This is a genomic window from Streptomyces sp. NPDC001393 (assembly GCF_053597455.1).
The window spans coordinates 1-161,764 of the sequence record NZ_JBSFIH010000016.1 but is presented as its reverse complement, the minus strand read 5'-3'; the positions used below and the strand labels follow the sequence as shown (position 1 = coordinate 161,764).

General features: G+C 71.8%; 138 protein-coding genes, 1 tRNA gene and 1 pseudogene. 65 read left to right on the top strand and 75 right to left on the bottom strand.

All coding sequences use genetic code 11. The features are described 5' to 3' along the window. Positions 1 to 111: 111 nt before the first annotated feature. Complete coding sequence (locus tag ACWC2T_RS19785; protein WP_450671626.1) at positions 112 to 2,946, bottom strand: penicillin acylase family protein; 2,835 nt, start codon at positions 2,944 to 2,946, stop codon at positions 112 to 114. A gap of 195 nt (positions 2,947 to 3,141) precedes the next feature. Between ACWC2T_RS19785 and ACWC2T_RS19780 the strand changes: the two genes are divergently transcribed. The 6 genes from ACWC2T_RS19780 to mscL all read left to right on the top strand — a co-directional run bounded on the left by ACWC2T_RS19780 (position 3,142) and on the right by mscL (position 9,153). After that, positions 3,142 to 4,719: a potassium/proton antiporter gene (locus ACWC2T_RS19780; RefSeq protein ID WP_450671635.1), complete on the top strand. Its 1,578-nt coding sequence runs from the start codon at positions 3,142 to 3,144 to the stop codon at positions 4,717 to 4,719. A gap of 280 nt (positions 4,720 to 4,999) precedes the next feature. After that, a complete protein-coding gene (locus tag ACWC2T_RS19775) occupies positions 5,000 to 6,298 on the top strand; it encodes an MFS transporter (protein ID WP_450671625.1) in 1,299 nt (432 codons plus the stop codon). A 67-nt stretch (positions 6,299 to 6,365) separates the two neighbouring features. Further along, on the top strand, positions 6,366 to 6,677 hold the full coding sequence (locus tag ACWC2T_RS19770; RefSeq protein WP_450671624.1) for an FmdB family zinc ribbon protein: 312 nt from the start codon (positions 6,366 to 6,368) through the stop codon (positions 6,675 to 6,677). 148 nt (positions 6,678 to 6,825) lie between these two features. Then, positions 6,826 to 7,659 carry an S-methyl-5'-thioadenosine phosphorylase gene (locus ACWC2T_RS19765; protein WP_450671623.1) on the top strand — a complete coding sequence of 278 codons (834 nt, stop codon included), beginning with the start codon at positions 6,826 to 6,828 and terminating at the stop codon, positions 7,657 to 7,659. Between the two features lie 303 nt (positions 7,660 to 7,962). Next, on the top strand, positions 7,963 to 8,559 hold the full coding sequence (locus ACWC2T_RS19760) for a hypothetical protein (RefSeq protein ID WP_450671634.1): 597 nt from the start codon (positions 7,963 to 7,965) through the stop codon (positions 8,557 to 8,559). A 138-nt stretch (positions 8,560 to 8,697) separates the two neighbouring features. Further along, positions 8,698 to 9,153, top strand: a complete 456-nt coding sequence (gene mscL / locus ACWC2T_RS19755; protein WP_450671622.1) for a large conductance mechanosensitive channel protein MscL — start codon at positions 8,698 to 8,700, stop codon at positions 9,151 to 9,153. 19 nt (positions 9,154 to 9,172) lie between these two features. Here mscL and ACWC2T_RS19750 read toward each other — a convergent pair whose 3' ends face one another. Then, complete coding sequence (locus tag ACWC2T_RS19750) at positions 9,173 to 9,349, bottom strand: hypothetical protein (RefSeq protein WP_450671621.1); 177 nt, start codon at positions 9,347 to 9,349, stop codon at positions 9,173 to 9,175. A 137-nt stretch (positions 9,350 to 9,486) separates the two neighbouring features. On the opposite strand from ACWC2T_RS19750, the gene ACWC2T_RS19745 reads away from it, so the two are divergent. The 4 genes from ACWC2T_RS19745 (at position 9,487) to ACWC2T_RS19730 (ending at position 14,138) form a co-directional block, all read left to right on the top strand. Continuing rightward, the gene (locus ACWC2T_RS19745; protein WP_450671620.1) at positions 9,487 to 10,725 is read left to right on the top strand and encodes a low temperature requirement protein A; all 1,239 of its coding nucleotides are present in this window, start codon (positions 9,487 to 9,489) and stop codon (positions 10,723 to 10,725) included. A gap of 46 nt (positions 10,726 to 10,771) precedes the next feature. Beyond that, positions 10,772 to 11,797, top strand: coding sequence for a P1 family peptidase (locus tag ACWC2T_RS19740; RefSeq protein WP_450671619.1), 1,026 nt, complete (start codon positions 10,772 to 10,774; stop codon positions 11,795 to 11,797). A 219-nt stretch (positions 11,798 to 12,016) separates the two neighbouring features. Then, positions 12,017 to 13,234 carry a L,D-transpeptidase gene (locus ACWC2T_RS19735; protein WP_450671633.1) on the top strand — a complete coding sequence of 406 codons (1,218 nt, stop codon included), beginning with the start codon at positions 12,017 to 12,019 and terminating at the stop codon, positions 13,232 to 13,234. Positions 13,235 to 13,391: 157 nt separating this feature from the next. After that, entirely contained in the window at positions 13,392 to 14,138 is a 747-nt protein-coding gene (locus ACWC2T_RS19730) for a DUF6227 family protein (RefSeq protein ID WP_450671618.1), read from the top strand. A 36-nt stretch (positions 14,139 to 14,174) separates the two neighbouring features. Here ACWC2T_RS19730 and ACWC2T_RS19725 read toward each other — a convergent pair whose 3' ends face one another. From ACWC2T_RS19725 to ACWC2T_RS19705, 5 genes are all read right to left on the bottom strand, one after another. After that, on the bottom strand, positions 14,175 to 14,426 hold the full coding sequence (locus ACWC2T_RS19725) for a hypothetical protein (RefSeq protein WP_450671617.1): 252 nt from the start codon (positions 14,424 to 14,426) through the stop codon (positions 14,175 to 14,177). A gap of 118 nt (positions 14,427 to 14,544) precedes the next feature. After that, positions 14,545 to 16,797, bottom strand: coding sequence for a PTS fructose transporter subunit IIABC (locus tag ACWC2T_RS19720; RefSeq protein WP_450671616.1), 2,253 nt, complete (start codon positions 16,795 to 16,797; stop codon positions 14,545 to 14,547). Positions 16,798 to 17,083: 286 nt separating this feature from the next. After that, positions 17,084 to 18,031, bottom strand: coding sequence for a 1-phosphofructokinase (gene pfkB / locus ACWC2T_RS19715; protein WP_450671615.1), 948 nt, complete (start codon positions 18,029 to 18,031; stop codon positions 17,084 to 17,086). Beyond that, complete coding sequence (locus ACWC2T_RS19710; RefSeq protein ID WP_450671614.1) at positions 18,028 to 18,789, bottom strand: DeoR/GlpR family DNA-binding transcription regulator; 762 nt, start codon at positions 18,787 to 18,789, stop codon at positions 18,028 to 18,030. The genes pfkB and ACWC2T_RS19710 overlap by 4 nt, the downstream gene beginning before the upstream one ends. Before the next feature lie 251 nt (positions 18,790 to 19,040). After that, entirely contained in the window at positions 19,041 to 20,558 is a 1,518-nt protein-coding gene (locus tag ACWC2T_RS19705) for an MFS transporter (RefSeq protein ID WP_450671613.1), read from the bottom strand. Positions 20,559 to 20,620: 62 nt separating this feature from the next. Here ACWC2T_RS19705 and ACWC2T_RS19700 point away from each other — a divergent pair, with 62 nt between their 5' ends. Beyond that, on the top strand, positions 20,621 to 21,598 hold the full coding sequence (locus ACWC2T_RS19700) for a helix-turn-helix transcriptional regulator (protein WP_450671612.1): 978 nt from the start codon (positions 20,621 to 20,623) through the stop codon (positions 21,596 to 21,598). Positions 21,599 to 22,088: 490 nt separating this feature from the next. Here ACWC2T_RS19700 and ACWC2T_RS19695 read toward each other — a convergent pair. After that, positions 22,089 to 22,628 (bottom strand): annotated as a pseudogene (locus ACWC2T_RS19695) (TetR/AcrR family transcriptional regulator); the annotation flags it as partial. Positions 22,629 to 23,340: 712 nt separating this feature from the next. Then, positions 23,341 to 24,339, bottom strand: coding sequence for a sigma-70 family RNA polymerase sigma factor (locus tag ACWC2T_RS19690; RefSeq protein WP_450671611.1), 999 nt, complete (start codon positions 24,337 to 24,339; stop codon positions 23,341 to 23,343). A 188-nt stretch (positions 24,340 to 24,527) separates the two neighbouring features. On the opposite strand from ACWC2T_RS19690, the gene ACWC2T_RS19685 reads away from it, so the two are divergent. After that, positions 24,528 to 25,046: an N-acetyltransferase family protein gene (locus ACWC2T_RS19685; RefSeq protein WP_450671610.1), complete on the top strand. Its 519-nt coding sequence runs from the start codon at positions 24,528 to 24,530 to the stop codon at positions 25,044 to 25,046. A gap of 1 nt (position 25,047) precedes the next feature. Here the strand turns inward: ACWC2T_RS19685 and ACWC2T_RS19680 are convergent, their stop codons facing one another. Continuing rightward, positions 25,048 to 25,839, bottom strand: a complete 792-nt coding sequence (locus tag ACWC2T_RS19680; protein WP_450671609.1) for a dioxygenase family protein — start codon at positions 25,837 to 25,839, stop codon at positions 25,048 to 25,050. 109 nt (positions 25,840 to 25,948) lie between these two features. Here ACWC2T_RS19680 and ACWC2T_RS19675 point away from each other — a divergent pair, with 109 nt between their 5' ends. Continuing rightward, complete coding sequence (locus tag ACWC2T_RS19675) at positions 25,949 to 26,458, top strand: MarR family winged helix-turn-helix transcriptional regulator (RefSeq protein ID WP_450671608.1); 510 nt, start codon at positions 25,949 to 25,951, stop codon at positions 26,456 to 26,458. 35 nt (positions 26,459 to 26,493) lie between these two features. Here ACWC2T_RS19675 and ACWC2T_RS19670 read toward each other — a convergent pair whose 3' ends face one another. Together ACWC2T_RS19670 and ACWC2T_RS19665 are read right to left on the bottom strand one after the other, a co-directional pair. After that, positions 26,494 to 28,044 (bottom strand): MFS transporter, encoded by a 1,551-nt coding sequence (locus tag ACWC2T_RS19670; protein WP_450671607.1) that lies wholly within the window; start codon positions 28,042 to 28,044, stop codon positions 26,494 to 26,496. Between the two features lie 222 nt (positions 28,045 to 28,266). Continuing rightward, the gene (locus tag ACWC2T_RS19665; protein ID WP_450671606.1) at positions 28,267 to 28,914 is read right to left on the bottom strand and encodes a TetR/AcrR family transcriptional regulator; all 648 of its coding nucleotides are present in this window, start codon (positions 28,912 to 28,914) and stop codon (positions 28,267 to 28,269) included. A gap of 519 nt (positions 28,915 to 29,433) precedes the next feature. Here ACWC2T_RS19665 and ACWC2T_RS19660 point away from each other — a divergent pair. The 3 genes from ACWC2T_RS19660 to ACWC2T_RS19650 all read left to right on the top strand — a co-directional run bounded on the left by ACWC2T_RS19660 (position 29,434) and on the right by ACWC2T_RS19650 (position 32,877). Next, positions 29,434 to 30,666 (top strand): M6 family metalloprotease domain-containing protein, encoded by a 1,233-nt coding sequence (locus ACWC2T_RS19660; protein ID WP_450671632.1) that lies wholly within the window; start codon positions 29,434 to 29,436, stop codon positions 30,664 to 30,666. 72 nt (positions 30,667 to 30,738) lie between these two features. Beyond that, the gene (locus tag ACWC2T_RS19655) at positions 30,739 to 32,394 is read left to right on the top strand and encodes an IclR family transcriptional regulator domain-containing protein (RefSeq protein WP_450671605.1); all 1,656 of its coding nucleotides are present in this window, start codon (positions 30,739 to 30,741) and stop codon (positions 32,392 to 32,394) included. Between the two features lie 407 nt (positions 32,395 to 32,801). Continuing rightward, a tRNA-Arg gene (locus ACWC2T_RS19650) sits at positions 32,802 to 32,877 on the top strand. 791 nt (positions 32,878 to 33,668) lie between these two features. On the opposite strand, the gene ACWC2T_RS19645 is transcribed toward ACWC2T_RS19650, so the two are convergent. Continuing rightward, positions 33,669 to 34,634 carry an ArsR/SmtB family transcription factor gene (locus ACWC2T_RS19645; RefSeq protein ID WP_450671604.1) on the bottom strand — a complete coding sequence of 322 codons (966 nt, stop codon included), beginning with the start codon at positions 34,632 to 34,634 and terminating at the stop codon, positions 33,669 to 33,671. 525 nt (positions 34,635 to 35,159) lie between these two features. On the opposite strand from ACWC2T_RS19645, the gene ACWC2T_RS19640 reads away from it, so the two are divergent. The 5 genes from ACWC2T_RS19640 (at position 35,160) to ACWC2T_RS19620 (ending at position 39,756) form a co-directional block, all read left to right on the top strand. Further along, complete coding sequence (locus ACWC2T_RS19640) at positions 35,160 to 36,347, top strand: NAD(P)/FAD-dependent oxidoreductase (RefSeq protein WP_450671603.1); 1,188 nt, start codon at positions 35,160 to 35,162, stop codon at positions 36,345 to 36,347. A gap of 78 nt (positions 36,348 to 36,425) precedes the next feature. Next, a complete protein-coding gene (locus ACWC2T_RS19635; protein ID WP_450671602.1) occupies positions 36,426 to 36,797 on the top strand; it encodes a hypothetical protein in 372 nt (123 codons plus the stop codon). A 126-nt stretch (positions 36,798 to 36,923) separates the two neighbouring features. Continuing rightward, a complete protein-coding gene (locus ACWC2T_RS19630) occupies positions 36,924 to 37,820 on the top strand; it encodes an RNA polymerase sigma-70 factor (protein ID WP_450671601.1) in 897 nt (298 codons plus the stop codon). A 119-nt stretch (positions 37,821 to 37,939) separates the two neighbouring features. After that, positions 37,940 to 38,905, top strand: a complete 966-nt coding sequence (locus ACWC2T_RS19625; RefSeq protein WP_450671600.1) for an alpha/beta fold hydrolase — start codon at positions 37,940 to 37,942, stop codon at positions 38,903 to 38,905. A gap of 56 nt (positions 38,906 to 38,961) precedes the next feature. After that, positions 38,962 to 39,756 (top strand): MBL fold metallo-hydrolase, encoded by a 795-nt coding sequence (locus tag ACWC2T_RS19620; RefSeq protein WP_450671599.1) that lies wholly within the window; start codon positions 38,962 to 38,964, stop codon positions 39,754 to 39,756. Here ACWC2T_RS19620 and ACWC2T_RS19615 read toward each other — a convergent pair. The 4 genes from ACWC2T_RS19615 to ACWC2T_RS19600 all read right to left on the bottom strand — a co-directional run bounded on the left by ACWC2T_RS19615 (position 39,738) and on the right by ACWC2T_RS19600 (position 42,990). Next, on the bottom strand, positions 39,738 to 40,658 hold the full coding sequence (locus tag ACWC2T_RS19615) for an undecaprenyl-diphosphate phosphatase (RefSeq protein WP_450671598.1): 921 nt from the start codon (positions 40,656 to 40,658) through the stop codon (positions 39,738 to 39,740). The genes ACWC2T_RS19620 and ACWC2T_RS19615 overlap by 19 nt on opposite strands. 180 nt (positions 40,659 to 40,838) lie before the next feature. Beyond that, positions 40,839 to 41,480 (bottom strand): phosphatase PAP2 family protein, encoded by a 642-nt coding sequence (locus ACWC2T_RS19610; protein WP_450671597.1) that lies wholly within the window; start codon positions 41,478 to 41,480, stop codon positions 40,839 to 40,841. Between the two features lie 142 nt (positions 41,481 to 41,622). Then, the gene (locus tag ACWC2T_RS19605; RefSeq protein WP_450671596.1) at positions 41,623 to 42,567 is read right to left on the bottom strand and encodes a M56 family metallopeptidase; all 945 of its coding nucleotides are present in this window, start codon (positions 42,565 to 42,567) and stop codon (positions 41,623 to 41,625) included. 33 nt (positions 42,568 to 42,600) lie between these two features. Then, entirely contained in the window at positions 42,601 to 42,990 is a 390-nt protein-coding gene (locus tag ACWC2T_RS19600; protein WP_450671595.1) for a BlaI/MecI/CopY family transcriptional regulator, read from the bottom strand. Positions 42,991 to 43,401: 411 nt separating this feature from the next. Here ACWC2T_RS19600 and ACWC2T_RS19595 point away from each other — a divergent pair, with 411 nt between their 5' ends. Both ACWC2T_RS19595 and ACWC2T_RS19590 read left to right on the top strand, forming a co-directional pair. Continuing rightward, on the top strand, positions 43,402 to 43,917 hold the full coding sequence (locus tag ACWC2T_RS19595) for a hypothetical protein (RefSeq protein ID WP_450671594.1): 516 nt from the start codon (positions 43,402 to 43,404) through the stop codon (positions 43,915 to 43,917). Between the two features lie 107 nt (positions 43,918 to 44,024). Next, entirely contained in the window at positions 44,025 to 44,879 is an 855-nt protein-coding gene (locus ACWC2T_RS19590) for a slipin family protein (protein WP_450671593.1), read from the top strand. On the opposite strand, the gene ACWC2T_RS19585 is transcribed toward ACWC2T_RS19590, so the two are convergent. Continuing rightward, complete coding sequence (locus ACWC2T_RS19585) at positions 44,797 to 46,014, bottom strand: MFS transporter (RefSeq protein WP_450671592.1); 1,218 nt, start codon at positions 46,012 to 46,014, stop codon at positions 44,797 to 44,799. The two genes, ACWC2T_RS19590 and ACWC2T_RS19585, sit on opposite strands and share 83 nt — an antisense overlap. Before the next feature lie 84 nt (positions 46,015 to 46,098). Here ACWC2T_RS19585 and ACWC2T_RS19580 point away from each other — a divergent pair, with 84 nt between their 5' ends. From ACWC2T_RS19580 to ACWC2T_RS19570, 3 genes are all read left to right on the top strand, one after another. Continuing rightward, positions 46,099 to 47,157 carry an ArsR/SmtB family transcription factor gene (locus ACWC2T_RS19580; RefSeq protein WP_450671631.1) on the top strand — a complete coding sequence of 353 codons (1,059 nt, stop codon included), beginning with the start codon at positions 46,099 to 46,101 and terminating at the stop codon, positions 47,155 to 47,157. Further along, positions 47,154 to 47,642: a glutathione peroxidase gene (locus tag ACWC2T_RS19575; protein WP_450671591.1), complete on the top strand. Its 489-nt coding sequence runs from the start codon at positions 47,154 to 47,156 to the stop codon at positions 47,640 to 47,642. Before ACWC2T_RS19580 ends, ACWC2T_RS19575 begins: the two co-directional genes overlap by 4 nt. A gap of 66 nt (positions 47,643 to 47,708) precedes the next feature. After that, a complete protein-coding gene (locus ACWC2T_RS19570; RefSeq protein ID WP_450671590.1) occupies positions 47,709 to 48,605 on the top strand; it encodes a MerR family transcriptional regulator in 897 nt (298 codons plus the stop codon). Between the two features lie 142 nt (positions 48,606 to 48,747). Here ACWC2T_RS19570 and ACWC2T_RS19565 read toward each other — a convergent pair whose 3' ends face one another. The 3 genes from ACWC2T_RS19565 to ACWC2T_RS19555 all read right to left on the bottom strand — a co-directional run bounded on the left by ACWC2T_RS19565 (position 48,748) and on the right by ACWC2T_RS19555 (position 51,112). Continuing rightward, entirely contained in the window at positions 48,748 to 48,939 is a 192-nt protein-coding gene (locus tag ACWC2T_RS19565; protein ID WP_153543257.1) for a DUF397 domain-containing protein, read from the bottom strand. Positions 48,940 to 49,128: 189 nt separating this feature from the next. After that, the gene (locus tag ACWC2T_RS19560; protein WP_323376422.1) at positions 49,129 to 49,986 is read right to left on the bottom strand and encodes a helix-turn-helix domain-containing protein; all 858 of its coding nucleotides are present in this window, start codon (positions 49,984 to 49,986) and stop codon (positions 49,129 to 49,131) included. A 370-nt stretch (positions 49,987 to 50,356) separates the two neighbouring features. Beyond that, on the bottom strand, positions 50,357 to 51,112 hold the full coding sequence (locus ACWC2T_RS19555; protein ID WP_450671589.1) for a GOLPH3/VPS74 family protein: 756 nt from the start codon (positions 51,110 to 51,112) through the stop codon (positions 50,357 to 50,359). A 196-nt stretch (positions 51,113 to 51,308) separates the two neighbouring features. On the opposite strand from ACWC2T_RS19555, the gene ACWC2T_RS19550 reads away from it, so the two are divergent. Continuing rightward, positions 51,309 to 53,651 (top strand): D-alanyl-D-alanine carboxypeptidase, encoded by a 2,343-nt coding sequence (locus ACWC2T_RS19550; protein WP_450671588.1) that lies wholly within the window; start codon positions 51,309 to 51,311, stop codon positions 53,649 to 53,651. A 224-nt stretch (positions 53,652 to 53,875) separates the two neighbouring features. Continuing rightward, positions 53,876 to 55,756, top strand: a complete 1,881-nt coding sequence (locus tag ACWC2T_RS19545; protein WP_450671587.1) for an MFS transporter — start codon at positions 53,876 to 53,878, stop codon at positions 55,754 to 55,756. Here the strand turns inward: ACWC2T_RS19545 and ACWC2T_RS19540 are convergent. After that, a complete protein-coding gene (locus ACWC2T_RS19540) occupies positions 55,749 to 56,597 on the bottom strand; it encodes a hypothetical protein (protein WP_450671586.1) in 849 nt (282 codons plus the stop codon). The two genes, ACWC2T_RS19545 and ACWC2T_RS19540, sit on opposite strands and share 8 nt — an antisense overlap. A 74-nt stretch (positions 56,598 to 56,671) precedes the next feature. Between ACWC2T_RS19540 and ACWC2T_RS19535 the strand changes: the two genes are divergently transcribed. Next, a complete protein-coding gene (locus ACWC2T_RS19535) occupies positions 56,672 to 57,460 on the top strand; it encodes an SDR family oxidoreductase (protein WP_450671585.1) in 789 nt (262 codons plus the stop codon). Between the two features lie 152 nt (positions 57,461 to 57,612). Continuing rightward, positions 57,613 to 59,172: a sodium:solute symporter family protein gene (locus tag ACWC2T_RS19530; RefSeq protein WP_450671584.1), complete on the top strand. Its 1,560-nt coding sequence runs from the start codon at positions 57,613 to 57,615 to the stop codon at positions 59,170 to 59,172. A 10-nt stretch (positions 59,173 to 59,182) separates the two neighbouring features. On the opposite strand, the gene ACWC2T_RS19525 is transcribed toward ACWC2T_RS19530, so the two are convergent. Beyond that, positions 59,183 to 60,298, bottom strand: a complete 1,116-nt coding sequence (locus ACWC2T_RS19525; RefSeq protein WP_450671583.1) for an ADP-ribosylglycohydrolase family protein — start codon at positions 60,296 to 60,298, stop codon at positions 59,183 to 59,185. Between the two features lie 174 nt (positions 60,299 to 60,472). Here ACWC2T_RS19525 and ACWC2T_RS19520 point away from each other — a divergent pair, with 174 nt between their 5' ends. Next, on the top strand, positions 60,473 to 60,979 hold the full coding sequence (locus tag ACWC2T_RS19520; protein WP_450671582.1) for a DUF2165 domain-containing protein: 507 nt from the start codon (positions 60,473 to 60,475) through the stop codon (positions 60,977 to 60,979). Here the strand turns inward: ACWC2T_RS19520 and ACWC2T_RS19515 are convergent. From ACWC2T_RS19515 to ACWC2T_RS19505, 3 genes are read right to left on the bottom strand one after another with little or no spacing between them, the layout of a single operon-like run. After that, positions 60,972 to 61,535: a hypothetical protein gene (locus ACWC2T_RS19515; protein ID WP_450671581.1), complete on the bottom strand. Its 564-nt coding sequence runs from the start codon at positions 61,533 to 61,535 to the stop codon at positions 60,972 to 60,974. The two genes, ACWC2T_RS19520 and ACWC2T_RS19515, sit on opposite strands and share 8 nt — an antisense overlap. A 59-nt stretch (positions 61,536 to 61,594) precedes the next feature. Continuing rightward, positions 61,595 to 64,180: a bifunctional FO biosynthesis protein CofGH gene (locus ACWC2T_RS19510; protein WP_450671580.1), complete on the bottom strand. Its 2,586-nt coding sequence runs from the start codon at positions 64,178 to 64,180 to the stop codon at positions 61,595 to 61,597. Positions 64,181 to 64,204: 24 nt separating this feature from the next. Continuing rightward, the gene (locus ACWC2T_RS19505; RefSeq protein WP_450671579.1) at positions 64,205 to 65,074 is read right to left on the bottom strand and encodes an LLM class F420-dependent oxidoreductase; all 870 of its coding nucleotides are present in this window, start codon (positions 65,072 to 65,074) and stop codon (positions 64,205 to 64,207) included. Here ACWC2T_RS19505 and ACWC2T_RS19500 point away from each other — a divergent pair. Next, complete coding sequence (locus ACWC2T_RS19500; protein WP_450671578.1) at positions 65,073 to 66,551, top strand: CehA/McbA family metallohydrolase; 1,479 nt, start codon at positions 65,073 to 65,075, stop codon at positions 66,549 to 66,551. The two genes, ACWC2T_RS19505 and ACWC2T_RS19500, sit on opposite strands and share 2 nt — an antisense overlap. A 121-nt stretch (positions 66,552 to 66,672) precedes the next feature. Here the strand turns inward: ACWC2T_RS19500 and ACWC2T_RS19495 are convergent, their stop codons facing one another. The 6 genes from ACWC2T_RS19495 to ACWC2T_RS19470 all read right to left on the bottom strand — a co-directional run bounded on the left by ACWC2T_RS19495 (position 66,673) and on the right by ACWC2T_RS19470 (position 74,016). Beyond that, positions 66,673 to 68,121, bottom strand: a complete 1,449-nt coding sequence (locus ACWC2T_RS19495; protein ID WP_450671577.1) for an aldehyde dehydrogenase family protein — start codon at positions 68,119 to 68,121, stop codon at positions 66,673 to 66,675. Further along, positions 68,118 to 69,848 carry an N-acyl-D-amino-acid deacylase family protein gene (locus tag ACWC2T_RS19490; protein ID WP_450671576.1) on the bottom strand — a complete coding sequence of 577 codons (1,731 nt, stop codon included), beginning with the start codon at positions 69,846 to 69,848 and terminating at the stop codon, positions 68,118 to 68,120. The genes ACWC2T_RS19495 and ACWC2T_RS19490 overlap by 4 nt, the downstream gene beginning before the upstream one ends. A 13-nt stretch (positions 69,849 to 69,861) precedes the next feature. After that, a complete protein-coding gene (locus ACWC2T_RS19485) occupies positions 69,862 to 70,980 on the bottom strand; it encodes an LLM class flavin-dependent oxidoreductase (protein WP_450671575.1) in 1,119 nt (372 codons plus the stop codon). An 88-nt stretch (positions 70,981 to 71,068) separates the two neighbouring features. Next, positions 71,069 to 71,839, bottom strand: coding sequence for an SDR family NAD(P)-dependent oxidoreductase (locus ACWC2T_RS19480; RefSeq protein ID WP_450671574.1), 771 nt, complete (start codon positions 71,837 to 71,839; stop codon positions 71,069 to 71,071). 30 nt (positions 71,840 to 71,869) lie between these two features. Further along, positions 71,870 to 72,787 (bottom strand): LLM class F420-dependent oxidoreductase, encoded by a 918-nt coding sequence (locus ACWC2T_RS19475; RefSeq protein ID WP_450671630.1) that lies wholly within the window; start codon positions 72,785 to 72,787, stop codon positions 71,870 to 71,872. A 5-nt stretch (positions 72,788 to 72,792) separates the two neighbouring features. Further along, complete coding sequence (locus tag ACWC2T_RS19470; RefSeq protein WP_450671573.1) at positions 72,793 to 74,016, bottom strand: amidohydrolase family protein; 1,224 nt, start codon at positions 74,014 to 74,016, stop codon at positions 72,793 to 72,795. 179 nt (positions 74,017 to 74,195) lie between these two features. Here ACWC2T_RS19470 and ACWC2T_RS19465 point away from each other — a divergent pair, with 179 nt between their 5' ends. Continuing rightward, on the top strand, positions 74,196 to 77,171 hold the full coding sequence (locus tag ACWC2T_RS19465) for a BTAD domain-containing putative transcriptional regulator (protein ID WP_450671572.1): 2,976 nt from the start codon (positions 74,196 to 74,198) through the stop codon (positions 77,169 to 77,171). A gap of 202 nt (positions 77,172 to 77,373) precedes the next feature. Further along, on the top strand, positions 77,374 to 77,538 hold the full coding sequence (locus ACWC2T_RS19460; RefSeq protein WP_450671571.1) for a hypothetical protein: 165 nt from the start codon (positions 77,374 to 77,376) through the stop codon (positions 77,536 to 77,538). A gap of 75 nt (positions 77,539 to 77,613) precedes the next feature. On the opposite strand, the gene ACWC2T_RS19455 is transcribed toward ACWC2T_RS19460, so the two are convergent. Further along, positions 77,614 to 78,234: an ATP-binding protein gene (locus ACWC2T_RS19455; protein WP_450671570.1), complete on the bottom strand. Its 621-nt coding sequence runs from the start codon at positions 78,232 to 78,234 to the stop codon at positions 77,614 to 77,616. A 119-nt stretch (positions 78,235 to 78,353) separates the two neighbouring features. Between ACWC2T_RS19455 and ACWC2T_RS19450 the strand changes: the two genes are divergently transcribed. The 3 genes from ACWC2T_RS19450 to ACWC2T_RS19440 are packed head-to-tail and all read left to right on the top strand — an operon-like array spanning position 78,354 to position 80,397. Next, positions 78,354 to 79,205, top strand: coding sequence for a helix-turn-helix domain-containing protein (locus tag ACWC2T_RS19450; RefSeq protein ID WP_450671569.1), 852 nt, complete (start codon positions 78,354 to 78,356; stop codon positions 79,203 to 79,205). A 10-nt stretch (positions 79,206 to 79,215) separates the two neighbouring features. Continuing rightward, complete coding sequence (locus ACWC2T_RS19445; RefSeq protein ID WP_450671629.1) at positions 79,216 to 79,392, top strand: DUF397 domain-containing protein; 177 nt, start codon at positions 79,216 to 79,218, stop codon at positions 79,390 to 79,392. Positions 79,393 to 79,452: 60 nt separating this feature from the next. Beyond that, on the top strand, positions 79,453 to 80,397 hold the full coding sequence (locus ACWC2T_RS19440; RefSeq protein ID WP_450671568.1) for a hypothetical protein: 945 nt from the start codon (positions 79,453 to 79,455) through the stop codon (positions 80,395 to 80,397). A 1,291-nt stretch (positions 80,398 to 81,688) separates the two neighbouring features. Here ACWC2T_RS19440 and ACWC2T_RS19435 read toward each other — a convergent pair. Then, entirely contained in the window at positions 81,689 to 83,356 is a 1,668-nt protein-coding gene (locus ACWC2T_RS19435; RefSeq protein WP_450671567.1) for a FadD3 family acyl-CoA ligase, read from the bottom strand. A 91-nt stretch (positions 83,357 to 83,447) separates the two neighbouring features. Between ACWC2T_RS19435 and ACWC2T_RS19430 the strand changes: the two genes are divergently transcribed. The 3 genes from ACWC2T_RS19430 to ACWC2T_RS19420 are packed head-to-tail and all read left to right on the top strand — an operon-like array spanning position 83,448 to position 85,801. Beyond that, positions 83,448 to 84,602: a lipid-transfer protein gene (locus tag ACWC2T_RS19430; RefSeq protein ID WP_450671566.1), complete on the top strand. Its 1,155-nt coding sequence runs from the start codon at positions 83,448 to 83,450 to the stop codon at positions 84,600 to 84,602. Between the two features lie 15 nt (positions 84,603 to 84,617). Then, on the top strand, positions 84,618 to 85,028 hold the full coding sequence (locus ACWC2T_RS19425; RefSeq protein ID WP_450671565.1) for a Zn-ribbon domain-containing OB-fold protein: 411 nt from the start codon (positions 84,618 to 84,620) through the stop codon (positions 85,026 to 85,028). Then, entirely contained in the window at positions 85,025 to 85,801 is a 777-nt protein-coding gene (locus ACWC2T_RS19420; protein WP_450671564.1) for an enoyl-CoA hydratase/isomerase family protein, read from the top strand. Before ACWC2T_RS19425 ends, ACWC2T_RS19420 begins: the two co-directional genes overlap by 4 nt. Before the next feature lie 109 nt (positions 85,802 to 85,910). On the opposite strand, the gene ACWC2T_RS19415 is transcribed toward ACWC2T_RS19420, so the two are convergent. Both ACWC2T_RS19415 and ACWC2T_RS19410 read right to left on the bottom strand, forming a co-directional pair. Then, a complete protein-coding gene (locus tag ACWC2T_RS19415) occupies positions 85,911 to 88,268 on the bottom strand; it encodes a serine/threonine-protein kinase (protein WP_450671563.1) in 2,358 nt (785 codons plus the stop codon). A gap of 180 nt (positions 88,269 to 88,448) precedes the next feature. Further along, positions 88,449 to 89,123 (bottom strand): VOC family protein, encoded by a 675-nt coding sequence (locus ACWC2T_RS19410; RefSeq protein WP_450671628.1) that lies wholly within the window; start codon positions 89,121 to 89,123, stop codon positions 88,449 to 88,451. 242 nt (positions 89,124 to 89,365) lie between these two features. Here ACWC2T_RS19410 and ACWC2T_RS19405 point away from each other — a divergent pair, with 242 nt between their 5' ends. Then, complete coding sequence (locus ACWC2T_RS19405) at positions 89,366 to 90,013, top strand: TetR family transcriptional regulator (RefSeq protein ID WP_450671562.1); 648 nt, start codon at positions 89,366 to 89,368, stop codon at positions 90,011 to 90,013. 99 nt (positions 90,014 to 90,112) lie between these two features. On the opposite strand, the gene ACWC2T_RS19400 is transcribed toward ACWC2T_RS19405, so the two are convergent. Then, positions 90,113 to 90,565 carry an Lrp/AsnC family transcriptional regulator gene (locus ACWC2T_RS19400; protein WP_360083516.1) on the bottom strand — a complete coding sequence of 151 codons (453 nt, stop codon included), beginning with the start codon at positions 90,563 to 90,565 and terminating at the stop codon, positions 90,113 to 90,115. 82 nt (positions 90,566 to 90,647) lie between these two features. Between ACWC2T_RS19400 and ACWC2T_RS19395 the strand changes: the two genes are divergently transcribed. Further along, the gene (locus ACWC2T_RS19395; protein WP_450671561.1) at positions 90,648 to 91,265 is read left to right on the top strand and encodes a LysE family translocator; all 618 of its coding nucleotides are present in this window, start codon (positions 90,648 to 90,650) and stop codon (positions 91,263 to 91,265) included. An 83-nt stretch (positions 91,266 to 91,348) separates the two neighbouring features. Here the strand turns inward: ACWC2T_RS19395 and ACWC2T_RS19390 are convergent, their stop codons facing one another. Both ACWC2T_RS19390 and ACWC2T_RS19385 read right to left on the bottom strand, forming a co-directional pair. Continuing rightward, positions 91,349 to 91,825 (bottom strand): nitroreductase family deazaflavin-dependent oxidoreductase, encoded by a 477-nt coding sequence (locus tag ACWC2T_RS19390; RefSeq protein WP_450671560.1) that lies wholly within the window; start codon positions 91,823 to 91,825, stop codon positions 91,349 to 91,351. Continuing rightward, a complete protein-coding gene (locus ACWC2T_RS19385) occupies positions 91,822 to 93,114 on the bottom strand; it encodes an acyl-CoA dehydrogenase family protein (RefSeq protein WP_450671559.1) in 1,293 nt (430 codons plus the stop codon). Before ACWC2T_RS19385 ends, ACWC2T_RS19390 begins: the two co-directional genes overlap by 4 nt. Before the next feature lie 75 nt (positions 93,115 to 93,189). On the opposite strand from ACWC2T_RS19385, the gene ACWC2T_RS19380 reads away from it, so the two are divergent. Next, positions 93,190 to 94,359, top strand: coding sequence for a thiolase C-terminal domain-containing protein (locus tag ACWC2T_RS19380; RefSeq protein ID WP_450671558.1), 1,170 nt, complete (start codon positions 93,190 to 93,192; stop codon positions 94,357 to 94,359). Between the two features lie 10 nt (positions 94,360 to 94,369). Here the strand turns inward: ACWC2T_RS19380 and ACWC2T_RS19375 are convergent, their stop codons facing one another. Further along, positions 94,370 to 95,323 (bottom strand): magnesium transporter CorA family protein, encoded by a 954-nt coding sequence (locus ACWC2T_RS19375; RefSeq protein ID WP_450671557.1) that lies wholly within the window; start codon positions 95,321 to 95,323, stop codon positions 94,370 to 94,372. A 156-nt stretch (positions 95,324 to 95,479) separates the two neighbouring features. Here ACWC2T_RS19375 and ACWC2T_RS19370 point away from each other — a divergent pair, with 156 nt between their 5' ends. Then, a complete protein-coding gene (locus tag ACWC2T_RS19370) occupies positions 95,480 to 96,145 on the top strand; it encodes a pyridoxine/pyridoxamine 5'-phosphate oxidase (protein WP_450671556.1) in 666 nt (221 codons plus the stop codon). Between the two features lie 266 nt (positions 96,146 to 96,411). Here the strand turns inward: ACWC2T_RS19370 and ACWC2T_RS19365 are convergent, their stop codons facing one another. From ACWC2T_RS19365 to ACWC2T_RS19355, 3 genes are read right to left on the bottom strand one after another with little or no spacing between them, the layout of a single operon-like run. After that, entirely contained in the window at positions 96,412 to 97,278 is an 867-nt protein-coding gene (locus ACWC2T_RS19365) for a GNAT family N-acetyltransferase (RefSeq protein ID WP_450671555.1), read from the bottom strand. Positions 97,279 to 97,331: 53 nt separating this feature from the next. Continuing rightward, entirely contained in the window at positions 97,332 to 97,727 is a 396-nt protein-coding gene (locus tag ACWC2T_RS19360) for a Zn-ribbon domain-containing OB-fold protein (RefSeq protein WP_450671627.1), read from the bottom strand. Next, positions 97,727 to 98,176 carry a DoxX family membrane protein gene (locus tag ACWC2T_RS19355; protein WP_450671554.1) on the bottom strand — a complete coding sequence of 150 codons (450 nt, stop codon included), beginning with the start codon at positions 98,174 to 98,176 and terminating at the stop codon, positions 97,727 to 97,729. The genes ACWC2T_RS19360 and ACWC2T_RS19355 overlap by 1 nt, the downstream gene beginning before the upstream one ends. Positions 98,177 to 98,423: 247 nt before the next feature. Here ACWC2T_RS19355 and ACWC2T_RS19350 point away from each other — a divergent pair, with 247 nt between their 5' ends. The 3 genes from ACWC2T_RS19350 to ACWC2T_RS19340 all read left to right on the top strand — a co-directional run bounded on the left by ACWC2T_RS19350 (position 98,424) and on the right by ACWC2T_RS19340 (position 102,718). After that, positions 98,424 to 99,620 carry a flavin-containing monooxygenase gene (locus ACWC2T_RS19350; protein WP_450671553.1) on the top strand — a complete coding sequence of 399 codons (1,197 nt, stop codon included), beginning with the start codon at positions 98,424 to 98,426 and terminating at the stop codon, positions 99,618 to 99,620. Between the two features lie 96 nt (positions 99,621 to 99,716). Then, positions 99,717 to 101,939: an acetate--CoA ligase family protein gene (locus ACWC2T_RS19345; RefSeq protein ID WP_450671552.1), complete on the top strand. Its 2,223-nt coding sequence runs from the start codon at positions 99,717 to 99,719 to the stop codon at positions 101,937 to 101,939. Then, entirely contained in the window at positions 101,930 to 102,718 is a 789-nt protein-coding gene (locus ACWC2T_RS19340; protein WP_450671551.1) for an enoyl-CoA hydratase/isomerase family protein, read from the top strand. The genes ACWC2T_RS19345 and ACWC2T_RS19340 overlap by 10 nt, the downstream gene beginning before the upstream one ends. Before the next feature lie 25 nt (positions 102,719 to 102,743). On the opposite strand, the gene ACWC2T_RS19335 is transcribed toward ACWC2T_RS19340, so the two are convergent. Continuing rightward, positions 102,744 to 103,634, bottom strand: coding sequence for a hypothetical protein (locus tag ACWC2T_RS19335; protein WP_450671550.1), 891 nt, complete (start codon positions 103,632 to 103,634; stop codon positions 102,744 to 102,746). 124 nt (positions 103,635 to 103,758) lie between these two features. On the opposite strand from ACWC2T_RS19335, the gene ACWC2T_RS19330 reads away from it, so the two are divergent. Further along, positions 103,759 to 104,352 (top strand): flavin reductase family protein, encoded by a 594-nt coding sequence (locus ACWC2T_RS19330; protein WP_450671549.1) that lies wholly within the window; start codon positions 103,759 to 103,761, stop codon positions 104,350 to 104,352. 130 nt (positions 104,353 to 104,482) lie between these two features. Here ACWC2T_RS19330 and ACWC2T_RS19325 read toward each other — a convergent pair whose 3' ends face one another. Further along, positions 104,483 to 105,793: an MFS transporter gene (locus tag ACWC2T_RS19325; protein ID WP_450671548.1), complete on the bottom strand. Its 1,311-nt coding sequence runs from the start codon at positions 105,791 to 105,793 to the stop codon at positions 104,483 to 104,485. Between the two features lie 71 nt (positions 105,794 to 105,864). Here ACWC2T_RS19325 and ACWC2T_RS19320 point away from each other — a divergent pair, with 71 nt between their 5' ends. Then, entirely contained in the window at positions 105,865 to 106,860 is a 996-nt protein-coding gene (locus ACWC2T_RS19320; RefSeq protein ID WP_450671547.1) for a GlxA family transcriptional regulator, read from the top strand. Between the two features lie 37 nt (positions 106,861 to 106,897). On the opposite strand, the gene ACWC2T_RS19315 is transcribed toward ACWC2T_RS19320, so the two are convergent. The 3 genes from ACWC2T_RS19315 to ACWC2T_RS19305 form a co-directional block, all read right to left on the bottom strand. After that, positions 106,898 to 107,947 carry a Zn-dependent alcohol dehydrogenase gene (locus ACWC2T_RS19315; RefSeq protein WP_450671546.1) on the bottom strand — a complete coding sequence of 350 codons (1,050 nt, stop codon included), beginning with the start codon at positions 107,945 to 107,947 and terminating at the stop codon, positions 106,898 to 106,900. Next, positions 107,947 to 109,095 (bottom strand): acyl-CoA dehydrogenase family protein, encoded by a 1,149-nt coding sequence (locus tag ACWC2T_RS19310; protein WP_450671545.1) that lies wholly within the window; start codon positions 109,093 to 109,095, stop codon positions 107,947 to 107,949. The genes ACWC2T_RS19315 and ACWC2T_RS19310 overlap by 1 nt, the downstream gene beginning before the upstream one ends. Before the next feature lie 95 nt (positions 109,096 to 109,190). After that, the gene (locus tag ACWC2T_RS19305; protein WP_450671544.1) at positions 109,191 to 110,105 is read right to left on the bottom strand and encodes an SDR family NAD(P)-dependent oxidoreductase; all 915 of its coding nucleotides are present in this window, start codon (positions 110,103 to 110,105) and stop codon (positions 109,191 to 109,193) included. An 86-nt stretch (positions 110,106 to 110,191) separates the two neighbouring features. Here ACWC2T_RS19305 and ACWC2T_RS19300 point away from each other — a divergent pair, with 86 nt between their 5' ends. Beyond that, positions 110,192 to 111,118, top strand: a complete 927-nt coding sequence (locus tag ACWC2T_RS19300) for a cyclase family protein (RefSeq protein ID WP_450671543.1) — start codon at positions 110,192 to 110,194, stop codon at positions 111,116 to 111,118. A gap of 262 nt (positions 111,119 to 111,380) precedes the next feature. Here the strand turns inward: ACWC2T_RS19300 and ACWC2T_RS19295 are convergent, their stop codons facing one another. From ACWC2T_RS19295 to ACWC2T_RS19280, 4 genes are all read right to left on the bottom strand, one after another. Further along, complete coding sequence (locus tag ACWC2T_RS19295) at positions 111,381 to 111,938, bottom strand: ATP-binding protein (protein WP_450671542.1); 558 nt, start codon at positions 111,936 to 111,938, stop codon at positions 111,381 to 111,383. Positions 111,939 to 112,476: 538 nt separating this feature from the next. Further along, positions 112,477 to 113,376, bottom strand: a complete 900-nt coding sequence (locus ACWC2T_RS19290; RefSeq protein ID WP_450671541.1) for an acyl-CoA dehydrogenase family protein — start codon at positions 113,374 to 113,376, stop codon at positions 112,477 to 112,479. 33 nt (positions 113,377 to 113,409) lie between these two features. Next, complete coding sequence (locus tag ACWC2T_RS19285) at positions 113,410 to 114,543, bottom strand: acyl-CoA dehydrogenase (protein ID WP_450671540.1); 1,134 nt, start codon at positions 114,541 to 114,543, stop codon at positions 113,410 to 113,412. Then, entirely contained in the window at positions 114,543 to 115,736 is a 1,194-nt protein-coding gene (locus ACWC2T_RS19280; RefSeq protein ID WP_450671539.1) for an amidohydrolase family protein, read from the bottom strand. The genes ACWC2T_RS19285 and ACWC2T_RS19280 overlap by 1 nt, the downstream gene beginning before the upstream one ends. An 86-nt stretch (positions 115,737 to 115,822) precedes the next feature. On the opposite strand from ACWC2T_RS19280, the gene ACWC2T_RS19275 reads away from it, so the two are divergent. Beyond that, positions 115,823 to 117,319 (top strand): class I adenylate-forming enzyme family protein, encoded by a 1,497-nt coding sequence (locus ACWC2T_RS19275; RefSeq protein WP_450671538.1) that lies wholly within the window; start codon positions 115,823 to 115,825, stop codon positions 117,317 to 117,319. A 145-nt stretch (positions 117,320 to 117,464) separates the two neighbouring features. Here ACWC2T_RS19275 and ACWC2T_RS19270 read toward each other — a convergent pair whose 3' ends face one another. Continuing rightward, the gene (locus ACWC2T_RS19270; RefSeq protein WP_450671537.1) at positions 117,465 to 117,977 is read right to left on the bottom strand and encodes an EF-hand domain-containing protein; all 513 of its coding nucleotides are present in this window, start codon (positions 117,975 to 117,977) and stop codon (positions 117,465 to 117,467) included. A 175-nt stretch (positions 117,978 to 118,152) separates the two neighbouring features. After that, positions 118,153 to 118,527, bottom strand: a complete 375-nt coding sequence (locus tag ACWC2T_RS19265; RefSeq protein ID WP_450671536.1) for an STAS domain-containing protein — start codon at positions 118,525 to 118,527, stop codon at positions 118,153 to 118,155. 342 nt (positions 118,528 to 118,869) lie between these two features. Between ACWC2T_RS19265 and ACWC2T_RS19260 the strand changes: the two genes are divergently transcribed. Both ACWC2T_RS19260 and ACWC2T_RS19255 read left to right on the top strand, forming a co-directional pair. Next, on the top strand, positions 118,870 to 119,442 hold the full coding sequence (locus ACWC2T_RS19260; protein WP_450671535.1) for a sigma-70 family RNA polymerase sigma factor: 573 nt from the start codon (positions 118,870 to 118,872) through the stop codon (positions 119,440 to 119,442). Continuing rightward, positions 119,439 to 120,929 carry an MDMPI N domain containing protein gene (locus ACWC2T_RS19255; RefSeq protein WP_450671534.1) on the top strand — a complete coding sequence of 497 codons (1,491 nt, stop codon included), beginning with the start codon at positions 119,439 to 119,441 and terminating at the stop codon, positions 120,927 to 120,929. Before ACWC2T_RS19260 ends, ACWC2T_RS19255 begins: the two co-directional genes overlap by 4 nt. Before the next feature lie 189 nt (positions 120,930 to 121,118). Here the strand turns inward: ACWC2T_RS19255 and purU are convergent, their stop codons facing one another. Both purU and ACWC2T_RS19245 read right to left on the bottom strand, forming a co-directional pair. Then, positions 121,119 to 121,997, bottom strand: a complete 879-nt coding sequence (gene purU, locus ACWC2T_RS19250; protein ID WP_351206335.1) for a formyltetrahydrofolate deformylase — start codon at positions 121,995 to 121,997, stop codon at positions 121,119 to 121,121. 46 nt (positions 121,998 to 122,043) lie between these two features. After that, the gene (locus ACWC2T_RS19245; protein ID WP_450671533.1) at positions 122,044 to 122,544 is read right to left on the bottom strand and encodes an SCO4402 family protein; all 501 of its coding nucleotides are present in this window, start codon (positions 122,542 to 122,544) and stop codon (positions 122,044 to 122,046) included. Between the two features lie 117 nt (positions 122,545 to 122,661). Between ACWC2T_RS19245 and ACWC2T_RS19240 the strand changes: the two genes are divergently transcribed. After that, positions 122,662 to 123,987, top strand: coding sequence for an ABC transporter substrate-binding protein (locus tag ACWC2T_RS19240; protein ID WP_450671532.1), 1,326 nt, complete (start codon positions 122,662 to 122,664; stop codon positions 123,985 to 123,987). A gap of 30 nt (positions 123,988 to 124,017) precedes the next feature. On the opposite strand, the gene ACWC2T_RS19235 is transcribed toward ACWC2T_RS19240, so the two are convergent. Both ACWC2T_RS19235 and ACWC2T_RS19230 read right to left on the bottom strand, forming a co-directional pair. After that, complete coding sequence (locus tag ACWC2T_RS19235; protein ID WP_450671531.1) at positions 124,018 to 125,601, bottom strand: hypothetical protein; 1,584 nt, start codon at positions 125,599 to 125,601, stop codon at positions 124,018 to 124,020. Positions 125,602 to 125,800: 199 nt separating this feature from the next. After that, on the bottom strand, positions 125,801 to 127,186 hold the full coding sequence (locus ACWC2T_RS19230) for a transcriptional regulator (protein WP_450671530.1): 1,386 nt from the start codon (positions 127,184 to 127,186) through the stop codon (positions 125,801 to 125,803). Between the two features lie 263 nt (positions 127,187 to 127,449). Here ACWC2T_RS19230 and ACWC2T_RS19225 point away from each other — a divergent pair, with 263 nt between their 5' ends. From ACWC2T_RS19225 to ACWC2T_RS19215, 3 genes are read left to right on the top strand one after another with little or no spacing between them, the layout of a single operon-like run. Beyond that, positions 127,450 to 128,115 carry a bifunctional DNA primase/polymerase gene (locus tag ACWC2T_RS19225; protein WP_450671529.1) on the top strand — a complete coding sequence of 222 codons (666 nt, stop codon included), beginning with the start codon at positions 127,450 to 127,452 and terminating at the stop codon, positions 128,113 to 128,115. Between the two features lie 34 nt (positions 128,116 to 128,149). Further along, entirely contained in the window at positions 128,150 to 128,926 is a 777-nt protein-coding gene (locus ACWC2T_RS19220; protein WP_450671528.1) for an ABC transporter ATP-binding protein, read from the top strand. Continuing rightward, the gene (locus ACWC2T_RS19215) at positions 128,923 to 130,509 is read left to right on the top strand and encodes a transporter (RefSeq protein WP_450671527.1); all 1,587 of its coding nucleotides are present in this window, start codon (positions 128,923 to 128,925) and stop codon (positions 130,507 to 130,509) included. Before ACWC2T_RS19220 ends, ACWC2T_RS19215 begins: the two co-directional genes overlap by 4 nt. A 94-nt stretch (positions 130,510 to 130,603) precedes the next feature. On the opposite strand, the gene ACWC2T_RS19210 is transcribed toward ACWC2T_RS19215, so the two are convergent. After that, entirely contained in the window at positions 130,604 to 131,464 is an 861-nt protein-coding gene (locus tag ACWC2T_RS19210) for an alpha/beta fold hydrolase (protein WP_450671526.1), read from the bottom strand. A gap of 333 nt (positions 131,465 to 131,797) precedes the next feature. Further along, positions 131,798 to 132,490 carry a metal-dependent transcriptional regulator gene (locus tag ACWC2T_RS19205; protein ID WP_069780244.1) on the bottom strand — a complete coding sequence of 231 codons (693 nt, stop codon included), beginning with the start codon at positions 132,488 to 132,490 and terminating at the stop codon, positions 131,798 to 131,800. 315 nt (positions 132,491 to 132,805) lie between these two features. Here ACWC2T_RS19205 and ACWC2T_RS19200 point away from each other — a divergent pair, with 315 nt between their 5' ends. Beyond that, complete coding sequence (locus ACWC2T_RS19200; protein ID WP_450671525.1) at positions 132,806 to 134,266, top strand: PAS domain-containing protein; 1,461 nt, start codon at positions 132,806 to 132,808, stop codon at positions 134,264 to 134,266. Here the strand turns inward: ACWC2T_RS19200 and ACWC2T_RS19195 are convergent. After that, a complete protein-coding gene (locus tag ACWC2T_RS19195; protein ID WP_450671524.1) occupies positions 134,254 to 135,009 on the bottom strand; it encodes an SIS domain-containing protein in 756 nt (251 codons plus the stop codon). The two genes, ACWC2T_RS19200 and ACWC2T_RS19195, sit on opposite strands and share 13 nt — an antisense overlap. 585 nt (positions 135,010 to 135,594) lie before the next feature. On the opposite strand from ACWC2T_RS19195, the gene iscB reads away from it, so the two are divergent. After that, a complete protein-coding gene (iscB, locus tag ACWC2T_RS19190; protein WP_450671523.1) occupies positions 135,595 to 136,923 on the top strand; it encodes an RNA-guided endonuclease IscB in 1,329 nt (442 codons plus the stop codon). Positions 136,924 to 137,180: 257 nt separating this feature from the next. On the opposite strand, the gene pdxH is transcribed toward iscB, so the two are convergent. After that, entirely contained in the window at positions 137,181 to 137,867 is a 687-nt protein-coding gene (gene pdxH / locus ACWC2T_RS19185; protein WP_450671522.1) for a pyridoxamine 5'-phosphate oxidase, read from the bottom strand. 165 nt (positions 137,868 to 138,032) lie between these two features. Between pdxH and ACWC2T_RS19180 the strand changes: the two genes are divergently transcribed. After that, positions 138,033 to 139,133: a citrate synthase 2 gene (locus ACWC2T_RS19180; protein WP_450671521.1), complete on the top strand. Its 1,101-nt coding sequence runs from the start codon at positions 138,033 to 138,035 to the stop codon at positions 139,131 to 139,133. 99 nt (positions 139,134 to 139,232) lie between these two features. On the opposite strand, the gene ACWC2T_RS19175 is transcribed toward ACWC2T_RS19180, so the two are convergent. The 12 genes from ACWC2T_RS19175 to ACWC2T_RS19120 all read right to left on the bottom strand — a co-directional run bounded on the left by ACWC2T_RS19175 (position 139,233) and on the right by ACWC2T_RS19120 (position 155,656). After that, on the bottom strand, positions 139,233 to 140,297 hold the full coding sequence (locus ACWC2T_RS19175; RefSeq protein ID WP_450671520.1) for an isopenicillin N synthase family dioxygenase: 1,065 nt from the start codon (positions 140,295 to 140,297) through the stop codon (positions 139,233 to 139,235). A gap of 233 nt (positions 140,298 to 140,530) precedes the next feature. Further along, complete coding sequence (locus ACWC2T_RS19170; RefSeq protein ID WP_450671519.1) at positions 140,531 to 141,151, bottom strand: TetR/AcrR family transcriptional regulator; 621 nt, start codon at positions 141,149 to 141,151, stop codon at positions 140,531 to 140,533. Between the two features lie 4 nt (positions 141,152 to 141,155). Continuing rightward, on the bottom strand, positions 141,156 to 141,890 hold the full coding sequence (locus ACWC2T_RS19165; protein WP_450671518.1) for an enoyl-CoA hydratase family protein: 735 nt from the start codon (positions 141,888 to 141,890) through the stop codon (positions 141,156 to 141,158). After that, positions 141,887 to 143,458 (bottom strand): 4-coumarate--CoA ligase family protein, encoded by a 1,572-nt coding sequence (locus ACWC2T_RS19160; protein WP_450671517.1) that lies wholly within the window; start codon positions 143,456 to 143,458, stop codon positions 141,887 to 141,889. The genes ACWC2T_RS19165 and ACWC2T_RS19160 overlap by 4 nt, the downstream gene beginning before the upstream one ends. A gap of 21 nt (positions 143,459 to 143,479) precedes the next feature. Then, positions 143,480 to 144,640: an acyl-CoA dehydrogenase family protein gene (locus ACWC2T_RS19155; RefSeq protein ID WP_450671516.1), complete on the bottom strand. Its 1,161-nt coding sequence runs from the start codon at positions 144,638 to 144,640 to the stop codon at positions 143,480 to 143,482. 16 nt (positions 144,641 to 144,656) lie between these two features. Further along, complete coding sequence (locus ACWC2T_RS19150; RefSeq protein WP_450671515.1) at positions 144,657 to 146,510, bottom strand: ATP-binding protein; 1,854 nt, start codon at positions 146,508 to 146,510, stop codon at positions 144,657 to 144,659. Positions 146,511 to 146,542: 32 nt separating this feature from the next. After that, positions 146,543 to 148,141 (bottom strand): acyl-CoA carboxylase subunit beta, encoded by a 1,599-nt coding sequence (locus ACWC2T_RS19145; RefSeq protein ID WP_450671514.1) that lies wholly within the window; start codon positions 148,139 to 148,141, stop codon positions 146,543 to 146,545. Next, positions 148,138 to 150,012, bottom strand: coding sequence for an acyclic terpene utilization AtuA family protein (locus ACWC2T_RS19140; protein WP_450671513.1), 1,875 nt, complete (start codon positions 150,010 to 150,012; stop codon positions 148,138 to 148,140). Before ACWC2T_RS19140 ends, ACWC2T_RS19145 begins: the two co-directional genes overlap by 4 nt. Then, positions 150,009 to 150,803: a TIGR03084 family metal-binding protein gene (locus tag ACWC2T_RS19135; protein ID WP_450671512.1), complete on the bottom strand. Its 795-nt coding sequence runs from the start codon at positions 150,801 to 150,803 to the stop codon at positions 150,009 to 150,011. Before ACWC2T_RS19135 ends, ACWC2T_RS19140 begins: the two co-directional genes overlap by 4 nt. A gap of 118 nt (positions 150,804 to 150,921) precedes the next feature. After that, positions 150,922 to 151,875 carry an EamA family transporter gene (locus tag ACWC2T_RS19130; protein WP_450671511.1) on the bottom strand — a complete coding sequence of 318 codons (954 nt, stop codon included), beginning with the start codon at positions 151,873 to 151,875 and terminating at the stop codon, positions 150,922 to 150,924. Positions 151,876 to 151,986: 111 nt separating this feature from the next. Continuing rightward, positions 151,987 to 152,655, bottom strand: a complete 669-nt coding sequence (locus tag ACWC2T_RS19125) for a hypothetical protein (RefSeq protein WP_450671510.1) — start codon at positions 152,653 to 152,655, stop codon at positions 151,987 to 151,989. A gap of 55 nt (positions 152,656 to 152,710) precedes the next feature. After that, positions 152,711 to 155,656, bottom strand: a complete 2,946-nt coding sequence (locus ACWC2T_RS19120) for an FAD-binding and (Fe-S)-binding domain-containing protein (protein WP_450671509.1) — start codon at positions 155,654 to 155,656, stop codon at positions 152,711 to 152,713. A 156-nt stretch (positions 155,657 to 155,812) separates the two neighbouring features. On the opposite strand from ACWC2T_RS19120, the gene serC reads away from it, so the two are divergent. After that, entirely contained in the window at positions 155,813 to 156,931 is a 1,119-nt protein-coding gene (gene serC, locus ACWC2T_RS19115; RefSeq protein WP_450671508.1) for a phosphoserine transaminase, read from the top strand. A 295-nt stretch (positions 156,932 to 157,226) separates the two neighbouring features. Next, complete coding sequence (locus tag ACWC2T_RS19110) at positions 157,227 to 157,985, top strand: alpha/beta hydrolase (protein WP_450671507.1); 759 nt, start codon at positions 157,227 to 157,229, stop codon at positions 157,983 to 157,985. 116 nt (positions 157,986 to 158,101) lie between these two features. Here the strand turns inward: ACWC2T_RS19110 and ACWC2T_RS19105 are convergent, their stop codons facing one another. Next, on the bottom strand, positions 158,102 to 159,118 hold the full coding sequence (locus tag ACWC2T_RS19105) for a WD40 repeat domain-containing protein (RefSeq protein ID WP_450671506.1): 1,017 nt from the start codon (positions 159,116 to 159,118) through the stop codon (positions 158,102 to 158,104). A 111-nt stretch (positions 159,119 to 159,229) separates the two neighbouring features. Here ACWC2T_RS19105 and ACWC2T_RS19100 point away from each other — a divergent pair, with 111 nt between their 5' ends. The 3 genes from ACWC2T_RS19100 (at position 159,230) to ACWC2T_RS19090 (ending at position 161,678) form a co-directional block, all read left to right on the top strand. Further along, positions 159,230 to 159,913: an SGNH/GDSL hydrolase family protein gene (locus ACWC2T_RS19100; protein ID WP_450671505.1), complete on the top strand. Its 684-nt coding sequence runs from the start codon at positions 159,230 to 159,232 to the stop codon at positions 159,911 to 159,913. Between the two features lie 87 nt (positions 159,914 to 160,000). Further along, entirely contained in the window at positions 160,001 to 160,594 is a 594-nt protein-coding gene (locus tag ACWC2T_RS19095) for a Uma2 family endonuclease (protein WP_450671504.1), read from the top strand. Positions 160,595 to 160,682: 88 nt separating this feature from the next. After that, the gene (locus ACWC2T_RS19090; RefSeq protein WP_450671503.1) at positions 160,683 to 161,678 is read left to right on the top strand and encodes an aldo/keto reductase; all 996 of its coding nucleotides are present in this window, start codon (positions 160,683 to 160,685) and stop codon (positions 161,676 to 161,678) included. The last annotated feature ends 86 nt before the right edge of the window (positions 161,679 to 161,764 follow it).

Here is a 161,764-nt window from a genome sequence, read left to right as displayed (position 1 = left end):
CTACAGCGGCACGCAGAACTGGAAGGCGTGGTTCTTCGGCTCACTCGACGCCGGGAACTTCCTCACCGTCGACAAACCGCCGGTCGCCGACATGGCCGTGCCGTCGGCCGGTCAGGGCTTGAGCACGAGTGTGTCGCTCGTGCTCTTGTCGACCGCGCCGGACGAGAACGACCAGGGCAGCAGCTCGCCCTTGGCCCACAGGCTCGTCTGGTCCGTGTAGTGCGCGCTGAAGGCGTGCCCGGAGGCCCCGGTCAGGTTGATCCACCTGGACTTGTCGAAGTCGGCGAGGTTGACGACCATCCGCATGGACGGCACCCAGACCACGCCGTAGCCGCCGGCGGCGTTCCAGCCGGTCGCGTTCACCGTGGCCTCGCCGCCGCTGAGCCTCCAGGGGCCGCGGTTGAGGATGTACTGCAGCACCTTGGGGCCGTCGGTGCCGAGCGTCTGGTTCTTCAGGAACAGGCGGTGCAGCCGGCCCCAGTTCCAGGTGTCGATGTCCTTGCCGAGCTTGGCGGTCAGCTCCCAGCGGGCGTCGATCATGGCCCGGGCGAAGAGCTGGTCCATGTTGTTCGCCGCGGGGCGGGTGCCCGACCTGGGGGTCTTCCACCAGTCGCTGTCCGGCTTGTCCATCAGGGTGCGCACGACCTCGAACCAGCGGTCGCCGCCGTCCGGCTGCGCCTGGTCGGTGTCGCGCTCGCCGCACTCGCGTACCTTGGTGTTGTCGTCGACGGGGCCGGTGCTGTCGATCTTGTCGACCCACAGGCACTGTCCCTGGACGCGCAGTTCCTTGGGCAGCTTGTTGCCGAAGGCGAGCTTGAGGATGTTGCGCCAGACCGCGTTGAAGTAGGCGGCCGCCGCGGAGTCGGACTCCTGGGTGTAGTCCCAGCCCTCCAGCAGCTTCTGCGCGTCGCGCACGTTCTTGTCGTCGAGGTTGATCTTCAGCAGCCTGGGCACCAGGAGCTTGGCGATCTCGCTGCTGTTGTCCAGCTGCATCTGCCGCATGTCGTCGGTCGAGATCTTGCCGCCGTCCTTGATCTTCGACTCGATCAGGTCGGTGATGCGCTGGCTGCGGGTGCCGTAGCCCCAGTCGGTGGTGAGGGTGTACGGGTACTTGGCCTTGTCGACCACGGCCTGGTTGGCGGTGACGATGTAGCCGCGCTTGGGGTTGTACTCGTAGGGCAGCTCGCTCTGCTTGATGAAGCCGGTCCAGCGGTACTTCGAGTCCCAGCCCGGGGCCGGGATGGAGCCGTCGTCCACCGAGGAGCGCGTGGGGATCTTCCCGGGCAGCGTGTAGCCGATGTGGCCGGCGGTGTCGGCGTAGACGAGGTTCTGCGAGGGCACGTCGAACAGGGCGGCCGCCTGGCGGAACCCGCTCCAGTCCGCCGCCTTGTCGAGGGCGAACACGGCGTCCATGGAGGTGCCCGGGTCGAGCGCGGTCCACCTCAGGGCGATGCCGTAGCCGTCGCCGCGGTCGGGGGCGGAGGTGTTGACCGTGGCCCGCTTGCCGACCTGGACGAGTTCGTCGTCACGGTCGGACAGCAGCGGCATCCCGTCCTGGGTCTGGCGCACGACGATCGTCTTGGCGGAGCCGCCGGCGACCTTGATGGTCTCCTCGCGGGTCTTGAAGGGCCGGATCTTGCCGTCGTACAGGTAGCCGTTGGCGCTGACCTTCTCCAGGTAGAGGTCGGTGACGTCGACCCCGGAGTTGGTCATGCCCCAGGCGATGTCGGCGTTGTGGCCGATGATCACACCGGGCATGCCGGCAAAGGTGTAGCCGGTCACGTCGAACTGGCACGTGCTGGAGACGGTGCGGCAGTGCAGGCCCATCTGGTACCAGACGGACGGCAGCGAGGCCGACAGGTGCGGGTCGTTGGCGAGCAGCGGCTTGCCGGTGATGGTGTACTTCCCGGAGACGACCCAGGAGTTGGAGCCGATGCCCTGACCGTTCACGCCGACGGCGGTCGGGACGTTGTCCAGGACGTTGTAGAGGCCCCCCAGCTGGCTTGTGAGCGACGAACCGCTCGCGGCCGAGGCGGAGGAGCCGGTCGTGCCCCTCGTGCCCGCAGAGGCGCCCGTGATGCCCCCGGTCGTGCCGGACGTGCCCGTCGTGCCGGCGGTCGTGGAGGCGCCCGTGGCGCCGCTCTGCTGGAAGGACTTGGTCAGCGCGTTGTACTGACCCTCCTGCACGATCGGCTTGTTGCGGGTGTAGGGGTACTCCGGGTACAGGTCCTGGATCTGCTGCGGGCCGAGCCGGCTGGTCATCAGGGCGCGGTCGATCTCGTCCTGCATGTTGCCGCGCAGGTCCCAGGCCATCGCCTTCAGCCAGGAGACGGAGTCGACCGGGCTCCACTGCTCCGGCTTGTAGTCGTTGGTGAGGCCCAGGGCGGCGTACTCCAGGGAGATGTCCTTGCCGTCCTTGCCCTGGAGGTAGGCGTTGACGCCCTTCGCGTACGCCTGGAGGTACTTCTTCGTGGCGGCCGACAGCTTGGTGTCGTACTCCTGCCTGGCGATCCGGTCCCAGCCGAGGGTGCGCAGGAACTCGTCGTTCTTGACCTGGCTCTTGCCGAACATCTCGGACAGGCGCCCGGAGGTCATGTGCCGGCGCACGTCCATCTCCCAGAACCGGTCCTGCGCCTGGACGTAGCCCTGCGCCATGAACAGGTCCTCGTCGGAGGACGCGTAGATCTGCGGGATGCCGTTGCCGTCCCGCTTGACGTCGACCGGCCCGGAAAGGCCCTGGAGCGTGATCGTGCCCTTGGTCTGCGGGAAGGAGGCGCGGACGGTACTGATCGACCAGTACGCGCCGTAGGCGATGCCTCCGATGATGGCCAGTACCAGGACCAGCACCATCAGTCGGGCTTTGCGCCCCTTCTTCCTGCCGGACTTTGCGGGCGCGGCACCGGTGGTGGCGGTGTCACCCGTTGTGGCGGTGGTGTTGGGGGGCATCGCTGTCCTTGCTGTCCTAACGCGAGCGGCAGGTCGGGCTGTGACTTTGAATGAGCGCTGGAGCAACCATAGGCGCAGGGCCCAGTCCCGCTGGACGCGGAGTCGGGAACCAGCGCGTACGAGCGTTCGATCTTGCCCCGGCGAGCGTCAAGAAAGCGTCAAGACTTAGGTAAGGTAACGAAGTACTTGGGTGCGGTGCGCCGCAGCCCCGGATCTTGTGTACGTGAGCCCGCGCCCCGGCGCGCGGGCCAAGGAAGGGAACCGCCGCTGACTGTCCACCACCTCAACCAGCTCCTGCTCGTCTGCTCCCTGGTGCTGCTCGTCGCCGTCGCGGCCGTGCGGATCTCCACCCGCAGCGGGCTCCCCAGCCTGCTCCTCTACCTGGGGATCGGCGTCCTCATGGGCCAGGACGGCATCGGGCACATCCACTTCAACAGCGCCGCGCTGACCCAGGTCATGGGGTACGCGGCCCTGGTCGTGATCCTCGCCGAGGGCGGTCTCGGCACGAAGTGGAAGGAGGTCAGGCCGGTCCTGTCGTCCGCCTCCGTCCTGGCGACCTTCGGCGTCGCCGTCAGCGTGGGTGTCACCGCGGCGGGCGCGCACTACCTGGTCGGGCTGGAGTGGCGGCAGGCGCTCATCGTCGGCGCGGTGGTGTCGTCGACGGACGCGGCGGCGGTCTTCTCGGTGCTGCGCAGGGTTCCCCTCCCCGCGCGCGTGATGGGCACGCTGGAGGCGGAGTCCGGCTTCAACGACGCCCCGGTGGTCATCCTGGTCCTCGCCTTCTCCACGGCCGGCCCGGTCGAGCACTGGTACCTCCTGCTGGGCGAGATCGCCCTGGAGCTGGCCATCGGCGCGGCCGTAGGACTCGCGGTGGGCTGGTTCGGCTCCTGGGGGCTCAAGCACGTGGCCCTGCCGGCCTCCGGCCTCTACCCGATCGCGGTCATGGCAATCGCCGTGACGGCGTACGCCGCCGGCGCCCTGGCGCACGGCAGCGGCTTCCTGGCCGTCTATCTGGCCTCGATGCTGCTCGGCAACGCCAAGCTCCCCCACTGGCCGGCCACGCGCGGCTTCGCCGAGGGGCTCGGCTGGATCGCCCAGATCGGCATGTTCGTCCTGCTCGGCCTGCTGGTCACCCCGCACGAGCTGGGCGACGACGTCTGGCCCGCCCTGGTCATCGGGCTGGTCCTGACCATGGTGGCCCGCCCACTGAGCGTGGTGCTCAGCCTGGCGCCGTTCCGGGTGCCGTGGCAGGAGCAGACGCTGATGTCGTGGGCGGGACTGCGCGGCGCCGTACCCATCATCCTGGCGACGATCCCGATGGTGAACGGCGTCCCCGGCAGCCGCCGCATCTTCAACATCGTCTTCGTGCTGGTCGTGGTCTACACCCTCGTCCAGGGGCCGACGCTGCCCTGGCTGGCGCGCACGCTGCGCCTCGGCGAGGCGGGCGAGGCCTCCGACCTCGGCATCGAGTCGGCGCCCCTGGAGCGGCTGCGCGGACACCTGCTCTCCGTCACGATCCCCGAGGGCTCCCGGATGCACGGCGTGGAGGTCAACGAGCTGCGGCTGCCTCCCGGGGCCGCGGTCACCCTCGTCGTCCGCGAAGAAAAATCGTTTGTTCCGCTGCCCACGACAGTGCTGCGCCGGGGCGACGAGCTGCTGGTCGTCGCCATCGACCCGGTCCGCGACGCGGCGGAGCGACGACTGCGCGCAGTCGCGCTCGGCGGCAAGCTGGCGGGCTGGCTCGGCACGAACGGAGCGGGCAGCGCGCGTTGACGGCGCGTTCCACACGGTGAACGCCCCATGAAATCCCAGGTGGCCTGTCGCGTGGTGCTCGTTTTCACAGCCGTACCGGCGGATGATCCCTGTACCATGAAGGCACACACTGATCGAACCAACTCTGCCTGACGCAGAGCTGGCGCGACCGTATGGCGGCCGTGTCGCCCCCACACCCTGACGTGGGCGCCGGTATCTACCGCAGTCCGCGCAAGAGGACAGCTCTCGGCACCCGGGCCGCACGAGGCCCGCGCTACCAGGCGGCAGAAAGGCACGGGCCGTGGGATCCACGGTCACCACCACCGAACCGGAGAAGACCTCGCCGGCCTCGTCCCGCCCGGGATACGGACAGCTGCTGCGCACCCGCGGCGCCTGGACCTTCCTGCTCCCCGGCTTCGCAGCGCGCCAGCCGTTCGCGATGCTCACCATCTCCATCGTGCTGCTCGTGCAGCACACCACCGGCTCCTACGGCGCCGCGGGCGCCGCCGCGGCCGCCACCGGTGTGTCCATGGCCCTGTTCGCGCCGTACAGCGGACGCCTCGCCGACCGCCACGGCCAGCGCGCCGTGCTGATCCCCGGCGTGCTGGTGCACACGCTGTCCGGACTGACACTGACGGCGCTCGCCCTGGCGCACGCACCCCTGTGGGCGCTGTTCCTGGCGGCCGTCCCGACCGGCGCCTCGGTGCCGCAGGTCGGACCCATGGTGCGTGCGCGCTGGGGCGTGAAGCTGCAGGGCTCGCCCCTGATGACCACCGCCGCGGCGTTCGAGTCGGTCACGGACGAGCTGACCTTCGTCCTCGGTCCGCTGCTGGCGACCGCGCTGTGCACCGGGGTGACGCCGGCGGCCGGCCTGCTCACGGAGGGCGCGCTGACCCTTGTCGGCGGTCTGCTGTTCGCCGCGCAGAAGGGCACGCAGCCGCCGGTGACCGCCGAGAGCGGGCACACGCGCGTGCAGCACGCCTCCGCGCTGCGCGTGCCGGGCGTGCGCGTGCTGGTCGTGACCTTCCTGGGCATCGGGTCCGTCTTCGGCGGCATGCAGGTGGCACTCGCCGCGTTCACCCAGTCGATCGGCGAGCCCGGCCTGAACGGTGTCCTCTACGGCGTCTTCGCCGCCGGCAACATGCTGTCCGGCGTCGTCTGCGGCGCGATCGCCTGGAAGACCGCCCCCCAGCACCGCCTGGTCGTCGGCTACACGGCGCTCGCGATCGTCGCGTCCGCCCTGTGGACGGCGCACTCGGTGCTGCTGCTCGCCGGGCTCGGCCTGCTGGTCGGCATGTGCATCGCTCCGGCGCTGATCACCGGCTACACGCTGGTCGAGGGCCTGGTCCCGGCCGCCGCCCGCACCGAGGCCTTCACCTGGCTGACCGGCGCCGTCGCGCTCGGGCAGGCGGCCGCCGTCACGGTCGCCGGACAGCTGGAGGACCGGCTGTGGAACGGCGCGGGATTCCTGGTGCCGATGGGCGGCACGGCGCTCGCGCTGGCGACCCTGCTGGCGCTGCGGTCGCGGCTGGTCGCGCGGCCGCAGAACCGTACCGTCGCACGTGGCGTCGGTCACCGCGTGCCGGTGGCGGTGGACTGATCCCCGGGAATGCGTCACTATGGACCGTCGTTAGCACTCATTGAGTGAGAGTGCCAGGAGGAAGACAGTGCCGACCTACCAGTACCAGTGCACCGAGTGCGGCGAGGGCCTCGAGGCGGTGCAGAAGTTCACCGACGACGCCCTGACCGAGTGCCCCAGCTGCGGTGGCCGCCTGAAGAAGGTGTTCTCCGCGGTCGGCATCGTCTTCAAGGGCTCCGGCTTCTACCGCAACGACTCCCGCGGCTCCACGTCGAGCAGCAGCCCGGCGTCGAAGTCGTCGAGCACGTCGTCGGCCGACTCGAAGCCGTCGTCCTCGGCCTCGTCCTCGTCCGACTCGAAGTCTTCCTCGTCGAGCACCACCAGCAGCTCCGCGGCCTGACTTCTCCCTCCCCGGACCCTGCCGTCGTACGACGGCAGGGTCTTCGGCGCTTCCCGGGGGCGCTCCCCCGTGGCATCCCGGCGGCGCTCCCCCCATGGCTTCCCGGCACCGCTCCCCCACGGTTTCACCGCCCGCTAGTGTGCTGGTCATGGCGAACGCAGAGATCGGCGTGATCGGTGGCTCGGGCTTCTACTCGTTCCTCGACGACGTGACCGAGGTCCAGGTGGAGACCCCCTACGGGCCGCCCAGTGACTCCCTCTTCCTCGGTGAGATCGCCGGCCGGCGGGTCGCCTTCCTCCCCCGGCACGGCCGCGGCCACCACCTGCCGCCGCATCGCATCAACTACCGCGCCAATCTGTGGGCGCTGCGTTCGGTCGGCGTCCGGCAGGTCCTCGGCCCGTGCGCGGTGGGCGGGCTGCAGCCCGAGTACGGCCCCGGCACCCTGCTCGTGCCGGACCAGTTCGTGGACCGTACGAAGTCCCGGGTGCAGACGTACTTCGACGGGTTGCCGCTGCCCGACGCCACCGTGCCGAACGTCGTGCACGTCTCCATGGCCGACCCCTACTGCCCCACCGGACGGGCCGCGGCCCTGAAGGCCTCCCGGGGGCGGGACTGGGAGCCGGTGGACGGCGGAACGCTGGTCGTGGTCGAGGGGCCGCGCTTCTCGACACGTGCCGAATCGTTGTGGCACCGGGCGCAGGGCTGGTCGGTCGTGGGCATGACCGGTCACCCGGAAGCGGCGCTCGCCCGGGAACTTCAGCTGTGCTACACGTCTCTGACCCTGGTCACCGACCTCGATGCCGGCGCGGAGACCGGTGAGGGCGTCTCGCACGAGGAGGTGCTCCGGGTGTTCGCGGCCAATGTGGACCGGCTGCGCGGCGTGCTGTTCGACGCGGTGGCGGCCCTGCCGGAGAGCGGGGCACGGGACTGTCTGTGCGCGAACGCGCTGGGCGGCATGGATCCGGGCTTCGCGCTGCCGTAGCGCATCACGGGCTGGGGAGGGTCGATGGCCTGGGGCAGTAGGCGGGCCGGGGACGGTCGGCGGCATGGGGAGGGTCGGCGGGCTGGGGACGGTCGGCGACGGCCTGTGGGCGGTCGGCGGCATGGGGAGGGTCGACGGTCTGTGGACGGTCGGCGACGGCCTGTGGACAGTCGAGTGGAATTCCCCGTTCGGGTGGGCGAGTTGTCCACATTCCGTTGGTGATCCACCGGCTCCGGCGGGATTCGGCGCGAGGCCTCATCGTGGGCTCGCAAACCGAATTCCTCGTCGCAGGCGGTGATCCCCGTGCCTTGGTCCTCGTCGTCCCCGAATCCCTCGCCCCGTCCCTCCTCGCCCTCTTTTCCGCCTCCCCTCCGGCTTCCCCGTCCGCTGGGCACGGACGCCCCGGCGACCTGTGAGGTCCCGCAGTTCCCGCCGGTGCGGGTGCGCGGCGGGCGGTATCAGCTGCAGCGGCTGGTACGGCACCGCAGGCGGGCCGTCGCGGCCGGCCTCGCGGTGACCGCGGCCGCGCTCGTCGCCGCCGGGCCGCGCACGGGGGCCGCACCGCATCGTGCGGAACAGGCCCGGAACCACCCGGTCACCGTGCCCGTACGCCGGCACGCGGCGGTGGACGTGGTGACGGCGCCGGTACGGATCGCCGACGCGGCCACCGTCCGGCTGCTACGGCCCGGCGACCGCGTCGACGTCATCGCCGCCGGTGATCCGTCGGCCGGGGGCGTCGCACGAGTGCTGGCGCGCGGTGTCCGGGTGACCGAGGTTCCCGAGCCGCTTCAGGACGGGGCCGGGAACGGGGCGCTGGTCGTGCTGTCGGTGCCGCGTGACACGGCGGCGCGGCTCGTCGGTGCGAGCGCCACGGCACGCCTGGCGGTGACACTGTGCTGAACCGACTCGGACGCTTTCTCCGTGGCCTGCTGTCAAGTCGCTCGATCGACCGACGGGACTGGACACGATGGCGGGACCGTGTCGTAGGTTGCGGAGCGTTTCGTTCCACACCCTGCGCATGCGAGGAGAGTCCCCGAGGTGAGCGAGAAGAAGGAACCGAGCGTCTGGCAGGGCTTCAAGGCCTTCCTGATGCGCGGCAACGTCGTCGATCTGGCAGTCGCGGTGGTCATCGGCGCGGCCTTCACGAACATCGTGAACTCGGTGGTCAAGGGGGTCATCAACCCGGTCGTGGGTGCGATCGGCACGCAGAACCTGGACAACTACAGCTCGTGCCTGAACTCCTGCCATGGGACGCAGGGCATCCGGCTGATGTGGGGCTCCGTCCTCGGTTCCGCACTGAACTTCCTGATCACCGCGGCGGTGGTGTACTTCCTGATGGTCCTGCCGATGGCGAAGTACCTGGCGCGGCAGTCGGCCCGCAAGGCGGCGCGGGAGGGCACCAAGGAGGTCATCGAGGTGACCGAGCTGGAGGTGCTCAAGGAGATCCGCGACGCGCTGGTCGCGCAGCGTGGACCGGGACACGACGAGCGCTAGCGGCGCCGCTGCGGACGGCTCAGAGGTGGTGGGGCGGCTTCTCGTCGAGGAAGCGCTTCAGGTCGGCGGCGCTGTCGCCGTCCGTGCGCTCGCCCCACCCGCGGTCGGTGTCGTCCGAGGACTGCTGGTCCAGCGGGTCGTCGAAGACCAGCGCGGGCTTCGGGTCACGGGGCTCGGATTCGGGGGCGGTGCGCATGCCACAAGGGTACGGCCCCGGTGCACGCGCCCACGCGCGTCCGGCATCCCCGCCGGGCGAGCCGCCTGTGCCTGCGTTCCCTGTCCGCCAGTGCCTTCGCAAGGCCTTCCAGCGGCTTTTCTGGTGTGCTGAGAGGCATGACGTCGAGTTCCGCTCCGGCCCCCGCTTCCTCGGGCGCACCCCAGTCCTCCGGACCGCTGCGACGGCTCGTCGCGCGCGGGCGCGACGAGGCGCACCGGGTCTCCTCGCCGCTGGAGCTCTTCTTCGACCTGTGCTTCGTCGTGGCGATCGCGCAGGCGGGCGGGCAACTGGTGCACTCCGTCGCCGCGGGGCACGCGGGCGACGGAATCCTCAACTACGCGATGCAGTTCTTCGCCATCTGGTGGGCGTGGATGAACTTCACCTGGTTCGCCTCGGCGTACGACAACGACGACGCGCTCTACCGGGTCGTCACCCTGGTGCAGATCGCCGGCGTCCTGGTGCTGGCCGCCGGCATCTCCCGGGCCTTCCAGCAGCACGACTACCTGGTGGTCTGGATCGGCTACGTGATCATGCGGCTGGCCATGGCCACGCAGTGGCTGAGAGCCGCGAGATCGGCCGAGAGCGCCGAGAGAACGCTGGCGTTGCGGTACGCGTGCGGCGTGCTCCTGTGCCAGGTCGGCTGGCTCGGACTGTTGCTGCTGCCCGGCCCCGCGCGGCCCTGGGTGTTCCTGGTGATGGCGATCGCGGAGATGTGCGTGCCGCTGTTCGCCGAGAAGGACTACGCGACCTCCTGGCATCCGCACCACATCGCCGAGCGGTACGGCCTGTTCACCATCATCGTGCTCGGCGAGACGGTCGCCGCGGCGACCGTCGCCGTCAAGGGGGCCTTCGACGAGCACAACGCACTGGGCGAGCTGCTGCCGATCGCGGCGGGCGGGCTCCTGATCGTCTTCTCCGCGTGGTGGATCTACTTCGTGGTGCCCATCCACGGCCACCTGCGCACCAGCGGTCAGGCGTTCCTGTGGGGTTACGGCCACTACCTGATCTTCTCCTCCGCCGCGGCGATCGGCGCCGGCCTGGAGGTGACCGTGGAGCACGCGGTGGGCAGGACCCAGATCTCCACGCTGTCCGCGTCGGCAGCCGTGACGCTGCCCACGGCGCTGTATCTGCTCACCGTCTGGGCACTCCACTCGCGGCACTTCAAGGTCGGCATCGCCCAGCAACTGGTACTGCCGGTCACGGCGCTGCTGGTGATCTGCTGCACCTTCCTCGGCGACTGGACGGTGCTCGCGGCGGGGCTGGTGTGCTCGGCGGCGATCGCGGCCGGGGTGACGCTGACGGCGCGCATGGTCCGCCGGGACCGTGCGGCGAGCGCCACCGCTGCGGCCGGCTGAGTCCTCTGAGTCCTCAAAGACGCCTGGACGGGCGAGACTGGCCGCCATGACAGTTGACGCAATCACGGACGTCGCCGGGGTGCGGGTGGGGCACGCCACCCGCAGCGGGGACGGCTGGCTCAGCGGTACCACGGTCGTGCTCGCTCCGGAGGGCGGCGCGGTCGTCGCCGTGGACGTGCGCGGCGGCGGCCCCGGTACCAGGGAGACCGACGCGCTCGACCCGCGCAACGTGGTGCAGCGGGTCGACGCGGTCGTGCTGACCGGTGGCAGCGCGTACGGGCTCGACGCGGCGTCCGGCGTGATGGCCTGGCTGGAGGAGCGGCAGCGCGGGGTGCGGGTGGGGCCGGACCCGGCGCACGTCGTCCCGGTCGTGCCCGCCGCGTGCGTCTTCGACCTGGGGCGCGGAGGCGACTTCCGCGCCCGGCCGGATGCCGCGACGGGGCGCGCGGCGGTGGAGGCCGCGGCAGCGAGTACACCGGGCGCCCGGGTGGCGGAGGGCTGCGTGGGGGCCGGGACGGGCGCCGTGGCGGGGCCGGTCAAGGGCGGCGTGGGCACCGCGAGCACGGTGCTCGACTCGGGGATCACCGTGGCCGCGCTGGTGGTCGTGAACGCCGCGGGGTCGGTGATCGAGCCCGGGACGGGGGCGTTGTACGGGGAGTTGTGCCAGGGGCGGGTGGAGTATCCCGAGGAGCGCGTGCACGAGGCCGCGCGCCGGCGCCTCGCCGAAACCGCGGCCACGCATGCGCCGCCTCCGCTCAACACGACGCTGGCGGTGGTCGCGACCGACGCGAACCTCTCCAAGGCGCAGGCGCAGAAGCTGGCGGGCACGGCGCACGACGGGATCGCGCGCGCCGTACGGCCGGTGCACCTCATGAACGACGGCGACACGGTGTTCGCGCTCTCGACCGGGGCGCGCGCTCTCGCCGGGCATCCGCTGGAGCTCAACGCCATCCTCGCCGCCGGTGCGGATGCCGTGACGCGCGCGATCGTGCGGGGTGTGCGCGCCGCCGAGTCGGTCGACGGGCCAGGTGGAGTGTGGCCGTCGTACGGGGAGTTGTACGGGGTGAGGTAGGGGTGGGGCGGGGTGGGGTGGGGTGGGGCCGGGGGGAGGGAGGGGGGAGGCGGGGGCGAGGGGAGGCCGGGAGGGACCCCCCCCGTCAGAGTTGAAATGTCGCGGTTCTGTCACGTGATCGCGTTCGTGGGAAACGAGGGGAACCCTTCCGGGCGTCGGCGCCCTCTTTCCCCACGCACTGGAACGGATCACGCACATCACATGAACCTGGAGCAGCCCGTGACATCGCCGGACATTGCAGCGCGGCGCGTACTGGGGGCCTGTGCCGCCCTGATGGTCGGCAGCCTCACCCTGACCGCTTGCGGTGGCGACGCGAGCGCCACCGACGACGGCAAGGGCGGCAAGAACTCCCCCAGGACGCCGACGGCGCAGATCGTGATCTCGGCCAAGGACGGTTCGACCGGGGCGTCCATCAACGCGACCGGCGTGAAGGTCAGCGGCGGCAGGCTGACCGACGTGAAGATGACCGTGGCGGGGACGGGACAGGCCGTGGCCGGGGTGACAGCGCCGGACGGCAGCAGCTGGAAGCCGAAGCAGCAGTTGGAGCGCGGGACGAAGTACGAGATAGACGCGACCGCGAAGGACGCCGGCGGGCGCACCACGGCGACCAAGTCCATCTTCACCACCGTCACGACGGCGAACAGCTTCGTCGGCACCTACACCCCGGACAACGGCACCACGGTCGGGGTGGGCATGCCGGTGTCGTTCACGTTCGACAAGTCGATCACCGACAAGAAGGCCGTGCAGTCGCACATCACGGTCGACTCCAGCAGCGGTCAGCAGGTGGTCGGGCACTGGTTCGGGGACCGGCGGCTGGACTTCCGGCCGCAGGAGTACTGGAAGGCCGGCTCCAGGGTCACGATGAAGATCGCGCTGGACGGGGTCCGGGGCGCGGACGGCGTCTACGGGGTGCAGAACAAGACCGTCTCCTTCACCATCGGGCGGTCGCAGGTCTCCACGGTCGACGCCGGCACGCAGACCATGACCGTGGTGCGGGACGGCAGGACGATCAAGACGATTCCGATCTCCACCGGCAGCCCGGACCACACCACGTACAACGGTCAGATGGTGATCTCCGAGAAGTTCACCCAGACCCCCATGGACAGCCGGACGGTGGGACTCGGCAACGCGTACAACATTCCGGACGTGCCGCACGCGATGCGCCTGACGGACTCCGGCACCTTCATCCACGGCAACTACTGGTACAACACGGGCAATCCGCCCTTCGGGCGGGAGGGCACCAGCCATGGCTGCGTCGGGCTCGCGGACGTCCAGGGCGGGCAGAGTGCCACGCCGGCCAGGTGGTTCTTCGACAACTCGCTCCTCGGGGACGTCGTGATCGTGAAGAACTCCCCCGACAGCACGGTCGCACCGGACAACGGCCTCAACGACTGGAACATGTCATGGAGCGCCTGGACCGCCGGAAGTGCCGCCTGAGCGGCGGTTTTTGACGCCACGTGGGGCCGCGCGGGAACTTCTCGCGCGGCCCGCGCGTTTTCCCGGCGTACGTTTTCTCGGTTCCCGGACATGATGTCCGACCGAGGGGCTACGGTATGCACCCACAAGGTGACATGCAGCAACGCCGGGAGATGTCTTGAGCGTTCCGTACGAGACGGCAGCGTACGAACCAGCCGAGTCGCCCGAGTCTCCTGAGGAGCATCTCGAGCGACTCCTCGGCCGTGCCCTGAACTCCTTCGAGCTGCCCGACGAGGTGATACGGCGGCTCGACTGCGCGCTGGCGCACGCCAGTTCGCTGCACTCCGCGTACCACAGCACGGGGCTGCACCGGGAGACGTACCGGCACACCTGGCTGCTCGCCGACGGCTCCGCGCTCACGCTGTGGGAGCTCGTCCACAACCCCACGCCGGGCGGCGCCCCGGAGAGCGAGGTGTACGTCGACGAGGAGGAGCTGCAGGCGGCCACGGCACGGCTCGGAATGCCACCGGCCACGCCGGAGTTCGAGCTGCCCGCGCTGATGCGGCTGTGGGCGATCCCGGAGCCCCGGCACGTGTTCGCCTCGGACGACTCGGCGGACCACGCGCGCCGGCTGCTGCGCCGTGCGGAGAATCCGGACCGGCCCGGTGCGCAGACGGCGGCACTGCTGGCGACGGCGACGGCGCACGGGATCACGCAGGCGTTCGGGCGCCCCGGGCGTGCCGGGCGCGCGGGACTGAGCTACGCGCTCTACGAGCACGCGTTCCTGCTGCCGGACGGCAGTGAGCTCTCCCTGTGGGAGGTGGAGCACACGGCGACGCCGGACGGCCGGCACATGTGCGAGGTGTACATGTCGGAGGACGCGGCCCGGGACGCCATGGAGCGGCGCGCGGCGCGGCAGGGCTAGTGCGCGGGCCGCGGGGCGGCCGGCGGCCCTGTCCGGTCAGTGATCGCCGAGTCGCCGTATCAGTCCGGCGAAGGCGTCCTGTTCCGCGGGGGTCAGTTCCACCTTCTCCAGCGCGGGACCGGCCTGCCGTTGGGGCGGGAGGAGCGGGAGGTGAGCAGCCGGGAGCTCTCGCAGGGCCGCCGCGCGGAAGCGGCGCAGCAGGCGTATGACGACGATCGCCCAGACCAGGCCGGCCAGGGTGAGGGCGGCGGCGCCCGCCAACTGGAGACTCGAGACATACTCTGGCATAGGCCCCAGTACACACCACGGTCCGGGACTTTGGTCCCGGACCGTGACGTATCTCGCAGGTGCCGTGAACAACTCACAGCGAACTAAAGGGACAAGACGCGGCGGGGTCGTGTGGTGGTCAGGCCGCCACGGGCTGCTTGGTCTCCTTCGTCGCGGTGGCCGCGTTCGCGGCGGGGCCGGTGGCCGTGGTCTCCGGGTTCTGCTTGCGCATGCCCTTGAGGAGGACGACCAGCGCGGTGGTGGCGCAGACGCCGGCCGCGATGGCGATGAGGTACAGGAACGGGTTGCCGATCAGCGGGACCACGAAGATGCCGCCGTGCGGGGCGCGCAGGGTGGCGCCGAAGGCCATCGACAGGGCGCCGGTGAGTGCGCCGCCGATCATCGCCGAGGGGATCACGCGCAGCGGGTCGGCCGCCGCGAACGGGATCGCGCCCTCGGAGATGAAGGAGGCGCCCAGGACCCAGGCTGCCTTGCCGTTCTCGCGCTCGGTCTGCGTGAACAGCCTGCCGCGCACGGTGGTGGCGAGGGCCATGGCCAGGGGCGGGACCATGCCGGCCGCCATCACCGCGGCCATGATCTTCATCGCCGAGTCGCTGGGGTTCGCGACCGCGATGCCGGCGGTGGCGAAGGTGTAGGCGACCTTGTTGACCGGGCCGCCCAGGTCGAAGCACATCATCAGGCCGAGCAGGGCGCCGAGCAGGATCGCGTTGGTGCCGGTGAGGCCGTTCAGCCAGTCGGTGAGGCCCTTCTGGGCGGTGGCGATGGGCTTGCCGACCACGACGAACATCAGGAATCCGACGATCGCCGAGGAGATCAGCGGGATCACCACCACCGGCATGATGCCGCGCAGCGCCGGGGGGATGCGCACCCTCTGGATGGACAGCACCACGCCACCGGCGATCAGACCGGCCACCAGGCCGCCGAGGAAGCCCGCGTTGATGGTCACCGAGATCGCTCCGCCCACGAAGCCGGGGACCAGACCGGGCCGGTCGGCCATGCCGTAGGCGATGTAGCCGGCCAGGACCGGCACCAGGAAGCCGAAGGAGACGACGCCGATCTGGAACAGCAGGGCGCCCCAGCTGTCGGCCTGGGTCCACACGAAGTGGTCCATCACCGACGGCGCCTTGTTGATCTTGTAGCCGCCGATCGCGAAGCCCAGGGCGATGAGGAGGCCGCCCGCGGCGACGAACGGAACCATGTAACTCACGCCGCTCATCAGCCACTTGCGGAGCTTGGTGCCGTAGCCCTCGGTGGAGTCGCCCGCACGCTCGACCGGCGTGCCGCCCGCAGCGGGTGCCGGCGCACTGGTCTCACCGCGCGCCGCCTTCGCGCGCACCTCCGTGATGAGCTCCGCGGGGCGGTTGATGCCCGCCTTCACCCCGACGTCGACGGTCGGCTTGCCGGCGAAGCGGTCCTTGTCGCGTACGGGGATGTCGTGCGCGAAGATCACGGCGTCCGCCGCCGCGATCACCGCCGGATCCAGCCGGGTGAAACCGGCCGAGCCCTGTGTCTCGACGACGAGTTCGACGCCCGCCTCGCGTCCCGCGTTCTCCAGGGACTCGGCCGCCATGTACGTGTGCGCGATGCCGGTCGGGCAGGAGGTGACGGCGACGATACGGAAGGGTCGGTCACCGGTGCCGGTGGCACCCGGCGCCGGGGCGGATCCACTCTCGGCGGCCGCGCCCGGTGCCGGGGCCATGGTGCCCGCTGCGGCGCCGGCGGAGGCCGCCACCGGCGCCGCAGCGGAGTCTTCGCCGGCGCCTGCAGCGCCTGCCGCGGCATTCGCGCCCGCGCGCGCTTCCCCGGCGCTCACGGAGGCGTCCGCGCCCGGTTCCGCGTCCTCGCGCCCCGCCGAAACGGCCACGCCGGCGCCCGCATCGGCTTCCGCGCCCGGCGTGGAAGCCTCCGGCGCCTGCGCCGTGCCGGGCGTCTCGTCCCCGCGGATCAGCGCCGCCGCCGTCTCCGCGTCGGTCACCGCGCGCAGCGCCGAGGTGAAGTCGGCGTTCATCAGCTGGCGGGCCAGTGAGGAGAGGATCGTGAGGTGGGCGTCGTCGGCGCCGGCCGGGGCCGCGATCAGGAAGATCAGGTCGGCGGGGCCGTCCGCGGCGCCGAAGTCGATACCGGCGGCGCTGCGGCCGAAGGCGAGGGTCGGCTCGGTGACGTGGGCGCTGCGGCAGTGCGGGATGCCGATGCCGCCGTCGAGGCCGGTCGGCATCTGCGCCTCGCGGGCTGCCACGTCGGCGAGGAAGCCCTCCAGGTCGGTCACCCGGCTCTGGGCCACCATGCGCTCGGCGAGGGCGCGCGCCGCCGCTTCCTTGGTGTCGGCGGACAGGTCGAGGTCGACCAGGTCCGCGGTGATCATGTCGCTCATCGCGGGCTCCTATGCACGCGTATCGCCCGGGGGGAGGGGTGGGCGGAAAGGGGGACGGGGGTGCGGTGGGGGGATGAGGTCGTGCGGGAGGCGGGGTCGGGGAAACTCCGCCTTCCCGAAGCGGAACGGTGGCGGCTCAGGTGGCCGGGCCGCCCCGGGGCAGCGACGAGTAACGGGGCGCCTCGCCGCTTGGGGGCCGGTGGCGTGGGGAAGTCCGGGCGTGCAGGCGTGGGGCGTGAGCCCAGGTGCCGGGTGCCGGGGCGGGTGCCACGGAGCGCGAGCCCAGTCACGGCACCGGCTCCGTCAGTTCGCGGTCGAGGGGGATCTCGGCCGTGACGGTCACCGCCGACGGGTCCACGTCGGCGGGGGTCGGCATGACGCTGCCCGGGAGCTGGACGGCGGCGGCGCCGTGGGCGACCGCGGAGGCGAGGGCCTCGGGGCCGCTGCCGCCGGCGATCAGGAAACCGGCGAGGGAGGAGTCGCCGGCGCCGACGTTGCTGCGGACGGTGTCCACCCGGGCGCTGCCGAACCAGGCACCCGCGTCCTCCACGAGGAGCTGCCCGTCGGCGCCCAGGCTCGCGAGTACGGCGTATGCGCCCATACCGCGCAGTTCCTCGGCCGCCTTCAGCGCGTCGCCCACGGTGGCCAGGGGGCGCCCGACGGCTTCCGCGAGCTCCTCGGCGTTGGGCTTCACCACGTCGGGCCGCGCGCGCAGCGCCTCCAGCAGCGCACGCCCCGAGGTGTCCAGCGCGATGCGCGCGCCTCCGGCGTGCGCCCGCGTGACGACGTCGGCGTACCACGAGGGCGCGAGCCCCTGGGGAAGGCTGCCGCAGCACGCGATCCAGTCGGCGTCGCGTGACTGCTCGCGCACGGTGTCCAGGAGGAGCTCCTGTTCGGCCGCCGACAGCTCCGGGCCCGGCGCGTTGATCTTCGTGAGCACCCCGTCGGACTCCGCGAGCGCGATGTTCGAGCGGGTGGCTCCGGCGATCGGGACCGGCGCGACCTCGATGCCCTGCGCGTCGAGCAGGTCGGCGATGAGCGCCCCCGGCGCACCACCCAGGGGCAGAACGGCGACCGTGCGCCGGCCGGCGGCCGCGACGGCGCGCGAGACGTTCACGCCCTTGCCGCCGGGGTCCATGCGCTCGGTCTCGGCACGGATGACCTCGCCGCGCTTCAGGGCCTGGACCTCATAGGTGCGGTCGAGGGAGGGGTTGGGGGTGACGGTGAGGATCATGCGCGCACTACTTCCGTGCCGCCGCGCTCGATGACGGCGGCGTCTTCGGGGCTCAGCCCGTTGTCGGTGATCAGCAGGTCCACGTCGCTCAGGTCGCCGAATCGGGCGAAGTGCTCCTGGCCGTGCTTGGAGGAGTCGGCCAGCAGCACCACGCGGCGGGCGGCGGCCACCGCGGCCCGCTTGACCGCGGCCTCGGCGAGGTCCGGGGTGGTCAGGCCGTGCTCGGCGGAGAAGCCGTTCGCCGCCACGAAGAGCACGTCGGCGCGGATCTCGCCGTACGCACGGAGCGCCCAAGCGTCCACGGCGGCGCGGGTTCGGTGCCGTACGCGCCCCCCGACCAGGTGGAGCTGGATGCCCGGATGGTCAGCCAGGCGGGCGGCGATGGGCAGGCTGTGCGTGACGACGGTCAGGGAGGCCTCCAGCGGGATCGCGGCGGCGACCCGGGCGACCGTCGTACCGGCGTCGAGGATCATCGTGCCCTCGGTCGGCAGTTCGGCGAGGGCGGCCTTGGCGATGCGGTCCTTCTCGTCGGCGGCGGTGGACTCGCGCTCGGTGAGGTCCGGTTCGAAGTCGAGGCGGCCGACCGGGATGGCACCGCCGTGCACGCGGCGGACGAGGCCGGCGCGGTCGAGGGCCTTCAGATCGCGGCGGATCGTTTCCGCAGTGACCTGGAACTCCTCGGCGAGCGACAGCACGTCCACCCGGCCGCCGTCACGTGCGAGCCGGAGGATCTCCTGCTGCCGTTCCGGTGCGTACATGTCGTTGGCCTCCGCCTCGATGCCCGTTGACTGATGTCCGTTCGCTTCCGGGCAATGCCCGAACGTGTGGTTTTGATGCGAGGCTACGCCGGGATTTCCGGAAAGTAAACAGGTTCAGACTTCAATCGGGCATGATCGGGCTTCCGGCTGAGTCCGGAACAGCTCCGGCTGAGTCCGGAAGAGCTCCGGTTGTGTCCGGAACAGCAGAGAGGCCCGGCACCTGTCAGGTGCCGGGCCCTCGTCGTGCCCGGTCAGGGCACCAGCTCGGGTTCCTTGTCCACCGCCGGCAGGTCCACCTCCGGCGTTTCCTCCCCATGCTGTGCGGGACGCTTCGGCAGGGCCGACATCAGCAGGAAGATCGCACCCATGATCCCGGCGACCCACCACAGCGCGTGCTGGAAGGCGTGCACGAAGGCGGGGCCCACCTGAGCCGGGGTCAGCCGGTCGCCGATCTCACCGAAGAAGACCACGGACACGAGCCCGAGGCCGAGCGCGTTGCCCATCTGCTGCACCGTGTTGATCAGCCCGGACGCGGACCCGGCGTGCTCGCGCGGCACCTCCGCCAGCACCGCGTCGGTCAGCGGGGCGACGATCAGCCCCATCCCGGCGCCCATCACGACCAGCGGCAGGGCCATCTGCCAGGAGGCGATGGCGAGACCGTACCGGTGTGCCTCCCACAGGTAGAGCAGGACGCCCGCGGCCATGACCAGGGCGCCCGCCTGGAGCACCTTCCGCCCGAACCTCGGGACCAGCTTCTGCACCGACATCCCGGCCGCCGTCGACACCGCGAGGGAGAACGGCACACCGGTCAGCCCGGCCCGCAGCGGGCTCCAGCCCAGGCCGATCTGCATGTACAGCGTCCAGACCAGGAAGAAGATGCCGAGGGCGACACCGAAAACGGTCTGTACGGCGATGCCCGCGGCGAAGCTCTTCACCCGGAAGAGGGACAACTCGATGAGCGGGGAACCGTCCCTGGCCGCCTTCCGTTTTTCGTACGACACCAGCGCCGCGAAGACGACGAGGGCGCCGGCCATGCAGAGGTGGCCCCACAGCGGCCAGCCCAGCTCACGGCCGCGGGTGAGCGGGTAGAGCAGCATCAGCAGGCCCAGCGAGACCAGGGCGACACCGACGAGGTCCAGCTTCAGCGCCCTGGGGGCCTTCGATTCGGTGATGAACCGGCGTCCGAGTATCCAGGCCAGGACGCCGACGGGGAGGTTGATGAGGAAGATGGGCCGCCATTCGAGGCCGAACAGGTTCCACTCCGTCAGAAGTGCGCCGAGCAGCGGTCCGGAGACCGCGCCCAGGCCGACGACCGCGCCGAACAGACCGAACACCTTGCCGCGTTCGTGCGCCGGAAAGGTGGCGTGCACGATCGACAGCACCTGCGGCACCATCATCGCCGCCATACCGCCCTGCAGGATCCGGGAGGCGACCAGCATCTCCGGGTTCGCGGCGAAGCCGCACAGGGCGGAGGCGAGGGTGAAGCCGCCGATACCGATCAGGAACAGCCGCTTGCGGCCATGGATGTCGCCGAGACGTCCGCCGGTGATGAGCGCCGCGGCGAAGGCCAGGGCGTAGCCGGCGGTTATCCACTGGATCTGGCTGACCGACGCGTGGGCGCTCCGCTGGATGGACGGGATGGCGATGTTGACGATCGTCACGTCGACCAGGTCCATGAAGGCTGCGGTCATGACGATGGTCAGGGCGAACCAGCGGCGGCGGTCACTGCCCGCCGGCTGAGCACTGAGGGTCTGTTCCGTGGAGGTCATGCACTCAAGCTAGGACCCGATTAGGTCAGAACATGTCCTAGTGGTCGGGCATGCTCGAGGGTATGACGACGGACACACCGGCACGGCTGCTGCAGCTTCTCTCGCTCCTCCAGACGCCCCGGGAATGGCCGGGCGGTGAGCTGGCCGAGCGGCTCAGGGTGTCCCGGCGAACCGTGCGACGCGACATCGAGCGGCTGCGCGAGCTGGGATATCCCGTGCAGGCCAGCAAAGGAGCCGACGGGGGTTATCGGCTGGTCGCCGGCAAGGCGCTGCCGCCGCTGGTGCTGGACGACGAGGAGGCGGTGGCGATCGCGGTGGGCCTGCGGGCCGGTGCCGGGCACGCGGTGCAGGGCGTGGACGAGGCATCGGTACGGGCCCTGGCCAAGCTGGAGCAGGTGCTGCCCGCCCGCCTGCGCCACCGGGTGTCCACCCTGCAGGCCGCGACGACACCGCTGACCAGCGGGGACGGGCCGACCATCGCGCCGGAGACGCTGACCGTGATGGCCTCGACGGTGGCGGGGCACGAGCGGCTGCGGTTCGCCTACCGCGACAAGGACGGCAGCGAGTCACGGCGGCTGACCGAGCCGCATCGGCTGGTGTCGACCGGGCGCCGGTGGTACCTCGTCGCCTACGACCTCGACCGCGCCGACTGGCGGACCTTCCGGGTGGACCGGGTGAGCCGGCCGTTCGCGACCGGAGTCCGCTTCGCGCCACGGGAGTTGCCGACCGGCAGCGCGGCGGAGTACCTGCGCCGGTCCATCCACCGCCGGCAGGAGACGTACGAGTTCGCGGTGCGGTTCGCCGCGCCGGCGCAGCAGGTCTCCGCACGCCTGCCGGCGTGGCTCGGGGAGCCGGAGGACGACGGCGAGGGCGGTTGTGTGCTGCGGGGCACCTCCGGCGGTCCCGCGGAGTGGCTGGCGGTGCGGCTGGCGATGACGGGGTACGAGTTCACGGTGCGGGAACCTGGCGAACTGAGGGAGCAGGTGCGGGAGTTGGGGGGTCGGCTGAGCCGGGCCGGGGCGGATGATCCGGGGCAGTGAGCCCTCAGGTGGTGCCCTGGCCCTCCGCCCGGCCCCACCCGAAGTGCCGCAAGGACGCGAGGTTGCGCAGCGCGAGGGCCGCGGGGCCGTCCGGGCCGGTGGGCGGGGCGGTGGAGGCCGCCCAGCACTCCACGGCCACGCGGACGGCGGCGCCGGCGACGGCCGCGGCGAAGCGAAGGCCGGGGGTGACCGGTGCGGGGGGCATGGACCCCAGCCCCAGGGCGATGTCGTCGCGCCCGTCATGCCTCTCATGGCCACCCCGTCCGTCACGATCTTCGCGACCACCCCGCCCGCCATGGCCCTCGCGACCGCCCCGCCCGTCACGACCCTCGCGCCCACCGAGCCGGTCATGCCCACCGCGCCCGCCAGGCCCCGCGTGCCCGTCGTGCCCCGCGTGCCCGTCATGCCCCTCACCGGTTCCGTGCCCTTCGGGTGCGTCGGCCGCGCCGCTCCCGTCGGCTCCGACTTCACCGCGCTGAGCGCCGGTTGACGCGAGCCGGTTCGCCAGGATCACGGCCAGGGTCTGCTCAGACGTCTGGCAGACCTCGGCCCAGACCTTGCGCAGGGCGGGACTGGCGTCGGCCAGGCGGATCAGGGTGCGGACCCATTCCCAGGACGCCGCCGAGACACCGAGGCCGGGGGTGAGGGTGTGCTGTACGGCGTGCTCCAGGGCCTCGGGTACGCCGAGGTGGGCCGGGGCCGAGCGGACCGCCTCGGCCCAGCGCTGGGCGCCTGCCGCATAGAGGGGGGCGACCGCTTCCTCCTTGGTGGCGAAGTAGCGGTAGAAGGTGCGCGGCGCGATGCCCGCGGCCTGAGCGATGTCCTCGGCGCGGGTGGCCCGCAGCCCCTGGCGGACGAACAGGGCGGCCGCCGCCCGGGCGATCTCCGTCCGGGTCTCGGCCTTCCGGCGTTCGGTCAGCGAGAGCGGTGCGGAGGCGGAGGCGGAAAACGACTGGTGAGTGGTGCCGGGGTCGGTGCCGGGGTCGGTGCTGGAGGTGGTGCTCGGGGTGGGCCTCGGGGTGGTGCTCATCCCGGCAGGCTATGCCCGTGTGGCAGAATCTGCCATCCGACGGTCCACCCCGGGGTTCAGGTACGGGGTGGGCCGTCGTTCCAGGATGTCCCACCGCCCCACCGCCGCCCCGGCGTCCCACCGCCCGGAAAGCGGATGCCGCCGTCGCGGACCGCGTCACCCGGTGTGCCCCCGTCTGTCGGGCAGGCCGGCCCCCGGTCGCCACCTGCTGATCCCCGTCAACACGCGGGCGGTGGCCTGATGGGAACGCCCGGACCGAATCGGGAAGTTACCCGAATCGGGAAGTTGCCCACAGACACGGAAGAAGCCGGGCCTCGACACCCGGGGGGGATGGGTGCCGAGGCCCGGCGGGGAAGGTCCCGGCGCCGGGGGGGATGTGCGTCGGGACCTGGCTGTGTGGCTCGGTCGTGCGGGTGGGCGCGTGGGGTCGGCCGGTCCGTACGGTGCGTGGGGAGTGCGGCTTAGGGGCCTGGCTGCTGTGGGGCCCGGAAGGGTTGTTCCCGCGGACCCGGGGGTTGAAGCGAGGGGACAGCGCCATGTTTGCGCCGTCTTCCGCCACCGGCGTGCGCTCCCCCCAGGCACCGTACGCCCACAGGCGCCACACTGTGCGCACCGCCGCGCGGCGGCACCGCGCCCCGCCACAGCCCACGCCCCCACAGGCACCCCTGACGGCACCGCCACACACACCGGCCGGCACGCGGCGGAACCCCCCTTACGCCGCCGCGTCGAAGCCGGTCTGGCGGGCCAGCTTCTTCAGTTCGAGCAGGGCGTGCTTCTCGATCTGGCGGATGCGTTCGCGGGTCAGGCCGTGCTCCTTGCCGACCTCGGTCAGGGTGCGCTCGCGGCCGTCCTCGATGCCGTACCGCATCTTGATGATGGAGGCCGTGCGCTGGTCCAGACGGCCGATCAGGTCGTCCAGTTCCTCGCTGCGCAGCAGGGTCAGGACGGACTGCTCGGGGCTGACCGCCGAGGTGTCCTCCAGCAGGTCGCCGAACTGGGTCTCGCCCTCGTCGTCCACCGACATGTTCAGCGAGACCGGGTCACGGGCCCAGTCGAGGACGTCGATGACGCGCTCCGGCGTGGCACCGAGCTCCGCGGCGATCTCCGCGGGCTCCGGGTCGCGGCCGTTCTCCCGGTTGAACTCGCGCTGTACGCGGCGGATGCGGCCCAGCTCCTCCACCAGGTGGACGGGGAGCCGGATCGTGCGCGACTGGTCGGCGATGGAGCGGGTGATGGCCTGCCGGATCCACCAGGTGGCGTACGTCGAGAACTTGAAGCCCTTGCGGTAGTCGAACTTCTCGACCGCGCGCACCAGACCGGCGTTGCCCTCCTGGATCAGGTCGAGCAGGGGCAGGCCGCTGCGCGGGTAGCGTCGGGCCACGGCCACGACCAGGCGGAGGTTGGAACGGATGAAGATGTCCTTCGCCCGCTCACCGGCGGCGACCAGCGCCTGGAGTTCCTCGCGGGAGGCGTCCGACGCCGACTCCTCCTCACCGTCGAGGATCTGCTGCGCGAAGACACCCGCCTCGATGGTCTGGGACAGCTCGACCTCCTTTGCGGCGTCGAGCAGCGGCGTACGCGCGATCTCGTCGAGGTACATGCCGACCAGGTCGCGATCCGCGATCTCGCCGCCGTGAGCGCGAACACTGCTTGCCGAGTCGGCCGTCTCGCCGGTGGCGGACTGACGACGGGCGACGGCACGGGTTGCCATGCGTGCTCCCTTGCGATGGTGGGCTGGCGGGTGGTCCTGAACGCTCGGCATCGGGGGAGTGTCTCTGGCGACTCTCTCCGAGTGCCCTGCATCCGTGGGAAACAACGACTGGAATCCGGACAGAATTCCCAACCCGCCCCCCAATTTTTCTGATCATGCAGTACCCTGTCCGCCACACGGGAGGCCAGATGCCGACGCAACGTACAGAGGTGCAGGTCAGGCCGGGGATCGAGAGTGATCTCGACGCCCTCACGGCGATCTACAACCACTATGTACGTGAGACAGCGATCACATTCGATACCGCGATCTTCACTTCTGAAGAGCGCCGCCCTTGGCTGCTCTCCCACCCGGAAGACGGCCCGCACCGCCTGATGGTTGCCACGGACGCGGAGTCACAGGAGATTCTCGGGTACGCCACATCCGGCCCTTACCGGCCGAAGCCCGCGTACGTGACGTCCGTGGAGGTCTCGGTGTACGTGGCCCCCGACGCCGGCCGGCGCGGCATCGGCACGCTGCTCTACGAGGCCCTCTTCAAGGCGCTGGCCGACGAGGACGTGCACCGCGCCTACGCCGGGATCGCCCAGCCCAACGAGGCCTCCGAGCGACTGCACGCCCGCTTCGGCTTCCGGTACGTCGGCACGTACCGCGAGGTCGGCCGCAAGTTCGGCCGCTACTGGGACGTGGCCTGGTACGAGAAACAGCTGTAGCTCACCCGAACTGCACCGACCGCTTCGCCATTCCCATCCAGAACCCGTCGATGACCGACTTCTGCGCGTCCAGCTCGCCCCCCGCCTCCGCCGCGCCCATGGTGACGAAGAGCGGAGCGAAGTGTTCGGTGCGCGGGTGGGCGTAGCGGCCGGCCGGGGCCTTGTTCAGGAAGTCCAGCAGGGCGTCCCAGTCGCGGGCCTGGAGGGCGCGGCGGCCCCAGTCGTCGAACTCGGAGGACCAGCTGGGCACGCCGCTTCCCGCGTGGCGCAGGGCGGCGAGGTTGTGGGTGAAGAAGCCGGAGCCGACGATCAGCACACCCTCGTCGCGCAGCGGGGCGAGCCTGCGCCCGATGTCCATCAGACGTACCGGGTCGAGGGTGGGCATGGATATCTGCAGGACGGGGATGTCGGCGGCCGGGAACATCTCGACCAGGGGGACGTAGGCGCCGTGGTCGAGGCCGCGGTCCGGGATGTCCTGGACGGGGGTGCCGGGGGCGCGCAGCAGCTTGCGGACGGACTCGGCGAGCTCGGGGGCGCCCGGGGCGGCGTACTGCACCCGGTAGTAGTGCTCGGGGAAGCCCCAGAAGTCGTAGACGAGCGGGACGGTCTCGACCGCGCCCAGCGCGAGGGGCGCCTCCTCCCAGTGGGCGGAGACCATGAGGATCGCCCTGGGCCGGGGCAGGCCCGCGGACCAGGCGGCGAGCTGGCCGGGCCAGACGGGGTCGTCGGCGAGCGGCGGGGCGCCGTGGCTGAGGTACAGGGCGGGCATGCGCTCCCGGGCGGTGGCGGACATGGCGGCGGCTCCAGCAGTCGATCCAGATGCTTTAACTCTCAAGCTCTATGCGGCAACGATACGCCCGACTTGTTCAAGTTTCAAGAAGGTGCCTCGTACAGTGGGACACATGAACACGGCACCCGACTCCGCCGCGCAGCCCCGCTGGCTCACCGACGAGGAACAGCGCGTCTGGCGCGCCTACCTGCACGCCACCACCCTGCTGGAGGACCACCTCGACCGGCAGCTGCAGCGCGACGCGGGCATGCCGCACATCTACTACGGCCTGCTCGTCGGCCTCGCCGAGGCCCCGCGCCGCCGGCTGCGGATGACCGAGCTGGCGATGCAGGCGAAGATCACCCGCTCCCGACTGTCGCACGCGATCGCGCGGCTGGAGAAGAACGGCTGGGTGCGCCGCGAGGACTGTCCCTCGGACAAGCGCGGCCAGTTCGCGGTGCTCACCGACGAGGGCGCCGAGGTGCTCGCGCGCACCGCGCCCGGCCATGTGGCCGCCGTACGGCAGGCGATGTTCGACCGGCTCAGCCCCCAGCAGCAGAAGGCCCTCGGCGAGATCATGGAGATCATCGCCGAGGGCCTCCAGCCCAACGAAGCGGGTGCGGACCTGCCCTGGCTCCGCTAAATCACCGTACTAGGCGTGCATCACCGTACGGGCGCTCAGTGGGCCACCACCGGCACCGGCACCTCGTCCTCCGCGCCGTCCCCCGAGGCCACGGCGGTGGCTTCCGGCTTGCCGGCGTTGACGAAGGTCACCACGATCACCGCGGCCAGCACCAGCATGCCGACGGCGAACCAGATGGCGTTGGTGTAGCCGTGCACCATGCCCTCCAGCTGGAGCAGCTGGGGCTTGGAGGCGGCGGTGGCGGCGTGGTCCTTGATGTACGACGTCGTCGCGGACGCGGCGATCGTGTTCAGCAGGGCCGTGCCGATGGCGCCGCCCACCTGCTGCGAGGTGTTGACCATCGCGGAGGCGACACCGGCGTCCCGGGGCTCGACGCCGAGCGTGGCCAGCGACATGGCCGGCATGAACGCCGTACCCATGCCGAGGCCGAGCAGCAGCATCGCCGGCAGGATCGTCGAGACGTACGACGAGCCGATCTCCAGCTGGGTCATCAGCAGCATGCCGACGGAGGCCACCAGGAAGCCGGGACCCATCAGCAGCCGGGCGGGGAGCCGCGTCATCAGACGGGTGCCGATCTGGGTGGAGCCGATCATCATGCCCGCGATCATCGGCAGGAAGGCGAAGCCGGTCTTGATCGGCGAGAAGCCCTTCACGACCTGGAGGTAGTAGGTCAGGAAGAGGAAGGTGCCGAACATCGCGATGATCGCGATGCCGAGGGAGAGGTAGATACCGCCGCGGTTGCGGTCGGTGACCACGCGCAGCGGCAGCAGCGGGGCCTTGACCCGCGTCTCGGTGACAACGAACGCGATCAGCAGTACCGCGGAGGCGACGAACAGGCCGATGGTCGTGGTGTCGCCCCAGCCGTCGGACTCGGCGCGGGTGAAGCCGTACACCAGGGAGACCAGGCCGAGGGTGGACAGGAGCACGCCGGGGAGGTCGAGCGGGTTGCGGTTGCGGCCGCCCTCCGGCTCGCGGATGACGAAGTACGCGCCGAGCGCGGCGACCACCGCGAACGGGACGTTGACGAAGAACGTCCAGCGCCAGTTCAGGTACTCGGTGAGCACGCCGCCGAGGATGAAGCCGACGGCACCGCCGCCGCCCGCGATGGCGCCGTAGATGCCGAACGCCTTGGCGCGCTCCCTGGCGTCCGTGAACATCACGGCGAGCAGCGACAGCGCGGCCGGGGCGAGCAGGGCGCCGAAGACGCCCTGGAGGGCACGGGCACCGAACATCATCGGGCCGGAGGTGGCGGCACCGCCCAGCGCGGAGGCGAGGGCGAAACCGGCCAGGCCGGTGACGAAGGCGCGCTTGCGGCCCCACTTGTCGGCGATCCGGCCGCCGAAGAGCAGCAGACCACCGAAGGCGAGGGCGTAGGCCGTGACGACCCACTGCCGGTTGCCGTCGGATATGCCGAGGTCGCTCTGGGCGGACGGCAGGGCGATGTTCACGATGGTGGCGTCGAGGACGACCATCAGCTGGGCGAGCGCGATGAACACGAGCGCCTTCCAGCGGTTGGCGTCGCCGGCAGGTGCGGCGACGCCGGTCGGCGCGGTGGCGCCGGGAGCCTTGCTGGCTGTTTCGGACATGGAGGTACCCACTTCGGGACTTCGTGACGGAAAACGAGAAAGGAGAGACAGCGAGACGGACAGGAGGAGAAACGGGCAGGCGAACAGCGCGGCTCGTCGACGGTGACTGGCCGGCAGGTCGGGCGTACGGCCAGAAGATCAGGCGTACGGCCGGAAGGTCAGGGCGTACGGCCGGAAGATCAGGCGTACGTGTGGACTGGGATCGGGAGCCGAACTAATCGGTCAGCAGTCGCGCAGCTCCTTGATGGTCACGGCCGTGCCCGGCAGGGTGGAGCGGGCGGGCGCCCGCAGGCCGTCGAGGAACAGTTGAAGGTGGCGGTGGACGAAACGGTCGCCGCGCAGGCAGTCCGTGCCCGCCGGGGGCCGGCTCAGCTGGGCCACGGCGATCATCACGTCGCCGACGCCCACGTCGGACCGGAGCTGTCCGGCCGACACGGCCCGGCCCATGACCTCCTCGATGAGCTGCTCGACGCGCTCGCGGGAGGCCTCCAGGTCGGGGTGGTGCTTGTCGAAGCTGCTGGAGATCATCGGGCACAGCGCGCTGATCCGCTCGTCGGCGGCGGCGTGCACGAAGTGCTCCAGCGCCGCGAAGGCGTCCCCGGTCTCGGCGAGGGCCACCTCGGCCGCCTCGGCCGTACGGTCCATGACGGAGCAGACGACCTCACGTACGAGGGCCTCGCGGTCGGGGAAGTTGCGGTACACCGTGGCGTTGCCGACACCGGCCCGGCGGGCGATCTCGTCGAGCGACACGTCCGGGCCGTGCTCGACGAACATCTCCTGGGCGGCGGTGACGATCCGCTCCCGGTTGCGCACGGCGTCGGCGCGGGGCCGGGGCACCTTGCGCACTGCGGGGGTGGTCGCGGTCGGCACGGCGTACTCCTTGGGATGTTGGTTCGGGTCAGGGCGTTCAGGTCCGGGCGGGTGAGCCGGGACCTGGGGCCTTGGGGTCGATCGGGCGATCCATCACGATCGATCCGGGGAAGCAGTCCCCGTTTCGCTCGGACACAGGTCTAAACGGGGAGAGGTTCCCCGGTTATTTCCCGACCACGAAAAGAACCTCTGTGACCTGAGACACACTCATCTCCCGCCGGGATTCACCCTCGTGCGGACCGGCATTCCCACGATCGGTCTCCTCCAGCGCGCGCCCCCGCACCCCGCGGACACAGGGTGAGCGCATGGGTGCAGCCGGAGACCTGCGGCTGCCGTGGAGCGAAGGGTCCATGCATGCAGCCGCAGCCGCCCCGCCGCACATCCCTTCCTCGCTCCCTCCCCGACGGGCGCCCCACCACCGCAGCGGCCCACGGCCACCGCGACACCGCAGCAGTCCGGCGGCGCTCCGCCCGCCAGGGCCGGTCGTCGCGCACCCGCCGTCGCATACGCCCGCGCCGGGTGGCCGCTCTCGCCGCGGTGACCGCGCTGACCCTGGCGGTCGGCACCTCGGCCGGGACCGGACACCTGACGGCGCCCACCACCGCCGGGCCCATCGGAACGGCCCGCTCCGCCCTCGCCCGCTGCGCGGTCCAGGGCAGTGTCGAGGTACAGATGACCGAGGGCATACCCACCCCGCACGGCTACGCCCACTCCACGGGCACGCTCCACGCCCTGACCCTGATGATCGACTTCTCCGACGCTCCCGGGCAGGGCAGCGCCATGGACCGCTTCCACGAGTTCTTCCCGCAGACCCAGGAGTGGTTCCGCACCGCGTCGTACGGCCGCCTGGACTACCAGCCGGCGACACCGGTCACCAGGTGGCTGCGGATGCCCAGGCCCTTCAAGGGGTACGGCATAGAGCGCGGCGCGCCCTTCGACCCCGGCTACCGGCAGCTGGTGCAGGACATCGTGGCCACGGCCGACCCGATGGTGGACTTCAGCGCGTACGACATCCTCAACGTCCTGATCACCCCCAACGCCGGCCCCTCCGCCCTCGACACGGTCCTGTCCGTGACCTTCGCGGGCAACGGCGACGCCCCGGTCGCCGACGGCGTCCCCATCGCCAACGCGTCCTTCGTCTACTCCCGCCAGGACGACGGCTCCGGCTCCTACTCCCGCACCGGCTACCGGGTGCTCCCGCACGAGAACGGCCACACCTTCGGCCTGCCCGACCTGTACACCCAGGAGGGCGGGGGCGCGGTGGGGCACTGGGACATCATGAGCGAGGACTGGGGGGCCGACAACGACATGCTCGGCTGGCACAAGTGGAAGCTGGGCTGGCTGGACGCCTCCCAGGTGGGCTGCGTGACGGCGCGGGGCAGCGTCGAGTACGAGCTGACACCGCTGTACCGGCCGGGCGGCGGGAAGCTGGTCCTCGTCCCCGTCGACGCGCGCAGTTCGTACGCCCTGGAGGTACGGGAGCAGGGCGGCAACGACGAGGTGGTGTGCCGGCCGGGCGTGCTGATCTACAAGGTGGACGGCACGATCGACACCGGACACGGACCGGTCACGGTGTACGACAGCCACCGGGGCAGCGGCGGCTGCACCCGCAGCCCCAACGTCCAGGCGGAACTCTCCGACGCCCCCTTCTCCCCCGGCGAGACCTTCAAGGACCCCCGCCACGGCATCACCGTCCAGGTGGTCAGCAGGGACGACGACGGGAACTACCGGGTACGGGTGACACGGAAGTAGCGGCTCTGCGCACCACGGCGCGCCGGGCGGCGGTTTACCGTAGGCGTGCCCGAACGCCGTACCGGAGAGCCGATGCCCGCGAAGAGTGCGACCGCGCTGGATGCCGACGCCCCCATCGAAGCGGGGGAAGCGGTCGGGCCGCTGGTACGCGGGGTCGGGGTGCTGCGGCGGCTGACGGAGGCGGGCGGCACGCTGAGCCCGAGCGCGCTGGAACGGGCCACCGGCCTCGCCCGCTCCACGGTCGACCGCATCACCGCGACCCTCGCCCGCATGGACTACGTACGCCTCGACGGCCGCGACGTCGTCCTGGCCCCCCGCGTGATGGAGCTGGGCAACGCCTACCTGGCCGCCCTCCGCCTGCCCGCGCTGCTCGGCACCCACGCCGACGCCCTCGCCGACGAGCTGGACGAGTCGGTGTCGCTCGCGGTCGCCGACCTCGACGGCATCCGCTTCATCCACCAGGCCACCCGCCGCCGCGCGATGTCCGTCAGCTTCCGCATCGGCGACCTGCTCCCCGCCGAACGCACCGCCCCGGGCCCGCTGTTCGCGACCCAGTGGACGGAGCCGGACTGGACCCGCTGGCGCGCCCGCCGCGCGGCGGACCCGACGGACGCGACGTTCCCCGCCGTACCGCCCAGGCAGCAGCCCGCCGACGACACCGCCTCCCCGGACTCGGCTTTCCCGGACTCGGTCTTCCCGGCACGGGTCGAGCGGGCGCGCCGGGACGGCTGGGCGGTGGACGACCAGCTGATCGAACCGGGCCTGGTCGCGGTCTCCGTACCCGTACGGCACCCGGACACCGGCCGCGTGGCCTGCGTCGCGAGCGTGGTCAGCCACACCAGCCGCCACTCGGCCACCGACCTGCACACCACTCTCCTGCCCCGCCTTCGTACGGCGGTGGCGGCGATGGAGTCCGAGCTGCGCACCGCCGCTCCACCCGAGCCCGGCCCGCCGCCCGCGGACCTCGCGACCTGGACGACGGCGTCCAAGCACCAGCTGGGCCGGGACTTCGTGGAGTCCCTGGCGCGCGGCCTGACCGTGCCGGCCGCCTTCGGCGAGGGTCGCTCGGCGCTGTCCCTGAGCGAGGTGGCACGGGCGACCGGCCTGGCCCGGGCCACGGCCCGCCGCGCGCTGCTCACCCACGAACACCTGGGCCTGGTGTCGGCCCGCCCCGACCGCACCTTCACGCTCACCCCCCGCGTCCTCGACCTCGGCTTCCCGCCCCTGTCCCGCACCACACTCCCCCGCCTGGCCGAGCCCCACTTGCGCGCCCTGGCGGACCGGCTGCACGAGCCGACGGCACTCGCCGTACTGACCTCCGACGGCACGGAGATCCAGTACACGGCCGGAGCGGGCGCGCGCCGCGTCCTCACGGTCCACATCACGGTCGGCGCCCGCCTGCCCGCCGCCGCGACCTCCCTCGGCCGCGTCCTCCTCGCCGGCACCGCGTCCCCCGAAGGCGCCCTCCTCCCGCCCCTGGCCGAGGTCCGCGCCCAGGGCTACGCCCTGGTGGACGAGGAACTGGAGTCGGGCCTGCGCTCCGTCGCCGTACCCCTGCGGGACCGGTCCGGCCGTGTGGTCGCCGCCCTGAACGTCGCCACCCACGCGGCCCGCCGCACCCTCGAGGACTGCGTCCACCAGATCCTCCCCGCCCTCCGCACGACCGCCGCCCACATCGAGTCCGACCTCCACACGGCGTCCCGCTTCACCCACGTCCCCCCGTCCTGACGGCAAGGTCCAGCTGTGCCGGCGCTTGTCGGGTAGGCCTCGCCCCATCCGATCCGGACGGCGTGGGATGCCTGGGGCGGCGACACCGGATGAGCAGACAGAAGCAGCCGCTGTGATCGATGAGTCAGCGTCGAATACGCCCCGGGAGAGAGTTCTGGTGACCGAGCATGATCGCTGTTACCGCCCAGGCGGCGCCAGAAGCCGGTGTGCGCCTCGCCGCCCTCCCGGACCTTCCCTTCGGCAACGGCGTAGTTCGACGCCGTGGTCGGCCAAGGAACACTTCGACTCCCTGCGCGCAGAGTTCACCGACTCGACCGGCGCCCCACCCCGGCAGGATCCCCCGCACGTCGAGCACGCCACCCGCTACACTGGCGGCGGCGAGCAGACCCTCACGGGTCGATCACCATGCCTTCGTAGCTCAGGGGATAGAGCACCGCTCTCCTAAAGCGGGTGTCGCAGGTTCGAATCCTGCCGGGGGCACCACGCATTACTGCTCTGACCTGGGGTTTCTCCCCCAGGGAGGGGTCCTGTTCGGCCTCGGACGTCTCGTCCGGGGCCGTTTGCGTGAGCGGTGCGTGAGCGGACGGGGTGCCAGGCCCCGAGGTCTCTCCGGACGGATCAGCACCGTCCGGCACGTTCGCCTCCGCCGCCTCAGCCTCGCTCTGGGCTTCCGGAGCGTCGTTCTGTGTATCGGCCGTGAGGGCCGGCGTCGCGGCATCGTGGCGGGGGTCGTGGAGCCGCCGGACCGGCGGGAGGCCGATCTCCTCGTACTGACGAGACCGGCGTCCGGGTGGGTGTCGCAGCCCGCGGAACGCGATCGGGTGGAACAGCGCGTACCGGCGGTCCTCGGCGACGTGGTCGAGGAAGAGGCCGGTGTGCTCCGGTGTCCAGACCCTCAGGGGCGAGGGCTTCTCGCCGGTGCGCTTCCAGTGGAGGATGCGCTCGTCCGTCCACACCAGCGCCTTGGGCCGTTTGCCCGCCTCCCACTCAGCCGGGCCCACGATGCGGCGGTAGGGCTCCCTCTCCTCGGTCGCCGCCCCTTCGGTGATCTCGACGTTGGCCTCAGCGTCGGCTTCGGTCCGCTTCGCCTGCTCACCCCTGCAGGAGACCGTCCAGAGTCTGCGGGCCTGGCGCAGCTCCGTCTGCTACGCCGTGCATCAGCCGCTGCGTCGGCAGTCCGCCCCCTCCGGCACGCCGGCCGGCCCCTGTTGCAGGCACTCGTGCGGGGCGCGATGTCGCCGTGAACCGGCTGAGGCAGATCGGATGGGACGGCTTCACGCCGCCAGTTGATCGCCGAGTGGGCTGCGCAGGTACAGGACGAGATGTCCGTGCCGAGCCCGGGTGACCAGTCCTGCGCGGTGGAGGACACCGAGGTGTTGGCTCACCGTGCCGGGGCTGAGCCCCAGTCGGTGGGCCAGGTCGGTGGTGCTCGCGGGCTCCGCGAGCCGGGTCAGAAGGCGGGCCCGGGTACTGCCCAGCAGGTCGGCCAGGGCTTTTGGCGGGGCGGCCGCGTTCGTGTGCCAGACCGTTGCGCGGCCCCGCGCGGGGTAGGCGATCCTGGGCGGCAGCGCGGGGTTGACGAGTGTGTTGGCATGGTCACAGAACAGGGACGGGGTGAACGTCACTCCGCGGCCGTCCACTGCGAGCTCACGGTGTTCGTCGCGGAGGGCGTCCACGGTGAGAGTGCCTGCCTGCCAGCGCAGGCCCGGGTCGATGTCGGGGAACAGTTCCGCGGCGCCGCCGTCGGCAAGCCGCCGGGCTCGGTGCAGGATGTCGGCGCGAACGACGGCCTGCATACGCGGCCAATGCGGTGCCATCACCAGAGCCCAGTAAGTGTGCAGGGCGTCGGCGATGCGCGTGAGCAAGCCCGCGGGGGCTTCGTACGCCTGCTGGAGTCCCGGGTGCAGGGCTGCGCCGCTGGCGGCCTGGGTGAGCTCGGTTGTCACACGCTCGGCCGGCGTCGCCCGCAGAGCGGCGAACTCGTCGTCGATGTCGGGGCTCGGGCCCATGGGGTGAGGGGTCAGGAAGTCGGGGATGCGCCGACGCGGGCCGACCAAAGATTGCAGCAAGGGCCAGTCGAGTTGCCGTAGCAGCGGGGCGCATTGGCGCAGAAGGGGCTGATGCTCGGCGTGCCGGACCGGGTTCTGCCACGCCCACAGGCTCAAAACGGTCTCCTGCAGGGGGGAACACGCGAACCGGACAGAGGCGAGGTCGTCCAACTCCAGCCGCAGCAGCAACATTCGGCACAGACTAAATGTCTCGCACGGCTCGTGGTCAGCCTGGTGGGATCACCGGCATGAATACTGCTTCTGCCGGGAGAAGCTCGGCGATGGCGACGTACGACCGCATCGGTATCGGGTGCCGGGAGGGTGCAGCAACCGGACGGGAAACTCTGGTCGGCTTGGGCGACATCGTCGCCAAGTGAGCAGGGTCGCCGCGCCACCGGCGCAGAACACCATGAGCCGGCTGATGCGCGAGCCCCACGGTCCCGTCAGGCCGATGCCGACCAGTGCCCCGAGAAGCTTCAGTCGCCCAGACGAAACTGGGTACCGCGAACAAGAATCCCCCTGCTGCAGCGACGTATCCAGGCCATTTGCTCAGGTGGAGGCGGACTGCCCGCGCGGGACGGCGCGCTGTGCCGTCCGAGGAACGCATGCCCTTGGCCGGCCGGTCATCGCCTGCGGAGTGATCTGTCTCACATGCTGTCACAGCGATCGCGTAGGCGGTGTCTTGAGGGCGCACGCCTGGAAACGAAGGAGGACACCGTGACGGGGAACACCGATGTGGTCGTGATCGGCGGCGGGTACGCCGGGGTCTTGGCGGCCAATCGCCTGACGAAGCGCGACGACGTGACAGTGACTCTGATCAACCCGCGTGAGGCCTTTGTCGAGAGGGTACGCCTGCACCAGGTGGTGGGCGGGTCCCACGCGGCGGTCGTCCACTACCGGGAGATCCTGGGTGAGCGCGTCCAGTTGATGGTCGACACCGTGACCCGGATCGACGCCCCTGGGCACAGCGTGGCGTTGGCGAGCGGGGGCACGGTCAGCTACGACTATCTGCTCTACGCGGTGGGTAGTGGCAGCGCCGACTCGCGCGTGCCCGGAGCGGCGGAGTTCGCCTACCCGATCGCCACCTTGGAGGAGGCACAGCGGCTGCGGACGGTCGTTGACGCCGCTCCCGCGACGGCCGCGGTGGCGGTGGTGGGAGCCGGGTCGACCGGTATCGAGGTCGCTGCCGAACTGGCGGAGGCCGGCCGCGCCGTGACCCTGGTGTGCGGCGAGGTGCTCGGCCCGTATCTGCATCCGCGGGTTCGGCGTTCGGTGGCCAAGCGGCTGGCGGCGCTCGGTGTGACCGTGCTCGAAGGCCCCGACGCGACGGTGACGGCGGTGGCGCGCGACACCGTGAGGCTCCGTGACGGACGCGCGCTGCCGAGCGCGGTGACCGTCTGGACCGCCGGCTTCGGCGTGCCGGACCTGGCAGCGCGCAGCGGACTGAGCACCGACGCCCTGGGCCGCCTGCTCACGGACGAGACGCTGACGAGCGTGGACGACGTGCGCATCGTCGCGGCCGGGGACTCGGCAGCGCCTTCGGGCATGCCGCTGCGCATGAGCTGCCAGACCGCACGTCCGCTGGGAGCGCACGCTGCCGACACGGTGCTGGCCCGGATCGCGGGTGCGCAGCCCGAGGCCATCAACGTGGGCTTCTTCGGCCAGTGCATCGCCCTGGGCCGTCGCGCCGCCACCGTGCAGATCGCCTCCAAGGACGACACCGCGAACAGGTACTACATCGGCGGTCGCATTGCCGCAGGGATCAAGGAGCGCGCGTGCAGGGGTGTCGTCCAGGAACTGGTGGACGAGGCACGCAAGCCCGGCTCGTTCACCTGGGGGTTCAAGGATGACAAGCGCCGCCAGCTGCTGCGGGCCAAGCAGAGCGAGGCACTGACGACTCGTTGAACGGGCAGCCTCGGCCCGGGTCACGGTGACCGGTGGGGTCGGCCATGAACGGAACCGCACACTTCACCGAGGGGACGTATGAGATCGAGGCTCTGGCCGTGGTTCGGCGCCTGGTTCACCGTGGGCGCGCTGGCGTCACTCGGCGTGCTGACGGTGCTCACCATCGGTGTCTTCCTGCTGCCCGTCACCCTTGCGGCTGCCGTCCTCGTGGCCACCCGGCGCGGCTCCCGGGCCGGGCTTCCCGGCCTGCTCTCCGGGCTCGGCGTGCCGCTGCTGTACGTGGCCTTTCTCAACCGGGGCGGCCCCGGCGACGTGTGCACGACGACCGCCAACAGCCAGTCGTGCGTGGACGAGTACAACCCCTGGTGGTGGCTGGCCGCGGGCGTGGTCCTCCTGCTCGCCGGAGTTGTGGTCGGGGTGGTGCGCCGGTGCAAGAGGCACCTGCGGTGAGCTGAACGGCAGGTGGAGCGGATCGAACGGCCGGCAGCGAAAGGGACCGTGCCGTGGAGGCACACTCGCCTGCCTTCGGCAGCCACGACCGGCCGCGAAGGAGAAAGAAAGGAGAAAGATCGAGTTATGAGCGACCATGCCACCAACGCAGCGACGGAGGCGTTCGTCGCCCACCGCAACCTGCTCTTCACCGTCGCGTACGAGATGCTCGGATCGGCAGCCGACGCCGAAGACGTCCTGCAGGAGACCTGGCTGCGATGGGTCAAGGTCGACTTGGAGCAGGTGCGCGATCAGCGCGCCTACCTGGTCCGGATCACGACCCGCCAGTCGCTCAACCGGCTGCGCACCATGAGTCGCCGCAAGGAGACCTACGTAGGCCCCTGGCTGCCCGAGCCGCTGATCACGGCGCCGGACGTGGCCGAGAACGTCGAACTCGCCGAGAGCATGTCGATGGCGATGATGCTCCTCCTGGAGACGCTGTCGCCGACGGAGCGCGCGGTCTTCGTGCTGCGCGAGGTCTTCGACGTCGACTACGACGAGATAGCGGCCGCCGTCGACAAGAGCCCTGTGGCCGTCCGCCAGATCGCGCACCGCGCCCGCCGGCACATCAACGCCCGCCGCCCCCGCTCGGTGGTCTCCGTGACCGAGACCCGGGCGGCTCTGGAGTCGTTCCAGCGCGCGCTGGAAACCCGGGACCTGCAGGGGCTGCTCGACGTGCTCGCGCCCGAGGTCGTCGTTGTCAGCGACGGCGGCGGAATCAAGCAGGCCGCGCTGCGTCCGATCACCGGCGCCGAGAAGGTGGTCCGCTTCCTGGCCGGTGGCCTCGGCAAGACCGATGCCACGATCACCCTCGGCCCGACCGTGGTCAACGGCAACCCGGCACTCGTCCTCCGCCTGGACGGCGAGATCGACGGCGTCATGGCGGTTCGCGTCGAGGACGGCCGCATCATCGGCCTCTACTACGTCCGCAACCCGGAGAAACTGACCCGCGTCGAATCCGAGACCCCGCTCACCCTGCGATGAACACCGGTGGCGAACCCAGTCGGCATACGGCGCCTGCTTTCGGCCATCCGTCGCCGCTGCGAGGAAGCCCCGAACTCCTGCTTGCCCAGACGCCAACCTCTACCAAGGAGTGACACCCGATGAGCCTGCGCTCCGGATTCGCACTCGCGGGTACGGCGATCGCCCTGCCCGTCCTGCTGAGCCGCCACCGCGGCGAGACGATCCCCATGGACGCCCGCGCCAGGCGGGATGCGCCCGGGGCCTTCGTCCGGCTCCGCCGCGGCACGACGCATGTCATGGTGGACGGACCGGAATCGGGAGAGCCGGTCCTGTTCGTTCACGGAGCGACCCTGTCGCTGTGGGTGTGGGACGGACTGTTCGAACGGCTGGCCCGGGCCGGATACCGGACCATCCGCTTCGACCGGTACGGCATCGGTTTCAGCGACCGTCCCGACATCGACCACAACCAGGCGCTGTTCGAGGAGCAGATGCTCGACCTGCTGGAGGCGCTCGGCGTCGACCGCCCGGTGACTCTCGTCGCGCTGGCGTTCGGCGGCCCGATAGCGGCCGAGTTCGCCGTGCACCATCCCGAACGGGTCGCCGGCGTCTGCCTGGTCTCTCCCGACGGGTTCACGACCCCGCTCAACCTCGGGCTGCGCCTGTCCCTGCTGCCCGGGATCAGCCGACCGTTCTTCCGGCTGACCGGAAACCGGGCGTTGAGGTCCCGCCTGCCCGGCTACTCCCGCGACCCGCGCGTGGTCGCCCGCGTCCAGGCGGGTCTGCTGCCGGAACTGCGCTACCGGGGCTTCAAGCGGAGCCTGCTCTCCGCGCTCCGCAACGTCCCGATCCACGGCGCCGAATACCTGTACCGGTTCCTGGACACCCAGGACATCCCCGTCCAGGTGGTGTGGGGACGCCAGGACCCCATCACCCCGATGCCGCCGGACGAGGTCCTGCGCACCGTCTTCTCCCGCGCCGACCTGCGCCCGCTCGACGGCGTGGGACACCTGCCGCACCACGAGCGCCCCGACGAGACCGCCGCGATCATCCTGGATTTCCTGGACTTCCTGCACGACAGGGCCGCTGACGGCGGTCCCGCCCTGTGAACCGACGCCATCGGCAGCCGGCTTGTGACCCCACTCGTCGCGCGCGGGGCGGACCGATGATCCTGGCGCAGGCTCGCGGCTGGTACGAGCTGGAAGAACTGGACGACGGCCTCGTGCGCGTCACCGAGCCGCACGTCGACAAGTTGGTGCGGGCCAACCTGTGGTGGCTGCGCGGAACGGACCGCGACCTCGTCGTGGACGCGGGCCTGGGCGTCGCGGGTCTGCGCCGGCGCATCCCCCGCATGTTCGAGCGGGATCCGCTGGTCGTCCTCACCCACGCACACCTGGACCACGTCGGCGGAGCGCACGAGTTCTCGGAACGGGCGGCCCACAAAGCCGCCGAAGAGACCCTGGCACAGGGCGTGCCCGCCAGCCTCCACGGCCCCGAGCTCTACAAGAAACTCGGCATGGAGCCGGCTGGAGAAGACCTGCCCGGATTGCTGATCGACGCGCTGCCCCACACCGGCTTCGACCCTCGCACCTACCGCGTGGCGCCGCTCGCGGTGCACCGCACCCTCCAGGACGGGGATGTGGTCGACGTGGGCGGGCGCTCACTGACCGTCCTGCACCTGCCCGGACACACCCCCGGCTGCATCGCCCTCCTCGAGGAACGCACCGGGGCACTGTTCACCGGCGACGTCATCTACAACGGCCACCTCATCGACGACCTCCCCGAATCCGACCCGCCGGCCTACCGGCGCAGCCTGGCGCTCCTGGCCGACCTGGACATCTCCGCCGCCCACCCGGGCCACGGCCGCAGCTTCGACGGGCACCGTCTGCGGGAACTCGCACAGAACTACCTCGGGGGCCGTGACCGGACCCCGGTCGGCGGTCAGCCGAGGGTGAAGTAGGCCAGGCTGCCGAGGCCGGCGAGGGTGCAGTAGACGGCGAACGGGATGAGGGTGCGGTGCTCGAAGTACCGGACCAGGTAGCGGGTCGCGAGGTAGGCGGCCACGAACGCGGCCAGGCTGCCGGCCAGCAGGGGGCCGCGCAGCCCGTTGCCCTCGGGTCCCAGCAGCGGGGGCAGTTTGAGCAGTGCCGCTCCCCCGATCACCGGGGTGGCGAGCAGGAAGGCGAACCGCGCCGAGTCCTCGTGGTCGAGGCCGCGGAAGATGCCCGCGCTGATGGTGGAACCGGACCGGCTGATGCCGGGCAGGAGGGCGAGGATCTGGGCGGCGCCGATCGTCACGGCCTGCCGGATGGTCATCCGGGTGATCCGCTGGTCCGACAGCTCGTCCGGCGTCAGGTGCTCCTCGCCGGGCGCGGGAGCGGCGCCCGCCCGCCTGCGGCCCGTCCCGCCGCGGCGCAACTGCTCGGTGACGAACAGCACGATCCCGTTGAGCGCCAGGAAGATCGCCGTGGGAACGGGCCGGCCCAGTGTCGTACGGAACACCTTGTCGAGCGCGACGCCGGCGACGGCCACGGGGATGGTCGCCGCGATGATCAGCCAGGCGAGGCGCTGGTCCACCGTCTCGATGCGCCGCTGGGTGATGGACGTGGCCAGGCCACGGACGACCCGGACCCAGTCCCGCCGGAAGAAGACGACGAGGGCCAGCGCGGTGGCCAGGTGGAGGCCCACCAGCTCGTTGAGGTAGAGGGATCCGTCGGCGGAGACGTCCAGGTCGCTCTTCCAATGACCGCCGAGGAGGGCGGGTATCAGGATGCTGTGCCCGAGGCTGGAGACCGGGAACAGCTCGGTGACGCCTTGCAGGAGGCCGACGCCCACGGCTTCGGGGTAGGTCAGGACGGACATGGTTGGCCTTTGGCTCGAACTGCACGCGAGGCCGGGCTCCGGACAACGCTTGCAGCAGCTCCGGCCAACCAAAACCTATGACACGCGTGTAAAACTCAGACCAAGGGGCGGGTGTGTTCACCCAGCCGCCGCGCACTGTTCATGTCTGCGAGGAGTCGGTGCCCGGAATGTCTTCGCCGCTCACCGCGCCGCGGTGGGGTGGGCCGTGAGGAGGGGCTGGAGTGCGCCGCCGGTGCGCAGGCGGGCGACCAGGGGGCGGATCAGGCCGCGAAGGACCATGGCGGCGACGAGGGCCACGGGAGCGGCGATGAGGATGGCACCGAGAACGTCGTGCGGGTAGTGGTCGCCGACGTAGACGCGGGTGAAGCCCTCCAGCACCGTGCAGACCGCTGCTATGGCGGCGAGCCGGCGGTCGAGGAGGAAGAGGGCCGCGGCAGTGGCGGCCGCGGTCGTGGTGTGGCCGCTGGGGAAGGCGTAGTCGGTGGGCGCCGGGCAGCTGTTGACGTAGAAGTCGTGCGGCAGGGCGCGGCAGGGGCGGGGCTCCGCGACCAGCTTCTTGATGACCTCGGTGACGGCGAAGGCGGCCACGACCGCCACCGGGGCGGCCAGGGCGACGGCCATGGCGGAGTCGTCGCCGCGGCGGGCCCGCCACCAGCCGATCACCATCAGGACGGCGAAGACGCCGAGGCCGAGGTTGGTCGTCAGCGCGATCGGGGCGTTGAGCCAGTGGGTGTCACGAGCGAAGTCGGTGACCGAGGTGAACAGCGAGCCGTCGATGCGGGAGCCGTCGAAGGCGAGCTGCGCCGTGGCGTGAGGGGTCATCAGGCGAGGTCTTTCGGGCAGATGGAGACCGCGAGAACACCAGGATGCGGCAAGGTGAACGGCAGCCTAACATCTACACGCGCGTAAAAACTCCCGGGGTTGTTCACCGAGGTTGTTCTGCGGGAGGCGGTGACCCCCTCACTCACCGGACGCCGATCGTCTCCAGCAGCTTGTGGAGGTCGTGGGCGGCCTCGGCACTCGACCAGGTGGCGGCGAGCAGGACGGCGGCGGTGGCGGCGGCCAGCAGGGGACGACGGCCGAGGGGCGGCGCGAGCAGGGCGGCCACCCGGCGGGGCACGGGGCCGGCCGTGGCGAGGCGGGTGCGGCGGCGGCCGAGGATGCCCAGGGCGGCACCGGGGAGACGGGAGCGGGCCGGGGTGTCACGGGCGGCGAGTGCGGCCTTGGCGACCGCTCGCGCGACCCGGCCGCGGTCGCCCGTGACGACGGCGGCGCTTTCGTCGGCCCAGCGTTCGGTCGTGTACGTGACCGCGGTGGCCAGCGGGCGCAGCAACGGGTTGGCCGCGGCGCCGAGTTGGGCGAGGGCGACGAACGCGTAGTGGTGCGCGGCCAGATGGGCCCGCTCGTGGGCGAGCAGGATGGCGTGCTCGGCCTCGTCCAGGGTGTGCAGCATGCCGGTGGACACGACGACCCGGCCGGGCAGTCCGGGCAACGCGAAGGCGTCGGGGGCAGGGTCGTCGACGACCACGAGTCCGTCACGCGACGGCATGCAGGCCGCGTCCAGCGCGGCCGCGGCCAGCGCCCCGGCACGGCGCCACAGCATCCGGGCGGCCATGACCAGCGCGCCACCGAGCAGCAGCCCGGCCAGCACGGAGACGGAGAGCTCGGTGGGGTCGTCGCGCCGCGCGGTGCCCGGCGACCAGTGGCCCAGCCCGGCGATCAGCGGCACGCGGGTCACTCCCGTGACGGCCAGCAGCCCGAGCGAGAGGGTGCTCGCCACCGCCAGGACCAGCGAGGAGACGGTGAGCAGCCAGGTCGCCAGGCGCGGCTCGCACCGCTCCGACAGCTGCCGGGCACCCAGCGGGGCGAGCAGGGGCAGCAGCAGCGGGAGGTAGACGAGGATGCGCATCGGGGGCCTCTTCGGGGTGCAGCGGTCGACGGCTCAGCGACTGGCGTCGGACTCGGGGCCGAGCAGCTGCCGCAGCAGGTCGGCGTCCGTGTCGGACAGACCGTCGGCGAAGCGGGCCAGCACGGCCTCCCGGTCGGGCCGCTCCTCCAGGACGGTGCGCATGCGCCGGGCGGCGAAGCCGGCGTCGTCGGTGGCCGGGGCGTACGCATACGCCCGTCCGCGCCGTATGCGGGTGAGCAGCTGCTTCGCATGCATACGGGTGAGGATCGTCACCACACTGCTGTACGTCAGCTCACCGCCGAGGCGCTCGGTGACCTCGCCCGGGGTCAGCGCGCCTTCGGCCCGCTGCAGCAGGGCGAGGATCTCGGCTTCCCGGGCGCCGTTGGGCAGCTTGGAGCTCCGCCCGTGTGTGTCGCCGTCCATGGGGTTCGTCGTTTCCTCGTCCGTCCGTTGCCTCGTCCACGGTCACGCAGAACTTCTACGGCCGTGTAAAGGATGCCGTACGACGAGTCTGCCATGCGGGCCCGCCGCGGATCGCCCGCCGGGCCACGGACATGCCCGGCCGGTCCGACCTGATCACGTCAGGGTGCTCATGCAGCCGGAAGGGTACGCCGAGCGCCGCGAGGACCTCCGGCGGACCAGGGGGAGCGGGAGCGTTCACCTCGCCGGGATTGCCGCGCCACCCCTCCGTCACACCTGGGCCATGCCCGAAATGCCAGCTATGTCAGCTGTCGGTACGTTCGTCGGAGATCGGTCGCCCGGCCGACGCCCGTTGAGACAGAGAGAAGTGCCATGCCCTCGCGTACTTTTGCCGTGGTCGGCGCCGGAGTAGGCGTGACCGTCCTTGCAGCCGCCGGCATCACCTATGCCTCGGCCGTCGGATCCGCCCCGGCGTCCCCGGCTGCCCACCGGGCGGCCCAACCCCACCCCGCCCATCGTGGGGCCCCGCCCGCCCACCGGACCGCCCAACCTGCCCACCAGGCCGCCGCTGCCGCCGCTTCCTCGGGTGGCAGGGGAGAGGGGCGCGACGGTGGCGGGCGCGGACGCGGACGCGGTCACCGCGAGGACGGGAGGATCTACTTCAACGAACGGACGTACTCCGCCGCCGCCGAGGGCTGCATCACCGCCGGCGGATCGGGCTCCAGCTTCAGCATCTTCAACGACAGCCGGAAGACCGTCGAGGTCTTCCGGGGCTTCAGCTGTGACAACGGCTCTCCGGTCGCCGTCGTGGGTCCCCACGGCGAGACCAGTGGCGTGGCACCCCGCGCCGTCCACGAGGGCGTGTTCGGCTTCGGTGACGACGGCGTCGTGGGCAGTTTCCGGGTGGTCTGCGACCACGACGAGTGGTGACGGCGGGGCCGGGAATCTTGACGTATTCATGACGCGGGTGACCGCATCCATCCGGCCACCGCCGGTGTCCTTCCCGGTGTCCGTACCGTTGCGAGGAATGGAGTGCCATGGAAGGCACCGTGGTGGCGGTCGTCGTGGTGGCGCTGTTGGTGCTGCTCGTGCTCAAGAGCGGCATGCGGGTGGTCAACCAGGTGGAGCGCGGGGTCGTGTTCCGGTGGGGAAAGGCGCTGCCGGGCCACCGGCAGCCGGGCATCACCTTCCTGATCCCCTTCGCCGACCGCATGCGCAAGGTGAACGTGCAGGTCGTGACCATGCCCGTGCCCACCCAGGAGGGCATCACCAAGGACAACGTGTCGGTGAAGGTCGACGCGGTCGTCTACTTCCGGGTGACCGACCCGGTGCGTGCGGCCATCGAGGTGCAGGACTACGTCTTCGCCGTCGGGCAGGTCGCCCAGTCCTCGCTGCGGTCCATCATCGGCAAGAGCGATCTGGACGACCTGCTCAGTGACCGGGAGCGGCTGCACGAAGGGCTCGCGCTGATGATCGACAGCCCTGCCGCCGGGTGGGGCATTCACATCGATCGCGTCGAGATCAAGGACGTCCAGCTGCCCGAGTCCCTGAAGCGGTCCATGTCCCGGCAGGCCGAGGCCGAGCGGGAGCGGCGGGCCCGGGTCATCACCGCCGACGGTGAGTTCCAGGCCGCGCAGCAGCTCGCCAACGCCTCCAGGATCATGTCCGACAGTCCGGAGGCCATGCAGCTGCGGCTCCTCCAGACCGTCGTCGAGGTCGCCGCCGAGAAGAACTCGACCCTCGTGATGCCCTTCCCCGTCGAGCTGCTGCGCTACTTCGACCGGGCCGTGCAGAAGATCGACGCCGACCTCAGCGTGCCTCGGCAGCAGGCTCAGGCTCCCGCAGCCCCGGCTCCGGAGAGCGCCGCCCCGGAGAGCGCCGAGCAGCCGTAGCCAGCGCCAGCGTCACGCACACCGAGCCCGCCGCCATCACCGTCATCGCCGCGGCGGGCGAGGTGAGTTGGGCCACCGCGCCGGCCAGCGAGGCGCTCACGCCCTGCATCGTGAGCATGCCGGAGGAGTGCAGGCCCAGGGCCTGGCCCGCGAGTTCCCCGGGGGTCAGGTCCATCAGCCGCTCCTGCTGGACCAGGCTCGCGCAGAAGCCGGCCGAGGCGATCGTCACGCACACCATCGCCACCGGCAGCGGGGGGTGCGCCGCGAACACCAGGTACGGCGTCGCCAGCAACAGCAGAAGTGGCGTGGCGAGGCGGCGCCGTACCGCCGGCCGCAGCAGCCGGCCCACCGTCACGTCCCCCGCGAACATGCCGAAGGCCCCGCAGGCGAACAGGGTGCCGGCGGCGTGCGGAGCGTACGACACGTAAAGGGACTCGCAGCCGACGACCAGGCCGTTGGGCAGCCACAGGCCCAGGTAGGTGAGGCGGCGCGGGCGGGAGGACCACAGCAGGGCGTTGGTGCGCCAGGTCGCCGACGGGGAGGGGCGGCCCACGCTCCGGGGCGGGCGGGCGGTCAGGCCCAGGCGCAGGGCGAGCGCCGCCAGCAGGTACAGCGCCGCCGACAGCAGCAGGCACACGCGCGGGGAGAGCGTCCCGAGCAGGGCGCCGCCGGTGGCGAAACCGGCGATCTGCATCAGCCCGCTCATCATGTTGAACAGCGAACGCCCCGGCAGATAGCCGTCCTTGGTGAGGATCTCGTTCAGCAGGCCCCAGCGGACCCCGCCGCCGAGGGAGGCCACCAGGCCCAGGAGCAGTACGACGGTGAACAGCGCGCCCGTCGGCAGACCGGGCACCGCCTGCACGGCCGTACCGGCCGCGAAGGCCAGCGCGATCACGGACAGCGCCGTACGCGGGGGCAGCCGGTCGGCGCCGGAGAGCAGGAAGGTCGCGCCCAGCACCTGGGCGAGCGACGGACCGAACATGCTCACCGCCGACAGCAGCGGCGAGCCGGTGGCCCGGTACACGAGCGTGGCCAGGGCCAGTCCGCCGACGGTCTGCGCGGCGGTCTGCGCGGCCGAGCCGAGGAAGAGCGGGGTGAACTCCGGGGTGCGGAACAGGGATCGATAGCTGGACATGCCGGGAGTCTCGGCGGGCCACCGGCGGGCTCGTTATTGTTTCGCCACAGCGCGAAAGGTCGTACGGCCGTGAGGGGGACCCAGGTGGGACTGTGGCAGCTCAACGCGGACACGCTCGCCCGCAGCCGGTTCGTCGTCTCGCCGTTCGCCGAGACCTTCGCCTGTCTGAAGCTGCTGCACGTGGCGGACGCCGCGCATCCCGGTGAGCACGCATGGCTGCGCGCCCATCTGCCCGCCTACCGGGCGCTTCTGGCGGCCGAACCGGTGACGGCACTGCTGGTGCGGGCGGGGCTCGGCCGGGAGTGGATCGCCGACTTCCTGACTCCGGCACCCCGCGGCGATGAGGAGTTCGCGGCCGAGGTCGCCCGGGTCCGCGCCACCGCGCCGGACGCGGCTCGCGCCGATCTGCGCACCGCGCTCGCCGGGCCGCTCCCCGCCGAGCTGGACCGCGACGACCTGCCCGAGCGGGCGGCCGCCCTCCTGGAGTGGGTGTGGGAGGCGACCGTACGGCCGTCCTGGCAGCGGCGCCGGCGGGTGCTGGAGGCGGACGTGGTCGCGCGGACAGCACAGGTGAGCCGGGGCGGCTGGGCGAGCGTGCTCGACGCGATCCGTCCCGGACGCACCCGCTGGCTCGGGGAGAACCGGCTCCAGATCAACCTGCACGAGTACCCTCCGCGGGAGATCTCCGGGGCCGAACTGCTCTTCGTGCCGGTGACCGTGCAGCGGGCGGGCTGGGTCGCCTGGGACGACGGGGTGCGGTACGCGGCGGTCTACCCGTGCACCGGCGCCCTCGCCGACGCCGGCACCAGGACCGTCCCGTCCGCCCTGGGCGCCCTGCTCGGTCAGGCCCGCGCCGAAGTCCTGCTCCTCCTCTCCTCCCCCATGAGCACCACCCAGCTGACGGCGGTGACCGGGCAGGGCCTGGGCTCGGTGGGGCGTCATCTGAAGGTGCTGCGGGAGGCGGGCCTGGTGGAGCGGAGGAGGGCGGGGCGGTCGGTGCTGTACGCGCGGACGGCGGCGGGGGATGTCCTGCTGGAGGCGCCCCGAAGGGGCGCGGGGAACTGCGTGGGTGACCATGACGAAGCCGCAGCCGCCCGGCGGCCGGTCCCGGCACACCGTAGGGCGTCTAGGCTCCCCACATGACCAACGTACTGAATGTCGAAATCGGCGCCCTCACCGGCGGCCCCGCCGACCTCGCCCAATACGCCGGCCAGGCGGTCCTCGTCGTCAACGTGGCCTCCAAGTGCGGCCTGACCCCCCAGTACACGGGCCTGGAGAAGCTCCAGGAGCGGTACGCCGACCGCGGCTTCACCGTGCTGGGCGTGCCCTGCAACCAGTTCCTCGGGCAGGAGCCCGGCACCGCCGAGGAGATCGCGGAGTTCTGCTCGGCGACGTACGGCGTGACCTTCCCGCTCACCGAGAAGGTCGAGGTGAACGGCGAGGGCCGGCACCCGCTGTACGAGCGTCTGGTGGGTTTCGCCGACGCCGAGGGGCACAGCGGCGACATCCGCTGGAACTTCGAGAAGTTCCTGATCGGGCGGGACGGCACGGTCGTGGCCCGGTTCTCGCCGCAGACCGAACCGGAGTCGGACGCGATCGTGACGGCCATCGAGGCCCAGCTCGGCTGAGCACGGCTTGACCTTGCCCCTGGGGCAGGGCCGAGCGTCCCTGTCACCGGGCGGCGGATCCGCCCGGTGACGGAGGATGACACGGTGGACGACGACCAGCTCACCGACGACCGACGCACCGACGGCCTGCTCACCATCGGCGCGTTCGCCGCGCGGGCCCGGCTGTCGGCCAAGGCGCTGCGCCTGTACGACCGGCTCGGCCTGCTGGCGCCGGCACATGTCGACGACAGCAGCGGCTACCGCTACTACCGCGCCGACCAGGTCGAGCGCGCCCGTCTGGTGGCCCTGCTGCGGCAGCTGGACATGCCGCTGGCCCGGATCGCCGAGGTGCTCGGGGCCGAGGGTCCCGAGGCCGCCGGCCGGCTCGCCGCCTACTGGGCGGACGTGGAGAGCCGGGTGGCCGGGCAGCGGACGCTCGCCGAGTACCTCCGTGGACGGCTGTCCGGGAGGAGCTGCGAGATGTACGAGAAGTTCGTGATCGAGACCGTGGACGTGCCGGCGCAGGTGGTGATCACCGAGTCGCGGCACACGCTGGCGGACGAGCTGCCGACCTGGATCGGGTCGTCGCTGGGCCGGCTGGAGGCGGCGGCGCGGGAGTGCGGGGGCATGACGGGCGCGCCGTTCGTGGTCTACCACGCCGAGGTGTCGATGGAGAGCGACGGCCCGGCGGAGTCCTGTGTGCCGGTGGCCGACGAGGCGGCGGCGCGGGAGTGGGCCGCCGGGCGCGGGCGGGCCTGGGAGACGACGGTACGGGTGGAGCCCGCGGCCCGGCTGGCTTACACGCGGATCACCAAGGCGCAGGTGGCGCATCCGCAGATCCTGGCCGCCTTCGAGGCGGTGGAGCAGTGGATGGCCGGGGAGGGGCTGGAGATGGCCGGCCCCTGCCGCGAGGTCTACTTCGCCGACTGGGACGCGGCGGGCCCGCAGGACCCGGTGTGCGACGTGGCGTTCCCGGTGCGGTGACATGCGCTGACGGGGGCCTGCCCAACGGCACGACCGAGCCCTCTCGGCAAGGACGGCGACTGGTCGAGAGGGCTCATCTGGTGGTGCTTGTGAAGTTGTGTTCGTCGGGAGGTCGTCACTGACGAGGGTCAGGGAGGACCTCCTAGGCCTTGACCGAGGTCACGAAGGCGTTCCACGCGTCGGTGGGGAAGGCCAGGATCGGGCCCTCGGGGACCTTGGAGTCACGGACGGCGAGTTCGGCATCGGTGGGCGACTTGACCTCGACGCAGGCGCCGTTGCCCGCGGAATAGGAGGACTTCATCCACGTCTCCGAAGCGCCCTGAATCAGTGCCATGTCCACTCCTGTTGCGAGTTGCGATAGTGCGGTTCACGCCAACCTTGTCGTCTGATTGGCGTGATCGACGCTACCGGGCAACCGCCGCTGCTGGAGTAGTCGTTCACTCAACCGGATGGCATATTCCAGGGGAGCCTTCCATTGGAGTGGACCTTCGGTGTAAGATCCGGCGCCCTCCGCGACGGCCCCTCATTCCGCGTACAGCTTTGCCACCTTCGCAATGAACTGCCGGGATTGCTCCACATTGAGGGACTGCGCCCGCAGATGCTCGTACATCACGGCGTACTTCTGCACGTCCTGGGCCTTCTCCAGGTACAGGTCGCTGGTGACGCCCTCCAGGTACACCACGCTGGAGTCGGCCGCGTCGGCGAACTCCAGGATCGCGTACTGGCCGTTGAGTCCCGGATGCGCGCCCACCTCGAACGGCAGCACCTGCACGGTGACGTGCGGCAGCTGGGACATCTCGATCAGATGGTCCAGCTGCTCCCGCATCACCAGCTTGCTGCCCACGACGCGCTTCAGCGCCGCCTCGTCGAGCACCACCCACAGCCGAAGCGGGTTGTTCTCGGCGGTGATACGTTCCTGTCGGCGCATGCGCACCTGCACACGCTTCTCGATCTCGGCCGTCGACGTCTCTGGCAGCGCGCCCTGCACCAGGGCCTCCGCGTAGGCGCGGGTCTGCAACAGACCGGTGACCAGCTGGGGTTCGTACACCCTGAGCGACTCGGCGTCGGTCTCCAGCCCGATGTACACGCTGTAGGGGATGTCCCCGAAGGTGTGCCACCACCCCTGCTGCCGCGAGTCCCGGGCCATCTCCATCAGCGAGTCGACGATCCGCTGGTCCTCGACCTCGTACACCCCGCACAGGTCGCGCACATCGCGCTGGCTGATACTGCGCCGGCCGTTCTCCAGCCGGCTGATCTTCGACTGCGACACCAGCAGTCGTTCCGCCACTTCCTCGGCCGTCATGCCCTTGAGCTCGCGGAGCCTGCGCAGCTCCTGGCCCAGCCGGCGCCGCCTGACGGTGGGATTGACATTGGACGCCACGGGACGTGCACCTCCGGCTGCCTGCCTGTTGCTTAACACTTTCCGTATCTGCTGCTGAGCAGACTGCCACCAAGGTGCTTTCTACCGCTGGGAAATGGTGGATATGCGGCGCGTACGCGTCAGTTCGCCACGGCTCGCCACCCGATGGGGTGCCCGGACGCGGTCGAGCGGGGCGGTGAGATCCCGGGGAAGGACCTCACCGCCCCGCTCGACCAGCGGCTCCCGAACCGGGTCTGGGGCGAACCGGGGTCACGGCTCAGAACCGGAGTTGCGGCTCACGGCCGGAGTTGCGGCTCACGGCCGGAGTTGCGGCTCACGGCCGGAGTTGCGGCTCACGGCCGGAGTTGCGGCTCACGGCCGGGGCCACGGCTCAGTGGGCCACGGCGCGTGCCATGGATCCGTGGCGCGGCTGCATCGGAACCCCGCGTGCGGGTTCCGGCGCGGACCTGGCACCGGCCGCGCCCTGCCGCCCGGTGGCGGCTGGGCCCCGGCGCGGTTGTGCGACAGCGCCGTTCTGCACGTCCATCACGGCGTGCGCGACAAGACCGCCCATGGGGTCGTGCCGGATGAGATCCCGCAACCGGGACCGGGACGAACGTCCCTCGTTCCCCGGGTACAGGTGCTTGCCGAGCCCGACGGCGTGCGCCAGGGCGGCGAGCGCCGCGGTCCGCGGGTCCGGCGGTACGCCGGTGCGGATCGCGGAGTCCAGCCGGGCTCGGATCTCCCGGCTGATCTCGTTGTCCGTCGCCTGATAACGCGTCGTCGGCAGCACCCCGCACATCTGACCGGCCACGGCATGCACCATGCCGCACCGCTCCAGATGCGAGAGGTACGTCTGACGGAGCCCCAGCCGGGGCCCGCCGATCCAGTGGACGGCACGCACGGGAGCGCCACGCCTTCGCAGCAACTCCAACGCGCAGTCCAGAGTCGGATCTCCAGTCGGCCGTGGCACCACCACGGCGATACGATCCCCGTCTGGGGCTATCCGTCCGGCCAGCGCCAGCTCCACTAGCTGTGCTCCGGCCAGACCGAGGTCGAGCGACTGCGGCTGTGCAGTGGTACCCGTGGCCGGGTCCAGTGCCAGCAGCAGAAGCTCCTCCGGAAGTGTTCTGCGGCTCCTGCCCATCCATGCCTCCCCGCGTGGATGAATGACAGGGTGACCCCTCTCACATTGGTCTGTCGAGGGTGCGTGACCGGTTCGTGAGGGAACCGGTAGGTATGTCGTTCTCGTCTACCGCAGGGGCCAAGCCCTCACACAGGACACTGGTACATGGTTCGGACAGGGCGCGCGCGTGGGCGGGCGCCGCACGGAGGAGGCATCGGTGGCGGGCGAGTCCCCCGACAGGTCGAAGCAGCACGCGTCGTCGGCAGAACCGACGTCGGGGAGCGCGGGTCCGGTTCCCGAGGCGCGCGATCCACGCCTCACCGTCTCGCGGCAAAAGGATTCCTCGCCCAGCGGCGTGGACACCGCGACGAAGGTCCTGTCGGTCCGTGACGTGAAGACCCCTGCCCCGGAAGCCCCGTCGGAGGACACCGCCCTCCGCGAGGCGGTCTCGTCCTGGGTCCGCGACGCGGCCCCCGCCACGGATGAGCCGGAGGCGAAGAAGACCGAGCCCGGCGCCGAGGAGACCGAGACCACCGACGCGAGCACGGAGACGAACGCCGACGCAGCCGCCGAGAGCGAGCCGGACACCGACCAGAACTCCGGGCAGGCCGACGAGCCTCAGGAGAAGGCAGCCGCGGAAGCGAAGTCCGAGGCAAGCCCGGAGCCCGACGCGGACGGCGACGCCGAGGCTGACGCGGGCGCGGAGGCGGAGGCTGACGCGGGCGCGGAGGCGGACGCGGAGGCCGAGGACGGGCCCGAGGACGCCGACGGCGAGGACGCCCCACAGGGGCCACCCGCAGCCGACGACGAGAGCCGCACGGGTGGTGCGGGTGGGAACACGGACGCCGAAGGCGAAGCCGAGGCCAGCGACGAACCGGCCCCCACGCCGGAGGCGACCGCAGCCGACGACGAGACCCGCACGGGTGGTGCGGGTGGGAACGACACGGACGCCGAAGGCGAAGCCGAGGCGGACCAGGACGAGCACGGGCCCAAGGACGCCCAAGTCGACCAGCCCACCACCGTCTTCAAGGCCGTCACGCCCAAGCCGCAGGTCGACCAGCCCACGACCATGCTCAAGGTCGGCGGCAAGCCGAAGGCCCCGAAGTCCCCGAAGTCCCCGGAGTCCCCCAAGCCCCCGGAGTCCGACTCCGAGCGCACCAGCAAGTTCGTCGCGCTCAAGAACGACATGGCCCCGGCGACGAAGCCCGCCGCCGCGCCGGACGCCACCACCCCCGTCCCCCAGGTCGGCCCCGAGCGCACCGCCCAGCAGCCGCTCCCCCCGAAGCCCCCGCTGGACCTCCTGGCGGAGCTGACGAACACGCCCCCGCCCCCGGAGACCGCGGTCCGCACGGTCGTGCGCCGGATCAAGATCTGGACCCCTCTGGTCCTGCTCCTGGCGATCGTCTTCGCGGTCGTGCAGACCCTCCGCCCGCTGCCCGACCCCACGCTCGACCTCACCGCGAAGGACACCTACACCTTCACCGGCGGCAAGGCCGGCATCCCGTGGCCGGCCACCGGCCAGGCGGCGCTCGACGTCCAGGGCATCGGCACGTTCGGCAACTCGGGCGACCAGAAGCCCGTACCGATCGCGAGCGTCGCCAAGGTGATGACCGCGTACCTCATCCTGCGCGACCACCCGCTCAAGAGCGGCCAGGACGGCCCGAAGATCCTGATCGACAAGGCCGCCGAGCAGCAGTCGGACGCGGGCCAGGAGTCCACCGTCCGCGTCACGGCCGGTGACCGGATCTCCGAGCGCGAGGCCCTGGAGGCCATCCTCCTGCCCTCCGCCAACAACGTGGCCCGGCTGCTCGCCCGCTGGGACTCCCGTTCGGAGCAGGCGTTCACGGAGAAGATGAACGCCGCCGCCAGGAGCCTCGGCATGACCAACACCAAGTACACCGACCCCTCGGGCCTGACCGCCTCCACGGTCAGCACGGCGGTGGACCAGGTGAAGCTGGCCCGCGCGGCGATGCAGCAGCCCGTCTTCCGCGAGGTCGCGGCGATGATGTCGTACAACGACTACAAGGGTGTGAACCACTCCAACTACAACCGCCTGGTCGGCCACAACAACGTCGTCGGCATCAAGACCGGCACCTCGACCGCCGCCCTCGGCAACCTCGTCTTCGCGGCGAAGCAGCAGGTCGGCGGCGAGACGCGCACCATCATCGGGGCCGTGCTGCGCCAGCCCGCCGGCGGCTTCGACAACACCATCATCAGCGGGGTCCTGGACGCGGGCGACAAGCTGATCCGGGCCGCTCAGGGCGCCCTGGAGTCGGTGACGATCGTGAAGAAGGGCGATGTGGTCGGGTACGTCGACGACGGTCTCGGCGGCCGTACCCCGGTCGTGGCCACGAAGGACGTCACGGCGGCCGGCTGGTCGGGGCTGACGGTGAAGCTGTCCTTCACCTGGGGCAAGGTGCCGCACACCGCGAAGGCCGACACCAAGGTCGGGTCGCTCACCGTGGGTGACGGTTCGGCCGGTGCCGTCGCGGTGCCGGTGGCCTTGGAGAAGGATCTGGCCCAGCCCGGCTTCGGCGCCAAGCTGACCCGCCTGGGCTGAGCCCGCACCCCCTCGTCACCGGCACGCACCCCGCCGACGGAGACCCGCGGCGGGGTGCGTGCTTCCCGGAGGCGAGCCGCGCCAGGAAAAGGCGCGCGTGCTAGCGTCACGAATCGGGGCAGGTCGCCGGTCCGGGGACAGGGCCGCGAACTTTACGGGAAGCAGCCGGGAACACCGTGGAACACGGCCGAGAACAGAAGACGGGACACGGGGAGTGCCTTCAGGTGGCCACAGCCGAGCCGACACGCGCCGACGACGCCGATCCGGGCCCGGGATCCGGCCCGCGAATACGCCTGTCCGAGGCTGAGGCGGACGGTCGCGAGGAGCGCACCGACCGCCCGGACGGCCGTACCGGCAGTGACGGCCCCGACACGCCTCCCGGCCGGGTCGCGCGTCTCCTCGCCGCCGCCGAGCCCCTGCGGCAGCGGCTGCTCAGGCACCCCGTGCTGTCCGTGACCGCCCTCGCCGGGGTCCTGCACATCGTCTGGTTCTTCACGTTCGCGAACAGCGGTGGCGATCTCGCGGCGCAGGACGCCTGGGCGGAGTTCGTCGGCCGGCACCCGGACTCGGCGTACAACCTCGCCTGGTACGGCGGCATGCACCCGGTGTCGTACAGCGTGGTGTCGCCGTATCTGATGGCGGTCCTCGGCGTCCGTACGACGATGATGATCGCCGGGACCGTGTCGGCGGGCCTGCTGACCATGGTCCTGATCCGCAGCCGGGCGGTGCGGAACCCGCTGTGGGCCTCGCTCGCCGGGGTCGTCGCGCTGCTGTGCAACGCGATCTCCGGCCGGGTGACCTTCGGCCTGGGCACGATGTTCGCGCTCGGCGCGGTCGCGGCCGTCTTCTGCTGGCCGTACAAGTGGCGGTACAAACGCTGGGCGAAGGCCGCGGTGGCCGCCCCGCTGGCCGGTCTTTCCACCATGGCCTCGCCGGTCTCCGGGCTGTTCGTCGGGCTGGTCGCGGTGGCGCTGTTCCTGCAGAAGCGGCGGCCGGGCGCCTGGGCGCTGGGCCTCGCCCCGACGGTGGTGGTCGCCGCCTCGTACTTCCTCTTCCCGTTCTCGGGCACCCAGCCGATGACGATCGGCTCGGTGGTCCTTCCCCTGGCGTACGGCCTGCTGTGCCTGTTCCTCGTGCCCAAGGAGTGGGTGACGGTCCGGCTGACGGCGGGCGTCTACAGCGTCGGCGTGGTCCTGGTGTGGCTGATCAGCTCGCAGATCGGGTCGAACATCTCCCGGCTGCCCATGCTGTTCGCGGGTGCGACGCTGGTGGCCGCGCTGCCGTTCACGGTGCCGAAGTCACGCAGGTGGTACACGACCGTGCTGGCGCTCCTCGGCTTCGCCGGCTGGATCGGCTTCAAGTCGGTGGACGACATCATCCACACGACTCCGGCCGCCTCCTGGGCCCGCGAGCTCGCCCCGCTCGTGCACCAGCTGCAGAAGGCCGGCGCCGAGAAGGGCCGCGTCGAGGTGGTCCCGGCCCGCTCGCACCGGGAGGCCTCCGCACTCGCGCCGTACGTCAACCTGGCCCGCGGCTGGAACCGGCAGGCCGACATGGAGCGCAACCCGCTCTTCTACGACGACACCCTGAACTCGGCGAACTACCACGAGTGGCTGCAGCGCTGGGCCGTCCACTTCGTCGTCCTGCCGAAGGACAACCCGGACGGCGACGGCGGCGAGCGCGAGCGGCAACTGCTCCAGCGCGGCATGCCGTACCTGAAGCAGGTGTGGGGCGACGCCAACTGGCAGCTGTTCCAGGTGACCGATGCGACGCCGCTCGCCGGGCCCCACGCGGTGGTGGACCGCGCCGAGCAGGGCGAGATGACGCTTCAGGTGCGCAAGGCCGGGCGGATCCTGATCAGGATCCCCTACTCGCCGTGGCTGAGCATCGTCGACGAGCACGGCAAGAGCCTGAAGCCGCCGCAGCTGGTCTCCTCCGGTCCGCCGAAGACGTACCGGAACGTCAACGGGTGTCTGACTCAGACGCCTCAGGACGCGAACGGGGACAAGTGGACGATGCTGCTCGCGCCGCGGGCCGGCACGTACCGGCTGGCCGCGCCGTATCAGCTGCCTCGCGGTACGCCGTGCCCCGACGAGCTCAAGTAGAGCTGCGCAGCTCGGCGACGTAGGTGTCCGTGCCGGGAATCGTCGGGATGAACGGCGCCACCAGTTCCACCCTCCCCAGCCCCGACTCCGCGATCTCCGCGTCCAGGCCCGTGAAGTGCTGCTCCCAGCACTCCCGTGGGTCACGCTCCAGGAACCACAGCAGCGTCACCCGGGTGTCCACGCCCTCGACCTGCTTCACATAGGTCATGCGGTCGCCGGGCAGCGGGGTCGGCCGGAAGACGGTGACCATCGCGGCCGGGGAGCCGGACAGCCGCTTCGGCAGATGGCGGTCGCGCAGCCGGTGGAGCAGTTCCGCCCGCTGCTGCGGCGACTCGCTGTCGATCACCTCCAGCACCAGCCCGGCGTAGGGGTGGTCGAGGGCGTGGACGTCGCGCGGGCCCGCCGCGCCGTCGCGGTAGACCGTGGTCTCGTGGTCCTGGAAGGCCGTGAAGACGTGGGTACGGTCGTGATAGACGCGGGCGTCGCGGTTCAGGCGCCTGTTGATGGCGACGGTCCACTTCATGTGGTCGTCGTAGCGGCCGTCGGTGATCCAGTAGGTGGAGAGGTAGCAGCCGGCCGTGACGGGCTGGGCGACGGCCGACTTCTCGGGGTACCGCAGGAGTTGCAGATCCCGGGTCGCGACCCAGCGGCGGCCCGCGTAGATCCAGGGCATGGCCATCGCACCGGCGTAGTAGTGGTCGTCCTCGTACCAGCGGTTGTAGGCGTACTCGTGGCCGGGGTGCGGCTCGACCATGGTGATCAGAGCGTGGCCGGGCCGGACGCCGTACGGCCCTACGGCGGCCAGCTCGCCGTACACCTCGCTGCGGGTGTCCTCGCTCATCCCGTTCCCCTTTCCTGCGGTGGGCCATACTCTGACGCTCCGTCAGATAAAGCGCCATACTCCGGGAGGCACCGATGTCCCTGCTCGCAGGCAAGACAGTGGTCGTGTCGGGGGTGGGCGCCGGGCTCGGCCACCAGGTCGCCGCGGCCGTCGTCCGGGACGGCGGCAACGCGGTGCTCGGGGCGCGCACCGAGGCGAACCTCGCCAAGAGCGCGGCCGAGATCGATCCGGCCGGCGGGCGTACGGCGTACCGGGCGACGGACATCACCGACGAGGGGCAGTGCGCGGCACTGGCGGAGCTGGCGCGGGAGCGGTTCGGCGGGATCGACGCGGTGGTCCATGTCGCGGCCTGGGACTCCTACTTCGGCGGGCTCGAGGACGCGGACTTCGCGACCTGGCAGTCGGTCGTCGACGTGAACCTGCTGGGCACCCTGCGGATGACGCGCGCCTGCCTGCCGGCGCTGCGGGAGGGCGGGGGCGGGTCGGTCGTCTTCATCGGGACGCAGTCGGCGGTGGCCGCGCCCTCGCAGGTGAAGCAGGCCGCGTACGCCGCCTCGAAGGGGGCCCTGACCAGCGCGATGTACTCACTGGCGCGGGAGCTCGGGCCGTACCGGATCCGGGTCAACACCGTGCTGCCCGGCTGGATGTGGGGGCCGCCGGTGCAGGCGTACGTCACGTTCACCGCGCAGACGGAAGGGGTGCCGGAGGAGGAGGTCCTGGCCCGGCTGACGGAGCGGACGGCACTGCCGGAGCTGGCGACGGACGGGGACGTGGCGGACGCGGCGGTGTTCCTGTCCTCGGACCGGGCGCGGGCCATCACCGGGCAGTCGCTGCTGGTCAACGCGGGGGAGCTGATGCGGTGACGCAACGCGGGCCGCCTGTCAGGTGGTTCATGCAGGTGACCCATGCAGGAGTTCATGTAGGTGAACGACAGTCATCAAGTCGAACATTTTTACTTCTACTTGACCTTACAGTTGCTTGTCGCGTTCATGCAGCCGCACCCACGATCGAGCACATGAACAGTCTCGACTGGGTCGTACTCATCGGCTACTTCGGTGTGATGGTCGCGATCGGCGTCTGGTCGCACAAGCGCGTGGACAACGTCTCCGACTTCTTCACGGCCGGCGGCAAGATGCCCTGGTGGCTCTCCGGCATCTCGCACCACATGTCGGGCTACAGCGCGGTCATGTTCACCGGGTACGCGGGCATCGCCTACACCTACGGCGTCACCTCCTTCGTCACCTGGTCCTTCCCCATCGCGCTCGGCATCGCCATCGGGTCGAAGCTGTTCGCGCCCCGCATCAACCGACTGCGCTCCAGGCTCCATGTGGCCTCCCCGCTGGAGTACCTGAAGAACCGTTACAACCTGTCCACCCAGCAGGCGCTCGCCTGGTCCGGCATGCTGCTGAAGATCGTGGACGTGGGCGCCAAGTGGGCGGCGATCGCCACCCTGTTGTCGGTGTTCACCGGGGTCACCCTGAACCAGGGCATCCTCATCACCGGTGCGATCACCGCCGTGTACTGCACGATCGGCGGCCTGTGGGCGGACGCGCTGACCGAACTCGGCCAGTTCGTCATCCAGTTGCTGGCCGGCGTCTCGATGTTCGTCGCCGTCGTACTCAAGCTGAACGACAAGCACATCGGCTTCTTCGACGCCTGGAACCAGCCCGCGCTGCACGGCCACGGCAAGCCGCTCGTCGGCCCCTACGGCACGGTGTTCCTGCTGGCGTTTTTGTTCATCAAGCTCTTCGAGTACAACGGCGGCATGCTCAACCAGGCCCAGCGGTACATGGCGACGGGCAGCGCCCACGCGGCCGAGCGCGGCGCCCGGCTGTCGGCGACCCTGTGGCTGATCTGGCCGGTCGTGCTGTTCTTCCCCATGTGGATGTCTCCCCTCCTGGTCCACGCGGCGAAGCCGGACGGCTCCGACTCCTACGGCCTGATGACCGAACAGCTGCTGCCGCACGGGCTGTTGGGGCTGGTCATCGTCGGTTTCTTCTCCCACACCATGGCCATGTGCTCCTCCGACGCCAACGCGATCGCGGCGGTGTTCACCCGTGACGTGGCGCCGGTGCTGTCCTCCCGCGCCCGTGCGTGGGGCGAGCGCTCCGGTCTGATCGCGGCCCGCGTGACGACCCTGGTCTTCCTCGGCCTGTCCATGGCGGTGGCGACACAGGTCAACTCGCCCACGTTCAAGGACATCATCACGGTCGTCATCAAGTGGGTCGCCGGTCTGATGGGCCCGATCGCGATCCCGATGATGCTGGGCCTGCTCCGCCCCTTCCGTCGCTCCGGCCCGACGGCGGCGCTCACCAGCTGGGCGGCGGGCCTGCTGGCGTTCTGGCTGGTGAACTACCCCATCAACTGGAACGTCTCCGGCGGGGTCCCGCTGCAGTACCAGGTCTCGGTCCCGCTGGCGGTGTCCCTCGTCCTGTACATCGGCATCGGCTACCTGAAGCCGGAACAGACGCCGGAACGCCTGGCGATCATCGAGAAGGTGAACACGGACGGGGACGCGGCGGCGGCCGTGCCGGTTCCTGCGGGGGCCGGCGACGATGTGGTGGGGGCGCCGTAGGGGCGGCGGCTCAGGCCCGCGGATACCGGGCCAGCCACCCCGGCGACGCCCCCGCGGGCCCGTGCAGGGCCGGTCCCTGGGTCATCTCCATCGCAAAGTCGTCGGCGAGTTCGAGAATCGTCGGCCGCCCTTCCAGCTCGGCCAGCCATCCCGGGGGAAGGGCGGTCTCGCCGTGGAGGGCGCCCAGGAGGCCACCCGTCAGCGCCAGGGCCGCGGCCGAGGGACCGCTCTGGTTCACCGCCAGGCACAGCCCGTGCCGCACGTCCTCCCCGACCAGCGCGCAGTACACCGAAGCCGCCAGCAGCCCGTCGGCCGTACCGTCACCCGCCAGTTCCTCCACCCGCGTGGGGCTGGGTATCCCCTGTCGTACCGCCCCGAGGGCATGCTGCAGGGCGTCCGAGACGGGCTGGTGGCCGGGCCGGGCGGAGAGCAGGGAGAGGGCCCGCTGCACGGCGCCGTCCAGGCTCTCGCCCCGGGCCAGCGCATGCACGATCACGGCGTACGCGCCCGCCGAGAGGTAGGCGAGGGGGTGTCCGTGGCTCTGCGCGGCGCACTCCACCGCCAGCTGCACGACGAGCTGCGGCTCCCAGCCGACCAGCAGCCCGAACGGCGCGGAGCGGGCCACGGCCTCCGGGCCCAGCTCGCCGGGGTTCTTCGGTGCCTCCAGCGTGCCCATGGCCTCGTCGCCGAACCCGACGAGCAGCGGCCGGCTCGGATCCCGGCGGGCGTAGAGCCACTCCTCGCGCGCCAGCCAGCCGTCGTCCTTGCGTCGCTCGTCGGGTCCCCAGTCCCGCTGGGTGGCCGCCCAGCGCCGATAGGCCCGGTGCAGATCGGTCGGCGGGTGCCAGGCTCCGGTGTCCCGGCGCACCTGGGCCCTTATCAGCCCGTCCATGGTGAACAGGGTGAGCTGGGTGTGGTGGGTGACCGTGCCGCGCCGCCCCTGCCCGAAGGCCAGGTCGAGCAGCCCCTCGGGGCCGTACGCGGCCCGGATCTCCTCCAGGGACAGCTGGTCGGCGGGCCCGCCGAGCGCATCGCCCACGGCGACCCCGAGCAGGGTGCCGCGCACCCGGCTGCGGTAGTCCTGCTGCTCGGCTCGGCCCCAGACGGCGCCGGATGTCGCACTCACCAGACCTCCCCACAGCACCGTCCATCCGTACGACGCTCAGCACTGTAATCGACGGGGAACGATCCGTTCACGGGGGCAAACCACCCCCCAGGGGGTCATTCCGGCCGGTGGCGCCGCTCGATCTGGCGCAATGCCCACGCGATAACCTGGCCCGCGGCAGGAGAGAATCCCGCCATGACCACCAACCCCCCACGTCGCACCGGCCTCATGCTGGCCGCCGGTGTGCTCACCGGCATACTCGCCCTCTACATCGCCCTCGTCGCCCTCGGGAACATCACCGACTTCGGGACCAACCAGCAGTTCGTACGGCACGTACTGGCGATGGACACCACGTTCAAGGACCACGACCTGATGTGGCGGGCCGTCACCAGTACCGGCCTTCAGGACACCGCGTACGTCCTCATCATCGTGTGGGAGACCGTGGCGGCCCTCGTGCTGATCTGGGGGACCGCGCTCTGGGCGTGGCGCAAGGAGGACCTCGCCCGGCGCGTCTCCACCTACGGCCTGCTGATGCTGCTGCTGCTCTTCGGCGCCGGGTTCATCGCGATCGGCGGCGAGTGGTTCGCGATGTGGCAGTCCAAGACCTGGAACGGGCTGGAGGCCGCGACCCGGGTGTTCCTGCTCAGCGGAGTGGCGTTGATCGTGAATCTGCTGCCGTCCCGGCGGGAGGACGCTATCTGACGACCGACACCTTCGTGTCGGTGTCGCCGAAGGCCCACAGGGCGGCGCCGTCTTCCTTGTGGAGGCGGATGCCGCCCAGCTTCTGGCCGTTGGCCGGGGGCGGCGAGGCGCCGTCGAGGGCGTTGGAGAAGGCCACGTTCACGCCCTCCACCTTGGTTATGTACATGACGTGCTCGATCTCGACGCCGTCCGAGCCCCTGAGGGACTGCCGGCGCGCGATGACCGAATAGGAGCCGGGCTGCGGACTCACCGTGCCCGGCCACACCGTGAACGTGCGGATCGCCTTCCCCGTGGCGTCGACCAGCCACACCCGCTTCTCGCCGAGCGAGTACACGATCCGGCGACCCTCGCCCGACCCGTCCGGCAGCGCCGACCGGTCCGTGGCGTGCGGCGCGGCGGAGCTGTGGGCGCTCGCCGACGCCGACGGGCGCGGCTTTGCCACGGCGTCCGTGGGACGCGGCCCGTGGTCCGCCTGCACGGCGAGGGCGACGACGGCCGCGGTCGCGCCCGCCGTCAGGCCGGTGACCCAGGCCCAGGAGGGCAGTCGGGCAGCCACGGGTACGCATCTCCTCCGCTACGGGGCCCCCGCTCGGACCGGGGGTCGGATCATCGTACTCAGTCCAGGACGGGCAGCAGCTCGGGCAGGTGGCCGTCGGAGGCCTCCGCCGCCCGCTGCCGTTCCGCCGGGACCTCGCCGTAGAGCGTGGTGCGCGCTCTGGCCGGGCGGCCGGCCGCCTCGGCCACGGCGACCAGGTCACGGACCGACTTGTACGAGCCGTAGGACGAGCCCGCCATGCGGGAGATCGTCTCCTCCATGAGGGTCCCGCCCAGGTCGTTCGCGCCGGAGCGGAGCATCTCCGCCGCACCCTCCGCGCCCAGTTTGACCCAGCTTGTCTGGATGTTCGGGATCCAGGGGTGGAGGAGGAGGCGGGCCATCGCGGTCACCGCGCGGTTGTCGCGCGTGGAGGGGCCGGGGCGCGCGATGCCCGCGAGGTACACCGGGGCGTTGGTATGGATGAAGGGAAGGGTGACGAACTCGGTGAAACCGCCCGTCTCCCGCTGGATGGCGGCCAGGGTGCGCAGGTGGCCCAGCCAGTGGCGGGGCTGGTCGACATGGCCGTACATCATCGTCGAGGACGAGCGGATGCCCAGCTCGTGGGCCGTCCGCACCACCTCGATCCAGGTCGCCGTGGGCAGCTTGCCCTTGGTGAGCACCCAGCGGACCTCGTCGTCCAGGATCTCCGCCGCCGTGCCCGGGATGGTGCCGAGGCCGGCCTCCTTGGCGGCCGTCAGCCACTCGCGAATCGACATCCCCGTGCGGGTCGCGCCGTTGACGACCTCCATCGGCGAGAAGGCGTGGACGTGCATACCGGGGACGCGCTCCTTGACCGCCTTCGCGATGTCGAAGTACGCCGTGCCCGGCAGGTCCGGGTGGATGCCGCCCTGCATGCACACCTCGACCGCGCCCACGTCCCAGGCCTGCTGGGCGCGGTCGGCGACCTGCTCCAGCGACAGCGTGTACGCGTCCGCGTCCGTGCGGCGCTGGGCGAAGGCGCAGAAGCGGCAGCCGGTGTAGCAGACGTTGGTGAAGTTGATGTTGCGGGTGACGATGTAGGTCACATCCTCGCCGACCACCGACCTGCGCACGTCGTCAGCCACCTGGCACAGGGCGTCCAGCGCCGGGCCGTCCGCGTGCAGCAGGGCCAGGGCCTCGGCGTCGGTGAGCCGCGTCGGGTCGTCGGCCGCCGTCGCCAGCGCCTGCCGTACGTCGGTGTCGATGCGCTCCGGCGCCATGCCCGGGGCGGCCGCCTCGCGCAGCGCCGCCCAGTCGCCGTACACCTCGTCGAAGTCCTCGCGCCGGTCGGCGCTGCGGCCCTCGGTGTCGATCGTGCGGTGCAGGTCGGTACGGCCGGACGGCACGAAGGCCTCCTCCGGCTCCTGCCACGGACGGCCCTCGACCACCGCGTCCTCGCGCGCCAGCCCGGTCTCCGGGTCGGCCAGCGCGCCGACGTGCGGGCGCAGGCGCGGGTCCAGCCAGGGTTCGCCGCGGCGCACGAACTCGGGGTAGACGCAGAGGCGTTCGTGCAGTTCGAAGCCGGCCGCCCGGGAGCGTTCGGTGAGTTCCTCGATCTGCGGCCAGGGCCGTTCGGGGTTGACGTGGTCGATGGTCAGGGGCGACACCCCGCCCCAGTCGTCGATGCCGGCGCCGATCAGCCGCTCGTACTCCGAGTCGACCAGGTTCGGCGGGGCCTGGAGGCAGGCGGCCGGGCCCATGATGTGCCGGGCCACGGCCACCGTGGCGACCAGGTCGTCCAGTTCGGCGTCCGGCATGCCGCGCATCGCCGTGTCCGGCTTGGCGCGGAAGTTCTGGATGATCAGTTCCTGGATGCCGTGGTAGGCCCGGGCGACCTTGCGCAGCGCGAAGAGGGACTCGGCGCGCTCCTCGTACGTCTCCCCGATGCCGATGAGCAGGCCGGAGGTGAAGGGCACCGAGGAGCGGCCGGCGTCCTCCAACACCCGCAGCCGTACGGCCGGTTCCTTGTCCGGGGAGCCGTGGTGGGGGCCGCCGGGCTCGGACCAGAGCCGGGTCGCGGTCGTCTCCAGCATCATGCCCATGGAGGGCGCGACGGGCTTGAGCCGCTGGAAGTCGGTCCAGGTCATGACGCCCGGGTTGAGGTGGGGCAGCAGCCCCGTCTCCTCCAGGATCCGGACGGAGACGGCACGGACGTACGCGATGGTGTCGTCGTACCCGTGCGCGTCGAGCCATTCCCGCGCCTCGGGCCAGCGGTCCTCCGGCTTGTCGCCGAGGGTGATCAGGGCTTCCTTGCATCCGAGCGCGGCGCCCTTGCGGGCGATGTCCAGCACCTCGTCCGGGGACATGAACATGCCGTGGCCGGCCCGGCGCAGCTTGCCGGGGACGGTGACGAAGGTGCAGTAGTGGCACTTGTCCCGGCACAGCCGGGTGAGGGGGATGAAGACGCTCTTCGAGTACGTGATGACGCCGGGCCGGCCCGCCTGTTCGAGACCCGCGTCGCGCACCCGGGCGGCGGACGCGGCGAGGTCGGTCAGGGCCTCGCCGCGGGCCTGGAGCAGCACCGCCGCCTCGGCGACGTCGAGGGCGACGCCGTCCCGGGCGCGTTTGAGGGCGCGACGCATGGAGTTCTCGGTCGGGCCGGTTCCGGAGGTCGCGGAAGTCGTCATCCTCCCACGATACGTTCGGGCTGATCAGTGCGAAGGGCCGCGCCCGGCCCGGAGAAAGCCCGCGTGGTCGTCCAGCACCCGCAGCACCTCCGTCTCCCCCGCCGGCGGCAGCTGGAGCACCACCTCCTCGATGCCCAACTCGGCATAGTGAGCCAGCTTGCCCGGGGAGGGCTGGACCGCGTACGGGACGACCTGGAGGGCGGCCGGGTCGCGGCCCGCGTCCGCCCAGGCCGTGCGCAGCACCGGCAGGGACTCGGTGAGACCCCGGCCGCCGATCGGCAGCCAGCCGTCGGCGTACTCGGCGATGTGCGCGAACAGTTTCGCCCCGGCCGTCCCGCCGACGAGCGTGCGCGGGCCGACGACCCGGCCGCGCGGCTTCTGCACCGGCTTGGGGTGGGCGTGGCTGGCCCGGACGGCGGCGAACTGCCCGTCGTAGGGCGTCGGTTCCTCCGACCACAGCGCCTGCATCAGCCGCACCCGGTCCCGGACCAGTTCCCGGCGGGTGCGCCACTCGACCCCGTGGTCGGCGGCCTCCTCGACGTTCCAGCCGTAGCCGAGACCGAGGGTGAAACGGCCGCCGGACAGGTGGTCGAGGGTGGCGATCTGCTTGGCCAGGGCGATGGGGTCGTGCTGGGCGAGGAGGGTGATCCCGGTTCCGAGGCCGAGGCGCTCGGTGACGGCCGCGGCCTGGCCGAGGGCCACGAAGGGGTCGAGGGTGCGGCCGTATTCGCGGGGCAGGTCGCCGCCGGCCGGGTACGGGGTCGTCCGCTCCACCGGGATGTGGGTGTGTTCGGGGAGGTAGAGGCCGGCGTAGCCGCGCGATTCCAGTTCCCGCGCGAGCCGGACGGGGGTGATGGTCTCGTCCGTGAGGAAGATCGTTACGGCGATGCGCATGGGACATCGTACCGACTGGTTGGTCGTCCACGCTGGTCCCGTGCGGCGCTGGCCCCGTGCGGCCGGGGCGCCTACCGTGGACCCTGTGACGACGCTGCGCGGCACTCTCGCACCCGGATCCCCGGACTACGTGTACCTGCCCGTCGAAGTCCCGCCCGGCACGCGGGAGTTACACGTCTCCTACGGCTACGGCAAACCCGCCACCCCCGTCGGCACCCCCGGCAACGCCCTCGACATCGGCCTCTTCGACGAGCGCGGGGTCGAGGTCGGCGGGCCGGGGTTCCGGGGCTGGTCCGGGGGTGCGCGGACGGAGTTCTTCGTGCGCGCCGACGACGCGACGCCCGGGTATCTGCCCGGACCGCTGAACCCCGGCACCTGGCACATCGCGCTCGGCCCCTACACCGTGGCCCCGCAGGGGCTGGCGTACGAGGTGACCGTCACGCTGACGCCCGGGGAGCCCGGCGTCACCCCGCAGCCGGTGTATCCGCCGGCCCGCGCCCGGGGCCGGGGGCGGGACTGGTACCGGGGCGACTGCCATCTGCACTCCTGGCACTCCGACGGACGCCGCACCCCGGCCGAGATCGCGGCGCTGGCCCGGGCGGCCGGGCTGGACTTCGTGAACAGCTCCGACCACAACACCACCGCCGCGCACGCCCACTGGGCGGACTCGGCGGGCGAGGACCTGCTGGTGCTGCTCGGCGAGGAGGTCACCACCAGGAACGGCCATGTGCTGGCCCTCGGCACCGACCCGGGCACCTTCGTCGACTGGCGCCACCGGGCCCGGGACCGGCGGTGGGCGCACTTCGCGCGGGAGATCCGGCGCGCCGGCGGTCTTGTCGTACCGGCCCACCCGTACGCCGACTGTGTGGGCTGTTCCTGGAAGTTCGGCTTCGCCGAGGCGGACGCGGTGGAGGTGTGGAACGGGCTGTGGACGCCCGACGACGAGGTGGCGCTGGCCGCCTGGGACGGACTGCTGGTCGCCTCCGTACGCGAGAGGGGCGACTGGCTTCCGGCCATGGGGAACAGCGACGCACACCGGGATCCGGACATCGTCGGGCATCCGCAGACCGTGGTCCTCGCCGAGGAGCTGAGCCGGGAGGCGATCCTTCAGGGCCTGCGGGCGGGACGGTCGTACGTCGCCGAGTCCAGGACCGTCACGCTGGACTTCGGCGTCACCGCCCCCAGCGGCGAACGGGCCGGTGCCGGAGAGCGGTTGGCGGTGGACGCGGACACCCCGGTGACCGCCCGGCTGGCGGTCTCGGGCGCCCCGCGCTGCTCGGTCCGCTTCGTCACCGACCAGGGCGTGCTGTTCACGAGTGATCCGCTGTCCGTGTCGGGAGCGGGTGTGGTGGAGTGGCGCACGACCCCGGCCCACGCGGCGTACGTGCGCGCCGAGTTGCGGCACGAGACGGCACTCGGACCGGTGCCGGGCGCGATGGCGGCGTTCACCAACCCCGTCTTCCTCGGGGCTGCTTGACCGTGCACCGGGGGCCGGGTCGGCGCACCTGATGGTGTACAGGAAGCAGGCGGCGTCGCCGTCCGGCGTTCCGGTGGCGGTGGGGCGCTGACACGCGCCCCCGCACACCCGTTCGCCCCGCCTACCCCGGCCACACGATTGCCTGTACCTCGCTGTACGCGTGCAGGGCGTACACGCCCACGTCCCGGCCCACCCCGCTCTTCTTGAAGCCGCCGAACGGGGCCTCCATGTTGCGGCCGACGGTGTTCACCCCCACGCCCCCGGCCCGCAGCTGCCGGGCCACCCGGAACGCCCTGGCCACGTCGCCGGACCAGACGTAGTCGATGAGGCCGTACTCGGAGTCGTTGGCGAGGGCGACGCCCTCGTCCTCCTCGTCGAAGGGGATCACCGCGACGACCGGCCCGAAGATCTCCTCCCGGGCCACCCGCATGTCGTTGGCGCAGTCGGCGAGCAGGGTCGGGGCGACGTAGAACCCACGGTCCAGCGGCGGGCGTTCACCGCCGACGACCACCGTCGCACCCTCCTTCCGGCCCAGTTCGACGTACGACTCGACCCGCGCCCGGTGCTCCGCCGAGATCACCGGCCCGACCACCGTGTCCGGGGCGGACGGGTCACCGACCTTCAACCGGCGGGCGTACCCAGCCAGTTGCTCGACCAGGCGGTCGTACACACCTCGCTGCGCCAGCACCCGCGTCGGTGCCGTGCAGATCTGCCCGCTGTAGAAGGAGAAGGTCGTGCCGATGCCGGCGACGGCGGAGCCGAGGTCGGCGTCGTCGAAGACGAGCGCCGCGCCCTTCCCACCCAGCTCCATCAGCTGGCGTTTCATCTCCCGCCCGCACACCTCCCCGATCCGCCGGCCGACGGCCGTGGACCCGGTGAAGCTGACCATGTCGACGTCGTCGGACGCCACCGCCGCCTCGCCCACGGCCGTCTCCCGCCCCGAGACCACGTTCACCACACCGGGCGGCGCCCCGGCCTCCTGAAGCGCCTCGGCCATCTTGTAGACGGACAGCGGATCCTGCGGGGCGGGCTTCACGACCACCGTGTTGCCCATGGCCAGCGCCGGGGCGATCTTGCCCGCCGGGTTGGCCCACGGGTTGTTGTAGGAGGTGACGCAGGTGACGACCCCGACGGGCTGCCGCAGAGCCAGCGCGCCCATCACGCCCGCCCTGCCCATCGGCCCGGCCTCGTTGATCTGGGGCGTGATCGCCCACTCGGCGGGCTCCACGCGCGCGTACCGGCGGAACCGGGCGGCGGCCACCCCGACCTGCATGGCCCGGGCGGTGCCCGTGGTCGCGCCGGTCTCCGCGCGGGCCAGCTCGGTGTACGGCCCCTTCCGGTCACGGATGATGTCGGCCGCCCGGCCCAGCACCGCCGCCCGCTCCTCCGGCGGGGTCCGCGACCACGCCCCCAGCGCCTCCCGGGCCGCCGCACAGGCCGCGCGGACCTGCTCCGGCGAGGCCTCCGGCGCCAGGCCCACGGTCTCCTCGGTGGCCGGGTCGGTCACCGGGTAGTACCCGCCGTCCGGCGCCACCCACGCCCCGCCGACGAACAGCGGCTGCCCCTTCACCTCGTACTCACCGTCCGCGTGTCGGTCCCCGACCGGAGCACCTTCCCCGGTACGGCCCCGGTCACCACGTCGTCCCGGATCGCCTCGACCCCGTTGACCCACACGGCACGCACCCCGATCGCCTTGGAGTCCAGGCGGGGGCTGTCACCCGGCAGGTCGTGCACCAGCCGGGCCTGGCCGGCGTCGATGCGCTCCGGGTCGAACAGGACGAGGTCCGCGTGCCAGCCCTCCCGCACCCGTCCCCGCTCCCGCAGCCCGAAGAGCCGGGCCGGGTCGTCGGTCAGCATCTTCACGGCCTGCTCAAGACCGACCAGCTTCCGGCCGCGCAGACAGTCCCCGAGGAACCGGGTGGTGTACGGCGCCCCGCACATCCGGTCCAGGTGTGCGCCCGCGTCGGAGCCGCCGAGCAGCACGTCCTCGTGCTGCCAGGTCTCGGCGCGCAGCGCCCAGGACGCCGGGTCGTTGTCGGTCGGCATCGGCCACAGCACCGTACGCAGCTCGTCGGCCGCGCAGATCTCCGCCAGGCAGGCGAAGGGGTCCTGCCCCCGCTCCTCGGCGATGTCCCGCACGACCCTTCCCGTGAGCCCACGGTTGGCCTCGCTGTAGGTGTCCCCGATGACGTACCGCCCGAAGTTCGCCAGCCGCCGGAAGACGCCCGCCTCCTTCGACCGGGCCCGCCGCAGCATCTCCGCCCGGACGGCGGGGTCGCGCAGCCGGGCGATCCGCTCCGGCACCGGCAGGCCGAGGATCGGCCCCCATCCGGGGATGAGGTTGAGGGCGCAGAACGTGCCCAGGGACATGTTCATCGGGGTGAGGATCGGCATGGTGAGCGCCACCACCCGCCCGCCCGCCTTCCGGGCCCGCTCGCTCGCGCCGAGCTGCCGCGGCACCCGCTCCGGCACGGCCGCGTCGATGGTGAGCACGTTCCAGTTGAGGGGCCGTCCGGCGGCCGCGCTCATCTCCACGAGCAGGTCGATCTCGTCGTCGCTGAACTGGTCCAGGCAGCCGGCGACGATCGCCTCGATCTGCGTGCCCTCGTGCTCGCCGACGGCCTTCGACAGCGCCAGCAGCTCCGCCGGCCTCGCGTGCCGGGACGCGACCGGCTGCCCGTCCCCGTCCGCGTGCGTGCTCGACTGCGTGGTGGACAGCCCCCAGGCGCCGGCGTCCATGGCCTCGTGCAGCAGCCGCAGCATGGCGTCCATCTGGTCGCCGCTCGGCTGCCCGCCGACCGCCTGAGGCCCCATGACGTGCCGCCGCAGCGCGCAGTGCCCCACCATGAAGCCCGCGTTGACGGCGATCCGCCCGTCGAGGGCGTTCAGGTACTCCCCGAAGGAGTGCCAGCTCCAGGGCGCCCCCTCCTCCAGCGCCACCAGGGACATCCCCTCCACCCTGGACATCATCCGGCGGGTGTAGTCGGCGTCCTCGGGGCGGGCGGGGTTGAGCGGCGCGAGGGTGAACCCGCAGTTCCCGGCGGCCACCGTCGTCACCCCGTGGTTGAGGGAGGGCGTGGCGTAGGGATCCCAGAAGAGCTGGGCGTCGTAGTGGGTGTGGGGGTCGACGAAGCCGGGGGCGAGGACGAGACCGGAGGCGTCCTCGGCGGTGCGGGCGTCCTCGGTGACGCTGCCGATGGCGGCGATACGACCGTCTCGGATGCCGACGTCGGCGGTGCGGGCGGGCGCACCGGTGCCGTCCACGACGGTGACGCCCTTGATGAGATGGTCCAACATGCCCCGAACCCCCTCAGACGGCCTGACGGAACCGGGTGGTCCGGTGCACCGGATCCGTGTCGATCTTCGGAATCACGTGCTCCCCGATCAACCGGATCGTCTGCAGCGTCTCCTCCTTCGGCACCCCCACCGGCAACCCGAAGCTCAGCTGGTCCGCCCCCGCCTGCTCCCACCGCTTGCACTGGCGCAGCACCTCGTCGGGGTCGCCACAGATGAGCAGCTCCTCCTCAACGAGGAGCTCCACGAACTCCGGTGTGTACCGGGGCAGCGTCTCCGGCCACACGGGGAAGCCCTCGGGGCGCGGGAAGGTGTCGTGGTACCGGAAGACGAGCGAGGGCAGATAGTGCAGTCCCCCGTTCACCGCGATCTCGATCGCCTCCGCGTGCGTGGGCGCACAGATCGCGGTCGTCGTCACCATCACGTTGTCGTTGACGAAGTCCCCCACCGGCTCGGCGTTGACGATCGCCGTCTTGTACTGCTCCAGCACCCACTCCATGTCGGACACCTTCTGAATGCTGAAGCCGAGCACGCCGAGCCCCTTCTTCGCGGCCATGGCGTACGACGGCGGGGAGCCGGCGGCGTACCACATCGCCGGGTGCGATGTCCCGTACGGCTTCGGCAGGACCTTGCGCGGCGGCAGCTGCCAGTGCTTGCCCTGGAAGCCGACGTACTCGTCCTGGAGCCACATCTTCGGGAACTCGGCGATGGTCTCCTCCCAGATCTCCTTGGTGTAGTTCATGTCGGTCACACCCGGTATGAACCCGAGGATCTCGTGGGACCCGGCGCCCCGCCCGCTGCCGAACTCGAAGCGCCCCTCGCTGAGGTGGTCCAGCATGGCGACCTTCTCGGCGACCTTCACGGGGTGGTTGACCTGGGCGAGGGGATTGAAGATCCCCGACCCCAGATGGATCCGTTCCGTCGCGTGCGCCAGATAGCCCAGGAACACGTCGTTGGCCGACAGGTGCGAGTACTCCTCCAGGAAGTGGTGCTCGGAGGCCCAGGCGTACTTGAAGCCGGACCTGTCCGCCTGGATGACGTACTCGGTCTCCTCCATCAGCGCCTTGTGCTCGGCCAGCGGGTCGGTCTCGGCGCGCTTGCCCACGTATCCCTGTACAAAGAGCCCGAATTCCACGGTGGTTCACCGTCCCAGTCCAGGTGGTCCCTACGAGTTCTACGAACTTTCTGACGTACCGTCAGATTCGTCAATAGATGACGAACCGTCAGATCACGCTGACCCCCGACAGCCACCCGCCGTCGATCACGAACGGCTGCCCGGTGATGTACGACGAGTCCGCCGAGGTCAGGAACAGCGCCAGCCGGGCCACCTCCTCCGGCTGCCCGACCCGCCCGAGCGGCACGAGCTTGCGGTACAGCTCGTCCAGGGCCCGGCTCATCTCCTCCGGGTCGGCGTCCGGGTCGAGCCGCGCCGGGTTGGACATCGGGGTGTCGATGGCGCCCGGACAGATCGCGTTGACCCGGATGCCCCGGCCCGCCAGCTCCAGCGCGGCCACCCGGGTCAGCCCCAGCACGGCGTGCTTGGTGGCGGCGTACGTCCCGACGGCCGCCATGCCGGTCAGGGCCGTGTAGGAGGCGGTGTTGACGATCGTCCCGCCATCCGCCATCTCCGGGACGACCGCCTTCATGCCCAGGAAGCAGCCGACCTGGTTGACCCGCACGACCTGCATGAACTCGTCCAGCGGGGTGTCCACGAGGGCGTTGAAGCGCAGGATCCCCGCGTTGTTCACCAGCCCGTCGATGTGCCCGTACGCCTCCTTGACCCGCCCGACGGCCTCCCGCCAGCCCTCCTCGGTGCCGACGTCGAGATGGACGTACAGCGCGCCTATCTCCTTGGCCAGGGCCTCCCCCTGCTCGTCCAGCACATCGGCGACGGCCACCCGCGCCCCCTCCGCCCGGAAGAGCCGCGCCTCCTGCTCGCCCTGTCCGCGTGCCGCCCCGGTGACGATGACGACCCGTCCGTCCAGCTTGCCCATGCGACTCCTCCTCGGTCCGGCAGGGCTTCCTCAGTCCAGCAGGGGCGCGACCTCGGCCCCGAACATGCCGATCTGCTCGATGAGTTCGGCGCGGCTCCGGCTGCGGAACCGCACCTGGACCTGGTCCACGCCCATCGCCCGGTAGGCCCGCAGCGACTCGGCGATCTCCTCCGGCGTCCCGGTGCGGGTCCGCCGCCCGACCTCCCAGCCGGGCCGCCCGACGTACAGCGGCTCGGCGAGGGCGCCGACGGTGAACGGCGCCTCGATGCCCGCGTCCGCCCGCAGGTGCCGTATCCGGTCGATCTGCGCGGGCAGCCGCTCCGGCGGATCTCCCTGCGGCAGCCAGCCGTCCCCCTTCAGCGCGGCCCGGCGTACCGCGGCGGGCGAGGAGCCGCCGACCCAGAGGGGGACCTGGGGCTGCACGGGCCGGGGACGCTGGCCGAGCCCGGCGAAGTCGTAGATCTTCCCGTGGTGCTCGGGGAACTCCTCCGCGCCCAGGGCGGCCCGCAGCGCGTCGATCACCTCGTCCAGCACGGCACCCCGCCGCTCGAAGTCCACCCCGAGCGCCTCGAACTCCTCCCGGACGTGCCCGGCGCCCACCCCGAGGACCAGCCGGCCGCCGGAGAGGTGGTCGAGGGTGGCGTACTGCTTGGCGGTGAGCAGGGGATGCCGCAGCCCTACGACGGCCACATGGCTGAGCAGGCGCACCCGCTCGGTCACGGCGGCGAGGTGGGCGAGGGTGGCGACCGGGTCGTACCAGACCGTGCTCATGGCGGGGGCGAGCCGGCGCGGGACGGCGACGTGGTCGCAAGCGGCGAGGTAGTCGAACCCGGCCCGGTCCACGGCCCGCGCGACGGCCACCAGGTCCGCCGGCCCGGCCCCCGCCTCCCACCCTTCCGCGAACAGGGTGCTCTGCGCCTGGACGGGCAGCTGGATGCCGTACGCCAGGGCGCTCACCGCCACAGCCCCTCGGGGGTGAGCCCCAGCAGCTCGATGGCGTTGCCGCGCACGATCCGCTCGACCAGGTCCGCCGGCAGATGGCCCATCTGGGCCTCGCCGACCTCGCGGGACTTGGGCCAGGTGGAGTCGGAGTGCGGGTAGTCGGTCTCGTACAGGACGTTGCCGACCCCGATGGCGTCCAGGTTCCGCAGGCCGAAGGCGTCGTCGAAGAAGCAGCCGTAGACGTGCTCGGCGAACAGCTCGGACGGCGGCCGGGTGACCTTCCCGGCGACCCCGCCCCACCCCCGGTTCTCCTCCCACACGACGTCGGCGCGTTCGAGGATGTACGGAATCCACCCGATCTGCCCCTCGGCGTACATGACCCTCAGGTTCGAAAACCGCTCGAACTTGCCGCTCATCAGCCAGTCGACCATCGAGAAGCAGCAGTTGGCGAAGGTGATGGTGGAGCCGACGGCGGGCGGGGCGTCGGCGGAGGTGGAGGGCATACGGCTGCTGGAGCCGATGTGCATGGCGACGACCGTGCCGGTCTCGTCGCAGGCGGCGAGGAACGGGTCCCAGTCGTCGGTGTGGACGGACGGCAGGCCGAGGTGCGGGGGTATCTCGGAGAAGGCGACCGCCCGCACGCCCCGCGCGGCGTTCCGCCGTACCTCGGCGGCGGCCAGCTCGGCGTCCCACAGGGGTATGAGCGTGAGCGGTATCAGCCGCCCGTGCGCCTCGGGCCCGCACCACTCCTCCACCATCCAGTCGTTGTAGGCGCGCACGCACAGCAGGGCGAGTTCCTTGTCGGCGGCCTCCGTGAAGGTCTGGCCGCAGAAGCGCGGGAAGGTGGGGAAGCACAGGGCGGACTGCACGTGGTTGACGTCCATGTCGGCGAGCCGCGCGGGCACGTCGTACGACCCGGCCCGCATCTGCTCGTAGGTGATGACCTCCAGCTTGACCTCGTCCCTGCTGTACCCCACGGCGGTGTCGAGCCGGGTGAGGGGCCGCCGCAGGTCCTCGTAGGCCCACCAGTCGCCGAGGGGCCCGTCGGTGCTGCCGGGTTCGCCCATGACGGGCCTGAAACGCCCGCCGAGGAAGGTCATCTCCTTCAGCGGGGCGCGCACGATCCGGGGCCCGGTGTCCCGGTATTTCTTCGGCAGCCGGTCCTGCCAGACACCGGCGGGCTCGACGGTGTGGTCGTCGACGGAGATGATCAGCGGGAACTGTGTGGTCTCCATGGCCCTCACGGTAGCGCCGATCTGACGATCCGTCAGCTAGTGGGGGTCTGCAAAGAGGGTGTGAGGGCTTTGTGTGCTGGACTGCGCCGCCCTGTGATCGGCGTCTCCCACGGCTGACGCAACCGCCCGGAACAAGGCAAACTGACGGGGTTGTTCGTGATTCCGAGGGGGACGAACGCATGGACGGTGGGCCGCGAGTGCCTGAGCAGCGGCGTCCCGGCTCCGTGGCCGTCGCGGAGCGGGAGGCGCTGCGGTTCGGCGTGCTCGGTCCGGTGCGGGCCTGGCGCGGCGAGGAGCAGCTCAGCACGGGCTCGCCCCAGCAGCGCGCCCTGCTGGCAGCGCTGCTGCTGCGCGCGGGGCGTACGGCGACGGCGGCGGAGCTGATCGACGCGTTGTGGGGCCCTCAGCCCCCGTCGCAGGCCCTGGCGGCGGTGCGCACGTACGCGTCCCGGCTGCGCAAGATCCTGCCCCCTGGCGTGCTGGTCAGCGAATCCGGCGGTTACGCGGTGCGGGTGCCGGCCGAGGGCGCCCTGGACCTGGCCGTCGCGCAGGACCTGGCGGCGGACGCGGAGAAGGCACGGGCGGGGGGCGACCTGTGCCGGGCCCGCGAGCTGCTGAACCAGGCTCTCGGCATCTGGGACGGCGAGGTGCTGGCCGGCGTCCCCGGCCCGTACGCCGAGACCCAGCGGGTCCGCCTGGAGGAGTGGCGCCTGGGCCTGCTGGAGTCCCGCCTGGACATGGACCTGGAGCAGGGCTGCCACGCGGAGGCGGTCTCGGAGCTGACGGCACTGACGGCCGCGCACCCCTTGCGTGAGCGACTGCGCGAGTTGCTGATGCTGGCCCTGTACCGCAGCGGCCGGCAGGCGGAGGCCCTGGCGGTCTACGCCGACACGCGCCGCCTGCTGGCGGAGGAACTGGGGGTCGATCCGCGGCCCGGGCTCCGGGATCTCCAGCAGCGGATCCTCCAGGCGGACCCGGCGCTGGCGGAGCCGTCGTCCCCGGCGGCGGAACCCTCGATGGTCCCGGTCCGCCCGGCGCAGTTGCCCGCGTCGGTCCCGGACTTCACGGGCCGTACGTCCGTCGTGTCCGAACTGAGCGAGGTTCTGTCCTCGGCGTCGGAGTCCCCGGACGCCGGGGGCCGGGTGATGGCGGTGTCGGCCCTGGCCGGCATCGGCGGGGTGGGCAAGACGACCCTGGCGGTGCATGTGGCCCACCGGGCGCGGGGAGCCTTCCCGGACGGCCAGCTGTACGTGGACCTGCAGGGCGCGGGCCCCCGCCCGGCGGAACCGGAGACGGTGCTGGGCTCCTTCTTGCGGGCGTTGGGCACGGCGGACTCGGCGATCCCGGACTCCCTGGACGAACGCGCGGCGCTCTACCGCTCGGTCCTGGACGGCCGCCGGGTCCTCGTCCTGCTGGACAACGCGAAGGACGCGGCACAGGTGCGCCCGCTGCTGCCGGGGACCGAGGGCTGCGCAGCCCTGGTGACATCCCGGGTCCGCATGGTCGACCTGGCCGGGGCGCACCTGGTGGACCTGGACGTGATGTCCCCGGACGAGGCGCTCGCCCTCTTCACGAAGATCGTCGGCGAGGAGCGGGTGGCGGCGGAACGGGAGGCCGCGCTGGACGTGGTCGCGGCCTGCGGCTTCCTCCCGCTGGCGATCCGCATCGCCGCGTCCCGCCTGGCGGCCCGCCGTACGTGGACGGTCTCGGTCCTGGCGGCGAAGCTCGCGGACGAGCGGCGTCGGCTTGACGAACTGCAAGCCGGGGACCTGGCGGTGAAGGCCACCTTCGAGCTGGGCTACGGCCAGCTGGAACCGGCCCAGGCCCGGGCGTTCCGCCTGCTGGGGCTGGCCGACGGCCCGGACATCTCCCTGGCGGCTGCGGCGGCGGTCCTGAACCTGCCGACGGAGGACACCGAGGACCTTCTCGAATCCCTGGTGGACACGTCGCTGCTGGAGTCCGCTGCGCCCGGCCGCTACCGCTTCCACGACCTGGTCCGGCTCTACGCGCGTGCCTGCGCGGAACGGGACGAGCAGCCGCCGAGCGAGCGCGAGGCCGCGATGTCGCGGCTGCTGGACTTCTATCTGGCCACGGCGGCGCAGGTGTATGCGATGGAGCGGCCGGGGGACCGGGTCGTGGACCATCTGCAGTCGACCGAGTATCCGGGGCTCGAGTTCGAGAACCGGCACGGAGCCCAGGACTGGCTGTACGCAGAGGCGGTGTCCCTGCTCGCCTGTGTGCGCCAGTTCGCGGGACCGGACACCCTGCTGCGCGCCATCGACCTCCTGTGGGTCGCCGTCGACCTGACCGAGTCCGGCGCCAACTCGCGCGAGTACGACGCCGCCGCCCTCGCCCTGCTCGACGCGGCGCGGGCGTGCGGCGACCGGCGCGCGGAGGTACGGGCCGCGGTGGTGCTGGCCAACGCCCACCAGCTCTCGGGGCGTTTCGCGGAAGCCGACGACGCCGCCCGCCAGGCCCTGGAGCTGGGAGAGGCACCCGACCACCCGCTGGCACGCTGCTGGGCCGAGAACTGCCGGGGTGCCATGGCCTTCTACCAGCGGCGGTACACCGACGCGGAGAAGCACTTCAAGCAGGCGCTCGCGGACTTCCGGGACTGCGGGGACCGGGCCGGCGAAGCCAGCGTCCTGTGCAACCTGTCACGCATCCACGTGGTGACCGGGCGTCCGAGGAGCGCCGTGGACCTGGCCCAGCAAGGTGTCGACATGTACGAGACCCTGGGCCACGCCGTGAAGAGCGCCAACGGACGGTACGCCCTCGGCATGGCTCTCACACAGAACGGCCTGCACGTCGAGGCGACGGAGCGGTTCCACCAGGCGCTCCAGGTCTTTCGTGAGAGCCGCCAGCGGCTGTGGGAGGGCATGACCCTGTTCCGGCTCGCCGAACTCGACCTCGAGACCCAGCGGCACGCCCAGGCCTCCGCCAACGCCGAAACCGCGCTGACCGTGCTGCGCGGGATCGGCGGTGAGTGGCGCAGGGGGAACGTCCTGACCGTGCTGGGCCGTGCCCTGCACGGGATCGGGCAGTCCGGGCGGGCCCAGGTGTGCTGGCAGGAGGCCCTTTCCATCTACGAGGTGCTCGGCTCCCCCGAGGCCGACGCGGTCCGCGCGCTGCTGTCACCGGCCGCCGCCGTGTGAGCCCGCCGCACCGTTCATCGTTCGTTTATCGCCGGACGCCATTCTCTTGTTGTCGGTCCGTCGCGTCGGGGGGCAGACGGACTGCCGGTGAGGACGCCCCGTCAACGATCTAGTGTGGGGCGACCAGTTGTTCGTCCGGCCGTCCATCGGGGGAACGGCCGGACGAACGCAGCCGAGTTCAGCGCCCAGGGAGGGAAGCACCATGAGCGACACCACGAAGGACCAGACGGTCGAGCCGGACAACATCCACATCACCGACGCCAAGGACAACGGCACGGTGACGCCGGACAACATCCACATCACCGACGCCAAGTCCGAGGGCACGGTGACGCCGGACAACATCCACATCACGTCCGAGCCCGCCTGACCCAAAGGCCGACGGGGGACCGGCCGCGACGGCACCGAGGGGGAGCCGTCGCGGCCGAGGTGTGTCCGGGGGCAGTCAGGTTCGGTGAACGCCGAGCTCGCACCAGACCGTCTTGCCCTCCGCCTCCTGCTCCACGCCCCAGCGCAGGGCCACCGCGTCCAGCAGGGCGAGCCCACGCCCGTCCTCGGCGTCGAGGGTGCCGGGCAGGGACTCGGGTAGGGCCTGCCCGGCCGGGTCCGTGACCTCGACGCGGACGCGGTTGCCGTCCGTCCGTGCCACCCGCACACGGACCGCGCTCCCCTCCCCCACATGCCGGATCACGTTCGTGACGAGTTCGGTGACGCAGAGCTGGACATCGGAGCAGGGCGCGTCGAGGTAGCGGCGCACGGTACGGCGGAGGCCCTGGAGCACCTTCGGTACGGCGACGAGTTCGACGTCCAGCGGCGGCCGGCTCGGTGCCGTACCGGCGTCCCGCAGCACCGCCACCAGCCTGCGCGCCGTAGCGGCGTTGCAGTTGCCGAGTGCGACCAGGCCGGCCGAGGGCCGGTACGTGCCCGCGAAGCTCGGCAGGTCCACCCGGAGGGACGGCAGCGTGATGCCATGGGCGGCGAGGGCGTCGCGCAGGTCTTCCACGCACAGGGTGGTGTCGAAGGTGGAGTTGGCGGGGTGGCCGGTGGGGGGATGCGAGGACGACACGGTTGCGTACGCCTTCCTGTGCTCTCTGTGACGAAACAGTCACACGGTGGCGTCCACGTCAGTACCTTTTGAAGAGGTTCCGGCTACGCAGCGCAAGTGGCAAACGGCGGTGATGAGTTGTGCCCCCACGCAAAGACCCCGACGCGTCGGCGAACGTCCCCTCCTTCTACGGCGCCGAACTGCGCTACCAACGGGAGCTGGCGGGGCTGACGTTGGAGCAGCTGGCTGAGGGGAGCTTCCGGGGCGTGCCGTTCCTGAGCCAGATCGAGCGCGGTGAGCGACGCATGCCGGTGGATCTGGCCCGGCATGTCGACAGGGTGCTGGGGACGGACGGGTTTTTCGAGCGGCGTTGTGAAGATGCCCGCCGGGCACGGCAGTCGGGGCATGCGGAGTACTTCGCGGATGTGGCGGAGATGGAGCGGCATGCGGAGACGATCGAGGAGTGGGCGCCGATGCTCCTGCCCGGTCTGCTCCAGACCAAGGAGTACGCCCAAGCCGTCATCGAGACGGGGAGCCCCTGGCTGCCGCCCGCGACCATCGAACGGCAGGTCAGCGCCCGGCTGGAACGCGCCAAGCTCTGGGAGGGCGACGAGCCACCCGCGTTCTGGACCGTCATTCGCGAGCCGCTGATCCGCACGACACTGCTGTCCTCGGAGGAGATGGCAAAACAGCTGGAGCACATCGCGCGCGTGGTCCGCTCCGCACGAGGCGTTCTACAGATCTTGCCGGAAACACACGCTGGCCACCCGCTCATGATGGGCATGATCAAGGTCATGACGTTCCCGGACGCACCGCCAGTGGTCTACACCGAGGGCCTCCACAGCGGCCAACTCATCGACTATCCGCCCATCGTGAAGGACTACCGCAGGTCGTACGATCTGCTCAGGGCCGCAGCACTACCACCTGAAGCGTCCCTGGCCATGATCGAGCAGGCGGCGAAGGACTACCGAAATGGCAAGCACAGGGCTTGACTTGAGCAGCATGCTGTGGCGCAAGAGCAGTTACAGCAACTCCAGCGGCGGGGACTGCGTCGAAGTCGCCGACGCTCACCCCGGCACGGTGATCCCCGTCCGCGACTCCAAGAAGGCCCAGGAAGGCCCCGTACTCCTCTTCCGGCCCCTCGCCTGGAGCACCTTCCTCGCCTCGCTGAAGGGCTGACCCCACCCGGCGTTATCCACAGGGCAAGCGGCACGTCGCGGATTCTGCGATCTTGCCGGGGTGGGGCGGACGGAACTGAGGCCACTGAGGGCGCTGGCGGACCGGGGCGTCCTGCTCACCTCGCGTGCCGTGGAGGCCGGCTGGCCCCGGCGCAGTCTCACACGTGCGCTGCGGGCAGAAGGCTGGACCCGGCTGCGGCAGGGAGCCTGGACCGAGCCGGGGCGGGACCCGGACCTCTTCACTCACCTCCGGGCCGTGCTGCTCCGCGAACCCCGGCTGATCGTGAGCCACGGTTCAGCGGCCGCGCTCTGGCGGATCGAGATGCTCGGGGGTGGCCGCAAGACGCCGCTGGAGTTCATCGCCCCGCGGCTCACCATCCGTGGTGTGAGCAACGGCGTGCACGTACACCGGATACCGCTCAGCACGAGGGACGTGGTGGAACGACAGGGGCTGCGGCTCACCACTCCCACCCGCACGCTCGCCGACCTGCTCCGGCGCGGCCCGAGGGACGAGGCGATCGTCGCCGTGGACTCGGCGCTGACGTACCGCAGGGTCGGGCGGGTCCGTCGCGCACCGCTCACCAAGCTGGACGAGATCGCCGCGGCGCTTGAGACGACCTTGCAAGGGTCGGTCCGGGCCCGGAACTGGCTGCCCCTGGCCGACCCGCTCGCCGGTTCACCAGCCGAGACCGTTGCCCGACTGCGCATGTACGACGCCGACCTGCACCCCGAGAGCCAGGCCGAGCTACGCATCCCGGACGGCAGTCGCCGCGTCGTCGATTTCCTGTTCAGGGCGGCAGGGCTGGCGGTGGAGATCGAGGGATACGCCTACCACGGAACTCGTGACGCCCACCGTAGGGACGTTGCTCGCTTCAACCAGATCCTGAGGTGTCCGGAGATCCGCAGCCTCCTCCGCTTCAGCGCCGAGGACGTTTTCCACCGCCCTGAGTACATGGTCGAGGAGATCAGGGCCACCCTTGCTGCCCTGGCCGGCGATTCCCAGTGACCGTGGGGCCGCCCGCTTCTCGGCCAGTGTCGTGCCTCCGCGAGGCGCGTCAAGGGCGCTACGCGTCGCCTTCGGCGATGGCCCTCCGGGCCACCCTTGACCCACCTCGCTCCAGCACGGGAGAGAAGCGAGCGAGCGGCCCGGAAGAGCGGGTGCCCTGGCGGGGTTTGCGGCGCGGGTCGCCTGCGTTCTGAGCCGGGGTCGACGGACGCGGCCACGCCTCGCCCGCACGCCGGGCCGGCTCGGCGGCTTCCGGTCGGTGGGTGGGGCGCGGTCGCGGGGTGGCGGCACGCCGGGTGAGGTCGGCGGCTTCCGGTCGGTGGGTGAGGGTGCGCGAGCGGGGTTGGGGGGCACGCCGGGTTGGGTTGGCGGCATCCGGCCGGTGGGCGGGGGCGCGCCAGCGGAGTGGCGGCACGCCCGGTCAGCTCGGCGACTTCCGGCAAGTGGGCGGGGGGATCGCAGTCCGCGGAGGTCGGCCTGGCGGCGCGGGATCCCGGCATCTGAGGGCCCCGAAGGTGGGGAGTGGCATCTTTGGGCGCTCTCGTCCTCAACGGACGGCGGGTCAGCTCTCCCGGGCCGACTCCCAGGCTGGCCCAAGCCTGCCAATTGCTCGACTTGCCGTGGCCTCTGGGGCTGGTGTGACAGAGGGGACGCCCTTGGGGTCACACCAGCCACTCAAGTCCCCTCCCGAAGCGCCCGGCTCGGCATGCGCCCGCCCGGCCCCCACCCAGGGCCGATCGCAGCCAACCCCCACCTGGCATCCCGACCACCCCTGGCGCCCACCCCCACCTTCCGCAGGCCGCCAAGCCGACCGGGTGTGCCGCCGCCTCCTGGCGCGTCCCCCCGCTCACCGCAATCCGCCGAGCTGGCCGGGCGTGCCGCCACTCCGCTGGCGCGCCCACCCCCACCTGCCGCAAGCCGCCGACCCCACCCGCCGAGCCCCCACCCCGCGACCGCGCCCCACCCACCGGCCGAAAGCCGCTTAGCCGGCCCGGCGTGCAGGCGAGACGCGACCGCGCCCCCTCAGCCGACGACACGAACGCAGCCGACGGAAGGGCCCGGCCCCGGCAAGCCGGCCACTTTCCCCGGCTGCCCGCTCGCTTCTTCCCCGTGCTGGAGCGAGGCGTGTCAAGGGTGGCCCGGAGGGCCATCGGCGGAGCCGACGCGGGAGTGGAGCGCAGCGGAACGGGAGCGCCCTTGACTCGCCTCGCGGAAGCACGACACTGGCCAAGAAGCGGGCGGCCCAACGGCAACTTCTCAACGCCGCATGAGTCCAGCGCCCCCCTCCCCCTCACCCCCTCCTCCGCAAAACCCCCTTCACCACCTTGCCGCTCGCGTTTCTCGGCAGTTCCCCCACGAACTCCACCGACCTCGGCACCTTGTAGTTCGCCATCTCGCGGCGGGACCAGGCGATCAGGTCGTCGGAGGTCAGGGGCGAGCCGGGGCGGCGGACCACGTACGCCTTGGCGACCTCGCCCAGGCGGGGGTCGGGGACGCCGATCACCGCCACCTCACGCACATCCGGATGCGTGCCCAGCAGTTGCTCTATCTCCGCCGGGTAGGCGTTGAAGCCGCCGACGATGAACATGTCCTTGATGCGGTCCGTGATGCGCAGGTTGCCCGCCCCGTCCAGGACGCCCACGTCGCCCGTCCTCAGCCAGCCGTCGGGAGAGATCGCCTCGGCCGTCGCCGCCGGGTCGTCGTAGTAGCCGCGCATGACGTTGAAGCCCCGGACCAGGATCTCGCCCGCCTCGCCGGGCCGCACCGGCGCGCCCATCGCATCCACCACCCTCACCTCCGTCCCCGGGATCGCCCGGCCGGACGTGGAGGCGATGACCGACGGGGCGTCGCCGCGGCGGCACATCGTGACGATGCCGCTCGCCTCCGAGAGGCCGTACGCCGTGAGGACCGTGTCCACGCCCAGTTCGCCGCGCAGGCGTTCCACCAGCCGCAACGGCACGACCGCCGCTCCCGTCACCACCAGGCGCAGGGCGGAGAGGTCGTGGGCGTCCCGCGTCGGGTGGTCCAGGAGGGACTGGTGGAGGGTGGGTGGGCCGGGGAGGACCGAGATCCGTTCCGCCGCTATGTTCGCCAGCGCCGTCTCCACGTTGAACACCGGCTGCGGGATCATCGTCGCCCCGCGCATCAGACAGGCGATCACCCCGGCCTTGTAGCCGAAGGTGTGGAAGAAGGGGTTGATGATCAGGTAGCGGTCGCCCGCCCGCAGCCCCGCCAGGTCCGCCCAGATCTCGTACGCCCGGAGGGTCTGGGCGTGCGTGATCACCGCGCCCTTCGGGCGGCCCGTCGTACCCGACGTGTAGATGATGTCCGACAGCGACGAGCCGTCCAACTCCATCCCCCGCGCCTCCACTTCGGTCGCGGCCACCCCCTCCCCTCCCGCCAGGAAGTCCTTCCACGTACGGAAGTCCGGCGGCGCGTCCTCCGACAGGACCACCACCTCCTCCAAGTCAGGCAGTCCGGGCAGCGGCGCCCGGCCGTCCGTCACCCCCTCCCCCGCCGCCCGGCGCAGGCTCGCCACGTACGACGCGCCCAGGAAGGTGCCCGTCACGAAGAGCAGGCGAACCCCGCTGCGGCGCAGTACGTCCGCCGCCTCCGTGCCCTTGAAGCGGGTGTTGAGGGGGACGAGGACCGCGCCCGCCGTGACCGCGCCCAGTGCGGCCGTGACCCAGTCCAGGGAGTTGGGGGCCCAGACCGCCACCCGGTCGCCGACCCGCACCCCACTCGCCAGGCAGGCCGCCGCCGCCCGTTCCACCCGGGCGCCCAGTTCGGCGTACGTGATCCTGGTACGGCCCTCGACCACCGCCTCCGTGTCCGCGTACCGCTCGGCCGACCACCGGACCAGATCGGGGATGGTGCCCCAGTGGCCCCGGACTCCGTCGCCTCCGTCGCCTCCGTCGCCTCCGTCGCCTCCGTCGCCTCCGTCGCCCCAGTCGCTCATCACAGGCCCCCTGTGCCGCATAGCTGACTGGCCGTCAGATTAGCTGTAATCTGACGGACTGTCAGGACGTCAGGAGCAGGGGGAGGACGGCATGGCAGCAAACGGGCTCAAGGACGCCACCGCCATCGTCGGGATCGGGCAGACCCCGTTCGCCAAGCGTCTTCCGGAGGACGAGAAGACGCTCGCCTGCCGGGCCGTGCTCGCCGCGCTCGACGACGCGGGAATCGCGCCCGGCGAGGTCGACGCACTCGCATCCTACACCATGGAGGAGACCGACGAGGTCGAGCTCGCGAAGGCCGTGGGGTTCGGGGATCTGACCTTCTTCAGCAAGGTGGGGTACGGCGGGGGTGGGTCCTGTGCCACCGTCGGCCATCTCGCCGCCGCCATCGCCTCCGGACAGGCCACCGTCGGCGTCGCCTGGCGGTCGCGGAAGCGGGGGTCCGGGCCGCGGCCCTGGACCAACACCCGCGTCCAGCTCCCCACCCCGGCCCAGTGGACCCGGCCCTTCGGGCTTCTGAGGCCCGCCGACGAGATCGCCATGCTGGCCCGGCGGTACATGCACGAGTACGGCGCCACCCGCGACCATCTCTTCAACGTCGCCCTCGCCTGCCGGAACCGGGCCAACCAGAATCCGGCCGCCGTGATGTACGAACGTCCGCTGACCCGCGAGATGTACATGACCTCGCGCTGGATCAGCGAGCCGCTCTGCCTCTTCGACAACTGCCTGGAGACGGACGGCGCCCTCGCCTGTGTCCTCGTGTCCAGCGAGCGCGCCCGGGACTGTGCCCAGCGGCCGGTGTACGTCCACTCCGCCGCCCAGGGGCTGCCCGCCCAGCACCACGGCATGGTCAACTACTGGAACGACGACCCCCTCACCGGCCCCGCCTGGACCGCCGCCCGGCACCTGTGGAAGCACGCCGACTTCACCCCGGAGGATGTCGACGTGGCGCAGATCTACGACGCCTTCAGCGTCCTCATACCGCTCTCCCTTGAGGGCTACGGCTTCTGCGGGAGAGGCGAGGGCGGGGCGTTCACGGAACACGGGGCCCTGGAGATCGGGGGCCGGCTGCCCCTCAACACCGGCGGCGGCGGGCTCAGCGAGGCCTATGTGCACGGCTTCAACCTCATCAACGAAGGGGTGAAGCAGTTGCGCGGGACCAGTACCGCCCAGGTCCCCGGTGCCGCCACCTGCCTGGTCACGGCCGGCGAGGGCGTGCCCACCTCCGCCCTTCTGCTCAGGAGCTGACCGAAGGAGCTGATCATGCTGACTCCCGTCACCGACACCGACGGCGCGCCCTTCTGGGAGTACGCGGCCCGCGGTGAACTGCGCGTCCAGGCCTGCGGCGACTGCCACGAACTCCGCTTCCCGCCCCGGCCCTGCTGCCCGCACTGCCAGTCCTTCACGAGCGAGTGGCGGCTCACCAGCGGGCGCGGGCGCGTGTGGTCGTACGTCGTGCCGCATCCGCCGCTGCTGCCCGAGTACGCGGAACAGGCGCCGTACAACGTCGTCGTGGTGGAGCTGGAGGACGCCCCGCGGATCCGGCTGGTGGGAAACCTGGTCGCCCGCGCCGGCGCACCCCTCAACTCCCTTGATCCGACACGGCTCAGGGTGGGCGCGCGGGTGCAGGTCGTCTTCGGTGACGGCGGGCTGCCGCAGTGGGTGCTCGCGTGAGCACCGTACGGGTCGACGCCGACAAGGACAGCGGGGTCGCCGTCGTCACCCTGGACCGGCCGGAACGGCTCAACGCCATCGACCTGGACATGGCTCACGAACTGGCCGCCGTCTGGCGGGCGTTGCGGTTCGACGACTCGGTGCGGGCCGTGGTGCTCACCGGGGGCGGGGAGCGGGCGTTCTGTACCGGGATCGACCGGGATGTGGAGGTGCCGCAGCCTTCCTCGCCGTACATGCAGGACGATCCGCTGCTGACCGTCGGGCCGAAGGCCAATGACCTGTGGAAGCCGGTGGTCGCGGCCGTGCGCGGGATGGCCTGCGGGGGTGCCTTCTACCTGCTGGGCGAGTGCGAGTTCGTCGTCGCCGACCCGACGGCCGTCTTCTTCGATCCGCATACGACGTACGGCATGGTCAGCGCGTACGAGTCGATGCTGATGGCCGCGCGGATGCCGTACGGGGAGGTGGCCCGGATGGCGCTCATGGGAAACGCCGAACGCATCTCCGCCCGGCGGGCCCATGAGATCGGGCTCGTGTCGGAAGTCACGCAGCAGGGTGGGGCGTTGGCGGGCGCCGTGCGCTGTGCCGCCGTCGTCGCCGGGTATCCGGCGACAGCCGTCCAGGGCACGGTACGGGCGTTGTGGGCGGCCAGGGAGGCGGCCCTGGCCCGCGCGTTCGCGCAGGCCCCGGCCCTCATCGCCCTCGGCAATCTGCCGGCCGGACGGCAGGCGGAGCTGTTCGGGAACAGGGACCGCAGCGAGCCACGAACACGGTGAGTGACCGTATGGCGGGGAACGCGCACCCGGGGTAGCGTCAGCCCTGGGACGGCCGCCGTCTGGAGCCCTTCCGTGACACACCGGTACGACGGCCGTCACGCCTCCCCGCTCAGGCGGTGCGGGCCGTGCCCGTGCCCTTCTCCGCGTCCAGCGCGTACACGCACCGGTCCTTGCTGCACGCGTACACCACACCGTCCTTGACCACCGGGGAGCCGGTGATCTCGCCGCCGGTCGCCAGCTTCCAGCGCAGGCGGCCGTCGTCGGCCTTCAGGGTGTAGAGCAGGTGGTCCGTGGAGCCGAAGTGGATGCGGCCCTCGGCCACCGCGGGAGCGCCCACCACGTCGCCGCCCGCCTGGAAGCGCCACTTGGGCGTGCCGGTGACCGCGTCCAGGGTGTACAGGCCCTTGCCGCTGCCCACGTGCACGTGGCCGGCGGCGACCAGCACCGGTTCGACGGAGGAACGCGCCTCCGTGGCGATGCGCCAGCGGTCGCGGCCGTCGGTGGCGTCGAGGGCGTAGACGGTGCCCAGGTAGTCCGCCAGGTAGATGCCGCCGCCCGTCACCGCCGGGCCCGGCGCGAAGGCGGGCGGGCCGAGGAAGACCGCGGGCGCCTCGAAGTGCCAGCGGACCATGCCGCTCGCCGCCTCGATGGCGAGGACGCGGGTGCCGGCGGCGACGTACACATAGCCGTCGGGGGCGGGGGTCAGCCGGACCGGCACGCCGCCGCAGGAGGCCGCGTCGCCGACCGGGTACGACCAGCGCTCCTCGCCGGTGCGGGCCTCCAGGGCGCGCAGCCGGGCGTCCTGCCAGACGTAGACCGTGCCGTCGTGGACGAGGGGACCCGCCTCCGGGGACTCGAAGTCGGTCTGGCAGCCGGCGATCTCCCACAGCTTCTGCCCGTGCGCGGCCTCCCAGGCCTGCACGCCGCCGCCGCGGGTGCCGGTGACGACCGTGCCGTGGTCGGCCTTCAGGGAGTACACCCAGGCGTCCGTGGACAGCCGCCACAGGTCGGTGCCCTCGCGGGCGTCCAGGGCGAACAGGGTCGGTCCGTCGGAGGCGTGGATACGGCCGTCGGCCACCGCCATCGACCAGGCGACGTCCCGGGTCTTGAAGCGGCGCCGGCCGGTGGCCACGTCCAGGGCGTGCACCTCGAAGGAGGTGACGTAGACCAGGTCGCCGTCGACGGCGGGGGTGCCCCAGACCTCGTTGGACATGCGGAACCGCCAGGGCCGCCAGCCGCTCGCCGTCTCCGGGGGCTGGGGCGGTACGGGCGGCACGTTCGGGTCGGGGCCGGTGACGCCGGGGCGCGGGCGGGACCAGCTGGCGACCAGGCCGGCCTCCGGCGGGGGCGCCTTGACGGCGGCGGCGCGGGCGTCGGCGACACGCGGGCCGGGCCCGATGGGCACCGCCGCGCCGGCCAGCCGCACCGGGCCGCTGTCGGGCGCGGCGGAGGGGGCGCCGACGGGGACGGGGGCCGGAGCCGGTGGGTCGTACGGGGGCGGCGGGGGTACGGCCGCGCGGCCGCCGCTTCTCGGGCCGCCGGCCGGGGCAGGGACGGGCTTGGCGGCGGGGCGGCCGCCGCGGCGGGCCTCGATGAGGGCGACCGCCTTCTCGGGCAGCCAGGCGGAGGCGGTGCCGCTGTCGTCGGAGCCGGAGCCGAAGAGATGGGGCGCCAGCTGGGCCTGGAGGTCGGCCGGGGTGGGCCGGGCGGAGGCCTCCATCTGCATGCAGACCTCGATGAGCGGGCGCAGCTCGTCGGGCAGCCCGGTGAGGTCCGGGCCCTCGCGCAGCAGCATGAAGACGGTCTCGACCGGGTTGGCGCCGTGGAAGGGCGGGTGGCCGGTGGCGGCGAAGACCAGCATGGAGCCGAGCGAGAAGACGTCGCTGGCGCCGGTGACGCTGCGGGAGTCCTTGGCCTGCTCGGGGGACATGTAGGCGGGGGTGCCGACGGCGACGTTCGTCATGGTCAGGCGGGTGTTGGAGACACCCGAGGCGATGCCGAAGTCGATCACGCGGGGGCCGTCCTCGACCACGAGCACGTTGGACGGCTTCAGGTCGCGGTGGACCAGCCCCGCGCCGTGGATGGACTGCAGGGCCTCCGCCACTCCTGCGGCGAGCCAGCGCACGGCCTGGGCCGGGAGCGGCCCGCAGTCGTTCACTATCTCCTCGAGCGAGGGCGCCGGGACGTAGGCGGTCGCGAGCCACGGCACGGCGGCGCGCGGGTCGGCGTCGACGACGGCCGCCGTGTAGAAGCCGGAGACCGCGCGGGCCGCCTCCACCTCACGGGTGAAGCGGACCCGGAAGAGCTGGTCCTCGGCCAGCTCGGTGCGCACCGTCTTGATCGCCACGCGCCGGCCGGACGCCGAGCGCGCGAGATAGACCAGCCCCATGCCGCCGGCGCCCAGCCGGCCCAGCACCTCGAACGGCCCGATCCGCCGCGGATCGTGCTGCGTCAGCTGATCCACCACTTGCCTGCCACCTCCCCGTACGAGCCGCGTCACCCACCATATGTACGCGACCGAAGTGCAGCGTCTCACCACCGCACCGCCATGGCGGCACGCACCCCAGATTCTTCCTGGCCGGGCGGCTGGTTGCGAACCCGGTGATATTCGGGGTGTCCCGGTACTAATCATGACAAAGCGGACGGATCAGCGCTGCAACAGTGCGAACGACGCCCCCTGATTGTCGGTGACGACGGCCACTCGTCCGTACGACGTCTCGAAGGGTGGCGCCTGCACCCGGCCGCCGAGCCGCTGTACGGCCTCCAGGGCGTCGTCCAGGCCGGTGACGCGGAAGTGGGTGAGGAAGTGCGGGGGATACTCGGCCGGGAAGACGTCGGTGACGTCGGCCCGGCCGAAGTCGGGCCGGGCGCCCGCACCGAACAGGGCGTCGTGGAAGAGGCCGCCGTAGAAGGCGTTGGCGGTGGCGATGTCCCGGGTGTACAGCTGGGCCCAGACGAAGGTGCCGGGCTGGTGCCGCCGGCCGAAGCCGCGGAGCCTGCCCGGCTGCCACAGCCCGAACACCGCGCCCTCGGGGTCGGCGGCGAGGGCGGCGACGCCGAGGTCGCCCACCGGGAACGGGGCCATGACCACCTGCCCGCCGGCCGCGGTGATCCGTCGGCCGAGGGCCGCGGCGTCCGGGGTGGCGAAGGACACGGTCCAGACGGTGGGCATACGGCCGTCGATCTTGGGCGCCAGCGAGGCGACGGGCTCCCCGGCCAGCCGGGCCCACACCGAGGAGCCGTACGCGGCCTCGAAGGTCCACCCGAAGAGCGCACCGTAGAACCGCTTGCCCGCCTCGACGTCGGCGAGCTGGGCGTCCACCCAGCAGGGCACACCCTCCCCATAGCCCTCTTCAGCCTCGACCACCTCTGCCTCTATCACCTCTTCCGCCTCTTCCGGCTCTTCCGCCCCTTCGTGCCCGGATGCCCTGTTTTCGGCCATGCCGTCAAAGTAACCGCGCCGCACGCACCGCGCAGACCAGGCACACCACTCTCAGAGCACCCGTGCACCCCATTTGCAGTCGGCCGAATCGCGCTCCGATCACCCCTCGGTAAGCTGACGGCATGACAGGACAAGTGCGTACCGTCGACGGCCGCGTGGCCGGCCGGCGTGGGCAGGCGACCCGGCAGAAGCTGCTCGACTGCCTCAGCGAGATGCTCAGCTCCTCCCCCTACCGGGACGTCAAGGTCATCGATGTCGCCCGGAAGGCGGGAACTTCACCCGCGACCTTCTACCAGTACTTCCCCGACGTCGAAGGCGCCGTCCTGGAGATCGCCGAGCAAATGGCGGCCGAGGGCGCGGGATTGACCGAACTGCTCCAGGGGCGGTCCTGGGCCGGAAAGTCGGGATGGCAGACGGCGCAGGAACTCGTGGACGGGTTCCTGGAGTTCTGGCGCAGGAACGACGCGATCCTGCGGGTCGTCGACCTCGGCGCGGCCGAGGGGGACAAACGGTTCTACAAGATCCGCATGAAGATCCTGAACTCGGTGAACAACTCCCTCGCGGAGTCCATCACCGAGCTGCAGGCCAAGGGCAGGGTCGACAAGGACGTGAACCCCGCGGCGGTGGCCGGTTCGCTGGTCGCGATGCTCGCGGCGGTGGCGGCCCACCAGAAGGGTTTCCAGTCCTGGGGTGTGAAACAGGCCGAACTGAAGCCGAACCTGGCCCTTTTGGTGCACCTGGGCGTGACCGGAAAGAAGCCGACCAGGTAACCCGCGGCCCCGGCACCCCTTTTGCCCGCACCCCAAGTCCTGTCTGGCAGGCGGTGGTTCACTCGCGTCCACGCGCGGTGAGAGCCACCGCCTGCACTGCTATGCGGGCAGCGGCCGGTCCCGCACCACATGCTTCATCACCAGCGTCGACGTCAGCCGCTGCACTCCCGGCAGGGTCGCCAGCCGCTCGTCGTACAGCCGCTGGAAGGCCGCGAGGTCGGCGGTCGCCACCCGGAGCAGATAGTCGGGCTCGCCGAAGAGCCGCTGGGCGTCGAGCACGTGCTCCAGCTCGCCGACCGCCCGCTCGAACCCGGCGACCGTGTCCCGGTCCTCCTGCCGCATCGACACGAAGACCAGCGCCTCGAAGTTCAGCCCGAGCGCCGCCGCGTCCACCACCGCCCGGTAGCCCTGGATGGCACCGGAGCGCTCCAGCTCCCGCAGCCGGCGGTGGCAGGGGGAGACGCTGAGGCGCACCCGGGCGGCCAGCTCGGTCACGGTCAGCCGCCCGTCCTGCTGCAGCTCGGCAAGGATTTTCCGGTCCACGTCGTCCATGAGGCAAATCTTCCCCCAGAACCGCCCTGCACGGGCAAACTTCGGGAACACTTTCGGGCCATTCACGCCTAATGTCCCCACCATGGACTCGGGACTGCTCTTCTCCTTCCTCGCCGTGGACCTGCTGCTGGTGTGCGTGCCGGGCGCCGACTGGGCGTACGTGATCGCGACCGCGCTGCGCCGCGGCTCGGTGCCGCGCGCGGTGGCCGGCCTGGTCTGCGGCTACGCCCTGCACACGGCCCTGGCGACGGCGGGCCTCGCGGTCCTGGTGGCGGGCTCGCCGAGGCTGCTGACGGCCCTGACGGTGGCGGGCGCGGGCTACCTGCTGTGGCTCGGCTGGAGCGTGCTGCGCCGGCCGGCGGTGCCCGGCGCCACGGAGGAGGTCTCCACCGACGGGCGCCTCTTCCTCCGCGGCGCCACGATCAGCGGCCTCAACCCCAAGGGTCTGCTGCTCTACCTCTCCGTCCTCCCCCAGTTCCTCACCCTGCGCGGCACCCACCTGCCCGTCCCCGCCCAGACGGCGGCCCTCGGCCTGCTCCACATGGCCTGCTGCGCGGCGGTCTACCTCACGGTCGGCGTCCTCGCCCGGGTCCTGCTCGCCGCACGGCCGGCGGCGGCCCGTGCGGTGACGCGGACGTCGGGGGCGGCGATGCTGGGAATCGGCGCGGTGCTCCTGGCGGAGCGGCTGGCCACGTTGTAGGTTCGGCCGTCTTTCGGGTGCGGGTGCGTCGTGGTTGCTCGCGCCCACGCGGCGGAGCCGCATATGGATACGGCCCCGCGCCCCTATCGGGGCGCTTCAGTGATCCGGAACAGGCGGATCTCCCTCGTCACCCGGGCCTGATAGGTGGCGTACGGTGGCCAGAACTCCAGGAGTGCCGTCCAGGCCTCCGCCCGCTCCTGCCCGGTGAGCAGCCGGGCGGTGACAGGGATGTCCCGGCCCTTCCAGCTGATCGAAGCCTCCGGATGGGCCAGCAGATTATGGCTCCAGGCGGGGTGCCCGGGCCGCCCGAAGTTGGAGCCGACCAGCAGCCAGCCCTTGCCGTCGCCCTCCGGCATGCAGGCCAGCGGAGTGCGGCGGGGCACGCCGGTGCGCGCGCCGGTGGAGGTGAGGATCAGACCGGGCAGCATCTGGGTGCTGAGCAGGTACCGCCCCCCGGTGAGCCGGTGGACCGCCCGGTCGAGTGCCGGGATCACATGGGGCGCGATCTTCGCGAACCCGCGCGTCGAGGACACCCTCTGCACCATCCGGACGCCGATCACACCGTCACCGCCCCTTCCGCGAAGAGACCGGCGGCCTCGGCGGCCCGGTCCCGCAGCCGGTGCACGGGCCCGAACAGCAGCTCGTCCCCGGCGGCCCGCTTGAAGTACAGCTGGGCATCGTGCTCCCAGGTGAACCCGATCCCGCCGTGCAACTGGATCCCCTCGGCGGCGGCCCCCCGCATGGCCTCCAGCGCCTGAGCGAGCGCAAGCCCGCCGGAGCACAAACCGTCAGCCGCCGACGGCGAGGACACCCCACCGGGGCCACCCGCACCCGACGACGACAGTTGTACGGGTGGTGCGGGTGGGAACGAAACCCCCACCGAAGGCGAAGCCGGGGCGGCGGCCGCCCACGCGGAGCAGTACGCGGCGGACCGAGCCGCCTGCACCCCCACATACACGTCGGCAAGCCGGTGCTTCACCGCCTGGAAGGACCCCACCGGCCGCCCGAACTGCTCGCGCTGCCCGACGTACTCCACGGTCCGCTCCAGCACCCGTTCCGCCGCCCCGACGGCCTCACAGGCGAGCACGGCGGCGGCCTGGTCACCCACGGCGGCGAGGGCGGGCAGTACGTCCACGTCCTCCTCCCCGAGCAACTCGGCTCGCACATCGCGCAGTTGGACGCGCCCCTGCGCCCGCGTGGCGTCGAGCGCGGCCTGCCGGGCCCGTACGACACCGGGCGCCTCCCCCGCCACCAGGAACAGCAGGGTCCGCGACCGCGCGAAGCCCCCGGTGTGCGCGGCGACGAGCAGCAGCCCCGCGCTGTGCCCGTCCAACACCTGGTCGACCTGCCCGTAGAGCCGCCAGTCGTTGTCACTGCGCCGGGCCTGGACCCCTCCGGCCCGCCCGCCCCCGGCGGAGAACCCCTCGTTCGGGCAGGTCAGAGCGAGGGCCGTGGTGAGGGCCGGGCCGGGGACCGCGAGCGTGGCGGTGAGGGTGCCGGCGGCCAGGCGGGGCAGCAGCTCGGTGCGCTGGGCCTCGGTGCCGAGGGCGAGGATCAGCGGGGCGGTGAGGACGGAGGTGGCGAGCAGCGGCGAGGGGGCCAGCGCCCGGCCGGTCTCCTCGCAGGCGAGGGCCAGTTCGGTGACCGAGCAGCCGACGCCGCCGTACCGCTCGGGCAGGGCGAGCCCCGGCAGGCCGAGCTGGTCGGCGAGGGCGGACCACAGGAGGGGGTCGTGTCCGGGCGGACTGTCGACGGCGGACCGCAGCTCGGACGAGCCGCACCGCTTGTGCAGCAGCTCGCGCAGGGTGCGGCGGATCCCGTCCTGCTCGGGGGTCAGGCGCGTGTCCATGCTCTTCCCTCTCTATCTGACGGTCCGTCATATTAGGAGTGCCGTAGCGAGATGCACAGGGGGAGGAGCCCTCGTATGAGCCGTGGGAGCCGGAAGGTCGCCGTGGTCGGTGTGGCCCTGTCCGACTGCGGGCGCGTGGACGACGCGACGGCCTACGCCCTGCACGCCCAGGCGGCCCGCCGGGCCCTGGCCGACGCGGGCCTGGACCGCTTTGTGGTCGACGGTTTCGCCTCCGCCGGGCTCGGCACCCTGGCCCCCGTCGAGGTGGCCGAGTATCTCGGCCTGCGCCCCACCTGGGCGGACTCCACCTCGGTCGGCGGCTCGACCTGGGAGGTCATGGCCGCGCACGCGGCGGACGCGATAGCGGCGGGCCACGCGAACGCCGTCCTCCTCGTCTACGGGTCGACGGCCCGCGCGGACATCAGGGCGGGCCGCAGGACGGGCGAGGTGTCCTTCGGCGCCCGCGGCCCGCTGCAGTTCGAGGTCCCCTACGGCCACACCCTGATCGCCAAGTACGCGATGGCCGCCCGCCGCCACATGATCGAACACGGCACGACCGTCGAGCAGTTGGCCGAGGTCGCGGTCCAGGCCCGGGCCAACGCGGCGCTGAACCCGGAGGCGATGTTCCGCGACCCGATCACGGTCGACGACGTCCTGGCCGGCCCGGTGATCGCCGACCCCTTCACCAAGCTGCACTGCTGTCTGCGCTCGGACGGCGGCGCGGCGGTCCTGCTGGCGGCCGAGGAGTACGTACGGGACTGCCGTACGGCGCCCGTCTGGATCCTCGGCACCGGGGAACACGTCTCGCACGCGGCGATGTCCGAGTGGCCGGACTTCACGGTGTCACCGGCGGCGGTGAGCGGGCGGCTGGCCTTCGGGCGGGCCGGGGTGGGGCCGCGGGAGATGGACTTCGCGCAGATCTACGACGCCTTCACCTACATGACCCTGGTGACCCTGGAGGACCTGGGCTTCTGCGGGAAGGGCGAGGGCGGGGCGTTCGTGGAGAAGGGGCGGCTGCTGGTGCGGGGCGGGGACCTGCCGGTGAACACGGACGGGGGCGGCCTGTCGGCCCAGCACCCCGGTATGCGGGGGCTGTTCCTGCTGGTGGAGGCGGTGCGGCAACTGCGCGGGGAGGCCGGGGAACGGCAGGTGCGCGCGCGGGACGGACAGCTGCCGAGGCTGGGAGTGGCGTCCGGGACGGGCGGCTGGTTCTGCTCGTCGGGGACGGTGGTGCTGGGCCGGTGAGGGGCCCTCGTCAGTTCTTGTCCCGCAGGGTGCGCCAGATGCGGGTGCGGTGCAGGAGGTAGAAGGACCCGATCAGGGCGAGGACCTGCAGCCCCACGGCGAGCACCCAGAACTCGTCCTTGGTCTCCAGCCGGTTCGTCAGGAACGTGAAGTTCATGCCGAAGAACCCGGTCAGGAACGACAGCGGCAGGAAGATCACCGACACGATGGCCAGCCGGTTGATCACGCCGTTCTGCTCGCCCGCGACGAGCGAGGAGTAACTGGCGAAGGCCCGGCGGGTGGCGTCCTGGAGGGACTCGATGTCGGCGAGCACCAGCCTTCCGGCGTTCTGGAACCCCTGGGCACGCCGTTGCCGGTCCTCGGGGAAGGCGGGGCTCATCATCCGGCGGGTGAGGATCTCGTCGGTCGCCTGGAGGTAGGGCAGCAGGGCGTGGTGCAGGAGTGCGGAGCGCCGCCGCAGCTGCGCCAGCCGGTAGACGTGCTCGGTACGCCGGTTCTCGAACATGTCGTCCTCGAGTTCCTCGGTCTGCAGCAGTGCCCGCACGGCCGCCCGGCGGAAGGTGTCCAGAGCCTCCTGGAGCAGGAGGAAGAGCACGGCCACGGTGTCGTCGGGCCGCTCGTGCCGCAACGCCGCGGCGATGCTCTTCGCCAGCCCGGCCTGGCCCCGGTGCACCGCGACCAGGAACCGTTCGGTCACCACCACATGGAGGTGGACGATCTCCTCCCCGTGCACCACCGGCACCACGAAAGCGGCCCGGTCGCCCAGGAACTCCGCCCGCGCGGGCTCGTCCTTGCTGCCGAACCAGTCCAGTTCCTCGCCGTCCAGGCCGAGCTGACCGGCGATCGGCGTGCCCGGCTCCGGCGCTTCCTCGGGCAGCTCGATGTCGACGAGCAGGAAGGAGTCGGCGGCCAGCCGCTCACGCGCCCCGCGGACATCCGTACGGGTGACGGTCCCTTCCGGCATCGACACCACCGTAACGATCATCGCCCCTCACCGTCATTCCCGAAGCCCGTGGCTCAGAGCCTCCCCGGCTCCCGGCGTTCCCGCACGCGGAGGCACTCGTGTGCGTCGCGGGACGGCTGCCGAACGGATGACGGCGCCGGTGGCGATACTCGGCACATGGAAACGGATCTCCACGCGACCCTGAGGTCGCTTCGGGTATGGGACCCGGACGTCACGGACCTGCGCCCCTTCGCCCCGGACACCGCCCCGCCGACCCCGCTGCCGCTGTTCACGAGCTGGCTGGCGGAGGCCGTGGCGGCAGGGCAGCCGGAGCCGCACACGATGTCGCTGGCCACGGTGGACGAGGAGGGCAGGCCGGACGTACGGATCGTGATGCTGCACGGCGCCGACGCGGACGGCTGGTCCTTCGGCACGCACGCCACGAGCCGCAAGGGCCGGGCCCTGAGCGCGCACCCCTGTGCCGCCCTGGCCTTCTACTGGCCGGTGCTGGGCCGCCAGGTCCGGGTGCGCGGCCCGGTGACCGCGGCGCCGTCCCCAGAGAGCCAGGCCGACCTGCACGCCCGCTCGACGGGGGCGCTGGCCGCGGCGCTCACCGGGCGGCAGAGCGAGGAGCTGTCCTCGCTGGACGAGCTGCGGCGGGCGTCCCGGGCCGCGTGGGAGCGGGCCCGCGAGAACCCGACCGAGCCGTCTCCCACCTGGACCCTGTACCGGGTTCACCCGGAGACGGTGGAGTTCTTCCAGGGGGACCCGGACCGGCAGCACGTCCGGTTGGAGTACCGCAGCACGGAGTTCGGCTGGGACAGGGTCCTGCTGTGGCCCTAGGCCCTGTCGTCAAATTCCCGCCTGCCCCGCGACGCCATGCACGCTCCCCCACTGCCTCAAGGGCGTGGGAGGTGCCCCCACTCGCCGCACCAGGCCCGGGCCCAAGTACAACCAGTACGAGGGCCAGGCCCCGGCACTCCCCCAGCCTTCGGCCGGGGGGACCCCCAGAGCACGCACCTACGGCATACATGAGCCGCTCCGCGGCGGGCGCAGGGCCCGCCCTCCGGGCGGACGGCGGGAATTTGACGACAGGACCTAGCCGCCCGTCACGTCAGGGAGTCCTCGAACGTCCACGTCGCGAAGTCCGCGACCGGGCGGTAGCCGATGCGCTGGTACAGCCCGTTGCTCGTGGGGTTGGCGAGGTCGGTGAAGAGGAGGATCTCCGCGGCCCCGGACTCGCGCGCGGCCCGGCTCACCTCCGCCGTGGCCGCGCCCGCGTATCCGCGCCCGCGCAGGCCGGGCGGGGTGTAGACGGGGGCGATGCGGATCTGGCCGGCGATCTCCGGGGTGGCCCCCACCAGGGAGACCGGGGTGCCGTCGGCCTCCTCCCAGAGGGTTGCGCCGCCCTCGGCGATGCGCGCGTCGGCCCACGCGGCGGAGTCCGTGCCGGCGCCGTGGCCGGTGTCCGTGTCGAACTCGGCCTTCCAGCGGACCAGCAACGCGCGGTCCTCGGGCCCCGCGACCCGCGCGCGGCCCTGCGGCCTCGGCTCCGGCACGGTCAACTCGCCCAGCCGGTAGAGCCGTTGGCGCATGTCCAGCGTGGCCGGCGTACCGGTGCGCCGCTGCCAGGCCGCCGCGAAGACCTCCGCCGTCTCCCGCGGGCCGGAGATCCCGGGCGCCGGGCGCCCCAGGCCGGCGAGCCGGGCGGCCAGGGCGTCGGCCTCCTGTGCGGTGAGCCGGGTGGCATGGAGGGGGAACGGCGGCGTGTGGATCAGGGTCGCGCGGACCGTGCCGTCGTCCAGGACGCCGAAGAGCGGTGCGTCGGCGCTGTAGAAGTGCGGCCCGCGGCGGCGCAGCGCGTCCGTCACCGTCAGCGGGACCGTGTGCAGGGCGGGCCGGGAGCGCAGGAAGTCGCCGGCGAGGGCGAGGAACTCGTCCAGGTCTTCGGTGAGATGCCAGTCGTCAGGGCGCATACGGCCATGATCGGCGCCAACGGCCGTGCGGAACACCGGTTTTCTCCGACAGCTCAGCCTTCCGGACGGAACACTGGCCGCCCTTCCGCGAACGTCACGCGCAGCGGCAGCCCGGCCCGCAGCTCCGCTCCCGCGCACTCCACCACCTGCGTCATCATCCGCGGGCCCTCCGCCAGATCGACCACCGCGGCCACGTACGGCGTGCGTTCGCTGAAGGGCGGCAGGTCGTTGCGGTGGACGGTGGACCAGGTGTAGAGCACGGCCCGGCCGCTCGCCTGCTCCCAGGTGACGTCCTCGCTCCAGCAGTGCGGGCAGAACTCGCGCGGGTAGTGGTGGGCCCGGCCGCAGGCGCGGCAGCGGCGGATCAGCAGCCGGCCCCGCTCCGCCGCCTCCCAGTAGGGCCGTGTGAAGGCGTCGGGCTCGGGGAGGTCGTAGCGGGCCGCGCCCATCAGAACCATCCCAGCCACGCGTCGATCGACCAGCTCTGCCAGGCCATCGCGAAGAACCCGACGAGCGAGATCAGCGCCATCATCGAGTTCTGGCCCTGTTCCGCCCAGTCGTGGATCATCAGGACGAAGTAGATCGCGTTCAGCAGCAGTCCGCCCAGCAGCGCGACCGGGGTCAGGAAGCCGAGGACCAGGCCGAGGCCGAGGGCGAGTTCGGCGTAGGCGACGACGTACGCCATGAGCTTCGGACGCGGCGTGACGACCGTCTCGAAGCCGGCCCGCACCGGCGCCCAGCGATGCTTCTCCGCGATCTCCGCCGCCCACGCGATGCCGCTGCCCCGCTCGAACCAGGCCTTCTTGTCCTTGTGCCGCCAGCTCTCCAGCCACCACAGCCCGAGCCCGATCCGCAGCACCGCCAGCCACTGAGCACCGTCCAGCCATATGGAGTCCATGACATCTGACGGTACGTCAGATGCAGGGCAAAGCCCAGCGCCAAGAACGACACCACCAGGCTGAGTGCACAGCCGGCCTCGGTGACGAGGTCGACCACCTCTCCCCACCAGGACCATCGCCGTACCACCACAACCAGGTGTCCTACGTCATCGGCCCCACCCACTCCTCCTACACCCGTGATCAATCCGCAACCAATTCCGGTCTTGACCGAGACCCATCAACCGGGTGCGTGATTACGCTCCGAGCATGACCGCCTCCCGTTCCGCTTCCGTGCCGCTCTCCGCCACGCCCGCCGACCGCCCGGTGTACGTCATCGGCGCCGGTCCGGGCGGCCTGGCCGCCGCGTACGCGCTGCGGGCACGGGGCATACGGGCCGTGGTGCTGGAGAAGACCGACCGGGTGGGGGCCTCCTGGCGCGGCCACTACGACCGGCTGCATCTGCACACCACCCGGCGGCTGTCCGCGCTGCCGGGCCTGAAGATCCCCCGGAGGTTCGGGCGCTGGGTGTCCCGCGACAACGTGGTGCGCTACCTGGAGAAGTACGCCGAGCACCACGCGCTGGAGATCGTCACCGGCGTGGAGGTCTTCCGCGTCGAGCGGGCCGCGGACGGCACCGGCTGGCTGCTGCACGCCTCCGGCGGGCGCGAACTGACCGGCAGCGCGGTGGTCGTCGCCACCGGCTACAACCACACCCCGCGCATCCCCGACTGGCCCGGACTCAGCGAGTACGGCGGGGAGTTCCTGCACGCCTCCGAGTACCGCAACGCGAAGCCGTACGCCGGCCGGGACGTGCTGGTCGTCGGCGTCGGCAACACCGGCGCGGAGATCGCCGTGGACCTGGTGGAGGGCGGGGCGGCGCGGGTGCGGCTGGCGGTGCGCACCGTCCCGCACATCGTGCGCCGTACGACGCTCGGCTGGCCCGCGCAGTACTCCGGCGTGCTGGTACGGCGACTGCCGGTACGGCTGGTGGACCGGCTCGCCAGGTCGGCGGCCCGGCTCGGCGTGCCGGACCTGTCGGCCCACGGGCTGCCGCGCCCGGACACGGGGATGTACAGCAGGGTCCTGCAGGGCGCCGTACCGGTGCAGGACGTCGGCCTGATCGACGCCGTGCGCAAGGGGAAGGTGGAGATCGTGGCCGCCGTCGAGTCCTTCGAGGGCGGGAACCCCGGAAAGGTCGTCCTCGCCGACGGCACCCGGATCGAGCCGGACGCGGTGATCGCGGCGACCGGGTACACGCGGGCACTGGAGGGGCTGGTCGGGCATCTCGGGGTGCTGGACGGGCGCGGCAGGCCGGTGGTGCACGGCGGCCGTACGCCCGCGCAGGCACCCGGCCTGTACTTCACCGGGTACACCAACCCGATCAGCGGGATGTTCCGGGAGATGGCGCTCGACGCCGGGAAGATCGCGAAGGCGGCGGCGCGGCATCTCCGCACCGGTCGGTAACTTCGCGAGGTCCGACCGGTTCCTGACACAGCGTCAGTTCAGTAATCTGACAGGGCGTCAGTTTACTTGTGCTGTCTCACAGGAGCGGGCGGACCGATGCTTGGATCAACCCACGGCACCCTCACCACCGACTCCCGCCGGGCCCGGGTCATCGCGTGCGGCGAGCAGCGGCCCGGACCCGTCGTCCACGACCGGGTCGACGACCTGGACGTCAGCGGGCGGCCGCTGTACGCGGACGTCCCCGACCTGACCCGCTTCTTCCGGCCCGAGTCGGTCGCCGTGATCGGCGCCTCGGACGCGGAGGGACGCCCCAACACCGGGATCACCCGGCAGCTGCTGGCCTGGGCCGAGCGGGTGGGGGCGCAGGTGTATCCGGTGCATCCGACCCGCCCCTCGGTCTTCGGCATCCCCTGCGCCGCCTCCGTCGCCGAACTGCCCCCCGGGCAGGTCGACCTGGCCGTGCTGCTGGTGGCCGACCCGCTGCCGGTGGTCGAGGAACTGGCCGACGCCAAGGTGAGGTTCGCGGTCGCCTTCGCCTCCGGCTTCGCCGAGACCGGGGAGGCCGGCGCCGCGGCCCAGGAACGGCTCGCGGACGCCGTACGGCGCTCGGGCCTGCGGCTGCTCGGCCCCAACACCAACCTCAACGCCTTCGAGCACTTCCGGGACGACCTGACCGGCCCGGCGATCGCGCTGATCACCCAGTCCGGGCACCAGGGCCGCCCCGTCTTCGCCCTGCAGGAGCTGGGCATCCGGCTCTCCCACTGGGCGCCCACCGGCAACGAGGCCGACCTGGAGACCGCCGACTTCCTCTCCTGGTTCGCCGAGCAGCCCGAGGTCGGCGCCGTCGCCTGTTACGTGGAGGGCCTCAAGGACGGCCGCGCCTTCCTGCTGGCCGCCGACCGCGCCGCCCGCCGCGGGGTGCCGGTGGTCGCGGTGAAGGTGGGCCGCACCGAGACCGGCGCCCGTACGGCGGCCTCGCACACCGGCAAGCTCACGGGCGCGGACGACGTGGTGGACGCGGCGATGCGCCAGTTCGGGGTCGTACGGGTCGACGGTCTCGACGAACTCCAGGACACCGCCGCCCTGTTGGCACGGGCGCGGGCCCCACTGGCGGAGGGGGTCGCGGTGTACTCGATCTCCGGCGGCACCGGCGCGCACGCGGCCGACCTCGCCACGGCGGCCGGGCTCCACCTGCCCCGCCTGCCGGAGTCCAAGCAGGCCGAGCTGCACCAGTGGATACCGGAGTACCTGAGTGTGGCCAACCCGGTGGACAACGGCGGGCATCCGGTGGGCGACGCACGCGGCCGGAAGATCATCGACGCGATCCTCGCCGACCCGTCGGTCGGCGTCCTGATCTGCCCGGTCACCGGCCCGTTCCCGCCGCTGAGCGACAAGCTGGTGGCGGACCTGGTCGCGGCGGCGGAGGAGACGGACAAGCTGGTGTGCGTGGTGTGGGGTTCGCCGGTGGGCACGGAGGCGGCCTACCGCGAGGTCCTGCTCGGCTCCTCGCGCGTGGCCACCTTCCGCACCCTGGGCAACTGTCTCAGGGCCGTGCGCGCCTGGCTGGACCACCACCGCTTCGTGAGCGACTACCGCTCCCCCTTCGACGAGGCCCCGCGCACCCCCTCACCGTCGTACCGCAAGGCGGAGGCGCTGATGCGTCCGGGCGAGCAGCTGAGCGAGCACGCGGCCAAGCAGCTGCTGCGCGCCTACGGCATCCGGGTGCCGCGCGAGCAGCTGGTGACCAGCGCGGCGGCGGCCGTCCGGGCGGCGGCCCAGGTCGGCTACCCGGTGGTGATGAAGGCCTCGGGCGCCCGGATCGCCCACAAGACCGAACTCGGCCTGGTGAAGATCGGTCTGACCTCGGCCAGCCAGGTCAGGGACGCCTACCGCGAGCTGACCGACATCGCCCGCTACGAGGGTGTCCCGCTGGACGGGATCCTGGTGTGCCAGATGGTCGAGCAGGGCGTGGAGATGGTCGTGGGGACGAGCCACGACGACCTGTTCGGTCCGACGGTGACGGTGGGCCTCGGCGGGGTCCTGGTGGAGGTCCTGCACGACGCGGCGGTCCGTGTCCCCCCGTTCGGCGAGGACCAGGCCCGCGCCATGCTCGCCGAACTGCGCGGCCGGGCGCTGCTGGACGGCGTCCGGGGTCGCCCGCCGGCCGACCTCGACGCGCTGGTGGAGGTGATCCTGCGGGTCCAGCGCATGGCGCTGGAACTGGGCGAGTCGGTCTCCGAGCTGGACATCAACCCCCTCATGGTGCTGCCCCGCGGGCAGGGCGCGGTGGCGCTGGACGCGCTGGTGGTGTGCCGGTGAGCGAGCTGGAGACCGAGCGCGGTGGCCAGGTGTCGTACGTGACGTTGAACCGCCCCGACGCCCTCAACGCCTTGACGCCAGAGCTGCGGGACCGGCTGATCGACGTGCTCGGGGAGGCCTCGGCCGATCCGGACGTCCGGGCGGTGGTCCTGACCGGCACGGGGCGGGGCTTCTGCGCGGGCGCGGACCTGCGGGGCGGTGCCGTCGGCGACCGGGTCCCGGGGGATGTGGCCCGCGTCCTCCGGCTCGGCGCCCAGCGCCTGATCGCGGCCGTCCTGGACTGCGAGAAGCCGGTGATCGCCGCTGTGAACGGGACTGCGGCGGGCCTCGGCGCGCACCTGGCGTTCGCCTGCGATCTGGTCCTGGCCGCCGAGTCGGCCCGCTTCATCGAGGTGTTCGTACGGCGGGGGCTGGTGCCGGACGCCGGGGGCGCATACCTGCTGCCCCGCCTGCTGGGTCCGCAGCGGGCCAAGGAGCTGCTGTTCTTCGGCGACGCGGTGCCGGCGCCGGACGCGGAACGCCTGGGCCTGGTCAACAGGGTCGTACCGGACGCCGACCTGCCGAAGGCGGCCCGGGAGTGGGCGACCCGCCTGGCTTCCGGCCCCACCCGCGCCCTGGCCCTGACCAAGCACCTGGTGAACAGCTCCCTGGAGTCGGACCGGGCCACCGCCTTCGCGGCGGAGGCCTGGGCCCAGGAGATCAACATGACGACCGAGGACGCCCAGGACGGCCTGCGGGCGTTCGTGGAGCGCCGGGAGGCGGAGTTCCGGGGGCGGTGAGAGCTGGTCCCCGGTGCGGTGCGGGTCAGTTCCCGATGCGGTCCAGGATGCGCAGGGCACCCCCGTCGGGGTCGCCGAAGAGGACGAACAGCCGGGGGGCGTCCTCGGTGCCGCTGACGGACCAGTGGGTGTCCTCGCCGCAGTCGCCTCCGAGGTGCAGCAGGATGCCGTCGCGTCCGGTGCCGTCCGTGCCGGGGTCGGGCTTCCACGTGCCGGAGCCCGCGCAGACCGCGTAGTCCTTGTCCGGGTCCCCCGAGGCGCGCTCGGCGGATGCGGTGGTGGGGAGCTTGTGGGCCTCGGCCCGCCCGTCGGCGCCGAGGCGCAGTTCGGCGCCGTCGCCGTCCCGCCAGACCCCGACGAACTGGGCGCGGGTCAGCCGGGGTGGCTCGTACTGCGGGATCAGACCGGTCGCACAGGCCGCGATCCCCCCGCCGAGCGCCAGCGCGAACAGGGCGCCCGAGGCGAGCGCGGCCTGCCACCACAGGCCCCACCCCCGCCAGGCGCCCCGGCGCACATAGGGCACGCCGAGCGTGGGCAGCAGGCCGACGGCGGTGAGGACCGGGACGGTCGTCGTGAGCGGCCAGTGCCGGAGCAGGGCCGCGAGCAGCCCCCAGAAGGCGGCCGGGCCCAGCGGCGCCAGCAGGTGGCGGAGCCGTTCGGGGCCGGGCAGCGCGCGGGCGAGCCACAGGGACGGCAGGGTGAGGGCCAACGCCTGCACCAGGCCGAGGAACGGCAGGACCAGCGGTGCGAGGAAGAGCACGCAGAGCAGGCCGAGCAGGGCCGGCGCCCCGCCGGCACCAGCGCCGTAGTCGTCGCGGCTGAAGCTCTGGATCATCCACACCAGCACCGCCACGGCCGGCAGCTGCGCCGCGCCCAGTGCCACGGCCGCGTTCAGATCGCCGGACGCCCCGGACACACCGCCGTCACCAGGTCTTTCCCGTTTCCTTCCCCACCCCATGGCCGCAGCCTACGGACGACCCGTACGGGGCCCGCCGCCAGGCTTCCCATCTGACGCACCGTCAGCTTCAATGGATGGCGTGATGGGACACGCAGGGGCGGCGGCCGCCGCCGTCCGGTATCTGGGGCGCAGGCCCGTGGAGCCGTTGCCGCGGCCGGAGTTGCGGTGTGTGCGGGAGGACGAGCGGGCACCGGTGGAGCCGGGCGAGTTCCGGCGGGTGCTGGGGAACTTCGCGAGCGGCGTGACGGTGATCACGGCACCGCCCGCCGGCGGGGAACACGCCCCCGCCGGCTTCGCCTGCCAGTCCTTCGCCTCCCTCTCCCTCGAACCGCCCCTGGTCTGCTTCATGGTCGGCCGTACGTCGGCCACCTGGCCCCGGATCGCCCGCGCGGGCGTCTTCTGCGTCAACGTGCTCAGCGCCGGCCAGGACGAGCTGTGCCGGGCCTTCGCGGTGAGCGGCGCCGACAAGTTCGCCGGCGTGCCCTACGACGCGGCACCCGCCTCCGGCTCCCCGCGCCTGGCCGGTGCCGCCGCCTGGATCGACTGCACCGTCCACGCCGTGCACACCGGAGGCGACCACCTGATCGTCGTGGGCCGGGTGGCCGCCCTCGGCACAGTGGAACCGGGCGACCCACTGCTCTTCCACCGGGGGCGGTTCGCCCGGCTCGGCCGCTGAGGCTCCCCGGCGGCTCGACCCGCGGGGCGGAGCCTGCGGCGGGTCAGCCCGTGCAGTTCGGGCCCCGGACGGTGCAGCGGTTTCCACCCGATGGCGGACGGCGAGCGGGAACCCCCTTCCGGTGGCCGCTTCAGGACACGGCGGCCACCGGAATCGCAGGAGCCGGTCGGCGGATCACCAGGGACATCAGGGCCGCCGCCGCGCACAGCGTGCCGGAGGCGTACCAGACGAGGTCGTAGGAGCCGAAGACGTCGCGGGCGAGGCCGCCGAGGTAGGCGACGAGGGCCGCGCCGACCTGGTGGGAGGCGAGCACCCAGCCGAAGACGATGGCGCTGTCCTCGCCGTAGTTCTCCCGGCACAGGGCGAGGGTCGGCGGGACGGTGGCCACCCAGTCCAGGCCGTAGAAGACGATGAAGAAGAGCATCGGGGGGTGGGCGGCGGGGCCCAGCAGCATCGGCAGGAAGAGCAGGGAGAGGCCCCGCAGGGCGTAGTAGACGGCCAGGAGGCGGCGCGGTTCGAAGCGGTCGGTGAACCAGCCGGAGGCGATCGTGCCGGCCACGTCGAACACGCCGACGACCGCGAGCAGGGAGGCCGCCGTCGTGACCGGCATCCCGTGGTCGTGCTCGGCGGGCACGAAGTGGGTCTGGATCAGGCCGTTGGTGGAGGCGCCGCAGATCGCGAAGGTGCCGGCGAGCAGCCAGAAGGTGCCCGTGCGGACGGCGGTGGACAGTACCTTCAGGGTGCGGCGGGCGGCGCCCGTGACCGGCGCCGGCTTGGGCACGAACTCCCTTGCGCCGTACGGCTTCTGGCCGATGTCGGCCGGGTGGTCGCGCAGCAGGATCCACACGAAGGGGACGACGGCGAGCGCGGCCAGGGCGACCGTCACGGCGGCCGGGCGCCAGCCGTGGTGTTCGGTCAGCCAGGACAGCACCGGTAGGAAGATCAGCTGGCCGGAGGCGGACGCGGCGGTGAGGATGCCGCTGACCAGCCCGCGCCGCTCGGTGAACCAGCGGTTGGTGACGGTCGCCGCGAAGGCGAGGGCCATCGATCCGGAGCCGAGACCGACCAGCAGGCCCCAGCACAGCCACAGCTGCCAGGCCGCCGTCATCCACACGGTCAGGCCGGAGCCGGCCGCGATCACGGTCAGCGCGACGGCGACCACCCGGCGGATGCCGAAGCGGTCCATCAGCGCGGCGGCGAAGGGCGCGGTGAGGCCGTAGAGCGCGAGGTTGATGGAGACGGCCGCGCCGATCGTGCCGCGCGACCAGCCGAACTCCTGGTGCAGCGGGTCGATGAGCAGGCCGGGCAGGGAACGGAACGCGGCCGCGCCGATGATCGTGACGAAGGTGACGGCGGCGACGAACCACGCCCGGTGCACACGGCGGCGCCGGGCGGGCGGGGCGGCCTGGACGGGGGCTGCGGCTGGGCTTGTCTGAGTCACGTCATCGAGAGTCCGCTTTTCTTTACCACGCATCGAGTGGCCCGGAGGACAGCATTCGCTAGGATCGGGCCATGAGTGGTTCCGAGGGTTTCCGTCCGCACCGGATCGTCGTGCTCGCCCTCGACGGGCTGCTCCCCTTCGAGCTGGGCATCCCGCACCGCATCTTCGGCCGCCCCAGGGACGAGCACGGCCGGCCTCTGTACGAGGTCGTGACCTGCTCGGTACGGCCGCCCGGCCCGGTCGAGACCGACGCCGACTTCGCCGTGCACGTCCCGAACGGCCCGGAGGCCCTGGCGGGTGCCGACACGGTGATCGTCCCGGCGTCGTACGAGCTCGGTCCCGTCTTCGAGGAGGGCCGCCTCACCGAGGAGCTGTCCGCCGCCCTCGCCCGCATCCGGCCCGGCACCCGGCTCGCCTCCATCTGCACCGGCGTCTACGTCCTCGCCGCCGCCGGCTACCTCGACGGCCGCCCGGCGACCACGCACTGGGCCGACGCCGAGCGTTTCCAGCGCATGTTCCCGCGGGTCAGGCTGGACGCGGACGTGCTGTTCGTCGACGACGGCGACGTGCTCACCTCGGCCGGCGTGGCCGCCGGGATCGACCTGTGCCTGCACATGGTGCGCCGCGACTTCGGCACGGCGGTCGCCAACGACGTGGCCCGGCGCACGGTCGTACCGCCGCACCGCGACGGCGGCCAGGCCCAGTACATCCACCGCCCGGTCCCGGACCCGCAGCTGGCCACGACGACCGCCGCCCGTGCCTGGGCCCTCGGCCGTCTCCACGAGCCGATCCAGCTGCGGGACATGGCCGAGCAGGAGGCCATGTCGGTGCGCACCTTCACCCGCCGCTTCCGCGAGGAGGTCGGCATCAGCCCCGGCCAGTGGCTCACCCAGCAGCGCGTCGAACGCGCTCGCCATCTGCTGGAGACCACCGACCTGTCCATCGACCAGGTGGCCCGCGAGGCGGGCTTCGGCACGGCCCAGTCGATGCGCCAGCATCTGCAGCAGGCGCTGGGGGTGACCCCGACGGCGTACCGGCGGACCTTCCGCGCCGGCGTCAGAACGTGAGCCGGAACCTGGGTCAGAACGTGAGTCGGAACCTGGGTCAGAACGTGAGCACCGCCCGCGCCACCCGGCCCGCCTCCGCGTCCGCGCGAGCCTTGGCGAAGTCCTCCACCGGATAGACCTCCGTCACCAACTCGTCCAGCAGCAGGCGGTGTTGGCGGTACAGCTCGGCGTACAGGGCGATGTCCCGCTGCGGGCGCGAGGAGCCGTAGCGGCAGCCGAGGACGGACTTGTCCAGGTAGAGGGAGGAGACGAGGAAGGACGCCTCGGCGGTGGCGGGCGGGACACCGAGGAGGATCGCCTGGCCGTGCCGGTCCAGGAGGTCGATCGCCTGCCGGATCAGCTCCACCCGGCCCACGCACTCGAAGGCGTGGTCGGCGCCCGTGGGCAGGATGTCCTTCACGCCCTCCGTCGAGGTCAGGAAGTCGGTCGCGCCGAACTGCCGGGCCACCTTCTCCTTGGCCGGATTGGCGTCCACGGCGACGATCCTGAGCGCCCCGGCGAGCCGGGCGCCCTGCAGCACGTTCAGCCCGATCCCCCCGGTCCCGATGACGACGACGCTGTCCCCGCGGTCCACCCGCGCCCGGTTCAGCACGGCCCCGACCCCCGTGAGCACCCCGCACCCGATCAGCGCGGCGGACTGAAGGGGGATGTCCTTGGGGATCCGCACCGCCTGTACAGCCTTGACAACCGTGCGCTCGGCGAAGGCCGAGTTGGCGGCGAACTGGTGCAGGAGCGTGGTCCCCCGCGTGAACGGCTTCCCCGGGCGCCCGATGGCCTGCCGGCACATCGTCGGCCGACCCCGGTCGCACTCCGCGCACGTGCCGCAGTTGGCGAGCGTGGACAGCGCCACGTGGTCGCCGGGCGCGACATGGCCGACGCCCGCGCCGACCGCCTCCACGACCCCGGCGCCCTCGTGCCCCAGCACCACCGGCACCGGGAACGGGATGGTGCCGTCCACCACGGACAGATCGCTGTGGCACAGCCCGGCCGCCGCGATGGCCACCAGCACCTCACCGGGCCCCGGCTCCCGCACCGCCAGGTCGTCGACCACCCGTACCTGTGTGCCGTCGAACACCACACCACGCATCACACGGCCCCCTTGGGCTCTCTGGGCAGACCGAGCACGCGCTCGGCGATGATCGTGCGCTGGACCTGGTCCGAACCGCCGTAGATCGTGTCGGCCCGGGAGAAGAGGAACAGGCGCTGGTCCGCGCCGAGTTCGTACGGCGCCGCGGCCGACCAGTCCACCGGTCCGACGGTGGCCGCCGCCCCCCTGACCTGCATCGCCAGCTCTCCGAGCCGCTGGTGCCAGCCGGCCCACAGCAGCTTGGCCACGCTGGCGGCCCCGGGGTCGGCCGAGCCGCCGAGGGTGCGCAGGGCGTGCCGGCGCATGGTCCGCAGCTCGGCCCACTGCCGCACTAGCCGCTCCCGTACGACGGGATCCGCGACCGCTCCCGTCTCCATGGCCGTGCGTACGACCTGGCCCAGCTCCTCGGCGAACCCGATCTGCTGGGCGAGGGTGGACACCCCGCGCTCGAACCCGAGCAGACTCATGGCCACCGGCCAGCCCCGCCCCTCCCCTCCCACGAGGTGCTCCACGCGCGCGTACGCCCCGTCGAAGAAGACCTCGTTGAAGTCACTGGTCCCGGTCATCTGCCGGATGGGGCGGACCTCGATGCGGCCGGGCTGGTCCATGGGGACGAGCAGAAAGCTGAGGCCGTGGTGGCGCCTGGACCCGGGGTCGGTACGGGCGAGCACGAAGCACCAGTCGGCCTCATGCGCGAGCGAGGTCCAGATCTTCTGCCCGCTGATCCGGTAGCCGGTCCCCTCGCGTACGGCGGCCGTGCGCACCCCCGCCAGATCCGACCCGGCACCGGGCTCGCTGTAGCCCTGGCACCACAGCTCCTCACCGGCCGCGATCGAGGGAAGGAAGCGGGACTTCTGCTCCTCGCTGCCATGGGCGATGAGCGTGGGAGCGAGTAGGTTCTCCCCGATGTGCCCGGAGCGCGGGGGCGCGGGCGACCGGGCGTACTCCTCGGCCCAGACGACCTGCTGGGTGAGCCCGGCCGTACGGTTCCCGTATCCAGACTCCGACCAACCGAGCCCGATCCATCCGGCTTTGCCGAGGGTGCGTTCCCAGGTACGACGGTCTGTGGCTGGCTTGGCGTTGGCGGCCAGCCAGGCACGGGCCTCCGCGCGGAACATCTCGTCCTCCGGACTGAACCCGAAATCCATGAAGCCCCCTCAGCTTGAGCGCCCCGAAGGGGCGCGGGGAACTGCGCGATCAACCACGACGAACCCGCAGCCGCCAGACCACAACACGCCCCGACCTATTGGGCGTTCGGCCGAGACCCAGACCGCGCCGCAGACTCCATCGCCAAAAGCTGGGACAGCATCGGCATCGGATCCACCCCCACCGACCCCGGCAGAACCTCGGCAATCCGCTCCGGCGTCCACGCCCCCTCCCCGTAAACCGAACGGAGTTCACGCGGCTGTGCCCACACCGCGATCTTCGGCCCGGCGACGGTGTACACCTGCCCGGTGATGCCCAGCGCAGCGGCTCCGTCGGACAGCAGGTAGACCACCAGCGCGGCCACGTCCTCCGGCTCGCCGATCTCCCTCAGCTCCATGGGGACGTTCGCCGACATCCGGGTACGGGCCACCGGCGCCACCGCGTTCGCGGTCACCCCGTACTTGTGCAGACCGAGCGCCGCGCTGCGGACGAGCGAGATGATCCCGCCCTTTGCCGCGCTGTAGTTGGCCTGGGACACGGAACCCTGGTGGTTGCCGCTGGTGAAGCCGATCAGCGTGCCGGAGCGCTGGCGGCGCATCACCGCGGACGCCGCCCGGAAGACGGTGAAGGTGCCCTTGAGGTGGGTGGCGAGCACGGGGTCCCACTCCTCCTCGGTCATGTTGAACAGCATGCGTTCGCGCAGGATCCCGGCCACGCACACGACCCCGTCGAGCCGGCCGTACGAGGCAAGCGCCACGTCGACCACCCGCTGCCCGCCCGCCATCGTGGAGATGTCGTCGGCGACCGCGACCGCCTCCCCGCCCGCGGCCTCGATCTCCTTGACGACGGCCTCCGCGACCTCGCTCGTGGGCGAGGCGCCGTCGACGGAGACGCCGTAGTCGTTGACGACGACCTTCGCCCCCTCGGCGGCAGCCGCCCGCGCGACCGCCCGGCCGATGCCCCGTCCGGCGCCCGTCACGGCGACGACCTTTCCAGCCAAGAAGTTCCCCACGCCCGGCCCCTTCCCGCAGTTTCTGACGGCCCGTTAGATTCTATGGCGCGCCGGACGCACGGACACAAGCCCCGGGGAGGCATCGGATGGCACTGCCGGAGGAGTTCCACGAGATCGCGGGGCGGGTGAACAACTGGGGGCGCTGGGGAGCGGACGACGAGATCGGCACCCTCAACCTGATCACCGACGAGGTCGTCCGCGAGGCGGCCGCCTGCGTGCGCACCGGGCGCCGCATCCCGCTCGCGCTCCCTCTCCAGCAGGACGGGGTGCAGACCGGCGTGATCCCCGGGCGGGTCAACCCGCTGCACGTCATGGTCCAGATCAACCAGGAACTCTTCGGGCCGGGCACGGTGGCGTGCAGCGACGACGCGGTGACCATGGGTCTGCAGGCGGGCACCCACTGGGACGCTCTCACCCATGTCTCGCACTCCGGGAAGCTCTACAACGGCCGCCCGGCGCACACGGTCACCGCGCACGGCGGTGCCGGGTTCGGCGGGATCGACAAGGCGCGGCACATCGTCTCGCGCGGGGTGCTGCTGGACGTGGCACGCGCGCGTGGCGTGGACCGGCTGGCGGGGGACCACGCGGTGACGCCTGAGGATCTGGAGCGGGCCGAGGAGTTCGGTGGGGTCCGGGTCCGGGCCGGGGACATCGTGCTGGTCCGCACCGGGCAGGTGCAGGTGTACCTGGCCGGGGACAGGCACGGGTACGGCTATCCGTCGCCGGGTCTGTCCGTCCGTACGCCCGAGTGGTTCCATGCGCGCGATGTGGCGGCGGTCGCGAACGACACGCTCACTTTTGAGATATTTCCGCCCGAGTCTGAGCATCTGTGGCTGCCCGTGCACGCCCTGGACCTGGTGGAGATGGGGATGCTCCAGGGCCAGAACTGGAATCTCGAGGAGTTGTCCACAGCCTGTGGAGAAGAGCGGCGGTACGCGTTCCTGCTGTCAGCGATGCCCGAGCCGTTCGTCGGCGCGACGGGAACGCCCGTGGCGCCCGTGGCCGTTCTCTGAGGGCCCTTGCCCAAGGCGGGTGGCCCGGCCGGCGGCGCGCCCTCCCCCACCGTCTTGCGCACGCGCCGCCCACCGGATGCGACCCACACTCGACGAGGGCCGCCGTCACCCATGCCCTCGTCGTCCCCTCGCGGCGAATCGTCGCCCACAAGCGTGTTCAGGCGGTCACGGGTCGTCAACGCCAGTACGGGGATTTGTTACGTACGCCCTGTTCGCGGCACCCGCGCACGGATGCACCCCCGGCGCACCGCCGCGCCGGGTGCTACACCGCCTCGAAGGCGAGACCCTCGTACGCGGACAGTCCGCCCCCGTACGCCATCGCTGCGCTCTCCCTGGGCTGTGAACAGCGGTCCACTTCGCACCAGATGCTCTTGCCGGCACCTTCCGGGCGCCAGCCCCAGCGATCGGCCAGGCAGTCCACCAGGGCCAGGCCGCGGCCGCCGGTGGCCTCACCGCCGGCGCAACGCGGCACGGGGGCGCGGGAGCTGCTGTCGGCCACCTCGACGCGCACGGTGGCCGCCGCCGGTGCCGGCGGCTCCTCGGGGACTACGGCCGGTTCGGCCGCGGCTCCCGGCAGCCCGGTCTGCGCGCCAGGCAGCTCAGCCTCCGTGCCCGGCAGGGAGAGCCGGAGCACGGCCGCGTGGCCGGTGTGCACGACCGCGTTGGTCACCAGCTCGGAGACGAGCAGGATCAGGGTTTCCGCCAGTGGCTCGTCGGCCGTTATCCCGAGCCCGGCAAGCCGCGAGCGGGCCCACCTCCTCGCCCGACCCACCTCCGTGGGGTCGGGACGGATCTCCAGCTGCACTTGAAGCACCTGCACCGCTCACACCATCCGAACCGGCGGACACATGACCCCACGCCACCCGGCCGTCGCGGCGGCTGCGGCCGCGACGGCGATCACGAGGGCCACGATCGTAGCCATTTTCTGCATGGCCAGAACAACGGCCCGAGCAAGGGTCACGGAACGTGATTCCCTTTGACGACAGCATGGTTGACGTACAGTCACCCCAACAAGCGCTTCGGGCATATTCCAGCGCGAAGGAGTACGCGTGCGGCATACTGTGCGACGCTCATGCCAGGGAGTCGAACAGGCGTCGGCCGAAGCCGTTACCGCCCCGCGAGCAGCGACGCGCACCGGGCGACCCGGTGCCGCCCCAGGGGCACCGCAGGACCGGCTCGTGCTCGCAGCCACTCGCATCCCACACAAGGTACCGGAGGGGGCGTCCGACTCCGGGACGTGACGAGCCTCTTGAAGGACACAACCCGGTATCGACGCTCCGTGACACCGGTGTGCCACAATCCGCGACATCATGGGCCAAGGCTTTGTCGCCGGTGCAGTCCAGGGCGCGGTCGCCTCGTCAGGCCGCCAGCCGCGCGGCGAGCAGCTCCTCACTCTCCGTGCTCCCGCCACCACGCCGAGCCCGCACCCAGGCCCGCTTCAGATGCAGGTGCACGTCCGCCTCCCAGGTGAAACCCATGCCGCCGTGCACCTGAAGACAGTCACGGGCCCCGCGTACGGCGGCCTCGTCGGCGAGCAGCCGGGCGGCGGCGACGTCGGCCGCATCGCCGGTGACGGCGGCCGCGTAGACGGCGACGCGCGCGGTCTCGGTGCGCACCAGCAGGTCCGCGCACAGGTGCTTGACGGCCTGGAAGGCCCCGATCGGGCGCCCGAACTGCTCCCGCGTCCGGGCGTGTTGCACAGCCATCTCCAGCACCCGCACGGCGGTCCCGAGCTGCTCGGCAGCGGTGAGGAGGGAGGCGACGGGGGAGGCGAAGGAGCCAAGGGTCGGCTCGGCCGCTTTGCGGTGGGGGGCTGCGGGAAGACGGTGCAGGGGGGTCAGCGGGTCAACCGAGCGCAGGGGTACGGCCCCTGTCGCCCCGCCCCGTACCACGTCCGCTGCCTCCAGCCACTCCACCAGCTCCCCGTCCACCGTCGCCACCACCGTCTCCCCGGTGGCCGCACCCGGCACGGTCCCGGCGGCGAGATGGGTGGCCACGAGCGGCCCGGGCAGCAGTGCCCGTCCCGCCTCCTCGAAGACCAGCACCGCCTCCGGGAGGCCCAGCCCGACCCCGCCGTCCGCCTCCGGCAGCCGCAGGGCGAAGAACCCCGCGTCCCCGAGCACCCGCCACAGCTCCCGGTCCAGCCGCCCCGGCGCATCGACGGCCGCCCGCAACGCCTCCCGCCCGAAGCGCCGGTCCAGCAGCTCCCGTACGCCTGCCTTCAACGCACGCTGGTCCTCAGTGAGTTGGAACCGCACGATCATCTCCCTCCGACCGGCCCTCCCCCGCACTCACCGCTCCTTCGGCAACCCCAGGATCCGTTCCGCCACGATGTTGCGCTGGATCTGTGAGGTCCCGGCGGCGATGGTGTAGGACAGGGAGGACAGACGGTCCAGGACCCATGGCTGACGGAGGTCCAGGCCGGCCGGGCCGAGTACGTCGACCGCGGTGTCGTACAGCTCCTGACGCGCATGCGAGTACCGCAGCTTGAACACCGAGCCGCCGACCCCCGGCACCCCACCGCTCGCCTCCGCCTCGCTCACGTTCCACTGGGTCAGCCGCCACAGCGCCCGGAACTCCGCCTCCAGGCGGCCGAGTCGGCGCCGTAGCACCGGATCGTCCCAGCGGCCGTTCTCCCGGGCCGCGCCCGCGAGTTCGGCCACCACACGACGGCAGGCCACCACCTCGCCGACGAACGCGGTGCCGCGCTCGAAGGACAGGGTCACCATGGTCACGCGCCAGCCGTCGTTCTCCGCCCCCACCCGGTTCCCCACCGGCACCCGCACCTCGTCCAGGAACACCTCCGCGAACTCGGCCGATCCGGCGAGCGTGCGCAGCGGCCGTACGGTGATGCCGTCGGCGGACATGGGCATCGCGAGCCAGGTGATGCCCCGGTGCTTCGGCGCGTCGGGGTCGGTGCGGACCAGCAGTTCGCACCAGTCGGCGACCTCGGCGTGGGAGGTCCAGATCTTGGACCCGGTGACCACGTAGTCGTCGCCGTCGCGCCACGCGCGCGTGCGCAGCGACGCCAGATCCGATCCCGCGTCCGGTTCGCTGAACCCCTGGCACCACACCTCCTCGCCGCGCAGGATCGGCGGCAGCCAGCGCGCCCGCTGCTCCTCGGTGCCCTCGGCGGCGATGGTCGGCCCGGCGTGCAGCAGCCCCACGAAGCCGGCCCCGACGTACGGCGCGCCCGCCCGCTCCGTCTCCTCCAGGAAGATCAGCCGGGTCGTCGGCGAGGCGCCCCAGTGGACGTCGGCGTACCCGGCGTCGTACAGCATCCGCTGCCAGCCCAGGTCGTACGCCCTGCGTGCGGGCCAGTCGTCCGGGGACGGCTTCGGCGGCAGCGTCGGCAGCACCTTGGCGAGCCACTCCCGCAGCCGGGCGCGGAACTCCTCCTCTTCTGGCGTGCAGGAGAGGTCCATCAGCTGTCGAGGTCCAGGCCCAGCATGCGGATCGCGTTGCCCCGCATCAGCTTGTACACGGTCTCGTCGTCCAGGCCCTTCACATGGTCCAGGGCGACCTCTTTGGTGTGCGGGAAGGTCGAGTCGACGTGGGGGTAGTCGGTCTCGAAGGTGGCGTTGTCGCGACCCACCACGTCCAGTGATGCCACCCCGTGCTTGTCGCGGAAGAAGCAGCAAAAGATCTGCCGGTAGTAGTACGTCGACGGGGGTTCCGGGATCAGGTCGCGGACCCCGCCCCAGGCCCGGTGCTCCTCCCAGACGTCGTCGGCGCGTTCGAGGGCGTACGGGATCCAGCCCATCTGCCCTTCGGAGTAGGCGAGTTTGAGCCGCGGGAACTTCACCAGGACCCCGCTGAAGAGGTAGTCCATCATCGAGGCCATCGCGTTGTTGAAGCTCAGCGAGGCCTGGACGGCGGGCGGCGCGTCCGGGGAGGCGGCGGGCATCTGCGAGCTGCTGCCGATGTGCATGTTGACGACCGTGCCCGTCTCCTGGCAGACGGCGAAGAACGGGTCCCAGTAACCCGAGTGGATGGACGGCAGCCCGAGGTGGGTGGGGATCTCGGAGAAGGTCACGGCCCGCACCCCGCGCTCGGCGTTGCGCCGGATCTCGGCGACGGCCAGCTCCACGTCCCACAACGGAATGAGACACAGCGGAATCAGCCGCCCCCCGCTGTCCCCGCACCACTCCTCCACCATCCAGTCGTTGTAGGCGCGCACACACGCGAGGGCGACCTCCTTGTCGTGCGCCTCGGCGAAGGTCTGCCCGCAGAAGCGGGGGAAGGTCGGGAAGCAGAGGCTGGCCTCGACGTGGTTGAGGTCCATGTCCGCGAGGCGCGCCTTCGGGTCCCAGCATCCGCGCCGCATCTGTTCCCTGGTGATGCCCTCCAGCGTCATCTCGTCCCGGTCGAAGCCGACGGCGGCGATGTTGCGCTTGTAGGGGAACTTCAGGTCCTCGTAGATCCACCAGTCGGTCGGCTGGCCGGCCGGGTCCATGGTGATCTGGTACTTGCCGCCGATGTAGGCGAGTTCCCCGATCCCGGCGGTCAGCGGCTTGGGCCCACGGTCGCGGTACCGGGCCGGGAGCCAGGTCTCGAAGAGGTGGGCGGGCTCGATCACATGGTCGTCGACGCTGATGATGCGGGGCAGTTCGGTCATGGGTCCCCTCCGCCGGACGGTACTTATCTGATGGTCCGTCAGATAGCATGCTACCTGACGAGCCGTCAGCCAAGGAGGGGGCACACGTGAACGACACTCCGCACGCCCTGGGTTCCTCCCGCACGCTGTGGGAGCTGGTCGTCCGTCGCGCGGCCCTCACCCCCGACCGCCCGGTGCTGCTCCAGCAGGACCGCACGCTCACCTTCGACGGCCTGCGCGCGCGTGCCGAGCGGGTGGCGGCCGGCCTGTACGGCATGGGGGTGCGGCCCGGCACGGTGGTCGCCTGGCAACTGCCCACCCGCATCGAGACAGCCCTCCTCTCCTTCGCCCTGGCCCGCCTGGGCGCCGTACAGTCCCCGGTGATCCCCTTCTACCGGGACCGGGAGGTCGCCTTCGCGCTGCGGGAGTCCACGGCCGGCTACTTCGCCGTACCCGGTGTCTGGCGGGGCCACGACCACACGCAGATGGCCCGCCGCCTCGGCGCGAAGGGCATCTTCGAGGCGTACGACACCCTCCCCGACGGCGACCCGTCCGTCCTCCCGGCCCCGCCCGCCGAGGGCACGTCGGTCCGCTGGATCTACTGGACCTCCGGCACCACCTCCGACCCCAAGGGCGTGCTGCACACCGACCGCTCCCTGATCGCCGGCGGCTCCTGCCTCGCCCACGCCCTGCGCCTGACGCCGGACGACGTAGGTTCCATCGCCTTCCCGTACGCCCACATAGGCGGCCCCGACTACCTGGTGATGCTCCTGCTCTACGGCTTCCCGGCGGTGATGTCCGAGCACTTCGCGCTGCCGGACGCGCTGGCGGAGTACCGGCGGCACCGGGTGACGGTGGCCGGGGGCTCGACGGCGTTCTACTCCATGTTCCTGGCCGAACAGCGCCGACAGCCGGGCGAGAAGCTGATCCCGTCCCTGCGCCTGCTCGCGGGCGGCGGCGCACCCAGGCCCCCCGAGCTGTACCACGCGGTGGTCCGCGAAATGAACGTCCAGCTGACCCACGGCTACGGCATGACCGAGGTCCCGATGATCACCATGGGCGATCCGGCGGACAGCGCCGAGAACCTGGCGACGACCGAGGGCCGCCCGCCGGCGGGCATGGAGATCCGGATCGTGGACGGCGAGATAAGACTCCGCGGCGAGGCCGTCTGCCAGGGCTATCTGGACCCCGCCCAGACGGCCGCCGCCTTCGACCCCGACGGCTTCCTGCGCACCGGCGACCTGGGCCACATGACGCCCTCCGGCCATCTGGTCCTCACCGGCCGCCTGAAGGACGTCATCATCCGCAAGGGCGAGAACATCTCCGCCAAGGAGATCGAGGACCTCCTCGCCGCGCACCCCTCCGTGGCGGACGCGGCGGTGATCGGCCTGCCGGACGCCGAACGGGGGGAGCTGGTCTGCGCGGTCGTCGAACAGCCGCCGGGCACGGCCCAGTTGACTTTGCCGGAGGTCGTCTCGTACCTGCGCTCCTCGGGCCTGTCCGTCCACAAGCTGCCGGAACGGCTGGAGGTGGTGGAGGCACTGCCCCGGAACGACACGCTGCGGAAGGTGCTGAAGTACAGGCTGCGGGAGCGGTTTTCGTGAAAGCAGTGGGCAGAACGCGCCCTCTTTGCGGTACGGACTGTGGCCGAAGCCTCAGCAAGTCGCCTTACCTACGCAGAACCACACAGTTCCAGCGCCAAGTGCGCCAGCACCGGTGATATGGGGAATGCCTCGGCCTGGTCGGCCGCTACTCCGGCACCGTGAAATAGCGGGCGAACGCCGGGATGATGTCCGGTTCGGTGATGGCGCCGTCGGTGTCGGTGTCGAGCGCGGCGGCGACCGTGTCGGCGAGCTCGGCGGGGACGTGCAGGACGCGCAGGACGCGGGCGGCGTCGGCGACCGTGAGGCGGCCGTCGGCGTCCGTGTCCGCCACCGCGAGGGCCGCGTGCAGGAACGGCCGGGCGATCTCCGCGAAGCGTTCGGGGTTGTCGCGCAGGCGCTTGACCGCGCCGCTGACGAACTCCTCGCGGGTGATGCGCTGGTCGCCGTCGCGGTCGGCGATCCCGGCCATGCCCTGCCAGAACGCCTCCGCGCCGGCGTACAGCGCCTGCCCCTTGTCGGAGCGTGCGGTCACGGCGAACTCGGCGAGGAGCGCCTTGGCCGCCGCGCTGAAGTCCTCGCGGTCGATCCAGCCGTTGCCGTCCTGGTCGAAGGTGGCGAACCGGGCTGCGATCCTGCGCTCGTATTCGGTGCTGACCATGTCTTTCGGGCCGCCTTAGGTGTGCGTCGTCCGGGTTCCCACGGGTGCGTGCGGGACCTGGCAGGGAGCGTATGACGCGGGTGGCCGTCGGAAGGCGTTAATCCGGCGGTTGTGCCAAGACCGGGGGAATTCTGCGACAACAGTGTGGTCGTGTCGCGAAGGATCGGGCGGCGCGTCAGGCCGAGAGGGGGCCCGCCTCGTCCGTGGTCGCGGAGGCGACGTCGGGGCGGACGTCGAAGAGCCGGCGCACGCCGAGCGCGCCGAGGACCCGGTTGACGTGCGAGCCGTCGTCGGCCCCCCGGTCGGGCAGGATGAGCCGGAGCCGGCCCTGACAGGAGCGGATCAGCCTGCGGGCCGCGACGAGGACGCCGACCCCGCTGGAGTCGCAGAAGAACACGTCGGAGAGGTCCACGACGAGGCTGTGGTGCCCCTCGGCGACGACATCGTGCACACGTTGACGCAGAACCGGCGAGGTCATCAGGTCCAGTTCCCCGGACACCCGGAGCACGGCCCACTCGCCCTGTTCGACGCCGGTCACCTTGAATGCCACGTCCCTGCCCCTCCGCTCGCCGGAACTTCCGGAACCGCCCGGAAACGGAAGCAGTTCCTACGCTTGCTTCCGCGCGGCTGCCCACCGGCCGTTCCCTGAAACGTCGAGCGACAAACTACACATGATCAACAAGGGACTTGTTTCGGTCACTATCGATCCCGTCCGATCAGGGATGCACTCAAGTTGTGTGAAGGTTATGTGAAGAGGGCACTATCACCTGCAGCCCTTCCGGGGGCGTGCATTGGCACAAAGGGGCGTGCGCTGTCACACGTGCCGACTACATTCGAGAAGACGGTGCAGACAGGCTGGACGGGCCGGACACGGGTGAGGGGAGGGGACCGCATGGCCACGAAGGACGTACCGCCCCGCTGGGACCGCAGGATGCAGCAGCGGCTCGCCCGTGGTGAGGCGGCCGCCCTCGGCGAGCTGTACGACCGCTTCGCCTCGCTCGTGCACGGCCTCGCCCACCGCGTCCTCGGCGACGACAAGGCCGCCGACACCCTCACCCGCGAGGTCTTCGCCCACCTCTGGGAGCACCCCGAGACCTACGACCCCAAGGAGGGCCCCCTGCGCACCTGGGTGGCCGACGTGACCAACCGGTTCGCCGTGCAGCGGCTGCGCGACAGCGAGGCCGCCGCGCTGGCGCAGGGCGGCGCGGGCTCCCTGGCGGAACTGGAGCGCAAGGTCCGCCGCGCCGCGGTCGCCGCCCGCGCCGACTACATCGTCCACTCCATGCCCGCCCCGCTGCGCCGCGCCCTCGACCTGGCCTACTTCCAGCGCCGCGACTACCGCCAGACCGCCGCCGACCTCGGTGTCACCGAGGACGAGGCCCGACGCCGGCTCCGCCTCGGCCTGCAACTGCTCTCCACCGCCCATGACGCCGGGACACCGCCGGGACACGGGGGTGCGGTGTGAGCGGAGCGGGAGGATTCGGGGCACCCGAGGAGCGCGGCGAACGCGGCAAGTCCGGCGAGCGCGGCGAGCACGGCGAGCACGAGGGGCCGGGAGACGAGGAGCGGCGCGCGGGGCAGCCGTACGAGGGCGACGGCGGCCAGGGCAACACCGGCCGAGGCGCGGGCGGTCGGGGCAACAGCGGCCGGGGTTCGGGCGGCCACACCGGCGAGGGTGCCGGTGGTGGCTCGGGGCAGGACCCGCGCCAGGCCGGCGGGCCCGAGCCGGACCGGCCGGCGCGCATACCGACGCCCCGCGCCTCCGTCGAGGACAACGGGCGTCCGCTGCCCGACCTCGCCGATCCGGGGGACCTCCCGCCCGTGCCGCTCGACCTCCCGCACGACGTCCTGAAATCGCTCCTCGGCGCCTGGGCGCTGGCCGCCTGCTCGGCCGCGGAGACCGCGGCCGTCGAGGACCACCTGGGCTCCTGCGGAGGCTGCGCCGACGAGGCCCGCCGGCTGCGCGAGGCGGTCGGCCTGCTGCACCAGCCGGAGAGCCTCGACCTGGACCCGGGACTGCGCACCCGCGTCCTGCAGAGCTGCCTGGAGCGCCGCCCGCCGCGCATCCCGGTCCCCGAGTGGGCGGCGCCGTACGACGCCGAGACCGCGCGGCTGGACGCCCTGCTGCAGGACTTCGGGGACGCGGAGTGGCACGCGCCGGTGCGGCTGCGGTGGTTCGAGGCCGACGCGGCGAAGAGCCGTCGTACGACCGTGGCGGGGGTGATCGCACACCTGCTGTCCGTGGACGGGCTGATCGCGCTCGCGCTCGGCCTGGAGGACCCGCTGGCCGAGGTCGTCGACACGGCCGAACCGGACGCGTCGGGCCCGCAGGGGCGCACCGAGGCGTTCTGGCGGAACTCCCACTTCCCGCCGACCCGCTCGGTGCGGGGGCCCTGGCGGGAGCAGAGCCACGGCCTGGTGCGGACGGTGTCCTTCACCGGCGGGCACGCGGGCGGGCTCGCGGTGTCGTACGGCGACTTCGAGCTGCCGCTGCACGACGCCATGCTGGACCGGGCCTTCGAGTGCTGGGTGCACGCCGAGGACATCGCGGAGGCGGTGGACTACCCGTACCAGCCGCCCGCGCCGCGCCACCTGAACAGAATGATCGACCTCGCCGCCCGGCTGCTGCCCGCCGCGCTGGCGGAACGCCGGCAGGCGGGGCTGGGCTCGCCCGCCCGCGGCCGCCACCTCGGCCTCGCCGGCGAGCCCGGCCGCAGCCTGCGGCTGGAGATCGAGGGTTCGGCGGGCGGCGAGTGGCTGATCCCGCTGGACTCACCGGCGGCGGTCGGCTCCGCGGACCTCGAGGTGGCCCATGTGGCGCTGGACGGCGTGGAGTTCTGCAAGCTGGCCGCCGGCCGGGTGTCGCCGGAGGAGGCTGCGGTGGGGCAGGTGGGCGACCGGGAGGCGATCAGGGACGTGCTGTTCGCCACGGCGGGGTTGAGCCGGCTGTAGGGGCGGGTTGCGGTTTCGCGGGCGGCTGCGGGTGAGTTGTGGCTTGTCGCGCAGTTCCCCGCGCCCCTTGAGCAGGCGCAGTGGACCTACTCAGGGGCGCGGGGCTGTATCGATATGCGGCTCCGCCGCGTGGGCGCGAACGGCCCGCACGCACCCGCAGCCGCCGAACGACGCAAGCCCCCCGAGCTCTCAGGCGAACACCACAGTCCGTCGGCCATTCAGCAGAATGCGCCGCTCCGCATGCCACTTCACCGCCCGCGCCAGCGCCTGGCACTCCACGTCCCGGCCGATGGCCACCAGCTGATCCGGTGTCACATCGTGGCCGACCCGCTCGACCTCCTGCTCGATGATCGGGCCCTCGTCCAGGTCGGCGGTCACATAGTGCGCGGTCGCCCCGATGAGCTTGACCCCCCTGGCGTGCGCCTGGTGGTACGGCTTCGCGCCCTTGAAGCTCGGCAGGAAGGAGTGGTGGATGTTGATGATCCGGCCGCTGAGCTGCTTGCACAGGTCGTCGGAGAGGACCTGCATGTAGCGGGCGAGGACGACCAGTTCCACGCCCTCCTCGCGCACGATCTCCAGCAGCTTCGCCTCGGACTGGGACTTCGTGTCCTTCGTCACCGGAATGTGATGGAAGGGGATGTTGTAGGAGCCCACCAGCTCCTCGAAGTCGGTGTGGTTCGAGACCACGCCGACGATCTCCACCGGCAGCGCACCGATCCGGGCCCGGAACAGCAGGTCGTTCAGGCAGTGCCCGAACTTGCTGACCATGAGCAGGATCCGCGTCTTCTCGTCGGCCCGGTTGATCTGCCAGTCCATGTGGAAGGAGTCGCCGATCGCCGCGAAGCTCGCCCGCAGCTTCTCCACCGTCACCGGCGCCTCGGCCGAGAAGTGGACGCGCATGAAGAACAGACCCGTGTCGTGGTCGCCGAACTGCTGGCTGTCCTCGATGTTGCAGCCGGTCATGAAGAGGTAGCTCGACACGGCGTGCACGATGCCCTGCTTGTCCGGGCAGGACAGGGTGAGGACGTACTGGTCGGCCGGGGCGGCGGGCGCGGACTGCTCGTTCATGCACTACAGGTTCTCACGTCCGGACCGCCCCCGGCGCTGTGGTCCGCTACGCGGACCTCGTCATGATCCGCAGCACTTCCAGGCTCTTCGGCGGCGCGTCCGGGTCCTCCCCGTCACTCGCCGCCATCCGGACGTGCGCGTCCCGCGCCGCCCGCACCGCCTCCGGCCACCCCTGGTGGTCGAGGTAGGCGGCGACCGGCGCGTCCGGGCCGACCTGGTGCATGATCCGCAGCACCCGCAGTACGGCGGTGTCCACGAGCGCCGCCTCCTGCGAGTCGCGGAATATCGTGCCGACGTACTTCTCCGCGGACCAGTTGTCCAGCCAGGTGTCCTCCACGAGCCGGTAGACGGCGTCGGTGACGTCGCCGTACCCGTCCACGCCGGCCAGCCAGACGTCCCGCTGGAACACCGGGTCGGAGAGCATGTGCAGCGCCGAGCGCACATTGCTGCGCCAGCGCCACCACGGCATGTCGCTTAGGGGCATGCCGCCCATGGTGGAGGAGCGACGGCCACGACGGGAAGAGTTCTCCGAACCTTGCACGGTCATCGATCGTACGTTCCTCGCCACACCAGCCTCACCGGCCCCTGCAATTCACCTCGGCGTCACCTTTCGTTGACCCAGGGTCACTCACCGGTTAGCGGTGTGAGGGAATCGTGCTGACACATGACCGGCAGGCGACGCGCGATCAGTACATTCCTCCATTCCTCCCTCCGCCCCGGCAGAGCCACCGCCCTGACCGCGGGCACGGTGGCCCTCTGTGCGTCGCTCACCGCCGGATGCGGGGTCATCCCCGGTGCCACGGGGGGCTCCGGGGATGACCCGATCAAGGTCATGACCTGGGCGCCCGAGGGCACCGACGCGACCAACAAGCCCGGCATGCCCGCGATGGCCCACGCCTACGCCAAGTGGATCAACGCGCACGGCGGCGTGAACGGCCGCCAGCTCCAGGTCCTGACCTGCAACGACCACAACGACAGCGTGGGCGCCGCCAAGTGCGCCAAGTACGCGGCCGACGAGAAGGTGGTCGCGGTCGTCGGCTCCTACAGCCAGTTCACCGACTCCTACTCCGCGCCGCTGGAAGGCGCCGGCATCCCCTACATAGGCGGCTACGGCGTCACCAACGACGAGTTCACTGGCCAGATGTCCTACCCGGTCAACGGCGGCCAGCCCGCGCTGCTCGCCGGTCTCGGCAAGGCCCTCGCGGCCGTCTGCGGCAATGTCTCGCTGGTCCGCCCCGACAGCATCGCCGGCGACGAGTTGCCCGTGCTGCTCGACTCCGGGCTGAAGACGGGCGGGCACGCCAAGGCGGGCGACCAGCTCGCCGAGGAGGCCGCCACCGAGTACGGCGACCAGGCCGACCAGGCGCTGCGGTACGCCGGCCAGGACCTCACGAAGAAGGGCTGCGTGGTCCCCGCGCTCGGGGACCGCACCGACACCTTCATGGACTCCTTCCGACGGGAACGCGAGAGCTTCCCCTCGGTACGGCTAGCGACCGTGCTCGGCAGCGTCGACCAGACCGTGATCAACGCCACCGGCGGGGCGTCCGGGCCGTACGAGGGGGCGTACATCACCGGCTGGTACCCGCCGGCGTCGGACGCGCGGTGGGACCCGATGAAGAAGGTGATCAACGAGGAGGCCTTCGGCGACACCCGCATCGACCCCGCGGACGCCGGAGTGCAGACCACCTGGATCGCCTACACCGTGCTGAAGGCCGTCCTGGACAAGATCGGCGACGGTGACGTGACCGCCGACTCCGTGCGGCGCACCCTCGACGACGGCCTGCAGGTCTCCACCGGCGGGCTCACCCCGACCCTGCACTGGACCTACTCCAGCACGCTCGGCGCGGTCGGCTTCCCGCGGATGGTCAACGCCGACGTCACCCTGCAGGTGGTGCAGGACGGCAGGCTGGTCGCCGCCCGCAGGGGCGTCGGCGGATTCGACGGCGCCACCGACATGACGCAGACGCTGGAGAGCGCCGACGTGCAGTGACGCCCGCCGGCGCGTCCCCGGCCCCGCCGCTCAGAGCTGGGTGGGCTGGCGCTGGGTGAGGCCGTACTTCTGGGCGATCGCGTTCCACAGCGCCGCCGCCTTCACCTTCTGCGCGCTGGCGGTGCCGCTCGCCCGGTTGCCGGCCTGGGTCTCGCCCGTGACGCGGGCGTGGCCCTTGCGGCAGACCTTGTGGTCCTTGGCCTGTCCGGCCCAGGCCGCGTAGTGGTTGTCGGCCGCGGCGGACGCCTGCCAGGCCTTGGTCAGCGCGGCGGTGAGCTCGCCGTTGTTGGGCAGCTTGTCGACGGACAGCTTGCCGAGCTGGGTGACCAGGTCGCCGCGCTGCTGGGCCGCGGCGCGCAGGTCGGTCGCGGCTCCGTCGAGGTTGTCGCAGTTCTTGACGTCGGCGACCGCCTTGATCACCGAGGCGCGGCTGCTGCCGCTGTCGGCGAGCAGCTTGTCCAGCGCCACCGCCTGCTCCCGGGCCGGATCGGCGGCCGAGCCGGAGCCCTGGCCGGGCGCCGGGGACGTGGCCGCGACCGTCCTGCCGTCGGCGGCCTGGTCCTTGCCGCCGCCGCTGAGCAGCGCCCCGACGCCCACACCGACGACGACGATGCCGACGCCGATCGCGGCGATCAGCGGCACCCGCGACCGGCCGCGCGGCCGGTCGTGGTCGTCGTCGTGCGCGGGGGCGTACGACGGCTGCTGTGCGCCGTACGAGGGCTGCGTGGCGCCGTACGGCTGCTGGACGCGCGGCATCTGCTGGGTGGCCCCGGACGGGCCGTCGCCGCCCGCCGAGCCGCCGCGGAAGAGGCTGTCGAACTCGGCCGGCGGCTGCCGGTCCGCGCCCTGCGCCTGCGCGGCGTAGGGCGGTATGTACTGGGTGGCCTCCGCGTCACCGGAGGCGGGCGCGGGCGCCTGCTGCGGGGCCCGGCCGAGGTAGCGGGTCTCCTCGCCGCCCGACTCGGGCGGCAGCGCACCGGGCACCGGCGGGATGTACTGGGTCGCGCCCTCGTTGGCGGGGGCGGCCGGCACCGGCGGGAGGTACTGCGTGGCGCCCTCGGCGGGGGCCGCCGCCTGCACCGGCGGTATGTACTGCGTCGCGCCCTCGTCCCCCGCGGGCAGCGGGGCGGGGGCGGCCGGCGGCTGCGGGTACGGCTGCTGCTGCGGGGACTGCGGCAGGGACTGCTGCTGCGGCTGGGGCAGGGCCTGCTGCGGCTGTTGGTACGGCTCGGGTGCCGCGCCGTACCCGGGCTGCTGACCGGCGCCGTGGCCACCGCCCTGCGCGCCGGCTTCGTACGACGGCATCTGGCCGTACGACGGGGCCGGGGCGCCCTCCGGGGGCAGCGGGCCGGGGTTCGCGGCGGGCGGCTGCTCGGCCGGGGCCTGAGGGCCGTGCCACTGCTGGGCCGCCGCCGGGGGCCAGCCCTGGCCCGGCTGGGGCGGCTGCTGCTCGGGCCCCCAGGAGCCACCCCAGGCCTGCCCGCCGGCCGGGGCAGCGGGGGCGGGCGCGCCGGTCATGCCCGGCAGCAAGGGCTCGCCTCCGTCGGAGGGCAGCACGATGCCTTCGCGCGCGGGCCGCGCCGAGGGCTCCTCGCCCTGTCCACTCTGCGTCACCGGGACTCCTACTAATGGGGGACCTTGTGAATCGGGCTCACGCTACCGGGTCCCCCGAGCCGGGTGCCATGCAGCTCAGGGCGAGACCTCCTCCCCTGTGACGGCGGTAACAAAACTGCCCCGCGGCGCGCTGATATGGGGCACCCTTGCGCCCCGGCGTGCCGTTCGCCCTGCGTTCACGCGACCGCGGGGCCGGTGTTCACGCGGCCTGCTGGAGATCGAGGCGCGCCCCGAACTCCCGTACCACCGCCTCCTCCCGGAAGGGCTCCAGGCGCTGCTGGAGATCCTCCAGATACTCGGCGCCCCGGTTGGAGCGGAGCGTCTCCAGCAGTTCCACCGCCTTCAGGCCGGTGCTGCAGGCCTGTTCGACCTCCCGCCGCTGCACCTGGGCCGTGGCGAGCAGACAGAAGCCGATGGCCCGCCGGCGGACCCGGGTCTCGGGGTGCCCGGCCAGCGACTGCTCGGCGTACCGGGCCGCCTGCTCGCTCTGGCCGAGATCGCGGTGGCAGTGCGCCAACTCGTCGGCGAGGTACGCCTCGTCGAAGTGGCGGATCCACACCGGGTCGTCACCGGAGGAGCCGTCCGCCTGCTCCATCGCCGTCACCGCCCGCCCGATGGACGCCTGCGCCGCACGCCCGTCGCCGAGCAGGGCGTGCCCGCGCGCCTCGGCCGCGTGGAACATCGCCTCCACGCGCGGGGTCACCCGCCCGCGCGCCCCCTCCTGCGCCGCCCGCGCCAACTGGGCGATCTCCCGCGGGTTTCCGAGCTGGGCGGCGAGGTGGCTCATGGACGCGGCGAGGACGTAACCGCCGTACCCGCGGTCCCCGGCGGCCTGCGCGAGCCGCAGCGACTGGATGTAGTACCGCTGGGCCAGTCCCGGTTGCCCGGTGTCCACGGCCATGTACCCGGCGAGCTCGGTCAACCGGGCGACCGCGGCGAACAGTTCCCGCCCGACCGTCTCCCGGTACGAGCCGGCGAGCAGCCCGGAGACCACGCTGTTGAGGTAGTGCACGACGACCGGGCGCACATGCCCGCTGCCGTACTGGTGGTCCAGGTCGGTCAGCGCCTGCGTCATGGACCGTACGGCCGCCACGTCGGCCTGCCCCACGCGCGGGCCCGCCTGCCGGGCCACCTGCGCGTCCGGCGCCGAGATCAGCCAGTCGCGGCTGGGCTCGACCAGCGCGGAGGCGGCGACAGAGGAACCGGACAGGAAGTCCCGCCGGCCCACGTCGCTGCGCCACAGCTCGCAGACCTGCTCGATGGCCCCCAGTACCGTCGGCGAGAACTGGAGACCGACCCCCGAGGCGAGGTTCTTGCCGTTGGCCATGCCGATCTCGTCGATCGTGACCGTACGGCCGAGCTTGCGCCCGAGCGCCTCCGCGATGATCGCCGGGGCGCGGCCCCGCGGCTGCTGTCCGCGCAGCCAGCGGGCCACGGACGTCTTGTCGTAGCGCAGGTCGAGGCCGTGCTCGGCGCCGCACATGTTGACCCGCCGGGCCAGCCCGGCGTTCGAACACCCCGCTTCCTGGATGAGTGCCTGCAGCCGTTCGTTGGGCTGCCTCGCCACGAGAGGCCTTGCGGCCATGTGCTACCCCCTGCGTTGCGATCCCCTGGGCGTAACCGTTCCGGGAAGATCACTGCCCAGCTGACATACCGTCAATGCGCGACATGTGCCGTTTGCCGGGGTAACGACGGCTGCCAACCCCACCCCTGGCTACCCACCTCACGCCCTGCTTCCCCCCGCGCGCCCCCACCCGTGCACCCATGCGCCCCGACTGCCGAATCGATGCGCCATCCCCGCGCGCGCTACGGCCGTAACCCGAGGTGGGTGCGGGAGTTGAGAGGGGCGTGGAAGAGACGATCGCGGGCGCCGAAAACACTCAGATTGCCGGTCAGATTCCGCAGCAGCGCGGGGAATCGCTGCTGGAGAACGCCGTACGCTACGCCGAGGAACGCCACTGGGACGTGTTCCCGGGCACCTGGCTGGTAGCGGTCGACGGCAGGCAGCGATGCTCGTGCGGCGACGCCACCTGCCCTGCGCCGGGTGCGCACCCCGCGCGCCCCGACTGGGCGACGCAGGCGACCGGCAGCGCGACCGTCGCGCGCCGGATGTGGCAGAAGCAGCCGACGGCCTCGATCCTGCTGCCGACGGGGCGGACGTTCGACGCGTTGTCCGTCCCGGAGACCGCGGGGTTCCTCGCTCTGGCCCGTATGGAGCGGATGGAGCTGACGCTGGGGCCGGTGACGTTGTCCCCCGACCGCCGCATGCAGTTCTTCGTGCTGCCGGGCGGTGCCGCGAAGGTGCCGGACCTGGTGCGCAAGCTGGGCTGGTCGCTCACTTCCCTTGATCTGGCGGCACTCGGCGAGGGCGCGTACGTGGCCGCTCCTCCCACGCGTTTCGGATCGCGCGGCGCCGTGCAGTGGGCTTGCCGGCCCACCCCGGCGAACCGGTGGCTGCCGGATGCGGAGGAGCTGATCTCGCCGCTGGCCTATGCGTGCGGGCGGGACCGGTAGCCTCCGGTCGGCAGCGCCGCCGTAGCCTTCATGCATGACCGAAACTGCGGTACGCGTGCGTGGGCTCTGGAAACAGTTCGGGCAGCAGGTCGCTGTCGGCGGGATCGATCTCGAGCTGCCCGCCGGGAAGTTCATCGGGCTGGTCGGGCCGAACGGAGCCGGCAAGACCACGACCCTGTCCATGGTGACCGGGCTGCTGCGGCCCGATGACGGCACGGTCGAGGTCGTCGGTCATGACGTATGGCGCGACCCCGTCGCCGTCAAAGCGAGGATCGGTGTCCTCCCCGAAGGGCTGAGGCTGTTCGAGCGGCTGTCGGGGCGGGAGCTGCTCGGATACTCGGGGCGGCTGCGCGGACTGCCGGGGCCCGAGGTCGACAAGCGGGCCACGCAGCTGCTGGACGTCCTCGACCTGGCCGGCGCCCAGCACAAGCTCGTCGTCGACTACTCCACCGGCATGCGCAAGAAGATCGGGCTCGCCGCCGCACTCCTGCACAACCCCGAGGTGCTCTTCCTGGACGAGCCGTTCGAGGGCGTCGACCCGGTGTCCGCGCAGACCATCCGGGGCGTCCTGGAGCGCTACACCGCCTCCGGCGCCACCGTCGTCTTCTCCTCCCACGTCATGGAGCTGGTCGAGTCGCTGTGCGACTGGGTCGCCGTGATGGCGGCCGGGCGGATCCGCGCGACCGGTCCGCTCGCCGAGGTGCGCGGCACGCACCCCACTCTCCAGGGGGCGTTCCTGGAGCTCGTCGGGGCGAGCGGACGGGACGCCGGCTCCGATCTGGACTGGCTGGGCGGCGGAGCGGCCCGATGACGAACCTCACCTCCACCGTCGTACGGCTGAAACTCTCCCTCCTGCGCAACGGGCTGCGGCAGTCCGGGGGCCGGCGGGCCGCGTTCGTCGTCTCGGCGGTCGTCGCCATCCTGTTCGCCCTGCTGCAACTGCTCGGGCTGCTCGCCCTGCACGGGCACGCGCACGCCGACGCCGTCGCCGTCCCGGGTACGGCCGTACTGGCGCTGGGCTGGGCGGTACTGCCGCTGTTCTTCCCCACCGGCGACGAGACGCTGGACCCCACCCGGCTGGTGATGCTCCCGCTGCGCCCCCGCCCGCTGGTCCGGGCGCTCCTCGCGGCCTCCCTGATCGGCATCGGCCCGCTGTTCACGCTGCTGGTACTGGTGGGCTGCACGCTGTCCGTCGCGCAGGGCGCCGCCGGCGGCACCGTGGCGGTGCTCGGCGTCTGTCTCGCCCTGCTGATCTGCGTGGCGCTGGCGCGGGCCGTCGCCACCGCCAACGTACGGCTGCTGAGCAGCAGGAAGGGCCGCGACCTGGCCGTGCTGAGCGGGCTGGTGATCGCGGTCGGCGCGCAGCTGGTCAACTTCGGGGCGAGGGAGCTGGGTTCGGCCGGCCTCGGGCAGTTGCAGCCGGTCGCGGACGTACTGTCATGGGTGCCGCCGGCATCGGCGGTGGCCGCGGTGCGCTCTGCGAGCCAGGGCTCGTACGGCGTCGCGGCCGCCCAACTCGCCCTTGCGGCCGTCGGGTTGGCGGCGCTGATCGCCGTGTGGGCGCGGAGTCTGACCCGGCTGATGACCGCGCCCGACGCCTCCACGCTGCAGCCGGCCGACGCGGCAGACCGCGGCCGCCCGGCCGCCGGACTCGGCCGGCTGCTGCCGCAGGGCCGCACGGGTACGGTCATGGAACGCAGCCTGCGCTACATCTGGCGGGACCCGAAGACCAAGGCCGCCTGGGTGACCTCGCTGGCGATCGGACTGATCATTCCGGTGTTCAACGCGGTGCAGGGCACCGGGTCGATCTACTTCGCGTGCTTCGCCGCCGGGATGCTCGGCATCCAGATGTACAACCAGTTCGGTCAGGACACCTCCGCGTTCTGGATGGTGGCCATGACCATCTCCTCACCCCGGGACGCCTACGCCGAGCTGCGCGGCCGCGCCCTGGCACTGCTGCTGATCACCCTGCCGTACGCGGCGCTCGTGACGGTGGTGACGACGGCCCTGCTCGACGCCTGGCCCCGGCTGCCTGAGGTACTGGGCCTGTCCCTGGCCCTGCTGGGCGCGATGCTCGCCACCGGCGCCTGGACCTCGGCCCGCTTCCCCTACTCCATCCCCCAGGAGGGCCACAAGAACGTCGTCCCCGGACAGGCGGGCCTCGCCTGGATCTCCATCTTCGGCGGCATGATCGCAGCGGCCCTGCTCTGCTCCCCGGTCATCGCCCTCACCATCTGGCTCCACGTGAGCGCAGGCGGCGAGGCGTGGAGGTGGCTCCTGCTCCCGGTGGGCGCGGCATACGGCGCGGTGCTGACCCTGGGGGGCCTACGCCTGGCAGCTCCGAGAACGGCGGCACGGCTCCCGGAGATCCTGACGGCTGTAAGCAAGGGGTAGGGAGACTTACCCAAGGGGCGCGGGGAACTGCGCGAGAACCCACCACGCACCCGCACTCGCCGACGAAAGCCCAACCCGGCAGATGAACAGGCGCTCAATCCCCGAGCACCCGATCAAGAAACGGCCCCACAGCCGACCGCCAAGCCAACGGCAGTTCATAGTGCGCGAGATGCCCGGCATCAGACACCTCCGCATACTCCCCCGCTGGAAGCACTCGCACCATCTCCTGCGCCTCCGCCCGCCCCAGCTCCCCGTCCACCCCGCGCACCACCAGCGTCGGACACCGCACCTGGGCCAGCTCCTCCCAGTGCGCGTCGTACACCCATGTCTCCCGGGACCTCAGCATCTGCTCCGGCTCGAACACGGGCCGCCAGCCGTCGGCGGCCTCGTGCATCACCTCGGCATAGAACTCCCCACGCGCCGGATTCGGCCGCTCCACCCAGGGATCGTCCTCACCGAACCACTTGCGTACGTCGGCCAGCGTGGCGAAGGGGACGGGCCAGGCATGGAACCAGTCGGCCCACTCCCGCTGCGAGGCGGCGCCCAGGGCCGAGGCCCGCATGTCGCAGATGATCAGGCCCCGCACCAGTTCGGGGCGTTTCGCGGCGAGCTGCCAGGCGGTCAGCGCGCCCATGGCGTGGCCGATGAGGAGCGCGGGGGCGAGGCCGAGCTGTTCCAGGGCGGCCTCGGCGTCCTCGACATAGGCCTCGCGGGTGTAGGCGGCCTGTGGGGGCTTCTCGCTCTGGCCGTGCCCGCGCTGGTCGAGGGCCACGGCGCGGTGGCGTGCGGCGAGCCAGCGGGCGGTCGAGGCCCAGTGCGAGGCACGGCCCATCAGGCCGTGGAGTAACAGCACGCCCGGCGCCACGGACTCCGGATCGCCCTTCGGCGGGTCGGCGAACTCCCAGGCAGCCAGGCGCACCCCGCCCGCTCCCGTCACGTCGATACGCCGTGCCATGGGCCTGGCACCCCCCAGCTCCGCCTGCCTCGTACCGGTGTACTGCCGTACTCGCTCGTACTCGCTGCTGTCGCTGTCGTACGCGTCCTGCCGCCGCAGAGTACCGAATCCATCGAATGGACATTCGAAAAATCCGTCTCTGCGGACAACACCCCTCATTCGAGTGACACCCCTCAAGGCATGATCGCCGCCATCGAGGGGATCTTTTCTGGCGGGAGGCGGACCGCTCGGGGAAAAACGGTCCGAGGGGGATGACCCTGAGAGCTCGGGGCTCCGGGTCAGCACAGGGGAGGACAGGCCCCGGCGCCACAAGGCGCCGGGGCCCTCTCCTGCTCAGCGCTTGGCGACGAACACATGCGAGGCGACATCCGCCTCCAGCTCGGCCGCCTCACCACCGCTGCCCACCAGGACACCGCCGGCCGACTCCGTCACGCTCACCACGGAACCGGGCTGCACACCCGCGCGCCGCAGCGTGTACATCAGCTGCGCGTCCGTCTGGATCGGCTCGCCGATGCGGCGGACGACGACCGTCTTGCCGTCCGCGCCCGCGTCCAGGTCGGCCAGCGAGACCATGCCCTCGTCCAGGAACGGGTCGGCGCCGTCCTTCTCGCCCAGCTCCTCCAGGCCCGGGATCGGATTGCCGTACGGCGACTCGGTCGGGTGCCGCAGCAGCTCCAGCACCCGCCGCTCGACGGCCTCGCTCATCACGTGCTCCCAGCGGCAGGCCTCCGCGTGCACCTGCTCCCACTCCAGGCCGATCACGTCGACGAGGAGGCACTCGGCCAGCCGGTGCTTGCGCATCACACGCGTGGCGAGCCTGCGGCCCTCGTCCGTCAGCTCCAGATGACGGTCACTGGCGACGGACACGAGCCCGTCACGCTCCATCCGCGCCACCGTCTGGCTCACCGTCGGCCCGCTCTGGTCGAGCCGCTCCGCGATGCGGGCGCGCATGGGGACGACGCCTTCCTCTTCGAGCTCGAGGATGGTGCGGAGATACATCTCCGTGGTGTCGATCAGTCCGGACATACGTGCCCCTCGATTACCTCTGCCGGCAGCCCGGCGCGTGCGCTGGCCCTGGCACCAATTCTGCCGGATCCGACTGACAAGCGGGGGCCTCCGGCGGAACGGGCCGGTACGGGAACCACCGTAAGGGGTTCCGCCCGTCGCGGGGCGCGGGTCCCCGCGCCCCGCGGATGCGTATGCGTTCCATCTCGTGTGTTCAATCTCGGGCCACCAATCTTGCGGGAACAGGATGTGGGGTGGGTCACGTTCCAGTTGAATGAAGGCCACTGAGCGAACCGTGCGCCGCAAACGCGCCGACGCAGCCTGCAGGGGGTCCAGGTGAGTGCTTCCCGGCGGAGTGGGACCACCGACGAACTGGGGCCGGACGAACCCGGTGAGTCGGGGGGATCCGACCTGCTCGCCGCACTGCTCGACGGCATGGACGCCGCCCTGTGCGCCTTCGACGCCGACGGGGTCGTCACACACTGGAACCGGGAGGCCGAGCGGATCCTCGGCTGGACGGCCGCCGAGGCGGTCGGACGGCACGGCTTCGCCGGATGGGCGGTGCGCAGCGCCGACGCCGAGGAGGTGCAGGCCCGGCTGATGTCGGCCATGCACGCACCCGGGCGTCAGGTGCACGAGTTCGCGCTGGTCACCAAGGGCGGCGGGAGAGTCCTCGTACGGACGCAGTCCGCCGCCGTGCGCGGGCCCGACGGAAAGCCCGCCGGGGTGTACTGCGCGTTCAGCGAGGTGCACGCACAGATCGACCTGGAGCGGTCGATCGCGCTGAGCGAGGCGCTGTTCGAGGACGCGGCCTGGGGGGTCGTCCTCATCGACGCCGACCTGCGGCCCGCCGTCGTCAACGCGCACGCGGCGCGTGCGCTCGGCATCGGGCGCACGTCCGCGCTGGGCCGGCCGCTCGGCGAACTGCTCGCACAGGGCGTGGAGGAGCTGGAGGCCGCGCTCACGCATGTGCTGGCCGAGGGCGCGCCGCCCGCGCCCGCCGACATGTGGGTCACCGTGCGCACCGCCCGGGGCGAGGAACGGCGCTGCTGGCGGAACGGATTCGTGCGGCTGGCCTCACCCCTCGCGGAGGAACCCGTGCCGCTCGGCGTCGGCTGGCTGTTCCAGGACGTCACCGAGGGCAAGCAGAGCGAGCAGGAGGCGGCCCTGCTGCGGTTCCGCACCAACCAGCTGCACCGGGCCGCGCGCGCCGCCGCCGAGTGCGAGGACCCGGCCGAGGCGGCCACCGTCCACCTCGACTTCGCCCTCGCCGGCTTCGCCGACCACGCGTTGATCGACCGGGTGGTGCCCTCCCCGCGCTCGAAGAGTCCGGAGGATTCGGAGGGCTCCGAGGGCTCCGAGGGCTCGGAGGGCGAGGAGGCGGCCGTACGGCTGGTGCGGCTCGCCGCGACACCCGCCGGAGCGCCGGGACCGAGCCTGCTCACCGGCGCGGCCGGGCTGCCCGTGCGCTACGAACCGGGCCATCCGGCGCTGCAGTGCGTGGCGCGGGCCGGGGCCGTGCGCGCGGACGCCGGGTCGGTCCCGGCGCAGCGGGCGCGGGAATGGGCGCTGGCCCGGCAGTGGCCCGGTGACGCGGTGCACGCCCTGTGCGCGGTGCTGCGCAGCCGGGGCCGGACCCTCGGCGTGGTCACCTTCCTGCGCGGCTCCGGCCGCAGCCGCTTCGAGCGCTCCGACACGGCCTACGCGGAGGACGTGGCGGTCCGCATCGCGGCGGCACTGGACCTGGCGGACGCGGTACGGGACGAGAAGGGGCCCGGGGGGACTCAGCGCCGGTAGAAGATCCGGTCGCCGTACTCCCGCATGACCCGGCCGTTCCACTCGTGCCCGCCGTCGACGTTGCCCGAGCGCAGGAGCGGGGGTTCGATGCCCCGGTCGGCGAGGGCGGACGCGGTGGTCGCCATCACGGCCTGCATCAGGGCGGTGGTGACGACCGTGGAGGCGGGGGCGAAGGGCGCCGGGATGGTGTCCAGGGTGAGCTCCGCGTCACCGACGGCGATCTTCGAGTCCAGGACGACGTCGCAGTGGTCCTTCAGGAAGCTGCCGGAGGAGTGCCGGGAGGTGGTCTGCGCGGCGTACGCCACCGAGGTGACGCCGATGACCTTCACCCCGAGGGATCGGGCGCTCAGGGCCATCTCCACGGGCAGCGCGTTGCGACCGGACAGGGAGATGATCACAAGGGCGTCGCCGGCCCGGAGCGGTGAGGTGTCGAGGACGGCGCTCGCGAGGCCGTCGACCCGTTCGAGGGCGGAGCCGAGGGTGGCCGGGGTGACATCGACGCCGACCACACCGGGGACGGCGAGCAGGTTCATCAGGGCGAGACCGCCCGCGCGGTAGACGACGTCCTGCGCGGCCAGGGACGAGTGCCCCGCCCCGAAGGCGAACAGCCGCCCACCGGCGGCAACGGTGTCCGCGAGCAGGGTGCCGGCCGCGGCGATCGCCCCGGCCTCCTCCTCACGCACCCGTTGCAGCAGCCCGATCGCGGCGTCGAAGAACAGGTCGGCAGGCGTGCCGTCGCTCATGCGGAGCCCCTTCGCAGCGTCTGTGTCGCGGATCACGGTGCGGTCTGGACCAGTGCGGTGTCAATACGGGGCCCCTAGCATCAGCGCCGGTCGCGCGTTCGGGGAATTCTGGAGATTCGCACATCTGGGCGACTCACGGCTGATCACAGGAGCGACCGCGCCTCAGTTCACTAACTTCGCATCCCACACGGAGAAGGGAGGTCACTCGCTCCCCGGCACAACGCTGCCTGTCGGGTGACCAGCCCAAGTCATCGCGATCGGCGATCAGGGAGGTGACCTCGATGACTACGTTCCCCGTAGGCGAGCAGACCCACCAGGCTGTGCTTCCTCAGCAGCCTGCTCTGGAATCCGTGAGAGCAGACACCCCCGGGAGCGGGGACGAAACGGCTCACGGACACCCCGCCACCGCGCGGGGCACCGACGGGAAACATGGGCGAGGGGAGATCGACGGGCACGGCACCGGAACCCGTCGGCGTCACGCCAAGAGCGCTGCCCAGGCAGCGAAGGCGGCAGAGAACGTGAGCGGTGACGCTCAGACAGGTGCGAGCAGGGTTTTCGTGCTTTCCCAAGGACGGGCACCCGCTCATGCCCTGCCATCCCGCCCGCGCCCGCGAGCTCCTCCGGAAGGACCGGGCTGTGGTCGCGCGACAGGTGCCCTTCACCATCCGGCTGAAGGACCGCGCGCTGGCTGACTCCGAAGTCGACGGCGTGCAGCTACGGATCGACCCCGGCTCGCAGGGCACCGGACTCGTCCTCACCGACGAGAAGAAGGAAGCTACCGAAGACGGCGCCAACGTCACGGTCCGACGTGGACTCGTCTCCGTCGAACTCCAGCACCGAGGTGCGCAGATCCAGGCCTCCATGCAACAACGCGCGGGCTGCCGAAAGAGACGACGTTCAGCCAACTGCCGCTACCGATCACCGCGCTCGAACAACCGGGTCCGCCCCGAAGGATGGCTCCCGCCCTCCCTGCGCCACCGCGTCGACACCACCTTCTCCATCGCGCGCCGCCTCTGCCGCTACGCACCCGTCACCGAGATCCATCTGGAACGCACCGCGTTCGACACTCACTCCATGAGCGCCGGCAGGCCTCTGTACGGGGCGGAGTACGCGCAAGGCACCCTCGCGGGCACGACGGCCCGGGCCTACCTGCACAAGCGGTGGAACAGCTCCTGTGCCTACTGCGGTGCGACCGGCGTGACTCTCAACATCGAGCACATACGACCCCGCAGCCGCCGAGGATCCAGCCGCATCACAAACCTGGTTCTCTCCTGCGTCCCGTGCAACAAGGCCAAGGGCAGCCGATCCATCGAGTCCTTCCTGGCCACCCGACCCGACCTTCTGGCGCGGATCCTCGACCAGACCAAGGCACCGCTGCGGGACGCCTCGGCCATGAACGCGATCCAGGGGCGACTCACAGAATCACTGGAGGCGCTCGGAAAGCCCGTGCACGCCTGGCCGGGCCACCTCACCAAGGCGAATCGCGACGTCGTAGGCCTCGCCAAGACGCACACGCTGGACGCCCTGTGCGTCGGTGACCTTGATCGCGGCAGACGCAACGTGATCGTCCGTGTCCCCGATCGGGTACTGATCGTAAAGGCCACCGGTCGTGGCTCATACGCCCGCACCACACCGGATCGCTTTGGATTCCCACGGCTACAGCGGGCTCGCAAGAAGCAGCACTTCGGGTATGTCACCGGGGATCTCGTGCGTGCAGTCATGCCTTCAGGCAAGTGGAAGGGCACGTGGGTCGGACGTATCTCTGTCCGGGCAAGGGGCCAGCACAGCCTCAACACGCCAGCCGGCCGGATCAACGTCTCTCACTGGAATCTGCGGCTGCTCCAGCGGGGCGACGGGTACAGCTACGACGTCCGTCCGGAGGCCTCTACATCAGGAACTCCGAAAAACAGTTGAGCTCTCCGCGGCCGCTTCCTAGGCTGTGCCTCACGTAGGGAAGGAGGTGATCGGGTAAATGAGTGAAACCCGGACGCGCGAGGTGGCTGCGGGCTAGCGGCTCGCCACCACACCCAGTGCGGTGCCGGACCAGCGTGTGTGCGAAACACGCAGCCGGCCTAATCCAACGCAGTCACCCGACCCGCGGGCTGCCGGTACGTCCGGCCGGCTCCTCCTTGAGGAACCCAGCCCGCGGGTCGTCTGCGTTTTCCGGCCCCTCAGGGGGCCAGGCGCTCGACCCGCCAGGTGCCGTCCGGCTGGGCGGTGTAGCGGAGGCGGTCGTGGAGGCGGTTGACCCGGCCCTGCCAGAACTCGATCGTGTGCGGGGTGATGCGGAAGCCGCCCCAGTGCGGGGGGACCGGGACCTGTTCGTCCTCGGGGTAGCGGGCCTCGAGGTCGGCGTAGGCGGTGTCCAGTTCGGCGCGTGAGGCGATGACCGAGGACTGGGCGCTGGCCCAGGCGCCGAGCTGGGAGCCGTGCGGGCGGGTGCGGAAGTAGGCGGCGGTCTCGTCGCGGCCGGTGCGGTGGGCGGTGCCGGTGACGATGACCTGGCGGGCCAGTGGGTGCCAGGGGAAGAGCAGGGAGATGTGCGGGTTCTCCGCGAGGTCGCGGGCCTTGCGGGAGTCGTAGTTGGTGTAGAAGACGAAGCCCTCGGTGTCGAACTGCTTCATCAGGACCGTGCGCGAGCTGGGGCGGCCCGCCGCGTCCGCGGTGCCGACGACCATGGCGTTGGGCTCGTAGATGGTGCCGTGCAGCGCCGCTCGGGCGGCGTCCTCGAACCAGCGGGTGAACTGGTCCATGGGGTGCGCGGCGAGGTCCTGTTCGGCGAGGCCTTCCGCCCGGTACTGCTTGCGCATGGCGGCGGGATCGAGGACGGGGTCCAGGAGCGGGTCGCGGTCGGTCACGCGGTCATCTTGCCGTATCGAACGCCACTGGCACTGAGTGTCGTACGGACTCCCCAAGTCTGGCACGGGGGGTTATCGTGCTGGTCCCTTGCGGTTTGGGTGACCACCGGTCGAACGGGGCATCACCGGGGTGACCGCCGCCGAACCATCTCAAGGAGCCGCCTGATGTCCGATTTCGTACCCGGACTCGAGGGAGTCGTCGCGTTCGAGACGGAGATCGCCGAACCGGACAAGGAGGGGGGCGCCCTGCGGTACCGGGGCGTCGACATCGAGGACCTGGTCGGTCATGTCTCGTTCGGGAACGTGTGGGGGCTGCTGGTCGACGGTGCCTTCAATCCCGGGCTGCCGCCCGCCGAGCCGTTCCCGATCCCGGTGCACTCCGGTGACATCCGGGTGGATGTGCAGTCGGCGCTGGCCATGCTGGCCCCGGTGTGGGGGCTGAAACCGCTGCTCGACATCGACGAGCGGCAGGCGCGGGAGGATCTGGCGCGGGCCGCGGTGATGGCGTTGTCGTACGTCGCCCAGTCGGCGCGTGGGCAGACGCTGCCGATGGTGCCGCAGCGGGAGATCGACAAGGCGAAGTCGGTCGTGGAGCGGTTCATGATCCGGTGGCGGGGTGAGCCGGATCCCAAGCACGTCGCCGCTGTGGATGCCTATTGGACGTCCGCGGCCGAGCACGGGATGAATGCCTCCACCTTCACCGCGCGGGTCATCGCGTCCACCGGTGCGGATGTCGCCGCCGCGCTGTCGGGGGCGGTCGGGGCGATGTCCGGGCCGTTGCACGGGGGTGCGCCCTCACGTGTGCTCGGGATGATCGAGGAGATCGAGCGGACGGGGGACGCGGAGGCGTACGTCCGGCAGGCGCTGGACCGGGGTGAGCGGCTGATGGGGTTCGGGCACCGGGTGTACCGGGCCGAGGATCCGCGGGCGCGGGTGCTGCGGCGTACGGCGCGGGAGCTGGGTGCTCCGCGGTTCGAGGTCGCCGAGGCGTTGGAGAAGGCGGCGCTGGAGGAGTTGCACAGCCGTCGGCCTGATCGGGTGCTGGCCACCAACGTGGAGTTCTGGGCCGCGATCGTGCTCGACTTCGCTGAGGTTCCGGCGCACATGTTCACGTCGATGTTCACGTGCGCCCGTACGGCAGGGTGGTCGGCGCACATTCTTGAGCAGAAGCGGACGGGGAGGCTTGTGCGGCCTTCCGCGCGGTATGTGGGGCCGGGGGCGCGTCGGCCGGAGGACATCGCCGGGTACGCGGATATCGCCCACTGAGAGGGGTGGCCAGGGGCGCGTGGCGACTGCGGGTTGTGTGTGGTTGCTCGCGCCCGCGCGGCGGAGCCGCATATCGATACGGCCCGCGCCCCTGGGGAATCACGCCGCCGGTGTCAGCAAGTTCCCGTGATGCCTCTCCGCCACCAGCGGATGCGCCCTGAGCTTGCCCTTCAGCTCGTTGTAGCCGTACTCGGCGTACAGGGGGTTCGCCGGGTCGGTCGTGATGCCCGGGGCCTTTGACGCGTGGGGGAAGGGCAGTGGCTCGACCCTGGCGTCGAGGCGGGGGTTGTAGAAGAACGGGACGGAGAAGCGTTCCGTCGCTCCCGTGGGGCTGACGACGCGGTGGTTGGTGGCGAGGAGGTAGCCGTTGGTGGCGACTTCGAGGAGTTCGCCGAGGTTGACGACGAAGGCGCCGTCGATGGGCGGGACGTCGTGGAAGTGGCCGTCCTCGCGCTGGACCTGGAGGCCGCCGACGGTGTCCTGGAGGAGCAGGGTCAGGAAGCCGTAGTCCTTGTGGGCGCCCACGCCCTGGTCGGTGCCGTCGCCGGCGCTGCCGGGGTAGCGGACGAGCTTGAGGTGCGGGTGGGCGTGGGTGCCGAAGATCGGGTCGTAGAAGTCGGCGGGGGCGCCGATGGCGGCGAGGAGCTCGTGGAGCAGGCGGTCGGCGACCGCGCTGAGCTTGTCGATCCAGGCCAGGGCTGCCGTGCGCAGTTCGGGGAGGGCGGTGGGCCACTGGTTGGGGCCCTGGAGCCACCAGTAGGGGGGTTCGCCGGGGGCGGGGACGCGGGCGGGGCGTTCGGCGCCTATGTCGAGCTGGTCGCGCCAGTCGCGGGCGCCGGCGGTGCGTTCGTCGCCGGTGCGGGTGTAGCCGCGGAAGTGGGGGGAGTTGGTGTTGTCGAGGGCGAGGCGGTCGGCTTCGGGGAGGGCGAAGAAGGCGCGCATGGCGGTGAGCAGCGCGTCGGTCTCGGCCTGGGTGACGCCGTGTCCGACGAGCTGGAAGAAGCCGACGTCGTGGGCGGCGCTGTGCAGCTGGGCGTGGAGCAGGGCGCGGGCCTGGGGGCCGTGGTCGGCGGCCGACAGGTCGATGATGGGGAGCTGGCCGTACGACGGGGTCGTCGTGGGGTGCGTCGGAGCAGTGTGCGTCGATGCGGTGTGCGTCGTCATGGGTGCGTCCACGGGGTGTGTGGGCCACGGGCATGCCGCCGAGGGTGTGGGCGGCGTCGCCCCGGATGCCGTTAGAAGATGCCGTAAGAAGGCGGGAGAAAAGAGGCTGAATCAGGCCGAAGGCCGACAGCCCATGCTCGTGACGCGCACGTAGTCCACGTGGCGGCGGCGGACGAGCATCGGAGGCATGGGGCAAGGGTACTGCGTGCCGTGGGAAACGCCTGTGGTGCGGTTCACGCGGCCGGAAGCGCCTGCTGAAGCAGGTCGGCCCACTGGGCGACGACTTTTTCGCGGCGGGCGGTGTCGTCGGTGAGGAGGTTGGCGAGGCCGAGGCCGCGGGCCATGTCCAGGAGGCCCTGGACGGTCTCGCGGACGCCGGGGCGGCTCTCGTCGGCGCCGAGGAGGTCGACGGCGATGCGGTGGGTCTCGCGGCCGACGCGGGCCTCCAGTTCGGTCACGCGGGTGCGCAACTGGTCCTCGTTGGAGGCGGCGACCCACAGGTGGAGGGCGGCGCGGAAGAGGGGGCCGGTGTAGAGGTCGACGAGGGCGGCGACGACGGCGCGGCGGTCGGCGGGTCCGGCCGGGAAGAGGGCCCGCAGGGCGGTGGAGCGTTCTTCGGCGACGTATTCGACGGCGGCCGTGAACAGGTCCTCGCGGGTGGGGAAGTGGTGCTGGGCGGCGCCGCGGGAGACTCCGGCGCGTTCGGCGACGACGGCGACGGTGGAGCCTGCCCAGCCGTGTTCGGCCAGGCAGGCCACGGCGGCCTCCAGGAGCCGCTGCCGGGTGGCGCGGCTGCGGTCCTGTTTGGGCGCGCGTTCTCTGGCCACGCGGTCGCGTTCCGCCGTCGTGCTCATCCGGTCACACCACCCATGCCGCGTCCCGTCTTTCCAGGAAGGCCGTCATCCCCTCCCGGGCCTGGGCGGAGGAGAACAGCCGGGCCGAGAGCGCGGTCAGGTCCGCCGCGTCCCGGTCGAATGTTTCCAGCACCCTAGCCGTGAGCAGCTGTTTCGTCTCGGCCAGGCCCTGGGGTGAGGAGCGGCGCAGGCCGTCGAGGATCGGGGCGAGGGCGTCGTCCACGTCGTCGCCGGTGACGGTGAGGAGTCCGACGCGTACGGCCTCGGGGGCGTCGAAGCGTTCGCCGGTGAGGAAGTAGCGGGCGAGGGCGCGGGGGTCGGCGCGCGGGATGACGGGGAGGGAGATCACCGCGGGGGCGACGCCGATGCGGACCTCGGTGAAGGCGAAGGTGGCGTCGGTGGAGGCGGCGCTGATGTCGCAGGCGGCGAGGAGGCCGAGGCCGCCCGCGCGGACGTGACCGGTGACGCGGGCGACGACGGGTTTGCGCAGTTCGAGGATCTGCCGGAGCAGGCCGGTGAGCGCATCGGGGTGTGGTGGGTCGCGCAGGTCGGCGCCGGCGCAGAAGGTGGTGCCGGTGTGGGTGAGGACGACGGCGCGTGTGTGGGGGTCCTTGCCGCAGTCGGCGAGCGCGTCGGCGAGTTCGGTGACGAGGGCGGCCGAGAGTGCGTTGCGGGTGGTGGTGGCGTCGAGGCTGAGGGTTTCGACGGCACGCGCGCGTGTGCGGCTGATCAGTGTCACGGCAGCTCCCTCAGTTCCCGGCGCAGGATCTTGCCGGAGGCGGCGCGGGGGACGGTGTCGATGAAGGTGATCCGGCGGATGCGTTTGTAGGGTGCCACGCGTTCGGCGACGTAGAGCATGATCTCGTTCTCGGTCAGCTGCTCGGCGGCGTCGGCCCGGCGGACGACGAAGGCGTGCGGGATCTCGTTGCCGTCGTCGTTGTAGGAGCCGATGACGGCGGCGTCGGCGATGCCGGGGTGGGTGAGCAGCAGGGCCTCGAGTTCGGCGGGGGCCACCTGGAAGCCCTTGTACTTGATGAGTTCCTTCACGCGGTCGACGACGAAGAGCCAGCCGTCCTCGTCGACGTGCCCCACGTCCCCGGTGTGCAGCCAGCCGTCGGTGTCGATCATGGCGGCGGTGGCGTCGGGGCGGCCGAGGTAACCCTTCATGACCTGGGGGCCGCGGATCAGTATCTCGCCCACCTCGCCGGTGCCGAGGTCCTTGTCGGGGTCGTCCAGGGACACGATGCGCATCTCGGTGCCGGCGATGAGCCTGCCGACGGTGCCGGCGGGGGCGTCGTGGAGGCGGTCCAGGGGGACGACGTGGGTGCCGGGGGACAGTTCGGTCATGCCGTAGGCCTGGCCGATGGGGGGCAGGCCGAGCCGCTCGGCGCAGGCGCGGGCGAGGGTGGCGTCCAGGGGGGCGGCGGCGCTGATGACGTACTTCAGGCAGGAGAGGTCGTAGCGGGCGACGGCCGGGTGCTTGGCGAGGGCGAGGACGATCGGCGGGGCGACGTACAGGCCGGTGATGCGGTGGTTCTCGATGGCGGCGAGGAAGGTCTCCAGGTCGAAGCGGGGCAGGACGACGACGGTGGCGCCCTTGCGCAGGGGCGCGTTCATCAGGGCGGTGAGGCCGTAGATGTGGAAGAACGGCAGGACGGCGAGGATGCGGTCGCCGGGGGCGGCCGGTACGGCGGGTTCGAGTTGGGCGAGGTTGGTGGCGATCTGCCGGTGGGTGAGCATCACGCCCTTGGGGATGCCGGTGGTGCCGGAGGAGTACGGCAGCGCGGCGATGTCCTCGGCCGGGTCGAAGGCGGGCCGGGGCTCGGGGGCGGTGGTGGCGAGCATGTCGATGAGCGAACGGTGTCCGGGGGCGCTGTCGCACACGAAGATCTCGCGTATGCCGCCGGAGAGTTCGGCGGCGCGGCGGGCGGTGCCCAGCAGCGGTGAGACGGTGATGATCCAGCGGGCGCCGCTGTCGCCGAGCTGTTTGGCGAACTCCTCGGGCGTGGCGAGGGGGTGGACGGTGGTGACGGCGGCGCCGGCGCGGGTGGCCGCGTAGAAGGCGGTCGGGAAGGCGATGGTGTTGGGGCTGTGCAGGGCGAGGACGTCCCCCTTGCGTACGCCCGCGTCGGCGAGTCCGGCGGCGGCGCGCCGGTGGAACCGGTCCACCTGCTCGTACGTGAGCGTGGTGCCGTCCGTGCCGTCGATCAGGGCGGGGCGCTCGCCGAACGCGGCGGCGTGGCCCAGGACGGCCTCGTGGATGGGGAGGTTCACGGGCGGAACGTCTGCGTACTCGCTGTGGAACACGGTTCCTCCAAGCGGCCGGGCTCAGTACGACTTGGGCAGGCCCAGGGTCTGATGGGAGACGTAGTTGAGAATCATCTCCCGGCTCACCGGAGCAATACGAGACACGCGTGCGGCCGTTATCAGCGAGGCGAGCCCGAACTCGCGGGTGAGCCCGTTGCCGCCGAGGGTGTGTACGGCCTGGTCGACGGCTTTCACGCAGGCCTCCCCGGCCGCGTACTTGGCCATGTTGGCGGCCTCGCCCGCGCCGATGTCGTCGCCGGTGTCGTAGAGGTGGGCGGCCTTCTGCATCATCAGCCGGGCCAGTTCCAGGTCGATGTGGGCCTGTGCGAGGGGGTGGGCGATGGCCTGGTGGGCGCCGATCGGGGTCTTCCAGACGGTGCGGTCGCGGGCGTACTCGACGGCCTTGGCGAGGGCGTACCGGCCCATTCCGATGGCGAACGCGGCGGTCATGATCCGTTCGGGGTTCAGTCCGGCGAACAGCTGCAGCAGGCCGGCGTCCTCGTCGCCGACGAGGGCCTCGGCTGGCAGTCGTACGTCGTCCAGGACCAGCTCGAACTGCTTCTCGGCGGCGCTGAGTTCCATGTCGATGGGGCGCTTCTGGAAGCCCTCGGCGTCCGTCGGGACGATGAACAGGCAGGGCTTGAGGCGTCCGGTGCGGGCGTCTTCGGTGCGGCCGACGATCAGGACGGCGTCCGCGATGTCGACACCGGAGATGAAGACCTTGCGGCCGGTGAGCAGCCAGTCGGCGCCGTCGCGGCGGGCGGTGGTGGTGATGCGGTGGCTGTTGGAGCCGGCGTCGGGCTCGGTGATGCCGAAGGCCATGAGGCGGGTTCCGTCGGCGATGCCGGGGAGCCAGGCGCGTTTCTGCTCTTCGGTGCCGAAGCGGGAGATGACCGTTCCGCAGATGGCCGGGGAGACGACGAGCATGAGGAGGGGCGAACCTGCGGCACCCAACTCCTCGAGCACTATGGAGAGTTCGCTGATACCGCCGCCCCCGCCTCCGTACTCCTCCGGGAGGTTGACGCCGAGGTAGCCGAGCTTGCCGGCCTCGGACCAGAGTTCGGTGGGGGGTTTGCCCGCGGCGACGGTCTGGACCAGGTAGTCGCGGCCGTAGCGCTTGCCGAGGGCGGCTACCGCCGAGCGGAGGGCTTTGTGCTCTTCGGTTTCGATGACGGGAGACATGGGGCTCCTAAGAATCCTAGGAAGAGGTTTCCTGCACGACGGCGAGCAACGTTCCTGGCTCCACCTGCTGGCCGGTCCTGGCATGCAGCGCGGTCAGGGTTCCCGTGACGGGCGCCGAGATCTGGTGCTGCATCTTCATCGCCTCCACCCAGATGAGGCCCTGACCGGCCTGGACCGTTGCCCCTTCCGCCAGGCCCTCGGCGACGCGTACGACCGTGCCCGGCATCGGTGCGAGCAGGGAGCCCGGTGCGTGCTGGGCGGTGGGGTCGGGGAAGCGGGGCAGGGCGGTGAGGCGGGTGGCGCCCACGTACACCTCGTCGCCGTACGCCGTCACCGTGAACCGGCGCTCCACGCCGTCCGCTTCGAGTACGACCGTGCGCGCGTCGGCGTGCACGACGCGCACCCCGTCGGCCGCGAGGCCGTCCCGGGTGTGCCGGTAGCGGACCTCGTACTCCTTCCCCGCCACCGCGTACCGCTTCACCTGCGGTTGTGAGGGAACGTAGCGCCAGCCGCCGAAGCGGGAGCGGCCGTGGGCGTCGGCGAGGGCGGCGGCGAGCGGGGCGTACGGGTCGGGGGAGGGCTCGGTCAGTGCGGGCAGGTGGCGGTCGTAGAAGCCGGTGTCCATGCGGCCGCCGGTGAACTCCGCGTGGCGCAGTGAGCGTACGAGGAGGTCCCTGTTGGTGACCGGGCCGTGCAGGTCGGCGCGCTCCAGGGCGCCCGCGAGCCGGCGGATCGCCTCCGTGCGGGTGGGTGCGTGGGCCACGACCTTGGCGAGCATCGGGTCGTAGTGGACGCCGATGGTGTCGCCGTCGGTGTAGCCGGTGTCCAGGCGGGTGCCGGACGGTACGGCGAGGTGGTGCAGGGTGCCGGTCTGCGGGGCCCAGTCGTGGGCGGGGTCCTCGGCGTACAGGCGGGCCTCGATCGCGTGGCCACGCGCGCGTGGCGAGTCTTTTTCCAGGGCCGCGCCCTCCGCGATGCGGATCTGTTCGGCGACCAGGTCGATGCCGAACACCTCCTCCGTCACGGGGTGTTCGACCTGGAGGCGGGTGTTCATCTCCAGGAAGTGGGCGCGGCCGTCGGCGACCAGGAACTCGACGGTTCCGGCGCCGACGTAGGCGACGGCACACGCGGCCTGGGTGGCCAGCGCGTACAGGTCCTCGGTGAGCGAGGCGGACAGGCCGGGTGCGGGGGCCTCCTCGATGACCTTCTGGTGGCGGCGCTGGAGGGAGCAGTCGCGGGTGCCGAGCGGCCAGATCGTGCCGTGGGTGTCGGCGAGGATCTGTACCTCGACATGGCGGCCGTGTTCCAGGTAGGGCTCGATGAACACCTCGCCGTCGCCGAAGGCGTTCGCGGCCTCGGCACGCGCGCCGGCCAGGGCGGTGCTCAGCTCCTCCAGGCGGCGCACGATCCGCATGCCGCGGCCCCCGCCGCCGGCTGCCGCCTTCACCAGGACCGGCAGATCGGCCTGGGTGACGCCGGCCGCGTCGAGGGGCGCGAGACCCATGAGCTGCTTCGCGCGGGTCTTGGACGCCATCGCCTCGATGGCCTCCGGCGGCGGGCCGATCCAGGTCAGTCCGGCGTCCCGGACGGCGCGGGCGAAGTCGGGGTTCTCGGAGAGGAAGCCGTAGCCGGGGTGCACGGCGTCCGCGCCCGCGGCCAGGGCCGCCTTCACGATCAGGTCGCCGCGCAGATACGTCTCGGCGGGCGCCGCACCCGGCAGCCGTACCGCCGTGTCGGCCACGCGCGCGTGGAGCGCGTGCTCGTCGGCGTCCGAGTGCACGGCGACCGTCCGGATTCCCAACTCACGGCAGGTGCGGAAGATCCGGCAGGCGATCTCGCCCCGGTTGGCGACGAGCAGTGTCGAAATCACGGAACCCCTCATATCCGTCGTCATGTCCGTCGTCACATCCGGAAGACGCCGAAGCCGCCGCGCGCGCCCTCGTAGGGCGCGGTGTGGATGGCGGACAGGCACAGGCCGAGAACGGTGCGGGTGTCGCGCGGGTCGATGACACCGTCGTCGTACAGCCGCCCGGACAGGAACATCGGCAGCGACTCGGACTCGATCTGCTGCTCCACCATCGCGCGCAGGGCGGCGTCCGCGTCCTCGTCGTACGGCCGGCCCTTCGTCGCCGCCGACTGCCGGGCGACGATCGACAGCACGCCGGCGAGCTGCTGCGGGCCCATCACGGCGGACTTGGCGCTCGGCCAGGCGAACAGGAAGCGGGGGTCGTAGGCCCGCCCGCACATGCCGTAGTGGCCGGCGCCGTACGACGCGCCCACGAGGACCGACAGGTGAGGCACCCGGCTGTTGCTGACCGCGTTGATCATCATCGAGCCGTGCTTGATGATCCCGCCCTGCTCGTACTCCCGGCCGACCATGTAGCCGGTGGTGTTGTGCAGGAAGAGCAGCGGGATGTCGCGCTGGTTGGCGAGCTGGATGAACTGGGCGGCCTTCTGCGACTCGGCGCTGAAGAGGACCCCCTGGGCGTTGGCCAGGATGCCGACCGGGTAGCCGTGCAGGGCGGCCCAGCCGGTCACCAGGCTGGTCCCGTACAGCGGCTTGAACTCGTCGAAGTCGGAGGCGTCCACGATCCGTGCGACGACCTCGCGCGGGTCGAAGGGGATCTTCAGGTCGCCGGGGACGATTCCCAGCAGCTCCTCCGGATCGTACTTGGGCGGCTCTGCGGGGCCGGGATCCGGGTACGCCTTGCGGTGGCCCAGCCGGGCGACCACCCGCCGCGCCTGCCGCAGCGCGTCCGGTTCGTCCACGGCGAAGTAGTCGGCGAGGCCCGACACGCGCGCGTGCATCTCGGCGCCGCCCAGGGACTCGTCGTCGCTCTCCTCGCCGGTGGCCATCTTCACCAGCGGCGGCCCGCCGAGGAAGACCTTCGCGCGCTCCTTGACCATGATCACGTGGTCGGACATGCCGGGGATGTAGGCGCCCCCGGCGGTGGAGTTGCCGAAGACGACCGCGATGGTCGGGATCCCGGCGGCGGAGAGGCGGGTGAGGTCGCGGAAGATGGCGCCGCCCGGGATGAAGATCTCCTTCTGGGACGGCAGATCGGCCCCTCCCGACTCCACCAGGCTGATGCAGGGCAGCCGGTTGGCGAGCGCGATGTCGTTCGCCCGCAGGGCCTTCTTCAGGCTCCACGGATTGCTCGCGCCGCCGCGCACGGTCGGGTCGTTGGCGGTGATCAGGCACTCCACGCCCTCGACCACGCCGATGCCGGTGACGAGCGAGGCGCCGACCGTGTAGTCACTCCCCCAGGCGGCGAGCGGAGACAGCTCCAGGAAGGGCGTGTCCGGGTCGAGCAGCAGCTCGACCCGCTCGCGGGCCAGCAACTTGCCCCGCTCGCGGTGCCGTTGCACGTACTTCTCGCCGCCGCCCGCGAGCGCCTTGGCGTGCTCGGCCTCGATTTCGGCGATCTTGGCGAGCATGGCCTCGCGGTTGGCCCGGTGGTCGGGGCCGGCCGGGTCCAGGGCCGAGGTCAGGGTGGTCACAGCAGGGCCTCCGGGATGTCCAGGTGGCGGGAGCGCAGCCATTCGCCGAGGGCCTTGGCCTGCGGGTCGAAACGGGCCTGCGCGGCGACGCCCGCGCCGAGGATGCCCTCCACGACGAAGTTGACCGCGCGCAGGTTCGGCAGCAGATGCCGGGTGACCGGCAGGTCCCGGCTCTCGGGAATCAGCTGCCGGAACCTTTCGGCGGTCAGCTCGTGCGCGAGCCACCGCCAGGCCTCCTCGGTACGGGCCCACACACCGACGTTCGCGCTGCCCCCCTTGTCCCCGCTGCGGGCCCCGGCGACCAGCCCGAGGGGTGCGCGGCGGGTCGGACCGGGCGGGAGGGGGTCCGGGAGGGCGGGTTCCGGTACGGCCTCCAGGGGCCGGGTTTCCTGGGGCGGCGGCACGGGGACACGCCGTCCGTCATGGAGGACCGCCCTATGGTCCACGGCACCATGGGGAACGTACACATCCTCGAAGACCCCATAGGGCGAGCCCTTTCCCGGTGGGGCGAGCACATGGAAGCCCGGATAGCTGGCCAGCGCGAGCTCCACGGCGGCCCCGCTCAGCGCCCGCCCGACGACCCGCTCGTCCGGGTCCCGTACGACGAGCCGCAGCAGGGCGCTCGCGGTCTCCTCGGTGTCGGCGTCAGCCCGGTCGGTGCGGACCAGCTCCCAACGGACCTCGGCGGGCGGCGACTTGGCGAGTGCGTCGGTGAGCTGTGCCCGCACCAGCTCGGCCTTGGCCTCGATGCCGAGTCCGGTGAGGACGAAGACGACCTCGTTGCGGAAGCCGCCGAGCCGGTTGAGGCCGACCTTGAGGTCCGGCGGTGGCGCCTCGCCCCGCACCCCCGCGATCCGCACCCGGTCCGGCCCGTCCTGGCTCAGCCGTACGGTGTCCAGCCGGGCGGTGACGTCGGGCCCGGCGTACCGGCCGCCGCCGGTCTCGTACAGCAGCTGCGCGGTGACCGTGCCGATGTCGACCAGGCCGCCGGTGCCGGGGTGCTTGGTGACGACGCTGCTGCCGTCGGCGTGGATCTCGGCGAGCGGGAAGCCCGGCCGGCGTACGTCCGCCTCCTGGAAGAACGCGTAGTTCCCGCCGGTGGCCTGCGTCCCGCACTCCAGCACATGCCCGGCGACGACGGCGCCCGCGAGCCGGTCGTACTCCCCCGGCTGCCAGCCGAAGTGGGCGGCGGCGGGCCCGGTGACCAGGGCCGCGTCGGTCACCCGCCCGGTGACGACGATGTCCGCGCCGGCCCGCAGGCACTCGGCGATGCCGAAGCCGCCGAGATAGGCGTGGGCGGCTAGTGCCCCGGCAGGCAACGTTTGCCCGTCAAGGAGCGGCGTCCGGTGCGTGCTCTCGGCGTGCCGGGTGCAAGTCCTCGTACTGGATGTACTTGGGCTTGTGCCCGGTGCGGCGAGTGGGGGCACCTCCCACGCCCTTAAGGCAGTGGGGGAGCGTGCCGGGCGTCGCGACGGGGCGAACGTTGCCTGTTGGGGCACTAGGCTGCCGGGGTGGGCGGCGGTGAGGTCGTCGCCCTCGACGTGGGCGACCTTGGCCGGGATCCCGAGCCGGTCCGCCGACTGCCGTATGGCTTCGGCGAGTCCGGCGGGGTTCAGTCCGCCCGCGTTGGTGACGATCTTCACCCCGCGCTCGTGGGCGAGGCCGAGGCAGTCCTCCAGCTGGCGCGGGAAGGTGCGCGCGTAACCGGCGCCGGGGTCCTTCAGCCGGTCGCGGGCGAGGATCAGCATGGTGAGTTCGGCGAGGTAGTCGCCGGTGAGGACGTCGACCTCGCCGCCGGTGAGCATCTCGCGCAGGGCGTCGGACCGGTCGCCGTAGAAGCCGGAGAAGTTGCCGATGCGCAGGGCGTTCACCGCTCGGCCCCCTTCGGCGGGCGGCCGCCGCCGGACGGGCCCGCGAAGGCCTGCGCGATGTCCAGCCAGCGGTCGGCGTCCGGGCCGACGGCGGTCAGGGCGAGGTCGCGGCGGTGGGCGCGCTGGGTGACGAGGAGGCAGAAGTCGAGGGCGGGGCCGGTGACGCGCTGCGGGGCGTTCTCGGGGCCGTACGCCCACACCTCGCCGGTGGGTGCGGCGAGTTCGACGCGGAACTCCTCGGCGGGAGGGGTGAGCTGGTGGACGGTGTAGGCGAAGTCGCGGGTACGGACCCCGAGCCGGGCCACATGCCGGAGCCGTTCGGTGGGGGTCCGGACCACACCCAGGGCGTCGGCGATGTCCAGGCCGTGGGCCCAGGTCTCCATGAGGCGGGCGGTGGCCATGGAGGCGGCCGACATGGGCGGGCCGTACCAGGGGAAACGGGCGCCGGGCGGTGCGGCGCGCAGTGCCCGGTCGAGGGCGGCACGGCCGGTGCGCCAGGCCGACAGCAGTTCGGCGGGCGGGAGCCGGGCGCCGTCCTCCGCACCCTCGTCCACGAACGAGTCCGGGGCGGCCAGCGCCTTCTCCACCCGTGCCCGGAAGGCGTCCGCGTCGGTGACGGCCAGCAGCGCCGAGCGGTCTGTCCAGTGCAGATGGGCGATCTGGTGGGCGATGGTCCACCGGGGAGCGGGGGTGGCGAGCGTCCACCGCTTAGGCGCCAACTCCGCTACGAGTCGGTCCAGTTCGTCGCTCTCGGCACGCAGGTCGTCGATGACGGGCGTCGGGTCGGCCATGGGGCGAGCATGGCAGCGGGGCCAGAAACAATCAAGCATGCTTGCATGAATTGGCGGCACGACCGCCAGGGGCGGGATCACGGCCGTCAGGGGCGGGATGCAGGGGGCGTGGGGCGCGTCAGGCCTCGGGGGCCGCCGCCTCGGGGGCCGGTTCCACCCTGGCCCTGCCCCGGCCCACCTGGGTGCGGACCGCGCCGATGCTCGCCGCGATGACCAGGGCGATGGCGGCGGCTTCCGTCGGGGACAGGGACTGGCCGAGGACCAGGAAGCCGGCCGTTGCCGCTATCGCCGGCTCCAGGCTCATCAGGATGGCGAAGGTGGAGGCGGGCAGGCGGCGCAGGGCCAGGAGTTCGAGGGTGTAGGGGAGGACCGAGGAGAGCAGGGCCACCGCCGAGCCGAGCGCGACGGTGGTGGGGTTCAGCAGTCGGGTGCCTGCCGAGGCGATGCCGATGGGGAGGAAGAGGAGGGCTGCGACCGCCATGGCCAACGCCAGGCCGTCCGCCTGGGGGAAGCGGCGGCCCGTACGGGCGCTGAAGAGTATGTAGATCGCCCACATGGCGCCGGCGCCCAGGGCGAATGCGACACCTGTGGGGTCGAGGCTGCTGAAGCCTCCGCCGCTCAGCAGGAAGACGCCGAGCAGGGCCAGGCCCGCCCACAGCGCGTTGATCGCGCGACGGGAGGCCAGGACGGACAGGGAGAGGGGCCCCAGGACCTCCAGGGTGACCGCCGGGCCGAGCGGGATGCGGGCGACTGCCTCGTAGAAGAGCCCGTTCATCGCGCCCATGGCGATGCCGAAGGCGATCACCGTGCCCCAGTCGGCGCGGGAGTGGCCGCGCAGCCGGGGGCGGCAGACGAGGAGGAGGACCACGGCCGCCGCCAGGAGGCGGAGGGCGACGACGCCCGGCGCGCCGGCCCTCGGCATCAGGGTCACCGCCAGGGCTCCGCCGAACTGGACCGAGATGCCGCCGGCCAGTACCAGACCCAGAGGGCCGAGCGAACCGAAACGGCTGTGCCCGCCGACGGGAGGGGGAGTGACCGGGGTCGGCGTCGCGGTGCTGGAGGTGGCGGTCACGGGCGGTCCAGTGCTTGATCGGGTTCGTTCATCTAGATGCACTACCAGGTCCATGGTAATGGACTCTGACAGGTGCGTGAACCCTTTAAGGAACTGTCCCGGATGCTGGAATCAGATGCCCGGCCACGCCTCCTCGTCGCGGAAGAGGGGACGACCGTCGGGAAGGCCGGCGGGGAGGGGGGCGGCGTAGGGATCGTGACCGTACGGCTGCTGGTACGCCGGCGCCTGCCCGTACACCGGCACCGGCGGCTGCTGCTCCTGCCACAGCGGCATGCGCAGCTCGCCGGTGTCCATCACCGCGTTGTTCTGCGAGCGGTGCAGCCGGGCGTACGCGCCGCCCCGGACGAGGAGTTCCTCGTGCCGGCCGGTCTCCACGATGCGGCCCCGGTCGACCACCAGGATGCGGTCGGCGTCGGGGGCGAGGTTGAGGTCGTGGGTGATCATGATCGTCGTACGGCCGGTCATCAGGCAGCGAAGGGGTTTGACGACGCGGCGGGCGGCCATCGCGTCCAGGCCCGTCGTCGGCTCGTCCAGGACCAGGACGGGGGCGTCGCGCAGGGATGGCGCGCGCGATGGCCCCTGCTCCCGCAGCAGGTCCAGCACCTCGGCCGGCTGTGGGCCCGCCGTGATGTCGCCGGTCAGGACGATCCTGTCGGCCGCCGCCACCTCGGGTTCCGCCAGGACCGCCGCCAGGGCGGGCAGCACGCCGTGGATGTCGGACAGCACGGCCAACCTGCCGTATTCATCGAGTACGGCCAACCTGCCGTGTTCATCGGTCACTTCGCGCCCCCGTCGTCTGTAGCCATCGCCTCCGCCGGACACCGGCCCCGCACGATCACTCCGAGCCCCCGGTCTCCTGGTCCAGCGCCTGTGCCAGGACCTCCGCCAGATGTCTGCCCCGCACCCCGGCCAGCTGTTCCAGCTGGGTGCGGCAGGAGAATCCGTCGGCCAGGAGAACGGTCTGCTCGGATGCCGCGCGGACCGCGGGCAGGAGCTGTTCCTCCGCGCAGGCCCTGGACACCTCGAAGTGGCCCTTCTCGAAGCCGAAGTTGCCCGCGAGGCCGCAGCAGCCGCCGCTCAGCTCTCCGGTGAGGCCCGCGGCCTCGCGCAGTCGGCGGTCAGGGGTATCGCCGAGCACCGCGTGCTGATGACAGTGGGTCTGGCCGGCGACCGGGCGGTCCACGGCGGGCGGGGTCCAGTGCGGGGCGTGCCGCTCAAGGGCCTCGGCGAAGGTGACGACGGCGGAGGCGAGCCGGGCCGCGCGCGGGTCCTCGTGCAGCAGCTCGGGCAGGTCGGTGCGGAGGGCCGCGGCACAGCTCGGTTCCAGGACGACGACCGGGGCCCCGGCCCGCAGCACCGGCTCCATCAGGTCCAGCGTGCGCCGCAGGACCGTGCGGGCGCGGTCGAGCTGGCCGGTGGAGAGGTAAGTGAGGCCGCAGCAGACCCGGGCCCGGCGGGCGGTGAGCAGCGCGGCGGCCGACCTGGTCCGGCCGCCGCCGATCCAGCTTCCGCCGGTCCTCCCCCCGCCGGTCCTCCCCCCGCCGATCCTGCCCCCGCCGATCCTGCCCCCGCGCGGCAGCAGCGTCGGCGGCAGCGCCACCCGCAGTCCGGCGGCTTCCAGGACCCGGACGGCGGCCCGGCCGACGGACGGGGACAGATGCTCGGTGAAGGTGTCGGGCCACAGCACCACCAGCTTGCCGCTGCCGCCCTCGGCAGGGGGCCGGCCGCGCCACCAGCCGGTGAACGTCCGTGTGGCCAGCCGGGGAACCTCCCGCTCGGCCGCGATCCCGCCCAGACGTTTGCCGAGGCGAGCAGGCGACCCCATCGAGGCGAGGACGTTGAGCAGCGGGGCCGTGCGGGTGGCGGCGACCCAGCGCAGCCACTGCGGCAGCCGGCCCATGGTGAGGTGGGCGGCGGGGCGGCGCCGGCCGGCGTAGTGGTGGTGCAGGAACTCCGCCTTGTAGGTGGCCATGTCGACGCCGACCGGGCAGTCGGAGCGGCAGCCCTTGCAGGACAGGCACAGGTCGAGGGCGTCACGGACCTCCGTCGAGCGCCAGCCGTCGGTGACCAGTTCGCCGGCCAGCATCTCGTGCAGCAGCCGGGCCCTGCCGCGCGTGGAGTGCTCCTCCTCGCCGGTGGCCCGGAACGAGGGGCACATCACGGCGGGGCCGGACGCCGTGGTCGTACGGCACTTGGCGACGCCGACGCAGCGGCGGACGGCGGCCCGGAAGTCGCCCTCGTCGGCCGGGTAGCCGAAGGCCACGTCGACGGGCTTCGCCGGCAGGACGGAGAAGCGGAGGTTCGCATCCAGCGGGGCCGGGCGGACCAGTATGCCGGGGTTGAGCAGGTCGTCGGGGTCCCAGACCGCCTTGGCGCGCTCGAAGAGCCGGACCGTCTCCGCGCCGTACATGCGCGGCAACAGCTCCGCGCGGGCCTGCCCGTCGCCGTGCTCCCCGGACAGGGAGCCGCCGTGCTCCACCACCAGGTCGGCCAGTTCCTCGGAGAAGCGGCGGAAGCGGCCGATGCCGGCCTCGGTGAGCAGGTCGAAGTCGATGCGGACATGGATGCAGCCGTCGCCGAAGTGGCCGTAGGGCGTGCCCCGCAGGGCGTGGGCCGCGAGCAGGGCGCGGAAGTCGCGGAGATAGGCGCCGAGCCTCGCGGGCGGCACCGCGCAGTCCTCCCAGCCGGGCCAGGCCTCGCTGCCGTCCGGCATGCGCGTCGCCGTGCCGCTCGCGTCCTCGCGGATGCGCCACAGGGTCCGCTGGGCGGCCGGGTCGGTCACCACCAGGGAGTCGATGACGTCGGCCGCGCGGACGATCGCCGCCGCTCGTGCGCGTGCCTCCGCCGCCGACTCCCCGCCGGTCTCCACGAACAGCCAGGCACCCCCCTTGGGCAGTCCGGCCGGTGTGCGCACCAGGTCGGCCGCCATGCCCTCCACCGTCAGCGGGCCGAGCGGCAGGAGTGCGGCGGCGGCCTCGGCGGCGGCGCTCTCGTCGCCGTACGCCAGCACGGCCAGGGCACGCGCGCGGGGGGCCCGAACCAGCTGGACGACGGCCTCGGTGAGGATGCCGAGGGTGCCCTCGGAGCCGCAGAAGGAACGGGCGACATCGGCGCCCTTCTCGGGCAGCAGCGCGTCCAGCGCGTACCCGGAGATCCGGCGGGGCAGCTCCGGGAAGCCGGTGCGCAGCCGTGCCAGTTCCCCCTCCGCCAGCTCGCGCAGCCCGTCCGGCGCCCCGGCCCAGTCCCGGCCGAGCCGCAGCCGGCGCCCGCGCGCGGTGACGACGGACAGCTCCCGCACACTGTCCGCGGTCGTGCCCCAGGCTACCGAGTGCGAGCCGCAGGAGTTGTTGCCGATCATGCCGCCGAGGGTGCACCGGCTGTGGGTGGACGGGTCGGGGCCGAAGCGCAGGCCGTGCGGGGCGGCGGCCTCCTGCAACCGGTCGAGGACGAGCCCCGGTTGGACGACGGCCGTACGGGTGGCTGTGTCCAGCTCCAGCAGGCCGTTCATGTGCCGGGTGAAGTCCAGCACCACGCCGGTGCCGGTCGCCTGCCCGGCGATCGACGTGCCCCCGCCGCGCGCCACCACCGGCACCCCGCGCGCCCGGCAGATCTCCAGCACGGCGGCCACGTCGTCGGCGTCTGAGGGGGCCACGACGCCCGCCGGGACACGCCGGTAGTTGGACGCGTCCATGGTGACCAGCGCCCGGGAGGTGGTGTCGAAACCGACCTCGCCCCGGACGGCGCCGCGCAGCTCCGCTTCGAGACCCGAGTGATCCGTCATGCGTCCAGGATGCATCCGCTCACGGACAGTCACCGAAAGTTTTCCACAGCCGCACACATATCGTCGTACGAATTCACGAGTCCGGTGCCCGGCGATCTCGTCTCATCGGACGGACACGGTTCCGCCCGGTTTCGCCCACCGGATACCCTCCGACTCGTGGCCGACATCCAGATTCCCGCTGACATCAAGCCCGCCGACGGACGTTTCGGCGCGGGCCCCTCCAAGGTGCGTACCGAGGCGCTGGACGCCCTCGCCGCGACCGGAAGCTCCCTGCTCGGCACCTCCCACCGCCAGGCGCCCGTCAAGAACCTGGTCGGCAAGGTCCGCGAGGGCATCTCCGAGCTGTTCTCCCTCCCCGAGGGCTACGAGGTGATCCTCGGCAACGGCGGCTCGACCGCCTTCTGGGACATCGCCACCCACGGCCTGATCGAGAACAAGTCCCAGCACCTGAGCTTCGGCGAGTTCTCCTCCAAGTTCGCCAAGGCGGCCAAGCTCGCCCCGTGGCTGGCCGAGCCCACCGTCATCTCCACCGACCCCGGCACCCACCCCGAGGCGCGGGCCGAAGCGGGCGTCGACGTGTACGCCTTCACCCACAACGAGACCTCGACGGGCGTCGCGATGCCCATCAAGCGGGTCGAGGGCGCCGACTCCGGTTCCCTCGTCCTCGTGGACGCGACGAGCGGCGCGGGCGGCCTCCCGGTCGACGTGTCCGAGACGGACGTCTACTACTTCGCCCCGCAGAAGTCCTTCGCCTCCGACGGCGGCCTGTGGATCGGCGTCTTCTCCCCGGCCGCGATCGAGCGCGCCGAGCGCGTCCACGCCTCCGGCCGCCACGTCCCGGAGTTCTTCTCGCTGCCCACCGCGATCGACAACTCCCGCAAGAACCAGACGTACAACACCCCGGCCCTCGCCACCCTGTTCCTGCTGAACCAGCAGCTGGAGTGGCTCAACGGCCAGGGCGGTCTCGCCTGGTCCACCGCCCGCACCAAGGACTCCTCGACCCGCCTGTACGCCTGGGCGGAGGAGTCCAAGTACGCCACCCCGTTCGTCACCGACCCGGCCAAGCGCTCGCAGGTCATCGGCACGATCGACTTCTCCGACGAGATCGACGCCGCCGCCGTCGCCAAGGTGCTGCGCGCCAACGGCATCGTCGACACCGAGCCGTACCGCAAGCTCGGCCGCAACCAGCTGCGCATCGCAATGTTCCCGGCGATCGACCCGGCGGACGTCGAGGCGCTGACGAAGTGCGTGGACTACGTGATCGAGAAGCTCTGACCGGCCCCTGACCGGTCTCCCAGTACGGGAATGACCGGTCTCCCGGTACGGGAACGAAGGGCGGCCCGCGGAGTACTGCGGGCCGCCCTTCACGCCTGCTGGCGCTATGCCAAAAGGGCTGGAGAGACGATCATCGGGCTGGTAGCTTTCAGTCGTCCGTGACACCGCCCGAGGAGGTGAGACCCATGAACGCTGTATCGACGTGGGTGCTCCCCCTTTCCGTCACGGCCGGCGACTGACGCACGTGTCGCCGGGAGCGCCTGGACAACAAGGCACTCCCGAAAGGCAACACGCCATGCACTCTTTCAAGTTCACTTCCGAGTCGTCGTCGAACGGCATGGTCGAGCGCGACTTCACCGTGGGCGGCGTCCCCGGAGTTCTCTGGTCGCCGGCGTCCGGCGCCGATCGCGCGCCCCTGGTCCTGATGGGCCACGGCGGCGGCAACCACAAGAAGCACCCGGCGATGTCCGGCCGCGCCCGCCTCCTCGTGACCGGCTGCGGCTTCCACGCCGCCGTCATCGACGCCCCCGGTCACGGCGACCGGCCGCGCACGGCGCACGACGAGGCGGAGATCGCCGAGCTGTTCCGGGCGAGGGCGGCGGGCGAGCCGGAAGGACCGATCGTCGCCCGCTACAACGCCCACCTGGCCGAGCTCGCCGTGCCCGAGTACCAGGCGGCCCTGGACGCCCTCCAGAAGCTGCCGGAGATCGGCACCGACGGGCCGGTCGGCTACTGGGGCATCAACATGGGCACCGCGATCGGCGTGCCGTTCGTGGCGAGCGAACCCCGGATCACGGCCGCGGTCTTCGGCCAGCACTGGCCCGAGGTCCTGGCCGAGAAGGCGCAGCAGATCACCATCCCGATCGAGTTCGATCTGCAGTGGGACGATGAGCACATCTCCCGCGAGGACGGTCTCGCGCTGTTCGACGCCTTCGCCTCGAAGGAGAAGTCGTTGCACGTGAACTCGGGCAGGCACAAGGAGCTGCCCCGCTTCGAGGCCGACAGCGCGGTCCGCTTCTTCTCCCGGCACCTCGGCCGAGCGGTCACCGCGTAAGCCTGACATAGAACGGCTGAGGCGCCCGGCTCACCACCGGGCGCCGCAGCCGAGGCCTCGGGCGCATGGAGAGAGCGCTCGCATGCCGCGCACCACCTCGTCACCCGTCGCCCCCGTCACTCTCGCCGCCGCAGCCACCGCAGCCCGAACAGGGCCGCCAGCCCGGCCGCGACGACGGCCGCACCGAGCTTCACACCGCTGCCCCCGCTCCCGCCCCCGGACGCGACCGCGGCCGAACCACCGCTCGCCGACGGCGACTTGGACGCGGGCAGGCCCGGCACGTCCTTGGAGACGACCTCGCTGTCCACCCCTTCGCTGCTGTACAGCAGCTTGGTCCCGTCGACGGAGTACGAGACGCCCTCCCCCTGTTGCTGCAGGGGCACGTCGAGCTGGCCCTCGCGTGTGATCCGGCCGCCGTTCCAGTCGTAGTAGATCCCGCCCAAGTACCCGCGGACGGCGAGCTGTCGCCCGTCCGGCGAGAAGGCCGCGTCCGTGGCCCAGAGGTCGACGGCGGCGATCGGCCGGAAGATGTTCGTGCCGGAGGTGGACAGGGTGGCCGGACCCTCGTACAGGTGCCCGCCGTCCTCCTTCTTGTCGATGATGTAGACCCGCCCGGTCTTCGGGTGGACGATCAGCGACTCGGCGTCGCGCGGCCCGTTCGCGTACTTCACGACGTACTGCGTGGCGGTGACCGTCTGGTCCTTCAGCACCTTCGGCTCGGGCAGCCGGTAGATCCACACGTACGGCCACTTCCCGCCCAGGTTGTCGCCGATGTCGCCCAGGTAGATCTCGTTGTGCGGCCCGATGGAGATGGCCTCGACGTCGCGCGGGGCGCCGATGCCGCGCAGGGTGATCAGGGCGACGGTCTTCCCGGTCCGGCTGTCCACGGCGTAGATGTACGGCCCGTCCCCGCTGTCGTTGTGCGTCCAGTAGATGCCGGGGTGGAGGCGGGAGGCGGCGAGTCCGCTGGACTCGGTGATCCGCGGGTCCTTGAGGGTGAACCCCTGGTCCCCGTCCCCGTCCCCGCTCCCGGCGGTGGAGGCGGGCAGCGCGGAGGCGGGCAGCGCGGAGGCGGGCAGCGCGCAGGCGCCGGCGAGCAGCAGGGCGGCGAGGACGGCGGACGGTCGGCGCATGCCCCAAGAGTGCCATTCCCCCCGGGGGTTCACGGATGGGCTCGTGCCGGCCCCCTCGGACGTGGTGGGCCTCACACCCCACCGGTGAGCGAGATCGTCCATCATGAGCGGATGCTTAGGTTCATGCCCGTAGGTGACTCCATGACGATCGGGAGCGCGGGCGAGCACACGTGGCGTTACCGGCTGTGGCGGCACCTGCGCGACACGTACGGCGGCCCGTTCACCTTCGTCGGCCCCCGCGAGGAGCTGTACGACAAGGCCACCGGAGCACCGACGTCGTACGAATACGCCGACCCGGACTTCCCTCGCCGCCACCTGGCCGGCTGGGGCGAGGGCTGGCTGCACATGGCCCCGCTGATCGGCGCAGCGGTGCGGGAGCAGCGGGCCGACGTGCTGCTGGTCTCCCTCGGGCTGATCGACCTGGGCTTCTACACGAACCCCGAGCAGACGGCGGAGAACGTGCGGGCCTTCGTCGCGGGGGCCCGTCAGGCCCAGCCGCGCATCCGCATGGTGCTGCTGCCGGTGATCCCGAACATCCGGGCCGAGGTCGACGCGCCCTTCGCCGCGCAGGTGGACCTCTTCAACGTCCTGCTGGCGAAGACGGTCGCCGACCTGGACGAGCCCCGGTCACCGGTGCTGCTGGCCTCGCGGCCGGAGTCGTACGACATCCACGCCGACACCTACGACGGCACGCATCCCAACGCGAGCGGGGAGCACCGGATCGCGGGGGCCTTTGCGGGGGCGATGTGGGAGGCGTGGGGGGTCGGACAGGCGTACGTGGCGGGAACAGGTTGACCGAATTCCGGCGTCTCCTGGTCACCCTGCGTATCGTTGGACTGCGCGGCTGCACTCGTCCGTGGGCAGCCGGGGAGGAGCGCCACGATGACCGTCCTTGATGACAGGATCGAGATGGCCGAAGAGAGCAACGAGCTGACTCTGGACGTCATGTTCGAGTGCCTCGAGAAGATGCCCACCCCCGAGGGGACGAAAGTCGAGATCGTCGGGGGACACATCTTCATGTCGCCACAGCGGCAAACCCACTTTGAGATCGTTTTCGGCATCCTGGAACAGCTGCGGGACAAGTACCCGATCAAGCGGCTGGCCTCGGACGTGCGAATCGACTTTCCCGGACATCTGAACGGCTTCGCCTGTGATGTGGCAGGGCTGGCCGAGCGGTCCGTCAAGGACGGCAAGGGCCGCTGGCGCTATCAGGATGTCGAATTCGTGGCCGAGGTCATCTCCAAGGACACCGCGGCAAACGACTACGGCCCGAAGAAGGCCGCCTACGCCACAGCCGGAGTCCCCGTCTACCTCATCGCCGACCCGTACCAGGGCAAGTGCCACCTCTACACACACCCCAAGGGCAGCGAGTATCTCACCGAGCTGTCGATCGCGTTCGGTACGGACCTCGACATGACCGCTACTCCCGTCAACCTCACCCTCAAGACCGACGAGTTCCCCCGCGACCGCCCATGACCTGGCGGAGCAAGGAGCACCACGACGCCTCGCGTTCACCCCGAAAGCCCTTGCTTCGAGCGCACTTCAAGCCGTTGGCTGGAGAACCATGAAGTACACGCAGCTTGGACGCACGGGACTCAAGGTCAGCCGGCTGGTCCTCGGGACGATGAACTTCGGGCCGCAGACCGACGAGGCCGACAGCCACGCCATCATGGACGCGGCGCTGGACGCCGGCATCAACTTCTTCGACACCGCCAACGTGTACGGCTGGGGTGACAACAAGGGACGCACCGAGACCATCATCGGCAACTGGTTCGCGAAGGGCGGCGAGCGCCGGGACAGGGTCGTCCTCGCCACCAAGGTCTACGGCAACATGGGCGCCGACGGGCAGCCGGCCTGGCCCAACCACGACAAGCTCTCCGCGCTGAACATCCGCCGGGCCGTGGACGCCAGCCTCAAGCGGCTCCAGACGGACTACATCGACCTCTACCAGTTCCACCACATCGACCGCAGCACCCCGTTCGAGGAGATCTGGCAGGCGATCGACACCCTGGTCCAGCAGGGGAAGATCCTCTACGCCGGCTCCTCCAACTTCCCCGGCTACAAGATCGCCCAGGCCAACGAGATCGCCGCCCGCCGCGGCGGCACCATCGGCCTGGTCAGCGAGCAGTGCCTGTACAACCTGGCCGAGCGCCGCGCCGAGATGGAGGTCATCCCGGCCGCGCAGGAGTACGGCCTCGGGGTCATCCCGTGGTCGCCGCTGCACGGCGGACTGCTCGGCGGGGTCATCAAGAAGGAGGTCCAGGGCGGGCGCCGCGCCACCGGCCGGGCCGCCGACACCCTCAAGGACCCGGCCGCCCGCGCCCAGATCCAGGCGTACGAGGACCTGGTCGACAAGCACGGCCTGGAACCCGGCGAGGTGGCGCTGGCCTGGCTGCTGACCCGCCCGGGTGTGACGGGGCCCATCGTCGGTCCGCGTACGGCACAGCAGCTGGAGTCGGCGATCAGGGCTGCGGAGCTGGAGCTGGGCGAGGAGCTGCTGGCGGGCCTGGACGAGGTCTTCCCGGGCCCGGGGCCGTCCCCGGAGGCCTTCGCCTGGTAGTTCCGGGTGGGGCGAGCGCCCCGTAGGGGCGCGGGGGGGGCCACGGTGTGGGGCCCCGCCCCGGGGGGCGACCCCCCCCGCAGGGG

Bases quoted from the DNA above. Each gene is read 5' to 3' on its own strand.
- ACWC2T_RS19285 (WP_450671540.1), bottom strand. From the start codon at position 114,543: ATGGACCTCTCCTGCACGCCAGAAGAGGAGGAGTTCCGCGCCCGGCTG.
- ACWC2T_RS19705 (WP_450671613.1), bottom strand. From the start codon at position 20,558: ATGACCTCCACGGAACAGACCCTCAGTGCTCAGCCGGCGGGCAGTGAC.
- ACWC2T_RS19725 (WP_450671617.1), bottom strand. From the start codon at position 14,426: ATGCCAGAGTATGTCTCGAGTCTCCAGTTGGCGGGCGCCGCCGCCCTC.
- iscB (WP_450671523.1), top strand. From the start codon at position 135,595: ATGCCCTGCCATCCCGCCCGCGCCCGCGAGCTCCTCCGGAAGGACCGG.
- ACWC2T_RS19600 (WP_450671595.1), bottom strand. From the start codon at position 42,990: ATGGACGGCGACACACACGGGCGGAGCTCCAAGCTGCCCAACGGCGCC.
- ACWC2T_RS19505 (WP_450671579.1), bottom strand. From the start codon at position 65,074: ATGCGCATCGCCGTAACGATCTTCCTCACGGACGAGACCATCACCCCC.
- ACWC2T_RS19315 (WP_450671546.1), bottom strand. From the start codon at position 107,947: ATGCGTGGTGTGGTGTTCGACGGCACACAGGTACGGGTGGTCGACGAC.
- ACWC2T_RS19565 (WP_153543257.1), bottom strand. From the start codon at position 48,939: ATGGCACTGATTCAGGGCGCTTCGGAGACGTGGATGAAGTCCTCCTAT.
- ACWC2T_RS19300 (WP_450671543.1), top strand. From the start codon at position 110,192: ATGGCACTGCCGGAGGAGTTCCACGAGATCGCGGGGCGGGTGAACAAC.
- ACWC2T_RS19625 (WP_450671600.1), top strand. From the start codon at position 37,940: ATGAGCCTGCGCTCCGGATTCGCACTCGCGGGTACGGCGATCGCCCTG.
- ACWC2T_RS19500 (WP_450671578.1), top strand. From the start codon at position 65,073: ATGGGACATCGTACCGACTGGTTGGTCGTCCACGCTGGTCCCGTGCGG.
- ACWC2T_RS19400 (WP_360083516.1), bottom strand. From the start codon at position 90,565: ATGGACGACGTGGACCGGAAAATCCTTGCCGAGCTGCAGCAGGACGGG.
- ACWC2T_RS19230 (WP_450671530.1), bottom strand. From the start codon at position 127,186: ATGGCCGCAAGGCCTCTCGTGGCGAGGCAGCCCAACGAACGGCTGCAG.
- ACWC2T_RS19180 (WP_450671521.1), top strand. From the start codon at position 138,033: ATGTCCGATTTCGTACCCGGACTCGAGGGAGTCGTCGCGTTCGAGACG.
- ACWC2T_RS19365 (WP_450671555.1), bottom strand. From the start codon at position 97,278: ATGCGCCCTGACGACTGGCATCTCACCGAAGACCTGGACGAGTTCCTC.
- ACWC2T_RS19620 (WP_450671599.1), top strand. From the start codon at position 38,962: ATGATCCTGGCGCAGGCTCGCGGCTGGTACGAGCTGGAAGAACTGGAC.
- ACWC2T_RS19175 (WP_450671520.1), bottom strand. From the start codon at position 140,297: ATGACGACGCACACCGCATCGACGCACACTGCTCCGACGCACCCCACG.
- ACWC2T_RS19155 (WP_450671516.1), bottom strand. From the start codon at position 144,640: ATGTCTCCCGTCATCGAAACCGAAGAGCACAAAGCCCTCCGCTCGGCG.
- ACWC2T_RS19375 (WP_450671557.1), bottom strand. From the start codon at position 95,323: ATGCCGGAAGGGACCGTCACCCGTACGGATGTCCGCGGGGCGCGTGAG.
- ACWC2T_RS19460 (WP_450671571.1), top strand. From the start codon at position 77,374: ATGAGCGACACCACGAAGGACCAGACGGTCGAGCCGGACAACATCCAC.
- ACWC2T_RS19090 (WP_450671503.1), top strand. From the start codon at position 160,683: ATGAAGTACACGCAGCTTGGACGCACGGGACTCAAGGTCAGCCGGCTG.
- ACWC2T_RS19575 (WP_450671591.1), top strand. From the start codon at position 47,154: ATGACCAACGTACTGAATGTCGAAATCGGCGCCCTCACCGGCGGCCCC.
- ACWC2T_RS19430 (WP_450671566.1), top strand. From the start codon at position 83,448: ATGGCAGCAAACGGGCTCAAGGACGCCACCGCCATCGTCGGGATCGGG.
- ACWC2T_RS19590 (WP_450671593.1), top strand. From the start codon at position 44,025: ATGGAAGGCACCGTGGTGGCGGTCGTCGTGGTGGCGCTGTTGGTGCTG.
- ACWC2T_RS19585 (WP_450671592.1), bottom strand. From the start codon at position 46,014: ATGTCCAGCTATCGATCCCTGTTCCGCACCCCGGAGTTCACCCCGCTC.
- purU (WP_351206335.1), bottom strand. From the start codon at position 121,997: ATGAACGAGCAGTCCGCGCCCGCCGCCCCGGCCGACCAGTACGTCCTC.
- ACWC2T_RS19215 (WP_450671527.1), top strand. From the start codon at position 128,923: ATGACGAACCTCACCTCCACCGTCGTACGGCTGAAACTCTCCCTCCTG.
- ACWC2T_RS19675 (WP_450671608.1), top strand. From the start codon at position 25,949: ATGAACACGGCACCCGACTCCGCCGCGCAGCCCCGCTGGCTCACCGAC.
- ACWC2T_RS19210 (WP_450671526.1), bottom strand. From the start codon at position 131,464: ATGGCACGGCGTATCGACGTGACGGGAGCGGGCGGGGTGCGCCTGGCT.
- ACWC2T_RS19520 (WP_450671582.1), top strand. From the start codon at position 60,473: ATGACCACCAACCCCCCACGTCGCACCGGCCTCATGCTGGCCGCCGGT.
- ACWC2T_RS19355 (WP_450671554.1), bottom strand. From the start codon at position 98,176: ATGGACTCCATATGGCTGGACGGTGCTCAGTGGCTGGCGGTGCTGCGG.
- ACWC2T_RS19205 (WP_069780244.1), bottom strand. From the start codon at position 132,490: ATGTCCGGACTGATCGACACCACGGAGATGTATCTCCGCACCATCCTC.
- ACWC2T_RS19670 (WP_450671607.1), bottom strand. From the start codon at position 28,044: ATGTCCGAAACAGCCAGCAAGGCTCCCGGCGCCACCGCGCCGACCGGC.
- ACWC2T_RS19330 (WP_450671549.1), top strand. From the start codon at position 103,759: ATGGGACACGCAGGGGCGGCGGCCGCCGCCGTCCGGTATCTGGGGCGC.
- ACWC2T_RS19765 (WP_450671623.1), top strand. From the start codon at position 6,826: ATGGCGAACGCAGAGATCGGCGTGATCGGTGGCTCGGGCTTCTACTCG.
- ACWC2T_RS19135 (WP_450671512.1), bottom strand. From the start codon at position 150,803: ATGGCCGACCCGACGCCCGTCATCGACGACCTGCGTGCCGAGAGCGAC.
- ACWC2T_RS19120 (WP_450671509.1), bottom strand. From the start codon at position 155,656: ATGACGGATCACTCGGGTCTCGAAGCGGAGCTGCGCGGCGCCGTCCGG.
- ACWC2T_RS19530 (WP_450671584.1), top strand. From the start codon at position 57,613: ATGAACAGTCTCGACTGGGTCGTACTCATCGGCTACTTCGGTGTGATG.
- ACWC2T_RS19170 (WP_450671519.1), bottom strand. From the start codon at position 141,151: ATGAGCACGACGGCGGAACGCGACCGCGTGGCCAGAGAACGCGCGCCC.
- ACWC2T_RS19425 (WP_450671565.1), top strand. From the start codon at position 84,618: ATGCTGACTCCCGTCACCGACACCGACGGCGCGCCCTTCTGGGAGTAC.
- ACWC2T_RS19350 (WP_450671553.1), top strand. From the start codon at position 98,424: ATGACCGCCTCCCGTTCCGCTTCCGTGCCGCTCTCCGCCACGCCCGCC.
- ACWC2T_RS19745 (WP_450671620.1), top strand. From the start codon at position 9,487: ATGACGTCGAGTTCCGCTCCGGCCCCCGCTTCCTCGGGCGCACCCCAG.
- ACWC2T_RS19785 (WP_450671626.1), bottom strand. From the start codon at position 2,946: ATGCCCCCCAACACCACCGCCACAACGGGTGACACCGCCACCACCGGT.
- ACWC2T_RS19370 (WP_450671556.1), top strand. From the start codon at position 95,480: ATGGAAACGGATCTCCACGCGACCCTGAGGTCGCTTCGGGTATGGGAC.
- ACWC2T_RS19535 (WP_450671585.1), top strand. From the start codon at position 56,672: ATGTCCCTGCTCGCAGGCAAGACAGTGGTCGTGTCGGGGGTGGGCGCC.
- ACWC2T_RS19610 (WP_450671597.1), bottom strand. From the start codon at position 41,480: ATGACCCCTCACGCCACGGCGCAGCTCGCCTTCGACGGCTCCCGCATC.
- ACWC2T_RS19465 (WP_450671572.1), top strand. From the start codon at position 74,196: ATGGACGGTGGGCCGCGAGTGCCTGAGCAGCGGCGTCCCGGCTCCGTG.
- ACWC2T_RS19510 (WP_450671580.1), bottom strand. From the start codon at position 64,180: ATGACGACTTCCGCGACCTCCGGAACCGGCCCGACCGAGAACTCCATG.
- ACWC2T_RS19405 (WP_450671562.1), top strand. From the start codon at position 89,366: ATGACAGGACAAGTGCGTACCGTCGACGGCCGCGTGGCCGGCCGGCGT.
- ACWC2T_RS19195 (WP_450671524.1), bottom strand. From the start codon at position 135,009: ATGAGCGACGGCACGCCTGCCGACCTGTTCTTCGACGCCGCGATCGGG.
- ACWC2T_RS19555 (WP_450671589.1), bottom strand. From the start codon at position 51,112: ATGGGCAGGAGCCGCAGAACACTTCCGGAGGAGCTTCTGCTGCTGGCA.
- ACWC2T_RS19105 (WP_450671506.1), bottom strand. From the start codon at position 159,118: ATGCGCCGACCGTCCGCCGTCCTCGCCGCCCTGCTGCTCGCCGGCGCC.
- ACWC2T_RS19720 (WP_450671616.1), bottom strand. From the start codon at position 16,797: ATGAGCGACATGATCACCGCGGACCTGGTCGACCTCGACCTGTCCGCC.
- ACWC2T_RS19395 (WP_450671561.1), top strand. From the start codon at position 90,648: ATGGACTCGGGACTGCTCTTCTCCTTCCTCGCCGTGGACCTGCTGCTG.
- ACWC2T_RS19630 (WP_450671601.1), top strand. From the start codon at position 36,924: ATGAGCGACCATGCCACCAACGCAGCGACGGAGGCGTTCGTCGCCCAC.
- ACWC2T_RS19710 (WP_450671614.1), bottom strand. From the start codon at position 18,789: ATGTACGCACCGGAACGGCAGCAGGAGATCCTCCGGCTCGCACGTGAC.
- ACWC2T_RS19445 (WP_450671629.1), top strand. From the start codon at position 79,216: ATGCTGTGGCGCAAGAGCAGTTACAGCAACTCCAGCGGCGGGGACTGC.
- ACWC2T_RS19245 (WP_450671533.1), bottom strand. From the start codon at position 122,544: ATGACCGTGCAAGGTTCGGAGAACTCTTCCCGTCGTGGCCGTCGCTCC.
- ACWC2T_RS19240 (WP_450671532.1), top strand. From the start codon at position 122,662: ATGACCGGCAGGCGACGCGCGATCAGTACATTCCTCCATTCCTCCCTC.
- ACWC2T_RS19280 (WP_450671539.1), bottom strand. From the start codon at position 115,736: ATGACCGAACTGCCCCGCATCATCAGCGTCGACGACCATGTGATCGAG.
- ACWC2T_RS19540 (WP_450671586.1), bottom strand. From the start codon at position 56,597: ATGAGCGAGGACACCCGCAGCGAGGTGTACGGCGAGCTGGCCGCCGTA.
- ACWC2T_RS19310 (WP_450671545.1), bottom strand. From the start codon at position 109,095: ATGGATTTCGGGTTCAGTCCGGAGGACGAGATGTTCCGCGCGGAGGCC.
- ACWC2T_RS19360 (WP_450671627.1), bottom strand. From the start codon at position 97,727: ATGGGCGCGGCCCGCTACGACCTCCCCGAGCCCGACGCCTTCACACGG.
- ACWC2T_RS19470 (WP_450671573.1), bottom strand. From the start codon at position 74,016: ATGGAGACCACACAGTTCCCGCTGATCATCTCCGTCGACGACCACACC.
- ACWC2T_RS19605 (WP_450671596.1), bottom strand. From the start codon at position 42,567: ATGCGCATCCTCGTCTACCTCCCGCTGCTGCTGCCCCTGCTCGCCCCG.
- ACWC2T_RS19635 (WP_450671602.1), top strand. From the start codon at position 36,426: ATGAGATCGAGGCTCTGGCCGTGGTTCGGCGCCTGGTTCACCGTGGGC.
- ACWC2T_RS19750 (WP_450671621.1), bottom strand. From the start codon at position 9,349: ATGCGCACCGCCCCCGAATCCGAGCCCCGTGACCCGAAGCCCGCGCTG.
- ACWC2T_RS19435 (WP_450671567.1), bottom strand. From the start codon at position 83,356: ATGAGCGACTGGGGCGACGGAGGCGACGGAGGCGACGGAGGCGACGGA.
- ACWC2T_RS19270 (WP_450671537.1), bottom strand. From the start codon at position 117,977: ATGGTCAGCACCGAATACGAGCGCAGGATCGCAGCCCGGTTCGCCACC.
- ACWC2T_RS19110 (WP_450671507.1), top strand. From the start codon at position 157,227: ATGCACTCTTTCAAGTTCACTTCCGAGTCGTCGTCGAACGGCATGGTC.
- ACWC2T_RS19700 (WP_450671612.1), top strand. From the start codon at position 20,621: ATGACGACGGACACACCGGCACGGCTGCTGCAGCTTCTCTCGCTCCTC.
- ACWC2T_RS19490 (WP_450671576.1), bottom strand. From the start codon at position 69,848: ATGTTGGACCATCTCATCAAGGGCGTCACCGTCGTGGACGGCACCGGT.
- ACWC2T_RS19480 (WP_450671574.1), bottom strand. From the start codon at position 71,839: ATGGGCAAGCTGGACGGACGGGTCGTCATCGTCACCGGGGCGGCACGC.
- ACWC2T_RS19680 (WP_450671609.1), bottom strand. From the start codon at position 25,839: ATGTCCGCCACCGCCCGGGAGCGCATGCCCGCCCTGTACCTCAGCCAC.
- ACWC2T_RS19380 (WP_450671558.1), top strand. From the start codon at position 93,190: ATGAGCCGTGGGAGCCGGAAGGTCGCCGTGGTCGGTGTGGCCCTGTCC.
- ACWC2T_RS19385 (WP_450671559.1), bottom strand. From the start codon at position 93,114: ATGGACACGCGCCTGACCCCCGAGCAGGACGGGATCCGCCGCACCCTG.
- ACWC2T_RS19685 (WP_450671610.1), top strand. From the start codon at position 24,528: ATGCCGACGCAACGTACAGAGGTGCAGGTCAGGCCGGGGATCGAGAGT.
- ACWC2T_RS19320 (WP_450671547.1), top strand. From the start codon at position 105,865: ATGAGTGGTTCCGAGGGTTTCCGTCCGCACCGGATCGTCGTGCTCGCC.
- ACWC2T_RS19645 (WP_450671604.1), bottom strand. From the start codon at position 34,634: ATGTTGCTGCTGCGGCTGGAGTTGGACGACCTCGCCTCTGTCCGGTTC.
- ACWC2T_RS19655 (WP_450671605.1), top strand. From the start codon at position 30,739: ATGCCCGCGAAGAGTGCGACCGCGCTGGATGCCGACGCCCCCATCGAA.
- ACWC2T_RS19095 (WP_450671504.1), top strand. From the start codon at position 160,001: ATGACCGTCCTTGATGACAGGATCGAGATGGCCGAAGAGAGCAACGAG.
- ACWC2T_RS19100 (WP_450671505.1), top strand. From the start codon at position 159,230: ATGCTTAGGTTCATGCCCGTAGGTGACTCCATGACGATCGGGAGCGCG.
- pfkB (WP_450671615.1), bottom strand. From the start codon at position 18,031: ATGATCCTCACCGTCACCCCCAACCCCTCCCTCGACCGCACCTATGAG.
- ACWC2T_RS19615 (WP_450671598.1), bottom strand. From the start codon at position 40,658: ATGTCCGTCCTGACCTACCCCGAAGCCGTGGGCGTCGGCCTCCTGCAA.
- ACWC2T_RS19345 (WP_450671552.1), top strand. From the start codon at position 99,717: ATGCTTGGATCAACCCACGGCACCCTCACCACCGACTCCCGCCGGGCC.
- ACWC2T_RS19260 (WP_450671535.1), top strand. From the start codon at position 118,870: ATGGCCACGAAGGACGTACCGCCCCGCTGGGACCGCAGGATGCAGCAG.
- ACWC2T_RS19740 (WP_450671619.1), top strand. From the start codon at position 10,772: ATGACAGTTGACGCAATCACGGACGTCGCCGGGGTGCGGGTGGGGCAC.
- ACWC2T_RS19220 (WP_450671528.1), top strand. From the start codon at position 128,150: ATGACCGAAACTGCGGTACGCGTGCGTGGGCTCTGGAAACAGTTCGGG.
- ACWC2T_RS19690 (WP_450671611.1), bottom strand. From the start codon at position 24,339: ATGGCAACCCGTGCCGTCGCCCGTCGTCAGTCCGCCACCGGCGAGACG.